The 212,002-nt window shown below is 73.8% G+C and carries 163 protein-coding genes and 6 pseudogenes; 86 read left to right on the top strand and 83 right to left on the bottom strand.

What is annotated here, in order from left to right; all coding sequences use genetic code 11:
• The 6 genes and pseudogenes from ABZ478_RS19230 to acsA all read right to left on the bottom strand — a co-directional run.
• A pseudogene (locus tag ABZ478_RS19230) lies at positions 1 to 326 on the bottom strand (hypothetical protein); the annotation flags it as partial.
• 274 nt (positions 327 to 600) lie between these two features.
• Positions 601 to 1,965: an alkaline phosphatase gene (locus ABZ478_RS19225; protein WP_359550860.1), complete on the bottom strand. Its 1,365-nt coding sequence runs from the start codon at positions 1,963 to 1,965 to the stop codon at positions 601 to 603.
• A gap of 108 nt (positions 1,966 to 2,073) precedes the next feature.
• Positions 2,074 to 2,880 carry an SMI1/KNR4 family protein gene (locus ABZ478_RS19220; protein ID WP_359550859.1) on the bottom strand — a complete coding sequence of 269 codons (807 nt, stop codon included), beginning with the start codon at positions 2,878 to 2,880 and terminating at the stop codon, positions 2,074 to 2,076.
• A 64-nt stretch (positions 2,881 to 2,944) separates the two neighbouring features.
• Entirely contained in the window at positions 2,945 to 3,271 is a 327-nt protein-coding gene (locus ABZ478_RS19215; RefSeq protein ID WP_359550856.1) for an acyl carrier protein, read from the bottom strand.
• Positions 3,201 to 3,659: pseudogene (locus ABZ478_RS19210) on the bottom strand (thiamine pyrophosphate-dependent enzyme); the annotation flags it as partial. The gene ABZ478_RS19215 and the pseudogene ABZ478_RS19210, both read right to left, overlap by 71 nt.
• Positions 3,660 to 3,731: 72 nt before the next feature.
• Positions 3,732 to 5,567, bottom strand: a complete 1,836-nt coding sequence (gene acsA / locus ABZ478_RS19205) for an acetate--CoA ligase (protein ID WP_359550854.1) — start codon at positions 5,565 to 5,567, stop codon at positions 3,732 to 3,734.
• A 304-nt stretch (positions 5,568 to 5,871) separates the two neighbouring features.
• Here acsA and ABZ478_RS19200 point away from each other — a divergent pair, with 304 nt between their 5' ends.
• The 5 genes from ABZ478_RS19200 to ABZ478_RS19180 are packed head-to-tail and all read left to right on the top strand — an operon-like array spanning position 5,872 to position 10,574.
• On the top strand, positions 5,872 to 7,053 hold the full coding sequence (locus ABZ478_RS19200) for a 4Fe-4S dicluster domain-containing protein (RefSeq protein ID WP_359550852.1): 1,182 nt from the start codon (positions 5,872 to 5,874) through the stop codon (positions 7,051 to 7,053).
• Complete coding sequence (locus tag ABZ478_RS19195) at positions 7,050 to 7,868, top strand: FAD/NAD(P)-binding protein (RefSeq protein WP_359550850.1); 819 nt, start codon at positions 7,050 to 7,052, stop codon at positions 7,866 to 7,868. Before ABZ478_RS19200 ends, ABZ478_RS19195 begins: the two co-directional genes overlap by 4 nt.
• 1 nt (position 7,869) lies before the next feature.
• A complete protein-coding gene (locus tag ABZ478_RS19190; protein ID WP_359550848.1) occupies positions 7,870 to 8,736 on the top strand; it encodes an oxidoreductase in 867 nt (288 codons plus the stop codon).
• Positions 8,737 to 8,760: 24 nt separating this feature from the next.
• Positions 8,761 to 10,107: a nickel-dependent hydrogenase large subunit gene (locus tag ABZ478_RS19185; protein WP_359550846.1), complete on the top strand. Its 1,347-nt coding sequence runs from the start codon at positions 8,761 to 8,763 to the stop codon at positions 10,105 to 10,107.
• A complete protein-coding gene (locus ABZ478_RS19180; protein WP_359550844.1) occupies positions 10,104 to 10,574 on the top strand; it encodes a hydrogenase maturation protease in 471 nt (156 codons plus the stop codon). The genes ABZ478_RS19185 and ABZ478_RS19180 overlap by 4 nt, the downstream gene beginning before the upstream one ends.
• A gap of 13 nt (positions 10,575 to 10,587) precedes the next feature.
• On the opposite strand, the gene ABZ478_RS19175 is transcribed toward ABZ478_RS19180, so the two are convergent.
• The 6 genes from ABZ478_RS19175 to ABZ478_RS19150 form a co-directional block, all read right to left on the bottom strand.
• Positions 10,588 to 11,244, bottom strand: coding sequence for a TrkA family potassium uptake protein (locus ABZ478_RS19175; protein ID WP_359550842.1), 657 nt, complete (start codon positions 11,242 to 11,244; stop codon positions 10,588 to 10,590).
• Positions 11,241 to 11,900 (bottom strand): TrkA family potassium uptake protein, encoded by a 660-nt coding sequence (locus ABZ478_RS19170; protein ID WP_359550840.1) that lies wholly within the window; start codon positions 11,898 to 11,900, stop codon positions 11,241 to 11,243. Before ABZ478_RS19170 ends, ABZ478_RS19175 begins: the two co-directional genes overlap by 4 nt.
• Positions 11,897 to 14,746 carry a cation-transporting P-type ATPase gene (locus ABZ478_RS19165; protein WP_359550837.1) on the bottom strand — a complete coding sequence of 950 codons (2,850 nt, stop codon included), beginning with the start codon at positions 14,744 to 14,746 and terminating at the stop codon, positions 11,897 to 11,899. The genes ABZ478_RS19170 and ABZ478_RS19165 overlap by 4 nt, the downstream gene beginning before the upstream one ends.
• Positions 14,743 to 14,967 (bottom strand): hypothetical protein, encoded by a 225-nt coding sequence (locus tag ABZ478_RS19160; RefSeq protein WP_359550835.1) that lies wholly within the window; start codon positions 14,965 to 14,967, stop codon positions 14,743 to 14,745. Before ABZ478_RS19160 ends, ABZ478_RS19165 begins: the two co-directional genes overlap by 4 nt.
• A gap of 371 nt (positions 14,968 to 15,338) precedes the next feature.
• The gene (locus ABZ478_RS19155; protein WP_359550834.1) at positions 15,339 to 16,127 is read right to left on the bottom strand and encodes an STAS/SEC14 domain-containing protein; all 789 of its coding nucleotides are present in this window, start codon (positions 16,125 to 16,127) and stop codon (positions 15,339 to 15,341) included.
• Between the two features lie 171 nt (positions 16,128 to 16,298).
• Positions 16,299 to 16,700, bottom strand: a complete 402-nt coding sequence (locus ABZ478_RS19150; RefSeq protein ID WP_359550832.1) for a metalloregulator ArsR/SmtB family transcription factor — start codon at positions 16,698 to 16,700, stop codon at positions 16,299 to 16,301.
• 104 nt (positions 16,701 to 16,804) lie between these two features.
• Here ABZ478_RS19150 and ABZ478_RS19145 point away from each other — a divergent pair, with 104 nt between their 5' ends.
• Positions 16,805 to 18,781 carry a heavy metal translocating P-type ATPase gene (locus ABZ478_RS19145; RefSeq protein ID WP_359550829.1) on the top strand — a complete coding sequence of 659 codons (1,977 nt, stop codon included), beginning with the start codon at positions 16,805 to 16,807 and terminating at the stop codon, positions 18,779 to 18,781.
• Between the two features lie 79 nt (positions 18,782 to 18,860).
• On the opposite strand, the pseudogene ABZ478_RS19140 reads toward ABZ478_RS19145, so the two are convergent.
• A pseudogene (locus ABZ478_RS19140) lies at positions 18,861 to 19,014 on the bottom strand (pirin family protein); the annotation flags it as partial.
• Between the two features lie 284 nt (positions 19,015 to 19,298).
• Between ABZ478_RS19140 and ABZ478_RS19135 the strand changes: the two are divergent.
• From ABZ478_RS19135 to ABZ478_RS19125, 3 genes are read left to right on the top strand one after another with little or no spacing between them, the layout of a single operon-like run.
• Positions 19,299 to 19,952, top strand: coding sequence for a response regulator transcription factor (locus ABZ478_RS19135; protein ID WP_359550827.1), 654 nt, complete (start codon positions 19,299 to 19,301; stop codon positions 19,950 to 19,952).
• Complete coding sequence (locus ABZ478_RS19130) at positions 19,943 to 21,211, top strand: HAMP domain-containing sensor histidine kinase (protein WP_359550825.1); 1,269 nt, start codon at positions 19,943 to 19,945, stop codon at positions 21,209 to 21,211. The genes ABZ478_RS19135 and ABZ478_RS19130 overlap by 10 nt, the downstream gene beginning before the upstream one ends.
• Before the next feature lie 38 nt (positions 21,212 to 21,249).
• Positions 21,250 to 22,524, top strand: a complete 1,275-nt coding sequence (locus tag ABZ478_RS19125; RefSeq protein WP_359550822.1) for a hypothetical protein — start codon at positions 21,250 to 21,252, stop codon at positions 22,522 to 22,524.
• Between the two features lie 568 nt (positions 22,525 to 23,092).
• On the opposite strand, the pseudogene ABZ478_RS19120 reads toward ABZ478_RS19125, so the two are convergent.
• Positions 23,093 to 23,224 (bottom strand): annotated as a pseudogene (locus ABZ478_RS19120) (ABC transporter ATP-binding protein); the annotation flags it as partial.
• A gap of 270 nt (positions 23,225 to 23,494) precedes the next feature.
• Here ABZ478_RS19120 and ABZ478_RS19115 point away from each other — a divergent pair.
• Positions 23,495 to 24,286, top strand: coding sequence for a hypothetical protein (locus ABZ478_RS19115; protein WP_359550819.1), 792 nt, complete (start codon positions 23,495 to 23,497; stop codon positions 24,284 to 24,286).
• Positions 24,287 to 24,538: 252 nt separating this feature from the next.
• On the opposite strand, the gene ABZ478_RS19110 is transcribed toward ABZ478_RS19115, so the two are convergent.
• The 5 genes from ABZ478_RS19110 to ABZ478_RS19090 form a co-directional block, all read right to left on the bottom strand.
• A complete protein-coding gene (locus tag ABZ478_RS19110) occupies positions 24,539 to 25,504 on the bottom strand; it encodes a pirin family protein (protein ID WP_359550816.1) in 966 nt (321 codons plus the stop codon).
• A gap of 74 nt (positions 25,505 to 25,578) precedes the next feature.
• The gene (locus ABZ478_RS19105) at positions 25,579 to 25,953 is read right to left on the bottom strand and encodes a hypothetical protein (protein WP_359550814.1); all 375 of its coding nucleotides are present in this window, start codon (positions 25,951 to 25,953) and stop codon (positions 25,579 to 25,581) included.
• A complete protein-coding gene (locus ABZ478_RS19100; protein WP_359550812.1) occupies positions 25,950 to 26,639 on the bottom strand; it encodes a SigE family RNA polymerase sigma factor in 690 nt (229 codons plus the stop codon). The genes ABZ478_RS19105 and ABZ478_RS19100 overlap by 4 nt, the downstream gene beginning before the upstream one ends.
• A 61-nt stretch (positions 26,640 to 26,700) precedes the next feature.
• On the bottom strand, positions 26,701 to 27,174 hold the full coding sequence (locus ABZ478_RS19095; protein WP_359550809.1) for a hypothetical protein: 474 nt from the start codon (positions 27,172 to 27,174) through the stop codon (positions 26,701 to 26,703).
• 122 nt (positions 27,175 to 27,296) lie between these two features.
• Complete coding sequence (locus ABZ478_RS19090) at positions 27,297 to 27,992, bottom strand: type 1 glutamine amidotransferase domain-containing protein (RefSeq protein ID WP_359550806.1); 696 nt, start codon at positions 27,990 to 27,992, stop codon at positions 27,297 to 27,299.
• A gap of 244 nt (positions 27,993 to 28,236) precedes the next feature.
• On the opposite strand from ABZ478_RS19090, the gene ABZ478_RS19085 reads away from it, so the two are divergent.
• Together ABZ478_RS19085 and ABZ478_RS19080 are read left to right on the top strand one after the other, a co-directional pair.
• Positions 28,237 to 29,121 (top strand): LysR family transcriptional regulator, encoded by an 885-nt coding sequence (locus ABZ478_RS19085; RefSeq protein WP_359550875.1) that lies wholly within the window; start codon positions 28,237 to 28,239, stop codon positions 29,119 to 29,121.
• Positions 29,122 to 29,273: 152 nt separating this feature from the next.
• The gene (locus tag ABZ478_RS19080; RefSeq protein WP_359550803.1) at positions 29,274 to 29,630 is read left to right on the top strand and encodes a cupin domain-containing protein; all 357 of its coding nucleotides are present in this window, start codon (positions 29,274 to 29,276) and stop codon (positions 29,628 to 29,630) included.
• A gap of 54 nt (positions 29,631 to 29,684) precedes the next feature.
• Here the strand turns inward: ABZ478_RS19080 and ABZ478_RS19075 are convergent, their stop codons facing one another.
• The 8 genes from ABZ478_RS19075 to rhaI form a co-directional block, all read right to left on the bottom strand.
• Entirely contained in the window at positions 29,685 to 31,034 is a 1,350-nt protein-coding gene (locus ABZ478_RS19075; RefSeq protein ID WP_359550800.1) for a VWA domain-containing protein, read from the bottom strand.
• Positions 31,031 to 31,888 (bottom strand): MoxR family ATPase, encoded by an 858-nt coding sequence (locus ABZ478_RS19070; protein ID WP_359550798.1) that lies wholly within the window; start codon positions 31,886 to 31,888, stop codon positions 31,031 to 31,033. The genes ABZ478_RS19075 and ABZ478_RS19070 overlap by 4 nt, the downstream gene beginning before the upstream one ends.
• A gap of 103 nt (positions 31,889 to 31,991) precedes the next feature.
• On the bottom strand, positions 31,992 to 32,639 hold the full coding sequence (locus ABZ478_RS19065; protein WP_359550795.1) for an LUD domain-containing protein: 648 nt from the start codon (positions 32,637 to 32,639) through the stop codon (positions 31,992 to 31,994).
• Positions 32,636 to 34,114 (bottom strand): LutB/LldF family L-lactate oxidation iron-sulfur protein, encoded by a 1,479-nt coding sequence (locus tag ABZ478_RS19060; protein WP_359550793.1) that lies wholly within the window; start codon positions 34,112 to 34,114, stop codon positions 32,636 to 32,638. Before ABZ478_RS19060 ends, ABZ478_RS19065 begins: the two co-directional genes overlap by 4 nt.
• Positions 34,111 to 34,866: a (Fe-S)-binding protein gene (locus ABZ478_RS19055; RefSeq protein ID WP_359550791.1), complete on the bottom strand. Its 756-nt coding sequence runs from the start codon at positions 34,864 to 34,866 to the stop codon at positions 34,111 to 34,113. The genes ABZ478_RS19060 and ABZ478_RS19055 overlap by 4 nt, the downstream gene beginning before the upstream one ends.
• 72 nt (positions 34,867 to 34,938) lie before the next feature.
• On the bottom strand, positions 34,939 to 36,387 hold the full coding sequence (locus tag ABZ478_RS19050; protein ID WP_359550788.1) for a rhamnulokinase family protein: 1,449 nt from the start codon (positions 36,385 to 36,387) through the stop codon (positions 34,939 to 34,941).
• A complete protein-coding gene (locus ABZ478_RS19045) occupies positions 36,384 to 38,423 on the bottom strand; it encodes a bifunctional aldolase/short-chain dehydrogenase (protein ID WP_359550786.1) in 2,040 nt (679 codons plus the stop codon). The genes ABZ478_RS19050 and ABZ478_RS19045 overlap by 4 nt, the downstream gene beginning before the upstream one ends.
• A 71-nt stretch (positions 38,424 to 38,494) precedes the next feature.
• Positions 38,495 to 39,655, bottom strand: a complete 1,161-nt coding sequence (gene rhaI, locus ABZ478_RS19040; RefSeq protein WP_359550784.1) for an L-rhamnose isomerase — start codon at positions 39,653 to 39,655, stop codon at positions 38,495 to 38,497.
• 261 nt (positions 39,656 to 39,916) lie between these two features.
• On the opposite strand from rhaI, the gene ABZ478_RS19035 reads away from it, so the two are divergent.
• The 9 genes from ABZ478_RS19035 to ABZ478_RS18995 all read left to right on the top strand — a co-directional run bounded on the left by ABZ478_RS19035 (position 39,917) and on the right by ABZ478_RS18995 (position 49,698).
• Positions 39,917 to 41,434 carry a sugar ABC transporter ATP-binding protein gene (locus ABZ478_RS19035; protein WP_359550781.1) on the top strand — a complete coding sequence of 506 codons (1,518 nt, stop codon included), beginning with the start codon at positions 39,917 to 39,919 and terminating at the stop codon, positions 41,432 to 41,434.
• A gap of 55 nt (positions 41,435 to 41,489) precedes the next feature.
• A complete protein-coding gene (locus ABZ478_RS19030) occupies positions 41,490 to 42,560 on the top strand; it encodes an ABC transporter permease (protein ID WP_359550779.1) in 1,071 nt (356 codons plus the stop codon).
• On the top strand, positions 42,553 to 43,542 hold the full coding sequence (locus ABZ478_RS19025) for an ABC transporter permease (protein WP_359550777.1): 990 nt from the start codon (positions 42,553 to 42,555) through the stop codon (positions 43,540 to 43,542). The genes ABZ478_RS19030 and ABZ478_RS19025 overlap by 8 nt, the downstream gene beginning before the upstream one ends.
• A 37-nt stretch (positions 43,543 to 43,579) precedes the next feature.
• The gene (gene rhaS / locus ABZ478_RS19020) at positions 43,580 to 44,659 is read left to right on the top strand and encodes a rhamnose ABC transporter substrate-binding protein (protein ID WP_359550775.1); all 1,080 of its coding nucleotides are present in this window, start codon (positions 43,580 to 43,582) and stop codon (positions 44,657 to 44,659) included.
• A 17-nt stretch (positions 44,660 to 44,676) separates the two neighbouring features.
• Positions 44,677 to 44,997, top strand: coding sequence for an L-rhamnose mutarotase (locus ABZ478_RS19015; RefSeq protein WP_359550772.1), 321 nt, complete (start codon positions 44,677 to 44,679; stop codon positions 44,995 to 44,997).
• Between the two features lie 271 nt (positions 44,998 to 45,268).
• A complete protein-coding gene (locus tag ABZ478_RS19010; protein WP_359550873.1) occupies positions 45,269 to 46,300 on the top strand; it encodes a LacI family DNA-binding transcriptional regulator in 1,032 nt (343 codons plus the stop codon).
• A gap of 98 nt (positions 46,301 to 46,398) precedes the next feature.
• Entirely contained in the window at positions 46,399 to 47,700 is a 1,302-nt protein-coding gene (locus tag ABZ478_RS19005) for an alpha/beta fold hydrolase (RefSeq protein ID WP_359550769.1), read from the top strand.
• Between the two features lie 151 nt (positions 47,701 to 47,851).
• Positions 47,852 to 48,745 carry an RNA polymerase sigma factor SigJ gene (gene sigJ, locus ABZ478_RS19000; RefSeq protein ID WP_359550767.1) on the top strand — a complete coding sequence of 298 codons (894 nt, stop codon included), beginning with the start codon at positions 47,852 to 47,854 and terminating at the stop codon, positions 48,743 to 48,745.
• Between the two features lie 77 nt (positions 48,746 to 48,822).
• Positions 48,823 to 49,698: a pentapeptide repeat-containing protein gene (locus tag ABZ478_RS18995; protein WP_359550764.1), complete on the top strand. Its 876-nt coding sequence runs from the start codon at positions 48,823 to 48,825 to the stop codon at positions 49,696 to 49,698.
• Between the two features lie 104 nt (positions 49,699 to 49,802).
• Here ABZ478_RS18995 and ABZ478_RS18990 read toward each other — a convergent pair whose 3' ends face one another.
• Complete coding sequence (locus tag ABZ478_RS18990) at positions 49,803 to 51,323, bottom strand: cytochrome P450 (protein WP_359550761.1); 1,521 nt, start codon at positions 51,321 to 51,323, stop codon at positions 49,803 to 49,805.
• 121 nt (positions 51,324 to 51,444) lie between these two features.
• On the opposite strand from ABZ478_RS18990, the gene ABZ478_RS18985 reads away from it, so the two are divergent.
• Together ABZ478_RS18985 and ABZ478_RS18980 are read left to right on the top strand one after the other, a co-directional pair.
• Complete coding sequence (locus tag ABZ478_RS18985) at positions 51,445 to 52,050, top strand: TetR/AcrR family transcriptional regulator (protein ID WP_359550758.1); 606 nt, start codon at positions 51,445 to 51,447, stop codon at positions 52,048 to 52,050.
• Between the two features lie 84 nt (positions 52,051 to 52,134).
• Entirely contained in the window at positions 52,135 to 52,860 is a 726-nt protein-coding gene (locus tag ABZ478_RS18980) for a DUF2470 domain-containing protein (protein ID WP_359550756.1), read from the top strand.
• Here ABZ478_RS18980 and ABZ478_RS18975 read toward each other — a convergent pair.
• The 4 genes from ABZ478_RS18975 to ABZ478_RS18960 form a co-directional block, all read right to left on the bottom strand.
• On the bottom strand, positions 52,828 to 54,003 hold the full coding sequence (locus ABZ478_RS18975) for a lactonase family protein (RefSeq protein ID WP_359550871.1): 1,176 nt from the start codon (positions 54,001 to 54,003) through the stop codon (positions 52,828 to 52,830). The genes ABZ478_RS18980 and ABZ478_RS18975 overlap by 33 nt on opposite strands.
• Positions 54,004 to 54,212: 209 nt before the next feature.
• Positions 54,213 to 55,286, bottom strand: coding sequence for a hypothetical protein (locus tag ABZ478_RS18970; RefSeq protein ID WP_359550753.1), 1,074 nt, complete (start codon positions 55,284 to 55,286; stop codon positions 54,213 to 54,215).
• Between the two features lie 47 nt (positions 55,287 to 55,333).
• The gene (locus tag ABZ478_RS18965; protein ID WP_359550751.1) at positions 55,334 to 56,587 is read right to left on the bottom strand and encodes an aromatic acid exporter family protein; all 1,254 of its coding nucleotides are present in this window, start codon (positions 56,585 to 56,587) and stop codon (positions 55,334 to 55,336) included.
• Positions 56,588 to 56,681: 94 nt separating this feature from the next.
• Positions 56,682 to 57,176 carry an FBP domain-containing protein gene (locus tag ABZ478_RS18960; protein ID WP_359550750.1) on the bottom strand — a complete coding sequence of 165 codons (495 nt, stop codon included), beginning with the start codon at positions 57,174 to 57,176 and terminating at the stop codon, positions 56,682 to 56,684.
• A gap of 275 nt (positions 57,177 to 57,451) precedes the next feature.
• On the opposite strand from ABZ478_RS18960, the gene ABZ478_RS18955 reads away from it, so the two are divergent.
• Positions 57,452 to 58,741, top strand: coding sequence for an ROK family protein (locus tag ABZ478_RS18955; protein WP_359550747.1), 1,290 nt, complete (start codon positions 57,452 to 57,454; stop codon positions 58,739 to 58,741).
• 32 nt (positions 58,742 to 58,773) lie between these two features.
• Here ABZ478_RS18955 and ABZ478_RS18950 read toward each other — a convergent pair whose 3' ends face one another.
• The 4 genes from ABZ478_RS18950 to ABZ478_RS18935 all read right to left on the bottom strand — a co-directional run bounded on the left by ABZ478_RS18950 (position 58,774) and on the right by ABZ478_RS18935 (position 62,108).
• Positions 58,774 to 58,989 (bottom strand): hypothetical protein, encoded by a 216-nt coding sequence (locus tag ABZ478_RS18950; protein ID WP_359550744.1) that lies wholly within the window; start codon positions 58,987 to 58,989, stop codon positions 58,774 to 58,776.
• A gap of 31 nt (positions 58,990 to 59,020) precedes the next feature.
• A complete protein-coding gene (locus ABZ478_RS18945) occupies positions 59,021 to 60,052 on the bottom strand; it encodes an SDR family oxidoreductase (RefSeq protein WP_359550741.1) in 1,032 nt (343 codons plus the stop codon).
• Between the two features lie 318 nt (positions 60,053 to 60,370).
• Positions 60,371 to 61,027 (bottom strand): HAD family hydrolase, encoded by a 657-nt coding sequence (locus tag ABZ478_RS18940; protein WP_359550739.1) that lies wholly within the window; start codon positions 61,025 to 61,027, stop codon positions 60,371 to 60,373.
• Positions 61,028 to 61,067: 40 nt separating this feature from the next.
• A complete protein-coding gene (locus ABZ478_RS18935) occupies positions 61,068 to 62,108 on the bottom strand; it encodes a PHP domain-containing protein (protein ID WP_359550736.1) in 1,041 nt (346 codons plus the stop codon).
• Between the two features lie 169 nt (positions 62,109 to 62,277).
• Between ABZ478_RS18935 and ABZ478_RS18930 the strand changes: the two genes are divergently transcribed.
• From ABZ478_RS18930 to ABZ478_RS18920, 3 genes and pseudogenes are all read left to right on the top strand, one after another.
• Positions 62,278 to 63,084, top strand: coding sequence for an SDR family oxidoreductase (locus tag ABZ478_RS18930; protein WP_359550734.1), 807 nt, complete (start codon positions 62,278 to 62,280; stop codon positions 63,082 to 63,084).
• A gap of 7 nt (positions 63,085 to 63,091) precedes the next feature.
• Positions 63,092 to 64,116: pseudogene (locus ABZ478_RS18925) on the top strand (DNA topoisomerase IB).
• Between the two features lie 35 nt (positions 64,117 to 64,151).
• Positions 64,152 to 64,406, top strand: a complete 255-nt coding sequence (locus ABZ478_RS18920; RefSeq protein WP_359550731.1) for a hypothetical protein — start codon at positions 64,152 to 64,154, stop codon at positions 64,404 to 64,406.
• A gap of 198 nt (positions 64,407 to 64,604) precedes the next feature.
• On the opposite strand, the gene ABZ478_RS18915 is transcribed toward ABZ478_RS18920, so the two are convergent.
• Both ABZ478_RS18915 and ABZ478_RS18910 read right to left on the bottom strand, forming a co-directional pair.
• Positions 64,605 to 65,846, bottom strand: coding sequence for a family 16 glycosylhydrolase (locus ABZ478_RS18915; RefSeq protein WP_359550729.1), 1,242 nt, complete (start codon positions 65,844 to 65,846; stop codon positions 64,605 to 64,607).
• Positions 65,847 to 65,943: 97 nt separating this feature from the next.
• Entirely contained in the window at positions 65,944 to 66,501 is a 558-nt protein-coding gene (locus ABZ478_RS18910; RefSeq protein WP_359550727.1) for a VanZ family protein, read from the bottom strand.
• Positions 66,502 to 66,750: 249 nt separating this feature from the next.
• On the opposite strand from ABZ478_RS18910, the gene ABZ478_RS18905 reads away from it, so the two are divergent.
• From ABZ478_RS18905 to ABZ478_RS18880, 6 genes are read left to right on the top strand one after another with little or no spacing between them, the layout of a single operon-like run.
• Positions 66,751 to 66,957 carry a hypothetical protein gene (locus ABZ478_RS18905; RefSeq protein WP_359550724.1) on the top strand — a complete coding sequence of 69 codons (207 nt, stop codon included), beginning with the start codon at positions 66,751 to 66,753 and terminating at the stop codon, positions 66,955 to 66,957.
• On the top strand, positions 66,954 to 67,406 hold the full coding sequence (locus ABZ478_RS18900) for a monovalent cation/H+ antiporter complex subunit F (protein ID WP_359550722.1): 453 nt from the start codon (positions 66,954 to 66,956) through the stop codon (positions 67,404 to 67,406). Before ABZ478_RS18905 ends, ABZ478_RS18900 begins: the two co-directional genes overlap by 4 nt.
• A 33-nt stretch (positions 67,407 to 67,439) precedes the next feature.
• The gene (locus tag ABZ478_RS18895) at positions 67,440 to 67,700 is read left to right on the top strand and encodes a hydrogenase subunit MbhD domain-containing protein (RefSeq protein ID WP_358933191.1); all 261 of its coding nucleotides are present in this window, start codon (positions 67,440 to 67,442) and stop codon (positions 67,698 to 67,700) included.
• The gene (locus tag ABZ478_RS18890) at positions 67,697 to 68,437 is read left to right on the top strand and encodes an MnhB domain-containing protein (RefSeq protein ID WP_359550719.1); all 741 of its coding nucleotides are present in this window, start codon (positions 67,697 to 67,699) and stop codon (positions 68,435 to 68,437) included. Before ABZ478_RS18895 ends, ABZ478_RS18890 begins: the two co-directional genes overlap by 4 nt.
• A gap of 10 nt (positions 68,438 to 68,447) precedes the next feature.
• The gene (locus ABZ478_RS18885) at positions 68,448 to 68,795 is read left to right on the top strand and encodes a sodium:proton antiporter (RefSeq protein WP_358933371.1); all 348 of its coding nucleotides are present in this window, start codon (positions 68,448 to 68,450) and stop codon (positions 68,793 to 68,795) included.
• The gene (locus ABZ478_RS18880; protein ID WP_359550716.1) at positions 68,795 to 70,552 is read left to right on the top strand and encodes a complex I subunit 5 family protein; all 1,758 of its coding nucleotides are present in this window, start codon (positions 68,795 to 68,797) and stop codon (positions 70,550 to 70,552) included. Before ABZ478_RS18885 ends, ABZ478_RS18880 begins: the two co-directional genes overlap by 1 nt.
• Positions 70,553 to 70,554: 2 nt before the next feature.
• Here ABZ478_RS18880 and ABZ478_RS18875 read toward each other — a convergent pair whose 3' ends face one another.
• On the bottom strand, positions 70,555 to 71,217 hold the full coding sequence (locus ABZ478_RS18875; RefSeq protein WP_359550714.1) for a DUF4230 domain-containing protein: 663 nt from the start codon (positions 71,215 to 71,217) through the stop codon (positions 70,555 to 70,557).
• A gap of 183 nt (positions 71,218 to 71,400) precedes the next feature.
• Here ABZ478_RS18875 and ABZ478_RS18870 point away from each other — a divergent pair, with 183 nt between their 5' ends.
• Positions 71,401 to 72,354, top strand: coding sequence for a ribose-phosphate pyrophosphokinase (locus ABZ478_RS18870; RefSeq protein ID WP_359550712.1), 954 nt, complete (start codon positions 71,401 to 71,403; stop codon positions 72,352 to 72,354).
• A 3-nt stretch (positions 72,355 to 72,357) separates the two neighbouring features.
• Here ABZ478_RS18870 and ABZ478_RS18865 read toward each other — a convergent pair whose 3' ends face one another.
• Both ABZ478_RS18865 and ABZ478_RS18860 read right to left on the bottom strand, forming a co-directional pair.
• Positions 72,358 to 72,774 (bottom strand): anti-sigma factor antagonist, encoded by a 417-nt coding sequence (locus ABZ478_RS18865; RefSeq protein ID WP_359550710.1) that lies wholly within the window; start codon positions 72,772 to 72,774, stop codon positions 72,358 to 72,360.
• A gap of 167 nt (positions 72,775 to 72,941) precedes the next feature.
• Positions 72,942 to 73,892: an NADP-dependent oxidoreductase gene (locus ABZ478_RS18860; RefSeq protein ID WP_359550707.1), complete on the bottom strand. Its 951-nt coding sequence runs from the start codon at positions 73,890 to 73,892 to the stop codon at positions 72,942 to 72,944.
• Positions 73,893 to 73,963: 71 nt separating this feature from the next.
• On the opposite strand from ABZ478_RS18860, the gene ABZ478_RS18855 reads away from it, so the two are divergent.
• Positions 73,964 to 74,920 carry a helix-turn-helix domain-containing protein gene (locus tag ABZ478_RS18855; RefSeq protein WP_359550705.1) on the top strand — a complete coding sequence of 319 codons (957 nt, stop codon included), beginning with the start codon at positions 73,964 to 73,966 and terminating at the stop codon, positions 74,918 to 74,920.
• Positions 74,921 to 74,987: 67 nt separating this feature from the next.
• Positions 74,988 to 75,833 carry a hypothetical protein gene (locus tag ABZ478_RS18850; RefSeq protein ID WP_359550702.1) on the top strand — a complete coding sequence of 282 codons (846 nt, stop codon included), beginning with the start codon at positions 74,988 to 74,990 and terminating at the stop codon, positions 75,831 to 75,833.
• Positions 75,834 to 75,907: 74 nt separating this feature from the next.
• Here ABZ478_RS18850 and ABZ478_RS18845 read toward each other — a convergent pair whose 3' ends face one another.
• Positions 75,908 to 76,330, bottom strand: coding sequence for a DUF6223 family protein (locus tag ABZ478_RS18845; RefSeq protein WP_359550700.1), 423 nt, complete (start codon positions 76,328 to 76,330; stop codon positions 75,908 to 75,910).
• A 220-nt stretch (positions 76,331 to 76,550) separates the two neighbouring features.
• Between ABZ478_RS18845 and ABZ478_RS18840 the strand changes: the two genes are divergently transcribed.
• Positions 76,551 to 77,678 carry a sensor histidine kinase gene (locus ABZ478_RS18840; protein ID WP_359550697.1) on the top strand — a complete coding sequence of 376 codons (1,128 nt, stop codon included), beginning with the start codon at positions 76,551 to 76,553 and terminating at the stop codon, positions 77,676 to 77,678.
• Positions 77,675 to 78,337, top strand: coding sequence for a response regulator transcription factor (locus ABZ478_RS18835; protein WP_359550695.1), 663 nt, complete (start codon positions 77,675 to 77,677; stop codon positions 78,335 to 78,337). The genes ABZ478_RS18840 and ABZ478_RS18835 overlap by 4 nt, the downstream gene beginning before the upstream one ends.
• Before the next feature lie 235 nt (positions 78,338 to 78,572).
• Here ABZ478_RS18835 and ABZ478_RS18830 read toward each other — a convergent pair whose 3' ends face one another.
• Both ABZ478_RS18830 and ABZ478_RS18825 read right to left on the bottom strand, forming a co-directional pair.
• Positions 78,573 to 79,967 carry a VCBS repeat-containing protein gene (locus tag ABZ478_RS18830; RefSeq protein WP_359550693.1) on the bottom strand — a complete coding sequence of 465 codons (1,395 nt, stop codon included), beginning with the start codon at positions 79,965 to 79,967 and terminating at the stop codon, positions 78,573 to 78,575.
• Between the two features lie 248 nt (positions 79,968 to 80,215).
• Entirely contained in the window at positions 80,216 to 80,854 is a 639-nt protein-coding gene (locus ABZ478_RS18825) for a GNAT family protein (protein ID WP_359550868.1), read from the bottom strand.
• Positions 80,855 to 81,048: 194 nt separating this feature from the next.
• On the opposite strand from ABZ478_RS18825, the gene ABZ478_RS18820 reads away from it, so the two are divergent.
• The gene (locus ABZ478_RS18820; protein WP_359550691.1) at positions 81,049 to 82,080 is read left to right on the top strand and encodes a hypothetical protein; all 1,032 of its coding nucleotides are present in this window, start codon (positions 81,049 to 81,051) and stop codon (positions 82,078 to 82,080) included.
• A gap of 15 nt (positions 82,081 to 82,095) precedes the next feature.
• On the opposite strand, the gene ABZ478_RS18815 is transcribed toward ABZ478_RS18820, so the two are convergent.
• Complete coding sequence (locus ABZ478_RS18815) at positions 82,096 to 82,608, bottom strand: PadR family transcriptional regulator (protein ID WP_359550689.1); 513 nt, start codon at positions 82,606 to 82,608, stop codon at positions 82,096 to 82,098.
• A 56-nt stretch (positions 82,609 to 82,664) separates the two neighbouring features.
• Between ABZ478_RS18815 and ABZ478_RS18810 the strand changes: the two genes are divergently transcribed.
• From ABZ478_RS18810 to ABZ478_RS18800, 3 genes and pseudogenes are all read left to right on the top strand, one after another.
• Positions 82,665 to 83,354, top strand: a complete 690-nt coding sequence (locus ABZ478_RS18810; protein WP_359550686.1) for an isochorismatase family cysteine hydrolase — start codon at positions 82,665 to 82,667, stop codon at positions 83,352 to 83,354.
• 190 nt (positions 83,355 to 83,544) lie between these two features.
• Positions 83,545 to 83,925: pseudogene (locus tag ABZ478_RS18805) on the top strand (nucleotidyltransferase family protein); the annotation flags it as partial.
• Positions 83,926 to 84,154: 229 nt separating this feature from the next.
• The gene (locus ABZ478_RS18800) at positions 84,155 to 84,544 is read left to right on the top strand and encodes a signal peptidase I (RefSeq protein WP_359550684.1); all 390 of its coding nucleotides are present in this window, start codon (positions 84,155 to 84,157) and stop codon (positions 84,542 to 84,544) included.
• 75 nt (positions 84,545 to 84,619) lie between these two features.
• Here the strand turns inward: ABZ478_RS18800 and ABZ478_RS18795 are convergent, their stop codons facing one another.
• Positions 84,620 to 85,855, bottom strand: coding sequence for a helix-turn-helix domain-containing protein (locus tag ABZ478_RS18795; protein WP_359550681.1), 1,236 nt, complete (start codon positions 85,853 to 85,855; stop codon positions 84,620 to 84,622).
• A gap of 210 nt (positions 85,856 to 86,065) precedes the next feature.
• Between ABZ478_RS18795 and ABZ478_RS18790 the strand changes: the two genes are divergently transcribed.
• Both ABZ478_RS18790 and ABZ478_RS18785 read left to right on the top strand, forming a co-directional pair.
• Complete coding sequence (locus ABZ478_RS18790; protein WP_358933213.1) at positions 86,066 to 86,530, top strand: pyridoxamine 5'-phosphate oxidase family protein; 465 nt, start codon at positions 86,066 to 86,068, stop codon at positions 86,528 to 86,530.
• Between the two features lie 62 nt (positions 86,531 to 86,592).
• Positions 86,593 to 86,985: a VOC family protein gene (locus tag ABZ478_RS18785; protein ID WP_359550678.1), complete on the top strand. Its 393-nt coding sequence runs from the start codon at positions 86,593 to 86,595 to the stop codon at positions 86,983 to 86,985.
• A 10-nt stretch (positions 86,986 to 86,995) separates the two neighbouring features.
• On the opposite strand, the gene ABZ478_RS18780 is transcribed toward ABZ478_RS18785, so the two are convergent.
• Positions 86,996 to 87,298: a DUF4235 domain-containing protein gene (locus ABZ478_RS18780; protein WP_359550675.1), complete on the bottom strand. Its 303-nt coding sequence runs from the start codon at positions 87,296 to 87,298 to the stop codon at positions 86,996 to 86,998.
• Positions 87,299 to 87,326: 28 nt separating this feature from the next.
• Positions 87,327 to 88,343, bottom strand: a complete 1,017-nt coding sequence (locus ABZ478_RS18775) for a glutathione S-transferase C-terminal domain-containing protein (RefSeq protein ID WP_359550673.1) — start codon at positions 88,341 to 88,343, stop codon at positions 87,327 to 87,329.
• A 106-nt stretch (positions 88,344 to 88,449) separates the two neighbouring features.
• Between ABZ478_RS18775 and ABZ478_RS18770 the strand changes: the two genes are divergently transcribed.
• A complete protein-coding gene (locus ABZ478_RS18770) occupies positions 88,450 to 89,487 on the top strand; it encodes a cation diffusion facilitator family transporter (protein WP_359550671.1) in 1,038 nt (345 codons plus the stop codon).
• Positions 89,488 to 89,592: 105 nt separating this feature from the next.
• On the opposite strand, the gene ABZ478_RS18765 is transcribed toward ABZ478_RS18770, so the two are convergent.
• Entirely contained in the window at positions 89,593 to 90,042 is a 450-nt protein-coding gene (locus tag ABZ478_RS18765) for a nitroreductase family deazaflavin-dependent oxidoreductase (RefSeq protein ID WP_359550669.1), read from the bottom strand.
• Positions 90,043 to 90,163: 121 nt separating this feature from the next.
• Positions 90,164 to 90,784, bottom strand: a complete 621-nt coding sequence (locus ABZ478_RS18760; protein ID WP_359550667.1) for a LysE family transporter — start codon at positions 90,782 to 90,784, stop codon at positions 90,164 to 90,166.
• A 293-nt stretch (positions 90,785 to 91,077) separates the two neighbouring features.
• Between ABZ478_RS18760 and ABZ478_RS18755 the strand changes: the two genes are divergently transcribed.
• The 3 genes from ABZ478_RS18755 to ABZ478_RS18745 all read left to right on the top strand — a co-directional run bounded on the left by ABZ478_RS18755 (position 91,078) and on the right by ABZ478_RS18745 (position 93,117).
• Positions 91,078 to 92,307, top strand: coding sequence for a cytochrome P450 (locus ABZ478_RS18755; RefSeq protein ID WP_359550666.1), 1,230 nt, complete (start codon positions 91,078 to 91,080; stop codon positions 92,305 to 92,307).
• Between the two features lie 12 nt (positions 92,308 to 92,319).
• Positions 92,320 to 92,520 (top strand): ferredoxin, encoded by a 201-nt coding sequence (locus tag ABZ478_RS18750; RefSeq protein ID WP_143637306.1) that lies wholly within the window; start codon positions 92,320 to 92,322, stop codon positions 92,518 to 92,520.
• A gap of 63 nt (positions 92,521 to 92,583) precedes the next feature.
• Positions 92,584 to 93,117 (top strand): flavoprotein, encoded by a 534-nt coding sequence (locus ABZ478_RS18745; RefSeq protein WP_359550663.1) that lies wholly within the window; start codon positions 92,584 to 92,586, stop codon positions 93,115 to 93,117.
• A 16-nt stretch (positions 93,118 to 93,133) separates the two neighbouring features.
• Here ABZ478_RS18745 and ABZ478_RS18740 read toward each other — a convergent pair whose 3' ends face one another.
• Together ABZ478_RS18740 and ABZ478_RS18735 are read right to left on the bottom strand one after the other, a co-directional pair.
• A complete protein-coding gene (locus ABZ478_RS18740) occupies positions 93,134 to 94,009 on the bottom strand; it encodes a hypothetical protein (RefSeq protein ID WP_359550660.1) in 876 nt (291 codons plus the stop codon).
• A 139-nt stretch (positions 94,010 to 94,148) separates the two neighbouring features.
• A complete protein-coding gene (locus tag ABZ478_RS18735; RefSeq protein WP_359550658.1) occupies positions 94,149 to 94,994 on the bottom strand; it encodes an endo alpha-1,4 polygalactosaminidase in 846 nt (281 codons plus the stop codon).
• 156 nt (positions 94,995 to 95,150) lie between these two features.
• Between ABZ478_RS18735 and ABZ478_RS18730 the strand changes: the two genes are divergently transcribed.
• Both ABZ478_RS18730 and ABZ478_RS18725 read left to right on the top strand, forming a co-directional pair.
• Positions 95,151 to 96,119 carry an aldo/keto reductase gene (locus ABZ478_RS18730; protein WP_359550656.1) on the top strand — a complete coding sequence of 323 codons (969 nt, stop codon included), beginning with the start codon at positions 95,151 to 95,153 and terminating at the stop codon, positions 96,117 to 96,119.
• Between the two features lie 369 nt (positions 96,120 to 96,488).
• Complete coding sequence (locus ABZ478_RS18725) at positions 96,489 to 98,315, top strand: ricin-type beta-trefoil lectin domain protein (RefSeq protein ID WP_359550654.1); 1,827 nt, start codon at positions 96,489 to 96,491, stop codon at positions 98,313 to 98,315.
• 12 nt (positions 98,316 to 98,327) lie between these two features.
• On the opposite strand, the gene ABZ478_RS18720 is transcribed toward ABZ478_RS18725, so the two are convergent.
• The 4 genes from ABZ478_RS18720 to ABZ478_RS18705 form a co-directional block, all read right to left on the bottom strand.
• Entirely contained in the window at positions 98,328 to 98,822 is a 495-nt protein-coding gene (locus tag ABZ478_RS18720) for a universal stress protein (RefSeq protein WP_359550653.1), read from the bottom strand.
• A gap of 31 nt (positions 98,823 to 98,853) precedes the next feature.
• Positions 98,854 to 100,149, bottom strand: coding sequence for an arsenic transporter (locus ABZ478_RS18715; RefSeq protein ID WP_359550651.1), 1,296 nt, complete (start codon positions 100,147 to 100,149; stop codon positions 98,854 to 98,856).
• A gap of 129 nt (positions 100,150 to 100,278) precedes the next feature.
• Positions 100,279 to 100,992, bottom strand: a complete 714-nt coding sequence (locus ABZ478_RS18710) for a DUF4232 domain-containing protein (protein ID WP_359550649.1) — start codon at positions 100,990 to 100,992, stop codon at positions 100,279 to 100,281.
• 150 nt (positions 100,993 to 101,142) lie between these two features.
• The gene (locus ABZ478_RS18705; protein WP_359550647.1) at positions 101,143 to 102,531 is read right to left on the bottom strand and encodes a serine/threonine-protein kinase; all 1,389 of its coding nucleotides are present in this window, start codon (positions 102,529 to 102,531) and stop codon (positions 101,143 to 101,145) included.
• A 46-nt stretch (positions 102,532 to 102,577) separates the two neighbouring features.
• Here ABZ478_RS18705 and ABZ478_RS18700 point away from each other — a divergent pair, with 46 nt between their 5' ends.
• Positions 102,578 to 103,126, top strand: coding sequence for an RNA polymerase sigma factor (locus ABZ478_RS18700; protein WP_359550645.1), 549 nt, complete (start codon positions 102,578 to 102,580; stop codon positions 103,124 to 103,126).
• Here ABZ478_RS18700 and ABZ478_RS18695 read toward each other — a convergent pair.
• Together ABZ478_RS18695 and ABZ478_RS18690 are read right to left on the bottom strand one after the other, a co-directional pair.
• A complete protein-coding gene (locus ABZ478_RS18695; RefSeq protein WP_359550643.1) occupies positions 103,120 to 105,504 on the bottom strand; it encodes a SpoIIE family protein phosphatase in 2,385 nt (794 codons plus the stop codon). The genes ABZ478_RS18700 and ABZ478_RS18695 overlap by 7 nt on opposite strands.
• 219 nt (positions 105,505 to 105,723) lie before the next feature.
• Positions 105,724 to 107,352, bottom strand: coding sequence for a multicopper oxidase family protein (locus ABZ478_RS18690; protein ID WP_359550641.1), 1,629 nt, complete (start codon positions 107,350 to 107,352; stop codon positions 105,724 to 105,726).
• 308 nt (positions 107,353 to 107,660) lie between these two features.
• Between ABZ478_RS18690 and ABZ478_RS18685 the strand changes: the two genes are divergently transcribed.
• The 3 genes from ABZ478_RS18685 (at position 107,661) to ABZ478_RS18675 (ending at position 110,506) form a co-directional block, all read left to right on the top strand.
• The gene (locus ABZ478_RS18685; protein WP_359550638.1) at positions 107,661 to 107,900 is read left to right on the top strand and encodes a hypothetical protein; all 240 of its coding nucleotides are present in this window, start codon (positions 107,661 to 107,663) and stop codon (positions 107,898 to 107,900) included.
• 3 nt (positions 107,901 to 107,903) lie between these two features.
• Positions 107,904 to 108,281 carry a toxin Doc gene (locus ABZ478_RS18680; protein WP_358933255.1) on the top strand — a complete coding sequence of 126 codons (378 nt, stop codon included), beginning with the start codon at positions 107,904 to 107,906 and terminating at the stop codon, positions 108,279 to 108,281.
• 494 nt (positions 108,282 to 108,775) lie between these two features.
• Complete coding sequence (locus ABZ478_RS18675; protein WP_359550636.1) at positions 108,776 to 110,506, top strand: RICIN domain-containing protein; 1,731 nt, start codon at positions 108,776 to 108,778, stop codon at positions 110,504 to 110,506.
• Positions 110,507 to 110,552: 46 nt separating this feature from the next.
• Here ABZ478_RS18675 and ABZ478_RS18670 read toward each other — a convergent pair whose 3' ends face one another.
• On the bottom strand, positions 110,553 to 111,722 hold the full coding sequence (locus tag ABZ478_RS18670; protein WP_359550634.1) for a lactate 2-monooxygenase: 1,170 nt from the start codon (positions 111,720 to 111,722) through the stop codon (positions 110,553 to 110,555).
• A gap of 437 nt (positions 111,723 to 112,159) precedes the next feature.
• On the opposite strand from ABZ478_RS18670, the gene ABZ478_RS18665 reads away from it, so the two are divergent.
• Positions 112,160 to 112,588, top strand: a complete 429-nt coding sequence (locus tag ABZ478_RS18665) for a protease inhibitor (protein ID WP_359550632.1) — start codon at positions 112,160 to 112,162, stop codon at positions 112,586 to 112,588.
• 232 nt (positions 112,589 to 112,820) lie between these two features.
• Here ABZ478_RS18665 and ABZ478_RS18660 read toward each other — a convergent pair whose 3' ends face one another.
• The 4 genes from ABZ478_RS18660 to ABZ478_RS18645 all read right to left on the bottom strand — a co-directional run bounded on the left by ABZ478_RS18660 (position 112,821) and on the right by ABZ478_RS18645 (position 115,002).
• Positions 112,821 to 113,018, bottom strand: coding sequence for a CDGSH iron-sulfur domain-containing protein (locus ABZ478_RS18660; protein WP_359550630.1), 198 nt, complete (start codon positions 113,016 to 113,018; stop codon positions 112,821 to 112,823).
• Positions 112,999 to 113,652 carry a HemK2/MTQ2 family protein methyltransferase gene (locus ABZ478_RS18655; protein WP_359550628.1) on the bottom strand — a complete coding sequence of 218 codons (654 nt, stop codon included), beginning with the start codon at positions 113,650 to 113,652 and terminating at the stop codon, positions 112,999 to 113,001. Before ABZ478_RS18655 ends, ABZ478_RS18660 begins: the two co-directional genes overlap by 20 nt.
• A gap of 22 nt (positions 113,653 to 113,674) precedes the next feature.
• On the bottom strand, positions 113,675 to 114,688 hold the full coding sequence (locus ABZ478_RS18650) for an iron-containing redox enzyme family protein (protein ID WP_359550625.1): 1,014 nt from the start codon (positions 114,686 to 114,688) through the stop codon (positions 113,675 to 113,677).
• 146 nt (positions 114,689 to 114,834) lie between these two features.
• Positions 114,835 to 115,002 (bottom strand): hypothetical protein, encoded by a 168-nt coding sequence (locus tag ABZ478_RS18645; RefSeq protein WP_359550623.1) that lies wholly within the window; start codon positions 115,000 to 115,002, stop codon positions 114,835 to 114,837.
• Positions 115,003 to 115,188: 186 nt separating this feature from the next.
• On the opposite strand from ABZ478_RS18645, the gene ABZ478_RS18640 reads away from it, so the two are divergent.
• Positions 115,189 to 115,716, top strand: coding sequence for an SRPBCC family protein (locus tag ABZ478_RS18640; protein ID WP_359550621.1), 528 nt, complete (start codon positions 115,189 to 115,191; stop codon positions 115,714 to 115,716).
• Between the two features lie 26 nt (positions 115,717 to 115,742).
• On the opposite strand, the gene ABZ478_RS18635 is transcribed toward ABZ478_RS18640, so the two are convergent.
• The 5 genes from ABZ478_RS18635 to ABZ478_RS18615 all read right to left on the bottom strand — a co-directional run bounded on the left by ABZ478_RS18635 (position 115,743) and on the right by ABZ478_RS18615 (position 122,853).
• Positions 115,743 to 118,559, bottom strand: coding sequence for an NHLP bacteriocin export ABC transporter permease/ATPase subunit (locus tag ABZ478_RS18635; RefSeq protein ID WP_359550619.1), 2,817 nt, complete (start codon positions 118,557 to 118,559; stop codon positions 115,743 to 115,745).
• A 1-nt stretch (position 118,560) separates the two neighbouring features.
• Positions 118,561 to 120,783, bottom strand: coding sequence for an NHLP family bacteriocin export ABC transporter peptidase/permease/ATPase subunit (locus ABZ478_RS18630; RefSeq protein ID WP_359550617.1), 2,223 nt, complete (start codon positions 120,781 to 120,783; stop codon positions 118,561 to 118,563).
• Positions 120,780 to 121,586, bottom strand: coding sequence for an HlyD family efflux transporter periplasmic adaptor subunit (locus ABZ478_RS18625; protein WP_359550615.1), 807 nt, complete (start codon positions 121,584 to 121,586; stop codon positions 120,780 to 120,782). The genes ABZ478_RS18630 and ABZ478_RS18625 overlap by 4 nt, the downstream gene beginning before the upstream one ends.
• Before the next feature lie 139 nt (positions 121,587 to 121,725).
• A complete protein-coding gene (locus ABZ478_RS18620; RefSeq protein WP_359550612.1) occupies positions 121,726 to 121,941 on the bottom strand; it encodes a type A2 lantipeptide in 216 nt (71 codons plus the stop codon).
• 498 nt (positions 121,942 to 122,439) lie between these two features.
• The gene (locus tag ABZ478_RS18615; RefSeq protein WP_359550610.1) at positions 122,440 to 122,853 is read right to left on the bottom strand and encodes a PaaI family thioesterase; all 414 of its coding nucleotides are present in this window, start codon (positions 122,851 to 122,853) and stop codon (positions 122,440 to 122,442) included.
• A 198-nt stretch (positions 122,854 to 123,051) separates the two neighbouring features.
• On the opposite strand from ABZ478_RS18615, the gene ABZ478_RS18610 reads away from it, so the two are divergent.
• Entirely contained in the window at positions 123,052 to 124,527 is a 1,476-nt protein-coding gene (locus tag ABZ478_RS18610; protein ID WP_359550865.1) for a S1 family peptidase, read from the top strand.
• Positions 124,528 to 124,697: 170 nt separating this feature from the next.
• On the opposite strand, the gene ABZ478_RS18605 is transcribed toward ABZ478_RS18610, so the two are convergent.
• Positions 124,698 to 126,845, bottom strand: coding sequence for a SpoIIE family protein phosphatase (locus ABZ478_RS18605; RefSeq protein ID WP_359550608.1), 2,148 nt, complete (start codon positions 126,843 to 126,845; stop codon positions 124,698 to 124,700).
• 1,551 nt (positions 126,846 to 128,396) lie between these two features.
• Here ABZ478_RS18605 and ABZ478_RS18600 point away from each other — a divergent pair.
• From ABZ478_RS18600 to ABZ478_RS18560, 9 genes are all read left to right on the top strand, one after another.
• Positions 128,397 to 129,521, top strand: coding sequence for a cytochrome P450 (locus ABZ478_RS18600; protein ID WP_359550605.1), 1,125 nt, complete (start codon positions 128,397 to 128,399; stop codon positions 129,519 to 129,521).
• 103 nt (positions 129,522 to 129,624) lie between these two features.
• Positions 129,625 to 130,977, top strand: a complete 1,353-nt coding sequence (locus ABZ478_RS18595; protein WP_359550603.1) for a serine hydrolase domain-containing protein — start codon at positions 129,625 to 129,627, stop codon at positions 130,975 to 130,977.
• A gap of 789 nt (positions 130,978 to 131,766) precedes the next feature.
• Complete coding sequence (locus tag ABZ478_RS18590; RefSeq protein WP_359550601.1) at positions 131,767 to 150,642, top strand: non-ribosomal peptide synthase/polyketide synthase; 18,876 nt, start codon at positions 131,767 to 131,769, stop codon at positions 150,640 to 150,642.
• A gap of 13 nt (positions 150,643 to 150,655) precedes the next feature.
• Entirely contained in the window at positions 150,656 to 170,782 is a 20,127-nt protein-coding gene (locus ABZ478_RS18585) for a non-ribosomal peptide synthase/polyketide synthase (protein WP_359550599.1), read from the top strand.
• Between the two features lie 179 nt (positions 170,783 to 170,961).
• Positions 170,962 to 171,165, top strand: a complete 204-nt coding sequence (locus tag ABZ478_RS18580) for an MbtH family NRPS accessory protein (RefSeq protein WP_067045059.1) — start codon at positions 170,962 to 170,964, stop codon at positions 171,163 to 171,165.
• Positions 171,166 to 171,299: 134 nt separating this feature from the next.
• Positions 171,300 to 171,875 carry a GNAT family N-acetyltransferase gene (locus ABZ478_RS18575; RefSeq protein ID WP_359550596.1) on the top strand — a complete coding sequence of 192 codons (576 nt, stop codon included), beginning with the start codon at positions 171,300 to 171,302 and terminating at the stop codon, positions 171,873 to 171,875.
• Between the two features lie 176 nt (positions 171,876 to 172,051).
• On the top strand, positions 172,052 to 174,505 hold the full coding sequence (locus ABZ478_RS18570) for a SpoIIE family protein phosphatase (protein WP_359550594.1): 2,454 nt from the start codon (positions 172,052 to 172,054) through the stop codon (positions 174,503 to 174,505).
• Between the two features lie 80 nt (positions 174,506 to 174,585).
• On the top strand, positions 174,586 to 174,858 hold the full coding sequence (locus ABZ478_RS18565) for a hypothetical protein (RefSeq protein WP_359550592.1): 273 nt from the start codon (positions 174,586 to 174,588) through the stop codon (positions 174,856 to 174,858).
• Positions 174,855 to 176,360, top strand: coding sequence for a ubiquinol-cytochrome c reductase cytochrome b subunit (locus ABZ478_RS18560; RefSeq protein WP_359550589.1), 1,506 nt, complete (start codon positions 174,855 to 174,857; stop codon positions 176,358 to 176,360). The genes ABZ478_RS18565 and ABZ478_RS18560 overlap by 4 nt, the downstream gene beginning before the upstream one ends.
• On the opposite strand, the gene ABZ478_RS18555 is transcribed toward ABZ478_RS18560, so the two are convergent.
• Positions 176,296 to 176,679: a cytochrome c oxidase subunit 4 gene (locus ABZ478_RS18555; protein WP_359550586.1), complete on the bottom strand. Its 384-nt coding sequence runs from the start codon at positions 176,677 to 176,679 to the stop codon at positions 176,296 to 176,298. The two genes, ABZ478_RS18560 and ABZ478_RS18555, sit on opposite strands and share 65 nt — an antisense overlap.
• Positions 176,676 to 178,340: a cytochrome c oxidase subunit I gene (gene ctaD, locus ABZ478_RS18550; protein WP_359550863.1), complete on the bottom strand. Its 1,665-nt coding sequence runs from the start codon at positions 178,338 to 178,340 to the stop codon at positions 176,676 to 176,678. The genes ABZ478_RS18555 and ctaD overlap by 4 nt, the downstream gene beginning before the upstream one ends.
• 162 nt (positions 178,341 to 178,502) lie before the next feature.
• Here ctaD and ABZ478_RS18545 point away from each other — a divergent pair, with 162 nt between their 5' ends.
• The 5 genes from ABZ478_RS18545 to ABZ478_RS18525 all read left to right on the top strand — a co-directional run bounded on the left by ABZ478_RS18545 (position 178,503) and on the right by ABZ478_RS18525 (position 181,907).
• Positions 178,503 to 178,871 (top strand): DUF6479 family protein, encoded by a 369-nt coding sequence (locus ABZ478_RS18545; protein WP_359550583.1) that lies wholly within the window; start codon positions 178,503 to 178,505, stop codon positions 178,869 to 178,871.
• Positions 178,872 to 178,991: 120 nt separating this feature from the next.
• Complete coding sequence (locus tag ABZ478_RS18540) at positions 178,992 to 179,168, top strand: hypothetical protein (RefSeq protein ID WP_359550581.1); 177 nt, start codon at positions 178,992 to 178,994, stop codon at positions 179,166 to 179,168.
• Between the two features lie 104 nt (positions 179,169 to 179,272).
• Positions 179,273 to 180,244, top strand: a complete 972-nt coding sequence (gene rfbB / locus ABZ478_RS18535; RefSeq protein ID WP_359550578.1) for a dTDP-glucose 4,6-dehydratase — start codon at positions 179,273 to 179,275, stop codon at positions 180,242 to 180,244.
• A complete protein-coding gene (gene rfbD / locus ABZ478_RS18530; RefSeq protein ID WP_359550576.1) occupies positions 180,241 to 181,107 on the top strand; it encodes a dTDP-4-dehydrorhamnose reductase in 867 nt (288 codons plus the stop codon). Before rfbB ends, rfbD begins: the two co-directional genes overlap by 4 nt.
• Complete coding sequence (locus ABZ478_RS18525) at positions 181,104 to 181,907, top strand: class I SAM-dependent methyltransferase (RefSeq protein WP_359550573.1); 804 nt, start codon at positions 181,104 to 181,106, stop codon at positions 181,905 to 181,907. The genes rfbD and ABZ478_RS18525 overlap by 4 nt, the downstream gene beginning before the upstream one ends.
• On the opposite strand, the gene rfbC is transcribed toward ABZ478_RS18525, so the two are convergent.
• From rfbC to ABZ478_RS18500, 5 genes are all read right to left on the bottom strand, one after another.
• Positions 181,897 to 182,502, bottom strand: a complete 606-nt coding sequence (rfbC, locus tag ABZ478_RS18520) for a dTDP-4-dehydrorhamnose 3,5-epimerase (RefSeq protein ID WP_359550570.1) — start codon at positions 182,500 to 182,502, stop codon at positions 181,897 to 181,899. The two genes, ABZ478_RS18525 and rfbC, sit on opposite strands and share 11 nt — an antisense overlap.
• 4 nt (positions 182,503 to 182,506) lie before the next feature.
• Positions 182,507 to 184,444: a glycosyltransferase family A protein gene (locus ABZ478_RS18515; RefSeq protein ID WP_359550568.1), complete on the bottom strand. Its 1,938-nt coding sequence runs from the start codon at positions 184,442 to 184,444 to the stop codon at positions 182,507 to 182,509.
• Between the two features lie 121 nt (positions 184,445 to 184,565).
• Positions 184,566 to 185,150 carry a hydrolase gene (locus tag ABZ478_RS18510; protein WP_359550565.1) on the bottom strand — a complete coding sequence of 195 codons (585 nt, stop codon included), beginning with the start codon at positions 185,148 to 185,150 and terminating at the stop codon, positions 184,566 to 184,568.
• A gap of 8 nt (positions 185,151 to 185,158) precedes the next feature.
• Positions 185,159 to 186,553, bottom strand: coding sequence for an MFS transporter (locus ABZ478_RS18505; protein ID WP_359550563.1), 1,395 nt, complete (start codon positions 186,551 to 186,553; stop codon positions 185,159 to 185,161).
• Entirely contained in the window at positions 186,550 to 186,987 is a 438-nt protein-coding gene (locus ABZ478_RS18500; RefSeq protein ID WP_359550560.1) for a MarR family transcriptional regulator, read from the bottom strand. The genes ABZ478_RS18505 and ABZ478_RS18500 overlap by 4 nt, the downstream gene beginning before the upstream one ends.
• Before the next feature lie 136 nt (positions 186,988 to 187,123).
• Between ABZ478_RS18500 and ABZ478_RS18495 the strand changes: the two genes are divergently transcribed.
• The 4 genes from ABZ478_RS18495 to ABZ478_RS18480 are packed head-to-tail and all read left to right on the top strand — an operon-like array spanning position 187,124 to position 192,836.
• Positions 187,124 to 190,168, top strand: coding sequence for an FAD-linked oxidase C-terminal domain-containing protein (locus ABZ478_RS18495; RefSeq protein ID WP_359550558.1), 3,045 nt, complete (start codon positions 187,124 to 187,126; stop codon positions 190,166 to 190,168).
• Between the two features lie 10 nt (positions 190,169 to 190,178).
• The gene (locus tag ABZ478_RS18490) at positions 190,179 to 191,288 is read left to right on the top strand and encodes an enolase C-terminal domain-like protein (protein ID WP_359550555.1); all 1,110 of its coding nucleotides are present in this window, start codon (positions 190,179 to 190,181) and stop codon (positions 191,286 to 191,288) included.
• A gap of 33 nt (positions 191,289 to 191,321) precedes the next feature.
• Entirely contained in the window at positions 191,322 to 192,332 is a 1,011-nt protein-coding gene (locus tag ABZ478_RS18485; RefSeq protein ID WP_359550553.1) for an SDR family oxidoreductase, read from the top strand.
• 9 nt (positions 192,333 to 192,341) lie between these two features.
• The gene (locus ABZ478_RS18480; RefSeq protein WP_359550551.1) at positions 192,342 to 192,836 is read left to right on the top strand and encodes a metallophosphoesterase; all 495 of its coding nucleotides are present in this window, start codon (positions 192,342 to 192,344) and stop codon (positions 192,834 to 192,836) included.
• Positions 192,837 to 192,936: 100 nt separating this feature from the next.
• On the opposite strand, the gene ABZ478_RS18475 is transcribed toward ABZ478_RS18480, so the two are convergent.
• The 4 genes from ABZ478_RS18475 to ABZ478_RS18460 all read right to left on the bottom strand — a co-directional run bounded on the left by ABZ478_RS18475 (position 192,937) and on the right by ABZ478_RS18460 (position 197,415).
• Positions 192,937 to 193,593, bottom strand: coding sequence for an SRPBCC family protein (locus tag ABZ478_RS18475; protein ID WP_359550548.1), 657 nt, complete (start codon positions 193,591 to 193,593; stop codon positions 192,937 to 192,939).
• Positions 193,594 to 193,609: 16 nt separating this feature from the next.
• The gene (locus tag ABZ478_RS18470; protein ID WP_359550546.1) at positions 193,610 to 194,716 is read right to left on the bottom strand and encodes an XdhC/CoxI family protein; all 1,107 of its coding nucleotides are present in this window, start codon (positions 194,714 to 194,716) and stop codon (positions 193,610 to 193,612) included.
• A gap of 321 nt (positions 194,717 to 195,037) precedes the next feature.
• Positions 195,038 to 196,003, bottom strand: coding sequence for a GNAT family N-acetyltransferase (locus ABZ478_RS18465; protein WP_359550544.1), 966 nt, complete (start codon positions 196,001 to 196,003; stop codon positions 195,038 to 195,040).
• Between the two features lie 152 nt (positions 196,004 to 196,155).
• Positions 196,156 to 197,415 carry a YncE family protein gene (locus ABZ478_RS18460; protein WP_359550542.1) on the bottom strand — a complete coding sequence of 420 codons (1,260 nt, stop codon included), beginning with the start codon at positions 197,413 to 197,415 and terminating at the stop codon, positions 196,156 to 196,158.
• A gap of 138 nt (positions 197,416 to 197,553) precedes the next feature.
• Between ABZ478_RS18460 and ABZ478_RS18455 the strand changes: the two genes are divergently transcribed.
• The 11 genes from ABZ478_RS18455 to ABZ478_RS18405 all read left to right on the top strand — a co-directional run bounded on the left by ABZ478_RS18455 (position 197,554) and on the right by ABZ478_RS18405 (position 209,288).
• On the top strand, positions 197,554 to 198,216 hold the full coding sequence (locus ABZ478_RS18455; protein WP_359550540.1) for a TetR/AcrR family transcriptional regulator: 663 nt from the start codon (positions 197,554 to 197,556) through the stop codon (positions 198,214 to 198,216).
• A 281-nt stretch (positions 198,217 to 198,497) separates the two neighbouring features.
• Positions 198,498 to 199,523 (top strand): alcohol dehydrogenase, encoded by a 1,026-nt coding sequence (locus tag ABZ478_RS18450; RefSeq protein ID WP_359550539.1) that lies wholly within the window; start codon positions 198,498 to 198,500, stop codon positions 199,521 to 199,523.
• 322 nt (positions 199,524 to 199,845) lie between these two features.
• On the top strand, positions 199,846 to 199,971 hold the full coding sequence (locus ABZ478_RS18445) for a hypothetical protein (protein WP_351673548.1): 126 nt from the start codon (positions 199,846 to 199,848) through the stop codon (positions 199,969 to 199,971).
• 132 nt (positions 199,972 to 200,103) lie between these two features.
• A complete protein-coding gene (locus tag ABZ478_RS18440) occupies positions 200,104 to 201,501 on the top strand; it encodes an MFS transporter (RefSeq protein WP_359550537.1) in 1,398 nt (465 codons plus the stop codon).
• Positions 201,485 to 202,726: a hypothetical protein gene (locus tag ABZ478_RS18435; protein WP_359550535.1), complete on the top strand. Its 1,242-nt coding sequence runs from the start codon at positions 201,485 to 201,487 to the stop codon at positions 202,724 to 202,726. Before ABZ478_RS18440 ends, ABZ478_RS18435 begins: the two co-directional genes overlap by 17 nt.
• Positions 202,723 to 204,639: a radical SAM protein gene (locus tag ABZ478_RS18430; protein WP_359550533.1), complete on the top strand. Its 1,917-nt coding sequence runs from the start codon at positions 202,723 to 202,725 to the stop codon at positions 204,637 to 204,639. Before ABZ478_RS18435 ends, ABZ478_RS18430 begins: the two co-directional genes overlap by 4 nt.
• Complete coding sequence (locus tag ABZ478_RS18425; protein WP_359550530.1) at positions 204,639 to 205,577, top strand: DUF692 family multinuclear iron-containing protein; 939 nt, start codon at positions 204,639 to 204,641, stop codon at positions 205,575 to 205,577. The genes ABZ478_RS18430 and ABZ478_RS18425 overlap by 1 nt, the downstream gene beginning before the upstream one ends.
• Entirely contained in the window at positions 205,567 to 206,358 is a 792-nt protein-coding gene (locus ABZ478_RS18420; RefSeq protein ID WP_359550527.1) for a hypothetical protein, read from the top strand. Before ABZ478_RS18425 ends, ABZ478_RS18420 begins: the two co-directional genes overlap by 11 nt.
• Positions 206,355 to 207,200, top strand: a complete 846-nt coding sequence (locus ABZ478_RS18415; RefSeq protein WP_359550524.1) for a cupin domain-containing protein — start codon at positions 206,355 to 206,357, stop codon at positions 207,198 to 207,200. The genes ABZ478_RS18420 and ABZ478_RS18415 overlap by 4 nt, the downstream gene beginning before the upstream one ends.
• Positions 207,197 to 208,252 carry an HEXXH motif-containing putative peptide modification protein gene (locus ABZ478_RS18410; protein WP_359550521.1) on the top strand — a complete coding sequence of 352 codons (1,056 nt, stop codon included), beginning with the start codon at positions 207,197 to 207,199 and terminating at the stop codon, positions 208,250 to 208,252. The genes ABZ478_RS18415 and ABZ478_RS18410 overlap by 4 nt, the downstream gene beginning before the upstream one ends.
• Entirely contained in the window at positions 208,245 to 209,288 is a 1,044-nt protein-coding gene (locus tag ABZ478_RS18405; protein ID WP_359550519.1) for a metallopeptidase TldD-related protein, read from the top strand. Before ABZ478_RS18410 ends, ABZ478_RS18405 begins: the two co-directional genes overlap by 8 nt.
• A gap of 28 nt (positions 209,289 to 209,316) precedes the next feature.
• Here ABZ478_RS18405 and ABZ478_RS18400 read toward each other — a convergent pair whose 3' ends face one another.
• The 3 genes from ABZ478_RS18400 to ABZ478_RS18390 all read right to left on the bottom strand — a co-directional run.
• A complete protein-coding gene (locus ABZ478_RS18400; protein ID WP_359550516.1) occupies positions 209,317 to 210,828 on the bottom strand; it encodes an MFS transporter in 1,512 nt (503 codons plus the stop codon).
• Between the two features lie 111 nt (positions 210,829 to 210,939).
• Positions 210,940 to 211,275, bottom strand: a complete 336-nt coding sequence (locus ABZ478_RS18395; RefSeq protein WP_359550513.1) for a hypothetical protein — start codon at positions 211,273 to 211,275, stop codon at positions 210,940 to 210,942.
• A partial coding sequence (locus ABZ478_RS18390; protein ID WP_359550511.1) for a cbb3-type cytochrome c oxidase subunit I occupies positions 211,272 to 212,002 on the bottom strand: 731 nt, incomplete at its 5' end. The genes ABZ478_RS18390 and ABZ478_RS18395, both read right to left, overlap by 4 nt.

The raw sequence follows: 212,002 nt of genomic DNA, 5'->3' as shown, positions 1-212,002 counted from the left end.
GAGCGGTACTGCGCGGTGGCCAGCGAACCCAGGCCGTCGCGGAGCTTGTTGAGCTCCTCCTGGCCCCGGGCCACGTTGTCCTGGATGGTGGAGATCTCCTTCTGCAGCTTCTGCTGCTTCTCCTTGGCCCCGTTGTACTTCTCGGTGGCCTGCTCCGCCTGCTCGTAGAGCTTGTCGACCCTCGCCTTGACCTCGTCCTTGCCGAGCTTCTCGCTCGGGGCGGCGTTGGCGGCGTTCGCGCTCAGCGCGACGGCGGCGGCCGCCGCGGTGGTCAGCACGGTGACACGCGTGCGGCTGGGCTGCTTGGGTCGACGGTGGGACGCCACTAGGGACGGTCTCCTTGCTCCTTCGGCCGCCTGCCGGGCACGTCGGTGGGCGGGCCCCTGCGCCGTCACTCCGCTTGAGTGATCGCCTGAGCGGGGGGCTGGAGCCTGACCTTAATGACTTTCCTATGGATAGATCAAATGTTTGCATGCCGGGGCTCCGTTCGCCGTGCATGGCCCCGGGACGCCAGGGGGGGCGTGCCGTCGGCCGGACGGCACGCCCTCATACGGGCGTCGCCGCGGGGGAGTTGTCGCGCTCCGCCGCGGCCGCGCGGGCTCAGCGCAGGCGCAGCGCCTCGCGGACCGTGGTGAACAGGTCCGTCTGGTTGGTGACGCCGAGGACCCGGTAGGCCAGCGGGCCCTGGGCGGCGATCCGGACCTCGGTGCCGGTGTGCTCCTGGGACTGGCCGGGGGTGTTGGTCGAGTAGTTGACCTTGAGCTGCTGGCCCTCGTCGGTGACCAGGGTGGAGGACAGGCCGGGCGGGGTGGCCTCCAGCGGCACGATCTGGCTGGTGTGGCCGTGGTCGGCGGTGGTGACGACCAGGGTGTCGGGGTGCTTGGCCGCGTAGGCGCGGGCCACCTTCACCGCGCGGTCGAACGCCGCGGTCTCACCGATCTGGCCGCACGGGTCGGCGGCGTGGTCCTGCTTGTCGATCGAGGCGCCCTCGATCTGCAGGAAGAAGCCCTGCTCGGAGTGCTTGGCCCGCTGCTTGGCCTCCAGCAGCTCGATCGCCTTCGTGGCGGAGCCGGCGAGGCTGGGGGTGGTGGCCGGACGGTTCGGGTTGGAGGTGACGCACCGCTGCGGGTCCGTGCCGCCGACCGCCGCCGCCTTGCCGGTCCACTCGGTGGCCACGTTGCCCGGGGCGAAGAGGCCGAGGACCGGCTTGCCCGACTTGGCCGCCTTCATGGACGCGTTGTCCGTGACGACCTGGTAGCCCAGCTTCCGCGCCTGCTGGGTGACCGTCAGGCCCTTGTACCTGCCGTCGGTGACGGCCTGGTCGAAGCGCTGCCTGCCACCGCCGAAGAGGACGTCGACCTTGTGGTTGACCTCCTGCTCGGCGATCGAGCCCGGACCGCCCGCGGCGATCGTGTCGGCAGGGCACTTGGCCATGTCGGCCGGTCCCTGGCAGGAGCGGTCGGTGGCGTGGGAGGCGAGCACGGCCGGGGTGGCGTCGGTGAGTTCGGCGGTGGTGACGTCGCCGGTGGCGTAACCGTTCTTCTGCGCCAGCTCCAGCAGGGTCTTCACCGGCTTGTCCGTGCCGGGGGTCTTGGAGATACGGCCGTTCACCGTCTTCACACCGGTGGCCCAGCCGGTGCCGCTGGCGGCGGAGTCGGTGACGTAGTCCGGGGTGCCGTCGGCGTGCACGGCGTAGGTGGTGTAGGCGCCGGTGAGCGGGAACCTGTCCATGTTCAGGCGCCCGTTGGCGCCCACGGTGTAGTCACGGGCGAGGGTGATCTCCGAGTCGCCCATGCCGTCGCCGATCAGCAGGATGACGTTCTTCGCCTTCCCGCCCTGGATCGCGTTCCGCGCCTGCTCCTTGCCGCCGGAGGCGCCGGCGGCGCTGGTGATGGCCACGGCGGCGGTGGTGGCGGTGACCAGCGCGGTCGCGACCGTGAGGCGACGGCGGGTGGCTCTGTGCATGGAATGGCTCCTTGAGGCGTCAGGTGATCGGAAACGGTCCGACGGGGACCAGATCACCAGGCGCCGGCGAAGCGCGGGTGAACTACCGGCCGTGTGCACGTATCCAGGTCATGACACGCGGTAGTTCATGAACCAGTGGGTGTCGAAGTAGCGGGCCAGCGTGTAGGGATGGAGCGGGTCCACGAGGGCGTGGCAGACGAACCGCGCGGTGCCGTGGCCGAAGGCGAGGTCCCTCGTGTTGTCGAAGGACCGGACCACGACCGGCCACCGGTCGGGGTCGTCGCCGTCGGTCCGCCAGCAGTACAGGTCCTCGGCCTCGGTGCCCGCCCAGATGAGCAGACCGTCCGCCCGGAGGCTCGTCCACGGCTCCTGGTTCAGGTCCAGATATCCGTCGAAGGCGCCTTCGCCGAACGTCTCGACCATGCGCTTGTAGTCGGCCGGCAGCGTGGTGCCCAGACGCGATTCCAGTTCCGCCCAGTCCACGTCCGGCCGCTCGTCGGGCTGGTTCCAGCCGGTGATCTCCTTGAGGCGCTCCAGCCAGTCGACGTTCTCGTCGTCCTCGTCGGGAAAGACCGCGAGCGGCTGCGGCACCTCCCGTTGAGCGACCGCCAGCACCGGCCGCTCGGCCCCCTCGGCGTCCAGGGCCGTACCGGTGGCGACCCACTGGTCCCCGTACGCCCAGGCCCGTATGGTCACGGCCCGGTCCTGGAAGGGGACGAGGAGGGCCGCGCCCCTGGACTCGTCGACCGTCGGATCGGTGAAGCCGTCGAGGACGAGGGTGCGCGGGGTGCCGTACCTGTCGCCGAGCAGGTCGGTCAGTGCCTGCACGTCCAGATCGCCGGGCAGGTACATGTGGCCGGCTTCCGGCCCGAGTTCGGCGAGCAGATCGTTGAGGGCCCCTTGGGTGAGCTGCATGCCGGACAGTGAAGCGCACCGCACTGACAACGCGCGCTTCGGCACCCCGCCCACCCGGGCGCGGTCAGGTCCGGCCGGCGGTCCTGCCGACCAGGAACGCCACCGCGCCGGACAGCGTGTCCAGTTCGGGGTAGTCGTCCTCGTCGATACGGACTCCCGTCCGCTCGGACAGCAGCTCCACGAGGGTGAGGAAATCGAGCGAATCGAGTTCGAGCACGTCGCGGAACCGGTCCTCCGGTTCGAGCCGTCCGAAGTCGGCGTGCCTGGTGGCGGGCCAGGGCCGTGCCCATCGCGTACAGGTTGTTCTCGCAGACCAGCAGCAGCGGCAGGCGCCACAGCGCGGCGAGGTTGGCGGTCTCGTGGAACCCGCCCTCCGCGAAGGCGCCGTCACCGAAGAAGCAGCAGGTGACCCGGTCGCGGCCGGTCATCCGGTCGGCCAGGGCGAGGCCGGCCGCGAGCGGGAGCCCGCCGCCGACGATCGCGTTGCCGCCGTAGAAGCGCCGGCCGGTGTCGAAGAGGTGCATCGAGCCGCCGCGGCCCCGGCTGCATCCGGTGACCTTGCCGAACATCTCCGCCATGATCGCCTCGGCCGGGACCCCCCGGGCCAGCGCGTGCCCGTGTTCGCGGTAGGTCGACACGACCGCGTCGTCCTCCGTGAGCGCCTCGTTGACGCCGACGGCCACGGCCTCCTCACCGATGTAGAGATGCATGAAGCCCCGGATGCGCGCCACGCTGTACAGCTCCACGCAGCGCTCCTCGAACCGGCGGACCCGCAGCATCGACTCCAGCAGCGCCAGCCGGACCGGCGGCCCGGGCGGCGGGCCGCGGTGTGCGCCGGGATCGCGTGGTGGTCATGCGGACCGCTCCGTCCTCGCCGTGACGGACGGCGCCTCGGGGGCGGAGTCCTCGAGCGTGGAGATGTCGCCCTCGGGCAGGCCGAGTTCCCGTGCCCGCAGCAGGCGGCGCATGACCTTGCCGCTGCGGGTGTGCGGCAGCCGCTGGTCGAAGTCGATCTCGCGGGGCGCCACCGCCGGCCCCAGCCTGCGCCGGGCGAAGGCCAGCAGGTCCCGCCGCATCGCGGTGGTCGCGTCGAAGCCCGGCCGCAGCGTGACGAACGCCTTGACGATGTTCCCCGCCACGGGGTCGGGGCGGCCGATGACCCCGGACTCGGCGACCGCCGGATGCTCCATCAGCGCGCTCTCCACCTCGAACGGTCCGATGAGGTGGCCCGCCGACTTGATGACGTCGTCGGCGCGCCCGACGAACCAGTACCAGCCGTCCGCGTCGCGCCGCACCAGGTCGCCCGTCAGGTACCAGCCGTCCGCGAACGCCGCCGCGGTGCGCGGCTCGTCGTGGAGGTAGCCGCGGAACATGGACGGCCAGCCGGGCCGCAGGGCCAGCTCGCCCTCGACGCCCGGCTCCTCCAGCACGGTGACGTGCCCGCCGGCGACCTCCGCCCGGCCGTCCTCGCCGCGCCGCAGCACCGCCGCCTCCACTCCGGGCAGCGGGCGCCCCATCGAGCCGGGGCGGATGTCGCAGGCGGCGAAGTTGGCGATCATGATGGCGCCGGTCTCGGTCTGCCACCAGTTGTCGTGCACCGGCAGCCCGAGCACGTCCCGCCCCCACACCACGGCCTCCGGGTTGAGCGGCTCACCCACCGACGCGATGAACCGCAGCGCGCTCAGGTCGTAGGAGCGGGGCAGGTCGAACGGACCCGTCCTCGGCGTCGTCCGCATCAGCATGCGCAGAGCCGTCGGCGCCGTGTACCAGACGCTCACCCGCTGTTCGGCGAGGATCCGGTACCAGCGGCGGGCGTCGTAGTCGCCCTCGTCGACCACGACCGTCACACCGTGCATGAGCGGGGCGGTGATCCCGTACGACATCCCGGTCACCCAGCCGGGGTCCGCGGTGCACCAGTAGACGTCGTCCTCGTGCAGGTCGAGGGCGTACAGCGCGGACGTGTAGTGGGCGACGGCCGCCTCGTGCACATGCACGGCGCCCTTGGGGATGCCCGTCGTGCCGCTCGTGAAGTGCAGCAGGGCCATGTCGTGCGGGGAGGTCGGCGGGATGGTGAAGGTGTCGGCCGCGTCGGTCGTCAGCGCGGCGAACGAGAGGGTGCCGGGCAGGTCCTCGGCCCCGTCGCCGACGATCAGCACATGCCGCAGGACGGAGAGGTCGTGGCGTCGCCCGGCGACCTTCCTGCGGTACAGGTCCGCCGTGGTGACCAGCACCTGCGCGTCGCTCAGCGTCATCCGCTGGAACACCGGTTCCGGTCCGAAGGCGGAGAACAGCGGGCACAGGACACTGGTGTTCTTCAGCGTGCCGAGCACCACGGTGTACAGCTCGGGGCACCGCCCCAGCAGCGTCACCACCCGGTCGCCGCGCCCGATGCCGAGGGCCCGGAGCACATTCGCGAAGCGTGAGGTCGACCGGGCCAGCTCGCCATACGTCACGGACGTGACGGAGCCGTCCCGGCCGACGCAGCGCAGCGCGTCCGCCGTGGCCCGGCCCGATGCCGCGTGCCGGTCCACGGCCTCGTGCGCGATGTTCAGCCCCCGCTCACCGGGCAGCCCCTGCAGCGTGCCCCGAGCCGCGCGCCACGAGAAACCCGCGCGCTCCTTGTCGTAGTCGCGCAGATTGGGGGCGGTGCGCTTCGGTGCGGCCTTGTGGACGGTCTCCCATGGCATGCCGGCCGCTCCTTCCTTCGGGCCTGTTTCGACCATCCGCCCGGACCGCGCCGTCCGCACAGGGTCGAAGGGCCCCCGTACAGGGCCGTACGGCGCGAGTCCGCGGTGCCCGGCCGGCGCTTCGGCGGCGGCCGACGCAACCGCGTGCGGCACCCGGGCGCCGTCGGCCGCCACGGGGGTCCAACGGCCCCCGCGCACGTGCCCACCTGGCTCTGGCGGCGCGGCGGCATGCCGGAAAAGCTGAGATCGTGGCCTGAGGGGACGGCAGGGCCCAAGTGCCGTCCGCTGCCGAAGGAGGTCGGTCATGACAGCCGGCACCCAGGGGAACCCCGCCCCGGCCCCTGCCGACGGGCACGTGATGGGCAAGGACGGTGTGGCCGTCCTCGTGGATGTGCTGATCCGGCGCGGTTTCACCGTGATCGGCCCGACCGTCCGGGACGGCGCCATCGAACTGGCGGAGCTCCGGTCGGCCGACGAACTGCCGTACGGATGGGGGGTGGAGCTGGAAGCCGGGCGGTACCGGCTGCGGCAGCGGCCGGACGGCGCCGCCTTCGGACACGCGGCGGGCCCCCAGTCATGGAAGTCCTTCCTGCATCCGGCCCGGGTACGGCAGTGGAGCGCCGACCGGGCGGACGGGGAACTGGTGCTCACGGCCGACCGGACCGCACCGCCGCGCTACGCCTTCCTGGGCGTACGCCCCTGCGATCTGCGGGCCATCGCCGTCCAGGACCGGGTACTGACCGGTGGGGCGTACCGCGATCCCGGCTACGAGGAGCGGCGCTCGGGCGCCCTGCTGATCGCGGTCGAGTGCACCGAGCCCGGCGCCACCTGCTTCTGCGTCTCGATGGGCGGCGGACCCGCCGCCGGTCCCGGCTACGACCTGGCGATGACCGAGCTGGCCGACGCGGACGGGCACCGCTTCTGGATCCGTGGCGGCAGCCGGGAAGGCGAGGAGATCCTGGCCGAGCTGCCCACCCGCCCCGCCGACCCGGAGACCCGGGCGACGGCGCGGGCGGACGTCCTGGCCGCCGCCGACCGCATGGGACGGACCATGCCCGAGGCGGACCTGCGCGAGCTGATGGCCGGAACGCTCGAGGCGCCCCGCTGGGACGACGTCGCCGGGCGCTGCCTGACCTGCGGCAACTGCACCATGGTCTGTCCCACCTGCTTCTGCACCACCACCGAGGACGTCACCGACCTCACCGGTGACCACGCGGAGCGGTGGCGGCTCTGGGACTCCTGCTTCGACCTGGACTTCTCCCAACTGCACGGCGGCCCGGTCCGCGCCACCGCGCGCAGCCGCTACCGGCAGTGGATGACCCACAAACTCGGCACCTGGTACGACCAGTTCGGCTCGTCCGGCTGTGTCGGCTGCGGCCGCTGCATGGTGTGGTGCCCGGTCGGCATCGACATCACCGAGGAGGCCGCCGCCCTGCACGACTGGACCCGGTCCGGGGCAGCGCCCGCGCCGGAGACCGCGCCGTGACCACCGTGACGCCCCCGCTGCCGTACCGCGTCGCCGGGGCGTGGACCGAGACCGCCGACACCCGGTCCGTCGAGCTGGTCCCGGCCGGAGAGGCGCTCGCCCCGTTCGCACCGGGCCAGTTCGCGATGATCTACGCGTTCGGAGTCGGCGAGATACCCGTCTCGGTCAGCGCCCTGCGGGGGCGCGACGGAGGTCTCGTGCACACCGTGCGAGCGGTGGGCGCGGTCTCGGCCGCCCTGTGCCGGCTGCGCCCCGGTGACACCGTCGGTCTCAGCGGCCCGTACGGCACCGGCTGGAACCTCGGCGCGGCCGAAGGCCACGATGTGCTGGTCGTCGCCGGCGGCATCGGACTGGCCCCGTTGCGGCCGGTCGTGCACGCGGTCCTGGACCGTCCGGACGGGTACGGGCGGCTCACGGTCCTGGTGGGCGCCCGCACCCCCGCCGACCTGGCCTACCGCGACGAGATCGAGAGCTGGCGCGACCAGGCCCGGGTGGAGGTGACGGTGGACCGGCCCGGCCCGGGCCCGCAGGGCGCGGTCGGCGTCGTCACCACCCTCCTCGACCGTCTGGACCTGCGCCCCGAACGGGCCTGTGCGCTGGTGTGCGGACCCGAGGCGATGATGCGGCACACCGCACGCGACCTCGTGACCCGGGGACTGGTCCCGCACCGCGTCCAGGTGTCCCTGGAACGGAACATGCGCTGCGCCACCGGCCATTGCGGCCACTGCCAGCTCGGCCCGCTCCTGCTGTGCCGCGACGGGCCGGTCGTCGGGTACGACCGCGTGGCACAGCTGCTCCTCGTAAGGGAGTTGTGACATGGCCACCGGACCCGGACCCGGACCCGGACCCGGACCGGCAACGGGCCGACGGCCGACGCTCGCGGTGTGGAAGTTCGCCTCCTGCGACGGCTGCCAGCTGACCCTGCTCGACTGCGAGGACGAACTCCTCGGCCTCACCGAGCGCGTACGCGTCGACCACTTCCTCGAGATGACCCCCGTCGAGGCCGGCGGCCCCGGGCGCGCACGGCTCGACGGCCGCGGGCCCTACGACCTCTCCCTGGTCGAGGGGTCGATCACCACCGCCGAGGACGCCGAGCGGATCCGGCACGTCCGCCGTATCTCCCGGTACCTGGTGACCATCGGGGCCTGCGCCACCGCGGGCGGCATCCAGGCACTGCGCAACTTCGCGCACGTCGGCGACTTCCTCGCCACGGTCTACGCCCGGCCGGAGTACATCGAGACGCTGGAGACCTCCACGGCGATCTCGGCCCACGTCCCGGTCGACCTCGAACTGCGCGGCTGCCCCATCGACCGCCGCCAGCTCCTCGAGGTCGTCACCGCGTACCTGGCCGGACGCAAGCCCCTGATCTCCAGCCACAGCGTCTGCTTCGAGTGCAAGAGACGCGGCACCACCTGCGTCACCGTCGCCCACGGCACCCCCTGCCTGGGCCCGGTCACGCACGCCGGGTGCGGGGCCATCTGCCCCGCCTACGGACGCGGGTGCTACGGCTGCTTCGGACCGTCGGCCGAACCCAACCTGCGCTCCATGGTCGCCGAGTTGCGCCACGACGGGATGAGCGAGCGGGACATCCAGCGTGTCTTCCGGACCTTCAACGCCGCGTCGCCGGAACATGCCCCCGTACCCGACCTCGCGGCCGAGGAGCGGCAGAACCCCACCGCCTGACCGCACCGGCCCGGAAAGGCCCGCATGAACGAGCGCGGAACCCGCGACCTGCGACTGGACGCGCTGGCCAGGGTGGAGGGCGAGGCCGCCCTCCACCTGCGTGTCGACGGGGACACGGTCACCGAGACGCGACTGCGCATCTACGAACCCCCGCGCTTCTTCGAGGCCCTGCTGACCGGCCGGGGCCACACCGAACCCCCCGACATCACCGCCCGCATCTGCGGCATCTGCCCGGTCGCCTACCAGATGAGCGCCTGCCGGGCGGTCGAGGACGCCTGCGCGGTCACGGTGGACGGCCCCCTCGCGGAACTGCGCCGCCTGCTGTACTGCGGCGAGTGGATCGAGAGCCACGCCCTGCACATCCACCTGCTGCACGCCCCGGACTTCCTCGGCTGCGCGGACGTCGTGGAGCTGGCCCGCCGCGATCGGGCCGCCGTGGAGCGCGGGCTGAGAATCAAGCAGACCGGCAACGCGATCCTCGAACAGCTCGGCGGCCGCCCCGTCCACCCGGTCAACGTCCGCGTCGGCGGCTTCTACCGGACGCCGGCACCGGAGGAACTCCGCCCGCTGGCCGAGCGGCTGCGGCGGGCCCGTGAGGACGCGCTGGAGACGGTCCGCTGGGTCGGGGCGTTCGACTTCCCCGACGCCGTCTGCGAGCACGACCTCCTCGCCCTGCGCGACCCCGGCCGCTACGCCATCGACTCCGGAGCACCGGCGGTCATGGCAGCGGGGGCCGAAGGCCCGGAACCGCTCGAGTTCCCGCTGCCCGACTTCGAACAGCGCGTGCTGGAGGAGCAGGTGCCCTACTCCACGGCCCTGACGGCCACCCTCGACGGCCGCCGCCACCTCACCGGCCCGCTGGCCCGCTGGGCGATCAGCGGCCGGTGGCTGCATCCGGTGGCCGCCGAGGCCGCGCGGGACGCCGGTCTGGGAGACCCGCTGACCGGCGCGGTCTGCGGCAACCCCTACCGCGGCATCGTCGTACGCGCGGTGGAAGTGGTCCAGGCCGTCGAGGAGGCCCTGCGGATCATCGACGGATACGAGCGGCCCGCCCGGCCGGCCGTCGAGGTCCCGCCACGCCGGGGGACCGGCGCCGGCGCCACCGAGGCTCCCCGCGGGCTGCTCTATCACCGGTACACCCTCACGGAGGACGGCACGCTCACCGGGGCCCGTATCGTCCCGCCGACGGCCCAGAACCAGGCGGCCATCGAGGAGGACGTGCGCAGAGCGGCGCAGGCGCGGCTGCGCGCGGCGGGGCCCGCCGCCGGTGACGAGGAACTGACCCACCTGTGCGAACGGGCCGTCCGCAACCACGATCCGTGCATCTCCTGCGCGACCCACTTCCTCGACGTGACGGTCCGGCGCACATGACCGGCCGGGTCGTGGTGATCGGCGTGGGCAACCCCCTGCGCGGTGACGACGGCGTCGGTCCGGCGGCGGTGGAGGCCCTGCGGGGCCGGGTCCCCGACGGCACCGTCCTGGCGGTCAGCGACGGCGAACCGGCGCGCATGCTCGACCTGTGGCACGGCGCGGACGCGGTCGTCGTGGTGGAGGCGCTCCGCGCGCGGCCGTGCCGCCCGGGGGCCCTGCACACGTTCACGGGGGCGGAAGCGGCCGGCCGGACGACGGGTACGGCCAGCACCCACGCGCTCGGCCTCGGCGAGTGCCTCGCCCTGGCGGAGACCCTCGGCCGGCTGCCACCGAAGGTCGTGGTGCACGCCGTGGAAGTGGCGGACGTCGCACTCGGAGCGGGCCTCGGCGACGCGGTACGGTCCGCGCTCCCCGAGCTGGTCGACCGGGTCGCCGCCTCCGTACGGCGGACGTGGGAGGGCGACTGAACCGGGCCGGGGTTCACTGGAAGGCCGCGTGGATCTCCTGCTCGGTCGCCTCGTGCGACACGAGCAGCAGTTCGTCGCCGGGGAGCAGACGCTCCTCGGGCCGGGGCACCGTGGGCCGTCCGTCGCGCACCACGGTGGCGACCACCGTGCCGGCCGGCAGCGCGATCTCGCCGAGCGTGTGCCCCGCGGCCCGGGACTCCTCGGTGATCGCGGTCTCGATCACCTCGACGCCCGCCTTGCTCAGCCGCAGCAGGGCCACCGTGTCCGTGGCGCCGGTGGCCTCCTCGATGAGGGAGATCAGCGGAGTGGCCGAGGGGACGGCCACGTCGACGCCCCACCGCTGGTCGAAGAGCCAGGCGTTCTCCTCCTCGTTGACCCGCGCCGCCACCCGTCCCACCCCGAACTGCCGCTTGGCCAGCAGACCGATGACGAGGTTGTCCTCGTCCCGGCCGGTGGCGGCGACGACGAGGTCGCAGGCCAGGGCACCGGCGTGCTCCAGCACGCCCGGCTCGCAGGCGTCCCCGGCCACGACGCGCACCTGCCGCAGGCCGCCGAGTTCGGCCACCCGGTCGTCGTCGTACTCGACCAGGGTCACGTCGTTGCGGGCGGCGGACAGCACCTGGGCGATCTGCGTGCCGAGCCGGCCCGCGCCCGCGATCAGGACCCTCACGTTCCCAGCTCCTTGTCGAGGAAGCCGCTCAGCCGGCCCAGCGCCGTCGCGGCGACGCCGAAGGTCACGACGTCACCGGGATGGGCCAGCACCCCGTGGGCGGGCAGCATCGACCGCCCGGCACGGGTGATCTCCACGACCCGGATCTCGCCCTCCACGTCGAACTCCGTGACCTGCCGTCCCGCGAGATACGACGGCAGCCGGGAGCGCACGAGGAGCGTCTCGCCGTTGCCGAAGGAGAAGTCCGGGGTGAGGTGGCGGTGCAACAGCATCCGGTGGATGCGGTTCACCGCCCAGCGGACGCTCGAGATCGTCGGGATGCCCAGTTCCCGGTAGAGGTCGGCGCGGCCCGGATCGTGGATGCGGGCGAGGACGATCGGCACCCGGTACGTCTCCTTCGCGGTCCGCGCGCTGACGATGTTGCCGTTGTCCCCGGACATGACCGCGACGAAGGCGTCCGCGTGGACGATCCCGGCCGCCTCCAGCACCGGGCGGCTGAAACCGTTGCCCACGTGGAAACCGCCGGAGAAGCCCGGTGACAGCTTCTTGCGCGCCGCGGGCCGCAGGTCGACGATCCGTACGTCGTGGCCCTCGGCGGCCAGCCGCGTGGCCAGCGCGGCCCCGACCCGGCCACAGCCCGCGATGATCACTCTCATGGCGTTCCTCCCTCCGCACCCGGCGACCGGCGCCGCAGCGCCCACTTCCTGACTTCCTCGGCGGCCAGGAGCAGCGCCCCGAACGCGGCCAGGACCGCCCAGTCGGCGGCGGCCAGCGGCGCGGTGTGGAAGACCGCCTGGAGCGGCGGCGCGTAGCTGATGGCCGCCATCAGCCCGATGCCGAGGCAACCGGCGGCCAGCAGCCACGGATTGCCGGACAGCCCGGTCCGGAAGACGCTCTCCCGGTCGGTGCGCACGGCGAGCGCGTTGAAGAACTGGCTGACGACGATGCCCGCCTGGACCATGGTGATCGCCTCCCGGTAGACGGGATCGCTCCTGGTGAAGTCCGCGTACGGGATGCCGGAGGCGTTGACGTGCCAGAAGAAGACGGCGCACACACCGAGGGCCTGGATGCCGCCGAGGAAGAGGATGCGGCCCATGACGGCCGTCGAGAACAGCCGCTCCTGGCGCGGCCTCGGCGGACTGTTCATGACGTCGGGCTCCATCGGCTCCGCACCGAGCGCCAGGGCGGGCAGCACGTCCGAGCCGAGGTCGATGGCGAGGATCTGCACGGCCGTGATCGGCACCAGCGGGAACCCGGCGAAGGTCGCCGCCAGGATCGGCGCGAGCTCGGCGATGTTGTGGCTGAAGAGGTAGATCAGGAACTTGCGGATGTTCCGGTAGACCGAACGCCCCAGTCCGACGGCGGTCGTGATGGACGCGAAGGAGTCGTCGAGCAGCACCATCACGGCCGCCTCGCGGGCTACGTCGGTGCCCGAGGCGCCCATGGCGACACCGATGTCGGCGTGCTTGAGGGCCGGGGCGTCGTTGGCGCCGTCGCCCGTGACGGCGACCACCTCGCCACGCCGCCGCAACGCCGTGACCACCCGCATCTTGTGCTCGGGGCTGACCCGGCACAGCAGCAGTTCCCCCGAGCCGGCCAGCAGGGCGTCGAGGGCGGTGTCGTCCAGCGCGTCCAGCCGGGGGCCCGTCACCACGGTCGGGTCCGGCCCGCGCACGATGCCCACACGGCGGGCGACGGCCTCAGCGGTCAGCGGATGGTCACCGGTGACCATCACGATCCGCACCCTCGCGTGCCGGCAGGCGTCCACCGCGTCGCGCACCTCCGGCCGGGGCGGGTCGTACATCCCGGCGAGCCCGAGCAGGGTCAGCCGCGTCTCGGCCTCCTCCGGTGGTGGACGCGGACCGGGAATCTCCCGCCGGGCGACCGCGAGCACCCGCAGGCCCTGTCCGGCCATGTCGTCCGCGGCCGCCGCCACCCGGCCGCGCTCGGCGTCCGTCAGCGGTGTCCGCGTGCCGCCCCGCTCGACGGCGTCGCAGCGGGTGAGCAGTTCCAGCGGTGCGCCCTTGGCGTAGGCGAAGAGGCCGCCGTCGCTGTCGCGGTGCACGGTGCTCATCAGCTTGCGGACGGAGTCGAAGGGATGCTCGGCCACCCGTGGTGTCCGGGCCTCCTCGGCCTCCGGATCGAGGCCGGCCTTCCGGGCGGCCACCAGCAAGGCGCCCTCGGTGGTGTCCCCGAGCACCCGCCAGGTGTCCCGTCCGGCCGGCGGGACCAGCCGGGCGTTGCCGCACAGGGCCCCCGCCCGCAGCAACTCCAGGACGGACTCCGCGCCGGCGACCTCACCGACGGGCGCGTACCCCACTCCGGTGACGGTGTGCGGGACACCGTCCGCCCACAGCCGTACGACGGTCATCTCGGCCTGGGTGAGGGTGCCCGTCTTGTCGGTGCAGATCACACTGGTCGAGCCGAGCGCCTCCACGGCGAGCAACTGCTTGACCAGCGCGTGTCGGCGGGCCATGCGGCGCACGCCGATCGCCAGGGACACCGAGAGCGTGGCCGGCAGCCCCTCGGGCACGAGGGCCACCATGACGCCCAGGGAGAAGACGAACGTGTCGACGAACGGCTGCCCGCTGGGAATGCGCACCGCGAACAGGAGGGCGCCGGTCGCGAGTGCCACCGCGGCGACCCGGCGGGCCATGACGGAGACCTGGCGCTGCAGCGGGGTCCGCTGCCTCGGCGCGGTGGCGGCCAGCCGGAAGATCCGCCCGAACTCGGTGGCCGCTCCGGTGGCGAACACGACGGCCTTGCCCGTGCCCGCGACCAGGTCGGTGCCCATGAACAGGCAGTTGCGCGCCTGGAGCGGCGGTCCCGGCGGCACGGGTTCCGCGACGCGGGCCACGGGATCGCTCTCGCCGGTGAGCGCGGCGTTGTTGACGGCGGCCTCCTGGGCCTCGACCAGCCGGCAGTCGGCCGGCACCGCGTCCCCGGCCTCCAGGACCACCAGGTCGCCCGGGACCAGCTCCCGCGCGGGAAGCTCGCGTCGCACCGCGTCGCGCAGCACCCGGCAGGTGTGCGGCACCATCGCCTGCAGGGACTCCGCCGTCCGCTCGGCCGAGTACTCCTGCGCGAAGCCGATGCCGGCGTTCAGCAGCACCACCCCGAGGATCGCCAGCGCCAGTTGCAGAGTGGCCGGATCCCCGGGCTGCCCCAGCCAGTACGCGAGGAACGTGATCGCCGAGGAGACGAGCAGGACCACCGCGAAGAGGTCGGTGAACTGTGCGGCCAGCAGCCGCCGCACGTGGCCGCGGCTCACCGGGGGAAGTTCGTTGGCACCGTAGCGGTCCCGGCGCGCGGCCGCCTCGCCCGGTGCGAGACCGCGTGGTGAGCCACCGGTGGCGGCGAAGACATCGGCGACCCGCAGGATGGCGACGGACGAGGCGGACGCGTCCCGTCGATCCGGCCCCCGAGCCGTCGGCGTGACATCCGTCCGCGGTCCGTCCGCGCGGTCCACGGCCGTTTCCCGCCGGGCGGGACGAGTGCTCATGCCCCGGACTCCGGATGAGGTCCCGGCGGCTCCCGCGGGACGCTCGAGGCGAGCGAACCGAGCGGATCGGCGAACCGCCGGAGGACGTGGGGGAAGAGGTCGCAGATCGTCGGCACGCCCGCCGTCCGGCCCGCGTCCAGGACCGGAGGCCGGCGGGCACCGGCGCGACGGTGCGGGGCGACGCACCCCGGGGAAGCGGTCATGACCTCGGCGGCCTTCATGCGGTGGCTCCTCGCTCTCCGGTGATTCGGGCCGGATCCGGTGCGTCCTGCCGTGCCGCGGCCCGGAGGCCGTCGAGCGGGCCGGCCACCGGCCGCCGTGGGCCTGCGGGTCCGTCAGGCTCCGGCCCGGGCCCGCGGTCACCGGGGCCGCTGCCCGCCCGACCGCGCGCACGTCCGGGAGCCGGCGACGCCGGCCCCGGAGTCGCTGCCGTCATGGCGGCGCGGGAACCGCCGCGGCCCCGGCCCGTCCCGGCCGGCGCCGGCGGCACGCCGGATCGCGCGGTCGCCGACCGCCGCACGCCCGTGACGCGCCGGCCCGGCCCACGTCCTGCGCCGCCCGTACCCGGAGCCGGACCGAACGGCCCCCGCGGTCAGTCCGCCACGCTGGTGCCCGGGGCCGTGGCCGTGGCGTCGCGGCCGGGAGGGCCCGAGGCCCAGGCGACGGCGTCCTCGAGCTCGGTGTACTCGAACCGCCGAACTTCGGCCCGGACGAAGTGGTTCGCGAGATGGGGTGCCAGTTCGGCGAACCTGCTGTCGGCGGCCAGCGCGATCCGCTTGACCCTCCGGTGGTGGTCCCGGACGAACCGCACGTGCCGGAGCAGGCTCCGGAAGTTCTCCCAGCCCGGGAAGGCGCGCACGTGCACCACCACGCCGTCCAGTGCTTCATGGCCGGCGAGCCAGTTGTCGACGGTCTGCGCCAGCGCGTCGAAGTCCTGGACGCGCAGCGGCTGATCGACCTCGATCACGACGACCCGTTCCTCGGACCGGAGCCGGTGGGAGACGCCGGGACCTTCGGGCAGGGAGGTGAGCCAGCGCAGCGCCTCCTCGCGGTCCGCGCAGCCGTAGACGCGTACCGGACAGGGCATCAGGAAGCTCGCGAGCCGGGTCGACTCCCGGATCCAGCGGATGTCGCTGACGACCGCGCAGCCCTCGAACAGGCGCATGGAGCCGACGCCCACCTTGAGGTCCTCCCACCCGGCCGCCGGCCTGTACGACCTGAACTCCGGGCCGCACTCCCACAGGAGCCGGATGCGCCGGCCCTCCCTGCGTGCCTCGTCGAGGAGCGGCTCGATCACGGCCTCGTAGTCGTCCTTCGTCACCGTGCCGATCGCCTTGACCGCGTCGACTCCCGGGGGCGCGTCCTGGGCTCTTTCCAGCATGGCGTTCCTTCTCTCAGGTCGGCCCGGCCCTACCGCTCAGCACCAGTGTGGAGTGCCCGTCCTCCGCGCGCACACCGGCGGGCGGCCGCGACCGAGCAAGCCGGCCCGGCGAGGACAACCGCGCCCGACTCGACGACCGCCGGACCGCCGAAGCCGCCCCGGATCCGCCGGTCAGGTGCCTGCCAGACGCGCCCCTTCCGGCTCCGGCTCGGCGCGGGCGGCGGCGTCGGCCAGGCCGAGGCGCAGGTGCTCGACGTGGTGGATGGCCTGGTCGATGAGTTCCGCGACGTGGTTGTCGTACAGGGAGTACACGATCGAGCGGCCCTTGCGGGTGCCGACGACGAGGCCGAGGTTGCGCAGCAGACGCAACTGGTGGGAGCAGGCCGACTGCTCCATGCCGACCTCGGCGGCCAGCTCGGTCGCGGGCAGCGGGCCTTCGCGCAGGCGGGACAGGATGAGCAGCCGCGAGGGGGTCGCCAGCGCCTGGAGGGTGGTGGCCACCTTGGCGGCACCGGCCGCGTCCAGGCTCCTGCGCGGGACGTGTCCTGACGGCTGTGCGGCTCCATGACCCATGCGCTCATGGTAGCGGCACCACGAATGAACACATGAATGAGTCTTCATTTATTCCTGTTACGGTGGTGAGGTCGGACCCCGCCCACCACGAAGGACCCGCGCCGATGTCATCCACTCTCACCCGTCCGGCGCCGCCCGGTGCCGTCCCGGACACCGGAGCGCCCCGTCGCCGCACCCGGATCCTCGCCCTGCCCGAGGCCCGCTGGGCGGCCGCCGCGCTGGTGCTGTTCCTGATCGCGCTGCCCCTGTACCTGTCCGGGGCACCGGCCTGGACCTGGGGCACGCTGTTCGCGGCCGTCTACGCGACCGGCGGCTGGGAGCCGGGCTGGGCCGGGCTCCGGGCGCTGCGGGAGAGGACCCTGGACGTGGACCTGCTGATGGTGGTCGCCGCGCTCGGGGCGGCGGCGATCGGGCAGGTGCTGGACGGCGCGCTGCTCATCGTCATCTTCGCCACCTCGGGTGCGCTGGAGGCGATCGCCACGGCCCGCACCGCCGACTCCGTGCGCGGCCTGCTCGACCTCGCGCCCGCCACGGCCACCCGGATCACCGACGGCGGCGCCGAGGAGACGGTCCCCACCGGACGGCTCGCGGTGGGCGACACCGTTCTGGTGCGGCCCGGTGAGCGCGTCGGCGCCGACGGCCGCGTGCTGGACGGGGCCAGTGAGGTCGATCAGGCCACCATCACCGGTGAGCCGCTGCCGGTGGCGAAGGAAGCCGGGGACGAGGTGTTCGCCGGCACCCTCAACGGCACCGGCGTACTGCGGGTGAAGGTCGAGCGGGATCCGTCCGACTCGGTGATCGCCCGGATCGTGGGCATGGTGGAGGAGGCCTCCGGGACCAAAGCGCCGACCCAGCTGTTCATCGAGAAGGTCGAACAGCGCTATTCCCTCGGCATGGTGGCCGCCACCCTCGCGCTCTTCGCGCTCCCGCTCGCCTTCGGCGCCGCGCTCCAGCCGACGTTGCTGCGGGCCATGACCTTCATGATCGTCGCCTCGCCCTGCGCGGTGGTGCTGGCCACCATGCCGCCGCTGCTGTCCGCCATCGCCAACGCCGGCCGCCACGGCGTGCTGGTCAAGTCGGCGGTGGTCATGGAACGCCTCGGGCAGATCGACGCGGTGGCGCTCGACAAGACCGGCACCCTGACCGAGGGCACCCCGAGGGTGACCGGCATCCGTGCCCTGGCCGCCTCCGGCCTGACGGAGGACGAGGTGCTGCGGCTCGCCGCGGCGGCCGAACACCCCAGCGAGCACCCACTGGCCCGCGCGATCGTGGACGCCGCCCGCACCCGGGGTCTGGACATCCCCCCGGCGGCGGACTTCGACTCCGCGCCCGGCACCGGCGTGAGCGCCACCGTCGAAGGCGGGACCGTCGCCGTCGGCAGCCCGGTCCGCCTGTCGGACGACCGCCCGGACCATCCCGCCATGGCCGTGGCGGTGGACCTGGAAGAGGAGGGCCGCACGGCCGTGCTGGTCACCATCGACGGGGAGCCGGCGGGGGTCCTGGGCATCGCCGACCGGCTGCGTGACGAGGCCGCCGCCACCGTCGCGGCCCTGGGCGAGCTGACGGGCCTCACCCCGGTCCTGGTCACCGGTGACAACCCACGCGCGGCGACGCGGCTCGCCGCGGAGGCCGGCATCACCGACGTCCGCGCGGGACTGCTGCCGCAGGACAAGGTGACGGCGGTGCGGGAGATGGAACGGGCCGGGCGGAAGGTGCTGGTGGTCGGAGACGGCGTCAACGACGCCCCCGCGCTCGCCGCCGCCCACACCGGCATCGCCATGGGCCGCGCCGGCTCCGACCTCGCCCTGGAGACCGCCGACGCGGTCGTGGTCCGCGACGAGCTGGCGACCATCCCCGCCGTCGTCCGCCTCTCCCGCCGGGCGCGCCGCCTCGTCGTGCAGAACCTGGTCATCGCCTCGGTGTTCATCACCGGCCTGGTGATCTGGGACCTGGCCGGCACCCTGCCCCTGCCGCTGGGCGTCGCGGGCCACGAGGGCTCCACCGTCGTCGTCGGCCTCAACGGCCTGCGCCTCCTCGCCGACGGCGCCTGGCGCCGCGCCCGGACCGGGACGGAAGCCTGAGCCGCCCCGGCCGGTGACCGGCCGGCCCGCGGCCGCCGCGCCGCGGTTTCGGCCGGCGAGGGCGCCGTGCCCGCGCGGGTCAGCGCACCCGTCCCCGCGGCTTCAGCGGCACCGCGGGCAGCTCGGGCGCGCGCAGCGGGGCGCCGTCGTAGCCCTTCACCTCGCCGAAGCGGGTGCCCGTCGCCCAGATCCTCACGGGCCTGCTCGATCTCCGCCTGGGTGCGGGCGACAAAGGCACATTCCGAGTTGGACCTGGACGCGGTATGGAGCTTTTGGATCGTGTACTTCTTCACTCGCCCGCTGGGCGCTTCGATCGACGACTACACGGCGGGTTACGCGGCGTGAGCTGCGAGCCGGTGCGTTGCTTTCTGCCGCCGGCGTCGGCAACGTTCGACGGGGATTACGGCAAGGGTGGTGCCGCACTCTTCGCGTAGCCGGCTGGAAGGGATTTCGCCGGCTACTAGGGCGCTGAACAGGGGAAATGGAGAACTCTCGCCGGAGTGCCTAGGGTCGGCGCGTGGCTTTTATTATGGTGTGCGAAGATGACGCAGCGGTCCGCGACGTTCTCAAGCGCGCACTGGAGCACGACGGTCATACGATCGGGGTCGCTTCTACGGCGGACAGCCTGCTGCGGCACCTCGAGCCTGCCCCTCATCTGATCGTCCTGGATCTAGGCCTTCCGGACGCTGATGGCCGCGATGTCTGCTTGGCGCTGCGCGCACGCGGCGTTGATGTCCCGGTGCTGATGCTGACTGCTCTGGATGGCGTGCATCACAAGGTGGGCGGCTTCGAGGCGGGAGCCGACGATTACCTGACGAAACCGTTCGACGTACCGGAGTTGCTGGTGAGAGTCCGCGCCCTGCTGCGCAGAACGACCGCGACGACTCCGCGAGGGGGCGTCGTTCTCGATCCGGCGAGACATGTCGTGATCTATGGTTCGACGAGCGAGAGTCTGACGCCGACCGAGTTCCGGCTGCTGGGCAGGCTCATCGCTTCGCAGGGCGAAGCCGTACGCCGTCACGCTCTCGTTGCCGCTGGTTGGCCGCATGGCGCGCAGGTCAGCGACAACACCCTCGACTCCTTCGTTCGGCGGCTACGGACCAAACTCGGTGCGCTGGGCGTGGCCGATCGCCTGGCGACGGTCCGAGGGGTGGGCTATCGATGGCAGTGACGGGCTTCCGTGGGAGGGGCGTCGCGCTGGCGGTTCTGATCGCGACAGCGGTGGTCGCCGTGCTGGTGGTCTTCTCCCACGTGTTGCTGAGCCGGGTGACCGACGCCGACGCGAAGGCTCTGGCGCACACACGGGCAGAGGCGGTGGCGGCGAACGCAACCGTGCGCAGTGGCCGTGTCGTGCTGATCGAGAACGGCAGCGAAGCGCTGGACACGGTCGCGTGGGTCTACGCCGATGGGCACCTCATCGACGGGCTCGTGCCGCGCGGTGTTCTTGACCGCGTCGAGGCGCTCGCCGGCTCCGGGAAGTCCCGCACCATCACGGTCGGCAATGACCTTCTGTATGCCCAGCCGAGCCGGCTCGAAGGCCACCGCGTCGTGGCGGTCGTGAGGGTGGATCTGACGCCGTACGAGACGTCGGAGGAGCGCAGCCTGGCGCTGTCTCTCATCTTGGGCGGCATCGCGGTCCTGCTCGCAGGCGTCGTCGCCTACCTCATGGTGGGGCGTGCGTTGCGGGTGGTTCACGACATGGCCGCTCTTGCCGACGACTGGGTCGATCACGAAAGCGGGCACCGATTCGACCTCGGCGTTCCTCGTGATGAGTTCGGGGAGCTCGGGCGGACTCTGGATCGTCTGCTTGACCGCATAGACAACGCGTTCGCGGACGAGCGCCGGCTCACCGATGAGATCGCCCACGAATTGCGGACGCCCTTGACGGCCCTGCGGGGCGAGGCGCAGTTGGCGCAACTCTCCGGTGAGAGTCTGGCGCCGGAGGTTGTTCTGACCGAGGTCGACCGCCTGAACACGGCGATCATGACGATTCTGGGTGCCGCCCGGACACGGATCGGTGGCGGTGACCGCTGCGATCTCAGGGCGGCGGCGCGACAGGCGATAGCCGGCCGCGCCATCGAACTCGCCGTCCCGGCCGACGTCGATGTCGCCGTGGCAAGCGAACTCGTGGTGGCTGTGTTGTCACCGTTGCTGGAGAACGGCCTGCGGCATGCCGGTTCGCGCGTATGGGTCACGGCGCGGATCCAACCCGAGGGCGCCGTGATCAACGTCCTCGACGACGGCCCGGGGTTCGACCCGGACGAGGTCGACCGGGTCTTCGAAGCGGGTGTGACCAGCGGCGACGGGCACGGGCTGGGGCTGGCCGTGGTAAGGCGTCTCGCCGCGTCGGCAGGAGTGGCGGTACGCGCGATCGCGGATGGTCACGGCCGCGTCGAAGTGACCTTCCCCACACCCCAGATGGCTGCGTAGTCAGGTTGTGTGCAGGTTGGCCGCACCAACCTCGTCGCATGACGACGACAAGCGAAGCCCGCACACGCCGCAGTGGGCGGCTCATGCTGAACAAGGTTCCCGAGGTCACCATCTGGTTCTGGGTGATCAAGATCCTTTGCACGACCGTCGGGGAGAGTTTCGCCGACTGGATCAACATGAAGCTGGGCGTCGGCCTGGTGAACACGGCCTGGATCTTCACCGCGGTGTTCGTGGTGGTGCTGGGCGTCCAAATGCGGCTCAAGCGGTACGTCCCCTTCCCGTACTGGCTGACGGTGGTCGTCGTCAGTGTCACGGGCACCCTGTACACCGACATCCTGACCGACCAGCTCAACGTGCCGCTGTGGATCAGCTCTACGGTGTTCTCGGTGCTGCTCGCCGTGGTCTTCGGTGTGTGGTGGTGGCGCGAGCGCACCCTTTCCATCCACTCGGTGACCACGCTGCCGCGTGAGTCGTTCTACTGGCTCGCCGTTCTCGTCACCTTCGCGCTCGGCACCGCGACCGGCGACTGGACCCTCGAGCTCACCGGCTGGAGCCCGGGAGGCTCGGTCCTGCTGCCGCTCGGCCTCATCGCGGCGATCACCCTGTTGTGGAAGTTCGGCGCGAACCCGGTGCTGTCCTTCTGGCTCGCCTACATCCTGACCCGCCCGCTGGGCGCCAACATCGGCGACTGGCTCGCTTCCCCGAAAGTTGCTCAGCCGGGCGAGCCGACCGGCCTGGCGCTGGGCACCTTCACCACCAGCCTGATCTTCCTCGGCCTGATCCTGGCGACTGTCATCTACCTGACGGTGACGCGCTCCGACGTGACCGAGACCTACGACGCCACGCACACCCCGCAGACCACCGCCAACCCTGGCAGGGAGCGCGTCGCGCTGGCGGGCTTCGGCCTCCTCGCCGTCGCCACCGGGAGCCTGCTGTTCTGGGCGCACAGCCAGCCGCACGTCGGCCCGGCGCCGGAGGAGGACGCCACCTCCACCGTCCACCTCGCCCCCGGCCAGGCCGTGAAGCACTTCCCGGCCAAGAAGGTCGACGCACTGAAGGCACTCGCGTCGACGTCACTCGAGGATGCGAAGTCGGGGAACGCGGCCGGGGCTCACGCAGCTGCCCAGTCGCTGCGAGACCTCTGGGATGCCGACCAGGCTTCGCTGCAGCCGCTGGACAACACCGGCTGGACGTTCATCGATGCCCAGATGGACCATGTCCTGAAGACCTTCGGCATCGACCACTCGAACCCGCCGATGTCGTCGGCCCAGCAGGAGGCTGAGCTGAAAACCCTCCTGACAGACATGCGCTGACGGACCTGATCGGCGGCGGCCACCCTGGGCCGTCGCCGATCAAGCTCCGCGAGGCAGGGAATCCACGACTCGATCGTCTCGCACCCGCCTTCGGCCAGGGCCTGCCCAAGCTGCTGGGCGTCACCGACGAGCTGACGGTTTCCCGTCCGAGTCACCCAGCGTCCTGCGCCGCTGCGGGCTCAGGGCGTACAGCTCAGGAGCCTGCCGTCAAGGCGTCTGCTCGCGCGCACCGGAGCTGGTGGATGTTCCGGCTGCTGCAGAAGACCGCCGCGAGCCGGATCGTCAGGACCGCTCGCTCCCAGCGCCCGCCCCGCTCGGTGCCGGCTTGAGGACGCAGCAGCAGCGGCAACGCAGTGGGCGCGGAGCGTCCCTGGGACAGATCAGGAAGCCGGGCCCCGTTAGGGCTCGGCCAGGGCTGTGAGCCGGATGATGCCCTCGACGGATTCCCGTCCGGTCACGGCAGGTCTGGCCGCAGTGGATAGCCGGGGCCGGGCACGGTGTGCCAGACGTGGTCGAGGATCTGGGTTGCGCTGTGTACGCGGCCGGGAATGCGGATGGGGAAGCGCAGCAGGGAGAAGGCGCCGGCCCGCTTCTTGGCCACGCTGCCGAGCCCGGCGAGTTCGATGACCTCATCGGCCCGGCGGCGCGGGATGCCGTGGGTCAGCGCCAATGCCCTGAGGTGGTTGTAGGCCGAGCGGCCCCGGGTGGAGATTCGGTGGTACCGGACGCTGAAACGGCCCGCGCACGTGGTACCGCGGTACTGCGCGGCTCCGAGCGCGCGACGTAGTGAGTTTGCCCGGCGGAAAAGTCCACCGATATCACCAGCGCAACCACCGTGACCAGGAAATTCGCCAAGCTGTTCAGGTCGCGTTCAGGTGGTTCGTGCGGTGTTGAAATTCATGCCCCAGAAGCCCCAAAGCCATGGCAAACGTGTCCGGTGTCCAAGAGTTCACCATGTCATCGTGCGATCATGACTACAGAGCACCTCCTCGACGACCGGCCCCTGGCCCCCATACGGCAGATGGCGAACAAGGTGCCGGAGGTGACCGTCTACTTCTGGATCATCAAGGTGCTCACCACCGGGATGGGCGAGACCGCGTCGGACCTGCTGGCACGGGTGCTCGGCCCGGTGCCGGCGGTTGCGCTCGGTGGTCTGGCCCTGCTGGCTGCCCTGACGGTGCAGTTCGCTCTCCGCAGGTACGTCGCCTGGGCGTACTGGACCGCCGTCGTCATGGTCAGCGTGTTCGGCACGATGGCGGCCGACGTCCTGCACGTCGGCCTCGGCGTCTCCTACACGGTGTCCACACCGTTCTTCGTCACGGTCCTGGCCGCCGTGTTCGCCCTCTGGTACGCCGCGGAGCGGACGCTGTCCGTCCACGGCATCCGGACCCGCCGCCGTGAGACGTTCTACTGGGCGGCGGTCCTCGCCACCTTCGCCCTCGGCACCGCCGCCGGCGACCTGACCGCCACCGTCGGCTTCGGCTACCTCGGCTCGGTCGTCCTCTTCGCCGCCGCGATCTGTGTGCCCGCGCTCGCCCACCGCTTCACCGCCCTGAACGCCGTGACCGCGTTCTGGACGGCCTACGTCATCACCCGGCCCCTCGGCGCCTCCCTCGCCGACTGGATGGCGCTCGGGCACACCCGGGGCGGACTCGGGCTGGGATTGGGGCCGGTCACCCTCGCCTGGACGGTCGCCATCGTCTGCTTCGTCGGGTATCTGGCCACCTCGCGCCGTGACACGCCCAGCGGTGAGGCGAACTGACGGCCGGGACCGGACGTCAGGGTTCCAGTCGGTAGCCGCGTCCCCTCCGGCGGCTGTTCGCCGGCAGTCGGCAGAAGCGGCCGGAGACTGCCACAGGGAAGAGCCGCCCACAGATATCCGCATCCTGTAATCGCGGACAGCCCTGTATGACGTCTCATGGCAACACGGCGAGCACCCTGCCCGTCGACAGCTGTAGCTGCCGGCGGGCGGAGGTATGGCGGTGGGCACCATGTGCTCCAACGTTTCCCCAGGTCAGCGCACCCTTCCACGCGGCTTCAGCGGCACCGGCGGCAGCTCGGGCGCGCGCAGCGGGGCGCCGTCGTAGCCTTTCACCTCGCCGAAGCGGGTGCCCGTCGCCCAGTCCTCGCGGGCCTGCTCGATCTCCGCCTGGGTGCGGGCGACGAAGTTCCACCACATGATCAGCTCCTCGGCGAACGGTTCGCCGCCCAGCAGCATGATCCCGGCGTCCGACTCGGCGCGCAGGGGGAGTTCGGTGCGGCCGCAGCCGAGGTAGAGCATCGAGCCCGGCAGCACCGGTACGCCGTCCACGTGCACCTCGCCGGACATGGCCAGCACCCCGTACTCGAAGTCGGGGTTCAGGGGCAGGCGTACGTCGGTGCCGCGGGTGAGGCCGAGGTCGGCGCCGACGATCGGGGTGAACGCCGTACCGGGGGAGGAGGCTCCGTCGAGGTCGCCGAGGATCACGGTGGCGGTCAGACCGGGGGCCGTCACCTGGGGCAGCTCGGCGTGGTACTCGAACTTCGGCTCCGTGTGGCGGTGTTCGTCGGGGAGCGCGACCCACAGCTGCGCTCCGTGCAGGAAGCGCGCGTGGGATCCGGGGCTCTCCTCGGAGTGGCTGATCGCCCGGCCCGAGGTCATCAGGCCCAGCTGCCGGGGGCCGATGGTCTGGAGGCTGCCGGTGGAGTCGCGGTGCAGCACCTCGCCCTCGTGCAGCCAGCTCACCGTCTGCAGCCCGATGTGCGGGTGCGGCGGGACCTGCATACCGGGCTCGTCGGCGATGTCGTCGGGGCCGTAGTGGTCGACGAAGGCCCAGGCGCCGATCATGCGCCGGCCCAGGTTCGGCAGCAGCCGGCGCACCTCGGTCGACTCGCCCAGCTGCACTCGGCGGGGGCTCAGCAGTTCACGGACGGGCTCGGCGACGACGAATCCGCGGCCGCCGCACACACTCGGTACCGGCGCGCGGTCAAGGTTGCTCATGCGGCCCAACCTAGTCGTCCCGGAGCCGCCACGCGGACAGACCTGCGCCCGGCACCCGGCGTCGCCGCCGGGCACTAGGGTGCCGGGACGCCGAGGCTGCTCGGGCTGCTCGGTGACGGCCGGGCCGGCGACGGCGGGGCCGGCGACGGCGGGGCCGTGGTCGGCACCGGTGACGGGGTGCCCGTCGTGGGCCGGGGGGAGCGGGCCGGCTCGGCCGGGCGGGGCCGGTCGTCCCGGACGGTGAGGAAGACCAGGGCCGCGACCGCGGCCAGCGCCAGCAGTCCCGCGGCGATACGGCGTACCGGCAGCGGGCGGGAGCGCGTCGCGGCGGACGGCGGGCGCGGTGGCCGCAGGTCGGCCGGGCCGACGGACTGGGCGCGTGCGGCCAGGGCGGCCCGCAGCCGTTCCTCGACCCGCGTCGGTGCGGTACCGGTGGCGGAGTCGTTCATCGCAGACCCTCCAGACGTCGGCCGAGGGCGTCCAGAGCCCTGCTGGCCGTGGACTTCACGGCGCCCCGCGACAGGCCCAGCGTCGCCGCGATCTGGGCCTCCGTCAGGTACGACCAGTAGCGCAGGACCAGGACCTCGCGCTGCCGCGGGGTCAGCGTCCGCAGGGCCGCCAGTACCTCCCGGTGGTCCTCGTGCAGCAGGACGTCCTCCTCCGGCGGGGGCACGTGCCGCTCGGGTTCGGGGGTGTGCGCCCGTACGGTCCTGCGCCGCCGCAGCACCGAGCGGGCGCCGTTGACGACACTCGTCCGCAGATACGCCTCCGGGTCGTCGAGCGAGCCGAGGCGGTGGCCGTGGCGGCGGAACAGCGCGGTGAAGGCGTCCTGTACGACGTCCTCGGCCGTGGGCAGGTCGTCGACGAGCAGCACCGCCAGGCGCACCAGGGAGAGCCTGCGGTGGTGGTACAACTCCTCGATGCCCGGCGGGGTCTCGGCGGCGGCCGGCCCCAGTGCGCCGATGCCCGTGCCGCCGCCGGCCGGTGCCGGGGCGGCCGGGCCCCCGGCGCGGACGCGGGCGAGGAGACGGGCACGCAGGAGCGCGAGCCGGGGTGCCGGGCGGCCCCGCCCGCGGGCCGGGGCGTGGGACGGGCCCCAGGGCAGGGACGCCGCCGGGGGTGTGGCTGTCGTCATGGATCTCCCGGCCGGTGTACGGGGAGCCGCATGGGGCGGCTCCCCGCACACCGGCGCTGCCTCAGTGGTGCTGCGGAACCGGCGCGGGCGTGGCGAGCCGGCTCGCCGGGACGGGACTCGGCGACGCCGTCCGGTGGCCGTGGTGCGGGGCCGGAGCGGGCGCCGGGGTGCCCGGACGCGTGGGGGACGGCACGGGGGAGGGGGCCCTGGTGCCCGGCACCGAGGGCACGGGGGCCGGCCGGTGCGGGCTGGACGGCACGGGGGTCGGGGCGACGGTGGGCGGCTGCGACGGCGAGGGGACGGGCTTCGACGTCGGCGGCCGGGTCGGGGACGGTACGGGGGACGGCGTCGCGTGGCCGCCCGCGGGCGCCGGCGCGGTGGTGGCGCCGGAGTGGGAGGCGGGCCGGGCGTCGCCCTGCACCGCCTGGGCGGTCATGGTGCCGCCCACGGTCAGGGCCGCGCCGACGGCGGAGACCCCCAGGACGGTGCGCAGCCTGCGCTTGCGGCCGGGGCGGGGGAATTGCTGTGCGGACATGGGTTCCTTCGGTCGCTCGGGGTCGGACGTGGGTCGAAGTGGAGGCCTCCACCCGGACAGACGTCCGACCCCGGACGAGGTTGCACCCGGCGACCGGGAAATTCTCCGCGCCCGCGGCCGGGTCAGCCCAGCAGCTTCAGGAGCTCCTCGGCGACCGGGGCCGAGGAGGCCGGGTTCTGGCCGGTGATCAGGTTCCGGTCGACGATCACGTGGGGGGCCCACGGCTCGGCCGGCCGCACGTCGACGCCCACGTCGGTCAGCCGGTCCTGGAGCAGCCACTTGGCCTGTCCGGCGAGGCCGCCCTGGGTCTCCTCCTCGTTGGTGAAGGCCGCGGCCCGGTAGCCGGCGAAGGCGTTGGAGCCGTCGGCCCGCACCGCCGCGAGCAGCGCGGCCGGACCGTGGCACACCACGGCCAGCGGCTTGCCCGAGTCCAGGGCCGTGACGAGCAGCCGGCCCGAGTCGGCGTCCACGGCCAGGTCCTCCATGGGGCCGTGCCCGCCCGGGTAGAACACGGCGGCGAAGTCACCGAGGTCCACCTCGGCCACCTTCACCGGCTCCCGCAGCTCGGCGATCTCCGCGACGGCGCGCGCGATCTCGTCGGCCCTGTCCTGGCCGCCGTTGACCTCGGCGGCCAGGCTCGCGCGGTCGACCGGCGGCACCACACCGCCCGGCGTCGCCACGACGACCTGGTGGCCCGCCGCCTTGACGGCGCGGTAGGGCACCACGACCTCCTCGGCCCAGTAGCCGGTGGGGTGTCGGGTGCCGTCGGCGAGCGTCCACAGGTCGGCGCCGGTCAGTACGAAAAGGATCTTCGACATGGATCTCTTCTTTCAGGTGCCTGCTTCTTCGGTAAGAACGTAGGCGAGGCGACCCACAGGAAACCAATGAAGCATCCAATGCCCGACATCGGAACTCCTATGGGTGGCGGGGAACAGGTCCCGGTGAATACTCGGACGAGTGGAGACCCCTGACCCTGCCCCGCCCCGTGCCCCGTCATCCGCCCCGTCCCGTGCCTCGTCCCCCGCTCCTTCCTCCGCCCCGCCGCCCTCCCTCCCGCTCGACCTGAACCTGCTGCGCACCTTTCTCGCCGTCTACCGCTCCGGCTCCTTCACCGGCGCCGCCCGTCTGCTGGGCCTGTCGCAGCCGACGGTGACCACGCAGATGCGCGCCCTGGAACGCCAGAGCGGCCGGGAGCTGTTCGAGCGGCTGCCGCGCGGGGTCGCGCCGACGCCCGTGGCCGACGGACTGGCCGCCCGGATCGCCGGGCCCCTGGACGAGCTGGCCGGTGTGGCCGGTCCCCATGCGCCGGAGGGAGCCCGCGCGGAGCCCGTCCACCTCGCCGGGCCCGCCGAGTTCCTGTGCAGCACCGTCCTGCCCACCCTCGCCCCGCTGGTCGCCGAGGGCGTGCGGCTGCGGGTGGCGACCGGACTGACCGATCAACTGCTGGACGAACTGCGCGCGGGCCGCCACGACCTGGTGATCGCCACCACTCGGCCCCGCGGCCGCACGCTGCACGCCGTGCCGCTCAGCGACGAGGAGTTCGTCCTGGCCGCCGCCCCCGTCTGGGCCGGTCCGCTGCGGGACCGGCTGCCCGCCGAAGGGCCAGCAGCGCTGCGCTCCGTACCGCTGATCACCTATGCCGAGGACCTGCCGATCGCCCGCCGGTACTGGCGGCACGTCTTCGGCCGGCGCCTGTCCTGGACCGCCGCCGTCACCGTGCCGGACCTGCGCGGGGTGCTGGCGGCCGTGGTCGCGGGCGCCGGGTTCAGCGTGCTGCCCCGCTATCTGTGCGCGGACGCGCTGGAGTCCGGTGCGCTCGTGGAGCTGTTGGCGCCGGAGGACCCGCCGATCAACACCGGCTTCCTGGTCCAGCGCCCCGGCGTCCCGGACAACCCCGACGTGGCGCGTGTCCACGACCTCCTGCTGGGGGCGGGACGGAGCTGGTAGACGCCGCCTCCGGATGGCGCCCCCCGGACGGCGGGCCGACGATGGAGGTGTGGGGTGCGGTCACCGTCGTCTGTTTGCCGGTGCCGTCCGAGGCCGCCGGGGGCGGGGGCCGGCCCCGGCCGTGCCGAGCGGCCGGAAGGGAGGACACCGTCATGCTGGAAGTGAAGACGGTCGACAAACCCGACGAGCGGCGTGACTTTCCCCGCGGCCACCTCGAAGCCCTCCACCTGACCGGGCTCGACTTCGCGGTGGGCACCTTCGAACCGGGCTGGCGATGGTCGGCGTCCGTGGGACCGATCGCGGGTACCGCGAGCTGCATGGTCCACCACAACGGCTATGTGGTCCAAGGGCGGATGCACCTGCGGATGGACGACGGCGGCGAGAGCGAGGTCGGCCCCGGCGACGTCTTCGTCTGCCCGCCCGGCCACGACGCCTGGGTGGTGGGAGACGAACAGGTCGTGGTGTTCGACTTCGCCGGGACGATGGCGAACGAGTACGCCAAGAGCTGACACGGGCGCGCGTGGGGCCGCGGGGCACGCCCCGCGGCCCCACGCGCACCCGTCTCACACCGGCAGCAGACGCGCGATCAGCTCGCCGAGCTGCCGGGCCGTGCGGCACTCGTGCATCTCGACCAGCTCGGCGTAGGCGGGCGCCGCCGAGTCACCCGTGCCCCACTGGGCCCGCGGCTCGGGGTTCAGCCAGTGCACGCGCCGGGCGCGGCGGGCGAGTTCACGGACGGCGGCCAGGTTGGGGTCGCTCATGTTCGTACGGGCGTCCCCGAGCACGAACACCGTCGTCCGGGGCCCGACCGCGGCGCCGTACCGCTCGGTGAACTCGCCCAGGGCGACGCCGTAGTCGCTGCTGCCGTGCCAGCCGGTGAGCGTGGCCTCCGCGCGGATACGGGCGCCGAGCCCGTCCGGGTCGGCCCGGCCGTGAGCGAGCAGCCCGGTCACCTCGTCGAGCCGGTTGACGAAGGCGAACACGCGGACCTTGCTGAACTGGTCGTGCAGGGCCTGCACCAGCAGCATCGTGAAGTCCGAGAACCCCGACACCGAGCCCGACACATCGCACAGCAGCACCAGTTCCGGCCGGACCGGACGGCGCCTGCGCAGCACCGGCCGCATCGGCACCCCGCCCGTGGACAGCGAGGAGCGCAGGGTGCGGCGCAGATCGATCGTGCCGCGCGCGGCCCGGCGGCGCCGCGCGGCCAGCCGGGTCGCCAGCTTCCGCGCCAGCGGCCACACCACCCTGCGCAGCTCGGCGAGCTGGTCGCGGCGTGCGTACAGGAAGTCCACCCGGTCCGCGGTCGGGGCGACGGCCCGCCGGGCGATCTCGTCCCGTCCGCGCCGCTCGGCGACCCGGCGCCGGGCCTCCGCGCCGACCAGCCGCCGGAACACCTCGATGCGCCGTCTGATCTCGTCGTCCAGCAGCCGGTCCGCGAACCCCGAGCCGCCGTCCCGGCCCCGTACGTCGGCGCGCACCCGGGCCAGCAGGGTCTGCGGCCGGAGCCGGTCGAGCGTCTGGTGCGCCGACCAGCCGTCCGACCCCGGTGAGCTCCCGTACCCGCCGAAACCGTCGACGGCCTCCGCGGCCAGCCGGGCCAGCAGCGCCCGGTCGTCGGCCGCCAGCGCCCGCGCGAGGCGGTCGCGCAGCTCCTCCCGGTCCGCCGGCGCCTGCTCCGGGCCGCCCACGCCGCGTGGGAAGTACAGGTCGAAGACCGGGTCGAACACGGCCCGCTGGGCCGGGCCGTGCAGCAGGGTCGCGGCCAGCCCCTCCCGCAGCAGCTCCCGGTCGGTGAAGCCGAGGGCCTCGGCGGCGAGGGCCGCGTCGACCGTCTCCCCGGTGCCGATCCGCACACCGTGCTCGCGCAGCGCGCCCACCAGCCCGGTGATCCGGCCCCCGACACCGGTCACAGCGCGTCCAGGTCCAGCTTGGCCGCCGCCTTCAGTACGTCGTCCTGGTGCTTGAGGAGTACGCCCAGGGTGTCCCGTACGACCGTCTCGTCCAGCGTGCCCGCGCCCAGGGCCAGCAGGGTGCGCGCCCAGTCGACGGTCTCCGCGACGGACGGCACCTTGCGCAGGTCCATCGCGCGCAGCGCCCCTACCACCCGTACCACCGACTCGGTGAGCGCCGCGTCGAGACCCGGCACCTTCAGCGCCACGATCCGCCGCTCCAGCTCCTCCTCCGGGAACCCGATGTGCAGGAACAGACAGCGGCGGCGCAGGGCTTCGGACAGCTCGCGGCCCGCGTTCGAGGTGAGCACGACGAAAGGGCGGCGGGTCGCGGTGACCGTGCCCAGTTCGGGGACCGTCACCTGGAAGTCGCTGAGCACCTCCAGCAGCAGGCCCTCCATCTCGACGTCGGCCTTGTCGATCTCGTCGATCAGCAGGACCGTCGGCTCCTCGCCGCGGATCGCGGTGAGCAGCGGGCGGGGCAGCAGGAACTCCTCGCTGAAGATGTCGGTGCGGGCGTCGTCCCAGCTCTCGCCGTGGCCCGCGCTGATGCGCAGCAGCTGCTTGGCGTGGTTCCACTCGTACAGGGCCCGGGACTCGTCGACGCCCTCGTAGCACTGGAGCCGGACCAGCCGGGCTCCGGCCACCTGGGCGACGGCCTTGGCCAGCTCGGTCTTGCCGACCCCGGCCGGCCCCTCCACCAGCAGCGGCTTGCCCAGGCGGGCGGCGAGGAAGGCGGTCGTGGCGACGGCGGGCGAAGGGAGGTACCCGGTCTCGGCGAGACGGGCGGAGACGTCGTCGACGGACGTGAACAACGGGGCCTCCGGCTGGCTGGGGAACGGCGTCCGACGACTATCTAAGCGCTTGTTCAGCGCTCCTGTCACGCGGTTCCGCCTCCAGCCCGGCCGCAAGCTCCGCTCACTCCCCGGTCATCAGCACCACTTCCAGGGTGCGCGGCCCGTGCACCCCCTCCACCCGGTCGAGCTCGATGTCACTGGTGGCGGACGGGCCGGAGATCCAGGTCAGCGGGCGGCCGGGGGCCAGGCGCCCGAGGGCCTGCGGGACGGAGGCGACCACCTGGTCCGGGACGCGCACCACGCAGATGTGGTGGTCGGGGATCAGAGTGATGCGACGCCGGCCCTGGTCGGAGGAGCCGTCCAGGACGAGGGTGCCGGTCTCGGCGATCGCGACCGCGCAGCCGGTGACCACGCTGTCCACCCCGTCGAGTTCGCGGGCCGTGCTCGCGGCCCGGTCCTGGACGCGGGTGGGACCGCCGGCCGCCAGCCACCCGGCCGGCAGCCCCGGCGGCACGAGCACCCGCTCGGCGCCGCGCGCCGCGAGCAGCCGCCCGATCAGGTCCGGCAGCCCGCCGGCGTCCGTGCGATGCACGACCGCCCGGTAGTCCGCCAGGTTCTCGGCCAGCAGCTCCACGCTCTGCCCGGCCGTACGGTCGCCGTGCTCGCGCAGATAGTCCCGCGCCACCGCCTCCTCGTACGGCCGCTCGTCCGCGGGCAGGTCCGCGAGCGCCCGCCGCACCCGGCCCAGGATCCGTTCCCTGCCGCTCACTTCGCCGTGTCCTTCCCGCCGTTCGTACGCTGCCACCAGTCCCGGAACGGCTCCGTCGGCACCGCCGGCAGATCCCGGGTCCCGCTCCACGCCCGGCCCGGACCCGGCAGCGTGCGCGGATGCAGCCGGCGGGTGCGGGAGGCGAGCCGCTGTCCGGCGCGCAGCGCACCCGGATGCGCGAACGCCCAGCGCGCGGCCCGCAGCGCCGCCCGCTCGGCGGCATGGCCCCGGGCCGGTCTCAGCACCACCTTGTTGCCCGCCCGGACCGCTTGGCCGCCCTGCGCCACCCGCTCCCGCAGATGCACCAGCACCTCCGGGATGTCGATGGCGACCGGGCACACCTCGTAGCAGGCCCCGCACAGCGAGGACGCGTACGGCAGGGAGGCGTCGATGTCGCTGCCGGTACCGCGCAGTTGGGGGCTGAGGATGGCACCGATCGGTCCCGGGTACACCGAGCCGTAGGCATGGCCGCCCGCCCGCTCGTACACCGGGCACACGTTCAGGCAGGCCGAGCAGCGGATGCAGCGCAGCGCCTGCCGGCCGACCTCGTCGGCGAGGGTGTCGGTGCGGCCGTTGTCGAGCAGGACCAGATGAAAGGCCTCCGGGCCGTCCTCGCCGGTGGTGCCGGTCCACATCGACGTGTACGGGTTCATCCGCTCGGCCGTCGAGGAGCGGGGCAGCGTCTGCAGGAAGACCTCCAGGTCCCGCCAGGCAGGCACGATCTTCTCGATGCCGACGACCGAGATCAGCGTCTCGGGCAGGGTCAGGCACATCCGCCCGTTGCCCTCTGACTCCACCACGACCAGCGTGCCGGTCTCGGCCACCATGAAGTTGGCGCCGGAGACGCCGACCTTCGCCCGCAGGAACTTCTCCCGCAGGTGGAGCCGGGCGGCCTCGGCGAGTTCGGCGGGGGAGTCGCTCAGGCCCTCGGGTGCCGGGCGCCCCCACTCGGCCATCTCGGCGCGGAAGATGTCCCGGATCTCACCCCGGTTGCGGTGGATGGCCGGGACCAGGATGTGCGACGGCCGGTCCCTGCCCAACTGCACGATCAGCTCGGCGAGATCGGTCTCGTAGGCGCGGATGCCCGCCGCCTCGAGGGCTTCGTTGAGCCCGATCTCCTGCGTGGCCATCGACTTGACCTTGACGACCTCCGACTCGCCGGTGGCCCGGACCAGTTCGGTGACGATCCGGTTGGCCTCCTCGGCGTCGGCGGCCCAGTGGACCGTGCCGCCCGCCGCCGTCACCGCCTCCTCCAACTGGATCAGGTACCGGTCGAGATGGCGCAGCGTGTGGTCCTTGATCCGCCGGCCCGCCTCCCGCAGCTCCGCCCAGTCGGACACCTCGTCGACCGCCCGGGCCCGCTTGGCCCGGATGGTGTGCGTGGCGTGGCGCAGATTGCCGCGCAGGGTGGCGTCGCCGACGGCCTCGCGCGCGGCCTCGGGGAAGGCCGGCATGCCCAGGTACGTTCCGCTCATGCGGCCGGCTCCTCCTCCGTGCTCGCCAGGATCTCCGCGATGTGCACCGGCCGCATGTCCGTCCGCAGCCGGCTCATGGTGCCGCCGATGTGCATCAGACAGGAGTTGTCGGCCGCGCACAGCACCTGCGCGCCCGTCGACTCGGCGTTGCGCACCTTGTCCGCGCCCATCGCCGCCGACACCTCGGCGTTCTTCACCGCGAACGTGCCGCCGAACCCGCAGCACTCCTCCGCCCCCGGCAGCTCCACCAGTTCCAGCCCCTTCACGGCGTTCAGCAGCCGCCGGGGCCGGTCGCCGAGGCCCAGGGCACGCAGTCCGTGGCAGGTGGGGTGGTACGTCACCCGGTGCGGGTAGTACGCGCCGACGTCCGTCACACCCAGCACGTCCACCAGGAACTCCGTCAGCTCGTACGTCTTCGGCACCACCGGCGCGAGCACCGTGGCCAGCGTCCCGCCCCGGCCCTCGGCCCGCGCCCGCTCTCCCATGCGCGGATACAGCTCGCGGACCATCGCCCCGCAGGACCCGGACGGGGTCACGATCGCGTCGTAGTCACCGAAGACCTCGGCGAAGTGCCGGGCCAGCGGCTCCGCCTCGTGCCGGTAGCCGGTGTTGTAGTGGGCCTGTCCACAGCACGTCTGGGCCATCGGGAAGTCGACCTCGACGCCCAGTCCGGCCAGCAGTCTCACCACCGCCCGGCCGGTGTCCGGATAGAGCGTGTCGTTGACACAGGTCAGGAACAGGGCGACACGCATCGCGGCTCCTCGGCGTCGGTCGTCGGACGGTTGCAGGGTAATCGGCGGAATCCGCCGGGCGGAGGGCGCGGCTCACGGCGTGGCGAGCCGCGCCGCCGCCTCCCGCCAGCGGGCGGTGCCGCCGCGTGGTGTGTAGCGGGTCAACGGCTGGGTGCGGGTGAGCAGCCGGCGCATCCCGGCGAGGTCGCAGGCCAGTCCGTGGGTGCGGGCCTGCACCAGCACGTTGCCGAGGGCCGCGGCCTCCGTCGCGCCCGCCACCACCGGCAGCCCGCAGGCGTCGGCGGTGAGCTGGCACAGCAGCGCGTTGCGGGTGCCGCCGCCGACGACGTACACGACGTCGACCGGACGGTCGGCCAGCCGCCGCGCGTCCTCGACGGCCCGGCGGTGGGCGAGCGCCAGCGAGTCGAGGATGCAGCGCGTCACCTCGGCCCGGTTCTCGGGCACCGGCTGCCCCGAGGCCCGGCAGGCCTCCGCGATCCGCTCCGGCATCCCGCCCGGCGCCAGGAACGCCTCGTCCCCGGCGTCCACCACCGACCGCAGCGCGGGTACCGCGGCCGCCTCCCGCAGCAGCGGCCCCAGATCCGGCTCGCCCCAGGCGCGTACGCACTCCTGGAGCAGCCACAGCCCCATGATGTTGCGCAGATACCGCACGGTGCCGTCGAGCCCCAGCTCGTTGGTGAAGTTGGCGGCCCGGCTCTCCTCGGTGAGCACGGGCGCGTCGAGTTCGAGACCGGCCAGGGACCAGGTGCCGGTGCAGATGTAGGCGAAACGCCCGTCCGTCGCCGGGACCGCGGCCACCGCGGACGCCGTGTCGTGCGAGGCGACCGCGGTGACCGGCACCGGCCCGGCGAGCCCGGTCTCCGCCAGCACCTCCGGGCGCAGCACCCCCGCCGGGTCACCGGGCCGCCGCAGCGGCGCGAACAGCCCGAGGTCGACGTCCAGCCGCTCGGCGACGCCGTACGCCCAGTCGCGGGTGCGCGGATCGATGAGCTGGGTGGTGGAGGCGTTGGTCAGCTCGGTGCCCTGCTCGCCGGTCAGCCAGTACGTCAGCAGGTCGGGGATCAGCAACAGCCGTGCGGCCTGGGCGAATCGGACGGTGGAGCGGGCGGCGGCGAGCTGGTACAGGGTGTTGAACGGCGCGTACTGCAGGCCGGTCGCCGCGTACAGCTCGGCGGCCGGCACGGTCGCCCACACCTTCTCCGCGACGCCCTCCGTGCGGGAGTCACGGTAGTGCACCGGGTTGCCCAGCAGGGCGCCGTCCGCGTCCAGCAGGCCGTAGTCGACGGCCCAGCTGTCGATGCCGACGGAATCGACCGGTCCCGCGGCCCGCAGCCCGTCCAGCACACCGGCGTACAGCGCCGGCACGTCCCAGCGCAGACCCTCCGGGAACCGCACCGGGCGGTTGGGGAACCGGTGCGCCTCGGTCAGCTCCAGCGAGTCGGGCCCGACCCGGCCGACCATCACCCGCCCGCTGGAGGCGCCCAGATCGACGGCCGCGTAGGACCGCACACCGCCGCTCATCGCAGGAAGGCGGCCGCCACACCCGCGTCGACCGGGATGTGCAGGCCGGTGGTGTGGGTGAGCTCGCCGCCGGTGAGCGCGAACACCGCGTTCGCCACGTGCTCCGGCAGCACCTCCCGCTTCAGGATGGTGCGCTGGGCGTAGAACTCGCCCAGCTTCTCCTCCGGCACCCCGTACACCGCGGCCCGCTGGGCACCCCAGCCGCCCGCGAAGATGCCGGACCCGCGGACCACACCGTCCGGGTTGACCCCGTTGACGCGGATGCCGTGCTCGCCCAGTTCGGCCGCCAGCAGCCGCACCTGATGGGCCTGGTCGGCCTTGGTGGCGGAGTAGGCGATGTTGTTGGGGCCGGCGAACACGGCGTTCTTCGACGCGATGTACACGATGTCGCCGCCCAGCCCCTGCGCGGTCATCACCCGCGCCGCCTCCCGGGAGACGAGGAACGAGCCGCGCGCCATGATGTCGTGCTGGAGGTCCCAGTCCTCGGCCGAGGTCTCCAGCAGCGGCTTGGAGACGGAGATGCCGGCGTTGTTCACCACGAGGTCGACCCCGCCGAAGGCGAGTACGGCGGCCTGGAAGGCCTCGGCGATCCGCTCCTCGGAGGTGACGTCCACGGTCACGGCGACGGCCCGGTCGGCGCCGCCGAGTTCCGCGGCCACGGCGGCGGCGTTCTCCGCGTTCAGGTCGGCGACGACCACACAGGCGCCCTCGGCGGCCAGGCGGTGCGCGATGGCCCGGCCGATCCCGCTGCCTGCCCCGGTCACCAGTGCCACCCGGGTGGCCAGCGGCCTCGGCTTCGGCATCCGCCGGAGCTTGGCCTCCTCCAGCGCCCAGTACTCGATGCGGAACTTCTCCGACTCCTCGATCGGTGCGTACGCGGAGACCGCCTCGGCGCCCCGCATGACGTTGATCGCGTTGACGTAGAACTCGCCCGCGGCCCGGGCGGTCTGCTTGTCCTTGCCGAAGCTGAACATGCCCACTCCCGGGACCAGCACGATCGCCGGGTCGGCGCCGCGCATGGCGGGGGAGTCGGGCAGGGCGTGCCGCTCGTAGTAGGCGGCGTACTCCTCGCGGTAGGCGGCGTGCAGTTCGCGCAGCCGGGCGACCGCGTCCTGGAGCGGGGCCGAGGGGGGCAGGTCGAGGACGAGCGGCCGTACCTTCGTGCGCAGGAAGTGGTCCGGGCAGGAGGTGCCGAGGGCGGCCAGCCGCGGGTGCTCGGCGCGGGAGAGGAAGTCCAGCACCACGTCCGAGTCGGTGAAGTGGCCGACCTGCGGCCTGTCCTGGGAAGCGATGGCCCGTACGTACGGCGCGAGCGCGGCGACCCGCTCCCGCCGCTCGGCCTCGGGCAGCGCGCCGTAGCCGTCCAGAATGGGCCCGAAGGGCTCGGCCTTCCCCTTCTGAGCCAGGAAGGCCTCGGCGGTGCGGATGATGTGCAGCGAGTTGCGCTCGCACTCCTCGGCGCTGTCGCCCCAGGCGGTGATGCCGTGCCCGCCGAGGACGACACCGACCGCCTGCGGGTTGGCCTTCTTGACCGCCGCGATGTCCAGCCCGAGCTGGAACCCGGGCCGCCGCCACGGCACCCAGGCCACCGAGTCGCCGAAGCACTCGGCGGTCAGCTTCTCCCCGTCGGCGGCGCAGGCGAGGGCGATACCGGAGTCGGGGTGCAGGTGGTCCACGTGCGGGGCGTCGACCAGGCCGTGCATGGCGGTGTCGATGGAGGGAGCCGCCCCGCCCTTGCCGTGCAGGCAGTAGTCGAACGCGGCGACCATCTCGTCCTCGCGCTCGACACCCGGATAGACGCCGGCGAGGGCGCGCAACCGGTCCAGACGCAGCACGGCGAGCCCGGCCTCGGTGAGCGTGCCGAGGTCGCCGCCGGAGCCCTTCACCCACATCAGCTCCACGTCACCGCCGGTGACGGGATCGGCGCCGGTGCCCTTGGCGGAGGCGTTGCCGCCGGCGTAGTTGGTGTTGCGGGGGTCGGCGCCCAGCCGGTGCGAGCGGGCGAGGAGAGCGGCGGCTTCGGGATGCGTTGCCATGGATCTGGGTCCTTCTGGAGAAGAGGGTGGATGCGGGCGGGGGAGAGGAGGGCGGTGCGGTCGGTGGGGGGCTAGGCCCCCCACCCCGCCTGCTCCCCGCCGACCCGCTCGGCGACGATCCGCTCCGCCCACCCGGACCGGGCGTAGGCGGAGACCGGGTCCGGGTCCAGCCCCGTCTCCTCGCGCACCTCACGGAGCAGCGGCCGGACATCGGTGTTGTAGGCGTCCATCAGCACGGCGTTGGCGGCCAGGACGTCACCGCAGGCCTGTGCCGCGGCCAGTGCGGCCCGGTCGACCAGCAGTGCCTTGGCCGTGGCCTCCTGGACGTTCATCACGGAGCGGATGATCGCCGGGATCTTCGCCTCGATGTTGTGGCACTGGTCGAGCATGAACGCCACCTCGGGGGTGAACCCGCCCCCGCGCACCACCTCGTACATGATGCGGAAGAGCTGGAACGGGTCCGCCGCACCGACCATGAGGTCGTCGTCGGCGTAGAAGCGCGAGTTGAAGTCGAAGCCGCCGAGCTTCCCCTCCCGCAGCAGCGTGGCGACGATGAACTCGATGTTGGTGCCCGGCGCGTGGTGCCCGGTGTCGACCACCACCTGTGCCTTCGGCCCCAGCTTCAGGCAGTGCGCGTAGGCCGTGCCCCAGTCCGGCACGTCCGTCGCGTAGAAGGCCGGCTCGAAGAACTTGTACTCCAGCAGCATCCGCTGACCGTCCCCGAGCCGGGCGTACACCTCCGCCAGCGCCTCGGCCAGCCTGTCCTGCCGGGCCCTGATGTCGTCCTGGCCGGGGTAGTTGGTGCCGTCCGCGAACCACAGCTTCAGGTCGCGGGAGCCGGTGGCGTCCATGATGTCGACGCACCGCAGCAGATGGTCCACCGCCATGCGGCGCACCCGCGCCTCCGGGTGGCAGACGCTGCCCAGCTTGTAGTCGTCGTCCTGGAAGGTGTTGGAGTTGATCGCGCCGAGCCGCACCCCGCGCTCCTCGGCGTACTTCGCGAGAGCCGCGTAGTCCTCGACCGTGTCCCACGGGATGTGCAGGGCGACCGTCGGCGCGGCCCCGGTGAACTCGTGGACCTTCGCGGCGTCGGCCAGTTTCTCCCAGGCCGAGCGCGGCACGCCCGGCTGGGCGAACACCTTGAACCGGGTCCCCGAGTTCCCGTACGCCCACGACGGCGTCTCGACGGCCTGGGTCCTGAGGGCGGCCTTCACCGCGGCGAGGTCGGTCACTTCGGGGCTCCTGTGGTGTCGGGTGGAACGACTGAGCGTGTGAAACGATTCAGAACGGCAAGTTATGAGCCCCTCGAAGGGGTGTCAAGCATTCCGGTCGACACCGTTGTCCGTGACTCGTCCGTGACCTACGGCTATCGAAGGTTTTTCGACACGGACCCATTGACGTGACATGCCCGGGATGCCTAACGTCCCGGCAATCCAGTTGAAACCTTTCACGACGCCGAGGGGCGGTGCCGCCGGTGTCGTCGAGGAGCCCCCATGACCCACCCGCCCGACGCGGGACCGACCCCGGTGCTGGCCCTGCGGGACGTCTCCAAGTCCTTCGGTGCCGTACGCGCCCTGCGAGGCGTCTCCCTGGAGCTGCTGCCCGGCGAGGTGCACGCCCTCGCCGGGGAGAACGGCGCGGGCAAGTCGACCCTCATCAAGACGCTCGCCGGGGTGTACCGCCCCGACTCCGGGCAGGTGCTGCTCGACGGTGAGCCCGTCGTCTTCCACGGACCCGGTGACGCCCGCGACGCCGGGATCGCCGTGATCTACCAGGAGCCCACGCTCTTCCCCGACCTGTCGATCGCCGAGAACATCTACATGGGCCGGCAGCCCCGCCGGACCCTCGGCCGGATCGACCACAAGGCCACGCACGCGGCGACCGCCGCCCTGATGAAGCGGCTCGGCGTCGAACTCGACCCGGACCGGCCCGCCCGCGGACTGTCCATCGCCGACCAGCAGATCGTGGAGATCGCCAAGGCGCTCTCCTTCGACGCCCGGGTCCTGATCATGGACGAGCCGACCGCCGCCCTGACCGGCAGCGAGGTCGCCCGGCTCTTCGGCGTCGTCCGCACCCTGCGCGAGCAGGGCGCCGCGGTGCTGTTCATATCCCACCGGCTGGACGAGATCTTCCAGATCTGCCGCCGGGTCACCACGCTGCGGGACGGCGCCCGGATCGCGTGCGAGCCCCTCGACGGCATGACCGAGGACGACCTGGTGCGCCGCATGGTGGGCCGCGACCTGGACGAGCTGTACCCGAAGCAGGACGTCACACCCGGCGAGGTCGCCCTGAGCGTGCGCCGGCTGACCCGTGAGGGGGTCTTCACCGACGTCTCCTTCGAGGTGCGGCGCGGTGAGATCGTCGGTCTCGCGGGACTGGTCGGCGCCGGCCGCACCGAGGTGGCCCGCGCCGTGTTCGGCGTGGACCGGTGGGACGCCGGCGAGGTGGAGGTCGAGGGCCGCGGGCTCACCCGGGGGGCGCCCTCCACCGCGATGGCCGCCGGACTCGCCCTGGTCCCCGAGGACCGGCGCGCCCAGGGCCTTGTGATGGATATGTCCATCGCGCGCAACATCGGACTCACCGGCCTGCGCACGACCGTGAAGGCCGGCCTGATGGACCGCGGCGCCGAACGCAGCCGCTCCCTCGACTGGGCGGTACGGCTCCAGGTGAAGTACGCCCGGATCGCCGACGCCGTCTCCACCCTCTCCGGGGGCAACCAGCAGAAGGTCGTCCTCGCCAAGTGGCTGGCCACCGGCCCGAAGGTACTGATCGTAGACGAGCCGACGCGCGGCATCGACGTCGGCACCAAGGCCGAGGTGCACCGGCTGCTGGGTGAACTGGCCGCCGAGGGCGTCGCCGTCCTGATGATCTCCTCCGACCTCCCCGAGGTCCTCGGCATGGCCGACCGGGTGCTCGTCATGCACGAGGGCCGGATCACCGCGGAGATCCCGCGCTCCGCGGCCACCGAGGAGACGGTGATGGCCGCCGCCACCGGAAGGGCCGCCGCATGACCGCCGCCGGAAGGGCCGCCCCCGTGCCCCCGAACGTCACCAGGAGGGCCGCCGCATGACGGTGACCGCCCCGAACGAGACACCGCTCACCGAGGTGCCCAGGTCCAGCGGCACCCGGCTGGTGGACCGGGTCTTCAAGATGCGAGAACTCGCGATCCTGGCCGTCTTCCTGGTGATGATCGCCGTCACCCAGGCCGGCAACAGCGAGTTCCTCTCCGAGCAGGGCATCAAGGACCTGCTGCTCAACGCCACGATCCTGGTGCTGGTCGCCACCGGCCAGTCGCTGGTCGTCATCACCCGCAACGTCGACCTGTCGGTCGGCTCCACGCTCGGCATCAGCGCCTTCGCCGCCGGAAGCTATCTGCACGGCGGCGGGAACCCGGCCGTGGCGCTGTTCCTCGCCGTCCTGCTCGGCGTCGGCTTCGGCCTGCTGAACGGCCTGCTCGTCAGCCTCGGCCAGGTGCCCGCGCTGGTCGTCACCCTCGGCACGCTCTACGTCATCCGGGGTGTCGACTCCATCTGGGTCGGCTCCCGGCAGATCACGGCGGCCGATCTCCCCGGCGGATTCGTGGACTTCGGCTCCGGCGGCATCTCCGCCGTCCCGTGGCTCGCCCTCGTCGCGCTCGCCGTCCTCGTCGTCACCGCCTACTGCCTCAAGCACTTCGGCGGCGGCCGGGAACTGTACGCGCTCGGCTCCAACCCGGAGGCCGCCCGGCTGGCCGGCATCCCCGTGCGCAAGCGCATCCTCACCGCCTACACCGTCTGCGGCGCCCTCGCCGGACTCGCCGGCGCCCTCTACCTGGCCCGGTTCGGCAACGTCGACTCCGGCACCGGCAACGGCTACGAACTCACCGTCGTCAGCGCCGTCGTCGTCGGCGGCGTCGCCTTCACCGGAGGCTCCGGCAGCGTCTACGGCGCCGCCCTCGGCGCCCTGCTGCTCACCTCCGTCAACAGCGTGCTCCCCGCCCTCGGCGTCAGCTCCGTGTGGGTGCTCGCGATCAACGGCGTCCTGCTGCTGCTCGCCATCGCCGTCGACCGGGTCGTCGCGCTGCGGGTGGCCGCCGCCCTGAAGAAGAAGTCGGCCCTGAGCAAGGCCCCCCTGACGAAGGAGAACGCCGGTGCCTGAGTCGCTGAGCCGCGCCGTCCGCTGGGACACCGTCGTCGGCGCCCTCCTGATCGTCCTGCTGCTGCTGTCGTTCGGCTTCGTGGACGGCTTCGGCAACGCCCTCAACCTGTCCTTCCTCATCGGCAACACGCTGCCCATCGCGCTGATCGCCCTGCCCATGACCTTGCTCGTGGTCTCCGGCGAGATCGACCTGTCGGTCGCCTCCACCGCCGGGCTGTCCGGCGCGGTGATGGGCAAGCTGTGGAACCAGGGCATGGCCATCGAGACGATCATCCCGGTCTGCCTGCTGCTGGGCGTGGTGTGCGGCCTGGTCAACGGCCTGCTGGTGACCAGGCTGGGGCTGCCGTCCCTCGCCGTGACCATCGGCACCCTCGCCGCGTACCGGGGCATCGCGCAGATCGTGCTCGGCTCCGACGCCGTGACCGACTTCCCCGCCCAGTACCAGGACTTCGCCGCCGGGCGGCTCGGCGGCACCTTCCTGCCGCAGGCCTTCCCGCTCTTCCTGGTGCTGCTCGCCGTCGCCGTCGTCGTCCTGCACGCCACCCCGTTCGGCCGGTCGCTGTTCGCGGTCGGCGCCAACGAGGAGGCGGCGCGGTTCGCCGGCATCCGGGTCAAGCGCGCCAAGCTGGCCCTGTTCGTCGCAACCGGGTTCATGTCCGCGCTCACCGGCGTCTTCTGGGCCCTGCACTACGCCAGCGCCCGCTACGACAACGCCACCGGTCTGGAACTCTCCGTCGTCGCCGCCGTGCTGCTCGGCGGCATCGACTTCGACGGCGGCAGGGGCACGCTCGGCGGCGCGATCGCGGGGGTGTTCCTGCTGGGCGCGCTGCAGAACGTGATGAGCCTGCTGAACGTCTCCGCGCAGTCGCAGATCGTCGTCACCGGCGTGCTGCTCGTCGTCTCCGTGCTCGGACCCCGGGTCGCACGTCAGATCACCGTCGCGAGGGTGGGCCGCAGAGCCGCCTCGGCACCGACGTCGTAACTCCCCGACCACCCGACCCTCGTAAAGGAACCCGACCATGCGCCCGTCCACCCTGCGCCGCACCTGCGTGGCCCTCGCCGCCGTCACCTCCCTCGCGCTCGCCGCCACCGCCTGCGGCGGTACCACCAAGAACGACGTCAAGAACGACAGCGGGCCGGCCACCTCCGCCGGCAAGGCCGATCCGAACGCGGCCACCAAGAAGGGGCTGACCGTCGGCTTCCTGCCCAAGCAGGTGAACAACCCTTACTTCACCACCGCTGACAAGGGCGGAAGCAAGGCCCTCGCCGAACTGGGCGAGAAGTACAAGGAGGTGGGCCCCTCCAGCGCCACCGACACCTCCGGGCAGGTGAGTTACGTCAACACCCTCACCCAGCAGCGGGTGGACGCGATGGCCGTCTCCGCGCAGGACCCGGGCGCCCTGTGCACCGCGCTCAAGCAGGCGATGACCAACGGCATCAAGGTCGTCACCTACGACTCCGACACCGACCCCGGCTGCCGCAACGCCTTCGTCTCCCAGGCGTCCGCCGAGGACCTGGGCCGCACCGAGGTGCAGCTCCTCGCCGAACAGATCGGCTACAAGGGCGAGATAGCGATCCTGTCCGCGGCGCAGACCGCGACGAACCAGAACACCTGGATCGGCTACATGAAGGACGAGCTGAAGGACCCCAAGTACAAGAACGTCAAGCTCGTCAAGATCGCCTACGGCAACGACGAGGCGCAGACGTCCTTCCAGCAGACCCAGGGCCTGCTCCAGGAGCACCCGGACCTGAAGGGGATCATCTCCCCGACCACCGTCGGTATCAAGGCCGCCGCCCAGTACCTGTCCGGTTCCAAGTACAAGGGCAAGGTGAAGCTGACCGGCCTCGGCACCCCCAACGACATGCGCAAGTACGTCAAGAACGGCACCGTCAGCGGCTTCGAGCTGTGGGACCCGGCGAAGCTCGGGGACCTGGCCGCCCGTACCGCCGTCGCCCTGGCCTCCGGTCAGATCACCGGCAAGGAGGGTGAGACCTTCAAGGCGGGCGGCACGACCTACACCATCGGCAAGGACGGCGTGATCAACCTGGGCAAGCCGACCGTGTTCGACGCGAAGAACATCGACCGGTTCAACTTCTGACGGACGAGGAGGCGTTGATGCGACGCGTGTGCTTCCTGCTGAAGGTCAGGGCGGACCGCCTCGACGAGTACCGCGAGCGGCACTGCGCCGTCTGGCCGGAGATGCTCGACGCGCTCCGGGCGGCCGGCTGGCACAACTACTCGCTGTTCCTGCGCGAGGACGGCCTGCTCGTCGGCCATCTGGAGACCGAGGACTTCGCCGCCGCCCAGGCCGGCATGGAGGCCACCTCAGTCAACGCCCGCTGGCAGGCGGAGATGGCGCCGTTCTTCGAATCGCTGGACGGCGCCCGGCCCGACGAGGCGATGACACCGCTCACGGAGGTGTTCCACCTGCCCTGACCGCTCCCGCGGGCGGGCCCGCCGCACCCGCCGTCACCGGTCCGGACCCGGCCGGCCCGGACCCCTTCCCGCCGTACGCCGCGGACCTCGCACCGCCGTACGCCGCGGACCTCGCACCGCCCGCGCGGACCGGGCCGTGATGCCGGTCATGACGGTAATGTGAGGGCCCTTCCGCCCCGGGCACGCGCGACGCTCCTCGAGCGCGTGAGCGCCCGTGGTGCCCGTGAGCGCCTTCCCCCGCCGCCCCTCGTCCCTGGAGGTCCGAAGCCCGATGGCCCAGTCGGTGGGTATCAAGGACGTCGCCCGCGCCGCCGGAGTCTCGGTGGGCACGGTCTCGAACGTCATCAACCGCCCGGAGACCGTCGCCGGCGAGACCCGGGCGCGGGTGCTGTCCGCGATCGACCGGCTCGGCTACGTCCGCAGCGAGTCCGCCCGGCAACTGCGCGCCGGCCGCAGCCGGATCATGGGCCTGCTGGTGCTGGACATGGGCAACCCCTTCTTCGTGGACGTGGCCCGCGGCGCCGAGCGGGCGGCCCGCGACGCGGGGCTCGGCGTGATGGTCTGCAACAGCGCGCAGAACGCGGCCGAGGAGGCGGAGTACCTCTCGCTCTTCGCCGAGCAGCGGGTGCGCGGGGTGCTCCTCACCCCGGCCGACGCCACCGGCCGCAACATCGCGGCCTTCCGCCGGCACGGCATCCCCTTCGTGCTGGTCGACCGGGTCGCCGAGGGCACCACCGAGTGCTCCGTCTCCGTGGACGACGTGGCGGGCGGCGCCCTCGCCGTCCGCCACCTGGTGGACGCCGGTCATCGTTCCATCGCCTACGTCAGCGGGCCGCCCGGACTGAACCAGGTGCGCGACCGCCGCACCGGCGCCCTGAACGCCCTCGCCGAGGCCGGGCTCGGCCCCGACGCCCTGCGCGAGCTGCCCACCGAGCGACTGGACGTGGCCGCCGGCCGGGACGCGGGCGCCCGGCTGCTCGGCCTCGCCGACCGGCCCACCGCCGTCTTCTGCGCCAACGACCTGCTCGCGCTCGGCGTGCTCCAGGCCCTCTACGCGGCCGGCGTGGTCGTCCCCGACGACCTGGCGATCGTCGGCTACGACGACATCGAGTTCGCCGCGGCCGCCGCCGTACCGCTGACCTCCGTACGGCAGCCCGCCGTCACCATGGGCGCCCTCGCCGCGGAGCTGTTGCTGGAGGAGACCGAGGCGGGCGCCGAGGGCGGCGCCGGCCGGCACGAGCACCGGCGGGTGGTGCTCCAGCCGGAGCTGGTGGTGCGCCGCTCCAGTCTCGCCGCCCGCTGACCGGAAGTTCAGTAGGAATCCATGATCCCGGGTGGGTGGGCCCGGCCGCCGGTGTGCTGAACTGGGACGCGTCCACGCCGTCCGTCCCGGGAGATCCGTTGACTTCCAGCTACCGCCAGCCCGGTGTCGTCCTCACCGACCGCCGCTTCACCGTACCCCTCGATCACGCGCGGCCGGACGGCGAGAGCATCGAGCTGTACGCCCGTGAGGCCGTCGCCGCCGGCAAGGCGGGGCAGGACCTGCCGTGGCTGCTGTATCTGCAGGGCGGCCCCGGCTTCGGGGCGAATCGTTTCGTCGGACGGCAGGCCTGGCTCGACCGCGCCCTGAAGGACTACCGCGTCCTCCTCCTGGACCAGCGCGGCACCGGCAGCTCCACGCCCGCCACCCGGCAGACCCTCCCGCTGCGCGGCGGTCCCGCCGAGCAGGCCGACTACCTCACCCACTTCCGCGCCGACTCCATCGTCCGCGACTGCGAGGCCGTCCGCCCCCTCGTGACGGGCGGCGCCCCGTGGACCGTGCTGGGCCAGAGCTTCGGCGGCTTCTGCACGGTGTCGTACCTCTCCCTCGCCCCCGAGGGACTCGACACCGCCGTCGTCACCGGCGGCCTGCCCTCCCTCGACGCCCACGCCGACGACGTCTACCGGGCCGCCTACCCGCGCATCGAACGCAAGGTCGCCGCGCACTACGCCCGCTACCCGCAGGACGTCGAGCGGGCCCGGCGCATCGCCGACCACCTCCTCACCCACGACGTCGTCCTGCCCGGCGGCCACCGTCTCACCGTGGAGGCGTTCCAGTCCCTCGGCCTGATGCTCGGGGCGAGCGACGGCAGCCACCGGCTGCACTTCCTCCTGGAGGAGGCGTTCGTCCGCACTCCCGGCGGCCCGGAGCTGTCCGACGCCTTCCAGGAACAGGTGCGCGGCCTGCTGTCGTACGCGGCGCACCCGCTCTACGCGCTCGTCCACGAGTCCATCTACGGCCAGGACGCCCGCCCCACCGCCTGGGCCGCCGAGCGGGTGCGTGCCGAGTTCCCGCAGTTCGACGCGGCCAAGGCGATCGCCGGGGACGCCCCGGTGCTGTTCACCGGCGAGACGGTGCACCCCTGGATGTTCGAGACCGACCCGGCCCTGCGCCCGCTGCGCGAGACCGCCGAACTGCTCGCCGCCCGCACCGACTGGCAGCCCCTGTACGACCCCGCCCGGCTCGCCGCCAACGAGGTGCCGGTCGCCGCGGCGGTCTACCACGACGACATGTACGTGGACACGGCCCACTCCCTGCGGACGGCCCGCGCCGTGCGGGGGCTGCGGACCTGGGTGACCGACGAGTACGAGCACGACGGTCTGCGCGCCGGAGCACCCCGCGTCCTGGACCGGCTGCTCGCCCTGGCCCGCGACGAGGCCTGAGCCAACGGAGCTCGCGACAAAAGGAGTTGCGGCGGCGGGCGGGCGGCATAGTCTGCGGCCACGGGCGAGCCGACGATCACCGGGCCGCTGCCGCCGCCCGCGGCGGCGTTCGGTGCCGGCGCCCCGCCGACACCGAACGAACGGGGACCTCATGAACGCCACCGACCTGCTCGCCGACCGCTTCGAGGAGCACCGGGGGCACCTGCGCGCGGTGGCCTACCGGATGCTCGGCTCGCTCACCGAGGCCGAGGACGCGGTCCAGGAGGCCTGGCTGCGGCTCGGCCGCGGTGACGCGGCGGAGATCCGCAACCTCGGCGGCTGGCTGACCACCGTGGTGGGCCGGGTCTGCCTGGACATGCTGCGCTCGCGCACCGCGCGCCGCGAGGAGCCGATGGAGGACACGTTCGTCCCCGATCCGGTGGTCCGCTCCCTCGGCCGGACCGACCCCGAGAAGGAGGTGCTGGAGGCCGACTCGGTCGGGCTGGCGCTCCTCGTCGTGCTCCAGACGCTGGAACCCGCCGAACGGCTGGCGTTCGTCCTGCACGACATGTTCGCCGTGCCCTTCGACGACATCGCCGCGATCGTCGAGCGCACCCCGGCCGCCACCCGGCAGCTCGCCAGCCGGGCCCGCCGCCGGGTGCAGGGCGCCGGCCCGTCGGCCGACCCCGACCTCGGCCGGCAGCGGCAGGTGGTCGACGCCTGGCTGGCCGCCACCCGCGGCGGCGACTTCGAGGCGCTGCTCGCCCTGCTCCACCCGGATGTGGCGCTGCGCGCCGACGCGGGCGTCCTGGTCCGGGGCGTCGGCGCGTCCAAGGCGGTCAGCGGGGCCCGGACCGTCGCCGAGCAGGCCTCGATGTTCTCCCACCTCGCGGTGCACGCCCGTCCGGTGCTGGTCAACGGAGCGGTGGGCCTGGTCACCGCGCCCGAGGGGCGGCCGGTCTCGGTCACGGCGTTCACGGTCGCCGACGGCCGGATCACCGGCATGTACATCCTGGCCGACCCGGAGCGGCTGGCCCGGCTGGACCTGCCCGCGCTGGAGGACTGAGGGCCGGGTGCCGGTCCCAGGGGCCGCGGGGCGCGGCGGCGCGTCCCGCGGTCACGCAGGTCAGTAGGCTGGACGCCATGCCGGATCAGATAACCGACCTCGCCGATCTGCGCGGCGACTGCGCCCAGTGCTTCGGGCTGTGCTGCGTCGCCCTGCCGTTCGCCGCCTCCGCGGACTTCGCCATCGACAAGCCCGCGGGCAAGCCCTGCCCGAACCTGCGGGACGACCACCGCTGCGGCATCCACGCCGGTCTGCGCGAGAAGGGCTTCACCGGCTGCACGGTCTACGACTGCTTCGGCGCCGGACAGAAGGTCTCGCAGGTCACCTTCGGCGGGCAGGACTGGCGTACCGGCTCCCCGGAGCGGTCCCGCCGGATGTTCGAGGTCTTCCCCGTCGTCCGTCAACTGCACGAACTGCTCCGGTACTTGACGGAGGCGCTGCGCCTGGAGGCCGCCTGGCCCGTCCACGCCGGCCTGCGCGAGGCCCTGGAGCGCACCGAACTGCTCACCCGGGGGACACCCGAGGAACTGGCCCGCCTCGACGTGGCCGCCCACCGGCAGGAGGTCAACGTCCTGTTGCTGCGCGCCAGCGAGCTGGCCCGGGCGGACGCCGTCGGCGGAAAGGACCGCAAGGGCGGCAAGGGGGGCAAGAGCGGTAAGCGCGGGGCCAAGGACCGCCGGGGCGCCGACCTCATCGGGGCCCGGCTGCGCGGCGCCGACCTGCGCGGGGCCAGTCTGCGCGGCGCCTACCTCATCGCGGCCGACCTCACCGGCGCCGACCTGCGCGAGGCCGACATGATCGGCGCCGACCTCCGGGACGCCGAGCTGAGCGACGCCGACCTCACCGGCGCCTTCTTCCTCACCCAGCCCCAGGTCAACGCGGCCCGCGGCAACGCCGGCACCAGGCTCCCCGAGTCGGTCACCCGCCCCGGGCACTGGGCGGCGGGTGACTGAGCGGAGGCTGTCGCCGGGCACTCGGCGGTACCCGGCGCGAGCCGCTTCCGGCGTAGCCCGCGGGCGAAGAGGCTCGCGGCCGCGCCGGCACGGAACTCATGGAGTCAGTCTCCCGCTCCGCCCACGGGGCAGCGGGCGGCTGAGCCGGGATCGGCGGCGGGCACGGTGACCGGAGTCGGCGCCGGCGCGGGGCGTCGTTCCAGGCGCAGGCGCAGTCCCTCCGGCATCACCGTCAGCCGCTCGGTGACCTGGAGGCGGTAGGCGGGGTCGGCCCGCAGGTCGTAGCGGCGCAGCAGCAGGCCGAGGACGAGAGTCGCCTCGTGCAGCGCGAACTGGCGGCCGATGCAGGCCCGCGCGCCGGTGCCGAACGGTTTGAAGGTGTGCGGGGCCCGGCCCCGTACGGCGCCCGCCTCGAAGCGGTCCGGGTCGAACCGCTCGGCGTCCTCGCCCCACACCTCGGGGTCGCGGTGCAGCAGCGGCAGCAGGACCAGCGCCCATGCCCCGCGCCGCATCGGATGCTCCCCGGCCAGCACCGTGTCCTGCCGGGCCTCCCGGGCGTAGGCGGGGGCGGTCGGCCACAGCCGCAGCGACTCGTCCAGCACCCGGCGGACGTAGCGCAGCTTGGCGACCTGCTCGTAGCCCGGTTCCGGGGTGTCGCCCCAAACGCGGTCCACCTCGGCGCGGGCCCGGGCGGCGACCTCCGGGTGCCGGGCGAGGTAGTACAGGGCGAAGGACAGCGCGCCCGAGGTGGTCTCGTGGCCGGCCACCAGGAACGTGATCACCTGTTTGCGCACGTTCTCGGCGGACAGCCGCTCCCCGGTCTCCGGGTGCGTGGTGTCCAGCATGCGGTCCAGCAGGTCCCCGTCGCCGCCGCCAGAGCGGCGCCGGGCCGCCACGACCTCGTCGACCGTACGGTCCAGATGGGCGATGTCGGCGGCGTTGCGCCGGGCGGCGCCGCGCAGCAGCAGCGGCACCAGCGGCACGGGCACGCTGTTCAGGCGCTGCGCGTAGCCGAGCGTGCCGACCATCGCGGTGACGAACGGGTGCGGCCGGTCCCGTTCGAAGGAGCCGAAGTCGTGCCCGAACCCGGTGCGCGCGATCGTCTCCAGGGTCAGCTTGGTCATGTCGCCGGGCACGTCCACCGTGCGGCCGGCCGCCAGTTCCCGGTCCCAGTGGCCGGTCAGCCGGGCGGCCACCGCCAGCATCATCGAGTGGTAGCCCGCCATGGCCTCCCGGCTGAAGCCGGGCGCCAGCACGTCGTGCGCCAGCTGCCAGTTCGGCTCGTGGTTGTACGCCGTGAACAGCCCGTCCCCGGCGACCGGGCGGAGATTGGCCACCCCGAGGCCCACGTGCTTGGCGAACCGGGACTCGTCGGCGAGGTCGGCGACGAGCCGCGACCCCCACAGGAACACGAACTCGTTGCCGAACACCCGGCGGCGGAAGACCGGACCCAGCTCGCGCCCGAAGCGCATCGAGTCCTGCAGCGGGCGGCGCCGGTCGACGCCGAGCACATCGCCGAGCAGCGGCAGCCGGCGCGGCGGATGCGGGATGCGGCGCAGCTCCGGCCAGCCCTGTTCCGCGCCCCTAAACCCCTTGGGCAGCCCGGTCTCCGTCGTCTCCGCCATGACGCGATCTCCCTTGACCCAGCGGATGGTTGAACCTGTGACGCCCGCGTGTTGTACGTGGGTTCAATAACGCGTTCCAGTGTGGTCCGGTTGTTGAACCGGCGTCAAGTAAAGTGACGGCATGCCCGCGAACCAGGGGGAACGCGCCCGGCGCAGACTCAGCACCGAGGAGCGCCGTGAGCAGTTGCTGTCGGTGGGGGCGAAACTGTTCTCGGAGAGCCCGTACGACGACGTCTGGATCGAGCAGGTCGCCGAGATCGCGGGCGTCTCCCGAGGGCTGCTGTACCACTACTTCCCGACCAAGCGGGACTTCTTCGCCGCGGTCGTGGAGCGCGAGAGCGAGCGGATGCTGCGCATGACGGCGGCCGTGCCCGGGGTGCCGGTGCGCGACCAGCTCCTCGCCAGTCTCGACACCTATCTCGCCTACGTGCGGGCGCACGCGCACGGCTTCCGCGCCTTCCACCGCGCCGACGCGGCCGGAGACCAGGCCGTGCGGCGTGTCTACCAGCGGGCCCTCGCCGCCCAGGAGCAGCAGATCCTGGCCGCCCTCGCGGTGGACCCGGAGTTCGGGCCGGCCTTCGAGGATGCCCCCGGGGTGCGGCTCGCCGTGCGCGGCTGGCTCGCCTTCACCACCGCCGTCTGCCTGGAATGGCTGCGGGACGGCGAACCGGACCGGGAACAGGTCCGCGATCTGTGCGCCCGGGCGCTCCTCGGGGTCATCGCCTGACTCACCCCCCTCGTAGGGAGGCGTGGTTGGCGTGCGCCCGGATCTTCGGTAGGTTAGGCAAGGCTTACCTAAGGAGGCGTGGGGATGGTTGACACCCAGGACTGGGCGGCCGGGCCCGGTGCGGCTCAGCGGGCGCGGTCGGTGGCGGCGGCCGCCTGGTCGTGCGCGGTGACGGCGGACGGTGCCCGCGAGGAGTACGTGGGCGCGCATCGCGTGACCGGTGACGGCGGAGTACTGCTGGACGTGCCCGAGGACAGCGCCCTGGTCGCGGCCGCGCTGTGCGCCCCGCGCGGAGAGCCCGCCGCCGTGGTCGAGTTCGCCGACGTGGCCCCCGTACCGGTGCGCCGCCGGATCCGGTCCCGACTGTGGCTGGCCGGCTGGTTCACCCCTCTCGGCGGCTCGCTGCTGCTGCGGCCCACCCGCGTGGTGCTGTGGCAGCCGTCCGGTTCCGTGCCCGTCGGCCTCGACGAGTTCGCCGCCGCCGGGCCCGACCCGCTCGCCGGCGCAGAGGCGCGGCTGCTGACCCACCTCGCCGACGCCCACCCGGACGCCGTGGAACGGCTCACCCGGCTCGTGCGTCCCGAGAGCCTGCACGCCGCTGTCCGCGTGGTGCCGCTCGCCGTCGACCGGCACGGCCTCACCCTGCGCATCGAACGCGCCCGCACCCAGGGCGACGTACGGCTGCCGTTCCACACGCCCGCCGACGACGTCGCCCAGCTCACCGAGCGGATGCACGCACTGCTGGCCCAGGCGGGCGCCGCCGCCCGCCCCCGCGCCCTACAGTGGCAGCGCGCAGACGGCGACCGGTGACGCGAACGGCTCACCCGCCAGGCGCAGCGCGCCGCTCCCCGCGTCCACGTGGAACACGCTGACCGTGCCGGAGCGCTGGTTCGCCGCGAACAGCAGCCGGCCGTCCGGCGAGAACGCGATCTGCCGCGGGAAGTCCCCGGCCACCGGCACCGTGCCGAGCAGCCGCAGCCGGGCCCCTGCGTCCTCGACGGCGTACCGGGCGATGCTGTTGTGGCCGCGGTTGGCGAGGAACGCGTAGGAGCCGTTCGCGGTCACCAGGAACTGCGCCGGATAGTTGGTGCCCCCGGACGACCCCGTGGGCAGCGGGTCGCCGATCGTCAGGCGTCCGGTGGCCGGGTCGTAGGCGCAGACGGCGGCCGTGTCGTCCACCTCGTTGGCCAGATAGGCGTGGCGGCCGCCGGGGTGGAAGGTCAGATGGCGCGGACCCGCGCCCGGCCGGGTGTGCGCCCGGGCCACCTCGGTGAGCGTGCCCCGGTCCGCGTCGAGGCGGTAGCTGTAGACGGTGTCCGTACCGAGGTCGACGGCGAGGACATGGCCGCCGTCCGGAGCGGTGAGGAACTGGTGCGCGTGCGGGCCCTGCTGGCCGGGGCCGGGCGCCGGGGTGGTGTGGGTGACCAGATCGGTGCGTTCGCCGAGCGCGCCCGAGCCGTCGATGGGGTGCACGGCGACACTGCCCGACTGGTAGCCTGCGCTCAGCAGCCAGCGCCCGCCGGGGTGGACCGAGAGATGGCAGGGGGCCGCCCCGCCCGTGCTCCGCGCGCCCAGGACCTTGCGGTCGGCCAGGCGGACCGCGGTGACCGCGCCGTCCTCGCGCTCGTCCACCGCGTACAGCGTGCGGCCGTCCGGGTGCACCGCGAGATAGGACGGGTCGGGGACGCCGGTGAGCGTCCCCGTGCCGGTGATCCGGCCGGTCGCCGGGTCGTACTCGGCCAGCCCGACGCCGGCGCCGCCGCCCTCCGCGGAGGTGTAGGTGCCCACGTACAGCGGACGGGGACGGTCCGCCCCGTGCGACGGCGGGACCGCCGTGCGCGCACCGGCCCGCGGCGGCGGATCAACCGGCGGGGTGGGATCAACCGGCGGGGTGGGGCCGGGCGGCTCGGCCGCCGTGACGGGCACCGCCACCACGGCGGCCGCGCCCGCCATGGCCCCGACGAACCGGCGCCTGCTCCAGCCGGCCCCCGGCCCCCGGCCCCGGCCGGGCTCCGGCGAGCCGCCGCGCACCGCCCGTTCCTCCTCGTCCATGCCGCACCTCAGGTCGTCGGTCTTCCCGCTCGTCGGTCACCTTGGCGTGGATCGACCGGTGAAGGCAAGAACGGCAACGGCCGTTGCGCAGCGCGCAACCGGATCCGGGTCTACCACTCCCCGTCCTCGACCGGCTTGCCCGGCGCGTCCTTCAGCGGGGTCACCTGCCCGGGGGAGGGCTGCTGCCAGGGGTCCAGGTCGTCGCCGAGCCAGTCGCCGACCGGCTTGACGCCGGTCAGGGTGCCGGTGGGGTCCAGGTCCTCGGCGTCCTCGTCGTAGTAGTCGTACCAGGGCAGTCCCGCCCGCGTGTACGCCGCCCGGTCCACCGGCGACGGCGGGGGAGCCTCGCCGGTGATGCGGCGCCACTCGGGAGGCGTGACCAGGTGGACGAAGACCCGCCCGGCGGGCGTCTGTGACCAGTCCTTCAGCGGACGGTCGTCCCGGTAGACCTCCTGGCGCATCGAGCCGCCGACGCCCAGTCCCATCGCCGCCGCGCGCCGCGGGGGAGCGGCCCCGGCCGGGGCGGAGGGCGGCGGAAGGGCCGCGCCGGGAGCGGCCGCCATGGGGACGGGCCCGCCGCCCGGCGGGGGCGCGCCGTAGCCGACGGCCGGTCCGGCCGCCCGCAACCGCCGCCGGCGCTCCCGCTCCTCGCGTCGCCACTCGGCCAGCGCGTGCTCGTTCAGCCCGAACGCCTGGAGCTGTACGCCGCCCCACACCTCCTCGCCGGTGACCTGGCCCTCCACCGTCGCCCCGAGACCGAGCGGGACGGCGACGAACTGCCGGACCGTGCCCTTGCCGGAGTTGATGCCGTCCAGCCAGGGCTGGCGGGGCAGTACCAGGTAGTTCTGCGGCTTGCGGACCAGGTGATCGCGCCACGGCTTCCCGGACACGGCGCACACCTTGCCGACGCCCACCTGGAGGGCGGCCGGCTCCGTCGTACCGGTGAAACTCAGCCACATCGCCTCCCGCAGATACACGGGCAGCATCACACCGCCGCGCCGGCGCCACTCCGGCGGAACCCGGTCGCCGAAGTCGGCGACCCGTCGCACCGGGAACTCGCCGAGCCCCGGCGGCAGCGGATGCGTGCCCTTCTCGGGCAGTCGCAGTGTGCGGACGAACCGCACCGCCACGCCGCCCGGCAGTCTCAGTGTGTTCCCGTCGATCCGCACCTCGGTGCCGGACATCGGCCCGCCCCCCTCGCCTCGTGGTGCCGGCCCCGCCGCGGCACCTCTCACGGAGAACGCTCGCCGAACCCCGTACGGTTCCGCCACAGGTCCTCCTGCACACCGAGGCGCTCCCGCAGCCGGCTCATCCGCGGCAGCCTCGCCCGGTGCTCCCGGGACACCCGGTCCAACTCCTCCAGCAGGCGTCGGGTGCGGTGCTCGGTGTCGAGTTCGGCGATGATCCGGTTCACCTCGGTCAGCACGGCCCCCATGAGCTGCCAGTTCTCCCAGTCCTTGCCGACCTCCTCCTGGAAGAGCTCGGCGAGCCGGTCACGGGTGCCGGCCGCCGTGTGCAGCTCGGCGGTGAGACGCGCCTCCGCCGACTCGGCGTTCGCGCTCAGATCGGCGGTCACCAGGACCGCGAAGCTGACGATCGCGTCGGCGATCTCGGAGAGCAGCTGCTCCACGGTCGCGCCGGTCTCCTTCGGGAACAGATCCTCGGAGCCCCGGGCCTTGGCCAGGTCCGTGAAGGAACGGGCCAGCACCCGCAACACCACCGTGCAGATCTCCAGCGTGTCCAGGCCGGTGCGCAGCACCACCCGGTGCAGTAGGCCCTCCTTCACGCGCGGGTTGAGCCGCAGGCTGTCCTCGGCCTGCCGCAGCGAGGCGTCCACCTGGGCGATGTGCTGGTCGAGACGGCGGGCCTCGTGCAGCCGTTCGGCGGCCAGCTGCCAGGAGACGCTGCCCGCGGCCTCCTCACCCATCCGCAGCATCAGCTGCCGCACCCGGCGGGCCAGGTCCTCGATCGACTCGCCCGCCTTGTCCACCCACACGGGGGGTGGCAGCAGCAGGTTGCAGGCCATGCCCACGACCGCGCCGATCAGCGTCTCCACGATCCGGGCCCAGGCGGTGAAACCGACGGTGGTGACCCCGAGCACCAGCATGGCGCTGATCGCCACCTCGGCCACGTACTCGTCCACCCGCACCAGGTGACCCACCCCCAGCGAGGCCACGATCAGCAGCGCCAGGCTCCACCAGGTCAGGCCCACCAGCAGACTGAACGCGATGGCCACCAGCACCCCGGCGACCACCGAGTTCACCCGGCGGATGCCGTTGGTGAGGGTGGCGTAGAAGGTGACCTGGACGACCAGCAGGGCGGTCAGGGGAGAGGTCAGCGGGGCCGGTTCGGGACTCAGGCGCAGCGCGATGACGTAGGCGATCGTCGCCGCGGTGGCGGACCGCAGCGTCTGGACGATCACCGGCTCCCGGTAGCGCATCAACAGACGCTTCAGTGCCGCGGTCCACTCTCGTACGTCGTGCATCCCTTGGCCTGTTCCCGCTCCCCGGCCGGGCCGAACGTCCCTGATCGGGGAGGCGTCCTTCCGTGACTCCGGCCGGTCGCCGGCCCGGGGGGCGTCAGGCGCGGATCCGGTCGAGGAAGGCGTACAGATTGCCCGTCGCGCGGGCGATCTGCTCCTCCAGGGTCAGGCTCTCCTCGAACCGGCCTCCCGACTGCGGCACCTTCTTCCCGCGGACGTACAGCGAGCAGGCCAGATCCGTGCACATGTACACCCCGACCGAGTTCCCCTCGCGGCCCGCCGGACCCGCCTTCCGCGCCGTCATCAGGGACACACCGCCGCCGGGATGCGTCGTCAGGCAGACCGAACACAGGCTGCGGTGCAGGAGCCCGCGCCGCGCGGTCGGATAACGCAGCGCGACTCCGACGAGCCCGTCCTCCCGCTCGGCGACCAGATAGCTCCGGTCGGGCGCCCCTGGCTCCCGCCAGCCGAGAAAGTCCAGGTCGTCCCAGGGGCGTTCGCCCAGGTCCCGCGGCACCGCCAGCCGTTTGGCCTCGCCCTTGGAGCAGTTGACGAAGGAGTCGCGAATGTCCTGCTCGGTGAGCGGTCTCATCAGAAAGGTCCTTCCGGATTCCGTGTTCCGTGACGTCAACCTAGAGCCTCTAGGTTGATGGCTAGCCTAGATAGCCAAGGCGTGGGCGGGCCAGTGGATTTCCGTAGGCTGTACCGCGAAGGGTGGGTGAGCTGGGGCCCGTCGCGGCCGCGACGGCTGGCTCAGTGTGGGTGCGGCGGTTAGCTCAGTACATGAAATAAGGGTTGTCGGAAAGTCGCGTTCCGGCTGGCGCGAGAGGTATGTTGCAGGTCGGGACAGGGTTCGGAGGGAGCCACATGACGGGGCGGAACGGGCGGACGGTACGGGACCTCAGGCGGGGGAACCGCACGGCCCTGCTGCAACGGCTGTACTTCGACGGCCCGCTGAGCCGCTTCGAGCTGGGCCCGGCGACGGGGCTGAGTTCCGGCTCGGTCAGCAACGTGGTCGCGGATCTGGTCGCCGACGGTCTGGTCGAGGAGGCCGGCAGCGTCGACTCCGACGGCGGCCGCCCCCGTACGCTGCTGCGGGTCGCCCCGCACAGCGGCCAGATGATCGGCGTCGACGTCGGTGAGACCCGGGTCCGGGTCGAACTGTTCGACCTGGCGCTCACCGAACTCGCCCGCACCGAACGCCCGCTGACCCAGGACGGCTACGACGTCGACGGGATCGTCGGCCACATCCGCGACGGCATCGCCGAGGTGCTCGCGGCCCAGGAGGCCGTCCCCGAGCGGCTGCTCGGCGTCGGCGTCGGCGTCCCCGGCATCGTCGAGCACACCGCCGACCGGGGTGCCGTCGTGCACGGGCAGACCATCGGCTGGGACGCGGTGCCCCTGGAGGAACTCCTCCGCTCGACCTCCCAGCTCCCGGAGGCGGTCCGCTACTTCATAGACAACGGGGCCAAGACCCTCGGCCAGGCCGAGATGTGGTTCGGCGCCGGGCGCGGCGCCCGCAACGCGCTGGTCGTGCTCTTCGGCTCGGGCGTCGGCGCCTGCCTGGTCACCCCGGAGGTGGAGCACGGGCGGGCCGTCGAATGGGGCCATCTGACGGTACGGGTGCGCGGGCGCCGTTGCCGGTGCGGGGCGCCGGGCTGCCTGGAGGCGTACGCGGGCGCCGAGTCGCTGCTCGCCCGCTGGCGCGAGGAGGGCGGCCGGCCGCCGCAGGACGCCGACGAGGAGACCGCGCTCACCGCGATGCTCGCCGCCGCCTATCCACTGGACGGCGCCGACCCCGACCCGGTCGCGCTCGCGGTCCTGGAGGAGACCGCCGAGTACCTGGGCGCCGGGCTGTCCGACCTGATCAACCTCTTCCAGCCCGAGCGGATCCTCATCGGCGGCTGGGCCGGTCTCCAGCTCGGCACCCGCTTCCTGCCCGCAGTGCGCCGCCACGCGGCGACGTACGCCCTGCGCCACCCGGCCGACAAGGTCACCATCGAACTCGGCCGGCTCGGCCCCGACGCGGTCACCGTGGGCGCCGCGATCCTGCCGCTCGCCGACTTCTTCGCCCGCGGCGGCCGCCCGGCCGAACCGGTCACGCAGGACCGCCATCCGGCCTGGCGCGCCGCCCTGGAGGAGCGGGCGCCGCGCTAGGCCGCCGGGCCGCCGGGCCGTGGGCCCGGCCGTCAGGCGGAGGGTTCGTCCGGCTCGGGCCGCTCGTCCGTCCCGATCCCCTCGTCCGTCCGGGTCACCTCGTCCGGCCCCGTGCTTTCCTCGCCGGGCGGCTGTTCCGGGGCGTCCAACGGGTCCGCACCGGGGCCGGCCTGCTGGTCGGGCGGGTCCCGGGGGACGGGATGCTCCTCGCGCCCGGGCTCCGGCTCGGGTTCCGACTGTACGGTCATGGGTCTCCTTCCCTCTCGCGTCGGCCGCGGTTCAGCCGACCTTCCGTCCGCGCATCGGTTCGGTCTCCATGCCGGCGCCCTGCTGCAGCCCGTCCAGGAACTCCCGCAGGACCTCCTCGGCCGTGTGGCGCGGGTGCCAGCCCAACTCGGTGCGGGCCCGGGAGGAGTCCATCAGCGGCAGCCGCAGGACCGCGTCGAACAGGTGCGGGGAGGCCGGGACCAGCCGCAGCCCCCAGGCCGCGGCGAGCGCCGACCGGGCGGCGGCCCGGGGCAGCCGGACCGGACGGGTGCCGAGCATCTCGCCCAGCATCGAGGCGTCCACCGGCGGGTCGGCGGCGAGGTTGAAGGCGCCCCGGGCGGCCTCCGAGTGCACCGCGAGCCGGTAGGCCTCGGCGGCGTCGTCCGTGTGCAGCACCTGCATCCGCAGCCCCGGCACGTCCGGCAGGAACGGCAGCATCTCGGGCCGGGCCAGCGGGCCCGGCAGGAAACGTCCGCCGAAGATCCGCCGCTGCTCGCTCGCCGACTCCCGCTTGAACAGGAAACCCGGCCGCATCCGGACCACCCGGACCTCGGGGTGGTCGCGCTCGAAGATGTCCAGGGTGCGCTCCAGATACGCCTTCTCCCGGCAGTACGCGGCGTCCGGCCAGCCGTGCGTCGGCCATGACTCGTCCACCGCGTGGTCCTTCGGGCCCGGCGAGTACGCGCCCACGGAGGAGGCGTGCACCAGCACCGGCACCCGGGCCGCGGCGACCGCCTCGAACACCCGGTTGCTGCCCAGCACGTTGGTCCGCCAGGTGGTCGCCGGATCGTGCGTCGGCTGGAACGCCCAGGCCAGATGGATGACGGCGTCGGCGCCCTCGAACCGCTCGGCCAGGTTGGCCGTCTCGGAGGCGAGATCGACCGCCGACCACTCCGTCTTCGGCGGGGACCACACCGGCGTCCGTCGAGCGATCCCCCGGACCGACTTGATCCCCGGATCGTCCGACAGCACGCGCACCACGCTGGTACCGACATTGCCGGTGGCGCCCGTCACCACGACCCTGCTGCCCGCTGCGCTGGTCACCTTCGGCTCCTTCCGCGGAGACTTCGGCGGACCCGCCGGGTACCCGGCGGCCCGGCGCGCACACGGCGGAGGCACGAGAAAGCCCCGGCCGTGACGGGGGAGACACGGCCGGGGCGGCTTGTGGTGGGCGCGGATGGCGGTCGCCTCTCGGCGAAACGCTCCACAGGGCTTCAGCCGGACGATCGTCCCTGTGGGCAAAAGGTGAGGCCCGGGGACACTGTCCCATCCGCACCCACGGCTGGTTCAACGGGCGACCACCCCGTGGTGTTCCGGCGGTCCACCATGACCTGCGTCACTCCTGCGGCACTCCTGCGCGGCTCAGGCCAGCGGGCTGCCGGCCAGCCGGGCGAGCAGGTCGGCGGGATCGTCGTACACCGCCTCGGCCCCCGCCTCCTCCAGGTCGGCCCGCGGGATCCCGCCGCACAGCAGGCCCACGCAGCGCACCCCGGCCTTGGCGCCGGCCCGCATGTCCCACACGGTGTCCCCGACGAACACCGCCCGGGACGCGTCCACCCCGGCCAGCTCCAGCGCGCGCTCCACCGGCTCCGGAGCCGGTTTGCCCCGTGCCACGTCATCGGCGCTCGCGGTGCCCGCGATGGCCTCGTCCGCGTCGATCGCCCGGCGCAGCGCGCCCAGCTCGGCGCCGCTCGCGGAGGTGGCCAGCACCACCCGCCGGCCGTCCCCGTGCAGCCGCCGCAGCAGCTCACCGGCCTTCGGCAGGGCGGGCAGCCGGTCGAAGTACTGGCCGTACAGGGCCTTGTGCGCGGCACTCAGCCCGGCGTCCTGATCCTCGTCCCGGCCGTCGCCGAGCAGATGTGCGATCAGATCGGTGGAACCGAGGCCCACGGCCCGGTGCACGGCGTGCATGGGCACGTCGTGCCCCGCCTGCCGGAAGGCCTCCCACCAGGTCACGACATGCAGATGATTGGTGTCGACGAGGGTCCCGTCCACGTCGAACACGGCGGCGCGGTCCATCCGGCGGATTCCTTTCTCTCGGCCGTCTCCGGGTACCACGTCAGGAGCCCGCCACACGTGCCGGTACGCGGCCCTCACGCGTCCAGACCAGCAGTTCCCCGGCCGGCCAGGTGTTCACCACCCGCCCGGCCGGCACCCCGCACTCCTCGGCGCGGGCGCAGCCGAGGATCTGCCAGTCGAGCTGTCCGGGTGCGTGCGCGTCGGTGTCGATCGCGAACAGCGTGCCGGCGGCCACCGCACGGCGCAGCAGCCGCCGGGGCGGGTCCAGCCGCTCGGGCCGGCTGTTGATCTCCACGGCCGTACCGGACTCGGCGCAGGCCGCGAAGACCGCGTCCGCGTCGAACTCCGACTCGGGCCGGCCGCGCCCGGTGACCAGCCGTCCGGTGCAGTGGCCGAGCACGTCCGCGTGCGGATCGCGGACCGCGGCCACCATCCGGCGGGTCATCGAGCGGGCGTCCATCCGCAGCTTGGAGTGGACCGACACCACCACGACGTCCAGCCGCTCCAGCAGTTCGGGCTCCTGGTCCAGCGAGCCGTCCTCCAGGATGTCGCACTCGATCCCGGTGAGCAGCCGGAAGGGCGCCCACCGCGCGTTGAGCTCCGCCACCACCGCGAGCTGCTCGCGCAGCCGTTCGGGCGACAGACCCCGGGCCACGGTCAGCCGGGGGGAGTGGTCGGTCAGCACCGTCCACTCATGACCCAGCCGGGCCGCCGTCAGCCCCATCTCCTCGATCGGGCTGCCGCCGTCCGACCAGTCCGAGTGCGTATGGCAGTCACCGCGCAGCAGCGCCCGCAGCTCCGCCCCGGGGCCGTCCTCGTCCGGCGCGCCGGCCTCCTCCTCCAGCTTGCGCAGATAGCCGGGCTCCTCCCCGGCCAGCGCCTCCCGGGCCACCTGCGCGGTCTTCGGGCCGACCCCCTTCAGCGCCTCCAGCGTCCCGGCCGCCGCCCGCTCGGCGACCTCTCCGTCCGGCAGCGCCGACAGCACGCGGGCGGCGGTCCGGAAGGCTTTGACCCGGTACGTGGGAGCCAGCGACCGCTCCAGCAGGAAGGCGATCCGGTCCAGCGCCGCGACGGGATCCATGCGCACACCACCTCCAGCTCGGCGAAGCCCCTCCAGGGTTCCCCGGACGGGCCCGCCCCGCACGTCACCGGCTGCCTGGGCCCCGCCCCGGCCTCCCCGGCGGTTTGTCCGCGCGGCACCCCGGGTACTGCGGAGTCCCGTCGACCGCCCGCCCGCGAGGAGGCCCGCCATGTCCGCTTCCGCCGACACCCGCAGGGTGGCCGTGATCACCGGCTCGGACTCCGGCATCGGCCGCGCCACCGCCGTGCGCCTGGCCGAGGCGGGGCTCGATATCGGCATCACCTGGCACAGCGACGAGAAGGGCGCCGAGGAGACCGCGCGGGAGGTCCGGGAGAAGGGCCGCCGGGCGGCCGTCGCCCGGCTCGACCTCACCGAACTCCCCGGTGCCGCGGACACCGTGGACGAGCTGTGCGCCGAACTCGGCCGCCTCGACGTGCTGGTCAACAACGCCGGTACGGGCACCATGACGCCCTTCCTCGACCTCGGCCTCGACGACGTGCGCCGGGTGCTCGACGTGGACCTCGTCGGGCCCTTCCTGTGCGGGCAGAAGGCGGCCCGGCACATGATCGCGCAGGGCGGCGGCGGCCGGATCGTCAACGTCACCTCCGTCCACGAGCACCAGCCCAGGGTGGGCGCGGCGCCGTACTGCGCGGCCAAGGGCGGGCTCGGGCTGCTCACCCAGGTGATGGCCCTGGAACTGGCCGAGCACGGCATCACGGTGAACGCGGTGGCGCCCGGCGAGATCGCCACCCCGATGACCGGCCAGGAGGACACCGACGTGCGCACCGAGCGCCGCCCCGGCGTCCCCCTCGGACGGCCCGGCGACGCCCGCGAGGTCGCCGCCGTGATCGCGTTCCTCGCGGGCCCGGACGCCTCCTACGTCACCGGCGCCTCCTGGATCGTCGACGGCGGAATGCTGCGCATGGGACCACAGGCCGGCTCCCACCTGACCGGCGACGACTGGCGACGGCCCTGAGGGCACGGTGAGACTGCGCACCGGCTCCTGCGACCGGCCGGGCTTCACCCGGGTCCGCGCCGGCCGCGGCTTCCGCTACCGGGACGAGTCGGGCGCGCCCCTGACCGACCCCGCCCAGCGCGCCCGGCTCCGGGACCTCACCATCCCGCCGGCCTGGCGGGACGTGTGGATCTGCCCCTGGCCCAACGGCCACCTCCAGGCCGTCGGCACCGACGCCGCCGGACGCCGCCAGTACCTGTACCACGAGCAGTTCGGGGCCGAGCAGGACAGGGCCAAGCACGAGCACGTGCGCCGCGTCGCGCGCGCCCTGCCCGAGCTGCGCGACCAGGTCTCCGCCGACCTCGCCGGACGCGGACTGAGCCGTCCCCGGGTCACCGCCTGCGCCGTCCGCCTGCTCGACCTCGGCTTCTTCCGCGTCGGCAGCGACCGGCACACCCGTACCAGCGAGACCTACGGCCTGACGACCATGCTCCGCGAGCACGTGAGCTGCGGCCGCGGCGAGATCGCCTTCAGCTTTCCCGCCAAGGGCGGCACCGAGACGGTCCGCGCCCTGGTCGACGACCAGGCGCACGCCGTGACGCGCGCCCTGCTGCGCCGTCCGCGCGGCGGCGACCGCTTCCTCGCCTTCCACGACCACGGCGCCTGGCACGACCTGCACAGCGACGACCTCACGAGGCGCTGCGCCGGCTCTCCGGCACCGACGTGACCGCGAAGGACTTCCGCACCTGGCACGCCACCGTGCTCGCCGCCGTCGCGCTGGCCGTCACCGCCGGCGGCGCCCGCTCCAGCGAGAGCGCCCGGCATCGGCAGACGGCGCGCGCGGTCCGGGAGGTCAGCCACTACCTCGGCAACACCCCCGCGGTCTGCCGGGCCTCCTACATCGACCCCAGGGTCTTCGAGCTGTTCGAAGAGGGCGTGACGATCGCCCCGGCGCTGAGCCGGCTGGGGGAGCATGGGGACTTCGGGCGCCCCGCCACCCAGGGAGCCGTCGAGGCGGCGGTCCTCGGTCTCCTGGACGGCGCACACGGATGAGCCGTCGGCCCGCGAGGCGTTCTAGGCTCTGTTGCATGACCGAACAAGGAGTTCCGCACATCTCCCACCCACGGATCCTGGTACTCGGTGTGTGCCCGGGCAGGCACGGCGGGCCGCCCTTCCGGATCATGGAGATCGACGGTGAGGTCATCGGGGAGGCCAGGACCGTCACCGACGTACTGGAGGCCGCCGCGTCCCACGGGCTGCCGATCCACGATCTGGACGACCCGGACTCCATCCGGTGGGTGGGCGGCGACAAGTACACCTGGACCCTGCACCACCGCCCGTAGCGGTGCCGCCGCCGGCGCCCGATCCGGACAGCCCCTTACCGGTATCCCGTTCACCCATCGGCCGCACACCCGCCGGGCCCGCCCCTGCGACCCGCTGGACCTGCTGCGCGGCCTCGTCCGCTTCGGGCCCGGCTACCACCTCAGCGGGGCCGTCGCGGAGATACAGCGTGCCCGCGCCGGCCCCCGGTACGGCCGGGCTCAGCCCACCGTCCACTTCTGGTTGGCGCCGCCCGTGCACGTCCAGATCTGCAGCCGGGTGCCGTTGGCCGAGTTGTTCCCGCTCACGTCCAGGCACTTGTTCGCCTGGGGATTGACGATGTCGCGGGCCGCCGGAAGGGCCCACTTCTGGGCGGCACTGCCGTTGCAGTCCCACAGCTGGACCGGCGTGCCGTCGGCGGTGCCACCGCCGGCGACGTCCAGGCACTTGCCGAGCGCCCTGATCGTGCCGTCCGAACCCACCGTCCACTGCTGGGCCGCCGTGCCGTTGCAGTCGTAGAGCTGCACCGGGGTGCCGTTGGCGGTGTTCGCGGCGGCCACGTCCACGCACTTGCCCGCCAGGCCCCGGATCGGGACACCGGCCGCGCTGTTGCTCGTCGTCACCGACACCGAGTCCACCACCAGTTGCGCCGGAAACGGGGTGGAGCCGTCCGGGTCACCGGGCCAGTACCCGCCGACCGCCAGGTTCAGGATCAGGAAGAACGGCTTGTTGAACACCCAGGTCTTCCCGCCCAGGTCGGCGGGCGTGCGGCGCTGGTAGACGTTGCCGTCCACCGACCAGGTGATCGAGTCGGGCGCCCAGTCGACGGCGAAGGTGTGGAAGGCGTCCGCGAAGGCCTGGCCGCCCGGCAGGGTGTAGCCGGCGCCGATGCCGCCCGAGCCGGAGTAGCCGGGGCCGTGGATCGTGCCGTGCACGGTGGAGGGTTCAAAACCGACGTTCTCCATCACGTCGATCTCACCCGAGTCCGGCCAGTTCACCGGCGTGCCGAGCATCCAGAACGCGGGCCACATGCCCTGTCCCCGCGGAATCTTCATCCGGGCCTCGACATGGCCGTACTGCGCGTTGAACTTGCCCGAGGTGTTCAGCCGGGCCGAGGTGTACTGGCAACTGCCGTACCAGCACTGGTAACCCGCCGGATTCTCCTTCCGGGCCGTGATGACCAGGTGCCCCTGGCCGTCCAGGGCCGCGTTCTTCGTGCCGGAGGTGTAGTACTGGCGCTCGTGGTTGTTGACGTTGTCACCCGTCTCCAGCGTCCACTTCGAGGAGTCGACGCCCGAGCCGGCGGCTCCGTCGAAGTTGTCGGAGAAGGCCGAGACGGCAGCGGCGGCCGCGGCCGCCGGGGCGGTGCCCTGCGCGTGGGCCGGACCGACGGCGGCCGAGCCGACCAGCGCGGCGGAGAGGGCGGCGAGCAGACATCTGCGGAGCAGGCGTGGGGAGGGCATGTCTCTCCATTCGGCGTGGGGGGGGTGAGATGCCCTCTTGATTCAAGGCGTGAGATAAGAACGGGTCAATACTCTGGTCCGGACCAGTTTCTGACGCTCACTCACTTTCCGTCGTCCTCACCCGGCGGTGCACCGACCGTCCGAGCCGGCGGCCCAGCAGCAGCCAACCCAGCAGAGCGCCGGTGGTGTTGAGGATGACGTCGTCGATGTCGAAGGCCCGCCCGGTGACCAGCGCGCCCTGGAACAGCTCCACCACCAGCATCACCAGAGCCGTGAGTATCAGCACCTGGAACACTCCCCGGGCGCGCGGCGCCAGGACCGGGACCAGCACGCCGAACGGCACGCCGAGGAGTACGTTCCCCCCGATCTGCTTGACCGTGTCCCGCCACTGCGCGTACTCCAGATAGGCCGACAGCGACCTTCCGGGGTGCAGATTGCTGTGCGTCAGCGACACCGACGCCGGGGACGGCTGCAGCGTGAGCCGGGCCAGTACGACCGCGAAGGCCACCATGAACGCGAAGGCGACCAGCATCGCCAGCAGCCGCCACGGGAGCGCGAGTGCGTGCGGTGCGGCCGCCGGCCGGGTCCGGGCGGGCCGTTCCCGCTTCTTCGGTGTACGCAGTGCGGCGGGCAGGCGTAGCGCGGTCCGGGCCATTCGGTCACTCTCCTGGAATAGTCAACGTCCCCGTTTCACAGCGCGGTTACCCCTGAACCGGCGCGGAATGCCGTCGTCCGGACGGCAGCCGGAGCGCGTCGGCGGTTTCCGTTCACGCCTCCGGGGCACTCCGGCCCGGCACCCGCGTGCCGCCCGCCCTCCGAGGGCCGCGCGGTGCTTGGATGCCCCGAGCGGCGTATCGCCATGAAACGCCGCACAACCCCCTGCGGACGGACCGAGGAGGCGGCGATGACCGGGCGCACGGCCCAGCGGACCACGACCCGTACGGTCCTGCTCACCCTGGGCGAGCTGCTGGCCTGGTGGACCGCCCTAGCCCTGCTGTGGCTGGTGTTCATCACCTCGGTCGACACCCTGGAGCGGATCATCGGCGCGAGTGCCGCGGCGGCGGGCGCGCTGCTGGCCCGGGCCGGTCGTCGGGCGGTGACCTGGCGGTGAACGGCTGGATCCTGGCGGCGGCCGTCGTGCTGGCCGGGGGAGGGGCGGCCGTCCTGTGGGGTGTGACCTCCGGCCCGCTGTCCCGCCGGGTCGTGGCGCAGAACCTGACCACCTCCGTGGCCTGCCCGGCCCTGCTGCTGCTTGCCCAGGGCTACGACCGCCCCGCCTACGTCGACCTCGCCCTGCTGATGGCCCTCCTGGGCCCGGTCGGCACCCTCGTCTTCGCCCGCCTGCTGGCCGAAGACCTGGCGGGCGACCGGCCGGGTGCCCGGGGAGCGACCTGGGCGGCGGCCGCACTCGGCGCGGTGGTCGTGGTGGCCGTGTGCGTGGCCGCCGGGCCGGGCCGGGCCATGGTGAAACTGCTGGTGACCGGTGCCCTGCTGATCGGCGGGAACATCGTCGCCTCCCGCGCGCTGTCGGGCGGGTTCGAGGGGGTGCGCGGTGGCTGACACGGTGCCGGGCGGCCGTACGGGAGGTACGGCATGGCCGACGCGGTGATCGTCGTGGCGCTGCTCCTGGTGGCCGGTTCCGCCACCGCCGCGGTGGCGGTGCGCGACCCGGCGCGGCAGGCCCTGGTGCTGTCCGTGCTCGGTGTCGCGCTGGCCGTGCTGTTCACCGTGCTCCAGGCGCCGGACGTCGGTCTGTCGCAACTGGCCGTGGGCTCCGCGATCACCCCGCTGCTGATCATGCTGTCGGTGCGCAAGGTCCGCCGGCGCGGCCGCTCCGGGGACGAGACCCGGTGAGCCGCCGGCTGCGGCTGTGGCTGCTCGCCGTGGGCGGCGCCGGGACGGCCGCCCTGCTGGTGGCCGCCGGTCTGGACCTGCCCTCCTTCGGCGGCCCGAGCCACCCCTACGGCGACCGGGCCGTCCGGGCCTCGCTCGCCCGGCACACCGCGAACACCATCGCCTCCGTCAACTTCGACCAGCGGGCCTACGACACGCTCGGCGAGATGAGCATCCTGTTCGCCGCCGTCCTGGGCTGCGTGGTGCTCCTGCGGCAGGCCCGCGACGAGCACCGCGCGGAGCCGGAGCCCGCCGAGGTGGCCCGGCCCGTCCGCCGCTACGCGCTGATCGTGCTGCCCGTCGCCCTCGTCACCGGCATCTACGTCGTCGCGCACGGCCAGCTCAGCCCCGGCGGCGGCTTCCAGGGCGGGGTCGTCGCCGCGACCGCGCTGCACCTGCTCTACCTGGGCGCCGACTACCACGCCCTGGAGCGGGTCCGCCCTCTCGGTCTCTTCGAGGCCTCCGACGCCCTCGCCGTCTGCGCCTATCTGGTGCTGGGCCTCGCCGGCGTCCTCGCGGGCACCGCCTTCCTGGCCAACACACTGCTGCCGTACGGGACGTTCAACACGCTGGCGTCCGGCGGCATCGTCCCGCTGCTGAACGCGGCCGTCGGCGTGGAGGTGGCCAGTGCGGTGGTCGTGCTGCTCGCCGGGTTCCTGGACCAGGCCGTCGAGATCGAGGAGGAACAGGGGAGTTGAGAGCGCCGTGATGCACGTGCTGCCCTACCTGGTCGCCGCCTGGATCTTCCTGGCCGGCTGCTACGGCCTGGCCACCAGCCGCGATCTGATCCACGCGGTCGGCTGCCTGGCCGTGTGCCAGTCGGCCACGTACGTCCTGCTGCTGGCGGTGGGCTACCGCGACGGGGCCACCGCGCCCGTCTTCTCCGACCTGAAACCGGGCTCACGGCCGGTCGTCGACCCGGTCGTGCAGGCCCTCACCCTCACCGACATCGTCGTCGGCGCCACCGTCACCGCCATGCTGCTCGCCCTGGTCCTGCAGATCGCCAAGCGGCACGGCACGGTCGACCCCGACGAACTCAGAGAGCTGCGCGGCTGATGCACCATCTGCTCCCGCTGCTGGTCGCGGTGCCGCTGCTCGGCGCGGCGCTGCTCGTGGCCATGGGCCGCTTCCTGCCCCGGCCCGCCGCCGAGATCACCGGCTGCGTGGTCTCCGGCGGCACGGCCGCGCTCGCCCTGGTCCTGCTGCCGAACTCCTCGCCGCCGCTGGTGGAGTGGGCCGGCGGATGGCGTCCCACCGGCGCCGGCAGCGTCGGGATCGCGCTGGTGGGCGACGGTCCCGCGCTCGGCATGGCCGCGCTGGCCTCGCTGCTCACCCTGGCGGCCCTCGCCTACTCCTGGCGGTACTTCGACGAACCGCCGCGCGGCCACGCCGGCTCCTTCCCGGCGCTGATGCTCGTCTTCCAGGGCGCGATGTGCGGCTTCGCGATCGCGGGCGACCTGTTCAACGCCTTCGTCTTCTTCGAGCTGATGAGCGTGGTCGCGTACGCGCTGACCGGCTACCGGATCGACGAGGCGAAGGCGGTGCAGGGCGCGCTGACCTTCGGAGTGGTCAACTCCCTGGGGGCGTACGCGCTGCTGATGGGCATCGGACTGCTGTACGCCCGCACCGGCGAGCTGTCCATGACGAGGATCGGCCGCGGTCTCGACGCGCACGGCCCACCGGACGGCCTGGTCCTCGCCGCCTTCGTGCTGGTGCTCACCGGGCTGCTGGTGAAGGCGGCCGCCGTACCGTTCCACTTCTGGCTCCCGGACGCGCACGCGGTCGCTCCGACCCCGGTGTGCATGCTGCTGTCCGGCGTCATGGTCGAACTCGGCTCGTACGGCGTCTGGCGGGTGTACGGCACCGTCTTCGCCGGACCCGGCGGCATCCCCGCCGCGGGGCTGACCCGCGCCCTGGTCACGCTGGGCACGCTCACCGCCGTGACCGGCGCCGTCATGTGCTGGTACCAGCGGCACATCAAACGCCTGCTGGCCTACTCGACGGTCGCGCACACCGGCCTGTTCCTGATCGGTCTCGGCGTGCTCACCCCCGAGGGCGACGACGGGATCGCGCTGTACATCCTCGGCCACGCCGGTGTGAAGGCCGCGCTGTTCGCCTGCGCCGGCGCCCTGCTCGACCGGTACGGCAGCGTCGACGAGCACGCCCTGCACGGCAGGGCCCGGGAGCTCGGCGCCTTCGCGGTGATGTTCGCCGTCGGCGGCCTCGCCCTCGCCGGTCTGCCGCCGTTCGGCACGGCGCTCGGCAAGGCGATCGCCGAGGAGGCGGTGGGCGGCCCGCTCACCGTATTGTTCGTGGGCGCGTCCGCGGTCACCGGCGCGGCCGTCCTGCGGGTCACCGCCCGGGTGTTCCTCGGTCTGGGGCCGCGCCCGCGGGACGCCGAGTACGAGACCAGCGGCTCGGACGAGCGGCCCGAGACCGGCGGCATCCTGCGGCGTGTCCCGGACAGCATGACCGCGGTGCCCGCCGTGCTGCTCACCGCCGCGTTCGCCGCGGGAATCGCCCCGGGCTTCGGTGAACTGGTGGCCCGGTCCGTCAACGAGGCCGGCTCCGGCGGCGCCCACGCGTCCGCGCACTGGACGCTCGCCGGTGTCCTGCTGGGCCTGCTCTCGGCGCTGCTCGCCGTGGCCCTCGCCGCGTACGCCGTGGCCCGGCCGGGCCGGGCGGGTGCCCCCGACCGGGCCCTGCCCCTGCGCCGGCTGCAGTCGGGCCACGTCGGCGACTACGTGGCCTGGCTGCTGGTGGGCGCCACCGCACTCGGGGCGCTGGCCCTGCCGGGGATGCTGGGCGGCTGAGGTCAGGCCCCGTAGGACACGTGCACCTCCTTGAACCCGAGGGAGCGCAGCAGCCCCCGCAGCATCTCGGTGGTGTTGGACTCGGCGCGCGCGGTCAGCCCGCTGTCCTTCGCGGCGTCGCCGATGTGCCGTACGGCGAGCTTCTGCACCGCCTGTTCGCCGTTGGGATTGTCCGAGAACAGATCGCCGAGCCGGTCGAGCAGACCGCGCTGCTTGGACACGGCGTAAGAGCGGTCCGGGTCCAGCGCCGGCCTGCCGAGGCGCGCGTGCGGCAGCCGGAGCCTGGCCGTCGTCCGGTCGCCGTCGACCGACACGTCCTTGTCCCCGACCGCGCCGAGGTCCACATAGGCGTCCACGGTGCCCGCGCCGACGTACAGGGTGCGGGTGCCGCGGACCGCGTCGGGCAGGAACTTCGCGTCCTTCTCCAGGTCCACGACCACCTGGAAGTTGCCGGAGGCGGCGTCGTAACGGCTCATGTCCTGGATGGACTTCAGGAGCGCGGGGCCGCTCCGGTCGTGCGTCTCGGTGCCGAAAAGGTCCTTGATGCCCGGGAGTACGGCCAGCCGGATGCCCGCGAACAGCACCACCAGCACCAGCACGAACGCGGTCACCACCTTGGCCCAGCCGGGCATGCGCCGGGGCAGGCGTCTGACGTAAGTCGTCATGGCGACCCTCCTTCCTGCTGACACTGATGCCCGCCAAACGCGGGACCAGACCGCGCGGTTGGCCGGACGGCGGCGCCGGACCGTGGCCGGGACGGGCGCGCCCGGCGCACCGCTGCCCGGGGCGGGGGAGCGCCGCCAGTAGCATGACGGCGCAGCCCGTGCTGATCATGCGAGGAGCGGATCGTGCGAGACATCGCCGTCTTCAGTGGCAGTGCCCATGTCGAGCTGGCCGAGGAGGTCTGTGCCCACCTCGGCGTGCCGCTCAGCCCGACCCGGGTCAGCCGGTTCGCCAACGACTGTCTGGAGGTGCAGCTCCAGGCCAACTGCCGGGAGCGGGACGTCTTCCTGATCCAGCCGCTGGTCCGGCCGGTGCAGGAACACCTGGTGGAACTGCTGATGATGTGCGACGCCGCCCGGGGCGCCTCCGCGGCCCGGATCACCGTCGTCATGCCGCACTACTCCTACGCCCGCTCCGACAAGAAGGACGCGCCCCGCATCTCCCTGGGCGGTCGGCTGGTCGCCGACCTGCTGGTGGCCGCGGGCGCGAGCCGGGTGCTCGCCATGACCCTGCACGCCCCCCAGGTGCACGGCTTCTTCTCGGTGCCGGTGGATCACCTGCACGCCCTGCGCGAACTGGCCGAGCACTTCGGGCGTCACGACCTGACACGCACCACTGTCGTCTCCCCGGACCTCGGCAACGCCAAGGAGGCCGCCGCCTTCGCCCGGCTGATCGGCGCCCAGGTGGCGGCCGGCGCCAAGCAGCGGTTCGCGGACGACCGGGTGAGCATCAGCTCCGTCATCGGCGAGGTGAGCGACCGGGACGTCATCGTCCTGGACGACGAGATCGCCAAGGGCAGCACCGTGCTCGAACTCCTGGAGAAGCTGCGGGAGATGGGGCCACGCTCGATCCGGGTGGCGTGCACGCACGGGCTGTTCGCGGCCGGGGCCCTCAAGCGGCTGAGCGAGCAGCCGGACGTGCTGGAGATCGTCTGCACCAACACCGTGCCGGTCCCGGCGGACGAGCACACCGACAAGCTCCGCGTCCTGACGATCGCGCCGGCCCTCGCCGAGGCCGTGCGCCGCATCCACAACGGTGAGTCCGTCAGCGCCCTCTTCGAGGAGCCGCGCGGCGCCTGACGCTCACAGGGAGCCGGACGCGGCCTCGGACTGCTCCAGGGCGGCGTCCAGCGTCGGCTGCGGCGGCAGCAGCCGGGACAGGCCGGTGACCCGCAGCACCCGGAGGGTCAGCGGATGGGTGCACACCAGGTGCAGCCGTCCGCCCCGCTCCAGCACCCGGCCGCGCGCCCGGTACAGCAGCCGCAGCCCGGAGCAGTCGAAGAAGTCGACGGCGCGCAGGTCGATCACGATCCGGGCGCCGGGCAGACCGGTCGCCAGGTCCAGCGCGGGCACGATCTCGGCCGCCGCCGCGATGTCGATCTCACCGCGGAACTCCAGCACGGTGTGCCCGCGGTCCTCACGCACGCGCAGATGCCGGGAGCGTGGCGTGGGCTCCTGTCGCACGACGGCACCACCTCCCACCCGCGCCCGGAAAAGCATGTACCTCGACCGTCAAGTTACCCTCGATAGAAGGAATTTGAGCATGTTCGATTGACATATGTCTTCGGGTTTCACGCGTGTCGTTCTGTGGCGTGGGTGACAAAGCGGCGGCGGCACGGGAGCGCGGGCCCACGGCGGCCGGGCCCGCGCTCACCCTCCTGCCCAGGTCAGTCCACCAGCAGGACCAGCTTGCCCGTCGTCCGTCCGGTGTCACCCAGCTCGTGCGCCTTGGCGGCCTCCGCGAGCGGGAAGGTCCCCGCGATCGTGGCGCGCAGCCGGCCCGACGCCGCCAGCTCCGCCACGGTGTTCATCCCGGACCGGTCGGCGTCCACCAGCATCCGCACCGCCCGCACCCCGAGCCGCTCGGCCTCCTCGTGGAACTCCCGCGAGCCGACCGGCAGGATCGACACCACGACGCCGCCCGGCCGCAGCACCCGCAGCGACCGTACGGAGATGTCCCCGCCGAGGGTGTCCAGGACGACGTCGACGTCCCGCACCGCCTCGGTGAAGTCGGTGGAGCGGTAGTCGATCGCCTCGTCGACGCCGGTCTCCCGCAGGAAGTCGTGCTTCCCGGCGCTCGCGGTGCCGATCACGTACGCGCCGCGCTCCTTGGCGATCTGCACGGCCACGTGCCCCACCCCGCCGGCCGCGGCGTGGACCAGCACCCGCTGCCCGGGCCGCACGTCGGCGTGCTCGGTCAGGGCCTGCCAGGCGGTCAGCGACACCAGCGGGAGCGCGCCCGCCTGGACGTGGTCGACCGAGGCCGGCTTGTGCGTCAGGGCGCGGGCCGGGACGGTGACGTACTCGGCGTGCGAGCCGTGGCCGAAGGGGTAGGGCAGCATGCCGAAGACCTCGTCGCCGGGCCGGAAGGCGGCCACGCCGATCCCGGTCTCCGCGACCTCGCCGGAGACGTCCCAGCCGAGGACGAACGGCGGCTCGCCCAGGAACCCGCCGGTCGCCCGGTGCTTCCAGTCGGTCGGGTTGACCCCGGCGGCCCGCACCCGGACCAGCACCTCGTTCGGCCGCGGCACGGGCCGCTCCACCCGGACCTCCTTCAGGACCTCGGGACCGCCGAGGACGTCCTGGCCGATGGCGCGCATCGTGTTCACATCGCTCATGGTCACCCAGCCTGCCGCGCGGCGGGCATCCGGGAAATGGCACGATGGCCAAGCTCCGATAGGATCGTGCCATGCGTGGCACGGCGAGTCCGGAACGGGTGGCGGTCCTGGCCCTCGACGGCGTCTACCCCTTCGAACTGGGCATCCCGAGCCGGATCCTCGGCGCCGCCGGCGGCCGCTACGAGGTGCTGACCTGCAGCGTCGACGGGCAACCGGTGCGCAGCAGCGCGGACTTCACGATCGGCGTGGAACACGGCCCCGAACTGCTGGAGACGGCGGACACGGTGGTGGTCCCCTCCGTGCTCCCCGCCCGCCTCCCCACCGGGCTGCCGGAGCCCGTCGCCGCCGCCCTCGCCCGGATCCGCCCCGACGCGCGGATCGTCTCCATATGCACCGCGGCCTTCGTGCTGGCGGAGGCCGGACTCCTCGACGGCCGCAGGGCCACCACCCACTGGCACCTCGCCGACCTGTTCCGCCACAGGTACCCGAGGGTCGAGCTGGACCCGGACGTGCTGTTCGTCGAGGACGGCCGGATCCTGACCTCGGCCGGGGCCGCCGCCGGCGTCGACATCTGCCTGCACCTCGTCCGCAGCGACCACGGCAGCGCGCTGGCCAACTTCGTCGCCCGCTGCTGTGTCGTCCCGCCGTTCCGGGAGGGCGGCCAGGCCCAGTACATCGAGCGGCCGGTCCCGGAGAACGGCTCCTCCGGCACGGCCGCCACCCGTGTCTGGGCCCTGGAACGGCTGGCCGAGCCGCTCACCCTGGCCGAGCTGGCCCAGCACGCCCGGATGAGCCTGCGCACCTTCGCCCGCCGCTTCCGCGACGAGGTCGGGATCAGCCCGGGCCGCTGGCTCATCCAGCAGCGCGTCGTCCGCGCCCGGCACCTGCTGGAGTCCAGCGACCTGCCCGTGGACCGGATCGCCGCCGAGGTCGGCTTCGCCACCGGCGCCTCGCTGCGCCAGCACCTGCACGCCTCCATCGGGGTCTCCCCGCAGGCCTACCGGCGGACGTTCCAGAAGGCCCGCTGAACGTTCCGCGCCCGCCCGCCGTCCAAGGAGCGGAGAACGGCAGGCGGGAACAGGACAGGGGTGGGACATGCGCGCGGGACTGGTGGCGGTGGCGGTGCTGGCGTTCGTGGCGGCGGTGGGATGCGACGACGGCACCGGAGTACGGGTGGTGGTCCGCGGCACACCCCCGGCCTCCCCGTACGTCGGGCCGCTCCACGTGGCCACCCGGGACACGGACGAGTCCGGTCCGCGGGCGCTGCGGCAGGCCTCCGGGGCGGCCGGCCGGGCGCTGGAGTGCGACGGGGAGATCTACGACGGCGGCGGACCCGACGGCTGGAGCAGGGCCGACGGCGGTGACACGCCCGAGGGCGGGCTGAGGCTCTACTTCGACCTGTTCGAGCCCGAGCAGCCCGGCCACGGCTACCGTGTGGAGCGCGCGGAGGCCGACCGGGTGCTGTACTCCTTCGACGTCCACGGGCGCACCAAGGTGGCCGTCGTGGTGGCCAAGGACCAGCCCGGCCGCCCGGGCTGGGGCCCGGAGACCAACGCCTCCTGCGACCCCGCCGAACTCCCCGCCCGATACACGGAGGCCGCGGGGGTGGAGGTGTGGACGGACCGTGACGGCGGGCGCGTACCGGTGCGCAAGCTCAGCGGCTGGACCGGACCCGAGCACTGCGACTGGCAGTCGGCCCGCTTCCTCGACCTGGACGGCCGCACCTACGCCCGTGACCCCGAGGGCGTGCTCGTCCGCGACGGCCTGCTCCGGGCGCCGTACCGCGCGCACGCGCCGCTGCCGGCGACGGCCCGTGACACCGGGTACCACTACCGCGGACTGCGGCTGTGGCTGACGCCCGACCGGAACACCGCCTACATCCGCACCGCCACCGGAACGGAGGCCTGGCCGCAGCCGAAGAGCCCCATCGCCTGCAAGTGACGGTCCAGCTGCGGCGGTGCGCGCCCGGTGACCGCCGGACGCGCTTCCGGCCACTTCCTCCGGCGACCTCGCCGTCAGCCGGTGCGGCGGGAGCGGGCCAGAGCCATCCATCCGCAGACTGCGGCGATCAGCCCCAGCACCAGAGCGGCGGCGCCACCGACCACTCCGTTGCCAGTGCCGGGACCACCGTCGGCGACGGCCAGGTTCAGCGCGCCGACGACCATGCCGGCCAGCCCTGCCACCACCGCCGCGACGGCCATGGTCCGTCTGTTGCCGGTGCGGACACGGCCGGAGGAGTGGGCCAGTGCCAGCCGACCGATGACCACGCCGGCCAGCGCCACGAGCGCGGCCGTGGTGCCCACGAGTCGCCCGGTGGTCAGACTGTGGGAATCGACGGCGACCGACTGAGCCGAGGCGTGCGCGGCCGCCGGTGCGGCCAGCCCGATACCTCCGAGCACGGCGGCCGCGGCGGCGGCGAGCAGGCGACGAACAGACATGCAAGGCACTCCTTTTCTTCCTGCGACCGGGTGTCGTCCGAGCATCTCCTCCGGCCCCACCCACGGTCGTCCGGCGGACGCGGACATTTCGCGCTGCGGCCGATGCGGCAGCCGGCTACCACGGCCGCCGCACGAGGCACGAACGTACTGCGCAGGCGGTAGCCGACCGCTCGTTCACGAGGGGGACTCGCCCGCGGTGGCGGCCAGCTAGGGTGCGCGCATGAGTGCAGGTGAGTACGGCGTTCGGGCCCGGGTCGGAGACTGGGTCCTAGCTGTCGGCGTGACGGCGGCGCTGCTGGTCACCGGGCCGTCCGGGCAGCGTTCCGCCACGGACCTCGCCTTGCTCGGGTACGCCCTGCTGACGACAGGCGGGTTGGCGCTGGGCGCACGCCGCCGGGTTCCCGTCGCCGTCCTGGCCGTCACCGGACTGTGCGCGGTGGGGTACCAGGCGGCCGGATTCGACGTACCCGCCGTCGCGTACCTCTTCGCGGTGTACGCGGCCGTACGGGAAGGACACCGCACCGTCACGGTGGCGGCGAGCGTGCTCATGCTGGCCCTGCTCCCGCTCGCGGCCCTGGCCTCGGGCCTGCACGACACGGGCGAGGCGTTCGCTCAGGCCCGAGGCGCCCTCGAACTCGCCTGGCTGATCGCGGCCGGTGCCGCGGGGGAGGCGCTGCGGCAGGCCGAGCGGCGGGCGGACGAGGCCGAGCGCACCCGGGAGGAGACCGCGCGGCGCCGCGCCGACGAGGAACGGCTCCGTATCGCCCGGGAACTGCACGACTCGCTCACCCACCAGATCTCGGTCATCAAGGTGCAGGCGGAGGCAGCCGTGCACGTGGCCCGCAGGCGGAGCGAGGAGGTGCCGCCTTCCCTGCTGGCGATCCAGGAGGCCGGGCGCGAGGCGAGCCGGGAACTGCGCGCGACGCTGGAGGCGTTGCGCGACGACGACACGGCCCCACCGCGCGGGCTCGACGACGTCCCGGAACTGGTGGAGCGGGCCCGTACGCTCGGCCTGAACGCGACGCTGACGATCGAGGGACAGCGACACGACATGTCGGCCGCGGTCGACCGGACCGTCTACCGGATCGTCCAGGAGTCGCTCACCAACGTGGCCCGGCACGCGGACGCGGCCACGGCGTCGGTCCGCATCGACTGCCGTCCGGACGCCCTCGCGATACGCGTCGACGATGACGGCAGGGCGACGCCGGCCACCGACCCGGTACCCGGCCTCGGGCTGCTCGGCATGCGCGAACGCGTCACAGCACTCGGTGGCCGGCTGCGTGCCGGACCCCGCGGCGGGGGCGGCTTCACCATCCAGGCCGAACTCCCCGTGGACCGGACGTCGTGATCCGCGTCCTGCTGGTGGACGACCAGCCGCTCATTCGCAGCGGATTCCGCGCCCTTCTCGACCTCGAGGACGACATCGCGGTGGTGGCCGAGGCCGCCGACGGCAGCGAGGGCCTGAAACTCGCCAGAGAGCACCTGCCCGACGTCGCGCTCGTCGACATCCGGATGCCGGTCGTCGACGGCATCGAGGCGACCCGGCGCATCGCCGAGGACGCGGCCCTGGCCGGGGTGCACGTCGTCATCCTGACCAACTACGGCCTGGACGAGTACGTCTTCGACGCGCTGCGGGCCGGAGCCGCCGGTTTCCTCGTCAAGGACGTCGTGCCGGAGGACTTCCTGCACGCCGTACGTGTCGCCGCTCGTGGCGACGCCCTGCTGGCACCCTCGATCACCCGCAGACTGATCAGCCGGTACGTCGCCCAGCCGCTCGACACCGGCATCGACACCGGGCTGGAAGAGCTGACCACCCGCGAACGCGAGGCCGTCGTCCTGGTCGCGCGGGGCCTGTCCAACGACGAGATCGCCGACCGCATGGTGATCAGCCCGCTGACCGCGAAAACCCACATCAACCGAGCCATGGCCAAGCTCCATGCCCGCGACCGGGCCCAACTCGTGATCCTGGCCTACGAATCCGGCCTGGTAACCCCACGCAGATCCTGACCCCGCGTCACGCCCACCCGGGGCTGTCCCGGCAGGCCGCCGAGCGGGCTGCCGCCCGTGCCCGCTGCGCAGCCGGGATCCGCTGCACCGAGCCTGGCCGTCTCAGGTGGCGCCATGCGCTGGATCACGACGGGTGGTCGAGGCCGGCACGCTCGTCCCTTTCGGCCAGTTCGGCGTGCCGTACCGGACGACGCGCGGGCCCGCCGAGGGAGTTGGCGCCTCCGCGCTCGGATTCTCACTGCGGGAAGGTCGGCCAGACACCCAGCTTCGTCACTGCTGTGGTGGTGATGCCCGTGGGGCCGCCTCGCAGGAGGAGACTGGTCTGCTCGTAGTCGTTGTCGCCGATCACGAGGTCGGCGTCGCCGTCCCGGTCGGTGTCACGCAGGCGGAGGTTCATGCCGAACCGCTCCCACTGGGTGGGGCTGCCGGGGACGCCGGCGGTGGCGCGGGTGAACCACTGCGAACCCGCGCCGGTCAGCCCCGCCCTGCCGCCGCGCAGGATGTGCACGCCGCCCGCCGAGGCGACCGTGCCGACCTTCTCCTCCTCCGAGCTGACCGCGAGGTCGGGGTAGCCGTCGCGGTTGGTGTCGCCGGCGGAGAGGGTGCCGCCGAAGCCGTCGTCCTTCGTGGCGGCCGTGGCGACGCCCGAAGTGGACTGTGTCAGGCGGTACTTGGTCGTGGGCCCGGACGTGCCGCCGCGGACGACGACGACCGAGCCGGCGCCGCTGTTGTAGCGGGTGTCGCCGACGGCCAGGTCGCCGTAGCCGTTCTTGTCGAAGTCGGCGATGACACCCGCGGGGCTGTAGTCGGGGCTGGTGTTGTTGATCGGGGTGACCTTGGAAGCGGGCTTGACGGTGCTGCCGCCGCGCAGGAACCAGGCGTCCAGGGTCATCTTGTCGTCGCGGTAGCCCTGCCCGAGGACGTACAGGTCGGTGGCCTTGTCGTTGGTGACCTTCCCGGCGACGAGCCCGGAGGGTTCCAGGATGTCGGGCGAGCTGAGTGGCAGGCGGTGCTTGGTGACCGTGCCGGTCGTCCCGGTCTTGGAGAAGCCGCCCCGGAAGACGTACGCGGTGTTGAGGGAGTCGATCACCGCCAGGTCGGGCTTGCCGTCGCCGTTGAAGTCGCCCGTCTCGACACCCTTGCCGAAGCCCCGGCGCTTGACGGCGGCGACGGGAAGCCGGGTGGCCTTCGTGCCGAGGCCGGACGCCGCGCCCCACATGATGGTGACCGCGCCCGAGTCGATCTTGTCGCTCACCTTCTCGGTGAAGTCGGCGACCGCGAGGTCGGCGTAGCCGTCCGCGTTGAGGTCGGCGGCGGCCAGATCCTCACCGAACGCGTCCGCGTAGCCGCCGGCGTCCCCGGCGGTCCCGGGCACGCCCGTGCTGCTCTGGGTGAACGTCTTGGTCACCGTGCCGGGACCGGTGGCGGTCCCGTAGGTGACGGTGAAGGAGCCGCCGTAGGAGGCCTGGGCGTAGTCCCGGTAACCGTCGCCGTTGAAGTCGTCGGCGTACTTCGCGGCCGCGGCCGCTGCAGGGCTCGAGAGGGCCAGCAGCCCTCCGCCGGTGAGGGACACCGCGGTGGCGGTCGCGAGGGCGAGCCGCAGCGGGCGGGGCATCCTGGGCGTGAACATGCGTCTCCTGCGTGCGCGCGGGACCGGCGGGGCCGGCTCCCGGTGATCTTGTGGTGCGGGGTACAGGGGAGACGCGCGGTGGGGGAGAAGGGTTGTATCTCCCGGCCGCTCCTTCGCCTGCCGGTCTCCGTCGGGCCCCACAGCGCGGGGCATCGAAGACGCAACCGCGTGGTCGCCGGGGCGGTGGCCGGGGAGGGCCACTCCGTCCGCCAGGAGGTACGGGGACGCCCAGGGCCGAGGGGGCGGGCTCACAGTCCGCTCACCGGATGGAGTCGGGAGAACTCCTCAGCGAGCATGCCCATCAGAACGAGATGGTGGTGTCTGCCGGCGAAGAACACATGCTCCCGCAGGCGGCCTTCCTCCACGAAACCAAGCCGATGGTGCAGTGCCAGTGAACCCTCGTTGTGCGCGAAGATCCGTGCCTGGCACTTGTGATAGCGCCGCTCGGCGAACATGTACCGCAGCAGCATCACCACGGCCTCTGACGCATAGCCCTTGTGGCGATGGTGGGCACCGATCGTGACGCCGTACTCGAACCAACCAGCACCGGAGTCGGCGTGGTGCGTGCCGACCGTGCCGACCGTCTCTCCCGAGTCCGCGGCCTCGACGGCCAGTTGGAAGCAGTCGCCGTGGGGATCGGCAGCGGCCCGCTCCCTCGCCCAGGCGCGGTAGCCCTCGGCCGAGCGAGGTGGATGCAGCACGTCCCCCAGCCGTTCCTCATCGGCGGCGAAGCGCATGAACGCCGTCCAGTCGTCGGGCTCGATACCGCGCAGGCGTACCCGGGTGCCCGTCCAGAAAGATGCCATCCCACATTCGATCACGCCGCAGCGGACGCGAGTTGACCCGCTCGCCTCCACCCGCGAGACCATCAGCGTCGACGGTGACACCGTCAAGATCGGCACCTAGCCGGTCAAAGCACCGAGCACCGCGCCGGTGGACTTTCCGACGAGCACCAGCCTGGTCGCCGCCCTCGCGGTGACGTGTTGTGAATCGCTCACGAGCGCTGGCGCCACTGGTGCGGAGGCGGTTTCTCTCAGGGGCGCTGCGTCATTGCGGCCGCTGGCTGTCTATGGTCACGTGCATGTCGAGGACCACACCGCAGCGCCCGCTTGATGTTGAGGCGCTCTTCCCGGAGTTGGCGACCTGCCGGGGCACCACCACCCGGCTCCACCCGCGCCCTGGCCGACCGGGCGCGGCGGACAGTTCCGTGGGCGGTCCGCTGCTGTGGCCGACGAACGAACCATGGCCGCTGTGCACCGAGCCGCACAGCCATGCGCGCGGCCGACGCCCGGCGGACATCCACCGGCAGCGGCAGATCCTGGCTTCCGCATGGCTCCGCGAACCGAACCCGGGACCCGCGGACGAAGAACGGTGGCTGCTGGAGCAACTAAGTCAGAAACACCGCGTGTCAGAGGCTGCTGCAACCGACCCACTGCCACTGATCGGCCTCGCACAGCTCTACAGGAGGGACATCCCCGATCTGCCGGCCGGGCCCGACGACTGCGATCTGCTTCAGGTGTTCTGGTGCCCCTTCGACGCCCACGGTCCGACCGGTCACGGCATGCTGCTCGACCTGCGCTGGCGCCGTTCGTGGGAAGTCACCGAGGTGCAAACCTCACCGCCACAGCCTCAGGTCGTCGGCTTCGAGGGGTACGTGCCCGAACCGTGCGTGCTGCACCCGGAGCAGGTGGCCACTTACCCGTTCGCCGGCCTCCTCCCGCAGGACCTGTGCGCCCGGATCGACGACTGGGAAGAAACGCTGGAGGAGGCGGCCGAGCAGTCGGAGAACGACGATGCCGCAGCGCCGGTGGGCTACCAGTACGACCTGTCCATCCCCCCGGGCTGGCGCGTCGGAGGCTTCGCCTCCTGGCACGCCACCGACCCGTCCCCCATGAACTGCCGGACCTGCGCGACACCGATGCACCTGCTGCTGACCATCGACAGCTCGGAATGGGACGGCGGAAGCGGCAGCTGGAAGCCACTGGAAGAACAGGACCTGCTCACCCACCGTTCCGCCACGCCGACCGAGGTCACCGTGGGCCGCTGGGGCGAACTCAACATCTTCGCCTGCCCCGAAGAACCCAGCCACCCGCACCGCTACAGCATCCAATAGATCGCTCGGCGGGTGTCAGGCCAACGCCTCCCGAAGCCAGGACCTTTCGGCGCGGCTGGTGGCTCGAGCGATGGTGAGCATGCCGCGTCGGTAAGGGTCGGCGGTGTCTTCGGTGCCCAACGGGCGGTCACCGTCGTAGAAGAAGCTTGCGGGCTGTTCCAGGAACTCAAGCCGTCGACGCAGCACCGCGTGCTGATCAGCGGTGTCGGGCAGTTGGGAGAGGAAGGCCAGGATCGTGAAGTACCGGGCGCTGTCGCTGATGTTCAGGCCGTTGGCGTCGCGTAGTCGGCTCAGCAGCTCGCAGCGGCCGGCGTCGGTCAGGCTCAGAGTGTGCCGCTGAGCGGCCGAGGAGCCCGGTTCAGTCCGCCGGTTGAGGAGCCCGGCGCTGATGAGTCGGCTGATCGCCGGGTAGAGGCTGCCGTCGCTGATCGGCCGGGCATGACCGGACAAGTGCGCTATGCGATGCCGCAGTTGATAGCCGTGCAGCGGCCCATCGGCGAGGAATCCCAGTATCGCGAGTTCGAGCATGCTGCTACTCTCGCACATCGAAACGAGGTACCTCGAAGCGATGTATGAGGCGGGGGATGACATACACCGAGGAATGGGTCACCGAGCGGGCACGCAGCGCCTACGAGCGCGGCCGGGCATCGTTCGACCTGCGGCCTGAACGAACCGCGCTGCTGGTCATCGACATGCAAGACGAATTTGTCCAGCCCGGCTGGAGTCCCTACTGGGTGCCCGCGGCCACCCGCATGGCACCGCGTCTGCGTCAACTGGTTGAAGATTGCCGGGCCGTATCCGTTCCGGTGATCTGGACAATCTTCGACGACACCCATCTCGGGCTGGACCGGCCGCACGCCCTGCGGTTCCTCCCGCATGCCGACACCGACTGGCATCGACCGGGCCCTGCCGAGGTGTGGGCCCCGATGGGCCGTCACCCCGACGAAGCCGTGATCCGCAAGCCCTCCTACGGGGCGTTCTACGACACCCCGCTCGACACGATGCTGCGCAACCTTGGCCGCGACACGGTCATCGTCACGGGGACGCTCACCAATTACTGCTGCGGCACCACGGCCCGGCAGGCATACGAACGCGGCTACAAGGTGGTCTTCGGATCAGACCTCACGGCCACCGATGATGAGGCCCGGCAAGAGCCCGAACTCGCCGTTCTACGCAAGGGCTTCGCCCTCGTGCTGACCGCAGACGAGATCGCTGACCGACTGGCCGTAGCGCCCTCGGCGTCCAAGGACGAGGAGCGGGCGAACGTCGTCTGATCCGGCAATGAACCCTCCGGCTCGCACCGCTGACCGCCAGTGATCACTCACTGAACAGAGGGCTCCGCTCTTCCTCGGCCGTCCGACCCGTGACCGACGCTTCAAGAATCGGCCCCGAAGAAGGGTCTCCGGGAGGCGCTCCTGGGCGATCTACGGTCTCCGCGGGCCTGCCACGTGGTAGGCAGGAGCGGTGATCGGACGCCTCCCGCTCGACGAGCAGCTCGCTGCCCTGAAGTCTGCGCTGTCCCGCAACGAAGTGCTGCTGGAGGTGCTGCACCGCACTGCGGGGCTGGAGCTGCCTGACTGGTACCTGACGGCGGGGTGCCTGTTCCAGACCGTCTGGAACGTGGCCACCGACAGGGACCCCACGTTCGGGATCAAGGATTACGACGTCTTCTACTTCGACGATCAGGACCTGTCCTGGGAGGCAGAGGACGCAGTGACGAAGGCCGCCGACGAAGTCTTCGCCGGGCTACTCGCCGAGGTCGAGGTACGCAACGAGGCTCGAGTCCACCTTTGGTACGAGCAGAAGTTCGGCGTCGTGTGCCCTCCTCACCTTTCCACAACGAGTGGCTGTGACCAGCGCCTCCCGGCCAGACCCTAGGAGCGGATGAGCGTGCGGGCTTGCTCGACCCACCCCGACACGGCCTCACGTCTACCGGTCCCCGTTGGACGACGGCAGAGCCGAGGCTGTCTCCAAGCCCCGGAAGAGACGGAGATCTGTGGACGGCCGCGCTCACACACCCTGGTCGCCGGCATCTGCCGGAGAGGCTGAAGAGCGGTTGCTAGCGTTCGCCCCCGTGAGTGACAGCGTGTACGTGGGCAACGCGGGCAAGGATGCGGCACTGGATCGAGGGTGGCTCCTCGGGCACTTCAAGGACGTCGGAGACCCGCGCCACAGCGAGGCCGTAGAGATCAAGTGGGGCGTCCACCCCCGTGCCGACGCGCGATCGCAGTGGGTGAGGGGTGAGGAGCGCACGGCTCTCCTGGTTCTCATCCGCGGCCGCTTCCGCGTCGAACTGCCCGGCCGCAGTGTCCTTCTGGACAAGCAGGGCGATTACGTCGTGTGGGGGCGCGGAGTCGATCACTCATGGTTCGCGGAAGAAGAGTCGGTGGTACTGACGGTCCGATGGCCGTCCGTGCCCGGCTACGCGGCGGCTGAGAAGGACCAGGCGCAACCGCAGACCTGACACGAGGAACTCCCGCGGCGCCGGCGGGGCATGGACAGGCGTCCGAGCGAGCCAGGAGGACGTCCGTCCCCGAAGTCACTCAGGGGCCATCGCGCCCCCGCGCAGTTCCCGGGCCCGAAGCGCGAGCTGCATCTCGAACCGCGCCTCCGGGTCGTGCAGCAACTCGCCGAACAGCTCGTCGAGCTGACGCATCCGGTACCGGACCGTCTGCGGGTGCACCGCGAGACGCGCGGCCACCTCGGCGACGCCCCGGCCGGACCGCAGCAGGGCCAGCAGGGTCTCCGCCAGCCGCTCCCGCTGCGGCGGACGCACCCGTTCGAGCGGGCGCAGCCGGCGCTCGGCCATGGCGTCCAGCAGCGCTTCGTCGCGCAGGAGCAGCAGCGCGGGCAGGTGGTCCTGGCAGCGCGTCACGCCACCGGCCGGGTCCGTGCCCGCCAGCACCCCGCGCCGGACGAGGCCCAGGGCCTCCGTCGCCCAGCGCAGCGATCTCGCCCCTTCGTGCAGCGCCACCGGTGGCCCCATGGCGGCGGGCAGTCCCTGGAGCGCCCCGGCCACCGCACGCGCCCGGCCCGGGCCCTCCGGATCGGGCACCACCAGCAGCGCGGGCTGCACGTCGAACCGGGTGAGGAACTCCGGCGGCACGATCGGAGCCGCACCGGATCCCGGGTCCACCGCCACCACCGCCACCACCGCCACCGTCCGCGGCACCGTCCAGCGCGCGGCGTGCGCCAGATCGGCGATCGCCCCCGCCGGGGCCGGCGGATCGGCGGTCAGCAGGTCCACCAACCGGGCCCGGCGCTGCTGGAGTTCACCGGCCGCGTGCAGCCGGGCCTCGGTGTAGGCCGCGGTCGCGGCGGCCGCCATCTCGTCCAGGTGCAGGAACAGCGCCTCGCCGAAGGCGCCCAGCACATCGCGGGGGAGCAGCCCCTCGTCCACCAGCGCGTTGACCCGGCGCCAGGTCACCCGGGCACCGAGCCGCAGCGCCGACTGGAACGAGTCCAGGCTGCGGCCCTCCTCGGCCTCCCCGCGGCCGATGCGCTCGTACGTCTCCTTGACCGGCTGCCAGTCGGTGTCCGGCTGTGCCATCCGCTCCAGCAGTCCGCGCAGCGCGTGGTCCACGCCACGGTGCACGCCCTGCATGTACGTGTCGTCCATCGGGCGCGCGTATTCGGCGATCTGGGTCCCGATGGCGCGGACGACCTCCTCGGTGATCTCGGCTGCGTACGGTCTGAGGCGGTCGGGAAGTCCAGGGGGCAACGCCTTGAACGGGCCGCCCGTGTCGACACCCACCGCTGCGGCTCTCTTCGGCACGGCGGTGACGATACCCGCGAGTAACCCGCACGCGCTCATCACCGAGCGACAGTTGTGGGGGCCACCTCTGTGCGCCGGTGACAGACGTCCCCGCGGACGGCGGCCCGGACACGCCTTGATCGCCTCCGTGCGCGGACGGACGGCGGGCGGTCACACTTGACGGCGTTCGCACGTCGTACGAGCGAGAACCGATGCCGAGGAGGCACGACCATGACCCCGCCGCCCGCCCGCACCGCCGAACAGCGCAAGAAGGACACCATCCACCGGCTGGAGCACGACGTGGACGCCTGGGTGGCCACCGCGGGCGCGGACGGCGGCGCCCCCTACCTCGTCCCGCTGTCCTTCGTCTGGGACGGCGCCACGCTGCTGATCGCCACCCCGGCCGAGAGCCCCACCGGGCGCAACCTGGCGGCCACCGGGCGGGCCAGGCTGGGCATCGGGCCGACCCGCGACGTCGTCATCGTCGAGGGCACCGTACGGGCCGTGGCCCCCGAGGACCTGCCGGAGGAGGACGCCGAGGTCTTCGCCGGAAAGACCGGCTTCGACCCGCGCCGGCTCACCACCCGCTACCTGTACTTCAACGTGCTCCCGCGGCGCGTCCAGGCCTGGCGCGAGGAGAACGAACTGGAGGGACGGGAGCTGATGCGTGACGGAGCGTGGCTGGTCGCCGACTGAATCGGCGGGACGGGGATATCAGCAGGGAGACAGAGAAGGACGCAAACTCCCCGGGAGGAAACATGCCCCTCGTGACCGCGGGCGTCGTGGTGCTGGACTGTGCCGAGCCGGAGAAACTCGCCGAGTTCTACCGGCAGTTGCTGGACGGCGAACAGATCGGCGCGTCCGCCAACCTGGTGGAGATCCGGGGCGGTGACGGTCTCCGGCTCGCCTTCCGGCGGGACGCCAACGCGACCCCGCCGAGCTGGCCGCGCCCGGAGAACTCCCTGCAGGCCCATCTGGAGTTCCTGGTGGCCGACCTGGACGAGGCGGAGCGCCGGGTGGTGGGGCTCGGCGGCCGGCCGGTCGAGGCGGGTGACCCGGCGGGGACGTACGAGGAACGCGGCTTCGCCGACCCCGCCGGGCACTCCTTCACCCTGCGCCTCGTGCCGTCGCCGGCACCCAAGCAGGGCTGAGGGGGACTCCTCAGTCCCGGCCGCTCTTCTCCTTGGCCGGCCACACACCCGTGGTCCGCTCGATGGCCTTGGCCCCGGTGCGGTCCACGGCGCTGCGCACCACCGCGAAGATGGCACCCTGGACCGCGGCCGCGAGCAGGATCTCGCCCCAGCCGCGGTCCGGGTCCAGCGCGTCGGGCGCGTCCTCCTCGTGCCGGAACGCCATCCACGCCTTGCGGAAGGCCATGCCCGCAAGCGTTCCGCCCGCCCAGCTCAGCACGAACCCGACCGGCTGGTAGACGAGAGGGAGCTTCTTCTTCTTTGTCTTCGCCATGGAGGACTCCTTCCTCGTCATACGGTCATCATGCGGGGCGTCCTCGCGCCGCCACTCGTTCGCCCGGGGCCGGCGGACCCGGCGGCTTCCCCTCCCCGAACGGCCGTCCCCCCAGCCCCTGCCGGTGATGCGGGGTCAGCCAGCCGCCCAGGTCCGGGCCGAGCGGCACGATCCCGGTGGGGTTGATGCCGGTGTGCACCTGGTAGTAGTGCCGCTTGATGTGGTCGAAGTCCACCGTGTCGCCGAAGCCGGGCGTCTGGAACAGGTCCCGGGCGTACGCCCACAGCACCGGATTCTCCGCCAGCTTCCAGCGGTTGCACTTGAAGTGGCCGTGGTAGACCGCGTCGAACCGGACCAGCGTGGTGAACAGCCGGATGTCCGCCTCGGTGATCGTGTCGCCGACCAGGTAACGCTGCCCGGCGAGCCGTTCGGCGAGCAGTTCCAGCCGCCGGAAGACCGCCGCGCACGCCTCCTCGTACTCCTCCTGGTGGGTGGCGAACCCGGCGCGGTACACCCCGTTGTTGACGTCCGCGTAGACCTCCGCCATCACCGCGTCGATCTCGTCGCGCCGGCCGGCCGGGTAGAGGTCCGGCGCGCCCTCGCGGTGCAGTTCCGTCCACTCGGTGGCCAGGTCGAGGGTGAGTCGCTGGTAGTCGTTGGTGACGAGCCTGCCGCTGGGCACGTCCACGACGGCGGGCACGCTCACCCCGCCCGGATATCCCGTCTCCCGCTTGTCGTAGGCCTCGCTGAGGAAACGGATTCCGAGCACCGGGTCACGACCCCCGGGGTCCAGGGTGAACCGCCAGCTCCGGTCGTCCTGGACGGGGTCGGCGACCGCCATGGGCAGGGCGTCCTCCAGACCCAGCAGCCGGCGCGAGACGACGGCCCGGCTCGCCCACGGACACGCGCGGGAGACCACCAGCCGGTACCGCCCGGCGGCGACCGGCCAGCCGTCCCGGCCGTCGGCGGTGATCCGGTCACCGAAATGGCTTCTGGACCGGCTGAACGTCTTGTGGCCGTAGGCGCTGTTGCCGTCGCCGCCCATCTCTCCTCCTCGCCGTCGCGCGGACGCGTCTTCCCGCCACCACGCGTTCCCCTTTTTCGCCCTTCGGCACGGTGTGATCCGGTGCAGCGGGGGCAGTCGGCACCAGGTGAGTGGGACATCCTCTGATGAGCAGACGGCCGCGCGGACGGCCGAGGACCGGAACGGCGAGAAGGACACCCGGCGCACGGGCGGAAAGGGCGGCGACCATCACACCAAGGTCACCGTGCTGGTCGCGCTGGCCGCGAACCTGGTCATCGCCGTGGCCAAGGCCGCAGGCGGGGTGCTCGCGGGCTCGCCCGCGCTGCTGTCGGAGGCCGCGCACTCCGTCGCGGACAGCCTCAACGAGGTCTTCCTGCTGGCCGCGTTGCGGCGCAGCAGCCGTCCCGCCGACCGGCGGCACCCCTTCGGCTACGGCAAGGAGCGGTTCTTCTGGTCCCTCCTCGCGGCGGTCGGGATCTTCGTGATGGGCGGCTGCTTCTCCTTCTTCCAGGGCTTCGAGGCGCTGCGCAGCGGCACGGAGGAGAAGTTCAGCGGCTATGTGGCGGGCCTGATCGTGCTGGGCGTGGCGCTGCTCGCCGAGGGCGCCTCGCTGCTGCGGGCCCTGCACCAGGTGCGGCGGCAGGGCGGGCGCCGGGCCGCGCTGCGCGACCCGGCGCTGCGCACGGTCGTCGCCGAGGACGGCACCGCCGTCCTCGGTGTGACCCTCGCCCTCATCGGCATGGCCCTGCACATGGTGACCGGCCAGGTCGTCTGGGAGGCCTCCGCCTCGATCGCCATCGGCGCGCTGCTGGTGTACGTGGCCTACCGGCTGGGCCGTGACGCCCGGGACCAGCTCATCGGCGAGGCGGCCGACCCGGAGCTGAGCGGCAGGATCCGCTCGCTGCTCGAGGCCCAGCCGGAGATCGACAGCGTGGAGTCGCTGCTCACGATGAAGATGGGCCTCGACTCCACCCTGGTCGCCGCCCGCATCGACCTGGTGCCGGGTCTGGACAGTGAGCGGGTGGAGGAGGTCTCCGTGCGGATCAAGCGGTCGATCGCCAGCACGGTTCCGGCCGCCGACCACATCTACCTCGACGTGACCGACCGGCCGGCGCAGGAGGCACGAAGCGGCCCCGCCGCGACGGGGGAGCGCGGCGAGGCCTGACGCACGGGTGCCCGACCCCGGACGGGTTCATGCCCGCGGGAGCGGATTTTTCTCGAAGGCGCCGCTGCCCGGCCGGAACCGGCTGCGGGCGGCGGGCAGCCCACGTCAGGCGGCGTCGAGCGGCTCCAGGACGAACACCGGAATCTCCCGGGACGTCTTGCGCTGGTAGTCCGCGTACGACGGGAACGCGGCCACCGCCCGCTCCCACCACTCGGCCTTCTCCGCGCCGGTGACCTCCCGGGCCCGCATGTCCCGCTTTCCGGCCCCGTCCTGCAGCTCGACGTGCGGGTCCGACTTCACGTTGAAGTACCAGACCGGGTGTTTGGGCGCACCGCCCAGCGAGGCGACCGCCGCGTACCGGCCGTCGTGCTCGACCCGCATCAGCGGCGTCTTGCGGATCTTGCCGCTCCGGGCGCCCCGGGTGGTCAGCACGATGACCGGGAGCCCGGTGTCCCGCAGCGTCGTGCCCTCGGTGCCCCCGGAACTCTCGTACAGATCGACCTGCTCGCGCACCCACTGCGTCGGGCTGGGTTCGTACTCGCCCTCAAGTGGCATGGGATCCGTCATCTCCTTCGTCGGTCCGGCGGATGGTGCTCCGGACGGCCACAACACGCGCGGCCGCCCGGATCATCCGTACCGCGTGCCCCGTCACCCGCGCGGGTGAACCCCGGCCCGGCTAGGTGGTCATCCGCACCGCCAGCACCAGGATCACGGCGCTGGAGAACAACGCCGTCGCCAGCCGCCCCCGGTGGCCGGTCAGGGAGCGGCCCAGCAGCGCGCCTCCGCCGGCCAGCAGCAACTGCCAGCTCGCGGACGCGGCGAAGGCCGCCGCCACGAACGCCGCCCCCTCCAGCGGCCCTCCGCCCCGCGCGGTGCCGCCGAGCACCAGCGCCGCGAAGTAGACGACCGTCATGGGATTGAGCAGGGTGATCCCGAGAAGACCGAGATACGCCCGTGCCGCGCCGGGAACCGGCCGCTCGGGACGGGTGGTGAGCCGCTGGGCGCGGTACTGCCGCAGGGCGAGCAGCGCGGCCCGCACCGCGAGCACCGTGAGGACCAGGGCCGAAGCCCAGCGCAGCGGGTTCAGCACCGGCCGCAGCTCCGCCGCGAGGGCGGCGCCGCCGAGAGTGGCGAGCAGTGCGTACAGGCCGTCGGCCGTGGCGACGCCGAGCGCCGCCGAGGCGCCGGTGCGCAGCGAGGTGCGGGCGGTGAGGGAGACCAGATAGGTCCCGACCGCGCCCACGGGTACGGCGATGCCGTACCCCGCGAGCAGGCCCGCGAGCAGCGCGCCCGTCATGGGCGCGCTGGGCCGGGCCTTCCGGGACGGCCGGGCTGCTGTCGGCCCGGCACCGCGAGGACGGTGGCAGCGGGCGTCGGCAGGAGGGAGTCTGTAAGAAGCATGGGCCGATCCTGGGGTCGCCGCGCCCGCACCGGCAAATGAATTTCGGCGCGTTCCCTTCCCTGGCCAGCACGCTCTTCGGCCACATCACGGCGTACGCCGATCTGGCCGAACTTGCCGTCGCCCCATAGGTGCCTCGGGCATCTAATGAAGATCGGCACGACGCACCTCTTCGTCTGCGAGGTCTTTCCATGACGGAACTGACGGACATCACCGGCCCGGGGACCCCGGCCGACCCCGTCGCCTTCCCCCAGGACCGCACCTGCCCCTACCACCCGCCCACCGGATACGACCCGCTGCGCGACGGGCGGAGCCTGTCCCGCGTCACCCTCTTCGACGGCCGTGAGGTCTGGATGGTCACCGGCCACGCCACCGCCCGCGCGCTGCTCGCCGACCCCCGCCTGTCCACCGACCGCACCCGCCCCGGCTTCCCCGTGCCCACCGCCCGCTTCGCGGCCGTCCGCGACCGCCGGGTGGCGCTGCTCGGCGTGGACGACCCCGTCCACCAGACCCAGCGGCGGATGATGATCCCGTCGTTCACCCTCAAGCGCGCGGCCGGGCTGCGCCCCACCATCCAGCGGACCGTCGACGGACTGCTGGACGCGATGATCGAGAAGGGCCCGCCGGCCGAGCTGGTCTCCGCCTTCGCCCTGCCCGTGCCCTCCATGGTCATCTGCGGACTGCTCGGCGTGCCGTACGCCGACCACGAGTTCTTCGAGGAGCAGTCCCGAACGCTGCTGCGCGGCCCCACGGCCGCCGACTCGCAGGGGGCGCGCGAGCGGCTGGAGGAGTACCTCGGCGGGCTGATCGACGACAAGGAGCGGCAGGCCGGATCCGGCGACGGCGTCCTGGACGACCTCGTCCACCAGCGGCTGCGCACCGGCGAACTGGACCGCCGGGACGTGGTGGCGCTGGCCGTCATCCTGCTGGTGGCCGGCCACGAGACGACCGCCAACATGATCTCCCTCGGCACCTACACGCTGCTGCGGCACCCCGGCCGGCTGGCCGAGCTGCGCGCCGACCCGGCGCTGCTGCCCGCCGCCGTCGAGGAGCTGATGCGGATGCTCTCGATCGCGGACGGGCTGCTCCGCCTGGCCCTGGAGGACATCGAGGTCGCCGGTAGCACGATCCGGGCCGGCGAGGGCGTCCTCTTCGCCACCTCGGTGATCAACCGCGACGAGTCCGTGTTCGCCGACCCCGACACCCTGGACTTCCACCGCTCTACCCGCCACCACGTGGCCTTCGGCTTCGGCATCCACCAGTGCCTGGGCCAGAACCTGGCCCGCGCCGAACTGGAGATCGCCCTCGGCGCCCTCCTGGAGCGGCTCCCCGGGCTCCGGCTGGCCGCGCCCGCCGAGGAGATCCCGTTCAAACCCGGCGACACGATCCAGGGGATGCTGGAACTCCCCGTGACCTGGTAAGAGGCTCTGGTCATGCACATCGACATCGACAAGGACCGCTGTATCGGCGCCGGGCAGTGCGCGCTGGCCGCGCCGGGCGTGTTCACCCAGGACGACGACGGCTACAGCACCCTGCTTCCCGGCCGTGAGGACGGCGGGGGCGACCCCATGGTCCGGGAGGCGGCCCGTGCCTGCCCGGTGAGCGCGATCAGGGTGACCGAACCGGCGGGCTGAGGGGGCCCGGGCGGACCCGGGCCGCGGCCGGGGCCGCCCTTCCCGGTTCAGTAGGGTCGTGCGATGACCTCACAGGCCGGCAAGCCCTTCCTCTACGTCATCGTCTGCGCGGCCGGGATCGCCGCCGGAGTCACCCGGCTCATCGGTGCCGCCCGGGAACGGGGCTGGGAGGTCGGGGTCATAGCCACCCCGGTCGCGATGGGCGGGTTCTTCGACACGGCGGCCGTCGAGGAGCTGACGGGCCGTCCGATCCGCTCGGCCTGGCGCTCGCCGGCCGATCCGCGCCCGTTCCCGCCGCCGGACGCCGTGGTGGTGGCGCCCGCCACCTTCAACACCGTCAACAAGTGGGCGGCCGGCCTCGCCGACACGCTCGCCGTGGGCACGCTCTGCGAGGCGGCGGGTCTCGGCGTGCCGATCGCCGTCCTGCCCTGTGTGGCGGACGCGCTGGCCGCCCACCCCGCGTACCGGGAGAGCCTGGTCCGGCTGCGCGGGATGGGCGTCCGCTTCGGTGAGCCGTACGCCGGCCCGCCCGGGGAGGACGACGGACGGCCCGCCTTCGCCTGGGAGAGCGCCCTGGACCTGCTGGAGCGGCCCTGAACCCGCTCCTTCGTGGCTAACCGCAGGTCAGCATCGGCCCGGCCAGCATGCCGCCGGTGTAGAGGTCCTGGCCCCGCGGCACCCAGTAGCCCAGCTTCGAGACCACGGTGGAGCAGTCCGGCCCGACGGTGACACGGACCTTCACCTTCTCCGGGCGGCCAGGCTGCAGCGCGGTCAGCGCGCAGTCAAGGGAGTGCGCGAGCCGGGTCTTCGAGGGGTACCGGCCGACCAGCGGGTTGACGCAGCGGGCGTCGTCCGTGGCGATCCGCACACCGGTGGCCGCCTCGCCGATGAGCCCGAGCCGGGCGCTGCCGTCGCCCTCGTCGCTGTCCCGCCGGACCGTGTAGGTCAGCGTGGTGGTCGCGTTGCGCCGCAGGGTGGTCCGGTCGACGGTGACGGCGTGCGTGGGCTTCGCCTTGGGCGCGGTCACGGTGAGCGTGGCCTCGACGGTGCCCCGCAGGTCGACACCGGCGGGCGCCGACCGCACGCGCACGTCGGCGGTGATGTCGTACGTACCGGGGCCCGGGTACTCCTGTGCGCCCGGCAGCGTTCCGTCGGCCAGCGTCCGGCCGGCGCGGTGCGCCGTCCAGGTGCCCTCGGTCCGGCAGGTGTAGCGCACCCGGACGCCGGCGCGCCGGCAGCTCGCCGGGGCGGAGACCGTGAACTGCGGGGAGCCGCTGCCCGCGCAGATGCTGACGACGGCCAGCTGCCCGTGTGCGCCGCGCAGGGTACCGGCGGGCGCGCACAGGGTGGACGGCTCTTCGGCCGCACGGGACGGTGACGGCGGCGCGGACGGCACGGCGGCGGGCTGCGCCAGAGCGGGGGTGACGAGGGCGAGGGGCAGCAGCGCCGCCCCCGCCAGGCTTTTCAGGATGGTGGGACGTGTCGGCACCTGGTGTCCTCCGGGCGGCCGGGACCGGCCGACTGCCGGTCGTCTGGGGCCGAGGATGAGCTGACAGTACGACTGTCGGACCGCGCCACGCCGGATCGGTCACCGGCAGGCGGCACGGCACGAGGGCCGGTCGGCCCCCTCAGCGCACCTTGCGGACGTATTCCGGCGCGTCGGGTGTGGAGACGTCCACGTCGCGGCGGACGATGCTCAGCCGGCCGCCCCAGCGCGCGAGGGCCTTGCGCAGGCCCCGGTCGGTGTACTCGATGTCCACCACGAGGTCGTCGAACGCCTTGGCGTACACCTCGCACTCGTCGTACTGCCCGCACTCCTCGGTGACCGCGAAGTCCAGCCCGGCCGCCCCGCGCCGGCCGGTCAGTTCGACGGTGTTCTTCTGCCCGACGGCCAGCTCCCGGGTGTGCGCGTGGCCCGTGAGCAGGCGCATGAACGCGGTCGCGTCGGCGGCGGTGAGCAGATGCTTCGACCGGGTGTAGCTGTCGTAGTTGTCGGGCTCCACCGCGTCGAAGCCCTTCTTCGCGCAGCCGTCGGTCCACCGGTTCACCCGCGCCGCCACCCGGCTCCGCTTGGCGGGGGTGCGGATGTCCAGCAGTGGTTCGTTCCAGTCCCCGTCGATGACGAGCCTGCCCCGGCCGTCGCGCAGCAGCAGGTCCGCGGGCCAGTCGGCACGTTCCTGGGGCTGGGCCTGGAAGGCGTTGACGTAGCAGATGTTGTACAGGCCGGGCGCGGGGGAGTCGGACCTGTCGCGGCTGACGACGCGGACCCCGCGGGCCGGGGGATAGGCGCCGCCGATCTGGTAGTCGAAGCCGGCGTGCCGCGGCGGCAGGCGGTACGTCAGGGGCTTCGCGGTCCTCGCCGGGCCGCCGGAGCCGCAGCCGGCCGGCGCGGTCGCGGCGAGGACCAGGGCGAGCAGGGCGGCGCCGGCCGTCGTCCCCCGGCCCTCCGCCCGGAAGGCACCCTTCGTCCGCACGTCCACTCCGTCGCATCGCCGTCATGGCCCCGCTCCGGACCGGGCGTGGCACGTCCGGAAATCCAACCCTCCGCCCGCGGCCGTGGTCAAGTCGGCGCCGGGGGCCCGACGTACGCTCCTGAGTGACCATCGCCCCTGAAGGCAGGAGCAGCAACGATGCAGTACGTGAAGCTCGGTTCGACGGGCCTGGACGTGTCGCGGATCTGTCTGGGCTGCATGACCTACGGCCTGCCCGACCGTGGTACGCACGAGTGGACGCTCGACGAGGCGGCGTCCCGTCCGCTGATCCGGCAGGCGCTGGAGGCGGGCGTCAACTTCTTCGACACCGCCAACGTCTACTCCGACGGCACCAGCGAGGAGATCGTCGGGAAGGCGCTGCGTGACTTCGCCGACCGCGACGAGATCGTGCTGGCCACCAAGGTGCACGGCCGGACACGGCCGGGCCCCAACGGCCAGGGCCTGTCCCGCAAGGCCGTCCTGACCGAGATCGACCACAGCCTGCGCCGTCTCGGCACCGACTACGTGGACCTCTACCAGATCCACCGCTACGACCACACCACTCCCGTCGAGGAGACGATGGAGGCGCTGCACGACGTGGTCAAGGCGGGCAAGGCCCGCTACATCGGCGCGAGTTCGATGTACGCCTGGGAGTTCGCCAAGGCCCAGCACACGGCCGACCTGGGTGGCTGGACCCGGTTCGTGTCCATGCAGAACCACTACAACCTGCTCTACCGCGAGGAGGAGCGGGAGATGCTCCCGCTCTGCGCCGACCAGGGCGTGAGCACGCTGCCGTGGAGCCCGCTCGCCCGCGGCCGGCTCACCCGCGACTGGGGCACGGTCACCGGGCGCAGCGCGGGCGACGCCTTCGGCAGCCGCCTGTACCTGGAGGGCGACCGTGCGATCGTCGAGGCGGTGACCCGGATCGCCGAGGCGCGGGGTGTGCCGCGCGCACAGGTGGCACTGGCCTGGCTGCTGCACCAGGACACCGTGGCCGCGCCGATCGTCGGCGCCGCCCGGCCGGGGCACATCGAGGACGCGGTGGCGTCCGTCGAACTCGAACTCAGTGAGAAGGAGATGGAGGAACTCCAGCAGCCCTACACCCCGCGCGCCATCAGCGGCCACTGACGGCCGGTGCCGGTCCGCGCGAGGCTCCCCCCTGGCCGCGCGGACCGGCGCCGAGTGGCCGCCGGAGGCCGGTGAGCGGGTGTGAACGGCGGTAATGCGACGCAAAGGCTTTCTTGACAAATTGTCAAAACGGCAACCGCCGGTATTCCGTTGTTCGGAACTGGGAGATCTCTTGTTCGCTAGTGCCTGACTGTGTAAAAGTGTGCGCTGTCGGCGCGCAGACAATTACATTTTCCGCTGCATGCGCCAGGCCGCTCCGTACGCCCCCACGCTTCAAAAGAGCTGCCCCGGCGGCGTTCGAGATGCCGAATCCTGTCCATACCCCTTGGTATGGACTAATTTCCGTGTCGCGTCTGGAGGAATGCAGCGGTGAATGACGCAGGCAGGTCGGATTTCGCGCCGACCGGCCGCCGGTTCGAAGTCCCGGACGAGCGGCTGAGCGCCGAACTGAGGAAGTGGACGGGAACGTCACCCGCGCTGCACCCGGTCGGCGAACTCCTTGACCGGCACTGGGAAGCGGCCTTCGCGTACGCCCGGCTGTGCACCGACGGGCCCCGGGCCGCCGGCATGCTCACCACCGCCGCCTTCACCCGGCTGTTCGGCGAGTCCATCAGGCAGTCGGGCCCGTCCGCCGCCTGGCGGCCCCATCTGCTGGTCACCGTCCGCCGGATAGCCGCCGAGTGGGACGGCGACGGCCGGCAGGAACTGCTGCACCCCGCCCTGCGTACGAACCCCGCCACCGGTGAGCGTGCCTCGGCCCGGCTGCTCCCGCCGTCCGGCCGGCGGCTGCTGTCCCGAGCCTTCCAGCGGCTGCCCCAGTCCGCCCGCGCCGTGCTGTGGCACATCGAGGTCGAGGCCGAACCCCTCGCCGTTCCGGCCGCGTTGCTGGGCCAGGACGAGGAGGAGACCGGCGTCGAACTCGGCCGCGCCCGGGACCGGCTGCGCGAGGAATGCCTCCAGGCGCACCGCGAACTCGCCCCCGAGACCGAGTGCCGGCGGTACCTGCGCATGCTGGACGTCACCTTCCGGCGCGGCGGTGCCGACATCGACCCCGATCTGCAAGGGCACCTGGCCGGCTGCCGGCACTGCCGGCAGACCGCCGACCAACTCGCCCAGTTCAACACGGGACTCGGCCTCGCCCTCGCCGAGGCCGTGCTCGGCTGGGGCGCCCGCGCCTACCTGGAGGCACGCGCCACCCTCCCCGACGCGGCCACCGACCCCCGGCCCGAACCGGCCCCCGCGCCGCCCCGCGGCGAGGCCTTCGCCACCGCGCCGTCCCGCGGGGGCGCGCCCTCCACTCCGGCCGGCGCACCCCCGCCCGGCCCCTCCGGCCGGTCCGCGCACCGGGCCGCCCGCCGCGCGCGCCGCCGCCACCTCGCCCTCGCCGTCGCCGCGGTGAGCGGCCTGGTCGTGCTGCCGCTCGTGCTGTGGTCGGTGCTCGGTTCGGACGACGGCCCGGCCCCCGCCCCCGGCGCCACCCCTTCCCGGACACCGGGCAAGGGCAGCCCCGACGCGGGCCCGTCCTGGGCCGGCTCCAGCGGGACCACCCAGGGGGCGCTGCGCGGCCGGCTGCACAACCTCGCCTCCGGCCTGTGCGTGGACGTCGTCGGGGACAAGGCCGTCAAGGGCGCCGAGACCGAACTCACCGCCTGCTCCTCGGCCCCCGTCCAGCAGTGGAGTTACGAGACCGACGGGCTGCTGCGCAACGCCTCCGCACCGGATCTGTGCCTGGACTCCCGCCTCGGCTACTCGGTCCGGCTCGCCCCCTGCTCGGCCACCGCCGAGGCCGCCAAGGACATCCGCTACGACTTCACCCTCCAGGGCGCCCTCGTGCCCCGCTCCGACCAGGACCTGGCGCTCGCCCCGGCCGCCACCGACGGCTCCGGCGCCCTCGTGCTCAAGATCCGCACCGCGACCTCCGTCCAGCGCTGGAGCGTCGACACCGCGAGCCCCGACCTGGAGATGCAGATCGTCAACTGGGACATCGACAGCACTCCCGCACCGTCCCCGTCGGACAGGGTCACGCCCAGGGCCGCGAAGTCCCCGTCCCCGTCGCCGACCCCGACGGCGGCCCGGAGCACCGCTCCGCCGCCGGATTCACCCGGTCCCAGCCCCGACTTCTGCTCGGTCCACCCGTCCTACTGCTCCTGGGGCGGTGGCGGATACGGCGGAGGCGGCGGACACCACCACCACTGACCCGCCGCCGGCTCAGTGGTGGTGATGCGGCGGCGGGGGCGGGATCGTCGCCAGCCCGGGAGCCGGTTCGGGCCAGACCAGCAGCACCGGGCAGGGCGCGTGGTCGACGGCGAACCGGACGGCCGGACCCAGACTGCGCGGCCCGAGCCGCGAGCGGTCGCCGTCCCGCGCCAGCACCAGCAGATCCGCGCCCTCGGCCGCGGCCACCACCTCCCGCTCGACCCGCCCGGACCGCTCCGCGCGGGCGCACGGCCGCCCCAGCCGTTCCGCCGCCGCGTCCAGGATCCCGGTGGCCGATGTGCCCTCCAGCGCCTCCAGCAGCCCGCCCGGGTCCCGTTCGGGATGACCGCGGCCCAGGAGCCCCGCGAACGCGCCGTGCGCCACGCCGGGCACGTCCGGGCCGGACACATGCAGCAGCACCACCTCGGCGTCCGGCGGGGCGTGGGTGCGGACGGCGTCCACACAGGCGGGCCAGGTTCCCTCGACGAGCCAGGCGATCACGCGCATCCGGCCGGCCTCCCTCGGCTCACGACAACCCTCAGAGAATCTGCAGCGACCCCCACAGTGCCACCACCGACACCGCCAGCGAACAGGGCACGGCGATCAGGCCCAGCCGGGTGAACTCCCCGAGGTCCACGCCGTGCTCGTGCTGGTGCACGATCCGCCGCCACAGCAGGGTGGCGAGCGACCCGGCGTACGTCAGGTTGGGGCCGATGTTCACCCCGAGCAGCACCGCGAGCACCGCGCCGGAACCGGCCGGAGCGGCGAGCGGCAGCAGCACCAGCACGGCCGGCAGGTTGTTGATGAGGTTGGCCAGCACGGCGGCCAGCGCCGCGGTCCCGGCCAGCGCGGCCAGTCCGGTGCCGCCGGGCAGGACGTGCCCGAGCCCGTCCGCGAGCCCGTTGTCGACGACCGCACGCACCACGATGCCCAGCGCCAGCACGAACGCCAGGAACGCCGGGGCCGCCGCCCGCACGACGGCCAGGGGGGTCGCCCCGCGCCGCAGCAGCGCCCGCCCGGCCAGCACCAGGGCGCCCGCCGCGGCCACCCAGGCCGGGTCCACGCCGAACGCCGACGCCACCACGAACCCCGCCAGCGTGCATCCCACGGTCACCAGCGCGAACAACGGCAGCGGCGGCGCCTCGCCGGCCTCCCCCGGCACCGGGGCCGCGGCCGTCAGGTCCCGGGCGAAGAACCGCCGGAACACCAGGTACTCGGCGCCGATCGCCACCAGCCAGGGCAGCGCCATCAGGGCCGCGAACCGGGTGAAGCTCAGCCCGCTCGCCGCGAAGGCCAGCAGGTTCGTCAGGTTGGACACGGGCAGCAGCAGCGACGCCGTGTTGGACAGGTGGGTGCACGCGTACACATGCGGTTTCGGCCGTACGCCGGTGCGCGCGGCGGTGGCGAAGACGACCGGGGTCAGCAGCACGATGGTGGCGTCCAGGCTGAGCACGGCCGTGATCGCCGACGCGAGCGCGAACACCGCCGTCAGCAGCCGCACCGGCCGGCCCGCCGCCCGGCGCGCCATCCACGCGCCGCACGCCTGGAACAGCCCCTCCACGTCGCAGAAGTGGGCGAGCACCAGCACCGCCGCCAGGAACCCCACCACCGGCCCGAGCCGCTCCGCCTCCGCCCGGGCGTGCTCCAGCGGGATCGCGCCGGTGGCGATCACGATCCCGGCGGCGGGGACGGCCAGCGCCGCCTCCGGCCATCCGAAGGGACGTACGACGGCCCAGGCGAGCACGGCGACGAGCAGCACGGCCGACAGGGCCTCGGCGAGCGGGGTGTTCAGGGCGGGTCCTTCCGGAGCGGTCCGAAGACGGTGCCCGCTCATGAAAGCAAACGCCGGCGCGCGCACCACGGTGACCGGGTGCCCGCCGCGCCCGGGAACCGATCCCGGGCCGCCGTGGCGGGCCCCGCCCTCCGGCCCGGACGGCGGGGCCCGCCACGGCGGTGGGGCCGGTCAGGCGCCGGTGCCGGGACTGAACACGGTCAGGAACACGGAGGAGGAGTTGCCGCCCACCGGGACCTCCCCGGCCGTCCACGCCACCTTCAGGTGGTCCCGCTCGTCCGGCGGGGTGATCAGCAGTCCGGACGGCCTGGCCGTCTTCGCCTCGCTGATCTCCGGGTTGGAGAAGGTCAGACCGGCCCAGGCGCTCTGCCCGGGCTTGAGCGTGACCGTCGCAGGGGAGCCGGAGGAGCGCTTGGGGTCGGGGCCGAGCTGGGTGCCGGAGGCGTTCACGAAGGCCGCGCCCGGATAGCCGCGCAGGGTGCAGGTCCGGCCGGACCTGTTGGTGAGCACGAGGGGGAAGTTCTCCTGGCCGGCGCCCGGGTTGTTGCGGCCGACGGCGGCCCGCAGCTCGGACGTGTGGCACCGGGTGCTGGTGGCGCCGGTCTTTCCGCCGGTGCCGCTGTCCGTGCCGGTGCCGGTGCCGCCGGACGTCGTGCCCGTCTTCGGGGCGGAGGACGAGGCCGCGCCACCGGGAGTGGAGGCGGCGGGGGAGGAGACGGTGGAGGCCGGGCTGCCGCCGGCCTCGGTGGCCGGGCCCGCCGTGCCCGACACCTTCTGGGGCGCGGAGCTGCCGTCCTGGCTGCCGCAGGCGGTCAGCAGGCCCAGTACGGCGACCGCGCCCGCGAGCAGGGCCCCGCGCCGTGGGGACCGGGAAGAGTACGCCATGTCGCTCAACACTCCTGGATCTTCACGGCACGCGACGGACGCGTGCCTCCGGCGCCGGGTGCGCCGTCATCACACTCCGATGCGCGGGGCGCCGGAAAAGTTCGCCTCGCCCGGAAACTCCTTCCCCGCCCCGCCCCGCGCGGAACGTGTTCAGGTGACCCGCAGTGAGCGCAGTACGCCCTCGGTCGCGTCCCCGTCACCCCGGCGGCGGACCTGCACGTACACCTGCGGCCCCGCGGAGCCCTCCGCCGGTACCAGGGCCGACTCCGTGACCGAGCCGCCGTCCGGGCAGCCGTTCCAGGCCCGGACGCGGCCGTGCCAGTCGGCGCTGGTGAAGCTCCGCGAGCCGGCGTAGTGACAGCCCGTGTGGGTGAGCGCGTCCACCCGGGCGTTGACGTCACCGTGCTCGCTGAGCCCGACGAACACGCCGTCGACCCCCGCCCCCATGTCGGGCCAGCGGGACAGGTCGCCGGCGACCACCAGGCCCGGCTGGTGCCCCGCCGGCAGCCCGAGGGCGCGCGGATCCCAGCCGGAGTCGCGCAGCTGACGGGCCCAGCGGGCCGGCACCTCGACCGAGACCCGGCCGGTGGCGTCCCGCACCTCGGTCCGGCCACCGGAGCCGGAGCGGTGCAGCACCAGCGTCACCACGACGGCGGCCGCGACGGCGGCGGCCACCGCGGCCAGGGCCGGGGCCCGGGCGCCGAGCCGCCGCCGCACGGCGTCGAGCCGCCCGCCCGTCCGGCCGCCCGCGGGCGCCGCGAGCCGGTCCAGTTCGTCCGCGAACGCCTGCGCTCCCGGCCAGCGCCGCTCCCGGTCAGGTTCCAGGGCACGCAGCAGGGCCCGCTCGGCGTCCGCGCCGAGGTCCGGGCGCAGCCGCCCGGGCGGCACGACCTTCCCGGGCGGTCCCGGGACGCTGCCGGTGACCAGCTCGTAGCCGACCGCGCCCAGGCTGTAGACGTCGGCGCGGGCGTCGATACCAGCGCCCGGCTCCGCCTGCTCCGGCGGCTGGTAGCCCGCCGAGCCGGCCGCCAGGGTGAGCACCGAGGCCTGCGCGAGGCTCTTGGCCAGCCCCAGATCGGCGAGCAGCACCCGCAGCCCGCCGTCCGGGGCGGTGTGCAGCAGCACGTTGGTCGGCTTGATGTCGCGGTGCACGATGCCGGCCTCGTGCAGCGCGGCGGCGCCGCGCGCGGCCAGAGCGGTCAGCGCGAGCGCCCGCCGCACCGGCAGCGGACCGGCCGTCAGCAGACCGGCTAGGGTGCCGCCGTCGGCGTACTCCATCACGAAGTACGGCCTGCCGTCGGGGAGTTCGCCGATGTCGTAGACCTGCACCACCCGGCTGGAGCCGGCCCGGCGCAGCAGCCGCGCCTCGGACAGGAAGCGCTCCCGGACGTCGAGCCGGTGCGCCCAGTTCTCGGCGAGGACCTTCACCGCCACCGGGGCGTCGAGCTCCTCGTCGTGAGCGAGCCACACCGTGGCGAAGGCGCCGGTGCCCAGGCGCCGTTGGAGGCGGTAGCGGCCGATCCGCTCCAAGGAGTGCATACGACTATCATGCCTGCCCTGAGATCGACTTCCAGGGGGCCCCGACGTGCCGGACGACGCGACGGCCGAAGACCTCGCCCGGAGCGCCGCCGCCGGCGACCGGGCGGCGCTGGACCGGCTGCTGACCGGGCTGCGGCCCGAGGTGGTGCGCCGCTGCGGCCGGTTCCTGCCCTGCCGTGAGGACGCCGAGGAGGCGGCGCAGGACGTGCTGCTCCAGGTGGCCCGGCACATCTCCGGCTTCGAGGGCCGCAGCCGCTTCAGCACCTGGCTGTACACCGTCGTCGCCAACTGCTGCCGGCAGAAGTACCGGGAGCTGAAGCGGCGGTCGGCCGAGCGGCCCGCGGTCATCGAGCCCGCCGAACACGTCGACCCGCGCACCACCAGCGTCATCGCCGGCTCCCGCGTGGATCTGCTGGAGGCCCTGGACCGGCTGGAACGCGAGCACCCGCACCTGGTCGCCCCCCTGGTGTACCGGGACATCTGCCAGCTCGACTACGCCGAGGCCGCCGAGCGCGCCGGCATCCCGCTCGGCACGTTCAAGTCCCGTCTGCACGAGGCCCGCAAACAGGTACGGCCCTGGCTGCGGGTCTACTGAGCCGCCTCCGTCAGCGCCAGCTCCGCCCAGATGGTCTTGCCCTCCGGGGTGTGCCTGGTGCCCCACCGCTGGGTGAGCTGGGCGACCAGCAGCAGCCCGCGGCCGCCCTCGTCGAAGGTCTTGGCGCGCCTGAGGTGCGGAGCGGTGTGGCTGCTGTCGGACACCTCGACGATCAGCGTGGCCTCGTCGTGGATCAGCCGCAGCCGGATCGGCCGCGAGCCGTACCGGATGGCGTTGGTGACCAGTTCGCTCACCACCAGCTCCGCGGTGAACGCGACCTCGCTCAGCGACCACCGCTCCAGCTGGTTCAGCACCTGCTTGCGGATCGGCGCGACCAGCGCCGGGTCGGCGGGGATGTCCCAGGTCGACACCTGGGAGGCGGGCAGCCCCCGGGTGCGGGCCAGCAGCAGGGCCACGTCGTCGGTCGCCTCGCCCGGCGGCAGCAGCGTCTGCAGGACCAGGTCGCAGGTCTCGTCCAGGGAGCCCGCGTACCCCCTCAGCGCCTCGCCGAGCAGCCGCCTGCCGACGTCCAGGTCCCTGCGGCGGGACTTCACCAGGCCGTCCGTGTACAGGGCGAGCACGGTGCCCTCGGGCAGCTCGACCTCCGCGGACTCGAACGGCAGCCCGCCCAGCCCGAGCGGGGGACCGGAGGGCAGCTCCAGTTCGTGCGGCTCGCCGCCCGGCCGCAGCACCAGCGGCTGGGGATGCCCCGCGCGGGCCAGCGTGCACCGCCTGGACACCGGGTCGTACACGGCGTACAGGCAGGTGGCGCCCACCTCGCCGGGGCTGTCGTCGCCGCTGTACTGCTCCGACAGCCGGATCACCAGGTCGTCGAGGTGGGTGAGCAGCTCGTCGGGGGCCAGGTCGAGGTCGGCGAGGGTGCCGACGGCGGTGCGCAGCCGGCCCATGGTGGCCGAGGCCTGGATGCCGTGCCCGACCACGTCCCCGACGACCATCGCGACCCGCATCCCGGACAGCGGGATGACGTCGAACCAGTCGCCGCCCACCCCGGCCCGGGCCGCCGGCAGATACCGCGAGCGGGCCTGCAGGGCCGCCGTGCGGGGCATCATGCGGGGCAGCAGGCTGCGCTGCAGGGCGAGGGCGGTCTCGCGCTCGCGGGAGTAGCGGCGCGCGTTGTCGATGCAGACGGCGGCCCGGGTGGTGATCTCCTCGGCCAGCAGGGCGTCGTCGGCGGTGAAGGGGTCCTGGCGCCGGTGCCGGGTGAGTACGGCGACGCCGAGGGTCAGGCCGCGCGCCCGGATCGGCACCGACATCGTCGAGTGGATGCCGAACCTCTTCACGACCCGGTCGCGCGCGGTGTGCCAGCTGTGCCACTTGGCCATGTTCCCGGCGGCCACGGAGGTGATGATCGTGCGGCCCGCGGTCAGCGCGTCGGCCTGCGGGGAGAACTCCGGGTAGAGATCGGCCCGTCCCGGCAGGACCACCGCCTCCGGTACGCCGTCGAGCACGGACTGATGGGCGGCCCGGCGCAGCCACAGGGGCGCCGTGACGCGTGCGGGGGGCTCGCCGTCGTACTCCTGCGGGTCGAGCAGGTCGATGGTCACGAAGTCGGCGAGCACGGGTACGCACACGTCCGCCAGCTCCTGCGCCGTGCGGGTGATGTCCAGCGTGGTGCCGATCCGCGCGCTCGCCTCGTTGACCAGTTGCAGCCGCTGGCGGGCCCGGTGGTTGTCGGTGACGTCGTGCGCGGCCAGGCACACGCCGAGCACCCTGCCCTCGGGGCCGGAGATGGGGGCCATCCGGGTGAGCCAGGCCGCGATCCGGATGTCACCGCCGACGTTGCCCGTGTTCTCCATGTCCAGCGGCAGGCCGCTGGACAGCACCTGGAGCAGCCCCTGTTCCAGGTCCTCCGTCGGCCGCTGCCCGCCCAGCTCCGAGATCCGCAGGCCCTTGACGCGCTCCTCGGGCAGCCCGATGAACTCGGCCATGGCCTGGTTGATGCGCCGCAGGCGGAGCTGGTCGTCGTAGAGCGCGACCGCGCAGGGTGACTGGATGAGGCTCGCCCCGGCCAGCGTGTCGTCGTCCAGGGCGTGCGGCTGGTCGCCGGTCAGCGGGGAGACCACCAGCCAGTCGGCGCCGTGGCCGTCACCGGGCGGCCGACGGTGGGCGAGCAGCCACACGGGGACGGTACGGCCGTCCCGGTGGCGCAGTTCCACCGTCCCCGTCCAGCGTTTCCCCAGGGGCACCTCGGACAGGGGCTCTCCGGCCAGCAGGTGGGCCGCGGGGCGGCCCACGACGGACTCCGGCGGATGGCCGAGCAGGCGCCGCGCGCCCTCGTTCCACTCGACCAGTGTTCCGTCGTCGTCGATGACGGCCCGGGCCGTGGCCGCATCGTCGAACGGATAGACCCGGGTCATCGTCGCCGCTCCCAGCGCACACTCACAGTGAACAGGTGGTACCACGCGCGTTCCAGCGTAGTGCGTGGCGCACCTCCCGGGGGGACCGTGCTTCCCGGCGGCCGGGTCGATACGTCGTACAGGGGCCGGCGGGATTCCGGCGTCCCGCCGGGCGCACGCACCACCTGCCCGGCAGCAGGGGGCCGGACGTCTCCCGCGTCACCGGCCCCGGGCGGCATGTCAGGCGCGGTAGCCCAGGATGGTCATCATGCCGCTCTCCGAGTGGTACTGGTTGTGGCAGTGCAGCATCCACAGCCCGGGGTTGTCCGCGTCGAAGTCGACGACCAGCTTGCGGTGCGGCAGCACGATGGCCGTGTCCTTGCGCGCCCCCGCCCCGTCGAGGCCGGCGACGGCGAACGTGTGGCCGTGCAGGTGCATGGGGTGCCACATGTCGGTGGCGTTGATGAGGGTGAGACGCACCCGCTCACCGGCGCGCACCGGGTGACGCTGGCGGACGGAGTACGGCCGGTGGTCGAAGCCCCAGTCGTACTTCTCCATCGTCCCGGTGATCCTGATGCGCATCTCGCGGTCGGGATCGCGGTCGTGCAGGGCCACGGAGTCGTCCGGCCGCAGGCGCCGGGCCGGGACCACCTTCCGGTCCAGCCCGTCCGGGCGTACGTCGGCCGGGGGAACGGCCCGGCCCTTGCCGGTGCGCAGGACGGCGAGGGCCTGGCCCCTCTTGCCCTCGGCCAGGGCGACGAACGGGAAGACGCCGTCCTTGGCGGTGACGAGGACGTCGTAGCGCTCGGCCATGCCGATGAGGAGCGCGTCGGTCTCGGTGTGCCGCACCGGATAGCCGTCGGTGTGCGTGACGGTCATCGGGTGCCCGTCCAGCGCCACCCGGAAGGCGGTCTCGGAACCGGCGTTGATGATGCGCAGCCGGATCCGCTCACCGGGCCGGCACCGGAACACCGAGGGATGGCTCGCGGTACGGCCGTTGACGAGGTAGAGGGGGTAGTCGACGCTGCCGGCGTCCCCGTGCAGCAGGCTGCTGCGCCCGTGGTGCAGCACCCGGTCGGGCCCGCCGGCCGCCGCCCGGGTGTGCGCGGCGTGCGGGGCGCCCGTCCCGCCGGAACGGGTCCCGGCCGGTTCGGGGCCCATGGCCATGCCCTCCATCTTCATGCCCTTGGGCATGAGCTGCTTGAGCACCCCGTCGGGGGTGGAGCCCTGGACGCCGTCGAGCCAGTCGTCCAGGACGATGACCCACTCCTTGTCGTAGGCGAGGGGCTCCCGGGGGTCGTCGACGATGAAGGGGGCGTACAGACCGCGGTCGGGCTGCATGCCGACGTGGGAGTGGAGCAGGAACGTGCCCGGATGGGAGACGGTGAAGCGGTAGGTGAAGTCGGTCCCGGGCGCGATGGCGTTCTGGGTCAGGCCAGGAACGCCGTCCATGTCACAGCGCATACGCACGCCGTGCGAGTGCAGGGTCGTGGTGTCCGGCAGTCGGTTGGCGAGGGTCAGGCTGAGGACGTCACCGGCGGTGACGCGCACCAGCGGGCCGGGCAGCTGCTCGTGATACGCCCAGGTGCGCACCTGCCGCCCGCCCAGGTCCAGGGTGTTCTCGGCGGCCGTGAACCTGAGCATGCGCACCGGGCCGGAGCCGCGTCTGCGTTCGGCGGCACGCACCTCGGGGCCCGCCGGCTCGACATATCCCTTCGGCCCGGGCGGAACGAAGTCCCCCTGGACGGTCGCCGCGGCCGCGGGGCCGGAGCGGGGGTGGGAGCCGGAGTCGGTGCAGGCAGCCAGCAGTCCCGTGCCGGCGGCAGCGAACGGGGCTTGGAGCAGGGTACGCCGCGAAGGTGTGTGCATAAACGAAATAAGACACGTTTTGCTCTGATATATGCGGTATCCCGGACGGCGCGTCCGATGGAGTCGGTGCCCCGGCCGCGAGAGGCCCCACCCGTTCCCACGCGCGGGAACGGGCGCGCCGTGTTGCCCCGCCGGGACGGCGGCGCCAGAGTGGGGTCACCGGACTGCTTGGGGGTGTGGACCGTGTGCGTGGGCGTCGCGTCACCGGCGGAGAACGGGCATGGCCCCGGAGTTCACCGGGTACCGGGACGAACTGGCTCCGACCTGCCGATATTTACGGGCGAGTACCCGAGCGGTACCGTTGGTGCATGCCAGCTCTCAACGTGGAGTTCACTGACCGCGAACTGGAGGACCTGCGCCAGATCGCCAAGGAGCGCGGTACGTCGATGAAGGCGCTGGTGCGCGAGGCCGCCGCCGCCGACATCGCCCGCCACCGGGCGCTGCAGGAGGGCGCGGAGGCGTTCCGGAGCTTCTTCACCGCCCACGCCGAGGAGTTCGCGGCCGCGTTCCCCGACGACGAACCCTCCGCCAAGGGCGAGGCCGCCTGAGCGATGCCACCCGTCATCCACATAGACGTCCCGTGGCTGCTCCAGCGGCACGAGGAGGTCCTGCCGGACCAGCCCACGGTCGACGACTTCTCCGCGCTGGTCGCCGCCGTGGCCCGCCACCGCGTCGACCCGCCCCGGCTCGGCGTGGACTCCGACCCCGCCTGGCGGGCCGCCGCCCTGCTGCACACCCTCGCCGTGCTCAAGCCCCTGCCCTCGGCCAACGCGCGCTTCGCCTGCGCGACCGCGGTGGCCTACATGTTCGTCAGCGGCGCCGGCATCGACGCACCCTACGGCGCCCTCGTCGACCTCGCCCGCGACCTGATGTCCGGCAAGACGGACGTGTACGGCGCCGCCGACCGGCTGCGTTCCTGGCAGATCTGAGACGGCCCCGGCCGCCGGGGGAAGCCGCCGGGGCCGCCGGCCGGGGGATGCCCGCACGGAACGGGGGCCGCCGGCCGAGGGCGGTGGAACGGGGCCGGCGGCCGTTCTCGCGGCGGGGAGCCGCCGTTCCGCCGCGCGGCCTTCCGAGGGGCCGGACCCAGTCCACCACCCCGCCGCACACCCGGGGAGCGTGCGCGGCCGGCCCGTGCGTGCAGTGCGTTCACACGGGGCGCACGGAAAGCGGAAAGGGACGGGGCGGACCCGTCGCGGCGGCACCCGTCCGGCTTCGTTCCGAAGGCTGCCGATGTCGGACGAATGCCTTGTTCCGTGTGTGGAGGTTGTGCAAGGGTTGAAACACGGTGCGGGGGGTAATCGCCTGGATTCTGAAGGTAGTTGGGAACCGGGCCGGTCCGGCACCGGTGAATTCCCGCTCCCCGCGCGCGTATCCGGCGATCGGCAATCGACGCACCACACCCATCAAAGGATTCCGCTCAGTGCCAACCCCCCACCCCCCTCGTCCGCCCTATCCACCGCCCGGCGGCGACCCCGGGGAGTCAGACGAGTTCCTCGCCGCCCCGCTGCGGGCCGGTTCCGACGCGGAGGCCTCCCGGTCCACCGCGCTGCTGATGGCCCGCCACTGGCCGGCCGCACACGACTACGCGGTCGTCTGCCTGGCCACGTCGGGCCCGCTCGCCCACATGGTCACCGGCGCCGCCTTCCACCGGGCACTCGCCCGGCTCGCGCTCGGCGAGACCGCCGAGGCCCTCCGGCCCCGCCTTCTGGTCGCCGTCCGTGACACGGTCCAGAACTGGGCCGGCACGGATCTGACGGCCGCCGTGCTGCCGGCCTTGCGAAAACCCGCCGGGGGCCGCGGTATGCGGACCGCGAAGACCCTGATACCGGAAAACCGGGCCCTCTCCGAACATGCTTTCCAGAGCCTTCCGCGACTCGAACAGGCGTTGCTGTGGCACGTCGAGGTCGAGGCCGAACCGGTGAACATCCCCGCCGCTCTGCTCGGTCTGGACACCGACAGTGCGGCGGCGGCACTCGAACAGGCCCGCGAGAAATTCCGCGAAGGCTGTGTCCGGGCCCACCGGGAACTCGCGCCGACCTCCGACTGCCGTCATTACAACCGCCTTCTGGACGTACCGATCCGCCGGGGCGGCGCCCTGCTGCCCGACGTTCAGCAGCACCTCGCCGGCTGCCCGTACTGCCGGCACGCCGCCGAGCAACTGGGCCGTATCGAGGGCGGCCTCGGCGTACTGCTGGCCGAGGCGGTGCTCGGCTGGGGCGCCCGGCGGTACCTGGAGTCGCGCCCCGGCCGGTCCGGACCCGCCCGTGCCCGCGGCGCCTCCCCGGGACCCGGCGGACGGGGACGCGGCGGCGGACGGCGCGGGCCGCTGGACGGGGTGCCGGCCCGGGCCTCCGGCGGACGCCGCAGACGCGGCAGGGCGTCCGGACCGTTCGGCGCGGTCCTGATGCCCGCGGCCGGCTGGCCGGCAAGGACGCTGCTCGTGGGGGCCGTGGTCGCCTCGGCCGTGCTGCTCGCGACCGTCGCCGCCCTGAGCGCCTGGCCCGACGGCGGCGACCACACCGACCCGGTCGCCTCCGACGCGGCCCCCGGCACCGGCGTCCGGCCCCCGACCGGGCCCGCCACCTCGCCCGGCGCGGCGGGCCTGCCCGCGGCCGGCCGGCCCGCCCGGCTGCGCAACGCCGCCACCGGCCTGTGCCTGGACGTCAGGGGCGAGGTCCGGGCGGGCGTGGGCGCGGTGCTCGCCGCCTGCTCCGCCGCGCCCGCGCAGCAGTGGACGTACGAGGCCGACGGGCTGCTGCGCAGCGCGGCCGACCCCCGGCTGTGTCTGGACTCGCACGCCGACGCGGGCGTCGTCATCCTCGGCCGGTGCGCCGGCGCGGGGGAGCGGCGGGGTGACGACGTGCGCTACGACCTCACCGTGCGGGGCGAGTTGTCGCCCCGCTGGGACCGGACCCTCGCCCTCGCCCCGGCCGCGGACCGGACGGGCGCCGATGTCGTCGTCAAGGTCCGCGACGACTCCGCCGCCCAGCGCTGGCGTACCGACACGCCGTCCGCGAGCCCCGGCTCCCTGTCGGTCGCCGGCGGTGGCGGGTCCCAGGGGTCCGGCGCGGTGCCGTCCGACGGGCGGGCGACGGGGCTCGCACGGCAGGCTCCGGCCCGGCCGGCCGCGCTGCCGGGGGCGGGTACGTAGCCTGCCCGGCCCGTCCCGCCGCCGGCCAGGTGGCGGGACGGGCCGGTCAGACGGCCGCCTCGACGAGGTCGCCGCGCGTCACCGTCGCGGGTGTGGCGTGGCCGGACAGGGCGAGGGTGAGGTCCAGTTCCGCCAGGACGCAGCGGACGACGTGCTCGACGCCCGCCTGCCCGTCCAGACCGAGGCCGTAGACGTACGGCCGGCCGAGCAGCACCGCCCGCGCGCCCAGGGCGAGCGCCTTGAACACGTCGTCGCCGGTGCGCACCCCGCTGTCGAACAGCACGCTCAGCCGGTCGCCCACCGCGTCCGCGATCCCGGGCAGCGCGTCGGCCGCCGCGATGGAGCCCGCCACCTGCCGGCCGCCGTGGTTGGAGACGACCACGCCGTCCATCCTGGCGTCCGCGGCGAGCCGGGCGTCGTCCGGGTGCAGGACGCCCTTGAGGACGATCGGCCCGTCCCAGTGCTCGCGCAGGAAACCGAGGTCGGGCCAGGTGTGGCTCGCGTCCCCGAACAGGCCGAGGAAGTGCAGCACCGCGGCGTTCGGGTCCTCGTGGACGGGCTTGGCGAGACCCGCCTGGAAGGCCGGGTCGGTGAAGTAGTTGGCGGTGCCCACCCCGTGCAGGAACGGCAGGTACGCCTGGTCCAGATCGCGCGGACGCCAGGCCAGCAGCGGGGTGTCCAGGGTGACGACGAGCACCGAGAACCCGGCGGCCTTCGCACGGGCGAGGAAACTGCGCGTCACCTCACGGTCCTTGCCCCAGTAGAGCTGGAACCACCGCTCGGCGTCCCCCATGGCCTCCGCCACCCGCTCGAGCGGCGTACTGGACGCCGAGGACAGGACGAACGGCACGCCCTGCGCGGCGGCGGCCCGGGCGGCGGCCGGCTCGGCGTCCGGGTGCATGATCGACAGCACCCCGACCGGGGCGAGGGCCAGCGGCGCCGGCAGGGTGCGGCCCAGCACCTCGGCCGTCAGGTCCCGCTCCTGGACGTCGCGCAGCATGCGCGGCACGATCCGGCGCCGGGCCAGGGCCGCCCGGTTGGCGCGGGCGGTGCCGCCGTCGCCTGCGCTGCCCGCCACATAGCCCACCGGGCCCGGTCCGAGCCGGTGTTCGGCGAGCTCCTCCAGCCGGGTCAGATCGGTGGGCAGCCGGGGCACGGCACCCGTCATCCCGTTCAGGTAGATCTCGTACTGGAAGTCCGCCCAGTGCTTGGCCATCCGTCCCTCCCGCCACTCGCCCCACACGCCGCCACGTCAGCGCGTGCCGACGATACTCGCGGGTAGGCCGGGACGGCCCCACCGGGGACGACTCGGCCGCGGCCGGGGCACGCGCGTCCCCGGACACTCCATGAACGCGAGAAGTCGTGAAGGGGTCGTGAAGGGCTCGCCGTGGGGTCAGGGCGTTATGTTTCAGGCCGATTAACGAGAGAGTGTTTTTCGGCCATTCGGCTGATCGATGCGATCAAGAACCGCTCAGTTATGCGGTCGATGCGTTCAGATTCCGTGACTTCACGCCACTGCTTCAACACGCAATGTTACCGAAAGCTGTGGGTGAGATGTGTGTTTCGCCGGCGGACTCGGCAGAGTGGCGCTCGCCGCTCCGGCGCCGACCGGGCCGGAGGGCGACCGTCTATTCGAGCGGAAGGATGCACACAATGCGGAACACCGCGCGCTGGGCAGCGATCCTCGGCCTCACGGCCGCCGTATGCGGACCCCTGACCGGGGCCGCCCTCGCTGCACCGGGCGCCGCCCCGTCGTCGCTCTACGCCCCCTCGGCACTGGTGCTGACCACCGGCCACGGCGAGACCGCGGCCGCGGCCACCCCCGAGCGCGCCGTCACCCTGAACTGCGCCCCGACCGCTTCCGGCACCCACCCGGCGGCGATCGACGCCTGTGCCGAACTGCGCGGCGTCGGCGGCGACATCTCGGCCCTGAAGGGCCGAGACGACGTGCGGTGCACCAAGCTCTACGACCCCGTCGTGGTGACCGTCCAGGGTGTCTGGCAGGGCAAGCGCGTCTCGTACGAGCGCACCTTCGGCAACTCCTGCGTGAAGGACGCCATGAGCAGCGTCTTCACGTTCTAGAGCCGGGATCGTACGGTCCCCGCGACGCCGGATCAGGCTCGCAACTGGGGAGTGCGGCCCCTGGAGCGGGGACCTGCGATCTCGTACCGGGACCGACGGGCGGAGTGGGGCCGCCCGCCGGATTCCCGGGCACACAGCCGCTCCCCGGAACAGGCCCGTGGGGGGCCTCTCCGGGGAGCGGCGAAAAACGACCGGTATCGAAAAACAACCGGTTTCAACTGAACACCCGACGTCAGGCCTTGCGCCGATGACTCGTGTCGCACCAGGGGTAGCGGCGGCTGCGCCGGCAGGTGCACAGGGCGACCAGGAAGCGGTCGGAGGAGACCGTGGTGCCGTCCTCCAGTTCGATCTCCACCGGGCCCTCCATCAGGAGCGGTCCGCTCCGCTGCATCCGGATCCGGCGAGGCCGTTCAGCAGGCTCGTTCGGCACGGATCACCACCAGCTCCTCCTTCTCGTCGGCGGCCGTGAGCAGACCGCTCCGGCGCAGCCAGTCCTCCCGGGAGCGCAGCACCGGACCGAACGCGATCCAGCGGCGCCGGACGACGGCGGCCTTCAGGTCCGCCGCGCGCAGCAGTTCCAGGGTCCGCTCGGGGCCGCTCAGCGCCGAGTGCACCAGCAGCAGCACCCCGCCCGGCCGCAGCAGCCCGGGCGCGTCCCGGCAGATCCGGTCCAGCAGCAGCCGCCCGTCGTGGCCCGCGTCCCAGGCCCGGGACCGGCCGTGCGGCTCGCGCCCGGTGCCGGGCGCCGGCACGTACGGCGGGTTGGCCAGGATGAGGTCGTACGACCCGTCCGCGACCGGGCCGAACAGGTTGCCGCGCCGGATCCGCACCGGCAGCCGCGTCAGCCACGCGTTGAGCCGCGCCGTCCACACCGCCCGCCGGGACACGTCCACCGCGGTCACCTCGGCGCCGTACCGGGCGGCAGCCAGGGCCAGCGCACCGCTTCCGGTGCCCACGTCCAATACCCGCGCGTCCGGCGCCGGCGCCTCTTCGTCCAGTGCCTCGGCCAGCAAGGCGGTGTCGTCCTGAGGGGCGTACACGCCCGGAAGTACCCATGCTGTCACGTCGGCCCGGGTACCCCCGCCATCAGGATGTATGGGCCATTTCCTGGGCAAACGGAGCACGGAGCGACGACCGTCCCGCACGCCACTCGCCGAGCAGCCGCCGCGCCAGCCGCTCCTCGAGGAACTCGGTGGCGTCGACGCCGAAGGCGATGTCGCCCGCCAGCTCGGGCTCCTCCGCCAGCAGCCCGCCGATCACGTCGTGGCGGACGACCTGCTCGTGCACCGCGTCCGCCTCGACGTGCTCGTCGTAGAAGAACTCGGCGGCCGGCCCGGCACCGGTGCGGCGCATCGCCTCGGCCAGCCGGCGGGAACCGGGCGAGGAGGTGATCTCCACATCCGCGAAATGGCCCACCAGGGCCCCGCGCAGCCGGCGGTGCAGCCCGAACAGCGACATCAGGTTGACGACGGCGAGCATCTCGGCGCAGGCCGCGTCCAGGTGGCGGCCGTACGCGGTGTCCAGACCGAGGTCCGTCATCAGGTCGGCGAACAGCCGGGCGTGCACCCGCTCGGCCCGCCCGCCGCCGAACTCGTCGAACTCCACCGCCGCCATCGCCGCCTTCGCCCGCCCCCACAGGCGGGGCAGCACCCAGGCGTGCGGGTCCGCCTCCTTCAGGTGGTACAGGGAACGCTGTGCCGCGTACTCGCGCAGGTGCCACAGCTCGCCCTCGTCGCGCAGGAAGTGCGTGACGCCCGTGCCCTCGGCCGGCTCGACCAGAAGGGCGGCCAGGGCCTCGTCGAGGCTGTCGTGCACCGGCGTATCGGCGCGCAGCGCGGACAGGAAGCGGTCCTCCAGCGCGCCCCGCAGCGCGAGCAGCCCGGGGTCCCACTCGAGCTCCGGGCGGACCCCGGCGAAGCCCCGGTAGTGCAGCTCGTAGCACAGGTACAGGGCGAGCTGGAGATCGTCGCCGTAGGGGTCGGCGGCAGCCGCGCCAGAGGAGTCGGGCAGCGGGCCGGTGCCGCGCAGACACGCGGTGACGCCGGCGGACAGGGGCCCGCGCGGCGCGGGCAGCTCGGGTCCTCGCAGGTGGTGGTTCATGACGGCCGGGTACCCGGGCGCGATGAAAGCACTAGTGATCAATCGCACCCTCGGACCGGCCGCGCCATGGCCGCGAACCCGCACGCGGTGGCCCGGGCGCCGGCGGAGCACCCCGTGGGCGCTCCGCCCGAACAGCCGGACGGCGCTCAGTCCCCCTCGGAGCGCTCCTGTGCTCCGGTGCTGGGGGTGATGGCGTCCGCCGCCTCGCCCCGGCTCCGCTCGTCCTCGCCGTGCCGCTCGGCCTCCTCGGCTTCGCGGAGCACCTCCTCCAGGGCCGTCTCGGGCTTCTTCCCCTGGTCGTTCCCGCCCGGCATGGCGTCTCCTTCCGTCGCCTCGACTTGATCCACTACGGGTTACCCGTCGGCGCCGTCTCAAGCGCCCCGGCGCGGGCCCGCGAGGAAGGCCCCTCCCACGCACGGCGCGGGGACGCGCCGGAGGGCCGACGGGTAGCCTCGACGCGCCGAGGGGGGCCCGCACCGCACAGTGGAGGACCGATCACCATGTCCGTCGACCTCACCGGCACCTTCCTGACCCTGGACGACGGCCGCCCGGCCGTCCGGTTCGGCCGCACCTACGACCTGCCCGCGGACCGGGTCTGGCGGCTGGTCACCGACCCCGGCGAGCTCGCCGGCTGGTTCCCCTCGCGCGCCGAGATGGACCTGCGCCCCGGGGGCACCATCCGGTTCAGCGGCGACCCGCACATGCCGGAGTCCACCGGCACGGTGCTCGCCGCCGACCCGCCCCGGCACCTCTCCTTCGAGTGGGGCGGCGACGAACTCCGCTTCGACCTGGAGGCGCAGGACGGCCGGCGCACCCGGCTCACGCTCACCGACGTCCTCACCGCGCAGGACGCCGCCGCGCGCAACGGCGCCGGCTGGGAGGTGTGCCTGGCCGCCCTGGACGCCAGGGCGCACGGCGAGCGCCCCGCGGGACCGCACGCCGGGGCGGGCGCGGCCTGGCGGGAGTTCTACGACGGCTACGTCGCGGCGGGAGTGCCGTCGGGCGCGCCGGTGCCGGGCCTGGACTGACCGCTCGGCGCGGGCCGGTCCGGGCCTCAGGCCAACTGCCTGCGCACCAGTTCGTGCAGCCGGCCCCCGGTGTCGGCGAGCAGCTCGGCGGGCGGCCCCTGCTGGATCACCCGGCCGTCCTCCATCACGATCACCCGGTCCGCGTCCAGCACCGTCGACAGCCGGTGCGCGATGACGATCCGGGTGGCGTTCAGCTTCCGGGTGCTGTCGATGACCGTGCGCTGGGTGTCGTTGTCCAGGGCGCTGGTCGCCTCGTCGAAGAAGAGGATGCGCGGCCGTCGGATCAGCGCCTGGGCGATCATCAGCCGCTGTCGCTGGCCGCCGGAGATCGCGCCGTTGCCGGCCACGATCGTGTGCAGGCCCATCGGCATCCGCTGGATGTCCTCCGCGAGGCCCGCCAGCTCGGCGGCGGCCATCGCCTCCTCCGGTGTGTACGGTTCGGTGCCGCAGATGACGTCCAGGATGGAACCGCTGAACGGCTGTGCGTGCTGGAGCACCACACCGCACTGGCGGCGCACCGCCGACTGGTCCAGCGCCGCCAGGTCCTGCCCGTCGTACAGGACGCTGCCCGAGACCGGCCGGTCGAAGCCGATGAGCAGCCGCAGCAGCGTGGACTTGCCGCAGCCGCTCGGGCCGACGACCGCCACGAACTCGCCCGGGCGGACGGCGAAGGACACGTCGTCGAGGACGAGCGGGCCGTCCTCGGCGTACCGGAACGACAGCCGGCGGGCCTCGACGGCGCCCGACAGCGGGCCGGGGCGGGTGCTGGCGGTGCGCACCTCGGGTGTGGCGTCCAGCACCGGCCTGATCTCCTCGAACAGGGGCAGCGCCGCCACCGCCGAGACGAAGGAACCGGTGAGCTGGGTGACCGAGGTCAGCACCATCGTCACCGAGGTGCTGAAGGTGAGGAACGCCGCCGCCGACATGGCGCCCCGCGCCGGTCCCGCCAGCAGCATGAACATCAGCAGAGTGCACACCGGCAGGTAGACCGCGCCCAGCACCGAGCTGAGGTTCTTGATCCGGCCCACCTTCTGCTGGAGCTCCCGGCTGCGCGCGAACTGGCGCGCCCAGGCGGCGTAGGCGTAGTTCTCCGCCGCCGCCACCCGCAGCTTGGGCAGGCCGCGCAGGGTCTGGAAGGCCTGGTTGTTCAGCTTGTTGCCGAGCACCACCAGACGCCGCTGCCAGCGCACCTGCCACAGACCGAGCCCGAGGAACACCGCCGCGATGACGACAAGCATGCCGATCGCGGCCATGGCCATCGGCGCGCTGTACCAGAACAGCAGCCCCAGGTTCATCGCGCCGACGGTCACCGACTGCGCCACCACCGGGCCGGTCCCGGCCAGCAGCCGGCGGATCGCGCTGATGCCCATCGCGGCGCTGGCGAGTTCACCGGTGGAGCGCTGGGTGAAGAACCGGGTGGGCAGCCGCAGCAGCCGGTCCCAGACGGCCGGCTGCAGCGCCGACTCGATCCGGCCCTCCATGCGCAGGATGGTCAGGTTCTCCAGCAGCGTGAACGCTGCCGACACCACCCCGCTCACCATCACCGCCAGGCACACCTGCACGATCAGGCCGGTCTGGGCCTTCGGCACGTACTCGCCGAGCACCTTGCCGGTGGCGATCGGCACCAGCGCGCCGATGGCGACCGTCACCAGCCCGGCGAGCGCCAGATTGCCCAGGTCGCCGCGCGTGCCGCGCAGGCTGAACCGCAGCAGCCCGAGCGGACCGAGCCGCCGCTCGGGCAGCGGCCGGTAGAACATCACCGCGCGCGGCTCGAACTCCTCGGCGTTCGCCTTCTCCACCGGCGTCTCGCGCCCGGTGCCCGGATGCACGGCCACATAGCCGCCGCGCCGCCACAGCAGCGCCACCGGCGCCCCGGACAGCGCCCGGTGCCCCACCAGCGGGCCCACGTTCTCCCGCCACCAGCGGCCGTCCAGGCGGACCGCGCGGGTGCGCACCCGGGAGGCGAGCGCCACCCGCTCGACCGGGTCGAGGCGTTCGCTCTCGGTGCCGCTCTGCGCGGGTGCGGCCAGCTCGATGCCGGCCGCCTCGGCCACCAGCTTGCAGGCCGCGTAGCTCGCGTCGGCGTCGGCGGCCGTCGCGGGACGGCCCGAGCGCCGGCCGATGGAGGCCAGCAGCGTCCGGTCGGCCTGGGCGCGAACCGCCTCACCGGCCTTGATCCCGGCCGCCGTACGCGTCTCGTGGGTGCGCTCGAGCTGCTCGATCCACCGGTCCAGCGCGGTCAGCAGCCGGTACTGCTGATCGACCATGCTCTGCCACAGCGCGGGGTCCATCAGCAGATCGGCGGCGGCCTCGGCGCCGTACAGCGAGCCGTACTGCACGCTGCCCGGCGGCACCTGCATCCAGAACACGTCGTCGTCCGCGGGCGCGGCGGTCCGCTCCTCGGCCATCGGCGCCTGGAAGAGGACGGACAGCCCACGGCCCACGCCGAGGGCGAGGGCGTACTCCAGGGGGCTGGTCGTGGGCGGCACGTACTGCGGGGTGCCGTACTCGTCGTACGACCAGGTCTGGGTGTGGGCGGGCTGGTACAGCTCGCGCAGGTTCACCCGGTGCAGCACGCAGTCCCGCACCGGGCGGGCCACCAGCGTGTGCTGGGGCCCGGCGACCGGGCCGAGCAGCAGCGCGCCCGCCTCGAGACGGCCCAGATGGTGCCAGTGGCCCTGCTGCTCCGCGTCCACCGCGAACAGGTCGAGCGCGCCGGCCGCGACCAGCCACAGCACCTGTGGCCCTTCGAGGTCCACCCGGCTGAAACCGGCGCAGTCGACCCGCGTGCCCAGCGAACCGAGCGCGCCGAGGACGAGGTCGCCTTCGTGCACGGACGTCATCTCACCGCTCCCTGACCAGCGCGGCGTACGCGCCACCGCGCGCCACCAGTTCCTCGTGCCGCCCGCGTTCCACGACCGTGCCGTGCTCCAGTACGACGATCTCGTCGCTGTCGCGGACCGTGCTCAGCCGGTGGGCGATCACCACGCAGGCGCAGCCGCGCCGGCGCAGGTTGTCCATCACGACCAGCTCGGTCTCCGCGTCCAGCGCGCTGGTCACCTCGTCCAGCACCAGGATGCTCGGCCGGCGCACCAGCGCCCGGGCGATCTCCAGGCGCTGCCGCTGGCCGCCGGAGAAGTTCCGGCCGTCCTGCTCGACCGCGCTGTGGATCCCGCCGGGCCGGCGCGTCACCACGTCGTACAGGGCCGCGTCCTTCAGCGCCTCGATGACCGCCTCGTCGGGGATCGACGGGTCCCACAGGGCGACGTTGTCGCGGATGGAGCCCTCGAACAGGAAGACGTCCTGGTCGACGAAGGACACAGAGGCGGCGAGCGCGCCACGCGGGATGTCCTCCAGCCGCCGGCCGTCGATGCGGATCACCCCGTCCCACGGCGTGTACAGGCCCGAGATCAGCCGGGACACCGTCGACTTGCCGCTGCCCGAGCCGCCGACCAGCGCCACCTGCCGGCCGGGGCCCACGGTCAGGTCGAACCCGGTCAGCAGCGGCTGGTCCAGCGGGCTGTAGCCGAAGGTGACGTTCTCCAGCTCGATGTGCCCGTGCAGCCGGCGGGTGGAGTCGCCCGAGCCGGGCCGCGCGTAGAGCGGGTCGGCCTGGAAGTTCTCCACGTCCTTCAGCCGGGCCACGTCGGCGGCGAAGTCCTGGATGCGGCCCGCCACGCCGTTGAGCCGGGTCAGCGGCGCGGTGAACCGGGTGACCAGCGCCTGGAAGGCGACCAGCAGACCGACCGAGATGTGCCCCTCGACGGCCCGCATGCCGCCGATCCAGAGGATCAGCGCGCTGTTGAGCGTGGCGAGCGTCGGCGCGACCACACCCAGCCAGGCGCTCGGCACGCCGAGCCGCTGCTGCTCCTCCAACGTGGTGGCGTGCTGCCCGGCCCACTTGCGGAAGTAGCCGTCCTCGCCGCCGGTCGCCTTCATCGTCTCGATGAGCTGCAGCCCGGAGTACGAGGTGTTGGTGAGCCGGGCGGTGTCCGCGCGCAGCTTCGCCGTCCGGGTCGCCCGCAGCCGTACCACCAGCCGCATGGCCACCACGTTCAGCAGGGCCACGCCGATGCCGACGAACGTCAGCTGCGGGTCGTAGGTGTACAGCAGCACGGCGTACAGCACGACCACGATGGCGTCCACGCCGGCCGCCGCGAGGTCGCGGGCCAGGGTCTCGGCCACCTGGTCGTTGGACTGCAGCCGCTGGACCAGGTCGGCCGGGGAGCGCTGGGAGAAGAAGGTGACCGGCAGCCGCAGCAGATGACGCAGGAAACGGGCGCTGGAGAGCGTGGAGGAGATGATCCGGCCGTGCAGCAGGTTGGCCTGCTGGAGCCAGGTCAGCACCAGGGTGAGCGCGACGCAGGTGGCCATCGAGGCGAACAGCACGCCGAGCAGCGAGGTCTGTCCGCCGATGAGGAACATGTCGATGTAGGTGCGGCTGAGCGCAGGCACGGCCGCGCCGACCGCCACCAGCAGCAGGCTGGCCAGCACGGCGGCCGGCAGGGTGCCCGCGGTGCCGCGCAGCCGGGCCGGCATCGCGCCGAGCACGCCGGGCCGGCGGCCGCCCCTGGTGAAGTCCTCGCCCGGCTCCATCACCAGCACCACACCGGTGAAGCTGCCGTCGAACTCCTCCATCGGCACGAACCGGCGGCCCTTGGCGGGGTCGTTGATGTACACCCCGCGGCGGCCGAAGCGGCGGCCCATGCCGTCGTAGACGACGTAGTGGTTGAACTCCCAGAAGAGGACGGCCGGCGCCTTCACCTCGGCGAGCGCCGCCAGGTCCATCTGCATGCCCTTGGCGGTCAGCCCGTAACCGCGCGCGGCCTTCAGCAGGTTGCTGGCGCGCGAGCCGTCGCGGGAGACACCGCAGGCGATGCGCAGCTCCTCCAGCGGGACGTGCCGGCCGTAGTGGCCGAGCACCATCGCGAGGGAGGCGGCGCCGCACTCGACGGCCTCCATCTGGAGCACGGTGGGCGTACGGACGGTGCCGCCGCGGGGCTTGGGGACGGGCCTGCGGGCCGGGGCGGCCCGTCTGCGGCCGCGGGATTCCGTCTGCGTGGTCACGGGAGCAGCCAATCGACGGGACGCTGGTCGGCCAGCTTGATCGAACCGGAGGCGAGGGTCATGGAGTCGAGCCGGTACGGCGGCCCCTCCGCGGACGACCAGCGGTAACCGCTCCTCGTCGACGCCGACCTGTCCAGTGCGACCAGCACCGCCACCGGGCGGCCCTTCCGGGTGAACTGCTCGCCGAGCTGGCTGTCGCCGAGGAACGCGGCGATCGACTGCGGGGACTGCGCGGCACGGTCCACCGACTTCACATGCCCGCGCAGCACGCCGTACCGCTGTGTCGGCACGGAGGACACGGTCAGGTCGACCGGGGCGTGCGCCGGGATGGCGGCCGCGTTCTCGGCGGGGACGTACACGGTCGCGTACAGCGGGTCCGAGGTGTGGGCGATCTTCTCCACGGAGGCCACGTCGGCGCCGGTCTGGACGATCTGCCCGATGGTGGCGGCGAGCGCGGTGATCCGGCCCGCGGCGACGGTGCGCACCACCGTGTCGCCCTGGCCCGTGCGGACCTTGAGGACGGGCGCGCCGGCCGGCAGCCGCTCGCCCTGTTTCGCGAGCACGGCCGTGACCTGGCCGGCCACGGGGCTCTGCAGCAGGTAACTGCCCTGCCCGTGGGTCAGGACGGCCTGCGCGGCGACGGTGGAGGCGACCGAACCGGTCACCGCCCACACGGAGGCCGCCGCCATGACGACGACGGTGACGCCGAGCGCGAGCCAGCCCTGGGGGCGGGCCAGCCGCACCGGAAGGTCCAGCTCCTCCGGCGACTGGAGCTTGGCGAGGGCCTGTTGGCGGAACTGCACGGAACTTCCCTCACCCGAGGAGAGACATCGTTTACGACGAGACCGCGGGTGCCGCGGCGGGACCGTCGGTCCGGTGCGGGCACCCGAGAGTCCCGGAGCCGGGGGGCGGCTCCGGGACTTCGGTTACACCGAGGTGCGATCAGAGACCGGCGACGAGGCCGGTGACCGGGGCGGTGTTCAGGCCGGTGACACCCTCGACGGTGCCGACGGCGGTGTCCACCAGGCCGGCGACCGGGGCGATGCCGTTCAGGGCGCCGGTGGCGGTGTTGAGGGCGTTCACGGACAGACCGCCGGAGACGTTGTCCAGCTCGGCGTCCGAGATCTCGACGGTCTCAACCTGGGGGGTGGAGTTCATGGTGGAACTTCCCTTCGTATGGATATTCATAAGGGGGAAGCGGCCCCCTCTGGGGACAGACGGACGGCCGCGACCGCGAGCTGCGAACCTCCGTTTCCGGAAGCCCGGGGAATGCCCGCGGTGCGAAGGATCAAAGCACGCCCGCAGCGCTGGCTTCCAATCAAACAGGCTTCTCACCTGGGCACTTGGCGCGCCAAGGGGCTCAACGGTGCAGGTTTGCGCACGCCGTGTAGGCCACTCCTTCACATGCCGCACGGCATCGGCGCGGCCATGTCCTTGCCCGCCGGGCGGCGAATCCGGCACTCCGCGCCAAAGGCGTACCCGGGGGGCGCGCGAATGTGCAGATACGGCGGCGGCGGTGACGTGCTTGGGCATTCGATGTGCAGATTCCCTGAAGCAGGGATTCCGGTACGTGTACGGAACTGACCGTTACCGGTCGGTAGCCGAGTGTGCCGATCCGGAGGCGCGCGGAGTACCGGCCCGGGAACGCACGGACCGTCAGCCCAGCAGCGCGTAGACCGTGCTCGCGCGCGCCGCGAGCGCGCCCGACTCCGCGTCGCCCAGCGTGATGTCGGCGAACGCCGTCCGCCGGCCCAGCTTGGTGAGCACCGCCTCGATCCGGACGTCCGAACCGGTCACCGCGCGCTGGAAGGACGTCGACTGCTGCACGGTCGTCATCGGCACGAAGCCGCCCCGCGCGGCCGAGACCGCGATCACCGTGGCCGTGTCGGCCGCCGCCATCAGCGCCTGCCCCGACAGCCCGCCGCCCTCCCGGGCCAGCCGCTCCGACCAGGGCAGCCGCAGCACCGCGCGGTCCTCGCCCAACGACTCCACCACCAGCCTCAGTTCGAGGACCCAGGGGGCGAAGCAGGTGGAGAGGATCTTGTCGGCTTCGGCGATGGTCATCGTCATGTGGGCGATTGTTCCCGCCCCGGCGCCACGACACGCGCGACGTGGCCGATTCACCGCCGTGGCACGGGAGTCGGCAACCGGAATTGAACGCACCGCGTGACCCGCCCGTACCTGTTGCCATCCAGGCGCCCCGAACGACTGCCCGACAGCGGCAGACTCCCCGTCCCCAGGAGGTCGAGAAGTTTGAGTCACAAGCGAATGCCCAAGCGCAAGGCCGCGATAGCGGTGGGCGGTGTCGCGGCGCTCGGCGCGGCGGCCCTCCTGCTGCCCAACGCCAACGCTTCCCAGGACAAGGCCTCGGGCACCGCAGGCACCGCCAGGACCCTGAAGGCCGCGGACGCCTCGGATCTCGCCGCGCAGCTGCAGAAGGCGCTCGGCGACGCCCTCGCCGGGTCCTACTACGACAGCTCCAAGCAGCAGCTCGTCGTCAACGTGGTCAGCGGCGACGAGAACGTGATCGTCCAGGCGGAGAAGGCCGGCGCGGCCGTACGCCAGGTCGACAACAGCACCGCCGAACTGCAGTCCGCCGCACGGACCCTGAAGAGCAGGGCCACCGTCCCGGGCACCGCCTGGGCCGTCGACCCGCGCACCAACAAGGTCGTGGTCACCGCCGACTCCACCGTCACCGGCGCCAAGTGGGACCGGGTCCAGTCGACCGTGCGCGGTCTCGGCTCCGGCATGGCCACCCTGAAGAGGTCCGCCGGCTCCTTCAAGACCTTCGTCTCGGGCGGCGACGCCATCTTCTCCCAGGTGCAGGGCGGCAACGTGCGCTGCTCCCTCGGCTTCAACGTCACCGCCTCCGACGGCAGCCCGGCCTTCCTGACGGCCGGTCACTGCGGGGTGGCGGCCAAGCAGTGGTCCGACTCCCAGAACGGGCAGCCCATCGCCACCGTGGACCAGGCCACCTTCCCCGGCGAGGGCGACTTCTCGCTCGTCAAGTACGACGACCCGAACACCCAGGCACCCAGCGAGGTCAACGCGGGCAACGGCCAGACGGTGCAGATCAACCAGGCGGCGGACGCCACGGTCGGCCAGACCGTGTTCCGGATGGGCTCCACCACCGGGCTGCACAACGGTCAGGTGACCGGCCTCGACGCCACCGTCAACTTCCAGAGCGAGACCGACCCGAACGGCGTCGACACCGTCACCGGCCTCATCCAGACCAACGTCTGCGCCGAGGCGGGCGACAGCGGCGGCTCCCTGTTCACCCAGGACGGCGGCGCGGTCGGCCTCACCTCCGGCGGCAGCGGTGACTGCACCAGCGGCGGCGAGACCTTCTTCCAGCCGGTCACCGCAGCCCTGCAGGCCACCGGCGCCACCCTCGGCGACGGCGGCAACGGTGCGGGCGGCCAGGCGGGCGCGGGGGACCAGTCGGGCGCCGGCGCGGGTGACCAGGCCGGCGCGGGTGACCAGGCGGGTGCCGGTGACCAGGCCGGTGCCGGCGCGGGTGACCAGGCGGGTGCCGGTGACCAGGCCGGTGCGGGCGCGGGTGACCAGGCGGGTGCCGGCGACGGCTCGGGCACCGGTGACCAGGCGGGCGGCGACCAGATCGGCGGCGGCGCCGACCCGTCGGCCACGGCGGGCGGCGACCAGAGCGGTACGGGCGAGGGCGCCGGCGCCGGTGACGGGTCCGGCGCGGGCGACGGGTCGTCCTCGGCCACCGGGTCCCACTGACCCTCACCGGGTCCCGCCGAGCCGTGCCGGGACCACCGAGCCGCACCACGACTCCCTGACCGGCCCACAGCGGTTCCGGCCGGCCGGGGACGGTCCGGCCCTCCGGCGGGAGGGCCGGACCACGGCCGTCCCGGCACCGGGGACCCGGCCGCCGGCACGGCGAGCGCGGCTCAGCCGCAGTCGTGGGCCCTGAGCAGCAGCACCGCCACGTCGTCCATCCGCTTGCGCGCCGCCGCGCTGTGCCGCACCAGTTCGTCGGCCAGCTCCTCCAGCGGCCGGCCGCCCACCTCGCCGAGCAGCGCGCCCAGGTCGACCAGGGAGTCCTCGATGTCCACACCGGGCGACTCCACCAGACCGTCCGTGTACAGCGCGAGGACCGAGCCGGGCGTCAGGGACACCTCGGTCGTCGGGTACGTGGCGGAGGCGTCGATGCCCAGCAGTGGGCCGCCGGCCAGGTCCAGCACCCGCACCCGGCCGTCCGGGCGCCTGAGCAGGGGCGGCGGATGCCCGGCGCGGGCCATCACGGCCCGGCCCCGGGCCGGATCCAGGCGCAGGTACAGGCAGCTCGCGAACAGTTCGGCGCCGAGGTCGATGAGCAGCCGGTTGGTGCTGCTCATCACCTCCTCGGGCGGCTGCCCCACCGTGGTGTAGGCACGGACCCCGGTGCGGATCTGTCCCATCAGCGCGGCCGCCGTCACGTTGTGGCCCTGTACGTCCCCGATCACCGCCGCCGCCCGCGGCCCGGTCGGCACCAGGTCGTAGAAGTCGCCGCCGATCTCCATGCCCTGGGTGGCCGGCAGATACCGGGCGGCCGCCTCGATGCCGGGCAGGCTCGCCAGCGAGTGCGGCAGCAGGGACTCCTGGAGCCCCTGCGCCAGCCGGTGCTTGGCGTCGTACAGCAGGGCGCGCTCCAGCGCCTGCGCGATGAGACCGCCGAGGCTCGTCAGCACCGCCCGCTCGTCGGCGGGGAAGACCCGCGGTTCGGCGTAGGCCAGCACACAGGTGCCCACCGGCCGTCCGGACGCGATCAGTGGCAGGAACGCCCAGGCCGCGTAGCCGTCCGGGGTCCGCTGCCGGCTGGGGTACAGCCGCTCCAACTGCTCCTGGGTCTCGAAGAACGCCGGCACGCCGCTGCTCAGGACGTGGGTGCCCGGGGTGCGCTCGCTCAGCGGCAGGCCGTTGAAACGCTCCACTACATGCGGGTCCGGGTACCCGCGGTGCCCCAGCACGTGCAGTCGCCCGCCCTGGGAGCCGAGGATCACCAGCGCCTGGCTGCCGACCGCGGGGGACACCTCGTCGGCGACCATCTGCACCACGTCGTGCACCCCGACCGCCTCGGTCAGCGCCCCGGCCAGGCTGAGCACCTGAGAGATCGTCACCAGCCGGGAGGGTCCCGGTCCCGGCGCCGGCTGCGGCGCCTCCCGGGTGATCTCCGCGACCGCCCGGGCCCGGGTGATCCGCACGCTCAGCCCGGTCGTGCTCGGGTACAGCCGGAACGACAGCCACTCGCCCGGCGGGCGCAGCGCCACGAACGACGCCACCTGCTGGCTGATCAGCGCGGCCCGGTAGCGGTCCTCGTACACCGGGTCGTTCAGCCAGGGCACCGACACCCACGGCTGCGTGCCCAGGAGTTCGGCCGCGGGCCTGCCGAGCAGCTCGGCGGCCGCCGCGTTGACGAAGCCGACCCGGCCGTGCAGGTCCAGCGACACCAGCCCGTACGGCAGCCGGGCCACCATCCGCGCCGCCTCCACCGAGCCCAGCGTGCCCGCCACCCCCGACACCGGCGCCGCCAGCAGATCTGCCTCGGGAAGCAGCGTCAGGTTCTCCTCGGCGGCCCGGGCCAGCCGCAGCGCCAGCCGTTCGCAGCCGGCGGTCAGTCTCTCCCGCTCCGGGTCGGACAGCTCCGGCGGATGCACCCCGGGCCAGGTCACGAACACGGCGCCGAACACGGTGTCGGCCGTCGCCACCGGCGCCGCGGCCAGCGCGAACGGGTACGGCAGCACCACCGAGATGCGCGGATAGCGGCGCGCCATCTCCTCCTCGCCGCTCACCCACACCAGCCGGCGCTCGCGCACCGCGTCCGCCACCGGGATCGGCGCGTGCACCCCGACCCGCTCCCACGGCGCCGCGAACGCGCGGGGCATGCCCGCCATGACCGCCATCTCCAGCACCGGCTCGGAGTGACGCAGCAGGTAGACCGCGCCGGAGTGGGCGCGCAGGTCCTCCAGCATCGCGGCCAGCGCGAGCGACAGCAGCGGCCGGCCGGCCGATGTGCCGGCCACCTCCGGTGTCCGCCCGGCCCCTGGCCCGTCGGGCACGCCGACCACCTCCTCGTACGGCCGCGCGTCGCCTCCCGGGATCAAGGCTGCCCCGTGGGGGCGCCGCGCGCACGGCGAACGTCCCCGAGACCCCGCTCCCGTCCCGGCGCGGCGGATGCCTTCGTTTACCCCGGCCGGTCGTCTCCATGCGCCGGCGCCGGCCGGGGCGCGTGAGCCGGGGCGGCGGGCGAGGTGCCGGGGGAGAGCCGGTACGGAGGGGGAGGTGCCCGGGACGGAGGGCGAGGTGGCCGGGCGTCGGCCCGGGATGGTGGGCGAGGTGGCCGGGCCGTCGCGCCGGGCGCCTTGGCGGCCTCAGGTGCCGTCCGGCCGCGGCGCACGGGCGTTCCCCCATCGTGCGCCGCCGCGGGCCGGGCGTGCGTTCCGCGAGGCTGCCGCGTCCCGACCCGCCTTGTTCGGGCGTGTCGCGGTCCCCGGCCGGGACGCGCGGCTCGCCGGGAGAAGCACGGGCGATGTGCCAGTGCGCCAAGTGCGCCCCCGTCGCGCCATGATGGCCGAATCTGTGCGCAGGGCGCGTTGTCCCGCCTCCTGAGCGGTCGAACGGGTGACGGCGGCGCGGTGCCCGCCGCGGTGCGTGCCGGCCGTGGGTGGCGCTCGGCACGGCGTGTCGCGACACCGCCCCGCCGACGGACCCTGAAGCGTATGTCAGTCGTATCATCATCCCAGTTCAGGAGGGGTGCCGACCGGTCCGCCGGACGGCCGGGCCGGCGCCGGCCGGGCGTGGCCGACAGGCGGTCGGCGTGTCCGCCGGCGCACCGGCGGATTTCTTTTCCGACGCGTGCGGTTTACGTCTGCGGGGCCGGGGCACACGCGGTGCGACGTTCGCCCGGCCCTCGCGTGCGGGGGGCGGCGCGAAGTGGCCGAGCAGTGACGCAAAAGCACCGGCAGAGTACGCTCCGTTCAACTTCAGGGGGTTGCTTGCTTGTGACTCGCCGTGAAGACTGTGGCCGAGTTTCATGGAAACGAAGGTGTCGTGCCGCGCACGTCATGCCAATCGTCGGGCGGCATGGGCTGCGAGTGCGTATATTCACACCTCGTTTCGGACGGCCGGAGGCTGGGAGCCTCACTGCCCGTTCAGGAGCCGGGAGGGTCCCGCGCGATCGCTGCGCGGGAGGTATCGCCGAGGGGGATGGGTGATGTCGGAAATGTGCGTCGCAAGACGAGGCTCGCTGTGGAGCCGGAGCAGGGGCCGGCCGTGCGGCGGCCGTGTTCCGCACCGCATGTGCTGAGGGCCGAGGACCGGCTCCGCACGGAACCGACGCCGGCTGTACGTGCCGCCTTGCGTGCGGAGGGCCTCGCCGGCCGCGCGCCGCTCTCGTCCGATGTTCCGTACACGACGGCACAGCCGTGCCCCCGACCGCCCGCGGCCCCGACCGCCCGGGTGCACCACGCCCCAGCGCGCGTGACTCCGCCATGCCCGCACGCGCCACCCGCAAGCAAGGAGAAAAGGTGACAACTGAGCAAGTGACGGGGGAACGCCTTCTCTTGGAAGGATTACCCGACCGCTGGCGCGGCTTACGCGAGGCCGGATCCGTGCGGTACGACGAGACGCAGCGGGTCTGGCAGGTGCTGGACCACGAGACCGTGTCCACCGTGCTCGCCGACCCGGCGACGTACTCCTCCGACCTCTCCGCCCTGGCCCCCACCCAGCCCGACTTCGAGACCTTCACCAGGGGCAACTTCGTCGGCATGGACCCGCCGGAGCACCGCAAGCTCCGCACCCTGGTGAGCCAGGCGTTCACCCCGCGCGTCGTGCAGGGACTCGGCCCCCGCATCGAGGCCGTCTGCGACCGGCTGCTGGACGCCGTCGCCGACCGCGACCGGTTCGACCTGGTCGACGCGCTGGCCTATCCGCTGCCCATCATCGTGATCGCCGAACTGCTCGGCATCCCGGCCGAGGAACACCGGCTCTTCCAGGAGTGGGCGAGCGTCCTGTTCGGCGGCGACCAGCTCGGCGAGGCGCCCGACATGGCCGACCTCGAGCGGGCGCTGGAAGCCATCGCCCCCACCGTGCGCGAGATGAACGGCTACATGCTGGAGCACATCCGCGCCCGCCGTGCCGACCCCGGCGACGACCTCACCAGCAGACTCATCGCCGCCGAGGTGGACGGCGTCCGTCTCGCCGACCAGGAGATGGTGGGCTTCGTGGCCCTGCTGCTGGTGGCCGGGCACATCACCACGACCGCGCTGCTGGGCAACGCGGTCGTCATGTTCGACCGGCACCCCGCCACCGACGCCGCGCTGCGCGCCGACCCGGCCGGCATCCCGGCCGCCGTCGAGGAGGTGCTGCGCTGGCTGCCGCCCTTCCCGGAGCTGGGCCGCCGGGTCACCCGGCCGGTGGTCCTCGGGGGCAACGAGATCCCGGCCGACACGATGCTGATGGCGCATCTGGGCGCCGCCAACCGGGACCCCTCCCGCTTCGCCGCACCCGACGTCTTCGACGTGACCCGGAGCCCGAATCCGCATCTGACCTTCGGGCACGGCATCCACTTCTGCTTCGGCGCGCCGCTGGCCCGGCTGGAGGCGCGAATCGCTCTTCACAAGTTGCATGAACGATTCCGCGCGCTGGTGATCCCCTCCTACGAGGACGTCGTCCACCAGAACCCGGCCGTCATCGTCGGCGTACGGCAGCTGCCCGTCGAGGTCGGCAGACCGTAGCTCCCCGGCGCCCGAGGCGTCCCGGGCCGGCCCCCACACCGCTCGTGCGGGCCGGACCGGCAACACCCGCACATGAGACCCACTCAACGGGAGTCCCCTTCTCATGCCGTACACCACCCCCGCCGCTCCGGCCGCTTCCCGGACGCCGTCCCTGTTGCACCGGGAATTACAGAGCCGCCTCGACGCCCTCGCCCGGATCCACCGGGTGCCCGGCGCCCAACTAGCCCTGGACACGGGCGCCGACGTCGTCACCGTGCACACCGGTACGGCCGACGTCACGACCGGCAGCCCCTTCACCGCGGACACCGCGGTCCCGCTGGGATCGCTCACCAAGCCCTACACCGCCGCCCTCGTCATGCTCCTGGCCGACGACGGCGACCTCGACCTGGACGATCCCGCGGCCGAGCACCTCCCCGAACTCCGCGACACACCCGAGGTGACGGTCCGTCAACTGCTGAGCCACACCGCCGGACTGCCCACCGGACCCGATTCCGACACCGCCGCCGCGACCACCGCCGCGCGCTACCTGACGACCGTCTGCACCGACCGTGACCTGCTGTTCGCGCCGGGGACCGACTTCTCCTACTCCAACGCCGGGTACGTGGCCGCCGGACGGCTGGTGGAGACGGTGACCGGCATGCCGTGGTCCGAGGCCGTCCGGGCGCTGCTCCTCGAAGCCCTCGACGTCCTGCCCGCGTTCGTCGGCGACGCCTCGCCCGTCCGTCCGGTGGCCGCGGGACACGCCGTCAACACCGCCACCGGGCAGGCCGTTCCGGCCCGCCAGAACCTGGCGCCGCTGGAGGCGCCGGCCGGTGCGCTGCTCGCGAGCGCCCGGGACCTGGCCGCGTTCGGCAACGCGCTGACCGGCCGCTCGGACCTGCTGCCGCCCGCCGTCGTCAAGGAGATGCGCCGGGCCGAGACCGCCGCCCGTCCGGGCACGCTCGCCGACGGCTGGGGCACCGGGCTCGCCCTGTACCAGAGGGACGGCCGGGTCTGGTGCGGACATGACGGAAACGCCCAGGGCACGTCCTGCCATCTGCGGGCCGACCCGGAGAGCGGCGTGGTGGTCGCCTTCACGGGCAACGCCGGGGGCGCCACCGCGCTCTGGCGCGACCTGGCCGAGGAACTGGGCCGGCTCGCCGGCATCCGGGTGCCCGCCGGAACGGACGTCGTGGACCGGGGCGGGGCCGTCCACCTGCCCGACTGCGCGGGCACCTACCGCAACGGCACCACGACCTACCGCATAGAGCCCGGACCGGACGGCACGCCGGCCCTGTCGGTGGACGGCGACCTGCCCCTTCCGCTGGTCTGCTACGCCGACCTCTCCTGCGATCTGCGCGATCCGGCCACCGGGCGCCTCGAACCGGGAGGCCGGTTCCACCGGGATCCGGCCACCGGCCGGGTCGACCGGGTCCAGATATCCGGACGCACGGCGCGCCGTATGGACGACGGCTGAGCCACGGTCGCCACCGGCACCCGGTTCCGAGTCCGCCAGGCTCGGTGGCCGTCGCCAGGGGCGCCGGCACCGGCGGGCGGACGCGGCCGATCCGTGTCCGGCCGGTCAGCGCCGCCGATCCGGCCGGTACTCCGGGACTCCGGTGATGCCCCGCCGGACCCGCGGAGGGGCCGCACCGGCCCGCCGGGGCGGCCGTGCCCGGCTCATCCGGTGACGGGCCCTCCGGCGACGGCCCTTCCGGCGACGGGCCTTTCCGGTGACGGGCGTGTCGGCGACGGGCGTGTCGGCCGAGCCTGTGGTCCGAACCGGGCGGCACCGGTCGGCGGCCCGAGCGGTTCCGGCCGGGCCGGCCGGTGGACGCGCCGCCGGGTCCGGAGGGCCGGGTGCCGGAGCCGGAGGGCATGGTGCCGGAGCCGGTGGGCCGGCCATCGGTTCGGCGGGTCGGGCCGCCAGGACACCGGACCGAGGGGTTCCGGCGCCTGGACCTCCGGCCCTCCCACCGGACTCGACGGCGGGCCGCCCGCCGGGTGGCCCACCCACCGGATCCGGTGAGCCGCCCGCCGGCCCGGTGACCCGGTCACGCACCGGCGCCCCGCCCAGCCCCTTGCCGTACCAGGCCGCCCACCTGCCCGCCCGTTCGCTCCCGCACCAGGTCACCGCACCCCAGTACCGACCCACCGTCGCGCACACCGGCGTGTCACTCCGATCCGGCGCACCGCCCGCGAGGCAGGGCCGGGGTCGTCCGTGTGGCCCGCGCCGCATCGTCCCGCTCCCCAAAGGACTTCACCCATGACGGACCTGCACGACAAGCCCGCACCGGCGTCCTCCCTGCCGCAGGCCGGTCCCGCCGCCGGCGCGCCGCGGAGCGCGGCGGATCCGGCGTATCCGACGCTCGGTGAACTGTTCACCGCCTGGGTGGCCCGCACCCCGGACGCGCCGGCCCTCACCGACGGCCGGCGCACCTGGACCTACCGCGAACTGGCCACGCGCGCCGACCGGTTGGCCGCCCACCTCTTACGGCGGGGCGCAGGTCCCGACCAGGTCGTGGCCCTCGTCCTGCCGCGCTCCATGGAGCTGATCGCCGCGGAGCTGGCCGTCGCCCGGGCGGGCGCCGCCTTCCTGCCCGTGGACCCCGCCTACCCCGCCGAGCGCCGGGCGCTGATGCTCGCCGACGCCGGCCCCGCCGTCACCCTGGACGATCCGCGCCGGGTCGCCGAGTTGCTCGGCACCGGTGAGCCGCCGGACACCGGGGACATGGGACACGTCCGCCCGGACCACGCGGCCTACGTCATCTACACGTCCGGCTCCACCGGCACCCCCAAGGGCGTGACCGTCACCCACCGCGGCATCGGCGGCTTCGTCTCGGCCGCCGCCGAACGGTACGCGGTGGGTCCCGGCGACCGGGTGCTCCAGTTCTCCTCGCCGAGCTTCGACGCCTCCGTCCTGGAACTGTTCGTCTCCGTCCTGTCCGGCGCCACGCTCGTCGTACCTCCGCGGGGGCCCTGGCTGGGCGACGAACTCGCCGGTGTCCTGGACGAGCACCGCATCACCCACGCCCTCATCCCGCCCGCCGCGCTGGCCACCCTGCCCGACCCCGCCCAGGGCACCGGACGCCACCTGCGCACCCTGATCGTGGGCGCCGAGGCCTGCTCGGCCGCGCTCGTCGACCGCTGGGCACCCGGCCGCCGCATGATCAACAGCTATGGTCCGACCGAGACCACGATCGTCGCCACCTGGACCGGGCCGCTCGGCGCCGGCCGCGGCACGCCGACGATCGGCGGCGCCCTGCCGCACACCCGGGCGTACGTGCTCGACGCCGGGATGCGGCCCGTACCGCCCGGCGCGGACGGCGAGTTGTTCGTGGGCGGCGACGCCGTGGCCCGCGGTTACCTGGGCCGCCCGGGCCTGACCGCCGCGCGCTTCGTCGCCGACCCGTTCGGCCCGTCCGGCGCCCGCCTGTACCGCACCGGGGACCGCGTCCGCCGGACCGCGGCGGGGGAGCTGGAGTTCCTGGGCCGGCTGGACCGGCAGGTGAAGATCCGCGGCTTCCGGATCGAGCCGGGCGAGATCGAGGCGGCGCTGCGCCGGGCCGGCGCCGGCGCGGTCGGCGAGGCCGTGGTCGTGGTACGCGAGGACGAGCCGGGCCACCAGCGCCTCGTCGGCTACGTCACCCCGTCCGAACAGCCGCCTGCCGCCGACCCGGCCGCAGCCGCCGCCCAGGCCGCTCACACCGCGCCTGCGTCCTTCGCGGCTCCGGCCGCACCCGCCCCGCGCCCCGCCCGGCCCCTCGACCCGGTCGCCCTGCGTGCCGCCGTCGCCGCCGTGCTGCCCGCGCACATGGTGCCCTCCGCCCTCGTGGTGCTGGACCGGATGCCGCTCACCCCGCAGCACAAGATCGACAGGCGGGCGCTGCCCGCTCCGGGGCGTGCGGTCCCGGCGGGACGTGTGGCGCCGCGGTCGGCCGAGGAGCGTGCGCTCGCCGCGATATGGGCGCAGGTGCTGGGCGTCGGCGAGGTCGGGGTCACCGACGACTTCTTCGACCTCGGCGGAGAGTCGATCCTCGCCGCCCGTGTCCTCGCCCGCGTCCGCGACGAGCTGGGCGTCCGGCTGACCGTGCGGGACGTGTTCACCGCGCGGACCGTCGCCGCTCTCGCCCCGCTGCTCGCCGACCCGGCGGCCGCCGCGGCGCCGGAGCCGATCCCGCCGGCCCCGCGCGAGGGCGGCCTGCCGCTGTCCAGCGCGCAGCGCCGGCTGTGGTACCTGGACGACCTCACCGCGGGCGGCACCGAGTACAACACCGGTGTGGCCCTGCGGCTGCGCGGCGCGCTGGACCCGGACGCGCTGCGCCGCTCCCTGCTCCGTCTCGCGGCCCGGCACGCCTCCCTGCGCACCACCTTCCCGACCGTCGACGGGCAGGGCGTCCAGCGTGTCGCGCCCGAGCCCGAACTGCCCCTGCGGACGGCCGACGTCACCGGCGTACCCGACACGCGCCGCGCCGAGGCCGCCGAGGCCCTGCTCACCGAGGAGCTGAGCCGCCCGTACGACCTGGCGGCCGGCCCGCTCACCCGGGCCCTGCTCGTCCGGCTCGCCACCGAGGACCACCTGCTGCTCCTGGCCCAGCACCACATCGTCACCGACGGCTGGTCGGTGGGCGTCCTCACCCGCGAACTGGCCGCCCTCTACCACGCGGAGACCACCGGCGAACCCGACGCGCTGCCTCAACCCCCGCTGCAGTATCCGGACTTCGCGGTGTGGGAGCGGGCGCGGCGGGCCGGTGACCCGGACGCCGGCGACCTGGCCTACTGGAAGCGCCACCTGGCGGGCATCCAGCAACTGGAACTGCCCACGGACCGGCCGCGTCCCGCCGTACGCACCACCGCCGGCGCCGCCCACCGGCACACCCTGCCTGCGGAGCTGACCAACCGGCTGCGGCAGCTCGCCGCGGGCCGCGGCACCACGCTGTTCACCCTGTTTGCGGGCGCCGCGGCCCTGCTGTTCTCCCGCTACTCGGGGCAGCGGGACATCGCGCTCGGCACCGTCACCAACGGCCGCGGCCGGCGGGACCTGGAGGACGTGCCGGGCTTCTTCGCCAACACGGTCGTGCTCCGCGGCGAGGTGGACGAGCGGGCGACCGTGGACCGGTTCGTTGAGACCATGCGGACGACGGTGCTGGACGCCTTCGCCCATGACGGCGTCCCGTTCGACCGGGTGGTGGAGGAACTGGCCCCGCCCCGCGACCCGAGCCGCACCCCGCTGGTCCAGGCACTCGTCGTGCAGCAGACCGCGCTGCCCGTGCCGCCGTTCGCCGGCGGCCTGCGCGTCGGCGAACACCCGCTGCCCCGCCCGGCCGCCCGCTTCGACCTGGTGCTGGAGTTCACGCCGGACGCGGACGGCGGCTGCGCGCTGACCGCCGAGTTCAACACGGACCTGTTCGACGCGGCGACCGTGGCCCGGATGACCGCCCATCTGCACCGGCTGCTGGAGGGCATGGCGGACGGCCCCGGCCGCACCCTGGCCGAACTGCCCATGCTCGCCGCCCAGGAACGGCGCACCCTGGTCGACACCTGGAACCCGCCCGCCCGCCCGGCGAGGCAGACCGCGTACGGCACGCTTCCCGGACTGCTGCACGCCACGGCGGCCCGCACCCCGGACCGTACCGCCGTCGTCTGCGGTCCGGTCCGGCTGGACTACGCCGAGGTCGCCCGGCGCGCCAACCGGCTGGCCCGGCTGCTCGTCGAGCGCGGTGCCGGCCCGGAGGACCTGGTCGCGCTGTGCCTGCCGCGCTCCGCCGACCTCGTGCCCGTGCTGTGGGCGGTGCTCACCGCCGGCGCGGCCTATCTGCCCGTCGACCCGGCCTACCCCGCCGAGCGCGTCCGCCTCATGCTCGACGACGCCCGGCCCGCCCTCGTGATCGCCACCCGCGAGACCGCCGCCGCCCTGCCGCCGGAGTGCGCACCGCTGCTCCTGGAGGACTGCGCCGCGCCGGACCTGGCCGACACCCCGCTGACCGACGCCGACCGGGTCCGGCCGCTGCTGCCGGATCATCCCGCCTACGTCATCTACACCTCCGGTTCCACCGGCCGCCCCAAGGGCGTGGTGATCACCCACCGCAGTGTCGCCGCACTGGCGGAGTGGGCGCGGGAGCGGTTCGGCGCCGAGGAACCGGCCCATGTGGTCGCCTCCACCTCGCTCAACTTCGACGTCTCGGTCTTCGAACTGCTCTGCCCCCTGGTGGCCGGCGGCACCGTCGAGGTCGTCGCCGACCTGCCGGCCCTCGCCGACGGGGCCGGTCCCCGGCGGGCCGGCCTGCTCAGCGGGGTGCCGTCCGTCGTCTCCCGGCTGATCGCGGGCGGCACGGCGCCGGTGACCGCCGCGACCGTCGTCCTCGCCGGTGAGGCCCTGCCCCTCCAGACGGTCCACGACCTGCGGGCCGCCATGCCCGGCTGCCGGATCGCCAACATCTACGGCCCCACCGAGGCCACCGTGTACGCCACCGCCTGGTTCGCCGGCGACCGGCTGCCGGAGCAGGCCCCGCCCATCGGCGGCCCCGTGGCGCTCACCCGCTGCTATGTCCTCGACGGCCGCCTGCGCCCCCAGCCTGTCGGCGTCACCGGCGAGTTGTATCTCGGGGGCGGCGGTCTGGCCCGCGGCTACCTGGGCCGCGCCGGACTCACCGCGGCCCGGTTCGTCGCCGACCCGTTCGGCGCGCCGGGGGAGCGCATGTACCGCACCGGCGACCTGGTGCGCCGGCGTCCCGACGGCGAGCTGGAGTACGTCGGCCGGATCGACCAGCAGGTCAAGGTCCGCGGCTTCCGTATCGAACTGGGCGAGGTGGAGGAGGCGCTGCGCGGCTGCGCGGTCGTCGCCGAGGCGGCGGCCGTCGCCGCCACCGACGCCGACGGCCACCGGCGCCTGGTCGGCTACATCGTCCCGGCCGCCGGGGAGCGGGCGGAACCCGACGCCCTGCGCCGGGAACTCGGCCGTACGCTGCCCGACTACATGGTCCCGTCGGCCTTCGTCGTGCTGGACGCCCTGCCGCTCAACCCGAACGGCAAGGTCGACCGCGGCAGGCTCCCCGACCCCGGGCCCGCCGTGCGCGCGGTACGGCACGTCGCGCCCCGCACGCCCACCGAGCGGACCCTCGCCGCGATCCTGGCCGAGGTGCTGCGCGTGGAGCGGGTCGGCGTCGACGACAACTTCTTCGAACTGGGCGGCGACTCGATCCTCAGCATCCAGGTGGTGGCCCGCGCCCGGCAGGAGGGCCTGCCGCTCACCTCGCGGGACGTCTACCGGCACCAGACGGTGGCCGCCCTCGCGCACTGCGCGGACGCCGCCGCGGGCCCGCGCGAGGCCGCCCCCGCACCGGAGGCGGCCACCGGCACGGCATCGCTGACGCCCATCCAGCGCTGGCTGTTCGGCACCGCCGGTGAACGCGCCGGCCACTTCTCCCAGGCGCTGTCCGTCCGCATGCCCGAGGACCTTGATCCGGCGGCGCTGGAAGCGGCCCTGAACGACCTGGCCGCCCACCACGACGCCCTCCGCTCCCGCTTCACCCCCGGCGACACGGCGGACACCGCCGGCTGGCGCGTCGACGAGCGGGCGCCCCGCCTCCGCCTGGACCGCCACACCGGCCCGGAGACGGACACCCCGCACTTCGGCCCGTTCGACCTCGCCCGGGGACCGCTGCTGCGGGCCGTGCTGCACGACTCCGGCTCCGGCCGGCCCGCCGTGCTCCACCTCGCCGTCCACCACCTCGTCGTCGACGGCGTGTCGTGGCGGGTGCTGCTGGAGGACCTGGACCGCGCCTACCGGGCCCGCCGCGCCGGTGAGGACGGCGCCGCGGCCCTGCCCGCGAAGTCCTCGCCGCTGCGGCAGTGGGCCCGCAGGCTGAACGCCCACGCGGCGGACGGCGGCTTCGACGACGAGCGCGCCTACTGGGCCGAGGCGGTCCCCGGCACCGAACCGGCCCTGCCCGCCGGGCTGACGGGCGGCCCCGGCACCTACGCCGCGCAGCGCTCGCTGTCCGTGCGCCTGGACCCCGAGGCGACCTCGGCCCTGCTGCGCACGCTGCCCGACACCTACCGCACCCAGGCCAACGACGTCCTGCTCAGCGCGCTCGGCCGGGCGCTGTGCGGCTGGAGCGGCCGGGACCGGGTGGTGGTCGACGTCGAGGGACACGGCCGCGAGGAAATCTTCCCCGACCTGGACATCAGCCGCACCGTCGGCTGGTTCACCACCCGGTACCCCGTCGCGCTCACCGTCCCCGAGGACGCCGGCTGGGACGCCGTACTGAAGCGGGTCAAGGAGCAGTTGCGCGCCGTACCGCGGCACGGCCTGGGCCACGACGCGCTGCTCCGGCTGCCCTGCCCCGGTGCGGCACCGCGCACCGCCGGGGCGCAGATCAGCTTCAACTACCTGGGCCGCATGGACACTTCGCAGGACGCCGACGGCCTCTACCGGGGCACCGTGCGCCCGCTGGAGCTGGACGCCGACCCCGCGGCCGAGCGCCCGCACGCCCTCGAGGTCGTCGGGCAACTCGTCGGTGACGGACTCGAGTTCACCTGGTTCTACGCGGACCGGCCGGGCCAGGAGCACACGGTCGCGGACCTCGCCGGGCGCTTCGCCGACGCGCTCGCCGACCTGGCCCGGCACGCCGTCCGGCCCGGAGCCGCCGGCCGCACCCCGGCCGACTTCCCGCTGGCCCGCCTCGACCAGGCCGCCGTGGACCGGATCACCGGCGCGGACCCGGCCGCGGTGGCCGACGTCCTGCCGCTCACGCCCACCCAGGCGGGCATGCTCTTCCACGGCCTGTCCCAGGACGACCGCGGTGTCTACGTCCAGCAGCTGACGTTCGTGCTGGACGGCGTGCCCGACCCGGCGGCCCTCGCCGCCGCCTGGCAGCACGTGACCGACCGCGCCGAGGTGCTGCGCGGCCGGGTCGTCTGGCAGGACGTACCCGAACCGCTGCTGGTGGTCGAGCGCCGCACGGCCGTGCCCGTCACCCACCTGGACTGGCGCGAACTGACCGAGGACGAGCGCCGCGCCCGGCTGGACGACCTGCTGGCCCGGGACCGCGCCGAGGGCATCGACCTCGGGCGGGCCCCGCTCCAGCGGCTGCTCCTCGCCCGCGTCTCCGGCACCGCGGTGCGCGTGGTGTGGTCCTTCCACCACCTGCTGCTGGACGGCTGGAGCATGTTCCAGGTGCTCTCGGACGTCTTCGCGCACCACGCCGGGGCGGGCCCCGACGTTCTACCGCACCGCCCGCCCTACCGGGACTACGTGGCCTGGCTGCGCCTGCGCGACCGGGAAGCGGCCGAACAGCACTGGCGGCGCCGTCTGTCCGGCCTGACCGAGGCCACCGCGCTGCCCTACGACCGCGAGCCGCGCGAGGCCCACCGCGCCGAGTCCACGCACGCGGTCCACGGCACGCTGCCCGCCGCCACCACGCGGGCGCTGGAAGAGCTGGCCCGCACCTCCGGTCTCACCCTGAACACGCTGGTGCAGGGCGCCTGGGCACTGCTGCTCGCCCGGCAGGCGGGCCGGGACGAGGTGGTGTTCGGCACCACCGTGTCCGGCCGGCCGCCCGAGCTGCCCGGCGCCGAGGCCATGACCGGCCTGTTCATCACCACCCTGCCCACCCGGGTCACCGTCCCCGGTGACGGCACCCTGACCGACTGGCTGCGCACGCTCCAGCAGGACCAGAGCGAGGACCGGCGCTTCGACCACCTGCCGCTCACCCGCATGAAGACGTTCACCGGACTCCCGGACCGCGTCGGGCTGTTCGACAGCATCCTCGTCTTCGAGAACTACCCGGTGGACGACGACCTCGCCGCCTCCCACGGGCTGCGCATGACCGGCCTGGAGGGCGTCGAGACCACCAACTACCCCCTGAGCCTCACCGTCTACCCGGGAACGGAACTGGCCCTGCGGCTCGGCTACGACCCCGAACTGTTCGACGCCGGCACCGCCGCCCGCCTGGCCGAGTACCTGACCGTCCTGCTCACCGCGATGACCACCGGCTTCCGACGGCCGCCCGCCCGGCTGCCGCTGCTCGGTCCGGACCGCCGCGAGCAGGTGCTGCACGCCTGGAACGACACCGCCACCGAGCTGCCCGACACCACCGTCGCCGCGCTCTTCGCCGCACAGGTGGACCGCACTCCCGACGCCGTGGCCCTGGAAGCCGGGGGCGAGCACCTCACCTACCGCGAACTGGACGCCCGTGCCGCACGGCTGGCGGCCCGGCTGGCCGGACTCGGGGTACGGCCGGAGTATCCGGTAGGTGTCCTCATGGACCGCTCCGCCGAGCTGATAGTCACCCAGCTGGCGCTCGTGCGCACCGGTGGTGTGTGCGTTCCGCTGGACGGCAGGGCACCGGCCGAGCGGCTGCGCCGGATGCTGACCGAGGCCGGCGCCGGCCTGCTGCTCACCGACGCCGCCTGGGAGGAGACGGCCCGGGAGGTGCTGCCCGGCGACAACGTCCTGCGCGTCGACGCCGGCTCCGGCGCCGACGGTCCGGCCCCCGCCCACGCCGTCCACCCGGACAACGTCCAGTACCTGATGTTCACTTCGGGCTCGACCGGCACCCCCAAGGGCGTCGCGGTACGCCAGCGGGACGTCGTCGCCCTCGCCCTGGACCGGTCCTTCGCCGGGCACGACCGCGTCCTGGTGCACTCGCCGCACGCCTTCGACGCCGCCACCTACGAGGTGTGGGCGCCGCTGCTGCGCGGCGGCACGGCCGTCCTCGCCCCGCCCACCGACGTGGACGCCGCGCGGGTCCGGCGCGCGGTCACCGAGCAGCGGGTGAGCTGCCTGTTCCTGACCGCGGGCCTGTTCCGCCTGCTCGCGCAGGAGGACCCCGGCTGTCTGCGCGGCGCCCGCGAGGTGTGGACCGGCGGCGAGGCCGTGCCGGGCGCGGTCGTGCGCCGGGTTCTGGACGCCTGCCCCGGCCTGACCGTCGTCGACGTCTACGGCCCCACCGAGACCACCACCTTCGCCACCCGCCGCTACTTCCGGTCCGGTGACCCGCTGCCCGCCGTGCTGCCCATCGGCCGTCCGCTCGACAACACCCGCGTGTACGTCCTGGACGCCGCCCTCCAGCCCCAGCCCCCGGGCATTCTCGGCGAGCTGTACATCGCCGGCGCCGGCCTGGCCCGGGGCTACGCGGGCCGGCCGGGGGCGACCGCCGCCCGCTACCTCGCCGACCCCTACGGCCCGCCCGGCACGCGCATGTACCGCACCGGCGACATCGTGCGCTGGAGCGACGACGGCGAGCTGCACTTCGTCGGCCGCGCGGACGACCAGATCAAGATCCGCGGCTTCCGCGTCGAACCCGCCGAGATCGAGGCCCTGCTCACCGCCCACCCGGCCGTCGCCGAGGCCGTCGTCTCCCTGTACGAGCACGGCGGACGCAAGCGGCTGGCCGCCCACCTCGTGCCGGCCGGCGCCGCGATGCCCTCCGCCGCCGAACTGCGCACCCACCTGGCGGCCGGACTGCCCGACTACATGCTGCCCGCCGCGTTCGTCACCGTGCCGGAGCTGCCGCTGACCGCCAACGGCAAGGTCGACCGGCGCCGGCTGCCCGCCCCCGACTGGTCGGCGGGCGGCGAGCGGGCCCACCGCGCCCCGCGCACCGACACCGAGCGGATCCTCGCCGGGATCTGGGCCGAGCTGCTCGGCGTGGACCGGGTCGGCGTGGACGACAACTTCTTCATGCTGGGCGGCGACTCCATCCTCAGCATCCAGGTGGTCTCCCGGGCCAGGTCCGCGGGACTCGCGCTGAGCCCCCGCGACCTCTTCCGGCGCCCCACCGTGGCCGAACTCGCCGCCGCCGCCACCGGCGGCGCCGCGCCCGCCGTCGCCGGCACCGAACCGGTCGGCGGAGCGGCCGATCTCCTGCCGATCCAGCACTGGTTCCTTCACCCGCGCCCCGAGCGCCCCGAGTTCTTCAACCAGTCGGTCGTCATCGAGGCGGCCGGCGCCGTAGACCAGGACGCCCTGCGCGCCGCCCTCACCGCCCTGTGGACGCACCACGACGCCCTGCGCGCCCGGTTCGCCCTCGACGGCGACGGCACCTGGCGCCAGGACATCGCCGCCGCCGACGCCCCGGTCCCCGAACTGCTCCAGGTCCATGACCGAGCCGACGAGGAACGCGTCACCGCGGCCGCGCACACCGGACTCCGGCTGGACGCGGGCCTGTTGCTCGCCGCCCGCCTGTTCACCGACGACGGCACCGGGCCCGCCCGGCTGCTCCTGGTCGCCCACCACCTGGTGGTCGACGGCGTCTCCTGGCGGATCCTGCTGGAGGACCTGGAGACCGCCTACCGGCAGGCCGCGTCCGGCGAACCCGTGACGCTGCCCGCCCGCACCACCTCCGTGCGGGAGTGGGCCCGCCGGCTGCGCGACCACGGCCGATTCGCCGACGGGCTCGCCCATTGGGAGCGCGCCGCCCGCGCCTGCGCCGGCCCGCTGCCCGTGGACGCCGACGGCGGCAACACCATGGCCGACGTCCGCGAGGTCACCGTCCGGCTGGACCGCGAACGCACCGACGGCCTCCTGCGCCGCGTCCCCGGCGTCTACCGCACCCGCGTCGACGACGTCCTGCTCACCGCGCTCGGCCGCGTCCTCGCCGACTGGGCCGGACGCGACACCGTCGCCGTCGGCCTGGAGGGGCACGGCCGTGAGGACCAGCTCTTCGAGGACGTCGATCTGTCCCGCACGGTCGGCTGGTTCACCTCCCTGTATCCCGTCGCCCTGAACGTCCCGGCGGGGGACTGGGGCACCGCCCTGAAGGCGGTCAAGGAGCAGCTGCGGGCCGTACCCGACCGCGGACTCGGCTACGGCGTGCTGCGCCACCTCGCCCGCGACGAGCGGCTCACCGGCGCCCCCGGCCCCGGCATCACCTTCAACTACCTGGGCCGCTTCGACTGGTCGGCCGACACCGGCGCCCTGATCGGCTCCGTGCCCGGCGGCCTCGGCGGCGCGGAGGCCCCCGGAACCGAACGGCCGCACCTGCTGGACGTCGTGGCCCGGGTCGAGGACGACCGGCTGGAGATCACCTGGTACTACAGCGCCGGACGGCACCGCGCGCAGACCGTCACCACGCTGGCCGAGGGCATGCTGCGGGCGCTCGGCGAGATCGTCGCGCACTGCGCCCTGCCGGACGCGGGCGGCCGTACCCCGTCGGACTTCCCGCTGGCCCGGCTGGACCAGGCCGCCGTGGACCGGATCGCCGGGGACGGCCGGGACGTCGCGGACGTCCACCCGCTGACCCCCATGCAGGCCGGCATGCTCTTCCACAGCCTGCTCGACGCCGACAGCCGTACCTACGTCAACCAGGCGCAGATGGTGCTGTCCGGCGTCACTGACCCCCACGCGTTCGCCGAGGCGTGGCAGCACACCGCGGACGCCAACCCGGTGCTGCGCACCCACCTGGTGTGGCGGGAGACCCCCGAACCGCTCCAGGTCGTCCGGCACCGGGCCACCGTGCCCGTCACCCACCACGACTGGTCCGGACGGCCCGCCGGGAGCACGGCACAGGAGCTGGACCGGCTGCTCGCCGAGGACCGGGAGAAGGGCATCGACCTCGGCGCCGCGCCCCTGATGCGGCTGATGCTGATCCGGCTGTCGCCGGACCGGGTACGGCTGGTGTGGACGTTCCACCACGTGCTGCTCGACGGCTGGAGCGCGGCCCAGGTCTTCGACGAGGTGTGCGAGCGGTACGCGGCCCTGACGGCGGGGCGCCGCCCGCACGTGCCCGAGCGCCGGCCCTTCGCCGACTATCTGCGCTGGCTGGCCGGGCGGGACACCGGCCGCGCCGAGCGGTACTGGCGTGCCACCCTGGCCGGCTTCCCGGCGCCCACCGAACTGCCCCGCGACCGGCGGCCCGCCGAGGCCCACCGCGCCTCCTCCTCGGGGTCGGTGCGGATGACCCTCGGCCCGGAGGTCTCGGCCCGGCTGCGGGAGACCGCCCAGCGGGCCGGGCTGACCCTCAACACCGTCCTCCAGGGCGCCTGGGCACTGCTGCTGTCCCGTTACGGCGGCGGGGACGACGTGGTGTTCGGCACGACCGTCTCCGGCCGGCCCGCCGAACTGCCCGGCGTCACCTCGATGGTCGGCCTGTTCATCAACACCGTGCCCACCCGGGCCCGCGTCGACGGGCGGCGGCCGCTGCTGGACTGGCTGCGCGAACTCCAGGAAGCCCAGGCGGAGGCCCGGCGCCACGACTTCGTCTCGCTGGCCCAGGTGCAGTCGTGGAGCGAGGTGCCCGGCGGCACCGGCCTGTTCGACTCCATCGTGGTCTTCGAGAACTACCCCTTCGACGAGGAGTCCCTGTCCCGGCACGGCCTGGCCATGGAGCAGGAGCGGGACCTGGAGCCGACGAACTACCCGCTCAGCGTGATCGTCGCGCCCGGTGACACCCTGGCCGTGAACCTGGACTACGACCCGGCCGCGTTCGACGCCACCACGGTGGAGGCGCTCGGCGAGAGCCTGCGCACCCTGCTCACCGGCATGGCCGACGCACCGGAGCGCCGCCTCGCCGAACTGCCGCTGCTGGACCCGGCCGAAGGGCGGGCGCTGCTGGCCCGGTTCAGTGGACCGGTGGCCGAGGCACCGCGGGGCACCCTTCCCGAGGCGTTCCGGCGGCAGGCCGGGCGCACCCCGGACGCCCCCGCCGTCCGCCACGCCGGCACCTGCCTCACCTACCGCGAACTCGACGCCCGCTCCGACCGGCTGGCCCGGCTGCTGATCGCCGCCGGCGCCGGACCCGAGCGCTTCGTCGCCCTCTGCCTGCCGCGCACCGCCGACCTGGTCGTGGCGCTCCTCGCGGTGCTCAAGAGCGGCGCCGCCTATCTCCCGGTCGACCCGCAGTACCCCGCCGAGCGCGTCGCGTTCCTCTTCGACGACGTACGGCCCGACGTCGTGATCACCGCCAAGGAGACCTCCGGCCGGCTGCCCGAGGGCCCCTTCACCCGCATCCTGCTGGACGAGGAACCCGGCGGCGAGCCGGCGGACACCCCCGTCGGCGACGCCGAACGCCACGGCGCCCTGCTGCCCGCACACCCCGCCTACGTCATCCACACCTCCGGCTCGACCGGCCGCCCCAAGGGCGTCGTCGTCAGCCACGGGTCCGTACTGGCCCTGACCGACTGGGCCGCGGCCGAGTTCACCGGGCGCGGCCTCGAGCACGTGGTGGCGTCCACCTCGCTCAACTTCGACGTGTCGGTCTTCGAGATCTTCGCGCCGCTGCTGTCCGGCGGCTGCGTGGAGATCGTCCGCGACCTGCTGGCCCTCGCCGAGCGCCCCGGGCCCTGGCGGGCCGGACTGCTCAGCGCCGTGCCCTCGGCCCTGGACCGGCTGCTCGCCGAGGACGCCGTCCGGATCACCGCCGACACGGTCGTCCTCGCGGGCGAGGGGCTGCCGGCCCGCACCGTGGGCCGGGTCCGCGCGGCCGTCCCCGGCAGCGAGGTGCGCAACATCTACGGCCCCACCGAGGCCACCGTCTACGCCACCGCCTTCACCTGCGACCCGGCCGACCCCGACCGCGACCCGCCGATCGGCCGGCCGCTCGGCGGCGCCCGCGCCTATGTCCTGGACGAGCGGATGCGCCCGGTGCCCGCCGGTGCGCCCGGCGAGCTGTTCCTCGCCGGGACCGGCGTCGCCCGCGGCTACCTGCGCCGCCCCGGTCTGACCGCCGGCCGCTTCCTGCCCGACCCGTTCGGCCCGCCCGGCAGCCGCATGTACCGCACCGGCGACCTGGTCCGCTGGACGGCCGACGGCGACATCGTCTACCTCGGCCGCGGTGACGACCAGGTCAAGGTGCGCGGCTTCCGCATCGAACTCGGCGAGGTGGAGGCCGCGCTGGCCCGCCACCCGGCCGTGGCCGCGGCGGCGGCCCGGGTCGTCGAACACGCGGGCCACCGCCGCCTGGTCGGCTACGTGGTGCCGCGCACGCCGGACGCGCCCGTTCCCGCGGGCCGCCGCCCGGCCGTTCCGTCACCCCGCGACGGCCATGCGGAGGACCATCCGGCCGCTCCGCCGTCCCGCGACGGCCGCGCGGAGAACCGCCCGGCCGGTCTGCCCGACACCGGTGAGCTGCGGGCCTTCCTCGCCCGCAGTCTCCCCGACCACCTGGTTCCCGCCCTCGTCGTGCCGCTGGAGCGGCTGCCGCTCGGGGCCACCGGCAAGCTCGACCGGCGGGCGCTGCCCGCGCCCGAGTGGGCCGCGCCGGCCGCCGGGACGGTCGCCCGGCCGCCGCACACCGAGGCCGAACAGACACTCGCCGCCATCTGGTGCGAGGTGCTGGGCGTGCCAGAAGTCGGCGCCGACGACAACTACTTCACGCTCGGCGGCGACTCCGTCCTCGGCATCCAGATCGTCTCCGCCGCCCGCCGGGCCGGACTCGCCCTGACACCCCGGCACCTGTTCACCCACCAGACCCTCGCCGAACTCGCCGCCGTGGCCGAGCGGATGCCCGATCCCACCGAGTCCGCCGTCACCGCGGAACAGGGCCCGGTGACCGGCGACATCCCGCTCACCCCCGTGCAGCACTGGCTCCTGGACACCCTCACCGGCGACCCCGCGCACTTCAGCCAGACGGTCTCCTTCGAGCTGGCCACGGACCCCGACGAGGCCGTGCTGCGGGCCGCCCTGGGCGCCGTACTGGAACACCACGACGCGCTGCGGACGCGGTTCGAGCCGACCGGCACCGGACGGTGGCGGGCCCATGTCACCGCGCCCGGCGACCGTGACCCGCACCTGGAGGTGCACGACGGGGCGGCCCCCGACGAGGTGGCCGCGGCCCTGGGCGCCGGGTTCGGCCTGGCCGGCGGGCCGCTGCTGCGGGCCGCGCTGTGCCGGCCGGGCGACGGCGGCCGGCCGGTGCTGCTGCTCGCCGCCCACCACCTGGTCGTGGACGCCGTGTCCTGGCGGCTGATCCTGGAGGACCTGGACACCGCCCACCACGCGCTGCGGGAGGGCCGGCGCCCCGCCCTCGCCCCGAAGAGCACCTCGTTCCGGGCGTGGGCGCGACGGCTCGTCGAGCACACCGAGGCGGGCGGCTTCGACGGCGAACTCGCCCACTGGCGGAACCTCGACACCGACGCCGCGCTGCCCACCGACCACCCCGGCGGCGCCGGCACCGTCGCCGACGAGGACAGCGTGACCGCGGGACTCGACGCCGAGGAGACACGCCGGCTGCTCCAGGACGTGCCCGACGCCTACCGCACCCGCGTCAACGACGTCCTGCTGTGCGCGCTGGGCCGGGTCCTGGCCCGCTGGACCGGGCGGGACCGGGTCGCGGTCACCCTGGAGGGCCACGGCCGCGAGGAACTGTTCGAGGACACCGACCTCGCCCGGACCGCCGGCTGGTTCACCGCCATGTACCCCGTGGCCCTGGACGTGCCCCGGGACGCGGACACCGGCGGCGTGCTGAAGGCCGTCAAGGAGAACCTGCGGGCCGTACCGCACGGCGGACTCGGCTACGGCGCGCTGCGCTTCCTGCACCCCACGGCCGGCCGCGAGCTGCCCGCCCTGCCGCCGGTCTGCTTCAACTACCTGGGCCGGCAGGACCGCACCGGCACGCCGGGCGGCCTGCTGCACGCGCCGTACGGCGGGCTCGCCGGCGGCATGGACCGCGCCGCGGACCGGCCGTACCTCCTCGACGTGCTCGGCCAAGTCATCGACGAGCGGCTGGAGTTCACCTGGTCGTACTCCCGTGAGGCGCACCGGCCTGAGACCGTCGCCCGGCTGGCGGCCGAACTGACCGGTGAACTCCGCGAGATCGTCCGGCACTGCGCCGAACCCGGCACCGGGGGCCGCACCCCGTCCGACTTCCCGCTCGCCCCGCTGGACCAGGCGGCCGTGGACCGGCTCGCCGGCGACGGGACGGACGTGACGGACGTCTATCCGCTCACCCCCACCCAGACCGGCATGGTGATGCACGGCCTGGACGACGCCGAACACGGCCTGTACGTCGAGCAGATCACCTTCGTGGCGGACGGCGCCCGCGACCCGCGGACGCTGGCCGCCGCCTGGCAGCACGTCGTCGACCGCACGCCCGTGCTGCGCACCTCCGTCGCCCTGCACGGCGTACCCGTGCCGCTCCAGGTCGTCCACCGGGACGTGACCCTGCCGGTCACCGAGCACGACTGGAGCGAGATCCCGGCGGACCGGCACGACGCGGAGCTGGAGCGGCTGCTGGCCGAGGAGCGGGCCCGGGGCATCGTCCTGGACCGCGCCCCGCTGCTGCGGCTCGCCCTGGTCCGGCTCGGCCCGGACGCGGTCCGCGTGGTGTGGACCTTCCACCACGTCGTGCTGGACGGCTGGAGCGTCTTCCACGTCCTGTCCGACGTCATGGCCGCACATGACGCCCTGGTCCGCGGTGAGCGGCCCCGGCTGCCCGAGCGCAGGCCGTTCGCGGACTACGCCGCCTGGCTCGCCGCCCGCGACGACCGCCAGGCCGAGGAGCACTGGCGCGGCGCCCTGGCCGGCCTCGGCGCCCCGACCCCGCTGCCGTACGACCGCAGGCCCAGCCCGGACACCACGGCCCGCTCCGGCACCTGGCTGTCCCGGCGGCTCGGCGCCGAACAGACCCACCGGCTCATGGAGTTCGCCCGGCGGCACCGACTCACCCTCAACTCGCTGGTGCAGGGCGCCTGGGCGCTGCTGCTGGCGCGGTGGAGCGGCGAGCGGGAGGTGTGCTTCGGCACCACCGTCTCCGGGCGGCCCGCCGGCCTGCCCGGCGCCGACACCATCACGGGCCTGTTCATCACCACCCTGCCCGCCCGCGCCGAGGTCGACGGCGGCGCCCGCTGCGACACCTGGCTGCGCGCGTTCCAGGAGGCCCGGGCCGAGGACCGCCGCCACGACCACCTGCCCCTCGGCGCGCTGCACGCTCTCGCCGGACTCCCGCCGGGCACCGCCCTGTTCGACAGCCTGGTGGTGTTCGAGAACTACCCGGTCGGCGACGCCACCGCCGGCGCGCACGGACTCGCCCTGCGCGACCTGGACGCGAGGGAGGCCACCAACTACCCGCTCACCGTGGTCGTGTCACCCGGCGACCGGCTGACCGTCGAACTCGGCTACGACCCCCGGTGCTTCGAAGAGGCCAGTGCCCGCTCGCTGGCCGGGCAGCTGCTGCACACCCTGGACGTCCTGGCCGCCTCGGACGGCACCGCCCGCCTCGACGACCTCGACCTCCTGCCGCCGGCCCTGCACGACCGGCTGCTGCACGGCCCGGCCCGGCCCGAGCTCGGCCCGGTGCCCGCCACCACGCTGCCCGCCCTGGTCGAGGCCGCCGTCGACCGGTGGCCGACCGCACCCGCGCTCGACGAGGCCGACGCGCCTCTGACCTTCGCGGAGACGGAGGACCGGGCCAACCGGCTCGCGCACCGGCTCATCGCCCTCGGCGCCGGGCCGGGCGACCTCGTCGCACTCCTGCTGCCCCGCTCGGCGGACATGGTGCTGGCGCAGCTGGCGGTCACGAAGGCCGGCGCCGCGTTCCTGCCCGTCGACCCCGCCTACCCCGAGGAGCGGATCGCCCTGATGCTCCGCGACGCGGCCCCCGCCCTCACCCTCGACGCCAAGGAGATCGCCGGCCTGCTCACCGCCCCGCCGGACGACGTGCCGGGGCACCGGCCCACCGACGCGGACCGGACCCGCCCGCTCGACCTGGACGACCCGGCCTACGTCATCTACACCTCCGGCTCCACCGGCACCCCCAAGGGCGTCGTCGTCACCCACCGTGGCCTCGCCGCCTTCGCGGCGGCCGAGGCCGCCCACTACCAGGTCGCCCCCGGCGACCGGGTGCTGGCCTTCGCCACGCCCAGCTTCGACGCCTCCGTGCTGGAGCTGTGCGCGTCCCTGCCGCACGGCGCCCGGCTCGTCGTACCCCGGCCGGGACCGCTGCTCGGCGCCGAACTCGCCGACGTCCTGCGGGCCGGGCGCATCACCCACACCCTGCTGCCGCCGGCCGCGCTCGCCACCCTCCCGGCCGGCACCCCCGGCACCCTGCCGGACCTGAAGACGCTGATCGTGGGCGCCGACGCGTGCGGACCCGAACTCGTCGCCCGCTGGGCACCGCACCACCGCATGGTCAACTCCTACGGCCCCACGGAGGCCACCGTCGTCGCCACCTGGTCCGCCCCGCTGACGGCGGACGGCACCGCACCGCCCATCGGCCGCCCGCTGCCCGCCACCGGCGCCCACGTCCTCGACGCCCGGCTGCGGCCGGTCCCCGACGGCGTCACCGGGGAACTGTGGCTGAGCGGACCGGCACTGGCGCGCGGCTACCTCGGCCGGCCAGGACTGACCGCGGCCCGCTTCACCGCCGACCCGTTCGGACCGCCCGGCACCCGCATGTACCGCACCGGCGACCTGGTGCGCCGCGACAGCGTGGGCGAACTGCACTACCTCGGCCGCACCGACCACCAGCTCAAGCTGCGCGGCCACCGCATCGAGGCGGGCGAGGTCGAGGCGGCCCTGGTGCGCCATCCGGGCGTGCTGGACGCCGTGGTGACCGTACGCGAGGACGAACCCGGCCTGCCGCGCCTGGTCGCCCACCTGCTCGCGGCCCCCGGCGCCGAACCGGCCGCCCCCGCCGAACTGCGGGCGCTGGCCGCCCGCTCGCTGCCCGGGTACATGGTGCCGTCCGCTTTCGTGGTGCTGGACCGCTTCCCGGTCACCGAGAACGGCAAGACCGACCGGGCCGCCCTGCCCGCCCCGGCCGTCACCGGGGAACGGGACCGGCCCGAGTACGTGGCACCCCGTACTCCCACCGAGGAGGCCCTCGCGGACATCTGGGAGGAGACCCTCGAGACGGCCGTGGGTGCCGAGGACGACTACTTCCTGCTCGGCGGCGACTCCCTGCGCGCCCTGCTCATCTCCTCCCGCGCCAACGACGCGTTCGGCGTCGCGCTCACCCCCCGCGACGTCCTGGTCGCCCGCACCGTCGCCGCCCTGGCGGAACTGGTGGAGGAACAGGTCCTGAGCGAACTCGAACAGGCCGCGTACGGCGACGACGGCCCGGACGCCGGGTACGCCGACGGCCGGGACCCCGCGCACGACGACGCCGATCCGGGCCCCGCGCACCACGCCGGCGGCCCGCGCCCGGTGGACGGCCACGACACCGAAGACGCCGCGTCCGGCGGCCACGACCACGAACGGTGAGGATCCGACGACCATGACGTCTTCGACCCCTTCGCGCCCCTCCGGCTCCCCGCGCCCCGACGGCCCCTCCCGCCGCGACCGCGCCGCGGCCCTGCCCGACGACATGCGGGAGGCACTGCGGCGGCGGCTCGCCGGCCGGGCCGGCGGCTCCGCCCCGGCCGCCCGCCCCGGCATCCCGCGCGCCGACCGGGACCGACCGCTGCCGCTGTCGTTCGCGCAAGCGCGCCTGTGGTTCCTGGACCGGCTGCGCCCCGGCGACGCCCGCTACAACAGCGCGGTCGCGGTCCGCCTCACCGGCACACCGGACCACGAGGCCCTGCGGGCGGCGCTGAGCACCGTCGTGGCCCGGCACGAGGCCCTGCGCACCACCTTCGAGGAGACCGACGGCCGCCCGGTGCAGCGCGTGCACCCGGCGGCCCCCGTCCCGCTGCCGGTCCGTGACTGCGCCGACCTGGACGCGGAGCTGCCGGCGGAGTACTCCCGGCCCTTCGACCTGCGGCACGGGCCCCTGCTGCGGGCCCTGCTGCTGCGCGAGTCCGCCACCTCGCACGTCCTGATGCTGACGGCCCATCACATCATCACGGACGGCTGGTCGATGGGCGTCGTCCTGGACGAACTGTGCACCGCCTACGACGCCCTCGCGCACGGCGCCGCACCGCAGCTGCCCCCGGTGGCCACGCAGTACCCGGACTTCGCGGTGTGGCAGCGCGACCTGCTCTCGGGCGCCCGCCTCGACGGCGAACTCGCCCACTGGAAGGGGAAGCTGACCGGGGCGGTGGCACCCGAGCTGCCCCTGGACCTGCCGCGGCGCGGCGAGGAGGCGGGCGCGGGCGCCGTCCACACCTTCGCCGTACCGGCCCGCCTGACCTCGCGCCTGCGCGACCTCGCCAGGGAGCGGCACAGCACCCTGCACACCGCGCTGGTCGCCAGCGCCCAGGCGCTGCTGGCCCGCTGGTCCGGCCAGGACGACATCACCGTCGGCTCCCTCACGCCGGGCCGCTCCCGCACCGACCTCGAACGGGCCGTCGGCTTCTTCGTCAACACCGTCGTGCTGCGCACCCCGGTGGACACCTCCGGATCCTTCCGCGACCTGCTGGCAGCGGCGGCCGACACGGTGGGCGACGCCTTCGCCCACGGCGACACGCCGTTCGAGCGGATCGTGGAGGCGGTGGGCGCGCCCCGCGAGGCCGGCCGCAACCCGCTGTTCGACGTGATGGTCCTGCTGCACCCCGACCCGCCCGCCGCCTCCGCCCCGCGCGGCCTCGCCACCACTGCGGTCACCGTGCCCCGGCAGGCGGCCACCTTCGACCTGAGCATCGAGTTCGTGCCCGACGGGGACGGCCTGACCGGCCTGCTGGAGTACCGCACCGACCTGTTCGACGCGGCCACGGCCGAGCGGATGGCCGGACAGCTGCTGCGCCTGCTGGAGGGCGCCTGCGACACCCCGGACCGCCCGCTGGGCAGCCTGCCCCTGCTGTCCGACGAGGAGACCCGGCGGGTCGTCCACGACTGGAACCCCGCCCCCCTGCCCGTCGCCGACACCACGTACCCCGCCCTGTTCGAGCGCCGCGCGGCCCGGACCCCCGCCGCCCTCGCCCTCGTCGCAGGCGGCGAGCAACTGGACTACGGCACGCTCAACGCGCGCGCCAACCGGCTCGCCCACCACCTCGTCGCACAAGGCGCGGGCCCCGAACGGCTGGTCGCGCTCCGGCTGCCGCGCACCGCCGACATGATCGTGGCGATCCTCGCCGTCTGGAAGTCCGGCGCCGGCTACCTCCCGCTGGACCCGGCCCTGCCCGAGGAACGCGTCCGGTTCCTGCTGGACGACGCCCGCCCGGCCCTGGTGCTCGACGAGGCGGCCCTGCGCGCCGTGCCCGCGACCGCCCCGGACACCGACCCCACCGACGCCGACCGGCTCGCCCCGCTGCACCCGGACCACACCGCGTACGTCATCTACACCTCCGGCTCCACCGGCCGCCCCAAGGGCGTCGCGGTGTCCCACCGTTCGGCGGTCCACCTGCTGGCCGCCCACCGGGCCGGCTTCGTCGCCGAGGCGGGCGGCGGCCCGCTGCGGGTCGCGCTCACCGCCGCCTTCTCCTTCGACACCTCCCTCGAAGGCGTCCTGCTGATGGCCGACGGCCACCCGCTGCACCTGGTCGACGAGGTCACCCGGATGGACCCGGCCGCACTGGTCGAGTACGTCGTCGCACACCGCGTCGACTTCCTCGACGTCACCCCGTCCTACCTGCGCCAACTGCTGCCCGCCGGACTGCTCACCGACCCCCGGCACCGCCCCCGGGTCCTCATGCTCGGCGGCGAGGCCGTCGGGCCCGCCCTCTGGCGCGAGCTGGCCGCCCACCCGGACGTGGCGGCCCACAACTTCTACGGCCCCACCGAGTGCACGGTCGACGCGCTGTCCTGCCGCATCGACGGCGGCGACCGCCCCCTGGTGGGCCGGCCCCTGCCCGGGGTGCGGGCGTACGTGCTGGACGACCGGCTCCAGCCGGTGCCGCCCGGCGTCGGCGGCGAGCTGTACCTCGCGGGTGCCCAGCTCGCCCGGGGCTACGCCGGCCGGCCGGGCCTGACCGCGGCCCGGTTCCTGCCCGACCCGTTCGGCGGTCCGGGGGAGCGGATGTACCGCACCGGCGACCTCGCCCGCTGGACCGCCGACGGCCGCCTCGACTACCTCGGGCGCGCCGACGACCAGGTCAAGGTGCGCGGCCACCGCATCGAGCCCGGCGAGATCGAGGCCGCGCTGCTCGCGGTGCCGGGCGTCGCCGCCGCCGCGGTCGCCGCCGTGCCCGACCCGCACGGCCACAGCCGCCTCGCCGCCTACGTCGTCCCGGCGCCCGGCGCGCCCCTGCCCGCCCCCGCCGACCTGCGGGCGGCCCTGCGCCAGGTGCTGCCCGACGCCCTGGTGCCGTCCTCGTTCACCGCACTGGACGAGCTGCCCCTGACCACCAGCGGCAAGCTGGACCGCCGCGCCCTGCCGGCCCCGGAGAACACCGCGGACGAACGGGAGTTCGTCGCCCCGCGCACCCCCGGCGAGGAGACCCTCGCCGGTATCTGGGCCGAGGTGCTCGGCGTGGCCCGGGTGGGTGTCACGGACAACTTCTTCGAGCTGGGCGGCGACTCGATCCTCAGCATCCAGGCCGTCTCCCGCGCCAGAGCCGCCGGCCTGCACATCGGATCGCAGGACGTCTTCCGGCACCAGACGGTCGCCGACCTGGCGGCCGCCGCGTCCCGGCGTACCGCCGCCGCGCCCGCGCCGCTCCGGCGCCCGCACCAGGACGGACCCGCCCCGCTCACCCCCGTCCAGGAGTGGTTCCTCGCCACGCACGGACCGCTGCGGCACTTCAGCATGTCGATGCTCCTCGACCTGCCCCGCGACCTCGACGAGCGGGCCCTGGACCGGGCCCTGGACGCCGTGGTGGCCCGTCACCCGGCCCTGCGCACCCGCTTCACCCGCACCGGCGGCACCTGGCGGCAGCACCCCGGCACCGGCCCGGCCACCGGACTCCTGACCCGCCACGACCCCGGCACCCCGCCGGCCGAGGCCGCGGAGGCCGCCCGCGCCGCCCTCGACCCGGGCACCGGCGCACTGCTGCGCGCGGCTCTGCTGACCGGCGGGGAACGCCCGCGCCTGTTCCTCACCGCCCATCACCTGGCGGTCGACAGCGTCTCCTGGCGGGTGCTGCTCGCCGACCTGGAACAGGCCTACCGGCAGGCGGCGGCGGGCGAGGACCCCCGGCCGGAACCCGAGCACACCCCGTTCGCCGACTGGGCGCACACCCTGGCGGACCGCGTCCGGGCCGGCGATCTCGACGACGACCTGGCCCACTGGGCCGGGGAAGCCGCGCTGCCGGGCGCCCCGCTCCCCGTCGACCTGCCCGGCACCCCGCTCGCCGGGTCTGTGCGCACCGTCCGCTCCCGGGTGGACCGGGAGACCACCGAGGCCCTGCTGCGCCGCGTGCCCGGCGTGTACCGCACCCAGGTCAACGACGTGCTGCTGAGCGCGCTGGGCCGGGTGCTGGCCGACTGGACGGGCGCCGACCGGGTGACCGTCGCCCTGGAGGGCCACGGCCGGGAGGAGGACCTGGCCGAGGGCGCCGATCTGTCCCGCACCGTCGGCTGGTTCACCACCCAGTACCCGGTCACCCTGACCCCGGCCGGAGCGGACGACTGGGGCGCCACCCTCAAGTCCGTCAAGGAACGGCTGCGGGCCGTGCCCCGCCGCGGCCTGGGCTACCAGGCGCTGGGCCACCTCGGCTCGCCCCGGCCCGAGGCCCGCGCCCTCGGTGAACGGCCGCTTCCGCAGGTGTGCTTCACCTACCACGGCCAGTGGGAGGCGCCCGCCGGAGGCGACTTCGCGCCGGTCGCCGACGTACCCGGCCGCGACATGGACCCCGGCGCGCCGCTGGACCACCTGCTCGACGTGTCCGCCCTGGTGGCCGACGGCGAGCTGGAGATCACCTGGCACTACAGCGACCAGGTGCACCGGGAGGGCACCGTCCGGGACCTGGCCGAGGGCATGACGCGGGCGCTCGCCGCCATCGCCGCGCACTGCGCCCGTCCCGGCGCGGGCGGCCGCACCCCCTCCGACTTCCCGCTGGCCCGCCTCGACCAGGCCGCCGTGGACCGCCTCGCCGGCGACGGCCGGGACGTCGAGGACCTGCTGCCGCTCACCCCGCTCCAGGAGGGCATGCTCTTCCACCGGCTGGTCGGCGGCCCCGACGACGTGTACGTGGACCAGGCCGCGCTGCTGCTGGACGGGGTGACCGACCCCGACGCCCTCGCCCAGGCCTGGCAGCGGGTGACCGACCGCACCCCCGCCCTGCGCACCTCGGTGGTGTGGGAGGGCGTGCCGGTGCCGCTCCAGGTCGTGCACCGCCGGACCGAGGTGCCGGTCACCCGGCTGGACTGGCGGGAACTGGACGAGACGGAGCGAGCCGAACGGCTGGCCCGGCTGCGCGCCGACGACCTCGCACGCGGCCTCGACCTCGGCACGGCACCGCTGATGCGGCTCACCCTGGTCCGGCTGTCCGACGCCCGGACCCACCTGCTGTGGACCTCCCACCACCTCATCCTGGACGGCTGGAGCCTGGCCCAGGTCCTCACCGAGGTGTTCGAGGAGTACGCGGCCCTCACCACCGGCGCCGCCTCCCGGCCCCCGGCGCGCCGGCCGTTCGGCGACTACGTGCGCTGGCTGGCCGGCCAGGACTCCGCGGCCGCGCACGCGCACTGGCGGACCGTCCTCGACGGGTTCGCCACGCCCACCCCGCTGCCCGCCGACCGCCCGCGGCGCCCGGGGCACGAGACCCGGTCCGCGGGCGTCCACACGGCCGCGCTGTCCGAGGAGGTCTCCGCCCGGCTGGCCCGCACCGCCCGGACGGCCGGCCTCACCCTCGGCACCGTGGTGCAGGGCGCCTGGGCGCTGCTGCTGTCCCGCTACAGCGCCGAGCGGGACGTCCTGTTCGGGACCACCGTCTCCGGACGCCCCGACGACCTGCCCGGCGCCGAGTCGATGGTGGGCATGTTCATCAACACACTGCCCACCCGGGTGCGCGTGGACGGCGGCCGCGGCGCCGTCGCCTGGCTCCGGGAACTCCAGGAGGAGCAGGCCGAGGCGCGGCGGTTCGCGGCGGTGTCCCTCGCCGAACTGACCTCGCTCAGCGACGTGCCCGCCGGCAGCGCGCTCTTCGACAGCATGGTGGCCTTCGAGAACTACCCCTTCGACGACGCGCGTTCGGCCGGCACCGGGATACGCCTGGCGGAGGTCTCCTCGCGGGACGCCACCAACTACCCGCTGGTGCTGCGGGCCTACCAGGGCGAGCAATTCGGCTTCGACCTCGCCTACGACCCCGAGCTGTTCGACGTCACGACCGTCCGCGACCTCGCCGGCCGGCTGTGCCTGCTGCTCACCGAGCTGGCCGACGACCCCGGCCGGCCCGTGCGCGACCTGGCCTGGACCACCGCCGGGGAACAGCGACGGATGCTGGCCGACTGGAACGGCACCGAGGAGGGCCGCCCCGACGGCACCCTGGACGCCCTCTTCGCCGCCCAGGCCGCCCGCACCCCCGACGCCGTCGCCGTCACCTGCGGCGACGAGCGGCTCGACTACGCCACCCTGGAGGCGCGGGCGGGCCGCCTCGCCCACCGGCTCGCCGAACTCGGCGCCGGACCGGAGAGGTTCGTGGCCCTCGCGCTGCCCCGTTCCACCGATCTCGTCGTGGCCGTCCTCGCCGTCCTGAGAACCGGCGCCGCCTACCTGCCCATCGACCCGAACCTGCCCGCGGAACGCGTCCGGCACCTGCTGGCCGACGCCCGACCGGTCGCACTCGTCACCACCGGGCAGGGCGCGGCCGGCCCGGACGTCCCCAGCCTGCTGCTGGACGACCCCGGCGTGCGCGCCGACCTGGCCCGCCGGCCGGCCACCGGCCCCGCCCGCCGCGCGCTGCCCGAGAGCCCCGCCTACGCCATCTACACCTCCGGCTCCACCGGCCGCCCCAAGGGCGTCGTCGTCCCGCACGCCAACGTGGTCCGCCTGTTCGGCCGCACCCGGCACTGGTTCGGCTTCGGACCCGACGATGTGTGGACCATGTTCCACTCCTACGCGTTCGACTTCTCGGTGTGGGAGCTGTGGGGCCCGCTGCTGCACGGCGGGCGGCTCGTGATCGTCCCCGAGGACGCCGCCCGCTCCCCGGAGGACTTCCTGCGCCTGCTCGCCGACGAGCGGGTCACCGTCCTCAACCAGACCCCGTCCGCGTTCTATCCGCTGATCCGCGCGGACGCCCGGCTCCGCGACGTCGGCGCCCGGCTCGCGCTGCGCACGGTGATCTTCGGCGGTGAGGCCCTCGACGTCGGCCGGCTCGACGACTGGTACGCCCGCCACCCCGACACCGCGCCGCGCCTGGTGAACATGTACGGCATCACCGAGACCACCGTGCACGTCACGTACGCCGCGCTCGACCGCTCCACCGCCCGCTCCGACATCGCGAGCCCCATCGGCACCGGCATCCCCGACCTGCGCCTCTACGTCCTCGACGACACCCTGCGGCCGGTGCCGCCGGGCGCCGTCGGGGAGCTGTTCGTGGCCGGCGAGGGGCTGGCGCGCGGCTATCTGAACCGGCCCGGCCTGACCGCGACCCGCTTCCTCGCCGACCCCTTCGGCCGGCCCGGCACCCGTATGTACCGCACCGGGGACCGGGCCCGCTGGCGGGCCGACGGCACGCTGGAGTACCTGGGCCGCGCCGACCAGCAGGTGAAGATCCGCGGCTACCGCATCGAGCCCGGCGAGATCGAGGCCGCCCTGCACAGTCATCCGGGTGTCGGCGCCGCCACCGTCGGCGTCCACGAGGACACCGCCGGGACCCGCCGGCTGGTCGCCCACATCGTCGGCACCGGCGACGGCGCCGCCCGGCCCCCGTCCGCCGCCGAACTCCGCGCCCATCTCGCGGGGCTGCTGCCCGCGCACATGGTGCCGGCCGCCTACGTGCCGATGGCGGCGCTGCCGCTCACCGTCAACGGCAAGCTCGACCGGCGCGCCCTGCCCGCGCCCGGCCCGGACGGCTTCGCCGCCGACGGCACCCGGACCCCGCCGCGCACCCACGCCGAACGGCTGGTCGCCGCCGCCTGGACGGACGTGCTGGACACGGACGAGGTCGGCGCCGACGACGACTTCTTCGCCCTCGGCGGTGACTCCATCCTGGCCGTCCGCGTCACCTCCCGGCTGCGTGCCGCCTTCGGCACGGACGTCTCGCCCCGGCTGCTGTTCACCCACTCCACGCTGTCCGGCCTCGCCGCCGCCCTGGGCGAACCCGGCGCCGGGGACACCGCCGACACCATTCCGGCCGCCGCCCCCGGCACGCCGGCGCCGCTGTCGTACGCGCAGCAACGCCTGTGGTTCCTAGACCGGTTCGAACCGGGCAGCACCGAGTACACGACCCTGTCCGTGCTCCGGCTGCGCGGGCCGCTCGACACCGCCGCCCTGCGGACCGCCCTGGACGGCCTGGTCGTCCGGCACGAGGCGCTGCGCACCACGTTCGCCGAACAGGACGGCCGGGCCCGGCAGATCGTCCACCCGCCCCGCCCCGTGGACCTGCCGGTGACGGACCTCCCGGACGGTGCCGCCCTGGGCGGCCTCCTGGACCGGGAGGCCGCCATGCCCTTCGACCTGGCCACCGGCCCCCTGCTGCGGGCCCGCCTGGCGCGGCTCGCCGCCGACGAGCACGTACTCGTCCTGGCCGTGCACCACATCGTCACCGACGGCTGGTCCACCGGCGTACTCGCCCGCGACCTGGGCGAGATGTACGCGGCGGCCCTGACGGACCGCGCCCCCGAGCTGCCCCCGATCCCCGTCCGCTACGGCGACTTCGCCGCCTGGCAGCGCTCCCGCGCCGACCGCGCCGAGGCCGAACTCGCCCACTGGCGCCGCGCCCTGGACGGCGTGACCCCGCTGGAGCTGCCCACCGACCGGCCCCGCCCGGCCGTCCGCACCCGCGACGGCGCCCTGGTGACCTTCACCCTGCCCGCCGCGCTGACCGAGCGGCTGCGCGAACGGGCACGGGAGGCCGACGCGACCCTCTACATGGCCCTGGTGGCGGCCTGCCAGACCCTGCTCGCCCGCTGGGCGGACCAGGAGGACGTCACCGTCGGCACCGTCACCGCCGGCCGCGAACGCCCCGAACTGCACGACGTGGTCGGCATGTTCGTCAACACGCTGGTGCTGCGGGCCCAGGTCCGTCCCGGCCTGTCCTTCCGCGAGCTGCTGGCCGAGGTGCGCACGACCGTCCTGGAGGCGTTCGCCCACCAGGAGGTGCCCTTCGAGCGCGTGGTGGACGCCGTCCAGCCCGAGCGGGACACCAGCCGCACCCCGCTGTTCCAGGTCATGGTCGCCCTGCACAACCTCGACGCCGAGCCGCCCCGGCTGCCCGGTCTGACGGCGGAACCGGTCACCCCGCCGGTCCGCACCGCCACCTTCGACCTCGCCTTCGACTTCGTGGCGGGCGACGACGGCCTCACCGGGCACCTGGAGTACAACACCGGCCTGTTCGACGCCGACACCGCCGCACGGCTGGCCGACCGGCTGCGCATCCTGCTGGAGGCCGCCGCCGACGACCCCGGGCGGGCAGTCGGCCGCCTGCCGCTGATGACCGGGGACGAGCGGCGCCAGGTCCTGCGCCACGGGCGGGGCCCCCGGCTGCCCGAGCCCGACACCACCTTCCCGGCCCTGTTCGAGGCCCAGGCCGCCCGCACCCCCGGGCACACCGCCCTGGCCGCCGGTGACACCACCCTGGACTTCGCCGCGCTGAACACGCGGGCCAACCGGCTCGCCCACCATCTCATCGCCCGGGGCGCCGGTCCCGAGGACGTGGTCGCCGTACGGCTCCCGCGGACCTCCGACCTGATGGTGGCGCTGCTCGCGGTCCTCAAGGCGGGCGCCACCCTGCTCTGCCTCGACCCCGGACTCCCGGACGAACGCCAGGAGTTCCTGCTCACCGACGCCCGCCCGCACACCCTGCTGACCGACCTCGCCGAGGTGCCCTGGGACCGGCTGCCCGCCCACGACCCGGCCGACGCCGACCGTGCGCGGCCCCTGCTGCCGCGGCACACCGCCTACATCGTCTACACCTCCGGCTCCACCGGCCGCCCCAAGGGCGTCGCCGTCGAACACCGCCAGCTCGTCAACCTCTGCCAGGACCACCGCGCGAACCTGCTCGCCCCGCACACCACCGGCGGACGGCGGCTGCGGGCCGCGCTCAGCGCCTCCTTCTCCTTCGACACCTCCTGGGAAGGACCGCTGCTCCTCGCCCTCGGCCACGAGGTCCACCTGATCGACGAGGACACCCGTCTGGACCCGGACGCGTTCTGCGACCGGGTCACCGCGGACCGCCTCGACCTGGTCAACGTCACCCCGTCCTTCCTGCGCGAACTCACCGCCGCCGGCCTGCTCGCCCCCGGCCGCCACCACCCGGGCCTGCTGCTCGTCGGAGGCGAGGCCGTCACCCCGGCCGACTGGCGCGAACTCCTGCGCGCCGAACGGGAACTGGGTGTCGCGGTCTACAACATGTACGGTCCCACCGAGACCACCGTCGACGCCGTCTACGGCCGCCGCGCCGACCTGCCCGACCGCCCGGTCATCGGCCGCCCCGGCGGCAACCTGCGCGCCTACGTCCTCGACGGCGCCCTGCGCCCGGTACCGCCCGGGACACCCGGCGAGCTGTACCTGGCCGGCGCCCAGGTGGCCCGCGGCTATCTGAACCGCCCCGGCCTCACCGCCGCCCGCTTCGTCCCGGACCCGTTCGGGGCGCCCGGGGAGCGGATGTACCGCACCGGCGACCGGGCCCGCTGGGACCGGGACGGACTGCTGGAGTTCCTGGGCCGGGTGGACGAGCAGGTCAAGATCCGCGGGTTCCGTATCGAGCCCGGCGAGGTGGAGGCCGCCCTTCTGGACCACCCCGACGTCGCCGACGCCGCCGTCACCGTCCGCGAACACGCCGGCCGGCTCATGCTGGTCGGCTACGTGGTGCCCGCCGCCGGCCGTGTCCTGTCCGCCGACGCCCTGCGCCTCGCACTGCGCCGCACCCTGCCCGACCACATGGTGCCCGCCGCGTTCGTCCCGCTCGACCGCGTTCCGCGGACCGCCACCGGCAAGGCCGACCGGCGCGCCCTGCCGGCCCCGCCCGCGCAGCCCGACAGCGCCACCCCGTACGTCGCCCCCCGGCCCGGCACCGAGGAGCGGCTGGCCGGGATCTGGGCGGAGGTGCTCGGCGTCGAACGCGTCGGCGCCCGCGACAACTTCTTCGCGCTCGGCGGCGACTCCATCCTGAGCATCCAGATCGTCTCCCGCGCCCGGCAGGCCGGACTCGCCCTCACCACCAAGGACGTCTTCCGCCACCAGACCGTCGCCGAACTCGCCCTGTGCGTGACCGAGTCGGCTCCGGACCAGGACACGGGCGAGGAGCCCGCCGAGGCGCCGCTCACCCCGATCCAGCACTGGTACCTGGACGGCCGCGAACCCGGCCTGCCGCTCCGGTTCACCATGACCCAGCGCCTGGAACTCGCCCCCGGCACCGACGGATCGGCGCTGCGGGCCGCAACCGACGCCCTCGTACGCCACCACGCCGCCCTGCGCACCCGGTTCCACCGCACCGCCGACGGCCTGCGTCAGGAAGTCCTGCCCCAGGCACCGGACACCGTCTTCACCCGGCACGACGTGACCGCGCTCGACGGCACGGCGCTGGAGGCCGAGGTCCAGCGGCTCACGGACGAGGCGCAGGCCGCCCTCGACCCCACCACCGGGCGGGTAGTGCGCGTGCTGTTCTTCGACCGTGGTCCGGGCCTGCCCGGACAACTGGTGATCACCGCACACCACTTGGTCATCGACGGCGTCTCCTGGCGCATCCTGCTCGCGGACCTGGAGACCGCCCACCGGGCGGCGGCGGCCGGCCGGCCCGTCGAACTGCCCGCCACCGGCACCTCGTACGGCCGCTGGGCAGCCCGGCTCGACCGGCACACCCGCTCCGGCGCGCTCGACGCCGACCTGCCGTACTGGACGCGCACCGCGGCGGCCCCGGCCGCACTGCCCGCCGGACGGCCCGGCCCGAACACCCACGGCACCGCGGACACCCTCATCGTCACCCTGGACGCGGAGACCACCGACGCCCTGCTGCGCAAAGTGCCCGGGACCTACCGCACCCAGGTCAACGACGTCCTGCTCAGCGCCCTCGGCCGCACCCTGGCCCGCTGGTGCGGACGGGACACCGTCCTGCTGGGCGTCGAGGGCCACGGCCGGGAGGAACTGTTCGCGGACGTGGACCTGTCCCGGACCGTCGGCTGGTTCACCGCCGAGTTCCCGCTCGCCCTGCGCGTCGCCCCGGACGCCGGCTGGCACGACACCCTCCGCTCGGTCAAGGAACAACTGCGCGCGGTGCCGCTGCACGGCCTGAGCCACGGCGCCCTGCGCCACCTCGTGCCCGGCAGCCCGCTCGCCGACGCCCCCGCCCCGCGGGTCGGCTTCAACTACCACGGCCAGTGGGACACGGCCGGCGCCGGCACCGGCGGCCTGCTCCGCGGCGCGCTGCCCCCGGCCGGCCGGGACACCGACCCGGACGAGACACGGCCCTACCTCCTGGACATCACCGGCGTGGTCCAGCGGGGCCGCCTCGAACTCGGCTGGACCTACCCGCCGGCCGTCTACGACCCGGCCACCGTCCGCCGGCTCGCCGACGACACACTCGCGGCCCTGCGGGAGATCGTCGAGCACTGCGCCGGAGCGGAGGCCGGCGGCCGCACCCCCTCCGACTTCCCGCTCGCCGGCCTCGGCCAGGACGAGCTGGACCGGCTCGTCGGCACCGGCCGGCACGCGGAGGACATCCTGCCGCTGACCCCGCTCCAGTCCGGCATGCTCTTCCACGGCCTCGTGGACACCGAGCACGCCTACTTCGACCGCACGGCCGTGAGGCTGTCCGGAGTCACCGACCCCCGGGCCTTCGCCGCCGCCTGGCAGCAGGTCGCCGACCGCACCCCGGCGCTGCGCACCAGCGTCCACTGGCACGGCCTGCCGCACCCGGTGCAGGTGGTCCACCGCCGCGCCGAACTCCCCGTCGCCCATCTCGACTGGCGCGCGCTCACCGCCGCCGAGCGCGCCGAGGCCACCGAGCGGCTGCTCGCCGAGGACCGCGCGGCCGGCATGGACCTCACCACAGCGCCGCTCACCCGGCTCACCCTGGCCGCGCTGCCCGGCGACGAGGTGCTGCTCGTGTGGTCCACCCACCACATCGTCCTCGACGGCTGGAGCACCGGGCAGCTCCTCACCGAAGTGTGCGAACGCTACGCGGCGCTCACCGGAGGCCCGGACCCGGCGCCCCCGGTACGGCGGCCCTTCGCGGACTTCCTGCGCTGGCTGCGCGAGCAGGACGAGACGGCGGCCGAACGGCACTGGGCCGACGCCCTCGCCGGATTCACCGCCCGCACCCCGCTGCCGTACGACCGCACGCCCGCCGAGGCCCACCGTGCCCGCTCCGCCGCCACCGTCCACCACGAGCTGGGATCCGGGGTCTCAAGGCGGCTGCGGGAGACCGCCGCCCGTGCCGGAGTGACCGTGAACACCGTGGTGGAGGGCGCCTGGGCGCTGCTGCTGGCCCGCGCCGGCGGGCGGGACGACGTGGTGTTCGGCACCGCCGTCTCCGGCCGCCCGGCGGAACTGCCCGGCGTCGAAGGCATGATCGGCATGTTCATCAACACCGTGCCGACCCGGGTCCGCATACCCGCCGGGCCGGTGCTGCCGTGGCTGCGCGACCTCCAGGAGAGGCAGAGCGACGCCCGCCGCTTCGACTTCCTCGCGCTGCCCCGCATCCGGGCCGTCGCAGAAGTCCCCGTCGGCGAGGCGCTGTTCGACAGCATGGTGGTGTTCGAGAACTACCCGGTGGACGAGTCGGCGACGGCCCGTACGGGGGTCCGGGTCGAGGAGGTGCGCGCCGACGACGCCACCACCTTCCCCTGGTGCCTGCGCGCCCACCTGGCCGAACGGCTCGGCTTCGACCTCGCCTACGACCCGGCCCTGTTCGACCCCGCCACCGCCGAGCGCGCCGCGGCCCGGCTGGCCGGACTGCTCACCGCCCTCGCCGACGGGTTCGACACCGATCTGGCCGGCCTCGACCTGCTCACCGCCGCCGACCGCGAGCTGCTGGCCGCCTGGAACACCCCCGCCCGCCGGGTCGCCCCGCGCAGCCCCGTGGACCTGTTCGCCGAGCAGGCCCGCCGCACACCGGACGCGGTCGCGGTCCAGGACGGCGAACTCCTGCTGACGTACCGGCGGCTCGACGAGTGGGCCCACGCGCTGGCGGCACGGCTGCTGGCCGGCGGGCTCGCCCCCGAGCACCGGGTGGCGCTGCTGATGGACCGCTCCGCCGAACTGGTCGTCGCCCAGCTCGCGGTGCTCCTGGCCGGCGGGGCCTACGTCCCCGTCGACACCCGCGCCCCCGAGGAGCGCAGGCGGACCCTGCTCGCCCAGGCGGGCGCGACCGTCCGGCTCACCGCCGCGGAGGTCATGGCCGCGCGCGGCGGAACCCCGGGGGAGGGGACACCGGCCGCGCCTCCCGCCGAGGCCGTACCGGCCACCGGCGTCGGCCGGGGGCCGCGCGACAGCGGGGCCGCGAGGGAGCAGACGCCGCCCGCGCACACCGCCGGATCCCTGGCGGCGCCACTGCCCGCCGCCGAGCCCGACCGGCTGGCGTACGTCATGTTCACCTCCGGATCCACCGGCCTGCCCAAGGCCGTCGCGGTGCGGCACCGTGACGTGGCGGCGCTGGCCACCGACAGCCGGTTCACCGGCGGCGCGTGCGACCGGGTGCTGCTGCACTCGGCGGTGGCCTTCGACGCCGCCACCTTCGAGGTGTGGGCGCCGCTCCTCAACGGCGGCCGCGTGATCGTGGCCCCGGGCGGCGGCGTCGACGCCACCCTGCTGCGCCGGCTGGCAGCCGACGGCGGACTGACCGCGGTCTGGCTGACCGCCGGCCTGTTCCGGCTGCTCGCCCAGGACGCCCCCGACTGCTTCCAGGGCCTCGCACAGGTCTGGACCGGCGGTGACGTCGTGCCGGCACCGGCCGTGCGCCGGGTACTGGCCGCCTGCACCGGCCTGACCGTCGTGGACGGTTACGGTCCCACCGAGACCACCACCTTCGCGACCTCATGCGCCCTCACCGACCCGGCCGCGGTCCCGGACACGGTCCCCATCGGCCGGCCGCTGGACGACATGCGGGCGCTCGTGCTCGACGCCCGGCTGCGGCCCGTACCGCCCGGCTGCCCGGGCGAGCTGTACCTGGCCGGCGAGGGCGTCGCCCGCGGCTACCTGGGCCGCCCCGGTGACACCGCCGCCCGCTTCCTCGCCGACCCGCTCGGCCCGCCCGGCGCCCGCATGTACCGCACCGGCGACCTGGCCCGGCGGCGCCCGGACGGCACCGTCGAGTTCCTCGGCCGCGCCGACGACCAGGTGAAGATCCGCGGCTTCCGGGTGGAGCCCGGCGAGGTCGAGGCCGCGCTCGCCGCCCACCCGGACGTCGTGGACGTGGCCGTCCTGGCCCGCGCAGACCGCCCGGGCGCCAAGCGGCTCGTCGCCTACGTCGTCGGACCGGCCGGCCAGGACGGCGAGGAACTGCGGGCCTTCGCCGCCCGCACCCTGCCCGACTACCTCGTACCGGCCGCCGTCGTCCCGCTCACCGCCCTCCCGCTCAGCCGGAACGGCAAGGTCGACAGAGCCGCCCTGCCCGCACCGGACGCCGTGCCGGGCCGTACCCGGGTCGAGCCGCGCACCGAGGCCGAGCGCCGCACGGCGGCCGTCTTCGGCGAGGTGCTGGGCAGTGAACCGCCCGGCGTGGAGGACGACTTCTTCCAGCTCGGCGGCGACTCGATCCTGAGCATCCGGCTCGCCTCCCGCCTCGCGGAGGCCTTCGGCACCGACCTCACGCCCCGCGCGGTGTTCACCCACCCGACGCCCGCCGCCCTGGCCCGCCTGCTCGGCGACCGGCGGCGCTCCGGCCGACCGGCGCTCGTCCCGGTGGCCCGGGACGCGGTCGCGCCGATGTCCCACGCCCAGCAACGCCTGTGGTTCCTGCACGAGTTCGACCCGAACGGCGCCGAGTACGTCACCGCGCTCGCCCTGCGGCTGCGCGGCACCCTGGACAGCGGCGCGCTCCGCGCCGCCCTCGCCGGCGTGGTGGCCCGGCACGAGTCGCTGCGCACGACCTTCGACAGCGTCGACGGGCACGGCATCCAGCGCGTCCACCCGCCGTCCGACGTGCCGCTGCCCGTGCACGACCTGTCCGGGCTCGCCGACGCGGAACGGGAACCGGCGCTGCGACGCCTGCTCGCCGAGGAGCGAGGCCGCCCCTTCGACCTGCGCGAGGGCCCGCTGCTGCGGGCCGGCCTGGTCCGGCTCACCGAGGGCGATCACGTGCTCACCCTCGCGCTGCACCACATCGTCACCGACGGCTGGTCGACCTCCGTGCTGCTCGGCGACCTCGCCCACCTCTACCGCGCCGCACTCGGCGCCGAGCGGACGGAACTGCCGCCGCTGCCGGTGCAGTACGCCGACTACGCCCACTGGCAGCGCACGACCGGTGACACCGAGGCCGGCGAGCACCTCGCCCACTGGAAGGAGCGACTCGCCGACATCGCACCGCTGGAGCTGCCCACCGACCGGCCCCGGCCGCCGGTGCGCACCAGCGCCGGCGCGACCGCCCGCCTGGTGGTGCCCGCCCCGGCCGTGCGGCGGCTCACCCGGCTCGCCCGGGATCACGGCACCACCCTGTTCACCACGCTCGTCGCCGCCGCGCAGGCCTACCTCGCCCGGCTCTCCGGCACCGAGGACATCGCCGTCGGCACCGTCACCTCCGGCCGTGACCGGCCCGAGACCCAGTCCCTCGTCGGGTTCTTCGTCAACACCCTGGTGCTGCGCTCCCGCGTCGGGGCCGAGCAACCCTTCACCGGGTTCCTCGGCGACGTACGACGGACCGTCCTCGACGCCTTCGCCCACCAGGACGTGCCGTTCGAACGGGTCGTGGACGAGGTGCAGCCCGTCCGCGACACCAGCCGCAGCCCGCTGTTCCAGGTGATGGTCGTCCTCCAGAACACCCCGGCCGCCGCCCTCGACCTGCCCGGCCTCGATGTCACCGATGTCGAGCCGGAGTCGGAGCATGCCGCGTTCGACCTCACCCTGGAGTTCGCCGAGAGCGGCTCCGGATCCCTGCACGGCCTGCTCACCTACAACACCGACCTGTTCGACGCGGCCACGGCCGAACGGATGGCCGGGCAGCTCGGCGCCCTGCTGCGCGCCGTCGCCGAGGACCCCGGCCGCGCGCTCGGCGCACTGCCGCTGACCTCGGACGACGAGGTGAAGACCCTGCTGGAGCAGGGCCGGGGAACCTTCCGCGCGGTGCCCGAGAGCACCCTGCCCGCGCTGTTCGAACGACAGGCGGCCCGTACCCCGGACGCCGTGGCGCTGATCGACGGCGACCGTGAGCTGACCTACGCGCAGACCGACCGGGCCGCCAACCGGCTGGCCCACCGGCTCGTCCGGGACGGCGTCGGACCGGAGCGCGTGGTGGCCCTCGCGCTGCCCCGTTCGGCGGCGGCCGTGGTGGCGCAGCTCGCCGTGGCCAAGGCCGGCGGCGCGTTCCTGCCGGTCGACCCCGGCTACCCGGAGCAGCGGCGGGAGTTCATGATCCGGGACGCGGGCGCCCACCTCGTCCTCGGCGACCCGGCCGAGGTGTGGTCCGCCGACGGGCCCGGGACCGCGCCCACGGACGCCGACCGCACCACCGCGCTCACCCCCGCCCACCCCGCGTACGTCATCTACACCTCCGGCTCCACCGGCACCCCCAAGGGCGTCGTCGTCACCCATCGCGGACTCGCCTCCTTCGCCGCGGCCGCCGCCGAGCGGTACGCGGCGGGTCCCGGCGACCGGGTGCTCCAGTTCGCCTCCCCGAGCTTCGACGCCTCCGTGCTGGAACTGTGCGTCTCCCTGCTCAGCGGGGCCGCGCTGGTGACGGGCGAGGAGGGGCCGCTGGTCGGGGAGCGGCTGGCGGAGGTGCTCACCGAACGACGCGTCAGCCACACGCTGATCCCGCCCGCGGCGCTGGCCACACTCCCGCCGGAAACCGCCGCCGGCCTGCCCCACCTGCGCACCCTCATCGTGGGCGCCGAGGCCTGCCCGGCCGACCTGGTCGACACCTGGGCCCCCGGCCGCCGCATGATCAACTCCTACGGCCCCACCGAGGCCACCGTCGTCGCCACCTGGACCGGGCCGCTGACGCCCGGCGCCGGCGCCCCGCCCATCGGCCGACCCTCCGGCGGCACCCGGGTCCAGGTGCTCGACGCCGCCCTGCGCCCCGTACCGCCGGGGGTGACCGGCGAGCTGTACATCGCCGGGCCCGGGCTCGCCCGCGGCTACCTGGGCCGGCCGGGACTCACCGCCCAGCGGTTCCTGCCCGATCCGTTCGGCGCGCCGGGGGAGCGGATGTACCGCACCGGGGACCTGGTCCGCTGGACCGCCGACGGCCGGCTCAGGTTCGCCGGGCGCGCCGACGACCAGGTCAAGCTGCGCGGCTTCCGCATCGAGCCCGGCGAGATCGAGGGCGCGCTGCGCCGCAGCCCCCTGGTGCGGGACGCCGTGGTCGTCGTCCGTGCGGGGGAGACGCCCGGCGCGCCGGCCCGGCTCGTCGCCTACGTCGTACCGGCACGGCCGGCCGGCACCGAGCCCGTCCCCGGCGAACCGTCCGGGGCCGAGCTCCCCGCCACCGCACCGTCCGGGACCGAGCCCTCCGCCATCGCACCGTCCGGGACCGAGGCCCCCGGCGGGGCCGCGTCCGCCCTCGCCCTGCCCGTCGGAGAACTGCGGCTTCACCTGGCCGGAGAGCTGCCCCCGCACATGGTGCCGTCCGTGTTCGTCCCCCTCGACCGGCTGCCGCTCACCCCGAACGGCAAGACCGACCGCAGGGCCCTGCCCGCGCCCGGGCCCGCCCAGGCCGCGGACGGGCCGCGGACCGCGCCGCGCACCGACACCGAACGCCGTGTCGCCCGGATCTGGGCCGATGTGCTCGGCATCGAGGAGGTGGGTGCCGACGACAACTTCTTCGCGCTCGGCGGCGACTCCATCCTGAGCATGCAGGTCGTGTCCCGGCTGCGCCGTGACGGCCTGCACGTGGCCACCCGGGACCTGTTCACGCACCAGACCGTCGCCGAACTCGCCACCGTCGTCCGCACCGCGCCCCAGCGTGCCGCCGAAGGCCCGGTGACCGGCGAGGTGCCGCTCACACCGATCCAGGAGTGGTTCCTGACCACTCCCCGCGCGGCCCACCACCACTTCAACCAGTCCGCGCTGCTGGAGCTCGACGGCACCCCCGACCCGCGGGCGCTGAGTGCCGCGCTCGACGCCCTGCTGGAACACCACGACGCCCTGCGCATGCGGTTCACCCGGCACGAGCACGGCTGGCGGCAGTTCAACCCGCCGCCCGCCGGCGGTCACGACATCCTCGCCCGGCACGACCTGTCCGGGCTGTCCGCCGAGGACGCCGACGCGGCCATGGCGAAGGCCGCCGACGAGCTGCACGCCAGTTTCGACCTGGCCCACGGCCCGCAACTGCGGGCGGCGCTGTTCACCGGGGGCCCGGACCGGCCCGCGTTCCTCCTCCTCGTCGTCCACCACCTGGTGGTGGACGCGGTCTCCTGGCGCGTCCTGCGCGACGACCTGGAGACCGCCTACCGGCAGGCGGCCCAGGGCGACCCGGTCACTCTGGGGGAGCGCGGCACCAGCTTCCGCGAGTGGTCCCGGCGCCTCGCCGCCCACGTCGCCGAGGGCGCCCTCGACCACGAACTGGCCCACTGGGAGCAGGCGGTCGCCGTCGAACCGGACGCGGCGGTCCCGGCCCCCGCGGCCGAGGCCGGACCGGCCGCCACGGTCGGCGTGGAACTCGACGAGGACGACACCACGGCCCTGCTGCGCTCGGCGCCCACCGCCTACCGCACCCGGGTGAACGACGTGCTGCTCGCCGCCCTGGCCCTGGCGCTGGCCCGCTGGACCGGACAGGACCGGGTCCGCGTGGACCTGGAGGGCCACGGCCGGGAGGACCTGCTCGACGGCGTCGACCTCTCGCGCACCGTCGGCTGGTTCACCACCGTCTACCCGGTCGCGCTCCAGGTGCCCGACCCCGGCGAGAGCGGAGCGGACCGCGACTGGCGGTCCCTGGTGAAGTCGGTGCGCCGCCAGCTGCGCGCCGTACCCGGCAACGGCATCGGCTACGGCGCCCTGCGCACCTTCGGCCCCCCGGAAGTCCGCGGCCGCCTCGGCGCCCACGCCCACAGCCAGGTGGTGTTCAACTACCTCGGCCAGTGGGACGCCCGCCCCGAGACCGACGGCGGCGGCCTGGTCCGCGCCGAACACGGCTCCTTCGGGCAGGACCACGACCCCCGGGACCCCGGCTCGCACCCGGTGGAGGTGGTGGGCGCGGTGCAGCACGGCCGGCTCGCCTTCACCTGGCACCACCGGCCCGGCGTCCACGACACCGCGACCGTGCGCCGGGTGGCCGAGGAGTTCGCCGAGGCCCTGCGCCATCTCGCCCGGCACGCCCGGGGAGGCAGGTGACGACACTCCCCGCCCGCGAGGCACCGCCCCGGCGCCCCGCCCGGCACGGCCCTCGCGCCCCACGCGCCCCGACCGCCCGTCACCACCGCGCCCCGACGACCACGGACCGGGGCGACAGGCCCGCCGAAGACCGACCGAAGACCGACCGAAGACCGACCGAAACCGAGAAAGAAGGCGACATGGACGAGAACACCCGCTACCAGGTGCTGCGCAACGACGAGGAGCAGTACTCCCTCTGGCCCGCCGACATCGAGGTGCCCGCCGGCTGGCAGCCCGTCGGCAAGGAGGGCACCGAGGCCGAGTGCTCCGCCTACGTGGACGAGGTCTGGACCGACATGCGGCCCAAGAGCCTGCGCGAGCGCATGGAGAACGCCGGCGCCTGACCGGCCCACCCGCACCGACACGCCGGGCCGGCCGCACCCGCGCCGGCCCGGCACCGCTCACCCCCACGCGTCGCCGTCCCGGCGCCCCACCGCCCTCGGCCCCACCGCACCGCAACTCATCCGAGGAGCCCTTCATGACCCCTGTCCTGCGCACCGAGCGCCTGGAATTCCTCCCCTACCGACCCGAACACGAGGACCACTTCGTCGCGCTGCTGCGCAACGAGGAGGTGTGCCGCTGGATGGGGCAGGACCTCGTACCGGAACCGCAGCTGCGCGAGCTGTTCCGGGCCATCCTCACCGACGTCTACCCCCAGCGCCGCTTCGACGTGTGGGGCCTGTGGCTGGACGGCACCTACGTCGGGCACGCCGAGGTGAAACCGACGGGCAACGTCGACGGCCACGAACTCGTCACCGCGCTCGTCCCCAGCCACTGGGGGCGCGGCCTGGGCGGCGAGACGGTGCGCGGCCTGCTCCGGCACGCCGCCGACGACCTGGGGCTGACCGAGGTGTACGGCATGGTCGGCGCCGAGAACACCGCCAGCCTGGCCCTGTCCCGCCGCCTGGGCTTCCGGCACGTCCGGGACGTCGTCGGTGACGACGGCTCCGTGACGAAGCTGATGGCCATCCGCACGAAGGATCCGGAGCCGGAGACCGGGGCTTCGACCGCGCCCCACGCGGCCGGGGCGGCGGCCGCCGCGGACCCCGTGTGAGCCTGCCACCGCTCGCCGGGTGAGCCGCCGAAGCGGCGGACACAGGGCCCGCGCCGGAACCGAGGCGCGACCTCGGTCCACCGCCGCGGTGACGGCCACCCCCGGCAGGGGCCCGCGGAGCCCGTCCGCGTTGTCCGCGTCCGCAGGGGCTGCGCAGTCGGCTCATACGCGCTGTAATGGCCAACGTGGCGAGTGAGGGTGCTGCGGTGCGCAGATCGAGGAGCGAGCGTGCCGGACTTGCCCTCGACACGCTCGCGGCCGTGCCCGCTTCGCCGGACCGGCTGCGGCGTGTCCTGGAACAGGCACTGGTGTTCGCCGGGGCCGCGTTCGCCGGCGTGTACACGCCGGGCGACGACCCCGCGACGCTGCGCCTTGCCGAGTCGGCCGGTCTGCCCCGCACGCTGTACGGACTGCGCGACGGCTATCCGGCCACGGGCGGCTCCCCGATGGCCGAGGCCCACCGCACCCGGCGGCCGGTGTGGCTCGGTCCGGCCGAGCTGGCCGGGTGCGCCGAGGCACGCCGGGCGCCGTCCGCGGACTTCTCGCTGGCCGCCCTGCCGCTCGGCCCGGCCGGCGGCTGCCTGCTCGCCGTCACCGAGCAGCCCGGCGGCTTCGGCACCGACGACCGCGACTGCCTGGAGCTGGTCGCCCGGGCCGTCGCCGTACCCGCGCCCGCCGTGGTCGTCACCGACACGGGCGAGCTGCCCGCCGACGCCTTCAGCCTGGTCGTGGACACCGGCCGGGTCGAGGTCGGCGACAGCATCCTGCGCCTGTTCGGCATCGGCCGCCAGGAGTTCGACGGCAGGGTGGAGACCCTGCTCGGGCTCACCGTCCCCGAGGACCTGCCCGCCCTGATGTCGGTCGTCGAGGCCGACCACATGTCGATCGGCGAACGTGAACTGGAGTTCCGCATCCTGCAGCCCTCGGGCCCGCCCAAGTGGCTCCGCCTGCGTGGCCGGCTGGTGCCCGGCGGCGAGGGCCGCTCGGCCCGGATCGCCGGCACCGTCGCGGACGCCTCGACCGTACGCTCGGGCGTCACCGACGTGGCCCGGGTCCAGCGGCTGGCCGCCGCCCTCGCCACCGCCGGCACCGTCAAGGACGTCGGGCAGGCCGTCGTCGCCGCCCTGCGCGTCCCCCTCAACGCCGACCGCATCGCGCTGGCCGAACTGGAGAACGACCGCCTCGTCGTCACCGTCCTCGACCCGCCGCAACCCGAGGCCTGGCCCGAGCTGTGGCGCACCGAATGGCGCACCGAATGGCCCGACGCGCCGGTGCGGGCGATGCCCACCCTCGCCGCCGCGCTGCGCGAGGGCCGCTCCCGCATCTGGCCCGCCGGCACCCCGCTGGAGCCCGCCCTCGCCGAGGTCGGCCCCGGCGGCCTCGCCGTGCTGCCGCTCCCGGCCGGCGGCCGCATGGCCGGCGCCTGCCTGATCGGCTGGGACCAGCCGCACGAGTTCGCCCCCGACGAGCGCGCCCTGCTCACCGCCTGCGCGGGCCTCGCCGGACAGGCCCTGCTGCGCGCCCACGCCTTCGACGCCGAGCACGAACTCGTCGGCATGCTCCAGCGCACCCTGCTGCCCCGCCGGCTGCCCCGGCTGCCCGGCGCGGTCGCCGTCGCCCGCTATCTGCCCACCACCGCCGGTCTGGAGGTCGGCGGCGACTGGTACGACGTGATCCCGCTCGCCGACAACCACGTGGCCCTCGTCATCGGCGACGTGCAGGGCCACAACGCGGGCGCCGCCACCCTCATGGGGCAGATGCGCACCGCCCTGCGCGCCTACGCCGCCGAGGGCCACTCCCCGGACGTCGTCGTCGCGCACGCCAACCGGCTGCTGCTGGACATGGAGACCGACCTCTTCGCCACCTGCGCCTACGTCGACGTGGACATGGAGCAGGGCACCGCCCTGTGCGTGCGCGCCGGCCATCTGCAGCCCGTGCTGCGGCACCCGGACGGCAGCACCGAGATCGTGCAGGCCGAGGGCGGCCCGCCGCTCGGCGTGCTCGGCCAGGCCGAGTTCCGCATGACCCCGCTCCGGCTCCAGCCCGGCACGGTCCTCGCGCTCACCACCGACGGCCTGGTGGAGTCCCCGGGCGCCGACATCGACGAGGGCATGGACCGGCTCGCCGCCGAACTGGCCGCCGCCGACCCGGGCCACCTCGGTCTGGTCGCCGACGCCCTGCTCACCGGCGCCCACCGCGGCGACGACGTCGCCCTGCTGCTGATGCGCTACGACGGCATGGCCGTACGCCCGCTGCGCGAGAGCTGGACGGTGTGGCGGGTCCCCGAGGCCGTCCGGCACGCCCGCCGCTTCAGCCGGCGCACGCTGCGCGCCTGGGGCGTCTCCCCGGACACCCTCGACGCGGCCCTCCTCGTGGTCTCGGAACTGGTCACCAACGCCCTCGTGCACACCGGCGGGCCGGTCCGCCTCGACCTCAGCCTGGTCAACCACCGGCTGCGGCTCGCCGTCGCCGACACCTCGCCGCGCAGCCCCGTCAAGCCGACCAGCATCGGCTGGGAGGCCACCGGCGGCCGCGGCATCCTGCTGGTGGAGGCGGTGTCGGCGGCCTGGGGGACGGTGCCGGTCAGCGGCGGCAAACAGGTCTGGGCGGATCTCGTACCGCAGGACTGACCCGCCACTCGGGTACCGGTGCCGCCCGCGTACGGCAGGTCGACGGGCGCCGCGCGCCGACCGTGCCTAAGGTCGGTGGGGTGGCACACACCTTCGAGGAACTGGTGGCGAAGCAGCGCGCCGCCGACGCGGCACACCGCACGGTCGAGGAACTCCGGGACGCGTACGGACCGCCCGCCGGGCGCCAGATGACGGGCGCCCAGTCCGGCACCTACGAGACGGCGCTGCGCGCCTGGCGGGACCTGGACCGGGAGGCGCAGACGGCGGTGAGCGAGTACGCGAAGGAGACCGGCAGGCCGCGGGCCGACGTGGAGGCGGAGGTGGCGCGGGCGGCCGCACCTCAGGACTCGTGAGACCCGGCCCCCGCGCGGCCGCCCGCGGCGCCGAACGCCTCGCCGATGCGGCGGACGCCCGCCTTCCGGTGCTGGAGGGCGGCTCGCTGCTGCGCAAGGCGTTCCCCGAGCACTGGTCCTTCCTGCTCGGCGAACTCGCTCTGTACAGCCTGCTCGTGCTGATCCTGACCGGGGTGTGGCTGACGTTCTTCTTCCAGCCGGAGATGCGCGAGGTCGTCTACCAGGGCTCCTACGTGCCGCTGCGCGGGGTGCTCATGTCGTCCGCGTTCGACTCCACCCTGCGCATCAGCTTCGACGTCCGCGGCGGACTGCTGATGCGGCAGATGCACCACTGGGCCGCGCTCCTCTTCATCGCCGCGATCGGCGCGCACATGCTCCGGATCTTCTTCACCGGAGCCTTCCGCCGGCCCCGCGAGCTGAACTGGGTCATCGGGGTCACCCTCTTCGCGCTGGCCCTCGCGGAGGGCTTCGCCGGCTACTCGCTCCCCGACGACCTGCTCTCCGGCACCGGACTGCGCATCGCCCAGGGCATCATGACGTCGATCCCGGTCGTCGGGACGTACCTGGCCTTCTTCGCCTTCGGTGGCCAGGTGCCCGGCCACGACATCGTCACCCGGCTCTACCCGGTGCACATCCTGCTGATCCCGGGCGCCCTCGTCGCCCTCGTCTCGGTGCACCTGATCCTGGTCTTCCACCTCAAGCACACCCAGTGGCGCGGCCCCGGCCGCGTCAACCGCAACGTCCGAGGCAAGCCGCTCTTCCCGCAGTTCAGCGCCTCCTCCATCGGCCTGTCCCTGACGGTCGCCGGCCTGCTGGCGGTGCTGTCGGCCGTCGCCCAGATCAACCCCGTGTGGGTGTACGGCCCGTTCCGCCCCGACCAGGCCTCCACCGGCTCCCAGCCCGACTGGTACGTCGGCTTCCTGGAGGGCGCCCTGCGGCTGGTGCCGTCGTGGGAGACCACCTTCGCGGGCCACACCGTCATGTGGAACGTACTGCTGCCGGCCGTGGTCCTGCCCGCCGTGCTGTTCGCCGTGCTCTACGCCTATCCCTTCGTCGAGCAGCGCCTGACGGGGGAGTGGCGCCAGGAGCGGCATCTCGCCGACCGGCCGCGCGAGCGTCCCGTGCGCACCGGCTTGGGCGTGGCGGCCACCGTGTTCTACGCCGTGCTGCTGCTGGAGGGCGCCAACGACGTCACCGCCCAGACGTTCCGGGTCTCCGTCGACGCGCTGACCTACGTGTACCGCGTCGCCCTCGTGGTGGCGCCCGTCCTCGCCTTCCTGCTGACCCGGTGGCTGTGCCGGGCCCTGACGGCGGCCGAGCGCGAACGCCTCGTCGAGGGCGTGCCGACCGGCGACATCCGGCAGAACGTCGCCGGGGGCTACGAGACCGACCACGAACCGGTGGAGTCGTTCCAGCCCGGAGCGCCGCGCAGGGAGCTCAGCGACGCGCGTACTGGAACACCATCCCGAACACGCCGCGGACCAGGACGGCGAAGCCGATGAGGAACAGCCACAGCCCGTAGACGACGCCGGTCGCCGTCACCGCGAAGCCCAGCGCGGTGACGACCGGCCAGGGGCTCTCGTCCGGGAAGAACGCCACCGGCCCCGCCCCGTCGGCCACTTCGGCGTCCTTGATGTCCTGCGCCCGCCTCCCCTTGCGCCGGTACTGCACCAGGCAGAAGAACGACACCAGCGCCGCCATGCCGCAGGCGACCACCAGCGCGGCCGTACCGGCCGGCTCGCCCGACCACACCCCGTACAGGGCCGCGGTCCCGCCGAAGAACACCGCCACCCCGCCGAACAGCATCGCCTCGGTCTTCATCGTTTCCCTTCCTCCTGGGCCTCGCGCACGACCTCCGGATGGTGCAGGTCGAAGGCGGGCGCCTCGGACCGGACCCTGGGCAGCGCCACGAAGTTGTGCCGGGGCGGCGGGCAGGACGTCGCCCACTCCAGGGCCCGGCCCCATCCCCAGGGGTCGTCGATGTCCACGCGCTCGCCCTTGGCCGCGGTGCGCCACACGTTGTAGAGGAACGGCAGGGTGGAGACGGCGAGCAGGAACGCCCCGGCGGTGGAGACGCTGTTCAGCAGGGTGAAACCGTCCCCGGGGAGGTAGTCCGCATAGCGGCGGGGCATGCCCTGCTCACCGAGCCAGTGCTGGACCAGGAAGGTGAGCTGGAAGCCCGGGAAGAGCAGCCAGAAGTGCATCTTGCCGAGGCGTTCGTCGAGCATCCGGCCGGTGAACTTGGGCCACCAGAAGTAGAACCCGGCGAACATGGCGAACACGACCGTGCCGAACAGGACGTAGTGCAGGTGGGCGACGATGAAGTAGGAGTCGGTGAGGTGGAAGTCCAGCGGGGGTGAGGCGATCAGCACCCCGCTGAGACCGCCGAGGAGGAAGGACACCAGGAACCCGCACGACCACAGCATCGGGGTCTCGAACGACAGCGAGCCGTACCGCATGGTGCCGATCCAGGCGAAGAACTTGATGCCCGTGGGGACGGCGATCAGGAACGACATGACGGAGAAGAACGGCAGCAGCACGGCGCCGGTGGCGAACATATGGTGGGCCCAGACGACGGCCGAGAGCATGGTGATGGCGATGGTCGCGCCGATCAGCGGGAGATAACCGAACAGGGGCTTGCGGGAGAAGACCGGCAGGATCTCGGAGACGATGCCGAAGAAAGGCAGCGCGACGATGTAGACCTCGGGGTGCCCGAAGAACCAGAACAGGTGCTGCCACAGCAACGCGCCCCCGTTCGCCGCGTCGAAGACGTGCGCGCCGAACTTGCGGTCGGCCTCCAGGGCGAGGAGGGCGGCGGTCAGCACGGGGAAGGCGGGCAGGACCAGGATCGAGGTGAACAGCACGTTCCAGGTGAAGATCGGCATCCGGAACATGGTCATGCCGGGAGCGCGCAGGCACATGATGGTGGCGATGAAGTTGACCGCGCCGAGCGTGGTGGAGACACCGGTGACGACCAGTCCCATGACCCACATGTCGCCGCCGGCGCCGGGGGAGTAGTACGCGCTGTTGAGGGGGGCGTAGGCGAACCAGCCGAAGGAGGCGGCGCCGCCGGGGATGATGAAACCGGAGACCACCATCAGGCCGCCGAGCAGGTACATCCAGTACGACAGCGCGTTCAGCCGGGGGAAGGCCACGTCGGGCGCGCCGATCTGCAGCGGCATGACCGCGTTGGTGAACCCGGCGAACATCGGTGTGGCGAACAGCAGCATCATGATCGTGCCGTGGATCGTCACGAACTGGTTGTAACCCTGCTCGCTGAGCACCTGCAGCCCCGGCCGCGCCAGCTCCGTGCGCATGCCCAGCGCGAGGAGTCCGGCGAGCAGGAAGAAGCAGAACGCCGTGACCATGTAGAGCCGGCCGATCACCTTGTGATCGGTCGTCGAGAGCCAGCGCAGCAGGACCCGCCCGGGCCGGGGAGCGGTGGCCGGGTACCGTGCGGTGATCTCCGCGATCTCTGACATCTCCGGTGTTTCGGTCATCGCGGGCGACGCTACTCCCGGGACCGGTGGGCCCGCCCGCGCCACGCCCCGCACGTCCACGGTCGGGTCCGGTGCCCGCTGCGCCGATCGGCTGAAGCGCGCCCGGTCAGGCATCCGGCGTCCGGTCCCGGGTACCCGCAGGCCATGAACACTGCCACGTACGAAGCAGCCACAGGCGCTCAGGTGTTCGGGTACGTCCTCGTCCTCGTGGTCGGCGTCGCCCTCGTCGCCGGGCTGCTGTGGGCGTTCCGGCTGGGCGTCGCGGTGCGCAAGCGCGAACCGGCTCCGCCGCTGCCCGAGGAGCAGCCCACGCTGCCGCCGTCCGGTCCGGTCCGTGAGACGAGCGAGATGCGCGAGCCGCACGAGGTGCCCCGGACCGAGGACGGGAACGACCGGCTCACCCCCCATCAGCTCGGCAACGTCGGTTCCAGGCGGGCCGAGGACCAGCGGCGTCCGCGCTGGTCGCCCGGGTCCAGCGGCTCCTTCGGCGGCGGTGGCGGCGGCCGGACCTGAGCCGCGCCGCCCGCGGGTTTGCGCGCCACGGGCGCGGGGACCCGGGCGGACACACCGCAGACGCCGGGCCGGCTCACCGGCCGGTCCGGCCGCAGGGCAGAAGAGAGAAGATGAGACACCGTGACCGCGCACATCAGTGACAGGCCCGCCCTTCCCTATGCCGAGACCGGCTGGTCCAAGGCCCGCGGCAGGCGGGGCGGCAGCGTGCGCACCTGTCTGCCGGCCATCGCCGAGCGCACCGGGCCACGACAGCAGAGCGCGGAGCGGGACGGCAACATAGTGCGGGGCGAGGACTGAGGAACGCCGGGGCGGGCGGCGGAGCCCGGCGGGAATCCGGGGGCCGGCCCAATAAGGCGAACAAGGGTCCGGACCGGCCAGTCCGCCGTTAGGGTATGGCCAATATGAACCTCCTCGTGACCGGCGCCGCCGGGTTCATCGGCTCCCATTACGTACGCGGCCTCCTCGCCGACGACTCGCCCGACGCGCCGAGCGTCACCGTGCTGGACAGGCTGACCTACGCCGGCACCCGCACGAACCTCCCGAGCGGCCATCCCCGCCTCGACTTCGTGCACGGCGACATATGCGACGCCGCCCTCGTCGACAAGCTCATGGCCGGCGCCGACCAAGTGGTGCACTTCGCCGCCGAGTCGCACGTCGACCGGTCGATCGACGGGGCCGGCGAGTTCGTCCGCACCAACGTGGTGGGCACCCAGACCCTGCTGGACGCGGCGCTGCGAAACGGCGTCGGCACCTTCGTGCACGTCTCCACCGACGAGGTCTACGGTTCCATCGAGTCCGGCTCCTGGCCCGAGGAGCACCCCCTCGCGCCCAACTCCCCGTACTCCGCCTCCAAGGCCTCCTCCGACCTGCTGGCCCTCGCCCAGCACCGCACCCACGGCCTCGACGTCCGGGTCACCCGCTGCTCCAACAACTACGGCCCGCGCCAGTTTCCGGAGAAGGTGATCCCGCTCTTCGTCACCAACCTCCTCGACGGCCTGACCGTCCCGCTCTACGGCGACGGACGCAACGTCCGCGACTGGCTGCACGTCGAGGACCACTGCCACGGCATCGAACTGGTCCGCACCAAGGGCCGGGCCGGCGAGGTCTACAACATCGGCGGCGGCACGGAGCTGAGCAACAGGGAACTCACCGGACTGCTCCTCGAGGCCTGCGACGCGGACTGGGACCGGGTGGAGCACGTCACCGACCGCAAGGGCCACGACCTGCGCTACTCGGTCGACTGGAGCAAGGCCCGCGACGAACTCGGCTACCGCCCGCGCCACGACTTCCCGGCCGGCCTCGCCGCCACGGTCGCCTGGTACCGGGACAACCGCTCCTGGTGGGAGCCGCTCAAGCGGCGGAGCGTCCGATGAGGTGGCTGGTCACCGGCGCGGGCGGCATGCTCGGCCAGGACACCGTCCAGGAACTGCGCGAACGCGGCGAGGACGTCACCGGGCTCGGCCGCACGGCGCTCGACATCACCGAACCCGGATCCGTGCGGGGGGCGTTGGACGCCCACCGCCCGGACATCGTCGTCAACTGCGCCGCCTACACGGCCGTGGACGACGCCGAGACCGACGAGGCACGCGCGCTGCGCGTCAACGGCGAGGGCCCGCGGCTGCTCGCCCGCGCCTGCGCGGCCCACGGCGCCCGGCTGGTCCACGTCTCCACCGACTACGTCTTCTCCGGCGACGCCCGCGACACCCCCTACCCCGAGGACCACCCCCCGGCCCCGCGCACCGCCTACGGCCGCACCAAACTCGCCGGGGAGCGCGCGGTGCTCGCCGAACACCCGGACGGCGCCGTCGTGTTGCGCACCGCCTGGCTGTACGGCGCCCACGGCCGCAATTTCGTGCGCACCATGCTCGAACTCGAGGCCCGCCGCGACACCCTGGACGTCGTGGACGACCAGCGCGGGCAGCCGACCTGGAGCGCCGACGTGGCCGGCCTCGTCGCGGACCTCGGCGCCGGGGACGTCCACGGCGTCCTGCACGCCACCAACTCCGGTGAGGCCACCTGGTTCGAGCTGGCCCGCGAGGTGTTCCGGCAGACCGGCGCCGACCCGGAGCGGGTACGCCCCACCGACAGCCGGTCCTTCCCCCGGCCCGCGCCCCGGCCCGCCTACAGCGTGCTCGGGCACGCGCGATGGCGGGGGACCGGCCTGGAACCGCCGAGGGACTGGCGGTCCGCCCTGTACGAAGCCCTGCCTCACATCCGCAAGGAGATGTCCCAGTGAAACGGCACGAGTTCCTTCGGGAGCTCCACAAGGTCACCGCGAACCGCAACTACCTGGAGATCGGCGTCAACGACGGCCGCAGCCTGACGCTGTCCCGGGTACCCAGCGTCGCTGTCGACCCCGCGTTCAAGGTGGTCACGGAGATCCGCTGCGACGTGCACCTCGCCAAGGCGACCAGCGACGACTTCTTCGCCCGCGACAACCCCCTCGCGCACCTCAGGGGCGGCCGCCACCCGCTGCGCAACCTGGCCCGCAACCGCAGCCCGTTCGGCTACTGGAGGCGCACCACGCTGGACCTGTCGTTCATCGACGGCATGCACCTGTTCGAGTACGCGCTGCGGGACTTCATCAACATCGAGAAGCACGCGGACTGGGCGAGCGTCATCGTCTTCGACGACATGCTGCCGCGCAACGTCGACGAGGCCGCCCGCGACCGGCACACCGACGCCTGGACCGGCGACGTCTACAAGCTCGTCGAGATCCTGAACCGTCACCGCCCCGACCTGGTCACGGTGCTGGTCGACACCGCGCCCACCGGCCAGCTGGTGGTCTTCGGCGCCGACCCGTCGAACACCGTGCTGAAGGACCGCTACGACGAGATCATCGCGGAGTTCGAGGTCCCCGACCCGCAGAAGGTCCCCGAGTCGGTCCTGGGGCGCACCACGGCCGTCAAGCCCGAGGACTTCCTCGGCGCCGGCTTCTGGAAGCCGCTGGCCGCGGCGCGCGACCGGGGCACCAAGCGGGCCCGCGGCTGGGAACCGCTGCGGCGCGCGCTGGAGCCCTACTCCGTCACCCGCTGAACCGGTCGCGCAGCCGCGCGTAGTGGGCGGAGCAGTCCGCGTAGGAGGGCAGCAGCCCGGACCGCTCCGCCTCGGCCAGCGTGGGTGCCTCGGCGTCCTTGGGAGACAGCACCGGCTCGATGCCCTCGGGCCAGGCGATGCCGAGACCGGGATCGAGCGGGTGCACCCCGTGCTCCCGGCCCGGCGCGTACCCGGCCGAGCACAGGTACACCACGGTGGCGTCGTCGGTCAGCGCCATGAAGGCGTGGCCCAGGCCCTCGGCGAGGAACACCGCGTGCCGGGTGTCGTCGTCCAGCCGTACCGCCTCCCACCGCCCGAAGGTGGGGGAGCCGACCCGGATGTCCACCACCACGTCCAGCACGGCACCGCGCACGCAGGTGACGTACTTGGCCTGCCCGGGCGGTACGTCCGCGAAGTGGACGCCGCGCAGCACACCCCGCCGCGACACCGAGCAGTTGGCCTGGGCGAGGCCCAGGTCGTAACCGGTGGCCTCGCGGAACTCCGCGCCCCGGTACCACTCGTGGAAGCTGCCCCGGTCGTCCGGGAACACCTTGGGCTCCAGCACCCACGCGTCCGCTATCTCCAACTGCCGCACCGGTTCAGGCCTTTCGTGTAGTCGTCGGTCCCAGCATTCCGCCCAGCACGCGCCGGGCCCTCCCGAGGATCCGCCGCAGCAGCCCGCGCGGCGCCACCCGGACCACCCGCACGTCGTCGCGGCCCGCCCGCAGCAGCAGCGGCAGCGTCAGCGCGCGGCCGCCCGGCAGGCAGAGCGCCGTGCGCCAGGCGGCGTTCCGCAGTTCGCGCACCGGCACCCGGGCCGCGAGCAGGCCGTGGGCGCCGTCGGCGGGGGTCAGCACGGCCTCCGCGTCGAGCGTGCGGCCGGAGGCGGTGCCGGTCAGCCGGAGGGTGATCGCGGTGCTGTCGGGGACGTACAGCGGCAGCGCCAGGGCGAGCATCTCTTGGTCCGACAGCGCCGCGTCGGCCGAGGTGAGCCGGTGCAGGCCGAGGGACTTCACCGCCCGGTCCACGTCCAGCGAGAGGTTGGCGTGCGCCTTGGTCCAGTACGGCAGCACCACCCGGCCGGCGACGATCCCGGCGGGCGGCAGCGCGTCACCGTGCGCCGGCGCGGGCCCCAGCCGGCACTCCTTGGTCCAGCCGCCCAGCGAGAGGCGGACGTAGGTGTCCCACAGCCCGCCGGTCAGCGGGCCGCCCGCCGCCGCCGTGGCCGGGTCCACGGTGGCCGTGCCGCGCAGCACCAGCCGGGTCCGGCCGTCGGCGGCCGGGACGCGCTCCCGGTCGGTCTCCACCGGCTGGAAATAGGAGGCGCCGGTCTCCCGGTCGCGCAGGATCAGGTCTGCGGTCGCCCTGCCGAAACCGTCGGCGGCGGCCGCGGTCAGCCGGGACACGGCCTCGGCGAGGTCCGCCGGCGCGTCGTCCGCCGGGGCCCGGGACCCGTCCGCGCGGACGGTCAGCGGGCCGTCGGCGTCGGTGTACTCGGCGGTGAAGCGCACGCGCAGGCTTCCGTCGTGCCATTCGACGGCGGACGGGACGGCCCGGGGCCGGACGCCGGCCTCCCACTCGGCGTAGGCGACCAGGTCGTCGTAGCGGTCGTCCCGGATCAGCGCGGCGACGATGCGCTGGCCCGGCCGCATGCCGGGGGCGACACCGGGGCCGAAGCGCTCCTTGACCACCGCGTGGGTCTCCCGGAACACCTCGCGCCGGTAGTCGTCCGGCATCGCCAGCAGCCGGCGCCCGCTCATCCGGTCGACGATCTCCACCCGCAGCCAGCGGCGCAGCAGCCGGTCGCGCAGCGCGCCGGGCTCGGTGTACCGCTCGACGACGTCCAGGGCCTCGCGGAGGTTCTGGAAGTAGCCGACCGGGTCGAAGCTCTGGAAGCCGGCGTTGGCGGCGTCGTCGCGTTTGACGTGGTAGTAGCAGACGTAGTCGCTGAGCACGGAGACGTTGTCCGCGCGCAGATAGGCCTCGGTGACGAAGACGTGGTCCTCCAGGCGTCGCCGGCCCTCGGGGAAGCGCAGCCCGGTGCGGTCCAGGAAGGAGCGCCGGAGCATCTTGTGCGGGGTGAGGCTGTCGATCAGCGGGGCGCCGGCGACCGTGGCGTGCGGGTGGTTGCGGCGGAACAGCTCCACCGGCACCGGGCGGCCCTTGCCGGCCATCTTCCCGACGACCACGTCGGCCTTGTTGGCCACGCCGTACTCGTACATCCGCTCCAGGGCCTCGTCGCCGAGGTGGTCGTCGTTGTCGACGAACATCACGAACTCGCCCCGGGCGGCGTCGATCCCGACGTTGCGGGGCTTGCCGGACCAGCCGGAGTTCTCCTGGTGGACGACGCTGAAGTGCGGGTGCTCGGCGGCGAGCGCGTCCAGTCTGGCGGGGGTGGCGTCGGTGGAGCCGTCGTCGACGAAGACGACCTCGAACTCGTCGGGGGGCAGCGACTGGCGCAGCAGCGAGGCCACGCAGTCCTCGATGTACGGCCCGGGGTTGTAGACGGGTACGACGACGCTGACCTTGACCGGCATCCGGTTTCCAAGCCCCCTTGGTTCGCTTTCCGTTGCCTGAATGGCACGGCGCGTGGCCGAATGTTAACCCGCTGCCTTGTGCGGGCGAAGTCAAGCCCGCACAAGGCACCGTGTCGGGTGATCAGGCGTGGGTCTTGGCCAGCAGCTCCAGGATCTCGGCCGTCGTGCCGCTCTCGCCGAGCCGCGGGAAGATCCGCTCGACGCTGCCCGCGTGCGCCGCGGGGTCGCTGTCGGTCATGGCGTCGGTGGCCAGGGTGACGTGGTAGCCGTGGGCGTAGGCGTCGCGCGCGGTGGACTCGACGCCGATGCTGGTGGCGATGCCGGCCAGCACGATCTGCGTGATGCCGCGGCGCCGGAGCTGCGTGTCGAGGTCGGTGCCGTGGAAGGCGCTCCAGTTGTGCTTGGTGACGCGGATGTCGCCGGGGTGGCCGGTCAGTTCGTCGACGACGACGTCCCAGCCCTCCGGGAAGGCGAGGCCGCGCGCCTGCCCCTCGGTCCGGCCGGGGACGGCGTCCGCCCAGTCGGGTGCGAAGGACACCCGGACCAGGACCACGGGGAGGCCGCGGTCACGGAAGGCGCCGGCGAGTTCGGCGCTGCGGGAGACGACGTCGGCGGCGGCGTGCGGCTGGGTGGGCATGGCCACGATGCCGTTCTGCAGGTCGATCGCGACGAAGGCGGTGCGGGGGTCGAGCGTGGTGACGGACATGGGGTGGGTCAGGCCTTTCGAGGGGTGAGCCGGCCGAGGGAACGGTCGGGGAGGGTCGTCGCCAGCAGCAGAGCCGAGCCGGCGAGCATGAACAGGGCCAGGCCGTGCAGCCCGGCGGTGTCGGCGCGGTGCGGGTAGAACGCCGCCGTGGCGGCGGACGCGCCCAGCGCCCCGAGGTACATGAAGGTCCGCAGCAGCCCGGCGGCCGACGCGATCCGTTCCGGATCGGCCTGCCGGTACAGGGCGTTCTGCGCGGCGAGGCCGACGAGGCCCTGCGGGACGCCGAGGAGGGCACCGACGCCGAGCAGCAGCCACGCCGGGCTGCCGGCGCCGACCAGCAGCAGGGCGGCGGATCCGGCGATCTGCAGCACGGAGCCGGTGAGCAGCTTGGCGCGCACCGCCTCGCGCCGCCCGGTGACGGCGGAGACGGTGAGCGCCGTGGCCGACAGCGGCAGCAGCACCAGACCGGCCGTGGCCGCGCTCAGCCCGCGGCCCTGCTCCAGCCACTGCGTGTAGCCGTACATGAAGGCGTAGGAGGTGGTGTAGGCGAGGAACTGGCGCAGATACGTGGCGAGCAGCGGGCCGTTGCCGCCGAGGACCCTGAGATCGATGAACGGGTCCGGGGTGCGCAGCTCGCGCAGCGCGAACGCGGCGGCAGCGGCGGCGGCGAGCAGCGGCAGGTACCAGCGGTCGGAGCGCGGGCTCATCAGGAGCAGCATCAGCGCGACCAGCATGGCCGCGAACAGCGTCATGCCGGGCAGGTCGACGCGCCGGCGCCCGTCCGGCGGCGGGGTGCGCGGCAGCCGCAGCGCGCCGAGGACCAGACAGGCCGCGGACAGCGGCACGTTGACGGTGAACACGGCACGCCAGCCGCCCAGCCCGATCAGCAGTCCGCCGAGCGCGGGCCCCACCACGGCCACCGTCTGGGCGGCGACGGCCAGCGCGGCCAGTACACCCGCCGGGCTGTCCCGCCCGGTGCGCTCGGCCTCGGCGCGGGTCAGCCGCATGGCCGCCGGATACGCGGCCGACGTACCGAATCCCAGCAGCACGCGGGCCGCGATCAGGGCGCCGAGCGAGGGCGCGAGCGCGCCCAGCAGACCGGCGAAGCCGACCAGGGCGGTACCGGTGAGATAGAGCCGGCGCGGCCCGTACGTGTCCACCAGCCGACCGATCACGGGCTGGCCGACGGCCGTGGCCAGATAGAGCGCCGAGACCAGCCACACCGTCTCGGCGGGCGGCGCCCCGAACGCGACGCCGATCGGCACCAGGGCCACGGCGATCATCGAGGAGTTGACCGGGTTCAGCACCGAGCCGAGCACCATCGGCGCGATCAGCCGGCGGTCGAATCCGGCGGGGGAGGGGCGGGTGGTCCGGCCGGTGCGCGGGGTGAGCCTCGGTATCACGGCCGCGAGAGCCGTTCCAGCAGCTCCAGCGCCGTCAGCACGGTCCGCCGCTCCTCCTCGGTGTAGCGGTCCTCGAAGGCGCGGGCCAGCCACTCCTCACGGAGCTGCTTGTTGCCCTCGACGCGGGACCGGCCGGCCTCGGTGAGGGTGACCAGCTGGCGGCGGCCGTCGTCGGGGTCGGGGGCGCGCCGGATCAGGCCGTGCTGCTCCAGGGCCGTCAGCGTGGTCGCCATCGACTGCGGACGTACGCCCTCCGCGCCGGCCAGCGCGCTGGCCGTGGCCGCGCCGTGCTTGCCGACCAGGGAGAGGGCCGACTCCTGCGACGGGGTGAGGTCGGCGTCCTGCGCGACCTCGCGGATCCGGCGCCGCAGCCGGCTGAACACCACGCGCAGGTCGCGCGCCGCGCGGACGGCGGATTCGGAGATGACGGGCATGCCGTCACCCTAGGACCGGCAGGGGAAACTGTCCAGTCGCAACTGTTCAGTTTTGCCTGTCGAACAGTCGGGTACTCGGCCGTCCCCCGGGCACGGGGCGGGCAGCACAGCACCTAGGCGAGTCCAGGGAGCGCGGATGACCGGGTGGGACATCTCCGGCCTGCGGGCGGCGCTGGCGGACGAGGTGGACGGCGAGGTCCGCTTCGACGCGGGGAGCCGCGGGGCCTACGTCACCGACGGTTCGAACTACCGGCAGGTCCCGATCGGTGTCGTCGTGCCCCGCACGGTGGAGGCGGGCGCCCGCGCGGTGTCCGTCTGCGCGCGCTTCGACGTCCCGGTCCTCTCCCGGGGCGGCGGCACCAGCCTCGCCGGGCAGACGACCAACACCGCCGTGGTGATCGACTGGACCAAGTACTGCGACGGGCTGCTGTCCGTGGACCCCGAGGCGCGCACCTGCGTCGTCGAGCCCGGCATCGTCCTGGACGAACTCAACCGCCGGCTGTCCCCCCACAAGCTGCAGTTTGGGCCCAAGCCGTCCACCCACAGCCACTGCGCGCTGGGCGGCATGATCGGCAACAACTCCTGCGGCGCCTCGGCGCAGGCCTACGGCAAGACCGTCGACAACGTACGGCGCCTGGAGATCCTCACCTACGACGGGCAGCGGGCCTGGGTCGGCCCCACCCCGCCCGACGAGCGCGCCCGGATCGCGGAGGGGGGCGGGCGGCTCGCCGAGATCTACGCCGGCCTGGACCGCATCGCCACCGAGTACCTCGCCGACATCCGCCGCGGCTACCCGAAGATCCCGCGCCGGGTCTCCGGCTACAACCTCGACTCCCTGCTCCCGGAAAGCGGCTTCGACGTGGCCAGGGCGCTCGTGGGCAGCGAGGGCACGCTGGTCACGGTCCTGCGCGCCGAACTCGACCTCGTGTCCGTGCCGTCGTACCAGTCGCTCCTGGTGCTCGGCTACGAGGACATCTGCGCCGCCGCCGACGACGTGTCCCACCTGCTGGAGCACTGCTCGCCGAGCCAGCTGGAGGCCCTGGACGGGCGCATGGCCCAGCTCATGCGCGAGGAGGGCGCCTACCTCCAGTCCCTCGACATCCTTCCACGGGGCGACAGCTGGCTGATGGTCCAGTACAGCGGCGACAGCCAGGAGGACGTCGACGAACAGGCCCACGCCCTGCTGCGCGCCGTCGGCCGCGGCGAGAAGGACCCGGAGGTCGCCTTCTCCGACGACCCCGAGCGCGAGCAGCGGATGCTCAAGGCCCGCGAGGCAGGACTGGGCGTCACCGCCCGCCCGCCGGACGACCGGGAGACCTGGGAGGGCTGGGAGGACTCCGCCGTCCCGCCCGAGCGGCTCGGCGACTACCTGCGGGACCTGAAGGCGCTGTTCGAGGAGTTCGGCTATGACCACCCCTCGCTGTACGGGCACTTCGGGCAGGGATGCGTGCACACCCGCATCCCCTTCGGACTGAAGACCGCCGAGGGCGTCGCCGGCTTCCGCCGCTTCGTGGAGCGCGCCGCCGACCTCGTCGCCTCCTACGGCGGCTCGCTGTCCGGCGAGCACGGCGACGGCCAGTCCCGCGGCGAACTGCTCACCCGGATGTTCGGCGAGCGGCTCGTGTCCGCGTTCGGCGAGATGAAGGCGCTGTTCGACCCGGGCAACCGGATGAACCCGGGCAAGATCGTGGACCCCAATCCGGTCGACGGACAACTGCGCCTCGGCCCCTCCTGGCGTCCCGAAACCCCCGCGACCCACTTCCAGTTCCCCGAGGACGACCACTCCTTCAACCGCGCCGTGATGCGCTGCGTCGGCATCGGCAACTGCCGCAGCCACTCCGGCGGCGTGATGTGCCCCTCGTACCGCGCCACCCGGGAGGAGGAGCACTCCACCCGGGGCCGCGCCCGGCTGCTGTTCGAAATGCTCGGCGGCCACGCCGACTCGGCGGTCAAGGACGGCTGGCGCTCCCCCGAGGTGCGCGACGCGCTGGACCTCTGCCTGGCCTGCAAGGGCTGCAGGTCCGACTGCCCCACCGGTGTCGACATGGCGACACTCAAGGCCGAGTTCCTCTCCCACCACTACGAGGGCAGGCTGCGCCCCGCCGCCCACTACGCGATGGGCTGGCTGCCCGTCTGGGCCCGGCTGTCCCGCCTGTCCCCGGGCCTGGTCAACACCCTGCTGCACGCGCCCGGCCTGGCCCGCGCGGGCAAGCGGCTGGCCGGCGTCGACGGGGTCCGCCCGGCGCCGGTGTTCGCCCGCCAGTCCTTCGTGCAGTGGTGGCGGGCCCGCGGCGGGGAGGAACCCGACCCCGCCGACCCGCGCACCGTGGTGCTGTGGCCGGACACCTTCAGCACCTACTTCCACCCCTCCATCGCGATCTCGGCCGTGCGGGTGCTGGAGGACGCCGGCTTCCGGGTCGCCGTACCCACCGAACCGGTGTGCTGCGGTCTGACCTGGATCTCCACCGGGCAACTGTCCGTCGCCGAGAAGGTGTTGCGCCGCACCCTCGGCGTGCTGCGCCCCTATCTGGAGGCGGGCACGCCCGTCATCGGCCTCGAACCCTCCTGCACCGCCGTCTTCCGCGCCGACGCCCCGGAACTGCTGCCCGCCGACCAGGACGTGCAAAGGCTCGCCAAGCAGTTCCGCACCTTCGCCGAGCAACTGGTCCACCACGCGCCCGACGACTGGCGGCCACCGTCACTCGCCCGGCACGCGACCGTGCAGACCCACTGCCACCAGCACGCCGTCATGAAGTTCGACGCCGACCGCGAACTCATGCGCCGCGCCCACCTCGACGCCGACGTCCTCGACGAGGGCTGCTGCGGACTGGCCGGCAACTTCGGCTTCGAACGCGGTCACCACGAGGTGTCCATGGCCGTCGCCGAACAGGGGGTCCTGCCCGCCGTCCGCGCGGCCGCCCCCGGCAGTCTCGTCCTCGCCGACGGTTTCAGCTGCCGCACCCAGATCGAGGACGGAGGCACCGGCCGGCGCGCCCTGCACCTCGCCGAGGCCCTGGCCCTCGCCCTCGACGGCAACCTGCCAAGCGACGCCCCGGAACGCCTGGCCCAGCGTCCGCCCGAGCCGTCCCGCACCGCGCGCTGGGCGACGACCGCCTCGGCCGCCGCGCTCGCCGCCGCGGCCGGCACAGGCGTCGCGCTGCGGCTGCGGCGCCGGACCTGAGGAGGCGGCCATGAGCGACCGGCCGACCGTCGAGGCCGTGGACACCGCCGTCTACACCGTGCCCACCGACGCGCCCGAGGCCGACGGCACCCTCGCCTGGGACAGCACCACCCTCGTCCTCGTCACCGTCCGTGCGGGCGGCACCAACGGGACCGGCTACACCTACGCCCCCGCGGCCGCCGCCCACGTGGTCCGGGATCTGCTGGCCGGCACCGTCAACGGCACACCCGTCCACGACGTGCCGCGCGCCAACGAGGCGATGTGCCGGGCGGTGCGCAACGCCGGGCTGCCGGGCGTGGCCGCCCAGGCGGTCAGCGCCGTCGACATCGCCCTGTGGGACCTCAAGGCCCGCCTGCTCGGCCTGCCCCTCGTCGACCTGCTCGGCGCCGCCCGCGACGACGTCCCCGTCTACGGCAGCGGGGGCTTCACCACCTACGACGCCGACCGCCAGGACCGTCAGCTGCGCGGCTGGGCCGAGGACCAGGCCATCCCCCGGGTCAAGATCAAGATCGGCGAGTCCCGGGGCTCCCGCCAGGCCCGCGACCTGGAACGCGTCGCCCGCGCCCGGGCCAGCGTCGGCGACACCGCCGAGCTGTACGTGGACGCCAACGGCGCGTACACCGGCGGACAGGCCGTACGGGTCGCGAGCGCGCTCGCCGACGCGGGCGTCACCTGGTTCGAGGAGCCGGTCTCCTCCGACCACCTCACCCTGCTCGCCGACGTCCGCGGCCGGGTGCCCATGGACGTCACCGCCGGCGAGTACGGCTACACGCTGCCGTACTTCGAGCACATGCTGTCCGCCGGAGCCGTCGACTGCCTCCAGGCGGACATCACCCGGTGCGGCGGCATCACCGTATGGCTGCGCGCCGCCGCCCTCGCCCACGCGCGCGGGACCGGCATCTCCGGGCACTGCGCACCGCACGCCCACGCCCATGCCGCCGCCTGCGTGCCCAACCTGCGCCACCTGGAGTGGTTCCACGACCACGTCCGCATCGAACGGCTCCTCTTCGACGGCGTCCTCGACCCCGGCGGCGGCGCCGTCACGCCGGGCGCCGACGGGGCGCCGGGCCACGGACTGACCCTGGCCGAGGAGCGGGCCCGCCTCTACCGGGTGGACTGAGAGACCGGCACCCGCCTTACGAGAGGAGACATCATGCCCCCCACCGTCGTCATCACCGGTGCCAGCGCCGGGATCGGCCGTGCCACCGCCCGCCTCTACGGCCGGCGCGGCGCGAACGTCGTCCTGGTGGCGCGGGGCGAGGGCGGCCTGAACAACGCGGCCGACGAGGTCGCGGTCCTCGGCGGACGGCCCCTGGTGCAGACCGCCGACGTGGCCGACCCGGCCCAGGTGGAGGCCGTCGCGGAGACCGCGGAGAAGGAGTTCGGCCCGATCGACGTGTGGATCAACTGTGCCTTCGCGTCCGTGTTCGCGCCGTTCGACGAGATCGGCCCCGAGGAGTTCACGCGCACCACCGAGACGACCTACCTCGGTTTCGTCAACGGCACCCGCTCCGCCCTGAAGCGGATGCTGCCCCGCGACCGGGGCACGATCGTGCAGGTCGGCTCGGCGCTCGGGGAGCGCTCCATCCCGCTGCAGTCGGCGTACTGCGGCGCCAAGCACGCCATCAACGGCTTCACGTCCTCCGTCCGCGTCGAACTGCTGCACCGCGGCAGCAACGTGCACATCACCGTCGCGCAGATGCCCGCGGTCAACACACCGCAGTTCGACTGGGTGCGCTCCCGGCTGGCCAAGCACCCCATGCCGGTGCCGCCGATCTACCAGCCGGAGGTCGCCGCCCGGGGCGTGGCCCACGCGGCGGACCACCCGCGCGGCAAGCAGTACTACGTCGGCGCCTCCACCCTCGCCACCCTCTGGGCCAACCGGCTCGCCCCGGCCCTGCTCGACCGCTATCTGGCCCGCACCGGCTTCGGCTCCCAGGAGACCGACAGCGTCCCGCCGACCGGCCTGGACAACCTCTTCGAACCCGTCGACCGGGCGCCCGAGGACGACCAGGGCGCCCATGGCGCCTTCGACGACACCGCGCACGCGCGCTCCTGGCAGGAGACCCTGGCCCGGCACCCGGCCGCCACCGCCCTCGGCGCGGGCGCCGCCGTACTGGGTGCCGTACGCGGCATCCGCCGCCTCACCTCCCCGACTCCCTAGTGTGGCCGTGTGCGACTGCTCCTGATGTCCGACACCCACCTCCCCAGGCGCGCCAAGCGGCTCCCGGACCCGCTGCTCGCCGAACTTCCGCGCGCGGACGTGGTGTTCCACGCCGGGGACTGGGTCGACACGGCCACCCTCGACCTGCTGGAGGACCGCAGCCGCCGGCTGGTCGCGGTGTACGGCAACAACGACGGCCCCGAGCTGCGGGCCCGCCTCCCCGAGGTGGCGTACGCCGAACTGGGCGGCCTCCGCTTCGGCGTGGTCCATGAGACCGGCCCCGCGCGGGGCCGCGAGGCCCGGTGCGCCGCCCGCTTCCCGGAGCTGGACGTGCTGGTCTTCGGCCACAGCCACATCCCCTGGGACACCGTCGCCCCCGGCGGACTGCGGCTGCTCAACCCCGGCTCGCCGACCGACCGCCGCCGCCAGCCGCACCACACCTACCTCACCGCGGCCGTCACCGACGGTGCCCTCACCGACGTCACCCTGCACCGCATCACCTAGGGCTCCGCGTCCCGAGCCCCTGTGTACCGAACCCCTGCGGCAGGAGTCTCGGCGCCGCTGCGGGTAACCCTGCTTGCCTCGCGCTCCGTCGCGGGAGGCGTCAGCGCCCGCCGCGCGGTCGGCGGGCCCTGCGGCCCCGCCGGGAGCGGCCGTGTCGGAGCCGGGTGGCGGCCAGCGCCAGCAGGGCCAGTGCCGCCGCGGCCGCGAGGGCGCGCTTGGCCACCGGGAGGCCCGCCGTGCGCAGCAGGTCCAGGGGTTCCGGCTCCTCCCGGCCGGCGGCCGGCGCGGCCTCCTGCGCGGGGGGCCCGGGCTCCGGGCCGCCCAGCCGGTCCGCCAGACATGCCGCGAACTGCCCCACCAGGCGGTCGCCCACCTCTCCCAGCACCCCGCGCCCGAACTGGGCCGGACGCCCGGTCACCTTCAGGTCGGTGGTTACGGTCACCGCCGTGCCGCCCTCACGCTCGCTCAGCACGGAGGTGACCGTCGCCCTGGCCGTGCCCTGCCCCCGGGTCTCCCGGCCGCTCGCCGCGAGCACCATCCGGTGGGCCGCCGCGTCCTGCTCCTCGAAGACCGCGGTGCCCCGGTAGGTCACGGTGACCGGGCCGACCTTGACCTTCACCGAGCCGGTCACGGTCCTGCCGTCGTACTCCTCCACCACCGCGCCCGGCAGGCACGGGGCGACGCGTTCGATGTCGAGGAGCGCCGGCCAGGCCTCGTCGACGGGGACGGGGACGGTGAACTCGTGGTGCAGTTCCATGGGTTGCTCCTCGCACTCAGGGGGCGGCGGCCGGATGGATGGCCCCGGCGGTCGTGGTCAGCGGCGCGCCGCTGCCGCCCCAGCGCAGGGCGACGATCTCGGCGGCGACGGACACCGCGACCTCCTCCGGTGTCCGGGCCCCGAGATCGAGCCCGAGCGGCGAGCGCAGCCGGGCCAGCTCGGTCTCGGTGACACCGGCCTCGGCGAGCCGTTCGCGCCGCTCGTCGTGGGTACGCCGGCTGCCCATCGCCCCGATGTACGCGGCCGGCCGGCGCAGCGCCTCCTCCAGCAGCGGCACATCGAACTTCGGGTCGTGGGTGAGGACGCAGATCACCGTGCGCCCGTCGGTGCCGGTGGCGGCGAGATAGCGGTGCGGCCAGTCGACGACGACCTCCACCCCCTCCGGAAAGCGCTTCGGGGTGGCGAAGACCGGGCGGGCGTCGCAGACGGTGACCCGGTAGCCGAGGAAGGCGCCGACACGGGCCACGGCGGCCGCGTAGTCGATCGCGCCGAAGACCAGCATCCTCGGCGGCGGCGCGAACGACTGCAGGAACACCGTGACGGAGTCCTCGCGGCGTTCCCCGTGCGGCCCGTAGTGCCTCAGCCCCGAGGCGCCCAGGGCGAGTTCACCGCGGGCGTCGGCGGTGACCGCCACGTCGAGCCCGGCCGCGCCCAGGGTGCCCCCGACGGCGTCCGGCCAGACCGCGCGGGCGGCCCCGCGCGGTGCGGGCCCGTCGACCACCATGGCCACGGTCACCGGATCGCCCGCGGCCACGGACGCCGCGACGCGGCCGAACGCCGGGTCCGAGCCGGGCGTCACGGCCCGCACCAGCAGCGTGATCTCGCCACCGCAGGTGAGGCCGACGGCGAACGCGTCCTCGTCGCTGTACCCGAAGGTCACGAGCCGCGACTCGCCGCTCGCCACGACCTCCTGGGCGAGTTCGAACACCGCCCCCTCCACACAGCCCCCGGACACGGAGCCCACGACCTCGTCGTCCGGCCCCACGGCCATGGCGGCACCGGGGCCGCGCGGCGCGCTGCGGCTGACCGCGACGACCGTGGCGAGCCCGAACGGCACTCCCGCCCGGTACCAGCGCTCCAGCGCCGGGAGGATGTCACGCACCTCTCGCTCCCTTCACCGGGACCCGGCCGTCCGCGGCCCCGCGCACCACCGCCGCCGGCGGTTCAGGAACTCGCGCGGCGGCTCGCTCAGCGGGGTGCCGCCGTACCGTCCACGTCGCCCTCGATGTGGGTCATGCGCCCTCCGGACCGTGCGGGCAGGAGAGGAAGCCGAACAAATCCCTCAGACCGGCACGATGTAGATCACTCTAAGGCGATGCACCGGCCCCGGCGAGTGGTGCGACGGGGGTTTGCCGAGTATCGCTCCATCACCCCGGCGGGACCGGCCCCTGGTACACGAGCCCCCGTCCGGAACCGGGAGCGATCACGCGCGCGACGCCGGGCGGGGGGCCGGCCCGGGGGAGACGTGGCGGTCCTGTCCGCCGAGGTCCTTGCGGAAGACCGTGGAGCTGTGCCGGACCGTCATGCCGACCCGCAGGTAGAGGTCGAGCGCACCGGTGTCCGAGTGGGTCCACAGCGTGCAGGAGCGAAGGCCCGTCCGGTGGAAGGCCCGGAACGTGTGGCGCAGCAGCAGCCGGGCGATGCCGCGGCCGCGGTGGTCACGCCGTACGGCGACCTGTTCGAGGTGGCCCTCGTCCGTGCCCGGCGCGTCCAGCGCCAGGACGGCGCCCACGAGATGATCACCGGCGAACGCCAGGGCCGACCGCCGAGGGGCGAACGTCCGCCGCTCCACGGTGTGGGCGGCCCACTCCTCGTACGCCTGCCGCCGCTCCTGCCACTCGTCGAACGCGTCCTGGACGAGTACGTGCGTGGCGGGCCCGTCGCCGGTGCGGAAGGGCCGCACCGAGATGCCCGCCGGCGGCTCGGGCACCGCGGGCTCGGCCGGCATGGCGAACTCCAGCAGCCAGGACGTCACCAGCGGCTCGTACCCGTGCGCGCGCAGCAGCCGCACGGCGCCTGTGTCCCCGTCCGGCACGGTCTGCACGACGCGGGCGGTGCCGGCCTGCCGCGCCCGCGCCAGCGTCCAGCCGAGGAGCGCGGCGCCCAGGCCCCGGCCGCGCTGCTCCGGATGCACGTCCACTTCGGAACGCCGGTCCACCCAGGCGCGGGCGACGAGGCGGCCGGCCGGGTCGTGAACGACGACGGTGTCCGACTCCGGCACCAGGCCCGGCCGCGTGAAATCGGCGGCCACCGCCCCCACGTCGCTCTGCCCCCGCCCGTACACCTCCCGCTCGCAGTCCGTGACCAGGGCCTGGATCGCATGGATGTCGTCAGTGGTCGAGGGCCGCGAGCGGTAGCCGGCCGGCAGGGACGGGACGAGGGAGGGCATCGGTGGAGACTAGCCGTGCGCCGGATTTCGCGGCAACGAGGGTCGTTCGGCACGGCACCGGGCAGCGGCCCGGCGGCGTCTCCGCGCGGGAAACCGCGGCGGCGTGGCACGGCCTCCGGGGTCATGGGGGCACCCCGGGGGCCGTACGCCGCTCAGTTTCCGCCCGGGCCCGTCCAGCCGTCCCGCACATGCCCCAGCCGGACGCGCTGCGGATGGTCGCCGACCGGGACCGACGTGACCTTCCGGCCGGTGGCGAAGTCGATCGCGGTGACCTGGTCCGCGCCGGACTCGGAGACCACGCAGTCCTTGCCGTCGCCGCTGACCGTGGCCCAGTACGGCTTGGACGCGGTGACCAGCGGGCCCTCCTGGAGGGTGGCGCGGTCGACCACGGTGGCGTAGTCGTCCATGGTGCCCGCCACGCAGAGCTTGGTGCCCTCGGGGTTCATCGAGAGCCCGTGGTGGCGCGAGTCGTTGACCCAGGTGGTGCGGTCCGCACTGGTCGCCGGGTTCTTCGGCAGGGTCTTCACCCGGGTGATCCGGTCGGCGGCGACGTCGTACTCCAGGAAGCCGTTGAAGAACGACACCTGGAAGTACAGCTTGGACTCGTCGGGGGAGAAGACGGCGGGGCGCACGGCGTCGGAGAAGTCCTTCAGCCCGTACGCGTCGAGGCGCTGCCGCATGTCGACGACCTTGACCTGCTTGAAGCTCGTCGCGTCGACGACCGTGATGTGCCGGTCGCCCTTCGTCCAGTCCCAGATCGGGTCGTCCAGGGCGGTGTTGACGTCACCGATGGACATGTTCCAGATGTACTTGCCGTCCCTGGTGAAGATGTTCTCGTGCGGTTTGTCGCCGGTGGCGAACGAGCCGAGCTGCCTGCCGGTCCCGATGTCCAGCACGTGCACGGTGTTCGCGGTCGACGCGGACACCGCGACACGGGTGCCGTCCGGCGAGACCGCCATGTGGTCGGCCCGGTAACCGGACACCGGGAAGCGCCAGTTGACCTTCCCGGTGGCCAGGTCGATCGAGACGACGTCCGCGAAGCTCGGGCGGGAGACCACGACGGAGCGGCCGTCCGGGGTGGAGTACATGTCGTCGGCGAACTGGTCGTGGCCCTCGCCCACGCTGTTGCGGATGGCCTGGAAGTAGATCCACTTGATCGGGTCCGCGTTGATCTCCGCCATCCGCTGGTCCTTGTCCGGGACCACGTCGATCCGGCCGATCTTCGCGAAGTCGCCGGAGGACTTGATCACATCGGCGGTGCCGTCCCAGTTGTTGCCGACGAACAGCACCTCCCGCAGCCCTGAGGCGTCGGTGGCGGACGCGGTCGCGCCGGCGGCGGTCGCCGGGCCGGCGAGGGTCAGTGTGAGGGCGGCGGCCATGGAGCAAAGGTGCCTGGTTCTGGAGGCAGGCATGACTGCTCTCTTTCCTCGGGGAATCTGAACACGGGCGCTTTCACTGTGAACTTACTGAAAAGTAAGGAAGGGGCGGCCTTCTCGACAAGATGTGTGCAGGACAAGATTGGGGGAGCGGTGGGAACGGGAGGGGACAGCGTGACGGGCAGGCTCAGGGCGCCGACGGGCCGTTACGGCGGCAGGTCCGCCGAGGAACGGCAGGCCGAGCGGCGCCGCCGCTTCCTGGACGCCGCGCTGCGGCTGTTCGGTGACACCCCCGGCTACCGGGCGACCACGGTCGCCGCCCTGAGCCAGGCCGCCGGCCTGTCCACCCGACAGTTCTACGAGGAGTTCCGCACCCTGGAGGACGTCCTCGCCGCCCTGCACCTGGAGGTCAACGGCTGGGCGGAACAGGCCGTGCTGGACGCGCTCGCCGCGGCCGAGGGGCTGCCGCTGGCCGAGCGGGTCGCCGTGCTGTTCCGTGCCTACGCCCGCGACGTCACCCGCGATCCGCGCCGCATCCGTATCGCCTTCGTGGAGATCATCGGCGTCAGCCCCCGGCTGGAGGAGCAGCGGCTCGCCCGCCGGGCCCGCTGGGTCGACCTGATCCGCGCGGAGGCCGACGCGGCCGCGGCCCGCGGGGAGGCGGCGGTGCGCGACTACCGCCTCGCGGCCACCGCCTTCATCGGCAGCGTCAACGGCCTGCTGCACGACTGGAGCACCGGCTGGGTGGACGCGACCCTCGACGAGGTCGTCGACGAACTGGTCCGCCAACTGCTGGACATCCTGCGCCCGGAAGGCGGCCAGGCCCGGCGGGGGTGAGCGGGGCTGTCTCGGTGAGGGGGGCGGGGTGAGCGGGGCGCGGGCCTGAGGCCGGCATGGTCCTGGCCGGCCGGGCCCGGCCGGCCCACCGCGGGCAGACCGGAGCCGGGTGCCGGCCGCTCACGTCAGCCGGGGCCGCAGGCCCGTCGGCCGAACCCGTGGGCCCGTCAGCCGGGGCCGCAGGCCCGTCGGCCGGGGCGGACCCGGCTCGACGCGCGGCATCCGGCCGTAGCTGGTCTGCTGGTTCAGGGGGCCGTCGTACCCGTTCTCCGGAGATGCAGATGAGTACCTACCGAGTCGCGCAGGTGACCGCCCCGGACGGCACGTTCGAACTGGCCGAGCGAGAGGTGCCCCGGCCCGGACCCGGACAGGTCCTGATCGCCGTGGAGGCGTGCGGGATCTGCCACAGCGACGCCCTCTTCGTGAGCGGCGGACTGCCGGGCGTGTCGTTCCCGGAGGTGCCCGGGCACGAGATCGCCGGGCGGATCGAGGAACTGGGCGAGGGGACCGGGGACCGCGGATGGCGGACCGGTGACCGGGTGGCCGTCGGCTGGTTCGGCGGCAGCTGCGGCCACTGCGTGCCCTGCCGAGAGGGCGACTTCATCGTGTGCCGGAACCTCGAGGTCCCGGGCTGGGCGTACGACGGAGGCTTCGGCGACAAGGTGCTGGTGCCCGTCGACGCCCTGGCCCGGATCCCCGAGGGGCTGGCGGCGGGCGACGCCGGGCCGATGGCCTGCGCCGGCGTCACCACGTACAACGGGCTGCGGCGCAGCTCCGCCAGGCCGGGCGACCTGGTCGCGGTGCTCGGACTCGGCGGCCTCGGGCACCTCGGGGTGCAGTACGCGGCCGCCATGGGCTTCGAGACCGTGGGGATCGCCCGGGGCGCCGAGAAGGCCGACTTCGCCAAGCGGCTGGGCGCCCACCACTACGTCGACAGCACCTCCGGCACCCCGGTCGCCGAGGCCCTGCAGTCCCTCGGCGGAGCCAAGGTCGTCCTCGCCACCGCCGGGCACTCCGAGGCGATCACGGCCACCGTGGACGGACTGGCGCACCGCGGCGAACTGGTGGTCATCGGAGCGGACACCGAGCCGCTGGGCATCAGCCCGGTCCAGTTGCTCATGAGCGGCCGGGTCGTGCGCGGCCACCCCTCCGGCACCGCGAAGGACGTCGAGGACACCATGGAGTTCAGCGCCCTGCACGGCATCCGTCCGATGACGGAGTCCGTGCCGCTGGAGCAGGCGGACGAGGCCTACCGGAAGATGCTCGCCGGCCGGGCCCGCTTCAGGATGGTGCTGACCACCGGCTGAGGCGTCCTCCCAGCGGCCGGAAACCCCTGCTCGCCATGGTTCGAAGTCACCCTTTCGGGAAGCGGGGACGATGTTTCCGCGGGCGAAATACCGAACCCGTCCGGAACGAGCCACGGCGCGGGTGAAGGAACGGCCGCTTCCGTTCCTTTTCCCGCTGTTTCCTGGCTCGCGGCACCGACCGGAAAGCGGAACCCGGGCCGCCCCGCGTGCTTTTCGGTCAAACTCCCGACGCCTTCTGTGGGCGGGTGACAGGTGTCCCCTAGCATCAATTGGGAGCGCTGCGGGGATGGGCCTGTGGTGCCCTGTTTCGGAGGGAGACGCAATGGGCGAGTCGAACACCGACCAGAAGATCCTCGAGGAGATCGAGGACCTCGACTCTCTGGAAGTCCTGGAGGCCGAGGACCTCGACGACAGCGTGGCGTTCCACGCGTTCCGGTTCCGCAGCTAAGGCCGGCCCGGACCGGACATGATAACGGGTGGGCGGCCCGGTTTTCCGGCCCGCCCACCCGTTGTCGTCGTGCGGCTCATTTTCGAGGAATGAATCCCGGCGTCATCGGCGAGAAAGGTTTCACGGCCCCCCGTGGCAATTTATGTACGGCTGTTGCGGCACCGGCGGTTCGCCGGTCTTTGTTTTGGGCAGACGGTCTCCCTTCTTGGCGACGCGTTTTTTCCTATCATCGTTGTGGTGGCGGCCGCGAAGGCGGGCACGCCCGCAGAGACCATCGGCGCCGTGTTCGCCGCACGCTTCGTCGCGCTCGGCGCAGTGGTGCTGTTCAGCGGAGCCCTCCTGGACCGGTTCGACCCGGTCCGCGCGGCCGTCGTCGCGGACTCCATCCGCGTCGCCGCGCTCGTCGCGCTCGCCCTGGTCTGGGGCGGCGGGCTGGACGCCGTCGTCATCGTCGTCGCCGTACTGATCGGACTGTGCGAGGCGGTCAGCGAGCCGGCGCTCCTCGTCGTCGCGCCCCGGATCCTCCCGGACCGCGACGCCCGGAGCGCCGCCGACGAGGAGGACGCCGAGGTCACCGCCGCCTACGGCCTGCTGGAGGGCATGCGCAACAGCGCCGGCATGGTCGGACCCACCCTGGCCGCCGCCGTCGTCGGCGCACTCGGCGCGCCCACGGGCGCCGTGCTCGCCGCGTTCGCCTTCGGTGTCTCCGCCGCCGCCACCCGCTGGGCGGGCGCGCGCATCGGGACCCGGTCCCAGGCCGGTCCCGCGGCGGCGGAACCGGCGTCCGGGAAGTCCGGGTCCGATCCGGACGGCCCGCCGAACGACCGGCGGGCCGGGGACGCGGACGAAGCCGAACCGCCGCTCCTGCGTACCGCCCTCCAGGGCCTCGCCGTACTGTGGCGCATCCCCTGGCTGCGCCATGTGCAGCTCCTCGCCGTCGTGCACGTGGTGTTCGCCGTCGGCCCCTGGATGGTGGCCCTGCCCGTCTTCCTGATCGAGCGCGGTCACAGCGCCACCGTGTACGGGTTCGTCCTGGGCGCCTTCGCCGTCGGCAACGCCCTGGGCGCCCTCGTCGGCGGCCGGATCGGCGGCCGGCACCGCGGCCTGTACGCGCTCGCCCTGCTCGCCCTGTACGGCGTGACCGTGCTGGCCCCCGTGGTGACCGGGTCCGTCGTGCTGCTCGCCGCCGCCTTCTTCGCGGGCGGTGTCGGTCAGCAGGCCTTCGACATCGTCAAGATGACCGGACTGCGCCGGGACGTGCCCGAGGACCTGCACGGCCGTGCCTTCTCGGCGGACTTCTTCTTCTCCTTCGCCTCCCTGCCGCTGGGGCAGTTGCTCGGCGCCGGACTGCTCCGCTTCGCCGACGCCCGCTCGATCATGCTGTGGGGCGGCGCACTCGTGCTCGTCTCCACCGCCGCGGTGGCCGTGCGGCCGGACGTCCGCCGGTTCGCCTCCGCGGGGCCCGCGGACACCGTCCCGGCACCGGGAACACCTCTCATGGAACGGTCGCAGGATGCCGGCACACGTTGATCTCTTCGAAGAGCACGGCGAGGTCGCGGCACTGTGGTCCGCCCGTCCCTACAGCGGCCGCACGGTCGTGTGCTTCGACCGTCACCTCGACCTCAAACCCCTGGCTCCGGGCGGCGCCGAGGCGCTGCGGGCCGCCGCCGAAGAGGGCCGCTCCCCGGCCCCGCTGGTGCGCCGGCTGCCGGTCCGCGGAGTGCCCGGCGCCTTCGGCCTCGACGACTTCTGGTCCGCCGCCGCGATCACGGCAGGCCTCACCGACCTGGTGTGGGTGCCCAGTTGGCGTTCCTCCGGCGGCTGGGTGGAGCACGCGCTGGACGCCGTCTCGCTGATCAGCACCGCGGGCGCACCGGCCGAACCGCGCGCGGAGCGCTGCTGCCTCTCGGTCACCCTGTGCGGAGTACGGCTCTGCGTCGTACCTCCCGACCTGCTCGTCGACCACCTCGGCCGGCACGTGCGCACGGACATCGTCACGGACATCGACCTGGACTGGCTGGTGGACGAGCACGGCCGGTCCGAGCACAGCACGGACGAACTGGCCCGCCTGGTCGACGCCTGCGGGGGCGAACTGACCGCGATGACCTGGTCCACCCGGTCGGGGTTCCTGCCGTCCGAGTACCGCACCGTGGGCGCGGACGTCGCGGCGCGGCTCGGACTGCGCGCGCGCCGGTCCTCGTACCTGCCCGCGACGCCGTGGCCGGAGGATCTGATGCTGCGCGTCCATCAGGGCGCCGGACCGCCCGGACCCGAGGCGGGCGGCGACGGTCCGGAGGCGGGCATCGTCACCGCCCTGCGCGGCCTGGCGCACACGGAGCGACAGCCCGAGGAGGCGGAGAAGTGCTTCGAGCGGGCCGCCGCGCACGGCTACCGCTCCAGCTGGCTCGCCTACCGCATCGGCGCCGCCCACTTCGCCCTGGGCGACCATCGCACCGCCCGCTCGTACCTGCGGGAGGCGGCGGCCATCGACCCCCAGGACACCCTCGGCGCACATGCCCGGATCATGGGCGCGCGGGCCACCCTGCGACTGGACGGCCCCGGCGCGGCCCTGGACGAGTTCCGCGCCCTCGCGGCCGAACTGCCGCTGCGCGAGGGGATCTGGAAGACGCTGCGCGTGCTCGCCCGCACCCAGGGCGACCCGGACACGGCGGAGTCGGCCGAGCGGGAGCTGCGACGCCTGGCCCGCCTGACCGGGCCCGGAGCCGCGGCCGGGCCGGAGGCGGACCTGCCATGACCGACGTACTCCTGGTGATGCCACCGGTCAGCGAGGCCGTGCAGTTCCCGTACCTGGCCCTGCCCCAGCTCACCGCGGCCTGGACCGCCCAGGGGCACCGGGTGCGCAGCCTCGACCTGAACCTGGCGTACCGCGACGAGGTGCTCCTGCGCCGCCCGTCCGCCCCGGAACGGAGGGAGGCCGACGGCGCGCCGACCGCCGCCGCCATCTACCGCGGCGTCAGCGAGGACTACCGGGCCGCCCACGGGGACCTGCTGCTGCGCACCGCCCGGGACCGCTCCGCCGGGTTCGCCCAGGAGACGGCCATCACCGCGACCGGCCGCTACGTCCTGCAGCAGGCCGCCCGGGACGGCTGGATCCTCCCCGGCACGCCCCGGCTGGGGCGGATCGACGAGCTGGTCGAGGCGTCCCTGGGCACCTGGTCCGCCCGCTGGTGCGCCGACCACCTCGACGCGCTGCTCGCCGAACACCGGCCCCGCCTCCTGGCGTTCACGGTCCCGTTCTTCAGCCAGGTGGTCCCCACCCTCGCGCTGACCACACTGGTCAGGCGGCGCCGGCCGGACGTCCGGATCGCGCTCGGCGGACCTACCGTCCAGATGTGGGCCGCGCTGCTGCGCCGCCGGACCGCGGCGGCCGGCACGGTCGACCACTGGTGCGTGGGCCACGGCGAGGACTTCCTGACCGACGTGCTCGGGACCGGCCGGGCCCGCGGCCGCAAGGTGCCGGAGCGGCCCGCGGACGGCCTGCGCGACGGCTTCGTCCTCAACGACCAGCCGGCGCCCGACTTCCGGCAGTTCGACTTCGCCGACTACAGCAACCAGGCCCACCAGTTCCCCTTCCGCCTGACCGTGGGCTGTTACTGGGGAAGGTGCACCTTCTGCTCGTACGGCAACCGCTACCGCGACGCCCGGGCCTTCCAGCAGATCGACCCCGGCACCGCGGCCCGTCACCTCGTCGCACTCGCCCGCCGGCTCGGCATCACCGACGTGGCCGTGGCCGACGAGAACACCGGCCTGCGGCACCTGTTACGGGTCATGGACGCCGTGCGCCGCGGCGGAGCGGACCTGACCTTCCGGGTCCGGGCCCGCCTGGAGCCGGAGCTGGCCGACCCCGGCTTCTGCCGCCGGCTGCGCGAGGCCGGCTGCGTGCAGATCTCGACCGGTTTCGAGACGGCCCACCAGGACATACTCGACTCCCTGCACAAGGGACAGGACGCGGCCCACGCCGAGCGGGCCGTGCTCAACCTGACCGGCGCGGGCATCGTCACCAACCTCTCCTTCATGGACGGCTACGACCACCCCCTGGCCGTCGAAGGCCATCACGACACGGTCGGCGTCATCCGGCGCCACCCCGCGGACATGGGCCTGGACACCCTGCAACTGGTCGTGGCGGAACCCGGCAGCTACCTGTGGGCGGACCGGCGGCGCGATGACGACGACCCGCTCGTCACCAACGACAAACTGGCCTTCGCCGCGGGACGCGTCGGCGGCGCGGTCCTCGACGACACCGCGACCGGCGAGGCCCGCGACCGGCTGCTGCGGATGACCGTCGAGGCCGTACCCGACGCCGAACGCGCCGGCCGCCCCGACCTGCCGCAGCACACGGCCGGCCGGCCGGACGCGACCGGGGAGTCGGCGACGGCGGCCCGGCCGCGGTTCGCCGTCGCCCTGCGCCGGGTGGGCGGCCGCTGGTTCCTGGCCGACGTGGCCTGGCCGCGGATGGCGGCCGTGCCCGCCGCCCTGACGCCCACCCCGGACGGCCGGTTCCGGGCCGAGGACCGGGACGGCCGGCGCTGGCTGCACCGGATGCTCGACAAACGCCTGCTGGAGCCCGACGGGCCCGACACGGCCACGGCACCCGGCCCCCGCCGGGCAGCCGCGGCGTCCGAGGCCCTCGGAGGGAGGAGCGTGTGATGGAGAAGCTCGGACTGGGGCTGGGCATGGACCTGGTCTGGGGGGAGCGGATCGGCTTCGAGAAAACCGGCCCCGGCCGGCCCACCGACCAGGTGGCCGCCTTCCTGAGACACAACGCCCCCGCCTACGACTACATGTTCGTCGCCTTCCAGCCCATCGACTACGGGCCCCTCGCCCCCGAGCGCTACTTCCCGGCGTACGACCGGCTCTTCGAGCTGTTCGGCGCCGACCGGCCCCGCGCCTTCCACCACACCATGCTCAACACCGGGAGCCCGGAGCGCTACGGCCGCGCCGAGATCGCGGACTTCACCAACGCGCTCATCGGACGCTACGGATTCCGCTGGATCATCGAGGACCTCGGCATCTGGTCCCTCGCGGGCCGCAGTCTGCCCTACCCCATGCCGCCCGTCCTGACCGCGGAGGGCCTGGAGCACTGCGTGACCGGTGTGGCCGACTGGGTGGGGCGACTGCGGGCGCCCCTCTCCGTGGAGTTCCCCGGCTTCACCGAGGGCGGCAGCTTCCTCGTCGGCGACCTGGACGCCTTCACCTTCTACGACACGGTGATCCGGGAGACCGGCGCCCTGGCGACCATCGACATCGGGCACATCCTCGCCTACCAGTGGCTGACGGGGCGCACCGGACCGCGGATGTTCGAGGGCCTGGACGCACTGCCGCTCGACCGCTGCCACGAAGTGCACCTGTCGGGTTGCCAGATCGTCGACGGACGCTTCCGCGACCTGCACCACGGCGTACTGCTCGACGAGCAACTGGCCCTGCTGGAGCACCTGCTGCCGCGGATGCCGCGCCTGACCGGAGTCACTTACGAGGACCCCAAGTTCACCGCCGACGGACAACTCGTCCCCAAGTCGCGGCCCAACGCGGAGCGGCTGTTCGCGCTCGTGCGGTCCTGGAAGGAGGGCGGAGCCCGTGCCGCATGACACCCCGGCAGCCGTCCTCGGCCCGCCCACGCGGCACGAGCGGATCCTGATGGTCCTCGACCGGCTCCTGTACGACCGGGACTTCCGCGACGCGTTCACCGCCGAGGGCCCCACCAGCGGCCGGCTGGCGCTCGACGCCGACCTCGTGGACGCCTTCGGCCGGGTGGACGTGCACGAACTGGCCCTGGTGGGGCGGAACATACGCTCCGAGGTGGTCTCCGGCGGCACCGGCACCGGACCCGGCCTCAAGGGCGCGTTCCCCCGCACCCTGGACGAGCTGCGGGAACGGCACGGGGTGGCGGTCAACCAGGTGGCGGAGCGGTTCATCGCCTCGCCGTCCTTCCAGCGGTTCCGCGACGTCCCGTTCTCCCCGTACGGCCGCGGCACGACCCTGCCCGAGTGCTTCCACCGCTTCATGGCGGGGCGGCCACCGGCGCTCGACCCGCTCGGCGAACTGGAGCCGCTCGTCCACCACGAGGCCGCCGCCGCCGTCGTCCGCGCGGTCGCCACCGGAGCCCATGCCACCTTCGACGTCACCCTCGCCCACATGGCCTTCCACGGCGGTGTCCTGTGCGGGTTCCGGGCCTACGACGAGGCGCCCGAGGCGTGGCTGCTGAAGCCGACGATGTTCCTGGCGGGAGGTGGCCGCTGCGTCATCGGCCCCGCCCGCCGCCCGCTGTACGAGGCCCTGACCACCTTCCTGGACGGGCGCCTCGACGCGCTGGCACCACGGGTGCGGACCTCGCTGGAGGACCGAGTGCACGCATGGGGGCTGCGATGAACACCCGGAGAACCGAGCGGACGGACGGCCACCGGCCGGACGAGACGGACCGGCTCGACCTCGACCGTTTCCGACGCGACCACTGGCGCCGCCGGCCCGTCGTCCTGCGCGGCTGCGGCCCGCGGTTCCTGGCGCCGGCGCTGACCTGGTCCGACGTCACGGCACTGGAAGCCCGCCTGGACGGGGACACCTCCGGAGCGGGCGTGCACCGGCGCCCCGACGGAACCGTGCTGTTCGTCAACCAGGCACAGCACACCGTGCCCGAACTGGCGGTTGCCTGCCACAAGCTGGCCGGTCTCTTCGGCTGGGAGGAGTGCACCGCCGATCTGTCGGTCACCCGCGGCGGCGGCGCCGGAATCGGCTGCCACTTCGACCACAGCGACAACTTCGTCGTACAGCAGCAGGGCTCCAAGAGCTGGCGCGTCGGGCTGCCCGAGCACACCGGCCGCGACCGGCAGCGCAAACGCATGCTGGAGACCAAGGGGTTCGTCCCCTCGGGCCAACTGCCCCGGCGGCCCTGGGAAGTGGTGCTGCACCCCGGCGACGTGCTCTACCTGCCGCTGTTCGCACCCCACGAGGGCGTCGAGAACCCGGACGGCGCCGGCGAGGGCTCGGTCAGCGTCTCCTTCTCGTACAACGCGCGCAGCGCGCTGGGCACCCACCTCAAGCCGCTGCTGCGCGCACTGGCCGCCCAGGACGCCTGGTGGGAGCCGCTGCCTGTCGACGGCGCGGACCCCGAGCGGCTCGAGGCAGCACTCGTACGGGCCCTGCGCACCATCACGCGACCGGAGCCGGAACCGCCGGAACGACACGCGGAACCGGCGGGACAGGGGGAAGCATGAGACTGAAGGAACTCGCGGCGGACAGGTCGGCGGCCGGACTGCCCGATCTGTCGCTGATCGTCCTGGCCGAGGACGACGCCGCCGTCGCCGCCGGCGAACAGGTGCGCCGCGTCGTGGCCCGGCAGTACCTCGTACGGCTCCTGCGCGCGGTCAGGGCGCTGCGCGAGGACCGTCCCGACGCCCCCGAGGTCGCCCGTGCCCTGGAACTGCTGGACGCCTGGGACGTCGACGAGGCCCTGGACCGGGCGCTGAGCCCGGACATGACCGGCTGGATCTGGCGCAGCACCAGGCCCGGCACCGACCCGGAGACCCTGCTCACCCAGCTCGGCCGGTGCCTGGGCCCCGAGCGGCCGGGCGCGACGGCCCACGTCGGCCTCGGTGCCCGGCGCCCCGCGGCACCGGTCGTCACCACCGCCGCCGGAATCCGCTCCGCCCAGCTCTTCGGATGGGCCGGCGAAGGAGACGAGGTCCCGCTCGACCTCACCCCGGAGCGGGCGCGGGAGTTCGCCGCGACCGTGCAGCGGGGTGCCGACGCGCTGGCGGCCGTGTGGCCCGAGGGCCGGGAGATGGCGGCGATCGACATCCAGGCGTTCGCGGCACTGGGCGGCCACCGCGGCCTGCGGCCCCTGAACTTCAGCGTCCACGGCCTGCGGGGCCTGGTCCTGACCAGCGAGCGGCCCGCCTACATGCTGGCCCAGACCCTGGTCCACGAGGCCACCCACCAGCGTTTCAGCGGCATCCTCGACTGTGTGGCGGTGGTCCGCAATCCCGAGGCGCGGCACCACTCGCCGTTCGTCGACGCCGAGCGCCCGCTCGGGCACATCGCGCACGGCATCCTCTCCTTCATCAACGACGTCCACGTGGCCGGCCGCCACCTCGGGACCGAGCGCGACCCGGCCGAGCGGGCCCGCATCCAGCGGTACCTCGCGCTGAAGACCGATCAGCTGCGGGTCGCCGAGAAGAACCTGCTCGAGGTCGCCGAGCCCACCGAGCACGGCGCCCGGCTGCTCGCGGGGTGCCGGAGCGCGATCGACCGGCTCGACCGTGGCTGACCGGGAACCCCACGGCCCACCCACCGTCCTCGCCGGCCCCGCCGAGGACACCCTCGGGGCGGCACTGGCGCGGGCCCGCGCCCGGCTCGGCCCCGGGGCGCACGTCGAGCACGACGAGCACGACGGGCTGTGCCGGGTGCGGATCCGCCTCGGCCCGGCCCGGCACGGCCACACCCCGCAGTGGGGCGTCGCCGCCCACGGCAGCGCCTACGTGGCGGCCGAACTGGACGACGGTGTGGCCCGGCTGCTCGACGACCGCGCGCTGCTGGCCCGGCGCCGTCCGCTGCCCGGCCCGCTGTCGGGTCCGGCGCTGCTCACACCCCCGGTGGCCGGGATCCTGGTGCACGAGTGCTTCGGGCACACCAGCGAGGCCGACAACTACCTGGCCCAGCGCCGGGCCCTCGGCCGGTCCCTCGGCGACGAGTGGACCCGGGCCCCGCTGACGGTACGGGACCGCCCGACGGCCCGTCCGTACGCGGGCAGCTACCTCCGGGACGACGAGGACACCGCCCCCCGGACGGTCACGCTGGTCCGCGACGGCCGCTGGAGCGCGCTGCTCACCTCCCGGGCGACCCGGGCCCTGAGCGCGGGCAGCAGCACCGGACACGGCCGCGGCGCCCGGGACGCGGTCGTACCGCGCTGCAGCGTGCTCGCCGTGGCACCGGGCCCGCACACTCAGGCGGAACTGCTCGAACGGGTCGGCGACGGCTGGCTCCTGGGAACCGCCGTCGGCGGCTTCTCCGTGCGCGAACACCTCATCCTCGAGGCGCTGTGGGCACGGCGGGTGCGCGACGGGCGGCCGACGGACGACATCGCGGGGCCGGTGGCCGTCTGCGCACCGAAGGCGGCGCTGGCGCGGCAGATCACCGCGGTGGGCAGCGACGTACGCGTGCACAGCTCGCCTTACACCTGCGTCAAGGACGGCCACGAGGTCGGCTCGACCCTCATCAGCCCCTCCCTGCTCCTGGCGCGATGCGTGGTACGGCCGCTGGAGCAGGTGCGGCGACTGGTCCGCCGTACGCAACCCTCCGCCTGAGCCGCGCCGGGGCCGCGACGGCCGCCGCTCAGGTCTGCCGGGCGTTCACCGGACTGTTGGCGACCTCGTCGGGGCACTTCCGGCGCGGCCCGCGTATCCGCCGGTCGCGCCGCCAGTCGGACGTCGCGAGGGCCAGGGAGGCCGCCATGCCGACGAGGGCGGCGCCCAGCGCGGCGAAGAGGGCGCCGCGGTAGTCGTGGCTCCTGCCGAGCACCAGGTAGAAGAGCCCGGGCAGGGCGGCGGTGCCCACCGCCGCGCCGAGCCGCTGGCCCGTCTGCAGGGCGCCGCCCGCCGCGCCCGCCATGCGCACCGGCACGTCCCGCAGGGTCATGGTGATGTTGGGGGAGACGACGAAGCCGCCGCCGACGCCGCCCAGGAACAGCAGCGGGGCGGCCAGCCAGGGAGCGCTGTCCGCGGGGCCGTGGCGCAGCATCAGCGCGGTGCCGCCGAGGCCGAGGAGCACGCCCGTGAGACCGCACACCGTGAGCAGCCGGCCGAACCGGTCCACCAGGCGGCCGGCGAGCACGGCGGTGATCGCCGAGCCGACGGCGAACGGGGTCACGGCCAGGCCCGAGCGCAGCGGGGAGAAGCCGAGGCCGTGCTGGTAGAAGAGGGCGAAGACCAGCCAGACGCCGCTGAAGCCGATGAAGTACAGCGTGCCGACGCCGGCCCCGACGGCGTAGCCGCGCACGGTGGTGAACAGGCGCGGGTCGAGCAGCGGCTGCGCGCCACGGGCGACCAGGCGCCACTGCCACCGGGCGAAGACGGCGAGAACCGCCACTGCGACGGGGAACAGCCACCACAGCTGCCCGATGCCACCCGTGTCCGCCTGCACCAGCGGATACATGAGGCAGAGCACGCCGAGCCCCAGCAGCAGGACGCCCGGCACGTCCACGTGCCCCCGGCCGGACCGCCGGGTACGGGGCAGCAGACGCCGGCCGAGGAGCACCGCGAGGATGCCGATGGGGACGTTGACGTAGAAGATCCACCGCCAGCCCTGCGCGCCGGAGGCGAGGGCGAGGATGACGCCCCCGGTGATGGGGCCCACGGCCGAGGAGATACCGACGACCGAACCGAAGAGCCCGAAGGCCCGACCGCGTTCGGCGCCGCGGAACAACTGCTGGATGAGCGCGGAGTTCTGGGGGGCCATGAAGCCCGCCGCCAGGCCCTGGGCCAGCCGGGCCGCCACCAGCAAGGTGATGTCGGGAGCGGCGCCGCAGGCCGCGCTGAAGATCACGAACCCGCCGAGGGCGACCAGGAAGATCCGCCGCCGGCCCAGGGCGTCCCCGAGCCGCCCGGCGGTGACGAGGGCGAGGGCGAAGGTGAGCGCGTATCCGGAGACCACCCACTGCACCTGTGCGGCGGAGGCGTGCAGGTCGCGCTGGATGGTGGGCAGGGCGACCGCCACGATCGTCACGTCCAGCAGGCTCATGAAGCCTGCCACCAGAGTGACCCACAGGGCCCGCCACCGGCGCGGGTCCGGCTCGTACCCGGCCTCCTGGGCGGCCGGCTCCCGACCGCCCGCCGCCGACGTTGTCACAGGGCCTGCTCCTCTCACCCGCCCGAACCCGGACGAACCAGGTTCCCCCGCCGGGCGCGCCGCACACCTGGCCACGACCACGGACGAGGGGAGTCCGGGCCGGGCACTCCCCTAGGAGGCCGCCAGGACCAGCAGGCCCGCAGCCGCCACGAGGGCACACCCGAGGACGCAGCAGGCCGCCAGCCGCAGGCGCAGCGCCCGGTACCGGCGCTCGTAGGCCAGCCGCAGTTCCTCGGCGCGGTGAGCGGTGCGCCGCCATGAGGAGCGGGCCAGTGTCAGGTACTCCGCCTCGAACCGCTCCTCGAACTCGTCCCGCTGGGTGTCCGTGAGCCGGCCCAGCCGGGCGGTCAGCCGGGCCGCCGCCGCACGGCCCTCCTCGCGTGCGGCGGCGAGCAGCAGGTGGCCCTCGATCTCCCGGACCAGCGTCCGGCCCTCGTCGGCGCTCATCGCGCGGTCAGCTCCCGCTCCGGCGCCGGCAGGCGCGGATGGTGCAGGTCGAACGCCGGGGACTCGCTGCGGATCCGCGGCAGGGTGAGGAAGTTGTGCCGCGGCGGCGGGCAGGACGTCGCCCACTCCAGCGAGCGGCCGTAGCCCCACGGGTCGTCCACGCCGACCGGCTCGCCGTACCTGGCCGTCTTCCAGACGTTGTAGAAGAACGGCAGCATCGACGTGCCGAGCAGGAGGGAGAAGACGGTCGACACGGTGTTGAGCGTGGTGAGCCCCTCGACCGCCAGGTAGTCCGGGATCCGGCGCTGCATCCCGTTCACGCCCAGCCAGTGCTGGACCAGGAAGGTGCCGTGGAAGCCGGTGAACAGCGTCCAGAAGGTGATCCTGCCGAGGCGCTCGTCCAGCATCCTGCCGGTCATCTTCGGCCACCAGAAGTGGAAGCCCGCGAACATCGCGAAGACGACGGTGCCGAAGATGACGTAGTGGAAGTGGGCGACGACGAAGTAGGTGTCGGAGGTCGGGAAGTCCAGCGGCGGCGAGGCCAGCATCACCCCGGTGAGTCCGCCGAAGACGAACGTCACCAGGAAGCCCGTCACCCAGAGCATGGGCGTCTCGAAGGAGAGGCTGCCGCGCCACATGGTGCCGATCCAGTTGAAGAACTTCACACCGGTCGGGACCGCGATCAGGAAGGTCATGAAGGAGAAGAACGGCAGCAGCACACCGCCGG

The sequence above is a fragment of the Streptomyces sp. NPDC005706 genome (assembly GCF_040631045.1).
Classification (GTDB): domain Bacteria; phylum Actinomycetota; class Actinomycetes; order Streptomycetales; family Streptomycetaceae; genus Streptomyces.
The sequence above is the reverse complement of the archived record's forward strand: the minus strand, read 5'-3'. Positions and strand labels throughout refer to the sequence as shown.

What these genes read in the sequence shown, in the direction of transcription:
- ABZ478_RS18920 (WP_359550731.1), top strand. Translation starts at nt 64,152, where the DNA reads ATGACCGAACAAGGAGTTCCGCACATCTCCCACCCACGGATCCTGGTA.
- ABZ478_RS18910 (WP_359550727.1), bottom strand. Translation starts at nt 66,501, where the DNA reads ATGGCCCGGACCGCGCTACGCCTGCCCGCCGCACTGCGTACACCGAAG.
- ABZ478_RS19050 (WP_359550788.1), bottom strand. Translation starts at nt 36,387, where the DNA reads ATGAGCGGCGGTGTGCGGTCCTACGCGGCCGTCGATCTGGGCGCCTCC.
- ABZ478_RS19170 (WP_359550840.1), bottom strand. Translation starts at nt 11,900, where the DNA reads ATGAGAGTGATCATCGCGGGCTGTGGCCGGGTCGGGGCCGCGCTGGCC.
- ABZ478_RS18905 (WP_359550724.1), top strand. Translation starts at nt 66,751, where the DNA reads ATGACCGGGCGCACGGCCCAGCGGACCACGACCCGTACGGTCCTGCTC.
- ABZ478_RS19055 (WP_359550791.1), bottom strand. Translation starts at nt 34,866, where the DNA reads ATGCGTGTCGCCCTGTTCCTGACCTGTGTCAACGACACGCTCTATCCG.
- ABZ478_RS18585 (WP_359550599.1), top strand. Translation starts at nt 150,656, where the DNA reads ATGACGTCTTCGACCCCTTCGCGCCCCTCCGGCTCCCCGCGCCCCGAC.
- ABZ478_RS19130 (WP_359550825.1), top strand. Translation starts at nt 19,943, where the DNA reads ATGGCAGTGACGGGCTTCCGTGGGAGGGGCGTCGCGCTGGCGGTTCTG.
- ABZ478_RS18880 (WP_359550716.1), top strand. Translation starts at nt 68,795, where the DNA reads ATGCACCATCTGCTCCCGCTGCTGGTCGCGGTGCCGCTGCTCGGCGCG.
- ABZ478_RS18650 (WP_359550625.1), bottom strand. Translation starts at nt 114,688, where the DNA reads ATGAACCACCACCTGCGAGGACCCGAGCTGCCCGCGCCGCGCGGGCCC.
- ABZ478_RS18570 (WP_359550594.1), top strand. Translation starts at nt 172,052, where the DNA reads ATGGCCAACGTGGCGAGTGAGGGTGCTGCGGTGCGCAGATCGAGGAGC.
- ABZ478_RS18545 (WP_359550583.1), top strand. Translation starts at nt 178,503, where the DNA reads ATGAACACTGCCACGTACGAAGCAGCCACAGGCGCTCAGGTGTTCGGG.
- ABZ478_RS18935 (WP_359550736.1), bottom strand. Translation starts at nt 62,108, where the DNA reads ATGGATCCCGTCGCGGCGCTGGACCGGATCGCCTTCCTGCTGGAGCGG.
- ABZ478_RS19095 (WP_359550809.1), bottom strand. Translation starts at nt 27,174, where the DNA reads ATGTCCGCACAGCAATTCCCCCGCCCCGGCCGCAAGCGCAGGCTGCGC.
- ABZ478_RS19060 (WP_359550793.1), bottom strand. Translation starts at nt 34,114, where the DNA reads ATGAGCGGAACGTACCTGGGCATGCCGGCCTTCCCCGAGGCCGCGCGC.
- ABZ478_RS18555 (WP_359550586.1), bottom strand. Translation starts at nt 176,679, where the DNA reads ATGAAGACCGAGGCGATGCTGTTCGGCGGGGTGGCGGTGTTCTTCGGC.
- rfbD (WP_359550576.1), top strand. Translation starts at nt 180,241, where the DNA reads ATGAGGTGGCTGGTCACCGGCGCGGGCGGCATGCTCGGCCAGGACACC.
- ABZ478_RS18765 (WP_359550669.1), bottom strand. Translation starts at nt 90,042, where the DNA reads ATGCCACTTGAGGGCGAGTACGAACCCAGCCCGACGCAGTGGGTGCGC.
- ABZ478_RS18985 (WP_359550758.1), top strand. Translation starts at nt 51,445, where the DNA reads ATGCCCGCGAACCAGGGGGAACGCGCCCGGCGCAGACTCAGCACCGAG.
- ABZ478_RS19225 (WP_359550860.1), bottom strand. Translation starts at nt 1,965, where the DNA reads ATGCACAGAGCCACCCGCCGTCGCCTCACGGTCGCGACCGCGCTGGTC.
- ABZ478_RS18785 (WP_359550678.1), top strand. Translation starts at nt 86,593, where the DNA reads ATGCCCCTCGTGACCGCGGGCGTCGTGGTGCTGGACTGTGCCGAGCCG.
- ABZ478_RS19160 (WP_359550835.1), bottom strand. Translation starts at nt 14,967, where the DNA reads ATGAAGGCCGCCGAGGTCATGACCGCTTCCCCGGGGTGCGTCGCCCCG.
- ABZ478_RS18780 (WP_359550675.1), bottom strand. Translation starts at nt 87,298, where the DNA reads ATGGCGAAGACAAAGAAGAAGAAGCTCCCTCTCGTCTACCAGCCGGTC.
- ABZ478_RS18395 (WP_359550513.1), bottom strand. Translation starts at nt 211,275, where the DNA reads ATGAGCGCCGACGAGGGCCGGACGCTGGTCCGGGAGATCGAGGGCCAC.
- ABZ478_RS18745 (WP_359550663.1), top strand. Translation starts at nt 92,584, where the DNA reads ATGACCTCACAGGCCGGCAAGCCCTTCCTCTACGTCATCGTCTGCGCG.
- ABZ478_RS19105 (WP_359550814.1), bottom strand. Translation starts at nt 25,953, where the DNA reads ATGAACGACTCCGCCACCGGTACCGCACCGACGCGGGTCGAGGAACGG.
- ABZ478_RS19185 (WP_359550846.1), top strand. Translation starts at nt 8,761, where the DNA reads ATGAACGAGCGCGGAACCCGCGACCTGCGACTGGACGCGCTGGCCAGG.
- ABZ478_RS18975 (WP_359550871.1), bottom strand. Translation starts at nt 54,003, where the DNA reads ATGGCGGGCGCGGCCGCCGTGGTGGCGGTGCCCGTCACGGCGGCCGAG.
- ABZ478_RS18430 (WP_359550533.1), top strand. Translation starts at nt 202,723, where the DNA reads ATGACCGACGTACTCCTGGTGATGCCACCGGTCAGCGAGGCCGTGCAG.
- ABZ478_RS18590 (WP_359550601.1), top strand. Translation starts at nt 131,767, where the DNA reads ATGACGGACCTGCACGACAAGCCCGCACCGGCGTCCTCCCTGCCGCAG.
- ABZ478_RS18760 (WP_359550667.1), bottom strand. Translation starts at nt 90,784, where the DNA reads ATGACGGGCGCGCTGCTCGCGGGCCTGCTCGCGGGGTACGGCATCGCC.
- ABZ478_RS19080 (WP_359550803.1), top strand. Translation starts at nt 29,274, where the DNA reads ATGCTGGAAGTGAAGACGGTCGACAAACCCGACGAGCGGCGTGACTTT.
- ABZ478_RS19190 (WP_359550848.1), top strand. Translation starts at nt 7,870, where the DNA reads ATGGCCACCGGACCCGGACCCGGACCCGGACCCGGACCGGCAACGGGC.
- ABZ478_RS18965 (WP_359550751.1), bottom strand. Translation starts at nt 56,587, where the DNA reads ATGCACGACGTACGAGAGTGGACCGCGGCACTGAAGCGTCTGTTGATG.
- ABZ478_RS19045 (WP_359550786.1), bottom strand. Translation starts at nt 38,423, where the DNA reads ATGGCAACGCATCCCGAAGCCGCCGCTCTCCTCGCCCGCTCGCACCGG.
- ABZ478_RS19010 (WP_359550873.1), top strand. Translation starts at nt 45,269, where the DNA reads ATGGCCCAGTCGGTGGGTATCAAGGACGTCGCCCGCGCCGCCGGAGTC.
- ABZ478_RS18475 (WP_359550548.1), bottom strand. Translation starts at nt 193,593, where the DNA reads ATGGAACTGCACCACGAGTTCACCGTCCCCGTCCCCGTCGACGAGGCC.
- ABZ478_RS18955 (WP_359550747.1), top strand. Translation starts at nt 57,452, where the DNA reads ATGACGGGGCGGAACGGGCGGACGGTACGGGACCTCAGGCGGGGGAAC.
- ABZ478_RS19015 (WP_359550772.1), top strand. Translation starts at nt 44,677, where the DNA reads ATGCGACGCGTGTGCTTCCTGCTGAAGGTCAGGGCGGACCGCCTCGAC.
- ABZ478_RS18820 (WP_359550691.1), top strand. Translation starts at nt 81,049, where the DNA reads ATGTCGAGGACCACACCGCAGCGCCCGCTTGATGTTGAGGCGCTCTTC.
- ABZ478_RS18895 (WP_358933191.1), top strand. Translation starts at nt 67,440, where the DNA reads ATGGCCGACGCGGTGATCGTCGTGGCGCTGCTCCTGGTGGCCGGTTCC.
- ABZ478_RS18815 (WP_359550689.1), bottom strand. Translation starts at nt 82,608, where the DNA reads ATGCTCGAACTCGCGATACTGGGATTCCTCGCCGATGGGCCGCTGCAC.
- ABZ478_RS19125 (WP_359550822.1), top strand. Translation starts at nt 21,250, where the DNA reads ATGACGACGACAAGCGAAGCCCGCACACGCCGCAGTGGGCGGCTCATG.
- ABZ478_RS18425 (WP_359550530.1), top strand. Translation starts at nt 204,639, where the DNA reads ATGGAGAAGCTCGGACTGGGGCTGGGCATGGACCTGGTCTGGGGGGAG.
- ABZ478_RS19220 (WP_359550859.1), bottom strand. Translation starts at nt 2,880, where the DNA reads ATGCAGCTCACCCAAGGGGCCCTCAACGATCTGCTCGCCGAACTCGGG.
- ABZ478_RS18690 (WP_359550641.1), bottom strand. Translation starts at nt 107,352, where the DNA reads ATGCACACACCTTCGCGGCGTACCCTGCTCCAAGCCCCGTTCGCTGCC.
- ABZ478_RS18445 (WP_351673548.1), top strand. Translation starts at nt 199,846, where the DNA reads ATGGGCGAGTCGAACACCGACCAGAAGATCCTCGAGGAGATCGAGGAC.
- ABZ478_RS18640 (WP_359550621.1), top strand. Translation starts at nt 115,189, where the DNA reads ATGTCCGTCGACCTCACCGGCACCTTCCTGACCCTGGACGACGGCCGC.
- ABZ478_RS18620 (WP_359550612.1), bottom strand. Translation starts at nt 121,941, where the DNA reads ATGAACTCCACCCCCCAGGTTGAGACCGTCGAGATCTCGGACGCCGAG.
- ABZ478_RS18515 (WP_359550568.1), bottom strand. Translation starts at nt 184,444, where the DNA reads ATGCCGGTCAAGGTCAGCGTCGTCGTACCCGTCTACAACCCCGGGCCG.
- ABZ478_RS18460 (WP_359550542.1), bottom strand. Translation starts at nt 197,415, where the DNA reads ATGCCTGCCTCCAGAACCAGGCACCTTTGCTCCATGGCCGCCGCCCTC.
- ABZ478_RS18885 (WP_358933371.1), top strand. Translation starts at nt 68,448, where the DNA reads ATGCACGTGCTGCCCTACCTGGTCGCCGCCTGGATCTTCCTGGCCGGC.
- ABZ478_RS18750 (WP_143637306.1), top strand. Translation starts at nt 92,320, where the DNA reads ATGCACATCGACATCGACAAGGACCGCTGTATCGGCGCCGGGCAGTGC.
- acsA (WP_359550854.1), bottom strand. Translation starts at nt 5,567, where the DNA reads ATGCCATGGGAGACCGTCCACAAGGCCGCACCGAAGCGCACCGCCCCC.
- sigJ (WP_359550767.1), top strand. Translation starts at nt 47,852, where the DNA reads ATGAACGCCACCGACCTGCTCGCCGACCGCTTCGAGGAGCACCGGGGG.
- ABZ478_RS18995 (WP_359550764.1), top strand. Translation starts at nt 48,823, where the DNA reads ATGCCGGATCAGATAACCGACCTCGCCGATCTGCGCGGCGACTGCGCC.
- ABZ478_RS18865 (WP_359550710.1), bottom strand. Translation starts at nt 72,774, where the DNA reads ATGCTTTTCCGGGCGCGGGTGGGAGGTGGTGCCGTCGTGCGACAGGAG.
- ABZ478_RS19145 (WP_359550829.1), top strand. Translation starts at nt 16,805, where the DNA reads ATGTCATCCACTCTCACCCGTCCGGCGCCGCCCGGTGCCGTCCCGGAC.
- ABZ478_RS18990 (WP_359550761.1), bottom strand. Translation starts at nt 51,323, where the DNA reads ATGGCGGAGACGACGGAGACCGGGCTGCCCAAGGGGTTTAGGGGCGCG.
- ABZ478_RS18755 (WP_359550666.1), top strand. Translation starts at nt 91,078, where the DNA reads ATGACGGAACTGACGGACATCACCGGCCCGGGGACCCCGGCCGACCCC.
- ABZ478_RS18715 (WP_359550651.1), bottom strand. Translation starts at nt 100,149, where the DNA reads ATGAGCGGGCACCGTCTTCGGACCGCTCCGGAAGGACCCGCCCTGAAC.
- ABZ478_RS18705 (WP_359550647.1), bottom strand. Translation starts at nt 102,531, where the DNA reads ATGCACTCCTTGGAGCGGATCGGCCGCTACCGCCTCCAACGGCGCCTG.
- ABZ478_RS18680 (WP_358933255.1), top strand. Translation starts at nt 107,904, where the DNA reads ATGCCACCCGTCATCCACATAGACGTCCCGTGGCTGCTCCAGCGGCAC.
- ABZ478_RS19090 (WP_359550806.1), bottom strand. Translation starts at nt 27,992, where the DNA reads ATGTCGAAGATCCTTTTCGTACTGACCGGCGCCGACCTGTGGACGCTC.
- ABZ478_RS18710 (WP_359550649.1), bottom strand. Translation starts at nt 100,992, where the DNA reads ATGGCGTACTCTTCCCGGTCCCCACGGCGCGGGGCCCTGCTCGCGGGC.
- ABZ478_RS18875 (WP_359550714.1), bottom strand. Translation starts at nt 71,217, where the DNA reads ATGACGACTTACGTCAGACGCCTGCCCCGGCGCATGCCCGGCTGGGCC.
- ABZ478_RS19200 (WP_359550852.1), top strand. Translation starts at nt 5,872, where the DNA reads ATGACAGCCGGCACCCAGGGGAACCCCGCCCCGGCCCCTGCCGACGGG.
- ABZ478_RS18830 (WP_359550693.1), bottom strand. Translation starts at nt 79,967, where the DNA reads ATGTTCACGCCCAGGATGCCCCGCCCGCTGCGGCTCGCCCTCGCGACC.
- ABZ478_RS19035 (WP_359550781.1), top strand. Translation starts at nt 39,917, where the DNA reads ATGACCCACCCGCCCGACGCGGGACCGACCCCGGTGCTGGCCCTGCGG.
- ABZ478_RS19150 (WP_359550832.1), bottom strand. Translation starts at nt 16,700, where the DNA reads ATGGGTCATGGAGCCGCACAGCCGTCAGGACACGTCCCGCGCAGGAGC.
- ABZ478_RS18720 (WP_359550653.1), bottom strand. Translation starts at nt 98,822, where the DNA reads ATGCGCGTGATCGCCTGGCTCGTCGAGGGAACCTGGCCCGCCTGTGTG.
- ABZ478_RS18510 (WP_359550565.1), bottom strand. Translation starts at nt 185,150, where the DNA reads ATGTCCGTCACCACGCTCGACCCCCGCACCGCCTTCGTCGCGATCGAC.
- ABZ478_RS18860 (WP_359550707.1), bottom strand. Translation starts at nt 73,892, where the DNA reads ATGAGCGATGTGAACACGATGCGCGCCATCGGCCAGGACGTCCTCGGC.
- ABZ478_RS18930 (WP_359550734.1), top strand. Translation starts at nt 62,278, where the DNA reads ATGTCCGCTTCCGCCGACACCCGCAGGGTGGCCGTGATCACCGGCTCG.
- ABZ478_RS18840 (WP_359550697.1), top strand. Translation starts at nt 76,551, where the DNA reads ATGAGTGCAGGTGAGTACGGCGTTCGGGCCCGGGTCGGAGACTGGGTC.
- rfbB (WP_359550578.1), top strand. Translation starts at nt 179,273, where the DNA reads ATGAACCTCCTCGTGACCGGCGCCGCCGGGTTCATCGGCTCCCATTAC.
- ABZ478_RS18435 (WP_359550535.1), top strand. Translation starts at nt 201,485, where the DNA reads ATGCCGGCACACGTTGATCTCTTCGAAGAGCACGGCGAGGTCGCGGCA.
- ABZ478_RS19155 (WP_359550834.1), bottom strand. Translation starts at nt 16,127, where the DNA reads ATGCTGGAAAGAGCCCAGGACGCGCCCCCGGGAGTCGACGCGGTCAAG.
- ABZ478_RS18915 (WP_359550729.1), bottom strand. Translation starts at nt 65,846, where the DNA reads ATGCCCTCCCCACGCCTGCTCCGCAGATGTCTGCTCGCCGCCCTCTCC.
- ABZ478_RS18845 (WP_359550700.1), bottom strand. Translation starts at nt 76,330, where the DNA reads ATGTCTGTTCGTCGCCTGCTCGCCGCCGCCGCGGCCGCCGTGCTCGGA.
- ABZ478_RS18450 (WP_359550539.1), top strand. Translation starts at nt 198,498, where the DNA reads ATGAGTACCTACCGAGTCGCGCAGGTGACCGCCCCGGACGGCACGTTC.
- ABZ478_RS18610 (WP_359550865.1), top strand. Translation starts at nt 123,052, where the DNA reads ATGCCCAAGCGCAAGGCCGCGATAGCGGTGGGCGGTGTCGCGGCGCTC.
- ABZ478_RS18855 (WP_359550705.1), top strand. Translation starts at nt 73,964, where the DNA reads ATGCGTGGCACGGCGAGTCCGGAACGGGTGGCGGTCCTGGCCCTCGAC.
- ABZ478_RS18790 (WP_358933213.1), top strand. Translation starts at nt 86,066, where the DNA reads ATGACCCCGCCGCCCGCCCGCACCGCCGAACAGCGCAAGAAGGACACC.
- ABZ478_RS18595 (WP_359550603.1), top strand. Translation starts at nt 129,625, where the DNA reads ATGCCGTACACCACCCCCGCCGCTCCGGCCGCTTCCCGGACGCCGTCC.
- ABZ478_RS19165 (WP_359550837.1), bottom strand. Translation starts at nt 14,746, where the DNA reads ATGAGCACTCGTCCCGCCCGGCGGGAAACGGCCGTGGACCGCGCGGAC.
- ABZ478_RS18495 (WP_359550558.1), top strand. Translation starts at nt 187,124, where the DNA reads ATGACCGGGTGGGACATCTCCGGCCTGCGGGCGGCGCTGGCGGACGAG.
- ABZ478_RS18810 (WP_359550686.1), top strand. Translation starts at nt 82,665, where the DNA reads ATGACATACACCGAGGAATGGGTCACCGAGCGGGCACGCAGCGCCTAC.
- ABZ478_RS19100 (WP_359550812.1), bottom strand. Translation starts at nt 26,639, where the DNA reads ATGACGACAGCCACACCCCCGGCGGCGTCCCTGCCCTGGGGCCCGTCC.
- ABZ478_RS18850 (WP_359550702.1), top strand. Translation starts at nt 74,988, where the DNA reads ATGCGCGCGGGACTGGTGGCGGTGGCGGTGCTGGCGTTCGTGGCGGCG.
- ABZ478_RS19110 (WP_359550816.1), bottom strand. Translation starts at nt 25,504, where the DNA reads ATGAGCAACCTTGACCGCGCGCCGGTACCGAGTGTGTGCGGCGGCCGC.
- ABZ478_RS18730 (WP_359550656.1), top strand. Translation starts at nt 95,151, where the DNA reads ATGCAGTACGTGAAGCTCGGTTCGACGGGCCTGGACGTGTCGCGGATC.
- ABZ478_RS18415 (WP_359550524.1), top strand. Translation starts at nt 206,355, where the DNA reads ATGAACACCCGGAGAACCGAGCGGACGGACGGCCACCGGCCGGACGAG.
- ABZ478_RS18500 (WP_359550560.1), bottom strand. Translation starts at nt 186,987, where the DNA reads ATGCCCGTCATCTCCGAATCCGCCGTCCGCGCGGCGCGCGACCTGCGC.
- ABZ478_RS18695 (WP_359550643.1), bottom strand. Translation starts at nt 105,504, where the DNA reads ATGACCCGGGTCTATCCGTTCGACGATGCGGCCACGGCCCGGGCCGTC.
- ABZ478_RS18775 (WP_359550673.1), bottom strand. Translation starts at nt 88,343, where the DNA reads ATGGGCGGCGACGGCAACAGCGCCTACGGCCACAAGACGTTCAGCCGG.
- ABZ478_RS18960 (WP_359550750.1), bottom strand. Translation starts at nt 57,176, where the DNA reads ATGAGACCGCTCACCGAGCAGGACATTCGCGACTCCTTCGTCAACTGC.
- ABZ478_RS18485 (WP_359550553.1), top strand. Translation starts at nt 191,322, where the DNA reads ATGCCCCCCACCGTCGTCATCACCGGTGCCAGCGCCGGGATCGGCCGT.
- ABZ478_RS18670 (WP_359550634.1), bottom strand. Translation starts at nt 111,722, where the DNA reads ATGGCCAAGCACTGGGCGGACTTCCAGTACGAGATCTACCTGAACGGG.
- ctaD (WP_359550863.1), bottom strand. Translation starts at nt 178,340, where the DNA reads ATGTCAGAGATCGCGGAGATCACCGCACGGTACCCGGCCACCGCTCCC.
- ABZ478_RS18635 (WP_359550619.1), bottom strand. Translation starts at nt 118,559, where the DNA reads ATGACGTCCGTGCACGAAGGCGACCTCGTCCTCGGCGCGCTCGGTTCG.
- ABZ478_RS18980 (WP_359550756.1), top strand. Translation starts at nt 52,135, where the DNA reads ATGGTTGACACCCAGGACTGGGCGGCCGGGCCCGGTGCGGCTCAGCGG.
- ABZ478_RS18970 (WP_359550753.1), bottom strand. Translation starts at nt 55,286, where the DNA reads ATGTCCGGCACCGAGGTGCGGATCGACGGGAACACACTGAGACTGCCG.
- ABZ478_RS18950 (WP_359550744.1), bottom strand. Translation starts at nt 58,989, where the DNA reads ATGACCGTACAGTCGGAACCCGAGCCGGAGCCCGGGCGCGAGGAGCAT.
- ABZ478_RS18490 (WP_359550555.1), top strand. Translation starts at nt 190,179, where the DNA reads ATGAGCGACCGGCCGACCGTCGAGGCCGTGGACACCGCCGTCTACACC.
- ABZ478_RS18665 (WP_359550632.1), top strand. Translation starts at nt 112,160, where the DNA reads ATGCGGAACACCGCGCGCTGGGCAGCGATCCTCGGCCTCACGGCCGCC.
- ABZ478_RS19115 (WP_359550819.1), top strand. Translation starts at nt 23,495, where the DNA reads ATGACTACAGAGCACCTCCTCGACGACCGGCCCCTGGCCCCCATACGG.
- ABZ478_RS18580 (WP_067045059.1), top strand. Translation starts at nt 170,962, where the DNA reads ATGGACGAGAACACCCGCTACCAGGTGCTGCGCAACGACGAGGAGCAG.
- ABZ478_RS18615 (WP_359550610.1), bottom strand. Translation starts at nt 122,853, where the DNA reads ATGACGATGACCATCGCCGAAGCCGACAAGATCCTCTCCACCTGCTTC.
- ABZ478_RS18410 (WP_359550521.1), top strand. Translation starts at nt 207,197, where the DNA reads ATGAGACTGAAGGAACTCGCGGCGGACAGGTCGGCGGCCGGACTGCCC.
- ABZ478_RS18575 (WP_359550596.1), top strand. Translation starts at nt 171,300, where the DNA reads ATGACCCCTGTCCTGCGCACCGAGCGCCTGGAATTCCTCCCCTACCGA.
- ABZ478_RS18940 (WP_359550739.1), bottom strand. Translation starts at nt 61,027, where the DNA reads ATGGACCGCGCCGCCGTGTTCGACGTGGACGGGACCCTCGTCGACACC.
- ABZ478_RS18645 (WP_359550623.1), bottom strand. Translation starts at nt 115,002, where the DNA reads ATGCCGGGCGGGAACGACCAGGGGAAGAAGCCCGAGACGGCCCTGGAG.
- rhaS (WP_359550775.1), top strand. Translation starts at nt 43,580, where the DNA reads ATGCGCCCGTCCACCCTGCGCCGCACCTGCGTGGCCCTCGCCGCCGTC.
- ABZ478_RS19030 (WP_359550779.1), top strand. Translation starts at nt 41,490, where the DNA reads ATGACGGTGACCGCCCCGAACGAGACACCGCTCACCGAGGTGCCCAGG.
- ABZ478_RS18465 (WP_359550544.1), bottom strand. Translation starts at nt 196,003, where the DNA reads ATGCCCTCCCTCGTCCCGTCCCTGCCGGCCGGCTACCGCTCGCGGCCC.
- ABZ478_RS19180 (WP_359550844.1), top strand. Translation starts at nt 10,104, where the DNA reads ATGACCGGCCGGGTCGTGGTGATCGGCGTGGGCAACCCCCTGCGCGGT.
- ABZ478_RS18685 (WP_359550638.1), top strand. Translation starts at nt 107,661, where the DNA reads ATGCCAGCTCTCAACGTGGAGTTCACTGACCGCGAACTGGAGGACCTG.